Source organism: Pseudomonas helvetica, from assembly GCF_039908645.1.
Taxonomy (GTDB): domain Bacteria; phylum Pseudomonadota; class Gammaproteobacteria; order Pseudomonadales; family Pseudomonadaceae; genus Aquipseudomonas; species Aquipseudomonas helvetica.
The window spans coordinates 5,482,776-5,710,000 of sequence record NZ_CP150917.1; the positions used below are offsets into that span (position 1 = coordinate 5,482,776).

The 227,225-nt window shown below is 59.2% G+C and carries 209 protein-coding genes, 6 tRNA genes and 5 rRNA genes (2 of these 220 cut by a window edge); 83 read left to right on the top strand and 137 right to left on the bottom strand.

All coding sequences use genetic code 11. The features are described 5' to 3' along the window. From AABM55_RS25325 to AABM55_RS25335, 3 genes are all read left to right on the top strand, one after another. Positions 1 to 894, top strand: partial view of a 2-oxoglutarate and iron-dependent oxygenase domain-containing protein gene (locus AABM55_RS25325; protein ID WP_347928072.1) — the 3' portion only. It extends 165 nt beyond the left edge of the window; the window shows 894 of its 1,059 coding nt (coding positions 166-1,059); its start codon lies off the left edge, out of view; it ends in the stop codon at positions 892 to 894. Between the two features lie 42 nt (positions 895 to 936). Next, positions 937 to 1,737: an ABC transporter substrate-binding protein gene (locus tag AABM55_RS25330; RefSeq protein WP_054594136.1), complete on the top strand. Its 801-nt coding sequence runs from the start codon at positions 937 to 939 to the stop codon at positions 1,735 to 1,737. Positions 1,738 to 1,836: 99 nt separating this feature from the next. After that, entirely contained in the window at positions 1,837 to 3,375 is a 1,539-nt protein-coding gene (locus tag AABM55_RS25335; protein WP_347928073.1) for an amino acid ABC transporter permease/ATP-binding protein, read from the top strand. Between the two features lie 65 nt (positions 3,376 to 3,440). On the opposite strand, the gene recD is transcribed toward AABM55_RS25335, so the two are convergent. The 10 genes from recD to AABM55_RS25385 all read right to left on the bottom strand — a co-directional run bounded on the left by recD (position 3,441) and on the right by AABM55_RS25385 (position 21,581). Continuing rightward, on the bottom strand, positions 3,441 to 5,528 hold the full coding sequence (gene recD, locus AABM55_RS25340) for an exodeoxyribonuclease V subunit alpha (protein ID WP_347928074.1): 2,088 nt from the start codon (positions 5,526 to 5,528) through the stop codon (positions 3,441 to 3,443). After that, entirely contained in the window at positions 5,525 to 9,214 is a 3,690-nt protein-coding gene (recB, locus tag AABM55_RS25345; RefSeq protein WP_347928075.1) for an exodeoxyribonuclease V subunit beta, read from the bottom strand. Before recB ends, recD begins: the two co-directional genes overlap by 4 nt. Further along, positions 9,211 to 12,663 (bottom strand): exodeoxyribonuclease V subunit gamma, encoded by a 3,453-nt coding sequence (gene recC, locus AABM55_RS25350; protein ID WP_347928076.1) that lies wholly within the window; start codon positions 12,661 to 12,663, stop codon positions 9,211 to 9,213. Before recC ends, recB begins: the two co-directional genes overlap by 4 nt. A gap of 154 nt (positions 12,664 to 12,817) precedes the next feature. Next, positions 12,818 to 12,933 (bottom strand): 5S ribosomal RNA (rrf, locus tag AABM55_RS25355). 160 nt (positions 12,934 to 13,093) lie between these two features. Beyond that, positions 13,094 to 15,985 (bottom strand): 23S ribosomal RNA (locus tag AABM55_RS25360). Positions 15,986 to 16,219: 234 nt separating this feature from the next. Beyond that, positions 16,220 to 16,295 (bottom strand) — tRNA-Ala (locus AABM55_RS25365). Between the two features lie 34 nt (positions 16,296 to 16,329). Then, positions 16,330 to 16,406: transfer RNA gene (locus tag AABM55_RS25370), tRNA-Ile, on the bottom strand. An 82-nt stretch (positions 16,407 to 16,488) separates the two neighbouring features. Then, positions 16,489 to 18,025 (bottom strand): 16S ribosomal RNA (locus AABM55_RS25375). The 16S, 23S and 5S rRNA genes sit together here with 2 tRNA genes alongside, the layout of an rRNA operon. Before the next feature lie 637 nt (positions 18,026 to 18,662). Further along, positions 18,663 to 20,156 (bottom strand): CoA-acylating methylmalonate-semialdehyde dehydrogenase, encoded by a 1,494-nt coding sequence (locus tag AABM55_RS25380; RefSeq protein ID WP_347928077.1) that lies wholly within the window; start codon positions 20,154 to 20,156, stop codon positions 18,663 to 18,665. 75 nt (positions 20,157 to 20,231) lie between these two features. Then, positions 20,232 to 21,581: an aspartate aminotransferase family protein gene (locus AABM55_RS25385; protein ID WP_054594142.1), complete on the bottom strand. Its 1,350-nt coding sequence runs from the start codon at positions 21,579 to 21,581 to the stop codon at positions 20,232 to 20,234. Between the two features lie 138 nt (positions 21,582 to 21,719). Between AABM55_RS25385 and AABM55_RS25390 the strand changes: the two genes are divergently transcribed. From AABM55_RS25390 to AABM55_RS25405, 4 genes are all read left to right on the top strand, one after another. Further along, the gene (locus tag AABM55_RS25390) at positions 21,720 to 22,640 is read left to right on the top strand and encodes a LysR family transcriptional regulator (RefSeq protein ID WP_054594143.1); all 921 of its coding nucleotides are present in this window, start codon (positions 21,720 to 21,722) and stop codon (positions 22,638 to 22,640) included. A 109-nt stretch (positions 22,641 to 22,749) separates the two neighbouring features. Beyond that, on the top strand, positions 22,750 to 23,400 hold the full coding sequence (locus AABM55_RS25395; protein ID WP_347928078.1) for a TetR/AcrR family transcriptional regulator: 651 nt from the start codon (positions 22,750 to 22,752) through the stop codon (positions 23,398 to 23,400). An 11-nt stretch (positions 23,401 to 23,411) separates the two neighbouring features. Next, entirely contained in the window at positions 23,412 to 23,993 is a 582-nt protein-coding gene (locus AABM55_RS25400) for a YigZ family protein (RefSeq protein WP_054594145.1), read from the top strand. Positions 23,994 to 24,607: 614 nt separating this feature from the next. Beyond that, positions 24,608 to 25,294: an SDR family oxidoreductase gene (locus tag AABM55_RS25405; RefSeq protein ID WP_347928079.1), complete on the top strand. Its 687-nt coding sequence runs from the start codon at positions 24,608 to 24,610 to the stop codon at positions 25,292 to 25,294. Positions 25,295 to 25,316: 22 nt separating this feature from the next. Here the strand turns inward: AABM55_RS25405 and AABM55_RS25410 are convergent, their stop codons facing one another. Continuing rightward, a complete protein-coding gene (locus tag AABM55_RS25410) occupies positions 25,317 to 26,279 on the bottom strand; it encodes a transposase (RefSeq protein ID WP_103320529.1) in 963 nt (320 codons plus the stop codon). Between the two features lie 406 nt (positions 26,280 to 26,685). Between AABM55_RS25410 and AABM55_RS25415 the strand changes: the two genes are divergently transcribed. Next, positions 26,686 to 28,044: an 8-oxoguanine deaminase gene (locus tag AABM55_RS25415; RefSeq protein ID WP_347928080.1), complete on the top strand. Its 1,359-nt coding sequence runs from the start codon at positions 26,686 to 26,688 to the stop codon at positions 28,042 to 28,044. A gap of 153 nt (positions 28,045 to 28,197) precedes the next feature. Beyond that, a complete protein-coding gene (locus AABM55_RS25420) occupies positions 28,198 to 29,151 on the top strand; it encodes an adenosine deaminase (RefSeq protein ID WP_103320467.1) in 954 nt (317 codons plus the stop codon). A gap of 46 nt (positions 29,152 to 29,197) precedes the next feature. Here the strand turns inward: AABM55_RS25420 and AABM55_RS25425 are convergent, their stop codons facing one another. The 3 genes from AABM55_RS25425 to AABM55_RS25435 form a co-directional block, all read right to left on the bottom strand. Beyond that, positions 29,198 to 30,577 carry an MFS transporter gene (locus AABM55_RS25425; protein WP_054594149.1) on the bottom strand — a complete coding sequence of 460 codons (1,380 nt, stop codon included), beginning with the start codon at positions 30,575 to 30,577 and terminating at the stop codon, positions 29,198 to 29,200. Positions 30,578 to 30,711: 134 nt separating this feature from the next. Next, on the bottom strand, positions 30,712 to 31,446 hold the full coding sequence (locus AABM55_RS25430) for a helix-turn-helix transcriptional regulator (RefSeq protein ID WP_347928081.1): 735 nt from the start codon (positions 31,444 to 31,446) through the stop codon (positions 30,712 to 30,714). A 317-nt stretch (positions 31,447 to 31,763) separates the two neighbouring features. Beyond that, positions 31,764 to 32,693, bottom strand: a complete 930-nt coding sequence (locus AABM55_RS25435) for a LysR family transcriptional regulator (protein ID WP_347928082.1) — start codon at positions 32,691 to 32,693, stop codon at positions 31,764 to 31,766. A gap of 115 nt (positions 32,694 to 32,808) precedes the next feature. Here AABM55_RS25435 and AABM55_RS25440 point away from each other — a divergent pair, with 115 nt between their 5' ends. Further along, positions 32,809 to 33,822, top strand: coding sequence for a zinc-binding alcohol dehydrogenase family protein (locus AABM55_RS25440; RefSeq protein ID WP_347928083.1), 1,014 nt, complete (start codon positions 32,809 to 32,811; stop codon positions 33,820 to 33,822). A gap of 148 nt (positions 33,823 to 33,970) precedes the next feature. Next, positions 33,971 to 34,141 carry a hypothetical protein gene (locus AABM55_RS25445; protein WP_177474787.1) on the top strand — a complete coding sequence of 57 codons (171 nt, stop codon included), beginning with the start codon at positions 33,971 to 33,973 and terminating at the stop codon, positions 34,139 to 34,141. Between the two features lies 1 nt (position 34,142). Here AABM55_RS25445 and AABM55_RS25450 read toward each other — a convergent pair whose 3' ends face one another. Both AABM55_RS25450 and AABM55_RS25455 read right to left on the bottom strand, forming a co-directional pair. Continuing rightward, the gene (locus AABM55_RS25450; RefSeq protein ID WP_103317433.1) at positions 34,143 to 35,336 is read right to left on the bottom strand and encodes a multidrug effflux MFS transporter; all 1,194 of its coding nucleotides are present in this window, start codon (positions 35,334 to 35,336) and stop codon (positions 34,143 to 34,145) included. 94 nt (positions 35,337 to 35,430) lie between these two features. Then, a complete protein-coding gene (locus AABM55_RS25455; RefSeq protein ID WP_054594154.1) occupies positions 35,431 to 35,628 on the bottom strand; it encodes a heavy-metal-associated domain-containing protein in 198 nt (65 codons plus the stop codon). A 146-nt stretch (positions 35,629 to 35,774) separates the two neighbouring features. On the opposite strand from AABM55_RS25455, the gene AABM55_RS25460 reads away from it, so the two are divergent. The 3 genes from AABM55_RS25460 to cueR all read left to right on the top strand — a co-directional run bounded on the left by AABM55_RS25460 (position 35,775) and on the right by cueR (position 39,128). Further along, on the top strand, positions 35,775 to 36,152 hold the full coding sequence (locus tag AABM55_RS25460; RefSeq protein WP_054594155.1) for a hypothetical protein: 378 nt from the start codon (positions 35,775 to 35,777) through the stop codon (positions 36,150 to 36,152). Positions 36,153 to 36,321: 169 nt separating this feature from the next. Beyond that, entirely contained in the window at positions 36,322 to 38,718 is a 2,397-nt protein-coding gene (locus tag AABM55_RS25465) for a heavy metal translocating P-type ATPase (protein ID WP_347928084.1), read from the top strand. After that, the gene (gene cueR / locus AABM55_RS25470; RefSeq protein WP_054594157.1) at positions 38,715 to 39,128 is read left to right on the top strand and encodes a Cu(I)-responsive transcriptional regulator; all 414 of its coding nucleotides are present in this window, start codon (positions 38,715 to 38,717) and stop codon (positions 39,126 to 39,128) included. The genes AABM55_RS25465 and cueR overlap by 4 nt, the downstream gene beginning before the upstream one ends. Here the strand turns inward: cueR and AABM55_RS25475 are convergent. Continuing rightward, positions 39,082 to 40,317, bottom strand: a complete 1,236-nt coding sequence (locus AABM55_RS25475) for an MFS transporter (protein WP_347928085.1) — start codon at positions 40,315 to 40,317, stop codon at positions 39,082 to 39,084. The genes cueR and AABM55_RS25475 overlap by 47 nt on opposite strands. Before the next feature lie 233 nt (positions 40,318 to 40,550). Between AABM55_RS25475 and aroQ the strand changes: the two genes are divergently transcribed. Together aroQ and AABM55_RS25485 are read left to right on the top strand one after the other, a co-directional pair. Beyond that, positions 40,551 to 40,991: a type II 3-dehydroquinate dehydratase gene (gene aroQ, locus AABM55_RS25480; RefSeq protein WP_347928086.1), complete on the top strand. Its 441-nt coding sequence runs from the start codon at positions 40,551 to 40,553 to the stop codon at positions 40,989 to 40,991. A 5-nt stretch (positions 40,992 to 40,996) separates the two neighbouring features. After that, entirely contained in the window at positions 40,997 to 41,851 is an 855-nt protein-coding gene (locus AABM55_RS25485) for a shikimate dehydrogenase (protein ID WP_103317441.1), read from the top strand. Between the two features lie 66 nt (positions 41,852 to 41,917). Here AABM55_RS25485 and AABM55_RS25490 read toward each other — a convergent pair whose 3' ends face one another. After that, the gene (locus AABM55_RS25490; protein WP_054594161.1) at positions 41,918 to 42,595 is read right to left on the bottom strand and encodes a TetR/AcrR family transcriptional regulator; all 678 of its coding nucleotides are present in this window, start codon (positions 42,593 to 42,595) and stop codon (positions 41,918 to 41,920) included. 101 nt (positions 42,596 to 42,696) lie between these two features. Beyond that, a complete protein-coding gene (quiC, locus tag AABM55_RS25495) occupies positions 42,697 to 44,598 on the bottom strand; it encodes a 3-dehydroshikimate dehydratase QuiC (RefSeq protein WP_103317444.1) in 1,902 nt (633 codons plus the stop codon). Positions 44,599 to 45,355: 757 nt separating this feature from the next. On the opposite strand from quiC, the gene AABM55_RS25500 reads away from it, so the two are divergent. Together AABM55_RS25500 and AABM55_RS25505 are read left to right on the top strand one after the other, a co-directional pair. Continuing rightward, complete coding sequence (locus AABM55_RS25500; protein ID WP_347928087.1) at positions 45,356 to 46,669, top strand: MFS transporter; 1,314 nt, start codon at positions 45,356 to 45,358, stop codon at positions 46,667 to 46,669. Positions 46,670 to 46,766: 97 nt separating this feature from the next. After that, entirely contained in the window at positions 46,767 to 48,389 is a 1,623-nt protein-coding gene (locus AABM55_RS25505) for a methyl-accepting chemotaxis protein (protein WP_103317450.1), read from the top strand. 6 nt (positions 48,390 to 48,395) lie between these two features. Here AABM55_RS25505 and AABM55_RS25510 read toward each other — a convergent pair whose 3' ends face one another. The 4 genes from AABM55_RS25510 to AABM55_RS25525 form a co-directional block, all read right to left on the bottom strand. After that, positions 48,396 to 49,277, bottom strand: a complete 882-nt coding sequence (locus AABM55_RS25510) for a DMT family transporter (RefSeq protein ID WP_347928088.1) — start codon at positions 49,275 to 49,277, stop codon at positions 48,396 to 48,398. A 111-nt stretch (positions 49,278 to 49,388) separates the two neighbouring features. After that, on the bottom strand, positions 49,389 to 50,204 hold the full coding sequence (locus AABM55_RS25515; RefSeq protein ID WP_347928089.1) for a sugar phosphate isomerase/epimerase: 816 nt from the start codon (positions 50,202 to 50,204) through the stop codon (positions 49,389 to 49,391). 2 nt (positions 50,205 to 50,206) lie between these two features. Further along, positions 50,207 to 51,262 (bottom strand): Gfo/Idh/MocA family oxidoreductase, encoded by a 1,056-nt coding sequence (locus tag AABM55_RS25520; RefSeq protein ID WP_347928090.1) that lies wholly within the window; start codon positions 51,260 to 51,262, stop codon positions 50,207 to 50,209. Positions 51,263 to 51,508: 246 nt separating this feature from the next. Next, positions 51,509 to 52,285 (bottom strand): IclR family transcriptional regulator, encoded by a 777-nt coding sequence (locus AABM55_RS25525; protein WP_347928091.1) that lies wholly within the window; start codon positions 52,283 to 52,285, stop codon positions 51,509 to 51,511. A gap of 190 nt (positions 52,286 to 52,475) precedes the next feature. On the opposite strand from AABM55_RS25525, the gene AABM55_RS25530 reads away from it, so the two are divergent. The 3 genes from AABM55_RS25530 to AABM55_RS25540 all read left to right on the top strand — a co-directional run bounded on the left by AABM55_RS25530 (position 52,476) and on the right by AABM55_RS25540 (position 56,281). Next, on the top strand, positions 52,476 to 54,254 hold the full coding sequence (locus AABM55_RS25530; protein ID WP_347928092.1) for an FAD-dependent oxidoreductase: 1,779 nt from the start codon (positions 52,476 to 52,478) through the stop codon (positions 54,252 to 54,254). 152 nt (positions 54,255 to 54,406) lie between these two features. Continuing rightward, on the top strand, positions 54,407 to 55,315 hold the full coding sequence (locus AABM55_RS25535) for a neutral zinc metallopeptidase (protein ID WP_054594170.1): 909 nt from the start codon (positions 54,407 to 54,409) through the stop codon (positions 55,313 to 55,315). Continuing rightward, positions 55,316 to 56,281 (top strand): alpha/beta hydrolase, encoded by a 966-nt coding sequence (locus AABM55_RS25540; protein ID WP_347928093.1) that lies wholly within the window; start codon positions 55,316 to 55,318, stop codon positions 56,279 to 56,281. Between the two features lie 148 nt (positions 56,282 to 56,429). Here AABM55_RS25540 and AABM55_RS25545 read toward each other — a convergent pair whose 3' ends face one another. The 3 genes from AABM55_RS25545 to AABM55_RS25555 form a co-directional block, all read right to left on the bottom strand. Beyond that, complete coding sequence (locus AABM55_RS25545) at positions 56,430 to 57,023, bottom strand: HAD family hydrolase (protein WP_054594172.1); 594 nt, start codon at positions 57,021 to 57,023, stop codon at positions 56,430 to 56,432. Further along, the gene (gene tesB, locus AABM55_RS25550; protein ID WP_054594173.1) at positions 57,020 to 57,889 is read right to left on the bottom strand and encodes an acyl-CoA thioesterase II; all 870 of its coding nucleotides are present in this window, start codon (positions 57,887 to 57,889) and stop codon (positions 57,020 to 57,022) included. The genes AABM55_RS25545 and tesB overlap by 4 nt, the downstream gene beginning before the upstream one ends. 106 nt (positions 57,890 to 57,995) lie before the next feature. Then, a complete protein-coding gene (locus tag AABM55_RS25555; protein ID WP_054594174.1) occupies positions 57,996 to 58,565 on the bottom strand; it encodes a GNAT family N-acetyltransferase in 570 nt (189 codons plus the stop codon). Between the two features lie 77 nt (positions 58,566 to 58,642). On the opposite strand from AABM55_RS25555, the gene AABM55_RS25560 reads away from it, so the two are divergent. Both AABM55_RS25560 and AABM55_RS25565 read left to right on the top strand, forming a co-directional pair. Further along, on the top strand, positions 58,643 to 59,563 hold the full coding sequence (locus AABM55_RS25560) for a histone deacetylase (protein WP_054594175.1): 921 nt from the start codon (positions 58,643 to 58,645) through the stop codon (positions 59,561 to 59,563). A 214-nt stretch (positions 59,564 to 59,777) separates the two neighbouring features. Beyond that, positions 59,778 to 61,019, top strand: a complete 1,242-nt coding sequence (locus AABM55_RS25565; RefSeq protein WP_347928094.1) for a TIGR03862 family flavoprotein — start codon at positions 59,778 to 59,780, stop codon at positions 61,017 to 61,019. A 37-nt stretch (positions 61,020 to 61,056) separates the two neighbouring features. Here the strand turns inward: AABM55_RS25565 and AABM55_RS25570 are convergent, their stop codons facing one another. The 5 genes from AABM55_RS25570 to AABM55_RS25590 all read right to left on the bottom strand — a co-directional run bounded on the left by AABM55_RS25570 (position 61,057) and on the right by AABM55_RS25590 (position 65,586). Further along, positions 61,057 to 62,391, bottom strand: coding sequence for a DEAD/DEAH box helicase (locus tag AABM55_RS25570; RefSeq protein ID WP_054594177.1), 1,335 nt, complete (start codon positions 62,389 to 62,391; stop codon positions 61,057 to 61,059). 52 nt (positions 62,392 to 62,443) lie between these two features. Next, entirely contained in the window at positions 62,444 to 63,370 is a 927-nt protein-coding gene (yedA, locus tag AABM55_RS25575; protein ID WP_347928095.1) for a drug/metabolite exporter YedA, read from the bottom strand. A gap of 199 nt (positions 63,371 to 63,569) precedes the next feature. Beyond that, complete coding sequence (locus tag AABM55_RS25580; protein ID WP_347928096.1) at positions 63,570 to 64,181, bottom strand: 3'-5' exonuclease; 612 nt, start codon at positions 64,179 to 64,181, stop codon at positions 63,570 to 63,572. Positions 64,182 to 64,203: 22 nt separating this feature from the next. Continuing rightward, complete coding sequence (locus AABM55_RS25585) at positions 64,204 to 64,683, bottom strand: NYN domain-containing protein (RefSeq protein WP_019691557.1); 480 nt, start codon at positions 64,681 to 64,683, stop codon at positions 64,204 to 64,206. 138 nt (positions 64,684 to 64,821) lie between these two features. Further along, positions 64,822 to 65,586, bottom strand: a complete 765-nt coding sequence (locus tag AABM55_RS25590; RefSeq protein ID WP_103317480.1) for a DUF2076 domain-containing protein — start codon at positions 65,584 to 65,586, stop codon at positions 64,822 to 64,824. 177 nt (positions 65,587 to 65,763) lie between these two features. On the opposite strand from AABM55_RS25590, the gene AABM55_RS25595 reads away from it, so the two are divergent. After that, positions 65,764 to 66,438, top strand: a complete 675-nt coding sequence (locus AABM55_RS25595) for a YciC family protein (protein ID WP_054594181.1) — start codon at positions 65,764 to 65,766, stop codon at positions 66,436 to 66,438. Positions 66,439 to 66,511: 73 nt separating this feature from the next. Continuing rightward, complete coding sequence (locus AABM55_RS25600) at positions 66,512 to 67,591, top strand: endonuclease/exonuclease/phosphatase family protein (RefSeq protein ID WP_347928097.1); 1,080 nt, start codon at positions 66,512 to 66,514, stop codon at positions 67,589 to 67,591. Between the two features lie 165 nt (positions 67,592 to 67,756). On the opposite strand, the gene hrpB is transcribed toward AABM55_RS25600, so the two are convergent. Continuing rightward, positions 67,757 to 70,288: an ATP-dependent helicase HrpB gene (gene hrpB / locus AABM55_RS25605; RefSeq protein ID WP_347928098.1), complete on the bottom strand. Its 2,532-nt coding sequence runs from the start codon at positions 70,286 to 70,288 to the stop codon at positions 67,757 to 67,759. 109 nt (positions 70,289 to 70,397) lie between these two features. Here hrpB and AABM55_RS25610 point away from each other — a divergent pair, with 109 nt between their 5' ends. Both AABM55_RS25610 and AABM55_RS25615 read left to right on the top strand, forming a co-directional pair. Further along, the gene (locus tag AABM55_RS25610; RefSeq protein ID WP_054594184.1) at positions 70,398 to 70,817 is read left to right on the top strand and encodes a hypothetical protein; all 420 of its coding nucleotides are present in this window, start codon (positions 70,398 to 70,400) and stop codon (positions 70,815 to 70,817) included. Between the two features lie 28 nt (positions 70,818 to 70,845). Further along, the gene (locus AABM55_RS25615; protein WP_054594185.1) at positions 70,846 to 71,751 is read left to right on the top strand and encodes a cation diffusion facilitator family transporter; all 906 of its coding nucleotides are present in this window, start codon (positions 70,846 to 70,848) and stop codon (positions 71,749 to 71,751) included. Here the strand turns inward: AABM55_RS25615 and AABM55_RS25620 are convergent. Further along, the gene (locus tag AABM55_RS25620) at positions 71,736 to 72,884 is read right to left on the bottom strand and encodes a DUF6515 family protein (RefSeq protein ID WP_347928099.1); all 1,149 of its coding nucleotides are present in this window, start codon (positions 72,882 to 72,884) and stop codon (positions 71,736 to 71,738) included. The genes AABM55_RS25615 and AABM55_RS25620 overlap by 16 nt on opposite strands. A gap of 435 nt (positions 72,885 to 73,319) precedes the next feature. Between AABM55_RS25620 and AABM55_RS25625 the strand changes: the two genes are divergently transcribed. After that, a complete protein-coding gene (locus AABM55_RS25625; RefSeq protein ID WP_007894448.1) occupies positions 73,320 to 73,799 on the top strand; it encodes an Lrp/AsnC family transcriptional regulator in 480 nt (159 codons plus the stop codon). Between the two features lie 239 nt (positions 73,800 to 74,038). Then, positions 74,039 to 74,248, top strand: coding sequence for a DUF2788 domain-containing protein (locus AABM55_RS25630; protein WP_003185724.1), 210 nt, complete (start codon positions 74,039 to 74,041; stop codon positions 74,246 to 74,248). Here AABM55_RS25630 and AABM55_RS25635 read toward each other — a convergent pair. From AABM55_RS25635 to AABM55_RS25650, 4 genes are all read right to left on the bottom strand, one after another. After that, a complete protein-coding gene (locus tag AABM55_RS25635) occupies positions 74,243 to 74,884 on the bottom strand; it encodes a pseudouridine synthase (RefSeq protein WP_054594187.1) in 642 nt (213 codons plus the stop codon). The genes AABM55_RS25630 and AABM55_RS25635 overlap by 6 nt on opposite strands. A gap of 71 nt (positions 74,885 to 74,955) precedes the next feature. Beyond that, on the bottom strand, positions 74,956 to 76,455 hold the full coding sequence (amn, locus tag AABM55_RS25640; protein WP_162491269.1) for an AMP nucleosidase: 1,500 nt from the start codon (positions 76,453 to 76,455) through the stop codon (positions 74,956 to 74,958). Positions 76,456 to 76,567: 112 nt separating this feature from the next. Continuing rightward, positions 76,568 to 78,217, bottom strand: a complete 1,650-nt coding sequence (locus AABM55_RS25645; protein ID WP_347928100.1) for an acyl-CoA dehydrogenase family protein — start codon at positions 78,215 to 78,217, stop codon at positions 76,568 to 76,570. A gap of 74 nt (positions 78,218 to 78,291) precedes the next feature. After that, on the bottom strand, positions 78,292 to 80,679 hold the full coding sequence (locus AABM55_RS25650; RefSeq protein WP_347928101.1) for a 7TM diverse intracellular signaling domain-containing protein: 2,388 nt from the start codon (positions 80,677 to 80,679) through the stop codon (positions 78,292 to 78,294). 439 nt (positions 80,680 to 81,118) lie between these two features. Here AABM55_RS25650 and AABM55_RS25655 point away from each other — a divergent pair, with 439 nt between their 5' ends. The 4 genes from AABM55_RS25655 (at position 81,119) to AABM55_RS25670 (ending at position 84,653) form a co-directional block, all read left to right on the top strand. Then, positions 81,119 to 81,916 carry a hydroxymethylpyrimidine/phosphomethylpyrimidine kinase gene (locus AABM55_RS25655; protein WP_019691830.1) on the top strand — a complete coding sequence of 266 codons (798 nt, stop codon included), beginning with the start codon at positions 81,119 to 81,121 and terminating at the stop codon, positions 81,914 to 81,916. A gap of 18 nt (positions 81,917 to 81,934) precedes the next feature. Further along, positions 81,935 to 82,558 (top strand): thiamine phosphate synthase, encoded by a 624-nt coding sequence (gene thiE / locus AABM55_RS25660; RefSeq protein ID WP_145016355.1) that lies wholly within the window; start codon positions 81,935 to 81,937, stop codon positions 82,556 to 82,558. A gap of 32 nt (positions 82,559 to 82,590) precedes the next feature. Further along, positions 82,591 to 83,874 (top strand): glutamate-1-semialdehyde 2,1-aminomutase, encoded by a 1,284-nt coding sequence (gene hemL / locus AABM55_RS25665; RefSeq protein WP_347928102.1) that lies wholly within the window; start codon positions 82,591 to 82,593, stop codon positions 83,872 to 83,874. Positions 83,875 to 84,098: 224 nt separating this feature from the next. After that, on the top strand, positions 84,099 to 84,653 hold the full coding sequence (locus AABM55_RS25670) for a tetratricopeptide repeat protein (RefSeq protein WP_054594193.1): 555 nt from the start codon (positions 84,099 to 84,101) through the stop codon (positions 84,651 to 84,653). 148 nt (positions 84,654 to 84,801) lie between these two features. Here AABM55_RS25670 and AABM55_RS25675 read toward each other — a convergent pair whose 3' ends face one another. Continuing rightward, positions 84,802 to 85,131 (bottom strand): DUF1820 family protein, encoded by a 330-nt coding sequence (locus tag AABM55_RS25675; protein WP_008052403.1) that lies wholly within the window; start codon positions 85,129 to 85,131, stop codon positions 84,802 to 84,804. 135 nt (positions 85,132 to 85,266) lie between these two features. Here AABM55_RS25675 and miaB point away from each other — a divergent pair, with 135 nt between their 5' ends. From miaB to lnt, 5 genes are all read left to right on the top strand, one after another. Then, entirely contained in the window at positions 85,267 to 86,601 is a 1,335-nt protein-coding gene (gene miaB / locus AABM55_RS25680) for a tRNA (N6-isopentenyl adenosine(37)-C2)-methylthiotransferase MiaB (RefSeq protein ID WP_024265123.1), read from the top strand. 259 nt (positions 86,602 to 86,860) lie between these two features. After that, positions 86,861 to 87,880: a PhoH family protein gene (locus tag AABM55_RS25685; protein WP_054594194.1), complete on the top strand. Its 1,020-nt coding sequence runs from the start codon at positions 86,861 to 86,863 to the stop codon at positions 87,878 to 87,880. Next, positions 87,873 to 88,367, top strand: a complete 495-nt coding sequence (gene ybeY / locus AABM55_RS25690) for an rRNA maturation RNase YbeY (protein ID WP_019691824.1) — start codon at positions 87,873 to 87,875, stop codon at positions 88,365 to 88,367. The genes AABM55_RS25685 and ybeY overlap by 8 nt, the downstream gene beginning before the upstream one ends. A gap of 5 nt (positions 88,368 to 88,372) precedes the next feature. Continuing rightward, positions 88,373 to 89,212, top strand: coding sequence for an HlyC/CorC family transporter (locus AABM55_RS25695; protein WP_019691823.1), 840 nt, complete (start codon positions 88,373 to 88,375; stop codon positions 89,210 to 89,212). 8 nt (positions 89,213 to 89,220) lie between these two features. Continuing rightward, entirely contained in the window at positions 89,221 to 90,744 is a 1,524-nt protein-coding gene (lnt, locus tag AABM55_RS25700) for an apolipoprotein N-acyltransferase (RefSeq protein ID WP_347928103.1), read from the top strand. A gap of 54 nt (positions 90,745 to 90,798) precedes the next feature. Here the strand turns inward: lnt and AABM55_RS25705 are convergent, their stop codons facing one another. Next, positions 90,799 to 91,560: a YdcF family protein gene (locus AABM55_RS25705; protein WP_347928104.1), complete on the bottom strand. Its 762-nt coding sequence runs from the start codon at positions 91,558 to 91,560 to the stop codon at positions 90,799 to 90,801. A 136-nt stretch (positions 91,561 to 91,696) separates the two neighbouring features. Then, positions 91,697 to 92,020 (bottom strand): hypothetical protein, encoded by a 324-nt coding sequence (locus tag AABM55_RS25710; RefSeq protein WP_054594197.1) that lies wholly within the window; start codon positions 92,018 to 92,020, stop codon positions 91,697 to 91,699. A 259-nt stretch (positions 92,021 to 92,279) separates the two neighbouring features. On the opposite strand from AABM55_RS25710, the gene leuS reads away from it, so the two are divergent. From leuS to AABM55_RS25735, 5 genes are all read left to right on the top strand, one after another. Beyond that, entirely contained in the window at positions 92,280 to 94,886 is a 2,607-nt protein-coding gene (leuS, locus tag AABM55_RS25715) for a leucine--tRNA ligase (protein WP_103317513.1), read from the top strand. Between the two features lie 89 nt (positions 94,887 to 94,975). Next, a complete protein-coding gene (gene lptE / locus AABM55_RS25720) occupies positions 94,976 to 95,581 on the top strand; it encodes an LPS assembly lipoprotein LptE (RefSeq protein WP_347928105.1) in 606 nt (201 codons plus the stop codon). Between the two features lie 39 nt (positions 95,582 to 95,620). Continuing rightward, on the top strand, positions 95,621 to 96,658 hold the full coding sequence (gene holA / locus AABM55_RS25725; protein ID WP_054594200.1) for a DNA polymerase III subunit delta: 1,038 nt from the start codon (positions 95,621 to 95,623) through the stop codon (positions 96,656 to 96,658). Between the two features lie 286 nt (positions 96,659 to 96,944). Continuing rightward, positions 96,945 to 97,100: an alternative ribosome rescue factor ArfA gene (arfA, locus tag AABM55_RS25730; RefSeq protein WP_019693801.1), complete on the top strand. Its 156-nt coding sequence runs from the start codon at positions 96,945 to 96,947 to the stop codon at positions 97,098 to 97,100. Positions 97,101 to 97,172: 72 nt separating this feature from the next. Next, positions 97,173 to 98,495 carry a lytic murein transglycosylase gene (locus AABM55_RS25735; protein ID WP_347928106.1) on the top strand — a complete coding sequence of 441 codons (1,323 nt, stop codon included), beginning with the start codon at positions 97,173 to 97,175 and terminating at the stop codon, positions 98,493 to 98,495. 135 nt (positions 98,496 to 98,630) lie between these two features. Here AABM55_RS25735 and AABM55_RS25740 read toward each other — a convergent pair whose 3' ends face one another. The 13 genes from AABM55_RS25740 to AABM55_RS25800 all read right to left on the bottom strand — a co-directional run bounded on the left by AABM55_RS25740 (position 98,631) and on the right by AABM55_RS25800 (position 111,224). Continuing rightward, complete coding sequence (locus AABM55_RS25740; RefSeq protein ID WP_347928107.1) at positions 98,631 to 99,578, bottom strand: LD-carboxypeptidase; 948 nt, start codon at positions 99,576 to 99,578, stop codon at positions 98,631 to 98,633. A gap of 167 nt (positions 99,579 to 99,745) precedes the next feature. Continuing rightward, entirely contained in the window at positions 99,746 to 100,744 is a 999-nt protein-coding gene (lipA, locus tag AABM55_RS25745; RefSeq protein ID WP_347930084.1) for a lipoyl synthase, read from the bottom strand. A gap of 31 nt (positions 100,745 to 100,775) precedes the next feature. Beyond that, positions 100,776 to 101,423: a lipoyl(octanoyl) transferase LipB gene (gene lipB, locus AABM55_RS25750; protein WP_054594204.1), complete on the bottom strand. Its 648-nt coding sequence runs from the start codon at positions 101,421 to 101,423 to the stop codon at positions 100,776 to 100,778. Then, positions 101,423 to 101,698, bottom strand: coding sequence for a DUF493 domain-containing protein (locus AABM55_RS25755; protein ID WP_003215438.1), 276 nt, complete (start codon positions 101,696 to 101,698; stop codon positions 101,423 to 101,425). Before AABM55_RS25755 ends, lipB begins: the two co-directional genes overlap by 1 nt. A gap of 86 nt (positions 101,699 to 101,784) precedes the next feature. Further along, a complete protein-coding gene (locus tag AABM55_RS25760) occupies positions 101,785 to 102,942 on the bottom strand; it encodes a D-alanyl-D-alanine carboxypeptidase family protein (protein WP_054594205.1) in 1,158 nt (385 codons plus the stop codon). A 193-nt stretch (positions 102,943 to 103,135) separates the two neighbouring features. Continuing rightward, positions 103,136 to 104,146: a septal ring lytic transglycosylase RlpA family protein gene (locus AABM55_RS25765; RefSeq protein WP_054594206.1), complete on the bottom strand. Its 1,011-nt coding sequence runs from the start codon at positions 104,144 to 104,146 to the stop codon at positions 103,136 to 103,138. After that, positions 104,146 to 105,156, bottom strand: coding sequence for a lytic murein transglycosylase B (gene mltB, locus AABM55_RS25770; protein ID WP_347928108.1), 1,011 nt, complete (start codon positions 105,154 to 105,156; stop codon positions 104,146 to 104,148). Before mltB ends, AABM55_RS25765 begins: the two co-directional genes overlap by 1 nt. 17 nt (positions 105,157 to 105,173) lie before the next feature. After that, a complete protein-coding gene (gene rodA, locus AABM55_RS25775) occupies positions 105,174 to 106,277 on the bottom strand; it encodes a rod shape-determining protein RodA (protein WP_054594208.1) in 1,104 nt (367 codons plus the stop codon). A gap of 31 nt (positions 106,278 to 106,308) precedes the next feature. After that, entirely contained in the window at positions 106,309 to 108,204 is a 1,896-nt protein-coding gene (gene mrdA, locus AABM55_RS25780; protein ID WP_347928109.1) for a penicillin-binding protein 2, read from the bottom strand. A gap of 12 nt (positions 108,205 to 108,216) precedes the next feature. Beyond that, positions 108,217 to 108,684, bottom strand: coding sequence for a 23S rRNA (pseudouridine(1915)-N(3))-methyltransferase RlmH (rlmH, locus tag AABM55_RS25785; protein WP_003185785.1), 468 nt, complete (start codon positions 108,682 to 108,684; stop codon positions 108,217 to 108,219). A 9-nt stretch (positions 108,685 to 108,693) separates the two neighbouring features. After that, positions 108,694 to 109,188 carry a ribosome silencing factor gene (gene rsfS / locus AABM55_RS25790; RefSeq protein WP_054594210.1) on the bottom strand — a complete coding sequence of 165 codons (495 nt, stop codon included), beginning with the start codon at positions 109,186 to 109,188 and terminating at the stop codon, positions 108,694 to 108,696. 73 nt (positions 109,189 to 109,261) lie between these two features. After that, positions 109,262 to 109,984, bottom strand: a complete 723-nt coding sequence (nadD, locus tag AABM55_RS25795; RefSeq protein WP_237142966.1) for a nicotinate-nucleotide adenylyltransferase — start codon at positions 109,982 to 109,984, stop codon at positions 109,262 to 109,264. Continuing rightward, positions 109,953 to 111,224, bottom strand: coding sequence for a glutamate-5-semialdehyde dehydrogenase (locus AABM55_RS25800; protein WP_347928110.1), 1,272 nt, complete (start codon positions 111,222 to 111,224; stop codon positions 109,953 to 109,955). The genes nadD and AABM55_RS25800 overlap by 32 nt, the downstream gene beginning before the upstream one ends. A 162-nt stretch (positions 111,225 to 111,386) precedes the next feature. Between AABM55_RS25800 and AABM55_RS25805 the strand changes: the two genes are divergently transcribed. Then, on the top strand, positions 111,387 to 112,073 hold the full coding sequence (locus AABM55_RS25805) for a DNA-3-methyladenine glycosylase (RefSeq protein WP_054598187.1): 687 nt from the start codon (positions 111,387 to 111,389) through the stop codon (positions 112,071 to 112,073). Between the two features lie 91 nt (positions 112,074 to 112,164). Further along, positions 112,165 to 113,481: a bifunctional DedA family/phosphatase PAP2 family protein gene (locus tag AABM55_RS25810; RefSeq protein ID WP_103317531.1), complete on the top strand. Its 1,317-nt coding sequence runs from the start codon at positions 112,165 to 112,167 to the stop codon at positions 113,479 to 113,481. Between the two features lie 149 nt (positions 113,482 to 113,630). On the opposite strand, the gene AABM55_RS25815 is transcribed toward AABM55_RS25810, so the two are convergent. The 3 genes from AABM55_RS25815 to AABM55_RS25825 are packed head-to-tail and all read right to left on the bottom strand — an operon-like array spanning position 113,631 to position 115,310. Continuing rightward, positions 113,631 to 114,221, bottom strand: a complete 591-nt coding sequence (locus AABM55_RS25815) for an LON peptidase substrate-binding domain-containing protein (protein ID WP_054594214.1) — start codon at positions 114,219 to 114,221, stop codon at positions 113,631 to 113,633. Positions 114,222 to 114,231: 10 nt separating this feature from the next. Next, a complete protein-coding gene (locus AABM55_RS25820) occupies positions 114,232 to 114,948 on the bottom strand; it encodes an LrgB family protein (protein ID WP_054594215.1) in 717 nt (238 codons plus the stop codon). Further along, positions 114,948 to 115,310, bottom strand: coding sequence for a CidA/LrgA family protein (locus AABM55_RS25825; protein WP_054594216.1), 363 nt, complete (start codon positions 115,308 to 115,310; stop codon positions 114,948 to 114,950). Before AABM55_RS25825 ends, AABM55_RS25820 begins: the two co-directional genes overlap by 1 nt. A 194-nt stretch (positions 115,311 to 115,504) precedes the next feature. On the opposite strand from AABM55_RS25825, the gene AABM55_RS25830 reads away from it, so the two are divergent. The 3 genes from AABM55_RS25830 to AABM55_RS25840 all read left to right on the top strand — a co-directional run bounded on the left by AABM55_RS25830 (position 115,505) and on the right by AABM55_RS25840 (position 118,595). Beyond that, positions 115,505 to 115,960, top strand: a complete 456-nt coding sequence (locus AABM55_RS25830) for a MaoC family dehydratase (RefSeq protein ID WP_019693819.1) — start codon at positions 115,505 to 115,507, stop codon at positions 115,958 to 115,960. Positions 115,961 to 116,206: 246 nt separating this feature from the next. Then, the gene (locus AABM55_RS25835; protein ID WP_347928112.1) at positions 116,207 to 117,925 is read left to right on the top strand and encodes a C13 family peptidase; all 1,719 of its coding nucleotides are present in this window, start codon (positions 116,207 to 116,209) and stop codon (positions 117,923 to 117,925) included. Positions 117,926 to 117,953: 28 nt separating this feature from the next. After that, positions 117,954 to 118,595, top strand: a complete 642-nt coding sequence (locus AABM55_RS25840; RefSeq protein ID WP_054594218.1) for an oxidoreductase — start codon at positions 117,954 to 117,956, stop codon at positions 118,593 to 118,595. A 170-nt stretch (positions 118,596 to 118,765) separates the two neighbouring features. Here the strand turns inward: AABM55_RS25840 and AABM55_RS25845 are convergent, their stop codons facing one another. The 4 genes from AABM55_RS25845 to AABM55_RS25860 form a co-directional block, all read right to left on the bottom strand. After that, positions 118,766 to 119,050, bottom strand: coding sequence for a YceK/YidQ family lipoprotein (locus AABM55_RS25845; protein ID WP_054594219.1), 285 nt, complete (start codon positions 119,048 to 119,050; stop codon positions 118,766 to 118,768). Beyond that, the gene (gene ubiX, locus AABM55_RS25850; protein ID WP_019693823.1) at positions 119,043 to 119,675 is read right to left on the bottom strand and encodes a flavin prenyltransferase UbiX; all 633 of its coding nucleotides are present in this window, start codon (positions 119,673 to 119,675) and stop codon (positions 119,043 to 119,045) included. The genes AABM55_RS25845 and ubiX overlap by 8 nt, the downstream gene beginning before the upstream one ends. After that, positions 119,672 to 121,021 carry a UDP-N-acetylmuramate:L-alanyl-gamma-D-glutamyl-meso-diaminopimelate ligase gene (gene mpl, locus AABM55_RS25855; protein ID WP_103317538.1) on the bottom strand — a complete coding sequence of 450 codons (1,350 nt, stop codon included), beginning with the start codon at positions 121,019 to 121,021 and terminating at the stop codon, positions 119,672 to 119,674. The genes ubiX and mpl overlap by 4 nt, the downstream gene beginning before the upstream one ends. A gap of 243 nt (positions 121,022 to 121,264) precedes the next feature. Beyond that, on the bottom strand, positions 121,265 to 123,181 hold the full coding sequence (locus AABM55_RS25860) for a sigma-54-dependent Fis family transcriptional regulator (RefSeq protein ID WP_347928113.1): 1,917 nt from the start codon (positions 123,179 to 123,181) through the stop codon (positions 121,265 to 121,267). 429 nt (positions 123,182 to 123,610) lie between these two features. Here AABM55_RS25860 and AABM55_RS25865 point away from each other — a divergent pair, with 429 nt between their 5' ends. The 9 genes from AABM55_RS25865 to AABM55_RS25905 all read left to right on the top strand — a co-directional run bounded on the left by AABM55_RS25865 (position 123,611) and on the right by AABM55_RS25905 (position 133,077). Then, the gene (locus tag AABM55_RS25865) at positions 123,611 to 125,131 is read left to right on the top strand and encodes an aldehyde dehydrogenase family protein (protein WP_054594222.1); all 1,521 of its coding nucleotides are present in this window, start codon (positions 123,611 to 123,613) and stop codon (positions 125,129 to 125,131) included. Positions 125,132 to 125,376: 245 nt separating this feature from the next. Next, positions 125,377 to 126,747 carry an ethanolamine permease gene (gene eat, locus AABM55_RS25870; protein WP_054594223.1) on the top strand — a complete coding sequence of 457 codons (1,371 nt, stop codon included), beginning with the start codon at positions 125,377 to 125,379 and terminating at the stop codon, positions 126,745 to 126,747. Positions 126,748 to 126,925: 178 nt separating this feature from the next. After that, the gene (locus AABM55_RS25875; protein ID WP_054594224.1) at positions 126,926 to 128,320 is read left to right on the top strand and encodes an ethanolamine ammonia-lyase subunit EutB; all 1,395 of its coding nucleotides are present in this window, start codon (positions 126,926 to 126,928) and stop codon (positions 128,318 to 128,320) included. An 11-nt stretch (positions 128,321 to 128,331) separates the two neighbouring features. Next, positions 128,332 to 129,156: an ethanolamine ammonia-lyase subunit EutC gene (gene eutC, locus AABM55_RS25880; protein ID WP_347930085.1), complete on the top strand. Its 825-nt coding sequence runs from the start codon at positions 128,332 to 128,334 to the stop codon at positions 129,154 to 129,156. A 129-nt stretch (positions 129,157 to 129,285) separates the two neighbouring features. After that, the gene (locus tag AABM55_RS25885; RefSeq protein WP_054594225.1) at positions 129,286 to 129,747 is read left to right on the top strand and encodes an N-acetyltransferase; all 462 of its coding nucleotides are present in this window, start codon (positions 129,286 to 129,288) and stop codon (positions 129,745 to 129,747) included. A 224-nt stretch (positions 129,748 to 129,971) separates the two neighbouring features. Further along, positions 129,972 to 130,628 (top strand): DedA family protein, encoded by a 657-nt coding sequence (locus AABM55_RS25890; RefSeq protein WP_054594226.1) that lies wholly within the window; start codon positions 129,972 to 129,974, stop codon positions 130,626 to 130,628. 6 nt (positions 130,629 to 130,634) lie between these two features. Then, entirely contained in the window at positions 130,635 to 131,447 is an 813-nt protein-coding gene (locus AABM55_RS25895; RefSeq protein WP_347928114.1) for a zinc-dependent peptidase, read from the top strand. Positions 131,448 to 131,569: 122 nt separating this feature from the next. Continuing rightward, positions 131,570 to 132,097, top strand: coding sequence for an inorganic diphosphatase (gene ppa, locus AABM55_RS25900; RefSeq protein WP_019693833.1), 528 nt, complete (start codon positions 131,570 to 131,572; stop codon positions 132,095 to 132,097). 230 nt (positions 132,098 to 132,327) lie between these two features. Beyond that, on the top strand, positions 132,328 to 133,077 hold the full coding sequence (locus AABM55_RS25905; RefSeq protein ID WP_347928115.1) for a helix-turn-helix transcriptional regulator: 750 nt from the start codon (positions 132,328 to 132,330) through the stop codon (positions 133,075 to 133,077). Positions 133,078 to 133,484: 407 nt separating this feature from the next. Here the strand turns inward: AABM55_RS25905 and AABM55_RS25910 are convergent, their stop codons facing one another. Further along, positions 133,485 to 134,498: a PDDEXK nuclease domain-containing protein gene (locus AABM55_RS25910; protein ID WP_347928116.1), complete on the bottom strand. Its 1,014-nt coding sequence runs from the start codon at positions 134,496 to 134,498 to the stop codon at positions 133,485 to 133,487. A 263-nt stretch (positions 134,499 to 134,761) separates the two neighbouring features. On the opposite strand from AABM55_RS25910, the gene AABM55_RS25915 reads away from it, so the two are divergent. Both AABM55_RS25915 and AABM55_RS25920 read left to right on the top strand, forming a co-directional pair. Next, the gene (locus AABM55_RS25915) at positions 134,762 to 135,211 is read left to right on the top strand and encodes a DUF3828 domain-containing protein (protein ID WP_347928117.1); all 450 of its coding nucleotides are present in this window, start codon (positions 134,762 to 134,764) and stop codon (positions 135,209 to 135,211) included. Between the two features lie 138 nt (positions 135,212 to 135,349). After that, positions 135,350 to 136,495 carry a Fic family protein gene (locus tag AABM55_RS25920; RefSeq protein WP_347928119.1) on the top strand — a complete coding sequence of 382 codons (1,146 nt, stop codon included), beginning with the start codon at positions 135,350 to 135,352 and terminating at the stop codon, positions 136,493 to 136,495. Here AABM55_RS25920 and AABM55_RS25925 read toward each other — a convergent pair. From AABM55_RS25925 to AABM55_RS25950, 6 genes are read right to left on the bottom strand one after another with little or no spacing between them, the layout of a single operon-like run. Beyond that, positions 136,486 to 137,298 carry a DUF2135 domain-containing protein gene (locus tag AABM55_RS25925; RefSeq protein WP_347928120.1) on the bottom strand — a complete coding sequence of 271 codons (813 nt, stop codon included), beginning with the start codon at positions 137,296 to 137,298 and terminating at the stop codon, positions 136,486 to 136,488. The two genes, AABM55_RS25920 and AABM55_RS25925, sit on opposite strands and share 10 nt — an antisense overlap. A 3-nt stretch (positions 137,299 to 137,301) precedes the next feature. Further along, positions 137,302 to 138,933 (bottom strand): DUF2300 domain-containing protein, encoded by a 1,632-nt coding sequence (locus AABM55_RS25930; RefSeq protein ID WP_347928121.1) that lies wholly within the window; start codon positions 138,931 to 138,933, stop codon positions 137,302 to 137,304. A 1-nt stretch (position 138,934) separates the two neighbouring features. Continuing rightward, a complete protein-coding gene (locus tag AABM55_RS25935; RefSeq protein WP_347928122.1) occupies positions 138,935 to 143,506 on the bottom strand; it encodes an alpha-2-macroglobulin in 4,572 nt (1,523 codons plus the stop codon). Further along, positions 143,503 to 144,153, bottom strand: coding sequence for a DUF1175 family protein (locus tag AABM55_RS25940; RefSeq protein WP_347930086.1), 651 nt, complete (start codon positions 144,151 to 144,153; stop codon positions 143,503 to 143,505). The genes AABM55_RS25935 and AABM55_RS25940 overlap by 4 nt, the downstream gene beginning before the upstream one ends. Beyond that, positions 144,138 to 145,862 carry a DUF2138 domain-containing protein gene (locus tag AABM55_RS25945; protein WP_347928123.1) on the bottom strand — a complete coding sequence of 575 codons (1,725 nt, stop codon included), beginning with the start codon at positions 145,860 to 145,862 and terminating at the stop codon, positions 144,138 to 144,140. Before AABM55_RS25945 ends, AABM55_RS25940 begins: the two co-directional genes overlap by 16 nt. Positions 145,863 to 145,913: 51 nt before the next feature. After that, positions 145,914 to 146,705 (bottom strand): YfaP family protein, encoded by a 792-nt coding sequence (locus AABM55_RS25950; protein WP_054594235.1) that lies wholly within the window; start codon positions 146,703 to 146,705, stop codon positions 145,914 to 145,916. A 342-nt stretch (positions 146,706 to 147,047) separates the two neighbouring features. On the opposite strand from AABM55_RS25950, the gene AABM55_RS25955 reads away from it, so the two are divergent. The 4 genes from AABM55_RS25955 to AABM55_RS25970 all read left to right on the top strand — a co-directional run bounded on the left by AABM55_RS25955 (position 147,048) and on the right by AABM55_RS25970 (position 152,256). Further along, positions 147,048 to 147,290 (top strand): exodeoxyribonuclease VII small subunit, encoded by a 243-nt coding sequence (locus AABM55_RS25955; protein WP_027617730.1) that lies wholly within the window; start codon positions 147,048 to 147,050, stop codon positions 147,288 to 147,290. Further along, entirely contained in the window at positions 147,287 to 148,174 is an 888-nt protein-coding gene (gene ispA / locus AABM55_RS25960) for a (2E,6E)-farnesyl diphosphate synthase (RefSeq protein ID WP_347928124.1), read from the top strand. The genes AABM55_RS25955 and ispA overlap by 4 nt, the downstream gene beginning before the upstream one ends. A gap of 110 nt (positions 148,175 to 148,284) precedes the next feature. Next, positions 148,285 to 150,183 carry a 1-deoxy-D-xylulose-5-phosphate synthase gene (gene dxs, locus AABM55_RS25965; RefSeq protein WP_123584544.1) on the top strand — a complete coding sequence of 633 codons (1,899 nt, stop codon included), beginning with the start codon at positions 148,285 to 148,287 and terminating at the stop codon, positions 150,181 to 150,183. 189 nt (positions 150,184 to 150,372) lie between these two features. Further along, positions 150,373 to 152,256, top strand: a complete 1,884-nt coding sequence (locus AABM55_RS25970; RefSeq protein WP_347928125.1) for a TonB-dependent receptor — start codon at positions 150,373 to 150,375, stop codon at positions 152,254 to 152,256. 151 nt (positions 152,257 to 152,407) lie between these two features. Here AABM55_RS25970 and AABM55_RS25975 read toward each other — a convergent pair whose 3' ends face one another. From AABM55_RS25975 to nrdR, 12 genes are all read right to left on the bottom strand, one after another. After that, positions 152,408 to 153,205: a cobalamin-binding protein gene (locus AABM55_RS25975; RefSeq protein ID WP_347928126.1), complete on the bottom strand. Its 798-nt coding sequence runs from the start codon at positions 153,203 to 153,205 to the stop codon at positions 152,408 to 152,410. After that, positions 153,205 to 153,624 (bottom strand): MFS transporter, encoded by a 420-nt coding sequence (locus AABM55_RS25980; protein WP_347928127.1) that lies wholly within the window; start codon positions 153,622 to 153,624, stop codon positions 153,205 to 153,207. Before AABM55_RS25980 ends, AABM55_RS25975 begins: the two co-directional genes overlap by 1 nt. Continuing rightward, complete coding sequence (gene ribA, locus AABM55_RS25985) at positions 153,621 to 154,238, bottom strand: GTP cyclohydrolase II (RefSeq protein WP_019693842.1); 618 nt, start codon at positions 154,236 to 154,238, stop codon at positions 153,621 to 153,623. Before ribA ends, AABM55_RS25980 begins: the two co-directional genes overlap by 4 nt. A gap of 289 nt (positions 154,239 to 154,527) precedes the next feature. After that, positions 154,528 to 155,283, bottom strand: coding sequence for a transporter substrate-binding domain-containing protein (locus AABM55_RS25990; protein WP_347928128.1), 756 nt, complete (start codon positions 155,281 to 155,283; stop codon positions 154,528 to 154,530). 39 nt (positions 155,284 to 155,322) lie between these two features. Next, positions 155,323 to 155,826, bottom strand: a complete 504-nt coding sequence (locus tag AABM55_RS25995) for a phosphatidylglycerophosphatase A (RefSeq protein ID WP_054594243.1) — start codon at positions 155,824 to 155,826, stop codon at positions 155,323 to 155,325. Next, positions 155,823 to 156,788: a thiamine-phosphate kinase gene (gene thiL / locus AABM55_RS26000; RefSeq protein ID WP_347928129.1), complete on the bottom strand. Its 966-nt coding sequence runs from the start codon at positions 156,786 to 156,788 to the stop codon at positions 155,823 to 155,825. Before thiL ends, AABM55_RS25995 begins: the two co-directional genes overlap by 4 nt. Before the next feature lie 23 nt (positions 156,789 to 156,811). Continuing rightward, positions 156,812 to 157,312: a transcription antitermination factor NusB gene (gene nusB, locus AABM55_RS26005; RefSeq protein ID WP_019693846.1), complete on the bottom strand. Its 501-nt coding sequence runs from the start codon at positions 157,310 to 157,312 to the stop codon at positions 156,812 to 156,814. Beyond that, positions 157,309 to 157,785 (bottom strand): 6,7-dimethyl-8-ribityllumazine synthase, encoded by a 477-nt coding sequence (gene ribE, locus AABM55_RS26010; protein WP_003228649.1) that lies wholly within the window; start codon positions 157,783 to 157,785, stop codon positions 157,309 to 157,311. Before ribE ends, nusB begins: the two co-directional genes overlap by 4 nt. Positions 157,786 to 157,876: 91 nt before the next feature. Then, positions 157,877 to 158,968: a bifunctional 3,4-dihydroxy-2-butanone-4-phosphate synthase/GTP cyclohydrolase II gene (ribBA, locus tag AABM55_RS26015; RefSeq protein ID WP_054594246.1), complete on the bottom strand. Its 1,092-nt coding sequence runs from the start codon at positions 158,966 to 158,968 to the stop codon at positions 157,877 to 157,879. Positions 158,969 to 158,984: 16 nt separating this feature from the next. Next, on the bottom strand, positions 158,985 to 159,647 hold the full coding sequence (locus AABM55_RS26020) for a riboflavin synthase (protein WP_081427298.1): 663 nt from the start codon (positions 159,645 to 159,647) through the stop codon (positions 158,985 to 158,987). Between the two features lie 48 nt (positions 159,648 to 159,695). Continuing rightward, positions 159,696 to 160,829: a bifunctional diaminohydroxyphosphoribosylaminopyrimidine deaminase/5-amino-6-(5-phosphoribosylamino)uracil reductase RibD gene (ribD, locus tag AABM55_RS26025; RefSeq protein WP_054594248.1), complete on the bottom strand. Its 1,134-nt coding sequence runs from the start codon at positions 160,827 to 160,829 to the stop codon at positions 159,696 to 159,698. Next, positions 160,826 to 161,290 (bottom strand): transcriptional regulator NrdR, encoded by a 465-nt coding sequence (gene nrdR, locus AABM55_RS26030; RefSeq protein WP_054594249.1) that lies wholly within the window; start codon positions 161,288 to 161,290, stop codon positions 160,826 to 160,828. Before nrdR ends, ribD begins: the two co-directional genes overlap by 4 nt. A 128-nt stretch (positions 161,291 to 161,418) precedes the next feature. Between nrdR and AABM55_RS26035 the strand changes: the two genes are divergently transcribed. From AABM55_RS26035 to trxA, 3 genes are all read left to right on the top strand, one after another. Next, positions 161,419 to 161,880 (top strand): hypothetical protein, encoded by a 462-nt coding sequence (locus AABM55_RS26035; protein WP_054594250.1) that lies wholly within the window; start codon positions 161,419 to 161,421, stop codon positions 161,878 to 161,880. Beyond that, on the top strand, positions 161,877 to 162,533 hold the full coding sequence (locus tag AABM55_RS26040; RefSeq protein WP_347928130.1) for a 50S ribosomal protein L11 methyltransferase: 657 nt from the start codon (positions 161,877 to 161,879) through the stop codon (positions 162,531 to 162,533). The genes AABM55_RS26035 and AABM55_RS26040 overlap by 4 nt, the downstream gene beginning before the upstream one ends. Before the next feature lie 246 nt (positions 162,534 to 162,779). Continuing rightward, positions 162,780 to 163,652, top strand: a complete 873-nt coding sequence (gene trxA / locus AABM55_RS26045; RefSeq protein WP_347928131.1) for a thioredoxin — start codon at positions 162,780 to 162,782, stop codon at positions 163,650 to 163,652. Here trxA and AABM55_RS26050 read toward each other — a convergent pair. Next, the gene (locus AABM55_RS26050) at positions 163,649 to 164,008 is read right to left on the bottom strand and encodes a hypothetical protein (RefSeq protein ID WP_054594253.1); all 360 of its coding nucleotides are present in this window, start codon (positions 164,006 to 164,008) and stop codon (positions 163,649 to 163,651) included. The two genes, trxA and AABM55_RS26050, sit on opposite strands and share 4 nt — an antisense overlap. Before the next feature lie 133 nt (positions 164,009 to 164,141). Here AABM55_RS26050 and AABM55_RS26055 point away from each other — a divergent pair, with 133 nt between their 5' ends. From AABM55_RS26055 to AABM55_RS26075, 5 genes are all read left to right on the top strand, one after another. Further along, a complete protein-coding gene (locus AABM55_RS26055) occupies positions 164,142 to 164,753 on the top strand; it encodes a DUF2796 domain-containing protein (RefSeq protein ID WP_347928132.1) in 612 nt (203 codons plus the stop codon). A 131-nt stretch (positions 164,754 to 164,884) separates the two neighbouring features. Beyond that, positions 164,885 to 165,595, top strand: a complete 711-nt coding sequence (locus AABM55_RS26060) for an ABC transporter ATP-binding protein (RefSeq protein WP_103318340.1) — start codon at positions 164,885 to 164,887, stop codon at positions 165,593 to 165,595. A gap of 1 nt (position 165,596) precedes the next feature. Then, a complete protein-coding gene (locus AABM55_RS26065) occupies positions 165,597 to 166,862 on the top strand; it encodes an ABC transporter permease (RefSeq protein WP_103318342.1) in 1,266 nt (421 codons plus the stop codon). A gap of 11 nt (positions 166,863 to 166,873) precedes the next feature. Continuing rightward, on the top strand, positions 166,874 to 167,392 hold the full coding sequence (locus AABM55_RS26070; RefSeq protein WP_347928133.1) for a DUF3299 domain-containing protein: 519 nt from the start codon (positions 166,874 to 166,876) through the stop codon (positions 167,390 to 167,392). Positions 167,393 to 167,622: 230 nt separating this feature from the next. Next, entirely contained in the window at positions 167,623 to 168,321 is a 699-nt protein-coding gene (locus AABM55_RS26075; RefSeq protein ID WP_103318346.1) for an OmpW family protein, read from the top strand. A gap of 56 nt (positions 168,322 to 168,377) precedes the next feature. On the opposite strand, the gene AABM55_RS26080 is transcribed toward AABM55_RS26075, so the two are convergent. Both AABM55_RS26080 and AABM55_RS26085 read right to left on the bottom strand, forming a co-directional pair. Further along, the gene (locus tag AABM55_RS26080; protein ID WP_347928134.1) at positions 168,378 to 169,307 is read right to left on the bottom strand and encodes an NAD-dependent epimerase/dehydratase family protein; all 930 of its coding nucleotides are present in this window, start codon (positions 169,305 to 169,307) and stop codon (positions 168,378 to 168,380) included. Continuing rightward, positions 169,300 to 170,184, bottom strand: coding sequence for a sugar nucleotide-binding protein (locus AABM55_RS26085; protein WP_347928135.1), 885 nt, complete (start codon positions 170,182 to 170,184; stop codon positions 169,300 to 169,302). Before AABM55_RS26085 ends, AABM55_RS26080 begins: the two co-directional genes overlap by 8 nt. A 364-nt stretch (positions 170,185 to 170,548) precedes the next feature. Here AABM55_RS26085 and AABM55_RS26090 point away from each other — a divergent pair, with 364 nt between their 5' ends. Next, complete coding sequence (locus AABM55_RS26090; protein ID WP_347928136.1) at positions 170,549 to 174,865, top strand: DEAD/DEAH box helicase; 4,317 nt, start codon at positions 170,549 to 170,551, stop codon at positions 174,863 to 174,865. A 127-nt stretch (positions 174,866 to 174,992) separates the two neighbouring features. Next, the gene (locus AABM55_RS26095) at positions 174,993 to 176,204 is read left to right on the top strand and encodes an MFS transporter (protein ID WP_019693863.1); all 1,212 of its coding nucleotides are present in this window, start codon (positions 174,993 to 174,995) and stop codon (positions 176,202 to 176,204) included. A 63-nt stretch (positions 176,205 to 176,267) separates the two neighbouring features. On the opposite strand, the gene AABM55_RS26100 is transcribed toward AABM55_RS26095, so the two are convergent. Then, positions 176,268 to 177,257, bottom strand: coding sequence for a GlxA family transcriptional regulator (locus AABM55_RS26100; RefSeq protein WP_347928137.1), 990 nt, complete (start codon positions 177,255 to 177,257; stop codon positions 176,268 to 176,270). 98 nt (positions 177,258 to 177,355) lie between these two features. Here AABM55_RS26100 and AABM55_RS26105 point away from each other — a divergent pair, with 98 nt between their 5' ends. The 9 genes from AABM55_RS26105 (at position 177,356) to AABM55_RS26145 (ending at position 183,396) form a co-directional block, all read left to right on the top strand. Continuing rightward, complete coding sequence (locus AABM55_RS26105; protein WP_347928138.1) at positions 177,356 to 177,910, top strand: cysteine hydrolase family protein; 555 nt, start codon at positions 177,356 to 177,358, stop codon at positions 177,908 to 177,910. Positions 177,911 to 178,075: 165 nt separating this feature from the next. Further along, positions 178,076 to 178,753, top strand: a complete 678-nt coding sequence (locus tag AABM55_RS26110; protein WP_054594265.1) for a YjfI family protein — start codon at positions 178,076 to 178,078, stop codon at positions 178,751 to 178,753. Between the two features lie 19 nt (positions 178,754 to 178,772). Next, positions 178,773 to 179,474, top strand: coding sequence for a PspA/IM30 family protein (locus AABM55_RS26115; protein WP_054594266.1), 702 nt, complete (start codon positions 178,773 to 178,775; stop codon positions 179,472 to 179,474). Positions 179,475 to 179,543: 69 nt separating this feature from the next. After that, a complete protein-coding gene (locus AABM55_RS26120; protein ID WP_347928139.1) occupies positions 179,544 to 180,107 on the top strand; it encodes a rhomboid family intramembrane serine protease in 564 nt (187 codons plus the stop codon). 73 nt (positions 180,108 to 180,180) lie between these two features. After that, complete coding sequence (locus tag AABM55_RS26125) at positions 180,181 to 180,399, top strand: hypothetical protein (protein WP_347928140.1); 219 nt, start codon at positions 180,181 to 180,183, stop codon at positions 180,397 to 180,399. Continuing rightward, positions 180,386 to 181,036: a DUF2491 family protein gene (locus AABM55_RS26130; RefSeq protein ID WP_054594269.1), complete on the top strand. Its 651-nt coding sequence runs from the start codon at positions 180,386 to 180,388 to the stop codon at positions 181,034 to 181,036. The genes AABM55_RS26125 and AABM55_RS26130 overlap by 14 nt, the downstream gene beginning before the upstream one ends. A gap of 13 nt (positions 181,037 to 181,049) precedes the next feature. Further along, positions 181,050 to 181,478 (top strand): DUF350 domain-containing protein, encoded by a 429-nt coding sequence (locus AABM55_RS26135; protein ID WP_054594270.1) that lies wholly within the window; start codon positions 181,050 to 181,052, stop codon positions 181,476 to 181,478. 19 nt (positions 181,479 to 181,497) lie between these two features. Then, complete coding sequence (locus tag AABM55_RS26140; protein WP_054594271.1) at positions 181,498 to 182,226, top strand: DUF1190 domain-containing protein; 729 nt, start codon at positions 181,498 to 181,500, stop codon at positions 182,224 to 182,226. A 12-nt stretch (positions 182,227 to 182,238) separates the two neighbouring features. Further along, positions 182,239 to 183,396, top strand: coding sequence for a glutathionylspermidine synthase family protein (locus tag AABM55_RS26145; RefSeq protein ID WP_347928141.1), 1,158 nt, complete (start codon positions 182,239 to 182,241; stop codon positions 183,394 to 183,396). Between the two features lie 86 nt (positions 183,397 to 183,482). Here the strand turns inward: AABM55_RS26145 and AABM55_RS26150 are convergent, their stop codons facing one another. Next, positions 183,483 to 184,004 carry a single-stranded DNA-binding protein gene (locus AABM55_RS26150; RefSeq protein WP_053162823.1) on the bottom strand — a complete coding sequence of 174 codons (522 nt, stop codon included), beginning with the start codon at positions 184,002 to 184,004 and terminating at the stop codon, positions 183,483 to 183,485. Positions 184,005 to 184,013: 9 nt separating this feature from the next. Next, positions 184,014 to 185,411 (bottom strand): MFS transporter, encoded by a 1,398-nt coding sequence (locus AABM55_RS26155; protein ID WP_054594273.1) that lies wholly within the window; start codon positions 185,409 to 185,411, stop codon positions 184,014 to 184,016. Between the two features lie 193 nt (positions 185,412 to 185,604). On the opposite strand from AABM55_RS26155, the gene uvrA reads away from it, so the two are divergent. Further along, complete coding sequence (gene uvrA, locus AABM55_RS26160; protein WP_054594274.1) at positions 185,605 to 188,439, top strand: excinuclease ABC subunit UvrA; 2,835 nt, start codon at positions 185,605 to 185,607, stop codon at positions 188,437 to 188,439. 144 nt (positions 188,440 to 188,583) lie between these two features. On the opposite strand, the gene bfr is transcribed toward uvrA, so the two are convergent. From bfr to AABM55_RS26420, 52 genes are all read right to left on the bottom strand, one after another. After that, on the bottom strand, positions 188,584 to 189,048 hold the full coding sequence (bfr, locus tag AABM55_RS26165) for a bacterioferritin (protein ID WP_054594275.1): 465 nt from the start codon (positions 189,046 to 189,048) through the stop codon (positions 188,584 to 188,586). 155 nt (positions 189,049 to 189,203) lie between these two features. Further along, entirely contained in the window at positions 189,204 to 190,652 is a 1,449-nt protein-coding gene (locus tag AABM55_RS26170) for a catalase (RefSeq protein ID WP_103318369.1), read from the bottom strand. Positions 190,653 to 190,889: 237 nt separating this feature from the next. After that, positions 190,890 to 191,276 carry a 50S ribosomal protein L17 gene (rplQ, locus tag AABM55_RS26175; RefSeq protein WP_007924175.1) on the bottom strand — a complete coding sequence of 129 codons (387 nt, stop codon included), beginning with the start codon at positions 191,274 to 191,276 and terminating at the stop codon, positions 190,890 to 190,892. Positions 191,277 to 191,318: 42 nt separating this feature from the next. After that, positions 191,319 to 192,320 carry a DNA-directed RNA polymerase subunit alpha gene (gene rpoA, locus AABM55_RS26180; protein WP_007924176.1) on the bottom strand — a complete coding sequence of 334 codons (1,002 nt, stop codon included), beginning with the start codon at positions 192,318 to 192,320 and terminating at the stop codon, positions 191,319 to 191,321. 22 nt (positions 192,321 to 192,342) lie between these two features. Then, entirely contained in the window at positions 192,343 to 192,963 is a 621-nt protein-coding gene (rpsD, locus tag AABM55_RS26185; protein WP_003210056.1) for a 30S ribosomal protein S4, read from the bottom strand. 18 nt (positions 192,964 to 192,981) lie between these two features. Continuing rightward, the gene (rpsK, locus tag AABM55_RS26190) at positions 192,982 to 193,371 is read right to left on the bottom strand and encodes a 30S ribosomal protein S11 (protein ID WP_002555466.1); all 390 of its coding nucleotides are present in this window, start codon (positions 193,369 to 193,371) and stop codon (positions 192,982 to 192,984) included. 30 nt (positions 193,372 to 193,401) lie between these two features. Next, complete coding sequence (rpsM, locus tag AABM55_RS26195) at positions 193,402 to 193,758, bottom strand: 30S ribosomal protein S13 (RefSeq protein ID WP_003186020.1); 357 nt, start codon at positions 193,756 to 193,758, stop codon at positions 193,402 to 193,404. A 130-nt stretch (positions 193,759 to 193,888) separates the two neighbouring features. Then, a complete protein-coding gene (gene rpmJ / locus AABM55_RS26200) occupies positions 193,889 to 194,005 on the bottom strand; it encodes a 50S ribosomal protein L36 (RefSeq protein ID WP_002555468.1) in 117 nt (38 codons plus the stop codon). Between the two features lie 24 nt (positions 194,006 to 194,029). After that, positions 194,030 to 195,358, bottom strand: a complete 1,329-nt coding sequence (gene secY / locus AABM55_RS26205; RefSeq protein ID WP_003228718.1) for a preprotein translocase subunit SecY — start codon at positions 195,356 to 195,358, stop codon at positions 194,030 to 194,032. Beyond that, on the bottom strand, positions 195,359 to 195,796 hold the full coding sequence (gene rplO, locus AABM55_RS26210) for a 50S ribosomal protein L15 (RefSeq protein ID WP_003228720.1): 438 nt from the start codon (positions 195,794 to 195,796) through the stop codon (positions 195,359 to 195,361). 3 nt (positions 195,797 to 195,799) lie between these two features. After that, positions 195,800 to 195,976, bottom strand: coding sequence for a 50S ribosomal protein L30 (gene rpmD / locus AABM55_RS26215; protein ID WP_003176408.1), 177 nt, complete (start codon positions 195,974 to 195,976; stop codon positions 195,800 to 195,802). A 2-nt stretch (positions 195,977 to 195,978) separates the two neighbouring features. Beyond that, positions 195,979 to 196,479, bottom strand: coding sequence for a 30S ribosomal protein S5 (rpsE, locus tag AABM55_RS26220; RefSeq protein ID WP_003186035.1), 501 nt, complete (start codon positions 196,477 to 196,479; stop codon positions 195,979 to 195,981). A gap of 3 nt (positions 196,480 to 196,482) precedes the next feature. Next, a complete protein-coding gene (gene rplR, locus AABM55_RS26225) occupies positions 196,483 to 196,833 on the bottom strand; it encodes a 50S ribosomal protein L18 (protein WP_003186037.1) in 351 nt (116 codons plus the stop codon). Between the two features lie 10 nt (positions 196,834 to 196,843). Then, a complete protein-coding gene (gene rplF / locus AABM55_RS26230; protein WP_007896774.1) occupies positions 196,844 to 197,377 on the bottom strand; it encodes a 50S ribosomal protein L6 in 534 nt (177 codons plus the stop codon). Positions 197,378 to 197,389: 12 nt separating this feature from the next. Then, complete coding sequence (rpsH, locus tag AABM55_RS26235; protein WP_003186040.1) at positions 197,390 to 197,782, bottom strand: 30S ribosomal protein S8; 393 nt, start codon at positions 197,780 to 197,782, stop codon at positions 197,390 to 197,392. Positions 197,783 to 197,990: 208 nt separating this feature from the next. Further along, positions 197,991 to 198,296, bottom strand: coding sequence for a 30S ribosomal protein S14 (rpsN, locus tag AABM55_RS26240; protein ID WP_003176414.1), 306 nt, complete (start codon positions 198,294 to 198,296; stop codon positions 197,991 to 197,993). 13 nt (positions 198,297 to 198,309) lie between these two features. Beyond that, positions 198,310 to 198,849: a 50S ribosomal protein L5 gene (gene rplE / locus AABM55_RS26245; RefSeq protein ID WP_003210069.1), complete on the bottom strand. Its 540-nt coding sequence runs from the start codon at positions 198,847 to 198,849 to the stop codon at positions 198,310 to 198,312. A gap of 20 nt (positions 198,850 to 198,869) precedes the next feature. Continuing rightward, positions 198,870 to 199,184 carry a 50S ribosomal protein L24 gene (gene rplX / locus AABM55_RS26250; protein ID WP_007896770.1) on the bottom strand — a complete coding sequence of 105 codons (315 nt, stop codon included), beginning with the start codon at positions 199,182 to 199,184 and terminating at the stop codon, positions 198,870 to 198,872. Between the two features lie 11 nt (positions 199,185 to 199,195). Next, a complete protein-coding gene (gene rplN / locus AABM55_RS26255; protein WP_002555479.1) occupies positions 199,196 to 199,564 on the bottom strand; it encodes a 50S ribosomal protein L14 in 369 nt (122 codons plus the stop codon). A 23-nt stretch (positions 199,565 to 199,587) separates the two neighbouring features. Continuing rightward, positions 199,588 to 199,854 (bottom strand): 30S ribosomal protein S17, encoded by a 267-nt coding sequence (gene rpsQ, locus AABM55_RS26260; RefSeq protein ID WP_003176419.1) that lies wholly within the window; start codon positions 199,852 to 199,854, stop codon positions 199,588 to 199,590. Between the two features lie 2 nt (positions 199,855 to 199,856). Then, positions 199,857 to 200,048, bottom strand: a complete 192-nt coding sequence (gene rpmC, locus AABM55_RS26265) for a 50S ribosomal protein L29 (protein WP_008030901.1) — start codon at positions 200,046 to 200,048, stop codon at positions 199,857 to 199,859. After that, the gene (gene rplP, locus AABM55_RS26270; protein ID WP_003186052.1) at positions 200,048 to 200,461 is read right to left on the bottom strand and encodes a 50S ribosomal protein L16; all 414 of its coding nucleotides are present in this window, start codon (positions 200,459 to 200,461) and stop codon (positions 200,048 to 200,050) included. Before rplP ends, rpmC begins: the two co-directional genes overlap by 1 nt. A gap of 12 nt (positions 200,462 to 200,473) precedes the next feature. Further along, positions 200,474 to 201,160: a 30S ribosomal protein S3 gene (rpsC, locus tag AABM55_RS26275; protein ID WP_003176422.1), complete on the bottom strand. Its 687-nt coding sequence runs from the start codon at positions 201,158 to 201,160 to the stop codon at positions 200,474 to 200,476. Positions 201,161 to 201,173: 13 nt separating this feature from the next. Next, a complete protein-coding gene (gene rplV / locus AABM55_RS26280; protein ID WP_003103908.1) occupies positions 201,174 to 201,506 on the bottom strand; it encodes a 50S ribosomal protein L22 in 333 nt (110 codons plus the stop codon). A gap of 11 nt (positions 201,507 to 201,517) precedes the next feature. Next, positions 201,518 to 201,793, bottom strand: coding sequence for a 30S ribosomal protein S19 (gene rpsS / locus AABM55_RS26285; protein ID WP_002555486.1), 276 nt, complete (start codon positions 201,791 to 201,793; stop codon positions 201,518 to 201,520). A gap of 16 nt (positions 201,794 to 201,809) precedes the next feature. Continuing rightward, entirely contained in the window at positions 201,810 to 202,634 is an 825-nt protein-coding gene (gene rplB, locus AABM55_RS26290) for a 50S ribosomal protein L2 (RefSeq protein WP_003186055.1), read from the bottom strand. A gap of 14 nt (positions 202,635 to 202,648) precedes the next feature. After that, positions 202,649 to 202,948 (bottom strand): 50S ribosomal protein L23, encoded by a 300-nt coding sequence (gene rplW, locus AABM55_RS26295; RefSeq protein WP_002555488.1) that lies wholly within the window; start codon positions 202,946 to 202,948, stop codon positions 202,649 to 202,651. Beyond that, positions 202,945 to 203,547, bottom strand: a complete 603-nt coding sequence (gene rplD / locus AABM55_RS26300; protein WP_003186057.1) for a 50S ribosomal protein L4 — start codon at positions 203,545 to 203,547, stop codon at positions 202,945 to 202,947. Before rplD ends, rplW begins: the two co-directional genes overlap by 4 nt. A 12-nt stretch (positions 203,548 to 203,559) precedes the next feature. Then, a complete protein-coding gene (gene rplC / locus AABM55_RS26305) occupies positions 203,560 to 204,195 on the bottom strand; it encodes a 50S ribosomal protein L3 (protein ID WP_003186059.1) in 636 nt (211 codons plus the stop codon). 80 nt (positions 204,196 to 204,275) lie between these two features. Next, a complete protein-coding gene (rpsJ, locus tag AABM55_RS26310; RefSeq protein WP_003186070.1) occupies positions 204,276 to 204,587 on the bottom strand; it encodes a 30S ribosomal protein S10 in 312 nt (103 codons plus the stop codon). Between the two features lie 157 nt (positions 204,588 to 204,744). Further along, positions 204,745 to 205,938, bottom strand: a complete 1,194-nt coding sequence (tuf, locus tag AABM55_RS26315; RefSeq protein WP_054594277.1) for an elongation factor Tu — start codon at positions 205,936 to 205,938, stop codon at positions 204,745 to 204,747. Positions 205,939 to 205,969: 31 nt separating this feature from the next. After that, entirely contained in the window at positions 205,970 to 208,075 is a 2,106-nt protein-coding gene (fusA, locus tag AABM55_RS26320) for an elongation factor G (protein ID WP_019693879.1), read from the bottom strand. Between the two features lie 30 nt (positions 208,076 to 208,105). Further along, a complete protein-coding gene (gene rpsG / locus AABM55_RS26325; RefSeq protein WP_002555493.1) occupies positions 208,106 to 208,576 on the bottom strand; it encodes a 30S ribosomal protein S7 in 471 nt (156 codons plus the stop codon). A gap of 118 nt (positions 208,577 to 208,694) precedes the next feature. Then, positions 208,695 to 209,066 carry a 30S ribosomal protein S12 gene (gene rpsL, locus AABM55_RS26330; protein WP_002555494.1) on the bottom strand — a complete coding sequence of 124 codons (372 nt, stop codon included), beginning with the start codon at positions 209,064 to 209,066 and terminating at the stop codon, positions 208,695 to 208,697. A 216-nt stretch (positions 209,067 to 209,282) separates the two neighbouring features. Next, a complete protein-coding gene (gene rpoC, locus AABM55_RS26335; RefSeq protein WP_054594278.1) occupies positions 209,283 to 213,482 on the bottom strand; it encodes a DNA-directed RNA polymerase subunit beta' in 4,200 nt (1,399 codons plus the stop codon). 63 nt (positions 213,483 to 213,545) lie between these two features. Next, entirely contained in the window at positions 213,546 to 217,619 is a 4,074-nt protein-coding gene (rpoB, locus tag AABM55_RS26340; protein WP_054594279.1) for a DNA-directed RNA polymerase subunit beta, read from the bottom strand. A gap of 220 nt (positions 217,620 to 217,839) precedes the next feature. Continuing rightward, positions 217,840 to 218,205: a 50S ribosomal protein L7/L12 gene (rplL, locus tag AABM55_RS26345; protein WP_003206098.1), complete on the bottom strand. Its 366-nt coding sequence runs from the start codon at positions 218,203 to 218,205 to the stop codon at positions 217,840 to 217,842. Positions 218,206 to 218,280: 75 nt separating this feature from the next. After that, positions 218,281 to 218,781, bottom strand: a complete 501-nt coding sequence (gene rplJ / locus AABM55_RS26350; RefSeq protein WP_019693882.1) for a 50S ribosomal protein L10 — start codon at positions 218,779 to 218,781, stop codon at positions 218,281 to 218,283. Between the two features lie 198 nt (positions 218,782 to 218,979). Then, the gene (gene rplA / locus AABM55_RS26355) at positions 218,980 to 219,675 is read right to left on the bottom strand and encodes a 50S ribosomal protein L1 (RefSeq protein WP_019693883.1); all 696 of its coding nucleotides are present in this window, start codon (positions 219,673 to 219,675) and stop codon (positions 218,980 to 218,982) included. After that, entirely contained in the window at positions 219,675 to 220,106 is a 432-nt protein-coding gene (rplK, locus tag AABM55_RS26360) for a 50S ribosomal protein L11 (protein WP_008008888.1), read from the bottom strand. Before rplK ends, rplA begins: the two co-directional genes overlap by 1 nt. Before the next feature lie 117 nt (positions 220,107 to 220,223). Further along, entirely contained in the window at positions 220,224 to 220,757 is a 534-nt protein-coding gene (gene nusG / locus AABM55_RS26365; RefSeq protein ID WP_010443972.1) for a transcription termination/antitermination protein NusG, read from the bottom strand. 9 nt (positions 220,758 to 220,766) lie between these two features. Continuing rightward, positions 220,767 to 221,135 carry a preprotein translocase subunit SecE gene (gene secE / locus AABM55_RS26370; protein WP_019693884.1) on the bottom strand — a complete coding sequence of 123 codons (369 nt, stop codon included), beginning with the start codon at positions 221,133 to 221,135 and terminating at the stop codon, positions 220,767 to 220,769. A 45-nt stretch (positions 221,136 to 221,180) separates the two neighbouring features. Beyond that, positions 221,181 to 221,256: transfer RNA gene (locus tag AABM55_RS26375), tRNA-Trp, on the bottom strand. A gap of 53 nt (positions 221,257 to 221,309) precedes the next feature. Continuing rightward, a complete protein-coding gene (tuf, locus tag AABM55_RS26380; RefSeq protein ID WP_347928143.1) occupies positions 221,310 to 222,503 on the bottom strand; it encodes an elongation factor Tu in 1,194 nt (397 codons plus the stop codon). 84 nt (positions 222,504 to 222,587) lie between these two features. After that, a tRNA-Thr gene (locus tag AABM55_RS26385) sits at positions 222,588 to 222,663 on the bottom strand. Positions 222,664 to 222,689: 26 nt separating this feature from the next. Then, positions 222,690 to 222,763: transfer RNA gene (locus AABM55_RS26390), tRNA-Gly, on the bottom strand. 25 nt (positions 222,764 to 222,788) lie between these two features. Next, positions 222,789 to 222,873, bottom strand: a tRNA-Tyr gene (locus AABM55_RS26395). Positions 222,874 to 223,015: 142 nt separating this feature from the next. Then, the gene (locus AABM55_RS26400) at positions 223,016 to 223,462 is read right to left on the bottom strand and encodes a hypothetical protein (RefSeq protein WP_347928145.1); all 447 of its coding nucleotides are present in this window, start codon (positions 223,460 to 223,462) and stop codon (positions 223,016 to 223,018) included. Between the two features lie 7 nt (positions 223,463 to 223,469). Continuing rightward, positions 223,470 to 224,219, bottom strand: a complete 750-nt coding sequence (locus AABM55_RS26405; protein WP_347928146.1) for a pantothenate kinase — start codon at positions 224,217 to 224,219, stop codon at positions 223,470 to 223,472. Beyond that, positions 224,209 to 225,168: a bifunctional biotin--[acetyl-CoA-carboxylase] ligase/biotin operon repressor BirA gene (gene birA, locus AABM55_RS26410; RefSeq protein ID WP_347928148.1), complete on the bottom strand. Its 960-nt coding sequence runs from the start codon at positions 225,166 to 225,168 to the stop codon at positions 224,209 to 224,211. Before birA ends, AABM55_RS26405 begins: the two co-directional genes overlap by 11 nt. A 140-nt stretch (positions 225,169 to 225,308) precedes the next feature. Beyond that, positions 225,309 to 225,424 (bottom strand): 5S ribosomal RNA (gene rrf / locus AABM55_RS26415). A gap of 160 nt (positions 225,425 to 225,584) precedes the next feature. Beyond that, positions 225,585 to 227,225 (bottom strand): 23S ribosomal RNA (locus AABM55_RS26420); it runs 1,251 nt beyond the window's last position.

Below are 227,225 nucleotides of genomic sequence, written 5' to 3' on the forward strand. Positions count from 1 at the left end.
GGCATCGATCCGCAGTTGATCACCAACTTGCGCCAGGCAGCCAAGGACTATTTCGATCAGTCCCTGGACACCAAGATGCAGCACTACATCGGCACCTCGAAGACCCACAAGGGCTTTGTCCCGGAAGGAGAAGAGGTTTACGCCAAGGGCAAACCGGATCATAAGGAAGCCTTCGACATCGGCTTCGAAGTCCCGGAAAACGATCCGCTGGTGCTGGCTAACACGCCGCTGCTCGGGCCGAATGAATGGCCGTCACTGCCAGGTTTCAAGGAAGCCGTGCAGGCCTACTACGCCGCGATCTTCGCCCTCGGTCGACGGCTGTTCGGGGGCTTCGCCCTGGCATTGGGCCTGGAGGAAGACTATTTCGACAGCATGGTCACCCGGCCGCCCTCGAAGTTGCGGCTGATCCACTACCCGTTCGACGGCACGGCTCAGGATGCGCCCGGGATTGGTGCACATACCGACTACGAGTGCTTCACCATTTTGCTGGCAGACAAACCCGGGCTGGAGGTGATGAACAATCTTGGCCAGTGGATCGATGCACCGCCTATTCCAGGGGCGTTCGTGGTGAACATCGGCGACATGCTCGAAGTCATGACCGCGGGTGCATTCGTTGCGACGGCTCACCGTGTCCGCAGTGTCAGCGAAGAGCGCTACTCCTTCCCGCTGTTCTATGCCTGCGACTTCCATACCCAGATCAAACCCCTGCCAGGTTTCGCCAAGACCGGGCAAGAGTATGAGCAGATCGCCATTGGCGAACACATGTACAGCCAGGCGCTGCAGACTTACCAATACCTGCGCAAGCGGGTGGAAAACGGAGAAATAACGTTGCCGGAGAAGGCGCGTAAGCCTTCGAGCTTCGGGCACCTGAAAAATCAGACACAACCGTCCTGATCATTGCTGTCGGCCACTACTTTCTAATCGGAGTCACCGAAAATGCTTTACAAAAATAACCGTGCTGCCCGTTTGTCCCTGCTCGCCGCCAGCCTGTTTTGTGCAACTGCCAGCATGGCTTCCGCCGCCACACCGGGTCAGTTGAAAATCGGCATGGAAATCACCTACCCGCCGTTCGAATCCTATGACAGCCAGAAGAATATCGTCGGCTCCGATCCGGAACTGGCTCAAGCCCTGGCCAAGCAGATGCAAGCCAAGGCGGAGTTCGTCGATACCAAGTTCCCCAATCTGATTTCCGGCCTGAACTCCGGGCACTACGACGCGATCATCTCCGGCATGTACATCACGCCAGAGCGTCAGACTCAAGCGATGACCATTGGCTACGCGGTGACGGGCGCGGCAATCATGGCACCGAAAGACAGCGGTCTGAATGCGCAAACCCCGGAGGACCTCTGCGGCCTGAAAGTCGGGCTGGAACAAGGCACCACCTGGGTTGCTCAATTGAAGAAACTCTCGACCGACTATTGCGTGCCGAACAACAAGGGCGCCATCACTGTCAGCGAGTTCCCGTCGGCACCGGAAGTGACCCAGGCCCTGCTGTCGAAAAACATCCAGGCCCAAATGGAAATCGCCGGCGCAGCGAAGATGATCGCCGAACACACCAACGGTCGTGTGGTGGTCACCTCCCAGCATCTGGTCTATCCGCAAACCCTCGGCATCTTCGTCAAGAAAGGCAACGAGGAGACCTATCAGGCGCTGCTCAAGGCGTTTGATGGTGCGAAAAAAAGCGGTGACTACGCAGCTATCCTGAAGAAGTACAACCTGGAAGAAGCGTCCAACTAAGGCGACGCCCCTTCGCGGGCCAGCACGCGCCTACAAAAGTACCGCTCCCAGCACGGGAGCGGCTTACCCGCGAAGATTTCAATGCGGTTCGAGGTACTTATGCAATTCGATTGGACGTACTTTTTCTCCCTGTTCGCTGACTCCGCCTTCTGGCAAGCCTGCGTCACCGTAATCGAACTCAGTGCCCTGGCCTGGTTCATCGGCATGCTTCTTGGTTTTCTGCTGGCCTCGGCCAAACTGTCGACTTCGGTCTGGCTCAGACTTCCGGCGACCGCTTATATCTGGTTCTTCCGCAGCATTCCGCTGCTGGTGCTGGTGGTCTTCGTCTACAACCTGCCGCAGTTATTCCCGATGACCGGCTCGGTCCTGTCCAACCCCTTCTACTCCGGGTTGTTCGCGCTGGTGATCACCGAAGCGGCGTATATGGCAGAGATCCATCGCGGTGGCCTGATTTCGGTCGCCAAGGGTCAGAAAGAGGCCGGGCGCGCGCTGGGTATCGGCTTCCTGGGCTTGCAGCGTTTGATCGTGATTCCTCAGGCTTTTCGCATTTCCCTGCCGACCTTGATCAACGAATACATCACGGTGGTGAAACTGACGTCGCTGATCTCGGTGATCTCCCTGACCGAACTGCTCACCGTCGGCCAGCGCCTGTACGCGCAGAACTTCCTGGTCATGGAAACCCTCGGTGCGGTAGCGGTGTATTACGTGTTTATCGTGAGCGTGTTCGGCTGGTTTTTGCAGCGACTGGAGCGCCATCTGGATCTGAACCAACGCAAGCCGCAAACCCTAGACGAAACCGCCGTAAGCCGACTCAAGGCCCAATCCCAACCGCTGACCAGCACTGCCGGCCTCCCGGTCAATCGCGGTGCGGTACCCGTTCTACAACTGGAGAAGATCCACAAGCGCTATGGCAATCACGAAGTGCTCAAGGGCATCGACCTGACTGTCGGCAGTGGTCAGGTGATTTCAATCATCGGCCCGTCAGGCTCAGGTAAAACGTCGTTGATTCGCACCATCAATGGACTGGAAAGTATTGATCAAGGCGAGATCATGCTATTTGGCGAAAGCTTCATCGGTTCCAACGACACCCCCAACAGCGCCAGGGTTCGTAGTGGTGTGCGGCATATCGGGATGGTTTTCCAGAACTTCAACCTGTTTCCCCATCGCTGCATTCTCGACAACATCACTCTGGCGCCGCGCTTCCACGGCAGCGCAAAACCCTTGAGTGAACAACGCGCCTATGCGTTGTTGGACAAGGTCGGACTGCTGGCTCACGCGCACAAGTATCCGCATCAGCTTTCCGGCGGTCAGCAACAACGGGTAGCGATTGCTCGGGCATTGGCCATGGAACCGAAGATCATGCTGTTCGACGAACCGACTTCGGCCCTCGATCCGGAACTGGTGGGCGATGTGTTGAATGTGATCCGCGATTTGGCCAAAGAAGGCATGACCATGCTGATCGTGACCCACGAGATGGACTTCGCGATGTCGATTTCCGATCGGGTGATCTTCATGGAAAACGGGAATGTTCAGCTGGATGCCAGCCCGTATGCCATACGCAACAAGCAGACCGGCGAACGTGTTCGACGCTTCATGGGCCTGACCGCCCAGACCGAGATGCTGCTGGCAGCGGAGTAGACCTCGGAGCGGGCCGGGTCTTGGTGGCGATAGGTCAAGTCCTCTCGCCACCACACTGCACCTGCTCACCCCAATTCCAGCATCAACCCGCTCAAGCGCTTGACCTTGCGTCGTACGGCTTCTTCAAAAATCCCGGTACGTGGTTCGATCAGGCTGAACCAGTTCTTGGCGCGAGTGATTCCGGTGTAGATCAGCTCTTTGGTCAGCACCGGGTTCAGCGCATCGGGCAGGATCAACGCCGTGTGGGCGAATTCGGAGCCTTGGGATTTGTGCACGGTCATGGCGTAGACGGTTTCCACGTCATTGAGTCGGCTGGGCAAAACAAACCTCACACCTCCCTGACCATCGTTACGCGCAAAAGCGACACGTAGCACCTGGCGTCCGCCCTCCTGGCCATCGCGCTCAGGCAATTTCAGGGCGATACCGATGTCGCCGTTCATCAAGCCCAGGCCATAATCGTTGCGCGTCATCAGTACCGGACGCCCTTCGTACCATTGCTGGTCACTGTCGATCAGCCGCGCCTTGAGCAACGCGCCGGTAATCCGCTGATTCAGCCCCTCGACACCCCACGGTCCCTTGCGCACGGCACACAGCAACTGGAACGCATCAAAGGCTTGCAAGACATTGCGTGCCCACTCGATCCAGCAAGGATCGTCGGGAAGTGAGTTGATGGACGGACGCTGGTTGCGCAAGAGACTCAGGTAATGCCGATAACCCTGCGGACCTTCGCCATGGCCTTCGAGCAATAGACGCTCCAGCGCCCTGTCCTGCTCGCCCTTGAGGGGCAGCGAAAAAAGATCGGCATGACTGCGGGCAGCCAGCAGCTTGCGGGCCTCATCGGCCTGCTGCTGATTGACCCAGCGCGCCAGTTGACCAATGCCGCTGCCTTCGCCAAAGCGCCGCGAATGACGCAGCATCACGACCTGCTGGGCCAGCGGGTGAGTGGCGTCGATGTCTTCCTGCAAACCGCTGGAACCAAGATTTTCACCACTGACGGCCTCCAGCCAGTCGCGGGTCTGCGGGCTGTACCAACCGGCCTCGGCATCGCGGCACAGATCACCGAGAACGGCGCCGGCCTCCACCGACGCCAACTGATCCTTGTCACCGAGCAAGACCAACCGGGCATGCGTCGGCAACGCATCAAGCAGATTGGCCATCATCTCCAGGTCGATCATCGAGGCTTCGTCGACCACCAGCACATCCAGCGGCAGGCGATTGCCGGCGTGATGGCGGAAATGCCGGGTTCCCGGCCGGCTGCCGAGCAGACGGTGGACCGTGGTCACGTCAGAGGGGATTTTGTCCCTGACGCTCTCGGCAACTTGCAGTGTGCGAACTTGCTGGCTGATGGACTCTGTCAGCCGCGCGGCGGCCTTGCCCGTGGGGGCGGCAAGTCGAATCCGCAGTGGCTTGCCCGCCTCCACGGCTGGCGCCTGGAGCAGGGCCAGCAAACGCACAACCGTGGTGGTTTTACCGGTTCCAGGCCCACCCGTAACGATGCTGAATGCACCACGGGTGGCCAGGGCACAGGCGAGTTTCTGCCAATCGATCTGCGCACTGGAACTGGCCTGGCCAAACAGGCCACTCAGGCGTTCGGACAGGTCATCGGGTGTTGGTTCATGGACGATAAGTCGTTGGCGCAGCGCACTGTCGATGCGCCGTTCGTACGTCCAGTAACGGCGTAAATACAGTCGCTTGCCAGACAATACCAATGGGCGCTGCTGTGTTTCATCACGCTCATCGACGGCCAGCGCCACAAGACTGCTGGATGCCAGGACCTTGCACCAGCGAGCGCCCTCCAATGCTTCAAGCAATTGCGATGGCAACAACAGGGTTCCGGTCTGCAGATCGCCCTCCGGCGGCAGGGATAGCGCGAAGTCCGGCTCCTTGAGCGTTTCGAACAGATCGAGGCACACATGCCCGTGTCCCAGTTGATGGCTGGTCAAGGCCGCCGCCAGCAACACCAGCGGATCGCCATCGGGCGCCAGTTCGTGGAGGAAGGCAACAAAGGCTTTGTCCAGTGCCCGAAGCCAGCCACGCTCGACCCAGCGTTCAAGCAACAGCAGCAGGTCATCGGCACGGCTCAGCGGTGTCAGTTGCGCAAGGCTCTCGGCCGTCAACGGTGTGGGTAACAAATCGGCAAAGGAACGGCTCATAGCAATACACCCTGCTCCCAGGCCGGTTCAGGCTTGGGTTCTGGTTTTCCCTGGAACAGCCGGTCCAGTCGTTCGATCAATTCCCGTGGCGGACGAGTGAAATACACGCCTTGGCCAGGTGCCCGGGTGCCGCGCAGGAACAGGTACAAGGCGCCCCCCATGTGCCGGTCATAGTCGTAATCAGCGAGTCGCGCCTTGAGCTGGCGATGCAACGCCAGTAGATACAACACGTACTGCAGGTCATAGCGATGATCGAGCATCGACTGTTCCATTGCCTGCTCGGTATAGGCCGAATCGTCAGCACCGAGCCAGTTGGACTTGTAATCCGCAACGTAATAACGCCCGGCGTGCTCGAACGTCAGGTCGATAAAGCCTTTGAACATGCCATTCAGCAGGACGGGCTCGGCAACGACACGAGAAGCGCCGGCATGGGTGTATTGGCGCACCAGTTCGTCGAGCTTCAACACATCGACTTTATGGCTGGCAAACCAGAATTCCATTTCGACCCGGTACTCGGTCAGTTGCTCGAACACCACGGGTGGTTGTTCGGTACCAATGCGTAACGGCGCTTGCAACAAATGCTGCAGCCAGTCGCTCAGGGTGTTGATCCAGCCTTCCCAGCCGCGGCGGTTGCAGCGGCGTGCAATGGCGTTTTCGATGGATTTCGGGTCTGCGGCGAAACCTTCGTCACCCGCCCACTCCAATAATCCATGGAGAAAAGTCCCGGGATTCGGCCCGCGCGGGAAGCGGTGGATATCACCACCGCTCGCAAGCACTTCGCGTGGCGCATCGGGATCAAGTCGCTCGTCATCGAAAAGCTTTTGCGCTTGAGGGCTTTCCGGCGCTTCGTCGCTGCCAGCGCTCAGACTATCGCCAATGCGCAACGCACTGTAGGAGGCGATCCACCAGTTCTCGGCCGCCTTGCGCTTCGGTATCAGCGGTGCGAGCAACGTTGCCTCATTGCGTGGCGGGAGAAAACGTTCGGTTGTGGCTTCAGGCATCTCGCCATAGCTCAAAGCGCTGCAGTTTTGCTGCAAGTCTTCAAGCCAACGCTTCAGCGCCGTCGACTCGACCAGCTTTTCGCCGCCACCCAGCAGATAGCCCAATGCCGACAGGTGCAGCACCGAGCTGTTGTTATTGCCGCGCTTGAGGTCGGTGACTCCCAGCCAGCAAGCATGCTGGGCTCGGGTCAAGGCCACATAGAGCAGACGCAAATCTTCAGCCAAGCGCTCATCGTCCGCCAGGGCAATCAACTCGGGGGTTGGGCTCAACGTTATCTGGGCTTGCCCGTTCGCGTCGTGGTAGTGCATCGGCAATCGACTGCCGTCCACCGGTTTTGCCGAACAAATGAACGGCAGAAAAACCAGCGGATACTCAAGGCCTTTGGATTTGTGGATGGTCACTACCTTGACCAGTTGCTCATCGCTTTCCAGACGCAGAATCTGCTCTTCGCCGGCCTGCCCGGACAACGCCAGATGCTCGGACAAATGACGAATCAGGGCTTGCTCGCCATCGAGCTCGGCGGCGGCTTGCTGCAACAGCTCCGAGAGGTGCAGCAGGTTGGTCAGTATCCGCTCGCCATCGCTTCGGGCAATCAAGGCCTGAGGCAGTTCGAAATCATGCAGCAACCGGCGCAGCATTGGCAGGATGCCCTGACTGCGCCAGATCACCCGATACTCACGAAACTGCATGACACGCTTCTCCCAGGCCAGCTCATCCTGGTTCAAACGCTCCAATTCTGTCAGCGACAGGTTCAAGGTGATGCTGGCCAGCGCTGCACGCAGTGGTCGCTCGACATCCGGCTCGGCGCAGGCCTTTAGCCAACTCAACAGGTCGTGAGCCTCTTGGGCCGCGAACACCGAGTCCTTGTCCGATAGATAAACACTGCGCACACCTCGCACGGACAATTCGTTGCGTACCGCCTGGGCCTCTTTACCATCGCGTACCAGAATCGCGATATCTGCCGGTAGCAACCCCTGTAGATCCTCTGCCCCCCGGACAAAACCCGCACGCCCCTGCTGGCCGCCATTGAGCAATGCAGTGATTTCACTGGCGCACGCTGCAGCCAGTTGCTGTCGGTACACAACACCGGACAACGGTTGCTCGCTGGACAGTTGCCAGATATTCAGCGCCGGTACGGCCTGACCGTTGATCTGCAAAGACTCTTTGCGGCCTTGCGATTCGACCGGCAGAAATGGAACCGGGTTTTCGCCGTTTTTCTCACGAAACAGAAACGCACCACGCCCCTGCTCACGGGCTTCTGCACGCTGGAACACATGGTTCACCGCATCGACCATCCCGTGACTGGAGCGGAAGTTGGTGCCCAGGGTATGCAAGCGACCACTCGTTGCCTGACGCGCGCGCAGGTAGGTATAGATATCGGCGCCACGGAAGGCATAGATCGCCTGTTTAGGGTCGCCGATCAGAAACAGCCCACATTCGGGGTTGTTGTCTTCAATACGATAGATACTTTCGAAGATCCGGTACTGGACCGGGTCGGTGTCCTGGAATTCGTCGATCAACGCGACGGGAAACTGCTCGCGGATCAACGTCGCCAGACGCTCCCCTCCTTCGGCTCGCAATGCAGCATCGAGCCTGAGCAGCATGTCGTCAAAACCCATTTCAGCACGCCGACGCTTCTCTTCTTCAAAACGCGCCCCCACCCACTGTGCGGCATGTTTCAGGACTGCGGCATCCGGAGTCGGCAATGCATCGAGACTGGCTTTCAGGCCGGACATGGCGTCCAGGCCGGGGTGGCTTGGTGCCTGACCTTTCCAGGCCTCAGCCATGCCATCGGGTGTCAGACGATTGAAGCCGGTGCCAATATCCAGTTGTTCAAGGCTGTCATCCTCGGCCCAAGTACAGATTTTCTCGAACCAGGGCTCGAAGTAACGCGCTTGCATCTTGCGTCCGTCGACAGACTTGCTGGCGACGCCTTGCAGACAGATCTCTCGCAACTCCTGCGCCCATTGTCGCCAAGGCGCCTTGAGCTCCAGCAACGCATCACGTCGAGCTTGCAGGCACTCCGTGATCAGCTCGGCAGGTTCTTTTCCTTCAGCGCTATCACGCTCACTGGCGAACAACCCGCGCACTCGTGACAGCAAGGCGGCCGGGCCGCCCCAATGGCTGCGAACCCAGTTCAGCGCATCACCTTGCATCGGGTAGCAAAACAGTCGCCAGTAATCGCGCAGAACTTCACCGAGCAGATTGCTGTGATCAACTTCAAGGGTTTGAGTGAACAGACTGCCACTGTCGAACGCATGCTCACGCAGCATCCGTTGGCACCAACTGTGAATCGTCGAAACTGCTGCCTCATCCATCCACTGCGCGGCGATGTCCAAACGGTTCGCGCAGCCGGACCACTGTTCGGGACTGAACTGCCCACGCAACTCGGCAATCAGGCTGTCAGGTGCTGGTGTTTCGTCGCGGAAAAACCGCGCTGCCTCGGCAAGACGTGTACGGATCCGCTCACGCAGCTCCTTGGTCGCGGCATCAGTAAAGGTCACCACGAGGATTTGCGGTGGCAGGAGTTCACGACCAAAACCGGCAGACTCGTCACCGTGCCCAAGCACCAACCGCAAGTAGAGCGCGGAAATGGTGAACGTCTTGCCGGTGCCGGCACTGGCTTCGATCAGTTGACTACCGCGAAGCGGGAAGGCTAATGCCAGAGGGACCTTCGCTGTCATGAGTGCGACTCCTCACTGGTCAATGAGCGCCAAGGGGCTTCGAGCAGCGGACGGTAGAGCGCGTCACACCAATCGACAAAGGTTTCGTCGGCAATCAGGGCGTTGTAATCGGCAAACTGGCGAGCCAGTGCAGGGCTTTCGCGGCGCTCGCCATCGGTGGTCTGACCGTCGCCCTCATAGGCCTTGCGAGCGGCAGCCTCGGCTTTGAGCGGATCAGTCTGGCCCAGCCAGGCGAAAGCCGTTTTTACCGCTACGGGCAATGGCTGGCGCATACCTGATTGCCAGGCCTGTAACAGATTGCCCAGGGTTTTCAGCGCGGCATCTTGCTCGATAGGGGCAAGCAGCAAGGTATCGTCACTGGCCACCAACCCCGTAGTCATCGACAAGCCGCTCGCGCAAGCCACCAGGTGATTAACCCAAGGACGAGTCAAACGATGCCACTTGCGGGTCTTGATCGAACCAATGCTGTTGGGGATCGTAGTGACAGCCAGCAACCCGCCATCGCTGCGTTGATGGAGACCGCTGAGCCAGCCTTCCAGGCTCACTCCCTGCAATTGGAGCGTCACCGGCAAAGCACTGTTTTGCGGTGTTGGCCACAATGCGAGCAACTGTTGATAACGTTGCAGCAGATCCGGTAGCGGCTCGATCAACTCACGTTGCAAGCACTCACCGAAACCGGCCATCGGCAGCAAGCCGCTGTCCTGCAATCTTTTGGCCTGTGCATGCAGAGCCTGCTCAGGTTGATCGGGGCTAGCCAGTGCAGCTTCAAGCAAGCTGTCGCTCAGGCTGTAGCGTTGCAGTGCATCGAGCACGAAGGGCTCTTCATCTGCCAAAGGCGCTTCAGCCGCTTCGAAAAACACCTTGAGACGCTGACTGAAAAAATGCCGCACGGGATTACGCAGGAAATCCTGTAGTTGACCAAGGCTCAGCGGCTCTTCCTGAACATAGGCATCAAGCACCTCCAAGACTGGACCACGGTCATGCTGCTCATGCAACAGCTGCCATTCTCGGGCATAGCTGAACAGTTGATCGCCTTCATGGAAATAACGGGCACTGAAGGGTTGTAACGGATGCTCCTGGGTCATCGCATCGAGGAGTTCTTTACTGCCGTCGGTGTTTTTCCAGCCGTTAGCCAGATGGTCACGCAGCTGACCGATCAATACCGATGCGGGGCGCTCGCTATTGTCACGAATACTGCGCCCGACCCAACTGATGTAAAGCTGGTCCCGCGCCGAGAGCAAGGCTTCGAGCAATAGATAGCGATCATCCTCTCGCCGAGACCGATCACCGGGGCGGTAATCGCTGCCCATCAGATCGAAATCCAGTGGCGGTTGTGCACGCGGATAATCACCATCGTTCATACCCAGCAGGCAAACGAGCTTGAACGGGATTGCCCGCATCGGCATGAGCGTACAAAAATTCACTGCGCCGGCCAGGAAGCGTTGGGATAAACGCCCCTGATCGAGACCAGCCAACCAGGCTTCACGGACCACCGTCAGCGGCAGCTCATCCAGTAAACCAACCGATTCGCAGGTCTCCAGCCAGGTTTCGCGGAGCAACTCAAGTTGGGCCAGCAGATAGTCATCATGCTCATTGCTGGCCAGGAAAAATAGCTGCATCAATGCTTGCAGACGCACACCCCATTGATCGGGCGATGCCGGTTGCGTGAGTTCCGCGTGAGCGATCTGCAAAGCATCGAGTAAAGCTACCAATGGGCCGATCAGTGCCGCATCCAGTCCGCCGATTTCATCATAAGGTTCGATGCCATCGCAGGAATGACCACTGCCAACGGCATACCCCAGAAGCATGCGACGCAAACCAAAACGCCAACTGTTTTGCTCAAGTTCATCAGGTAAACCAAGACCGGCGCGTTGTTCGGCGTTCATACCCCAGCGAACGCCAGCCCCCTCGATCCAGCGATGCAAGGTCGGCAGGTCGCGCTCCTCTACGCCAAATCGGGCGCGCAATGCAGGAACGTCCAACAAGTCGAGAATCTCGCTGACCGGGAAACGGCTGTCAGGCAGTTTGAGCAAATGCTCGACCGCAATCAGTAGCGGGTCACGACCACGCTGGCCCTGGTCGGTCAGCGTGAAAGGGATAAAGCGCCGATCTTCCCGCTCAAGTTGACCGAACACGGCGCGGATGTGCGGAGCGTAACTGTCGATGTCCGGAACCATCACGATCACATCGCGTGGGCGCAACTGCGGGTCTGCGCTAAAGCGTGCGAGCAACTGATCGTGGAGTATCTCCACTTCACGCTGTGCGCTATGGGCAATGTGAAAACGGATCGACTCGTCCTGCTTCAGATCGACCGCAGGCCAGAGCAGGCGGGTTTCATTCAGCGGGCGTAACTCAAGGATGTCGTCCTGCAATTGATTGAGCATGTTCAACGGCTGGCTTTCGCTGAATAGATCGATACGTCCATCGCGAAAAGCTGATCGATAGCTGTTGGGATCGTCATAACTGTCGAGCAGGTTGATGTAGTCGCGCCCTTGCTTGCCCCAGGCTGCCAGCAGCGGGTGAGCATGTTGATGCAGGGTTTGTGGGTCAAGTACGACCGGCATGCCGGTCTTGCGCGCCTGTCGCTTGTACTGATGCCTTAAAAGGTCTTTATCGGCGACGATGTCTGCCCAGTGGTGACGACATGGGTTATGCACGCAGAGCAGAACCTGGCTGAAGCGAGCCAATCCTGCGAGTGCTTCCAGGGCTTGAGCAGGTAGCGAAGAAATGCCAAAAACGATCACCCGTGAAGGTAGTCCCTTAGGTGCGGTGTCCAGCCCAGTGATTGTCTCTATGAAGCGTTGATGAACGCCTGCGCGACTTTGCGCCATGCCTTGCTCACCGACGTCCAGCAACAGCGCACGCCATAACTCAGCCTGCCAGCAGTTGGCCGGAGTGAGCGGCTTGCTCTCACCTCTACCGTTACGCAGTTGATGGCGACCCGCCGCCCAATCTTCCAGCCAGTCCGCCCGGTACACTTGATACTGGTCAAACAGATCAGCAAGCCGCTCAGCGAGCTGATAGCGTTTACGCAGGTCGGTATCGTGAGTCAGGAAGCGTTGCAGCGGTTCGAAATGTGGTTGATCAATCAGCTCTGGCAACAGGCGCATCAATCGCCAGGTTAGAGGGGCCTTGTCCAGCAACGATTTCGCTGGAATTTCATCACGCCCGAGCACTGATCGATAAAGTTGCCACATAAAGCTGCCGGGTAACTGCACATCAATCGCCGCAGCGATGCCACAGCCGCCCATGTCGTCATCTTCAGGGTCTTCGGCCAATGCCAGCTTCAGCCATTGGGCAATACCGTTGCTCTGCACCAGAGCGATTTCATTTTCCAGGGGCGCAAGCGGATAACGCCGCATCCAGCTGACCACCAGGCTACGCAGTTCGTCCAGGCGGTTGCCGTGAACCACCATAAAACCAGCACTGAGGAACGAGGCGTCCGCCATAAGGGCTTCCTTGGAGAAATGCAAAAGCTAGGGCCGAACCTTAGCATTGTCAGGTGACTGTGACAGCCGTGAGCCGTCCGATGTTGCTGTACGAACTTTCTCGCAGGCAAAACAAAACCCCAACTGCTTTCGCAATTGGGGTTTCGGAATTTAATCTTGACGATGACCTACTCTCACATGGGGAAACCCCACACTACCATCGGCGATGCATCGTTTCACTGCTGAGTTCGGGATGGGATCAGGTGGTTCCAATGCTCTATGGTCGTCAAGAAATTCGGGTACTGACTCGTGACCAGTTGGTCTCGCTTCAGCAAATTGGGTATGTGATAGATCTCGGTGTTTGTGAGCAGCTCGAACTTTCGGTTCGTTTCGTCTTCACACACCGCAATCTGGTTCTTCTCTCGAAGCATGCAGATTGCTTGGGTGTTATATGGTCAAGCCTCACGGGCAATTAGTATTGGTTAGCTCAACGCCTCACAGCGCTTACACACCCAACCTATCAACGTCGTAGTCTTCGACGGCCCTTCAGGGGACTCAAGGTCCCAGTGAGATCTCATCTTGAGGCTAGTTTCCCGCTTAGATGCTTTCAGCGGTTATCTATTCCGAACATAGCTACCCGGCAATGCCACTGGCGTGACAACCGGAACACCAGAGGTTCGTCCACTCCGGTCCTCTCGTACTAGGAGCAGCCCCTCTCAAATCTCAAACGTCCACGGCAGATAGGGACCGAACTGTCTCACGACGTTCTAAACCCAGCTCGCGTACCACTTTAAATGGCGAACAGCCATACCCTTGGGACCGGCTTCAGCCCCAGGATGTGATGAGCCGACATCGAGGTGCCAAACACCGCCGTCGATATGAACTCTTGGGCGGTATCAGCCTGTTATCCCCGGAGTACCTTTTATCCGTTGAGCGATGGCCCTTCCATACAGAACCACCGGATCACTAAGACCTACTTTCGTACCTGCTCGACGTGTCTGTCTCGCAGTCAAGCGCGCTTTTGCCTTTATACTCTACGACCGATTTCCGACCGGTCTGAGCGCACCTTCGTACTCCTCCGTTACTCTTTAGGAGGAGACCGCCCCAGTCAAACTACCCACCATACACTGTCCTCGATCCGGATAACGGACCTGAGTTAGAACCTCAAAGTTGCCAGGGTGGTATTTCAAGGTTGGCTCCACGCGAACTGGCGTCCACGCTTCAAAGCCTCCCACCTATCCTACACAAGCAAATTCAAAGTCCAGTGCAAAGCTATAGTAAAGGTTCACGGGGTCTTTCCGTCTAGCCGCGGATACACTGCATCTTCACAGCGATTTCAATTTCACTGAGTCTCGGGTGGAGACAGCGCCGCCATCGTTACGCCATTCGTGCAGGTCGGAACTTACCCGACAAGGAATTTCGCTACCTTAGGACCGTTATAGTTACGGCCGCCGTTTACCGGGGCTTCGATCAAGAGCTTCGCGTTAGCTAACCCCATCAATTAACCTTCCGGCACCGGGCAGGCGTCACACCCTATACGTCCACTTTCGTGTTTGCAGAGTGCTGTGTTTTTAATAAACAGTCGCAGCGGCCTGGTATCTTCGACCGGCATGGGCTTACGGAGCAAGTCCTTCACCCTCACCGGCGCACCTTCTCCCGAAGTTACGGTGCCATTTTGCCTAGTTCCTTCACCCGAGTTCTCTCAAGCGCCTTGGTATTCTCTACCCAACCACCTGTGTCGGTTTGGGGTACGGTTCCTGGTTACCTGAAGCTTAGAAGCTTTTCTTGGAAGCATGGCATCAACCACTTCGTGTTCTAAAAGAACACTCGTCATCAGCTCTCGGCCTTAGAATCCCGGATTTACCTAAGATTCCAGCCTACCACCTTAAACTTGGACAACCAACGCCAAGCTGGCCTAGCCTTCTCCGTCCCTCCATCGCAATAACCAGAAGTACAGGAATATTAACCTGTTTTCCATCGACTACGCTTTTCAGCCTCGCCTTAGGGACCGACTAACCCTGCGTCGATTAACGTTGCGCAGGAAACCTTGGTCTTTCGGCGTGGGTGTTTTTCACACCCATTGTCGTTACTCATGTCAGCATTCGCACTTCTGATACCTCCAGCAAGCTTCTCAACTCACCTTCACAGGCTTACAGAACGCTCCTCTACCGCATCACCTAAGTGATACCCGTAGCTTCGGTGTATGGTTTGAGCCCCGTTACATCTTCCGCGCAGGCCGACTCGACTAGTGAGCTATTACGCTTTCTTTAAAGGGTGGCTGCTTCTAAGCCAACCTCCTAGCTGTCTAAGCCTTCCCACATCGTTTCCCACTTAACCATAACTTTGGGACCTTAGCTGACGGTCTGGGTTGTTTCCCTTTTCACGACGGACGTTAGCACCCGCCGTGTGTCTCCCATGCTCGGCACTTGTAGGTATTCGGAGTTTGCATCGGTTTGGTAAGTCGGGATGACCCCCTAGCCGAAACAGTGCTCTACCCCCTACAGTGATACATGAGGCGCTACCTAAATAGCTTTCGAGGAGAACCAGCTATCTCCGAGCTTGATTAGCCTTTCACTCCGATCCACAGGTCATCCGCTAACTTTTCAACGGTAGTCGGTTCGGTCCTCCAGTTAGTGTTACCCAACCTTCAACCTGCCCATGGATAGATCGCCCGGTTTCGGGTCTATTCCCAGCGACTAGACGCCCTATTAAGACTCGCTTTCGCTACGCCTCCCCTATTCGGTTAAGCTCGCCACTGAAAATAAGTCGCTGACCCATTATACAAAAGGTACGCAGTCACCCAACAAAGTGGGCTCCCACTGCTTGTACGCATACGGTTTCAGGATCTATTTCACTCCCCTCTCCGGGGTTCTTTTCGCCTTTCCCTCACGGTACTAGTTCACTATCGGTCAGTCAGTAGTATTTAGCCTTGGAGGATGGTCCCCCCATATTCAGACAAAGTTTCTCGTGCTCCGTCCTACTCGATTTCATGACTAAGAGATTTTCGCGTACAGGGCTATCACCCACTATGGCCGCACTTTCCAGAGCGTTCCGCTAATCTCAAAGCCACTTAAGGGCTAGTCCCCGTTCGCTCGCCACTACTAAGGGAATCTCGGTTGATTTCTTTTCCTCAGGGTACTTAGATGTTTCAGTTCCCCTGGTTCGCTTCTTAAGCCTATGTATTCAGCTTAAGATACCTAACTTATGTTAGGTGGGTTCCCCCATTCAGACATCTCCGGATCAAAGTCTGTTTGCCGACTCCCCGAAGCTTTTCGCAGGCTACCACGTCTTTCATCGCCTCTGACTGCCAAGGCATCCACCGTATGCGCTTCTTCACTTGACCATATAACCCCAAGCAATCTGGTTATACTGTGAAGACGACATTCGCCGAAAATTCGCAATTACTCACAAATTTTACCTTAGCCTGATCCGTTACCAGTGAAAGTAACGTTCAGTCTATCTTTCTATCACATACCCAAATTTTTAAAGAACGATCTAATCAAAGACTAGAAATCAACATTCACCATCGAACCGATGGAATGCTCATTTCTAAGCTTTCATGCAACAGAAGCAGTAGTGGTGGAGCCAAACGGGATCGAACCGTTGACCTCCTGCGTGCAAGGCAGGCGCTCTCCCAGCTGAGCTATGGCCCCGTATTTCTACAGGCGTTTCCCACACAAGCAAAATTGGTGGGTCTGGGCAGATTCGAACTGCCGACCTCACCCTTATCAGGGGTGCGCTCTAACCAACTGAGCTACAGACCCAATTTCGGGCTGCTTCTAATCGTCTTCTTCAATGAATCAAGCAATTCGTGTGGGAGCTTATGCAGCAGCTGATGTCGTCGATTAAGGAGGTGATCCAGCCGCAGGTTCCCCTACGGCTACCTTGTTACGACTTCACCCCAGTCATGAATCACACCGTGGTAACCGTCCTCCCGAAGGTTAGACTAGCTACTTCTGGTGCAACCCACTCCCATGGTGTGACGGGCGGTGTGTACAAGGCCCGGGAACGTATTCACCGCGACATTCTGATTCGCGATTACTAGCGATTCCGACTTCACGCAGTCGAGTTGCAGACTGCGATCCGGACTACGATCGGTTTTATGGGATTAGCTCCACCTCGCGGCTTGGCAACCCTCTGTACCGACCATTGTAGCACGTGTGTAGCCCAGGCCGTAAGGGCCATGATGACTTGACGTCATCCCCACCTTCCTCCGGTTTGTCACCGGCAGTCTCCTTAGAGTGCCCACCATAACGTGCTGGTAACTAAGGACAAGGGTTGCGCTCGTTACGGGACTTAACCCAACATCTCACGACACGAGCTGACGACAGCCATGCAGCACCTGTCTCAATGTTCCCGAAGGCACCAATCCATCTCTGGAAAGTTCATTGGATGTCAAGGCCTGGTAAGGTTCTTCGCGTTGCTTCGAATTAAACCACATGCTCCACCGCTTGTGCGGGCCCCCGTCAATTCATTTGAGTTTTAACCTTGCGGCCGTACTCCCCAGGCGGTCAACTTAATGCGTTAGCTGCGCCACTAAGAGCTCAAGGCTCCCAACGGCTAGTTGACATCGTTTACGGCGTGGACTACCAGGGTATCTAATCCTGTTTGCTCCCCACGCTTTCGCACCTCAGTGTCAGTATCAGTCCAGGTGGTCGCCTTCGCCACTGGTGTTCCTTCCTATATCTACGCATTTCACCGCTACACAGGAAATTCCACCACCCTCTACCATACTCTAGCTCGACAGTTTTGAATGCAGTTCCCAGGTTGAGCCCGGGGATTTCACATCCAACTTAACGAACCACCTACGCGCGCTTTACGCCCAGTAATTCCGATTAACGCTTGCACCCTCTGTATTACCGCGGCTGCTGGCACAGAGTTAGCCGGTGCTTATTCTGTCGGTAACGTCAAAACCATCACGTATTAGGTAATGGCCCTTCCTCCCAACTTAAAGTGCTTTACAATCCGAAGACCTTCTTCACACACGCGGCATGGCTGGATCAGGCTTTCGCCCATTGTCCAATATTCCCCACTGCTGCCTCCCGTAGGAGTCTGGACCGTGTCTCAGTTCCAGTGTGACTGATCATCCTCTCAGACCAGTTACGGATCGTCGCCTTGGTGAGCCATTACCCCACCAACTAGCTAATCCGACCTAGGCTCATCTGATAGCGCAAGGCCCGAAGGTCCCCTGCTTTCTCCCGTAGGACGTATGCGGTATTAGCGTTCGTTTCCGAACGTTATCCCCCACTACCAGGCAGATTCCTAGGCATTACTCACCCGTCCGCCGCTCTCAAGAGAAGCAAGCTTCTCTCTACCGCTCGACTTGCATGTGTTAGGCCTGCCGCCAGCGTTCAATCTGAGCCATGATCAAACTCTTCAGTTCAAACATCTTTGGGTTTTTAAGAAACCCTAAACTTGGCTCAGCAATCGTTGGTTACATCTTTGATTTCTCGCGGAGTAACTTGTGATGCTGATAATCTTGTTGACTATCAGTCTGACTGCACAAGCACCCACACGAATTGCTTGATTCAGTTGTTAAAGAGCGGTTGGTTAAGATCTTTCGCCTCAACCGAGGCGCGCATTCTACAGCAGCCTCTGTTGCTGTCAAGCGGTTATTTTCAGAAGTTTTCAAAGTTTCCTTTGCAACTTCAACCACTTGCGCTTCCGATCTCTCGTTAGCGGGAGGCGAATTCTACAGCGTTACTCGCTGCTGTCAACACCTCTTTTTCTCCGCTTTCGACCGAGACGATCGAACCGTTAAAAGAGCCAAACAACACCGCCCTTTCAACTCCTTCAGGCTTCGATGAACTGAAGCGTAACCGCTGCCGAAAACTGCGTAACTCTTTGTTTACCAAGGAGTTTTCCGTTTCGACTGCGCCGGAAGTGGGGCGAATTATAGACTTCCAGAATCTGCCGTCAACACCTATTTTCATAAATCTGTCATATCAGTCAAAAAGCCCCGAAAACACGAAGGCCGGTCCACCATCATATAGAGGTGGACCGGCCTTCTGCCCTTCTACTTACAAGCTTGGGAATGCGAACTGCGAGGCTTCATGGCTTGCACGTTGTGGCCAGCGCTGGGTAATCGCCTTGCGACGGGTGTAGAAACGCACACCATCCGGGCCATACGCATGCAGGTCACCAAACAGCGAACGCTTCCAGCCACCAAAGCTGTGGTAAGCCACTGGGACCGGCAGCGGAACGTTAACCCCAACCATGCCGACTTCGATCTCGTCGCAGAACAACCGCGCTGCCTCACCATCACGGGTGAAGATGCAGGTGCCATTGCCGTACTCGTGATCGTTAATCAGCTGCATGGCAGCTTCCAGGCTATTGACCCGAACGATGCACAGCACCGGCCCGAAGATCTCTTCTTTATAGATGCGCATCTCTGGCGTGACGTTATCGAACAGGCAGCCGCCCAGGAAGAAGCCTTCCTCATGACCGGCCACGCTCAGACCACGACCATCGACGACCAGGGAAGCGCCGGAGGAAACACCGTCTTCTATATAGCCACTGACCTTGTCGCGAGCCTGACCGGAAACCAGTGGCCCCATGTCCAGACCACACGAAGTGCCGGCGCCGATTTTCAGCGCCTTGATTTGCGGAACCAGTTTGGCCACCAGAGCATCCGCAACCTGATCGCCAACGCACACGGCTACCGAGATCGCCATGCAACGCTCGCCACAAGAACCGTAAGCCGCGCCCATCAGAGCGCTGACTGCGTTATCCAGATCGGCATCCGGCATCAATACCGCGTGGTTCTTCGCGCCGCCCAGTGCCTGGACGCGCTTGCCGCGCTTGGTGCCCTCGGCGTAAATGTATTCGGCAATCGGTGTCGAGCCGACGAAGCTCAGTGCTTTGACTTCAGGTGCTTCGATCAACGCATCGACCGCAGCCTTGTCACCATGAACCACACTCAACACGCCTTTCGGCAGGCCGGCTTCGAGCAGGAGCTGAGCGATCAGCAGCGTCGAGCTTGGATCACGCTCGGACGGTTTGAGGATAAAGCAGTTACCGCAGACGATCGCCAGCGGATACATCCACAACGGCACCATCGCCGGGAAGTTGAACGGGGTGATACCGGCCACTACACCCAACGGCTGGAAGTCCGACCAGGCGTCGATGTTCGGACCGACATTGCGGCTGTACTCGCCCTTGAGGATTTCCGGTGCAGCACAGGCGAACTCGACGTTTTCGATACCGCGCTTCAATTCACCCGCGGCGTCTTCCAGCGTCTTGCCGTGTTCTTCGCTGATCAGTTGAGCGATACGCGCTTCGTTCTGCTCCAGCAATTGCTTGAAGCGGAACATCACCTGGGCGCGTTTGGCCGGTGGCGTGTTGCGCCAGGCCGGAAATGCAGCCTTGGCTGAGTCGATGGCTTTTTGAATGGTTTCACGGCTGGCCAATGGCACTTTATGGATTGGCTGACCAGTGGACGGGTTGAACACGTCAGCAGTGCGAGCGTTATCGGTTACCAGTTCGCCATTGATCAAATGCGGGATGAGGCTCATGCGGGGCTCCTGAAAAATTGTCCACAGACGCGCATCGCTGCGCGTCCGTTATTCGTTCTTATATAGAAGGGCTAATCAGTCGATCTTGTTCAGCACTTCGCCGACCGCATCGAACAGACGATCAAGATCCTGCGGCTTGCTGTTGAAGGTTGGGCCGAACTGCAGGGTGTCGCCGCCGAAGCGCACATAGAAACCCGCCTTCCACAGCGCCATGCCCGCCTCGAATGGACGCACGATAGCGTCGCCATCGCGCGCAGCGATCTGGATTGCACCGGCCAAACCGTAGTTACGAATGTCGATGACATTCTTCGAACCTTTCAGACCGTGCAGCGCATTCTCGAAATGTGGCGCGACTTCGGCCACGCTCTGCACCAGGTTTTCCTTTTGCAGCAGGTCGAGTGCCGCGAGGCCGGCAGCGCAGGCCACCGGGTGCGCGGAATAGGTGTAACCGTGCGGGAACTCCACTGCGTATTCCGGCGTCGCCTGGTTCATGAAGGTCTGGTAGATCTCCGAGCTGGCGATCACCGCGCCCATCGGGATCGCGCCGTTGGTAACTTGCTTGGCAATGCACATCAGGTCAGGAGTCACGCCGAAGCTGTCAGCACCGAACATCGAACCGGTACGACCGAAGCCGGTGATGACTTCGTCGAATACCAGCAGGATGTTGTGCTGGTCGCAGATTTCGCGCAGACGCTTCAGATAACCCTGAGGCGGAACCAGTACACCGGCAGAACCGGCCAGTGGCTCGACGAACACCGCAGCGATGTTCGAGGCGTCGTGCAGTTCGATCAGTTTGAGCAGCTCTTCGGCCAAGACGATACCGCCCTCTTTCGGCATGCCACGGGAATAGGCGTTGCTCGCCAGCAGAGTGTGCGGCAGGTGGTCGACGTCCATCATCGCCTGACCAAACAGCTTACGGTTGCCGTTCACGCCACCCAGGCTGGTGCCGGCGATGTTCACACCGTGGTAGCCACGGGCACGGCCGATCATTTTGGTTTTGGTCGACTGACCTTTCAGACGCCAGTAAGCGCGGACCATCTTCACGGCTGTATCAGCGCATTCGGAACCGGAGTCAGTGAAGAACACGTGATTCAGATTGCCCGGGGTCAGCTCGGTGATTTTCTCGGCGAGCTGGAACGACAGCGGGTGACCGTACTGGAAGCCCGGCGAGTAATCGAGGGTGCCCAACTGTTTGGCCACCGCTTCCTGGATTTCCTTGCGGGTATGCCCTGCGCCGCAGGTCCACAGACCTGACAGCGAGTCATAGACTTTACGGCCCTTGTCGTCGATCAGGTAGCTGCCTTCAGCGGCAACGATCAGACGCGGATCGCGCTGGAAATTGCGGTTGGCGGTGTACGGCATCCAGTGGGCATCGAGCTTGAGTTGGCTGGCCAGGGAGACCGGGGCGTTTTCAGGCACGTTCATGAGCAAAACCTCGCAGGGCAATAAGCGGCGTAGGGATTAAAAGCGTTCTTGCAGCTAAGTTGCCACGACGATAAAGTCGGTGAAATCCAACTTTTCTAACCTTCAGTCAGTCAATCACTAAACTTTTGAGTAAAAAGCATGAGCAGCCGCCGACCCGATCCACTGGCGCAAGTCAGTGACTTTGATATCCGCCTGCTGCGGATCTTTCGCAGCGTGGTCGAGTGCGGCGGCTTCTCCGCAGCGGAAAGTGTGCTCGGGATTGGACGCTCAGCCATCAGCCAGCAAATGAGCGATCTTGAACAACGACTGGGTCTGCGCCTGTGTCAGCGTGGTCGAGCCGGGTTCTCGCTGACCGAAGAGGGCCGCGAGGTCTATCAATCGGCGTTGCAGCTATTAAGTGCGCTGGAAAGTTTTCGCACCGAGGTCAACGGACTGCATCAACACTTGCGCGGTGAATTGACCATCGGCCTGACCGACAACCTCGTCACCCTGCCCCACATGCGCATCACCCACGCACTGGCGCAGTTGAAAGAGCGTGGGCCGGACGTGCAGATTCAGATCCGCATGATCGCGCCCAATGAAGTCGAACAGGGCGTGCTCGATGGACGCTTGCATGTCGGCGTGGTGCCACAGGCCAGCGCCTTGTCGGGGCTTGAGTATCAGCCGCTGTACAGCGAGCGTTCGCTACTCTACTGCGCGGTCGGCCATCCATTGTTTTATGTCGACGATAAACAGCTGGACGATGAACGCCTGAATAGTCAGGACGCGATCGCCCCGACCTTCCGTCTACCGGCCGAGATCCAGGCGCATTATCAGGCGCTCAACTGCACCGCCAGCGCATCGGACCGCGAGGGCATGGCGTTTCTGATTCTGACCGGGCGCTACATCGGTTACCTGCCAGACCACTACGCCAGCCTGTGGGTGCAGCAAGGTCGCTTGCGCGCGCTCAAACCCGACACCCGTTTTTATGACCTGAGCCTGGCTTCGGTCACACGCAAGGGGCGGCGCCCGCATTTGGTACTGGAAAGCTTCCTGGAAAGCCTTGCGGCGACTCGATAAACCGCATGAAAGGCCCAGCTTTGACGCTTTTATCGCAACAAGGCTTGTCGGATTCCTGTGGGTGCGCTATCAACGCACGGTGCACCCACTGACCCGCTCGGAACCGCCCATGACCTTTGAAGTCCCAGCCCACGCAGGTAAGCCTGCCAGCCGCATTCGTCAGAAGAACGAAGAGGCGATCCTCAAAGCCGCCGAAATCGAATTCGCTCGTCACGGCTTCAAGGGCACCAGCATGAACACCATCGCGCAGAATGCCGGGCTGCCCAAGGCCAATCTGCACTACTACTTCACCAACAAGCTTGGGCTGTACATCGGGGTGTTGAGCAACATCATTCAGTTGTGGGACAGCACCTTCAACACCTTGACCTGTGACGACGACCCCGCCGAAGCGCTGACCCGCTACATACGCGCCAAGATGGAGTTCTCCCGCCGCCAGCCGCAAGCCTCGCGGGTGTTCGCCATGGAAGTCATCAGCGGCGGCGAATGCCTGACCGAGTACTTCAACCAGGATTACCGCGCCTGGTTCCAGGGCCGTGCGAACGTGTTTCAGGCCTGGATCGATGCCGGCAAGATGGACCCTGTAGACCCGGTGAACCTGATCTTCCTGTTATGGGGCAGCACCCAGCATTACGCCGATTTCGCCACGCAAATTTGCCGCGTCACCGGTCGTACCAAGCTGACCAGGCAGGACATGGAAGATGCCAGCAATAACCTGATCCGTATCATTCTTAAAGGCTGCGGCCTCACCCCAGCCATTTAAGACCTTCAGCCATGCCTTTTACCCTCGCAGGCGTTTGCGAATACCGTGAAGAGATTCGCAAAAGCCGCTTCATCGCCCTCGCGGCACCGATCACCAGCGCTGCCGAGGCGCAGGCGTTCATCGAACAGCACAGCGACCTGAACGCTTCACACAATTGCTGGGCCTGGAAACTCGCCGATCAGTACCGCAGCAGTGACGATGGCGAACCGGGCGGCACTGCTGGCCGGCCGATACTCGCGGCGATTGAAGCGCAGGATTGCGATCAGGTCGCGGTCGTGGTGATTCGCTGGTACGGCGGCATTCAACTGGGCACTGGCGGTCTCGCACGGGCCTACGGCGGCAGCGCCAATAAATGCCTGCAAGGCGCCGAGCGGATTGCCCTGATCAGCCGGGTGCCGATTCGTTGTGCCTGCGGCTTTAGCGAATTGGCGCTGGTCAAACTGCGCGTCGCGGAGCTGGGCGGGTTGGTGGTGGAAGAAACCTTCACCGCCAATGGTGTGGAACTGCAACTGGCCATCGGTGAGACGCAGATCGATACCTTGCAGCGTCAACTGGCGGATTTGAGCCGTGGGCGAATTTTGTTGCAACGTTGAAAACAGATCAAAAGATCGCAGCCTGCGGCAGCTCCTGCAAGCGATCCTGTTTCGCCCGTAGCGCTGCGATCTTTTAGGGCATTGGCGCCATGCCAACATTTCCGACACTTGCCCACAACCGCTGTGCACCCGACTGTGGATAACCTGAGCACACAGCGCTGTAACCCTTCCGCCACGTGGCTTTGCGGCCATTGATCACTTTTCGCTCAATTGGCCATCCACGGGTTCAATTCCACCGCAAAACAAACAGTTAGAGCGGTATATCACCATTAGAAGAAAGCCTTACAGTGCTTATTCCCGGGTTTCTGGCTTGCGCACAAATACTGTGGAGCAACCTGTGGATAACCCGTTCATGGCTGGCTCAGTCGCATAGCCGGCATAGCCTGCAGCCACATGGTCATTTTTTAATCAGATTACCCCGAGCAAAATTTGCACCCGATCCTGCAACTCGCCCTTAAGTAGTGCCTGACCCCGAATCTAACTTCTGCATTTGATCGTCCAACGTCTGGGCTTTACGCTTGGTGAGATCGGTGAGTTACGCCAGGAACTGCAACAACGGCTAGGACAGCATTGTCCATTGAATCCATGACCCTCTTTTATCAAGGAAGCCACTCATGTCTACGGTAAAAACCGCACTGATCATCGGCGCCTCACGAGGCCTCGGCCTGGGACTGGTGAAAACCCTGCTGGCCGACGGCTGGCAAGTCACCGCCACGGTGCGTAACCCACAGAACGCCGAAGCGTTGCAGGCACTGGGCAAGGTACGGATTGAAAAACTCGACATGGACGATCAGCAAGCGGTGATCGCCCTCAGCCAACAACTCAAAGGCCAGGTGTTCGACCTGTTGTTCGTCAACGCCGGCGTCAAAGGCCCGGAGGTGCAGACACCCGGTGGCGCGACGCTGGCCGAAGTGGGTCAATTGTTCTTCACCAACGCCGTGGCGCCCATCAATCTGGCCCAGCGCTTCGTCGGGCAGATCCGCGAAGGCAGCGGTGTACTGGCGTTCATGAGTTCGGTACTCGGTAGCGTGACCATGCCTGATGCACCAGAACTGGCACTGTACAAGGCCAGCAAAGCGGCGCTGAACTCGATGACCAATAGTTTCGTCACACAGTTGGGCGAACAGAAACTGACCGTTTTGTCGCTGCATCCAGGCTGGGTGAAAACCGACATGGGTGGTGAAGGCGCGGACATCGATGTCGACACCAGCACCCGCGGGCTGGTTGATCAGGTGAACGCCTATGCCGGCAAGGGTGGGCATCACTTCATCAATTACAAGGGTGAAACCATTCCCTGGTAACACCAACCCCATGTGGGAGATTCTATGTTGCAGGACAACCCTGCAACGGTCGATTCGGTTGGTATTCGCTCTGGTTTTTCATCAGGGCGAACGCCACCCGGGCGAGTTTTCGGGCAAGGATTACCAGGGCCTGAGTCTTCTTGAAACCTCTGGCCAGGTACCCTTCATAAAAGGGTTTCCAGGTCGCTGAACGACAGGCGGCCATGGCCGAGTTGTGGGCCAAACGCCGTATTTCCGGATCCCCTTTCTTGGTCAGACTGCGACTCCCCGTCTTTTTTCCCGAGTCATCAACCCTCAAGTCCATGCCCAAAAAAGCGATGAAGGCATTGCTGTCCTTAAACTCGCCACGCAAAAAAGCCGTCGCAAATCCGGTTGCCGTCAGTACACCGACGCCTTCAATGGCCTTGCAACGCTCAATATTTTCGGCGGCTCCGGCCTCTTTGCTCAGGTCACGCAGCTTTTTTTGAATGGCCAAATCCGAGTGCTTAAACGTCTCCATCAGACATTTCAGCTCTTCTTCCAGGCGCGGCTCATTGGCCCAGCTCTGAGCCAGACTGACACGCGCCTTGATCAGTGCTGCCCGTCGATGAAGCAGGCTTTGCAGGGCCTTGTAAGCCTTGGGCGGCGGGCTCCAAGCGCGTAACCCAGCCTGTTCATGCGCCAGATACCGAGCCAGAAGACGGGCATCGCACGGATCATTTTTAGCTCGTTGGCCGACACCGCGGCGGTAATGACTCAAGCGATAACCGTCCACGACGTAGACCTGATGACCCAACTCATGGGCCAACTCAACCGTGTCCAAGTGGTAAATGTTGGTGGCCTCGACGGCAATGCCACTTTTGGCGGGCAGCGTCTTGAGCCAGCGTTTGAGTGCTGCCCGATTATTGGGGATGGCTTGTGTGGTTTGCAGATCGGCGCGATAGACGAGCACCTCGGCCTTGGCCACATCAACACCCACGACCGTTTGCGAAGTAAGGATTGTCATGACGAATCCTCGGAGCTAGGGTTTAAGAGCTTGTTGGGGTCTACCGTTGCGCTGGCTTGTCTCTATCGTCGGCCTTGCCGATGAATTCCTTATTGGCGCTTTTGGGTAGAAGGGGTGGGACGAAGTCTCCCACGGTCTGTACTGGCTAGAGTCAGAATCGGGCTTTTAGTCCCACCCACCCCTTCAAGTCTAAACATACAAGCGGGCTTGCTCGCGAAGAGGCCATCACATTCAACATCAATGTTGACCGTCAGTCCGCCTTCGCGAGCAAGCCCGCTCCCACACTGGATCTGTGGTGTACAACCTGAGTAAACTCTGAACTTCGCCCCCCGCGGCGACCCTGGATCAGCAGACAGGGCAACACTGAGCTGGCGAACCTGAACCCAACTTTCAGAGGAGCCGGCAAATGCCTGCGACCCGTATCTGGTTAAAAAATCCCCTCGCGATCTTCACGGCCAACGACCTCGATGCCCGTGGTGGCCTGGTGCTGCAAGACGGTTTGATCGTCGAAGTACTCAAGCAAGGCCAACAACCGGCGACGCCCTGTGGACAAGTATTTGATGCCCGCGAGCATGTGATCCTGCCGGGACTGATCAACACCCACCATCACTTCTATCAAACCCTGACCCGCGCCTGGGCACCGGTGGTCAATCAGCCGCTGTTCCCCTGGCTGAAAACGCTTTACCCGGTCTGGGCCCGACTGACCCCTGAAAAACTCGCGCTGGCAACCAAGGTGGCCCTGGCTGAATTGCTGCTGTCGGGTTGCACCACTGCCGCCGACCACCATTACCTGTTTCCCGAGGGGTTGGAAAACGCCATCGACGTGCAAGTCGAAAGCGTCCGTGAACTCGGCATGCGCGCCATGTTGACCCGTGGCTCGATGAGCCTAGGCGAAAAGGATGGAGGCCTGCCGCCCCAGCAAACCGTGCAGCAAGGCGAAGTGATTCTCGCCGACAGCCAACGCCTGATCGCCGAGTACCACGAACGTGGCGAAGGCGCGCAAATTCAGATCGCCCTGGCACCCTGCTCGCCGTTCTCGGTCACGCCGCAAATCATGTCGGCCAGCGCCGAACTGGCGAACACGCTCGATGTGCGCCTGCACACCCACCTAGCTGAAACCCTCGACGAAGAAGATTTCTGCCTGCAACGCTTCGGCCTGCGCACCGTGGATTACCTGGACAGCGTCGGCTGGCTCGGCCCACGCACCTGGCTGGCCCACGGCATTCACTTCAACCCCGACGAAATCGCCCGCCTCGGCGCGGCGGGTACCGGCATTTGCCACTGCGCGAGTTCGAACATGCGCCTGGCATCAGGCATCTGCCCAACCCTGGAACTAACGGCTGCCGGCGCACCGCTGGGCTTGGGTGTCGACGGTTCGGCATCCAACGATGCCTCGAACATGATCCTCGAAACCCGTCAGGCGCTGTACCTGCAACGGCTGCGTTATGGCGCGGAGAAGATCACTCCGGAATTGGTACTGGGCTGGGCGACCCGAGGTTCGGCGAAATTGCTCGGTCGCAGCGACATCGGCGAACTCGCGGTGGGCAAGCAAGCGGATCTCGCGTTGTTCAAACTCGATGAGCTGCGCTTCTCTGGCAGCCATGACCCGATTTCGGCATTGCTGTTGTGTGGCGCGGATCGTGCAGACCGGGTGATGATCGGCGGCAAATGGCGAGTGATCGACGGGCAAGTCGAAGGGCTGGACCTGAAAGGCTTGATCGCCGATCACAGCCAGGCGGCACGGCAGTTGATCGCCGGCATCTGACCGGACTCCATTGTAGGCAAGGGCTGGCCCTTGCCTACGTTGCCGACACCCAGGCTTATGGGGTGGCTGGATGAACCGACCGGTCAGGTTTTGCTAATTGTTTCTACAGGCATCTGTAGAATGCTCACTATCTGTACCTGATGAGAAAAGAATATGTACGACTGGCTGAACGCCCTGCCCAAGGCAGAATTGCACCTGCACCTGGAAGGCTCGCTGGAGCCTGAGTTGCTGTTCGCCCTGGCCGAACGCAACAAGATCGCCCTGCCGTGGAGCGACGTCGAAACCCTGCGCAAGGCGTATGCCTTCAACAATCTGCAAGAGTTCCTGGACCTGTATTACCGGGGCGCCGATGTGTTGCGCACCTCTCAGGATTTCTACGACCTGACCTGGGCCTACCTGTTGCGTTGCAAGGCGCAGAACGTGATTCACACCGAACCGTTCTTCGATCCGCAAACCCATACCGACCGTGGCGTGCCGTTCGAAGTGGTGCTTAACGGCATCGCCAGCGCGTTGAAAGACGGTGAACAGCAACTGGGCATCACCAGCGGCTTGATCCTCAGTTTCCTGCGCCACTTGAGCGAAGAAGAAGCCGAGAAAACCCTCGATCAGGCGCTGCCGTTCCGTGATGCGTTTGTCGCCGTCGGCCTGGACAGTTCGGAGATGGGCCACCCGCCGAGCAAGTTCCAGCGCGTGTTCGATCGCGCTCGTCATGAAGGTTTCCTGACCGTTGCTCACGCTGGTGAAGAAGGCCCGCCGGAGTACATCTGGGAAGCCATTGACCTGCTGAAAATCCAGCGTATCGACCATGGCGTGCGCGCCATCGAAGACGAGCGCCTGATGCAGCGGATCATCGACGAGCAGATCCCGTTGACCGTTTGCCCGCTGTCCAACACCAAGCTGCGCGTGTTCGATGACATGTCCCAGCACAACATTCTCGACATGCTTGAGCGTGGGGTGAAGGTTACGGTGAACTCGGATGACCCGGCGTACTTCGGTGGTTATGTCACCGAAAACTTCCATGCGCTGTATACCCATTTGGGCATGACCCAGGATCAGGCCAAGCGCCTGGCGCAGAACAGCCTGGATGCACGGTTGGTCAAACCGTAAGACCGCTGAAGATGATCGTTCCCACGCGTGGGAACGATCATCATCTTTAACCCGCCACCACCTCGCTCAATTCCTCCAGCGTCTTGCCCTGCGTTTCCATTCCGAACAGCCAGACCACGCCCGCGGCAATGGCGAAACACATCGCACCCAAAGCGAACACCCCGCCCTGCCCCGTTATCGGGAACACCAGCCCGGTGACCAATGGCCCGAGCAACGAGCCGACCCGACCAATCGCCGAAGCAAACCCGGAACCGGTGGCTCGCGCCGAAGTAGGATAGAGCTCCGGGGTGTAGGTGTAGAGCACGGCCCACATGCCGAACAGGAAAAACTGCATCAGCAGGCCCGAACTGATCAACAGGCTGACGTTGCCGCCAAACACCGCGCTCTGCCCATACAGAAACGCCATCACCCCACCACCGAGCAAGGTGATGATGCACACCGGCTTGCGTCCCCAACGCTCCACCAGCCAGGCAGCCATGAGAAAACCGGGAATCCCTCCAAGGGAAATCAGCACGGTGTAATACACCGACTGAGTCACCGCAAACCCCGACTGCTGCAGCAATGCGCTGAGCCAGGAAGTCAGGCCATAGAAGCCAAGCAAGGCAAAAAACCAGACGCTCCAGATCATCATCGTGCGTTGGCGGTACAAAGGTGACCAAATTTCATTCAAGGCCGAAAGAAAGTGCCCCGGACGACTCTCGATTCTGGGCAAACGAATCGGCTCCGGCAGATCGGCGCTCCCCAGCGAGGTCCGCACCTTGTCTTCAATGCGCAGCAAAACCTTGTCCGCTGCCGCGTGATGCCCGGCCTGTTCCAGCCAGCGTGGTGACTCGGGAATGAAGAAGCGAATCGCCAGGACAAACACCGCCGGCACCGCCAGTACCAGGAAGATGTCGCGCCAGCCAACCAGCGGTAACAGAAAGTAAGACAGCACGCCCGCTGCGACAAAACCCAACGGCCAGAAGCCATCCATCAACGCGATGTAGCGCCCGCGCCGTTTGGCCGGGATCAATTCGGACAGCATCGATTGGGCAATCGGAAACTCCATGCCCATGCCGATCCCCAGAAGTACTCTAAACAGCGTCAGCGTCTCGACGCTTTGCGCCGTAGAACAGAGGTAACTGGCGATGCCCCACAACACGATGCTCCACTGAAACACCGGCTTTCTTCCGAAGCGGTCGGCAAGCATCCCGGACAACGACGCGCCAAGCACCATGCCGAAGAAACTCGAACTGGCCAGCAACCCGGCCTGCGCGGTGCTCAGAGCGAACTCGGCTTTGATCGACCCCAAGAGGAACGTCATCATTGCCAGGTCCATGGAGTCGAAGAAAAACGCCAGGGCAATGATGATGAAAATGATCCGGTGATAACCGCTGATGGGCAGTCGTTCCAGACGTTCTGCCGCGCTATAGCCTTGCGTTTCCATGCCGTATCCCCCATTCGATAATCCCCGTATCGAGTGTGCGGGATCGCCTGGGGTCACTATTGCTGGATACGACCTGGCCACAGCTCTGAGCGACGTCTGAAACCTCTGGCCTCAGACGTCGATTTCAACGGTTGCTAGAGCGCCATTTCCAACTCGGCCTCTTTGGCGAACTGATCGATTTCACGCTGACCGGCCGCGGTGATCTGCAGAACACGCGTGTCGCTGGGCAGATTCAACCAGCCGGACTGCATGAACAGTTGCAACACCGCCGCCCCCAGGGTTCCACCCAGGTGCGGTCGGCGCTCGCTCCAGTCCGGGCAGGCGCAGACTACGCGCGAGGTGCTGTGGGCCAGGGCCTGAATGAACACGCCGTGGGTTGCCAGCCGATTGGCGCCTTTGTGGGTCACGATGACACGCTTGTCCAGCTGTTCGATCCAGCCGGCATCGAGCATTCGCTGATACAGATCGGCTGCCAGGCTTCCCCCCAGATGGTCTTCACAGAGCCTGGCCCGAAGCAATGACGAAGGCGCCGTACGCACTTTCGTCGATGGGCTGGTGCGCTTGAGCAACTCTGGAACCTTGCCTGGCAGACTGGCCAGAGTGGCGCTGGCCAGCGCTTCAACTGCTGCACCGATTTCGGGAGCCGCAAGCCGGAAAAACCGCTTGCGCCCACGCTCCTCGACTTTCAACAGTCCACCGCTGGACAAGCGCCCCAGGTGCGCATTCGCCGATGATGGCGACAAGCCTGCCAGCAATGCCAACTCCTCGGATTGCCGTGCAGTACCGTCCATCAAGGCCCACATCATCGCGCTACGCTTCGGGTCTGCCAGCAACGTGGCTATCTGGCTGATGCAAGGTGCATGTTCCATGTATTCACTCCCTGTTGAATCATTTGTCTGCTGCTCTGGGACATCTTGACCAGTAATGTGCTGCCGGCCAAGGCGTGAAAACCGCCAAAAGCCGGGCGGTATAACCAACGGATGCGACGAACCTCTTCGAAAACCCCGACCGGGCTCAACAACGATCAGCACAGCGTCCAACCGCTTTGAGCAAGACATCGCAACGTCGCCGACAACGGTGCGACTCCAGGCAGGCACTAGTATATGCGTGATGATCTTCGGTTCCTGCCGGCCGGAAGCTTTTGGAGGTGATAGTTCCTGCCAGAATTTTCCCTATTTGCGTGCGACTACTCGCCCGCACCGATCATTGCTGGCGATTGAGCCGACAATTGGGCACATCGTGACTTGAGCATTTCACTCAGCAGGTTCACCGGCTTACTTAATTGAGCGCGATGGGCGCACAGTAAGTTCAGCGGTGCGCGCTCGCAGACCAGCGCCGGCATCAGCACTTTCAAGCGCCCGGCCAATACATCGCCGGCTACATCCAGCCAGGACTTGTAGGCAATTCCGGCACCGGCCACTGCCCACAGACGCACTACGTCCGCATCATCACTGAAACGATCACCGCTGACGGTCAGGCTCATCTCCCGTTTGCCATCATGAAAACTCCAGTGCTCGTGAACCCGGCTGCCCAGCATATATAACAGGCAATTGTGCTGGGCCAGTTGTTCCAGCTGGCGCGGTTCACCATGCCGCGCGAGATAGTGTGGTGCAGCACACAACACGCGACGGTTGTCCGGGGCGATCGGCAGCGCCACCAGGCTTGAGTCTTCCGGCTCCCCATAGCGCAGGGCAATGTCCACCGGTTGGCGGAACAGGTCGGCAATCCGGTCCCCCAACAGCAGGCGTACCGTCAGTTTTGGATGCTCGCGCTGGAATTCGTCCAGCCACGGCAGCAGCAAATTGCGACCGAAGTCCGAAGGTGCCGACAGCTGCAATACGCCGCTGACCTGATCCTGTCCGCTGGCCAGCAAACGACGCCCTTCATCCAGATTGCTCAGCGCCGCGCGGGCGTACTCCAAGAAGCCCTCGCCCTCTGCGGTCAGACGCAGACTGCGAGTCGAACGCGCCAGCAACCGCGCGCCCAATTGCTGCTCGATCCGCTTCAACGCGGCGCTGGCCACTGCCGGCGACAGGTCCATGACCCGCGCCGCCGCAGACAGACTGCCAAGGTCTGCGGCACGGACGAACAACTGCAAGTCATCGAAACGCAGCATCAACCCACCTGCATTATCAAAAAAATATTGAAAGAGACTGTTCTTTTAGCCGGTTTTATCTTCAAGAGAAATAACCAATCATCCCTGCCATCGAATGCCCCATGAGAGTTGCGCCATGAAAGCCATTGCCTACTACCGTTCGCTGCCCATCAACGATCCAGAATCGCTGCAGGACATCGAACTGCCCGAGCCGGTTGCAGGCCCACGGGATTTGCTGGTTGAAGTCAAAGCCATCTCGGTCAATCCCGTGGACACCAAGGTTCGCCAGAATGTCGCGCCCGAAGATGGCGCGGCAAAAGTGCTGGGCTGGGATGTGGCTGGCGTGGTCAAGGCGGTCGGCAGCGACGTCAGCCTGTTCAAGGCCGGCGACAAGGTTTACTACGCCGGCTCCATCGCTCGCGCAGGCGGCAACAGTGAACTGCATGTGGTGGACGAGCGCATTGTCGGCCATATGCCCAAGTCCCTGAGCTTCGCCGAAGCCGCCGCGTTACCGCTGACCGCGATCACCGCGTGGGAGCTGTTGTTCGAACGCCTGCAAGTGCGCGAAGGCAAAACCGCTCAAGGCCAAAGCCTGCTGATCGTCGGTGCTGCGGGTGGCGTGGGCTCGATCCTGACTCAACTGGCCAGCCAGCTCACCGCACTGAACGTCATCGGCACTGCCTCACGCCCGCAGACCCAAAGCTGGGTACGCGAACTGGGCGCAGACCTGGTGATCGATCACAGCCAACCGCTGAGCGAAGAGCTCAAGCGCGCCGGCCACCCTCAGGTGACACACGTTGCCAGCCTGACCGAAACCGACCAGCACTTCGAACAACTGGTCGAAGCCCTCGCGCCTCAAGGCAAGCTTGCGCTGATCGATGATCCGAAGGCACTCGACGTGACCAAGCTCAAACGCAAGAGCCTGTCGTTGCACTGGGAATTCATGTACACCCGCTCGCTGTTCGAAACCGCCGACATGCTCGAACAGCACAAGCTGCTGAACCGGGTGGCCGAGCTGATCGACGCGGGCACATTGAAAACCACGGTCGGCGAACACTTCGGCACGATCAACGCGGCCAACCTGCGCCGCGCCCATGAACTACTGGAAAGCGGCACGTCCAGGGGCAAGATCGTCCTCGAAGGCTTCTAGGGTTTTAGATGACGGTGTGTTTCGCTTGCTGTTTCAGAAACGACGCACACCGTCAGTCCGAGGATTTGATCCGCGTCACAAATCCGCTTTGATTCAGGTCTACAATCGAGCTTCCCGCAATGCAGTCTTTTAGGTGAGGAAGTCAGCAATGAAGATCCTGATAAAAGAATTGGCAAAATCCCAGTGGCAGGTCCGCCTGGACAACCACGCGGTGAACTTCCGCAGTGAAGCCGAAGCTCGCGCTTTTACCTCGACCCTCGAGGCTCGCTTGCACGCCCCTCATCAACTCCCCCAACGTCAGCAACGAGCAACCGGCTGACTCAAGTCGCGGCTTGCGCTGCCCGGGCAACTTGCAGCCGACGGGTGAGCATCGCGACGCTCACCACTAATATTCCGCACAGGCTGATGACCATCGCCATCGGCATCGCGGTGCCGTCGTGCAGCACGCCAACCAACGCCGCCGCGCCTGCGGCAACGCTGAACTGCAAGCAACCGAGCATCGCCGAAGCGCTGCCTGCGCGCGCGCCCTGTCCGCTCATGGCACACGCCGATGCATTGGGAATAATGCAACCCAGGCTTGCGATACAGATGAACAACGGGATCAGCAGCGGCCATAAATGCTCGGTATGCAGTGAACTGACCGCCAGCAAGCTCAGGCCGGCAGCCAGATAAATCCATACGGTGCGCGCCAGCAAAAAGGCCGGGCCACGTTTGGAGAGCAACCGGGCATTGACCTGCGCCACCAGAATGAAGCCCGCGGCGTTGGTGCCGAACAACCAGCCGAAGTGCTCGGCCGGAACACCGTAAAGCTTGATGAAGACGAAAGGCGAACCCGCAATGTAGGCAAACATCCCGGCAATCGCGATGCCGCCGGTCAAGGCATGTCCGAGAAAGATCCTGTCCGACAGCAGCCGGCCATATTGACGCAGAGCACCCGACAACGGCTGACGCGGTTGATTGGCCGGTAAACTTTCCGGCAGGCCCACGGCAACCGCCAGGGCGGACAATGCGCTGAACACCGTTAAGGCGATAAAGATCGACTGCCAGCCATACAGGTTGACCAGCAGACCGCCGAGCATTGGCGCAAGAATCGGTGCCAGGCCCATCACCAGCATCAGTTGGGAAAAGACTTTCGCCGAACCCACTGCGTCGCACTTGTCGCTGACCACCGCGCGGGAAATCACCATCCCGGCGCAGCCGCCCAACGCCTGAAGGAAACGCGCCGCGATCAGCCACTCAAGGCTCGGCGCAAACGCGCACACCAGCGATGCCAGGGTGAACAGACCGACACCCACCAGCAATGGCATGCGTCTGCCGAAGCGATCGGCCACCGGACCATAAGCCAACTGACCAATCGACAGGCCGAGAAAATAAGCTGCCAGGGTCAACTGAACGTGTTTTTCATCCGTGCCGAAAGCTGCCGCCATGGCCGGGAAGGCTGGCAAATAGAAATCGATAGCCAGCGGCCCGAAAGCGCTCAAGGCGCCAAGAATCAGAATGGTGCGGAGGTTCATCAGGCGTCCAGTTTTACGTCAGTCGACAGCACGACAGTCTAACTGCGCCTGGACGCCTTGAACATTCCGATAGGTCGCTAACTATTAAAAAGGTTCAGGCCAGCGTGACCGCGTAGCCTTCTTCGCTGATCAGGCTGATCACCTGCTCTGCCGACAAAGCGCTCTCGACACCGACCTCCTTCGCCGCGAGGTCGACCCGGACACTGGCCGCCGGATCCTTGGCTTGCAGCGCCTCGGTAATGGCCCGAACACAGTGACCGCACGACATTCCTTGAACGTTGAATACTTGCATGAGGCAGCTCCTTTGATGAGATTGAAACCAGTCTTGAGCTTGCCACCGTGGCAAGGTCAAGTTCTGCTGTGATCTGCCGGGCTGGCAATCATCGCCGTGCTCGGCCAAGCTTCGCCATCAATGACTCAAAAGCAGGAGATGCAGCCATGCGCTGGTCAGCTTTCAGCCTATTCGGCATGCTCAGTCTTTTCGCCGCCGCGCCCTCGGCCAGCGCCGAAGACTATGGCGTGTTGATCATTTCTCGCGAGCGCCTGGAAGTCGCGACCTCGTGCGAGATTGGCGTGTACATCCAGGATCAGTTGTCGGCGCGGTTGTTCCAGGAGCAGAGCACCTCATTCAATTTGCCGCCGGGCAACTACTCCTTGCGGCTCAAACTGCTGCCCGGCCAGGCGCCAGGTTGCAGCGCCGGGATGCTCGCCCCGGGTTCGCAGAACATCACGCTGCGGGCGGGTGACCTGTTGAAGTTCCGCATCGCCATGAATCAGCAAGGGATGTACCTCAAGCCCGCCGCATTGGGCTACTGATTCACCGGTTTTCCGTGGGAGCGTGGCTTGCCCGCGATGCAGGCCACGTGGTGGTTCAGGCCAACCGCGTCATCGTTCATCGCGGGCAAGCCTTGCTCCTACATGGCGCTTGACCTTACCCGCGTGGCAAGGTTGATCCTGTAGGTCATCTCTACAGGGAGTAAGACCGATGTCCGATTCCACCACCTTCGATCTGCCGATATCCGGCATGACCTGCGCCAGCTGTGCCGGACGTGTCGAGCGTGCGTTGAGCAAAGTTGTTGGCGCAAGCAGCGTCAGCGTCAACCTGGCCACCGAGCAAGCGCGCGTCCAGGCCCCTCGCGACAGTTTGCCAGCGCTGATGGAAGCCGTGCAGCAGGCCGGATACAGCGTGCCCGCACACAGCCTCGAATTGAGCATTGGCGGTATGACCTGCGCCTCGTGTGTCGGTCGGGTCGAACGTGCCTTGAATAAAATCGCCGGGGTGAACAGCGTCAGCGTCAACCTGGCCAACGAACGCGCGCACCTCGAACTGCTCGGTCAGATCGATCCGCAGGTGTTGATCGATGCGGTCAGCAAGGCCGGTTACACCGCCAGCGTCTGGCAAGCCGAGCAATCCACCGATAACGATCAAGTGCAGCGTCTGCGCCGTGAGCGCTGGAGCCTGCTGCTGGCAATCGTGCTGGCCTTGCCACTGGTGCTGCCAATGCTGGTGCAGCCGTTCGGCCTGCTCTGGATGCTCCCGGCCTGGGTGCAGTTTGCGTTGGCGACCCCAGTGCAATTCATCTTCGGTGCACGCTTTTATGTCGCCGCCTGGAAGGCCGTTCGCGCGGGCGCCGGCAACATGGACCTGCTGGTGGCCCTGGGCACCAGCGCCGGTTATGGCTTGAGCATTTACCTGTGGGCCACCGCCAGCGCCGGCAGCATGCCGCATCTTTATTTCGAAGCTTCGGCGGTGGTGATTGCGCTGGTGTTGCTCGGCAAATACCTCGAAAGCCGCGCCAAACGCCAGACCGCCAGCGCCATTCGCGCCCTTGAAGCCTTGCGTCCTGAACGGGCGATTCAAGTGATCGACGGCCGTGAACAGGACGTCGCCATCAGCGCGTTGCGCCTCGGTGACCTGGTGCTGGTCAAACCCGGTGAGCGCTTCCCGGTGGACGGTGAAGTCATCGAAGGTCAGAGCCATGCCGACGAAGCGCTGATCAGCGGTGAAAGCCTGCCGGTGCCCAAACATCCCGGCGACAAAGTCACTGGCGGCGCAATCAACGGCGAAGGCCGGTTGCTGGTTCGGACTCAAGCGCTTGGCGCAGAAACCGTGTTGGCGCGAATTATCCGTCTGGTCGAAGACGCCCAGGCCGGCAAGGCACCGATTCAAAAGCTGGTGGATAAAGTCAGCCAGGTGTTCGTCCCCGTCGTGCTGCTTTTAGCGCTGGCAACCTTGATCGGCTGGTGGCTGTACGGCGCACCGCTGGAAACCGCGGTGATCAACGCAGTCGCGGTGCTGGTGATCGCCTGCCCTTGCGCCCTCGGCCTAGCCACGCCGACCGCGATCATGGCCGGGACCGGTGTGGCCGCGCGCCACGGCATTCTGATCAAGGACGCCGAAGCGCTGGAGCGCGCCCATGAAGTCAGCGTGGTGGTGTTCGACAAGACCGGCACACTGACGTCGGGCACGCCGCGCATCGCTCACTTGAGTGCCATCGACGGCAACGAAGCGAGCCTGCTGCAACTGGCAGGCGCCCTGCAACGCGGCAGCGAACACCCACTGGCCAAAGCCGTGCTGGATGCCTGCGCCGAGCGTGACTTGCCGGTGGCCGATGTCAGCGCCAGCCAGTCACTGACCGGTCGTGGCATTGCCGGCACGCTGGACGGTCGCCGATTGGCGCTGGGTAATCGCCGTCTGCTGGAAGAAAGCGGCTTGAGCGCCGGTCTCTTGAGCGACTCCGCCAACGCCTGGGAAGCCGAGGGTCGAACCTTGTCATGGCTGATCGAGCAAAGCCCCAAGCCGCGGGTGCTCGGCCTGTTCGCCTTTGGCGACACCCTCAAGCCTGGCGCGCTGCAAGCGATTGAGGAATTGAACACGCAACACATCGGCAGTCACCTGCTGACGGGTGACAACCGTGGCAGCGCCCGAGTGGTTGCACAAGCACTGGGCATCAGTAACGTTCACGCCGAAGTGCTGCCGGCCGAAAAAGCCTCGACCGTCACTGAGCTGAAAAAAACCGGCGTCGTGGCGATGGTCGGCGACGGCATCAATGACGCTCCGGCGCTGGCAGCGGCGGATATCGGCATCGCCATGGGCGGCGGCACCGACGTGGCGATGCACGCAGCCGGGATCACCTTGATGCGCGGCGATCCTCGCCTGGTACCAGCAGCGCTGGAGATCAGCCGCAAGACCTACGCGAAGATCCGCCAGAACCTGTTCTGGGCTTTCGTCTACAACCTGATCGGCATTCCGCTGGCAGCCTTCGGCTTGCTCAACCCGGTGATCGCCGGTGCGGCGATGGCCTTGTCCAGCGTCAGCGTGGTAAGCAATGCTTTACTGCTCAAGACCTGGAAACCGAAAGACCTGGAGGACGTTGAATGAACATCGGTCAAGCGGCCAGACACAGCGGCCTTAGCGCCAAGATGATTCGCTATTACGAATCGATCGGCCTGCTCAAGGCAGCGCATCGTACCGACAGCGGCTACCGCATCTATGGCGACGACGACCTGCACAGCCTGGCGTTCATCAAGCGTTCACGCGATCTCGGGTTTTCCCTGGAAGAGGTCGGCAAACTGCTGACCCTCTGGCAGGATCGCCAACGAGCCAGCGCTGACGTCAAGGCACTGGCCCGCCAGCACATCGACGAGCTGAACCAGAAAATCCGCGAACTCGGCCAGTTGCGCGACACCCTGCAGGATCTGGTGGAACATTGTCAGGGCGACCACCGCCCGGACTGCCCGATTCTCAAGGAACTGGCGTCGGGCTGCTGCGCCGAGCCCGCTCGCCCCTGATCGCCAACACCCTCAGTACCAGCAAGGTGCTGAGGGGGATCCCGTGAAACAGCAGCACCACCGCGCCGGGTGCCCACACGTTGTAGAACGGCGCGGCGATCAACATGCCGACGCCGAACCCGGTCATTTGCAGCAAGGTCAGAACGCTGAAAATCGGCAGACGCAGGCTGTCCGGTTCACGCTGCAAGCGCGACATCAGCCCGACCTCGGAAAAGCCATCCCCCAGGCCCGCCGGCAATGCAAACAGCAGCAAGCCATAGAGGCTCTGTTGCTGGAACATCAGGATGAAGCCGCTGGACATCAACAACACGCCGAAAAAGAACCGCCGCTCCAGGTTTGAGTTTTCCGAGCCTGGCAAGCGGCTGGCCACCCGTGCTCCGATCAACTTGCCACACGCCCACACCGCCAGCATCAAGCCCAGCGTGGTGCTGGCCGACTCGGGTGTCAGCAGTTTGGAAATAATCGGGAAACCCACATTGTGCGCGGCACTGCCGAGGGTGTCGGCCATCGCCAACGCGAGCATCGCAGCGATGACCGGCGAGCTGCACAAGCCTTGGCGTAGCGCGCTCCATTCGTCCCGTTTGTGGGTTGGCTCGGCATTCGGTGCCGGTTTGGAGAACCGTAACGGCACAATGAATAGTGCCGCCAACAGATAAGTGACGACGTTCAGTGCAAACACCGTTTCGAAGCCGAAACCAGCCACCAACAGCCCCGACACCAGACTCCCTCCAACCATCGCTGTGGACGAAGCCGAAGTGATCCAGGCATTGGTCTTGAGCAGTTGCTCCCCGGCGATCATGTGCGGCAATTGACTGTTGAGGCCGATGGCAAACATCGAGTTACCGAGCCCCAGACCGAAAGCGATCACCGGTAATAACAGCACTTGCTGCGACACCGGTAATACCAGCAACAGGCCTAACAGCCCGGCACGCAGCAGGTCGAAGGCTATCAACGGTAAGCGTCCGCCCCAACGGCGATAAAACATCGTGCCGATCAAACTGGCAAAAACCCCACCGGCCACGCGGCTGGCGAGAAAGATCCCGACGCTCATGGCGCTGTTGCCGAGCATATAAACGTAAGTGGCCAGCGCCACCATATTGAGAAACGCACCGAAGTCCGAGACCAGTCGCGCAGCGATGACCAGTTGGGCGTTGCGGGTGGACTGGTGGGGCGTGGGATCGGTGTTCACAATCATCCTTGAGTGGGTAGCGTTCTGCCTCGGGCTTCCTTCAAGGTCAATTAAAGCACCGCATGGCAGCGATCACACTGACGACAGCGACTGTCCGATCATCGAACACTTATTGCCGTCTTGCGCAACTTGCCGCTCAGCTTCAATTGACCAAATTAACCAGCTGGTACAATTTATCTCCACAGGCGGGTCACCCTCGACCCACGCCCACAATAACAATGGAGAACGCCCTGATGTCCCCTATCGTTCTGGTGCTCAACGGCCCGAACCTGAACCTGCTCGGCAGCCGTGAGCCGGCGACGTATGGCCACGAAACCCTGGCCGACATCTCGGCCTTGTGCGGTCGCGCTGGCGAAGAATTCGGCCTGGCAGTGGAGTTTCGCCAGACCAACCACGAGGGCGAATTGCTCGACTGGATTCACTCGGCACGCGGTCGTTGTGCCGGAATCGTGATCAACCCGGCGGCCTGGACGCACACTTCGGTAGCGATCCGTGACGCGCTGGTCGCCAGCGAGTTACCGGTGATCGAAGTACACCTGTCCAATGTGCATGCTCGCGAGCCATTCCGTCACCACTCGTTCGTATCGGCCATCGCCACCGCAGTCCTCTGTGGATTCGGCAGCCACGGCTATCGCCTGGCGCTGGAGCATTTCAGTCAACGCTTGAAGGGATAAGTCACATGTCGCAGAACAACACGGTACTCGCAGGACTCATCGGCGCCGGTATCCAGGCGTCTCGAACCCCCGCGCTGCATGAGCGCGAAGGTGATGCCCAAGGCCTGCGCTACCTTTATCGGTTGATTGACCTCGATCAACTGAAACTCGACAGCGGCGCCCTCCCCGACCTGCTGATGTCAGCGGAACGGATGAACTTTACCGGTCTGAACATCACCTTTCCGTGCAAGCAGGCGATCATCCCGCTGCTCGACGAACTCTCGCCTGAAGCCCGAGGCATTGGTGCCGTCAACACCGTGGTGCTCAAGGACGGAAAACGCATTGGGCACAACACCGACTGCCTCGGTTTCGCCGAAGGTTTTCGCCGTGGCTTGAAGGATGCTGCCCGCGAGTGCGTCGTCCAAATGGGCGCTGGTGGTGCGGGGGCTGCGGTGGCCCACGCGCTGTTGAGCGAAGGCGTGCAGCAATTGAGTATTTTCGATGTGGACGTCAGTCGTGCGCAAAGCCTTGCGAATAATCTCAATCAGCATTTCGGCAGCGGCCGGGCCTGTGCCGGCAGCGATCTGCCGAGTGCGTTGGCGCAGGCCGATGGTCTGGTGAACACCACGCCGATGGGCATGGCCAAACTGCCCGGCATGCCAGTGCCGGTGGAGTTGCTACGGGCTGAATTGTGGGTCGCGGAGATCGTTTACTTTCCACTGGAAACTGAACTGCTGCGCAACGCCCGTGCCTTGGGTTGCCGTACTCTGGATGGCGGCAACATGGCGGTGTTTCAAGCAGTAAAGGCCTTTGAGTTGTTCAGCGGCGTGGCGCCGGATGCACAGCGAATGCTCGCGCATTTTCAAAGCATGAATGGTTAACGACCACGGTCTTCTTGATGTTCGTTCCCACGCATGGGAACGATCATCAATCTGCTGGCTTGAGCTTCAGGCCTGCAAATAACGCAGTACCGACTCGCAGATCATCTGGCGATGACGTTGCTTGATCGCTTCATCCGGCAAGTCGATCTGGAAAATCTCACCAAAGGTATGACGGTTCGACACCCGGTAAAAGCAGAACGAACTGATCAGTAAATGCACGTCCAGCGGATCCAGCCCGCTACGGAATACACCCTCTTCGGCACCGCGACGCAGAATCACGCCCAGTGAATCGAGGATCGTATTGTTCATCGCCTTGATCGCTTCGGACTGCTTCACGTACTCGGCGTTGTGGATGTTCTCGATGCTGACGATGCGCACAAAATCGACGTTGCGGTCATGGTGATCGAAGGTGAATTCCACCAAACGCCGGATCGCCTCACGCGGTTCCAGCTCAGCCAGGTGCAAGCGACTTTCAGTGCTGCGGATATCGCCGTAAAGCTTCTCCAGCACTTCGACGTAGAGCTGCTCCTTACTTCCGAAGTAGTAATAGATCATCCGTTTCGAGGTGTGGATGCGTTCGGCGATAGCATCGACACGAGCACCGGACAGGCCCTGCTGAACGAACTCGACAATGGCTTCTTGAAGAATGTTCTCGCGGGTCTTTTCCGGGTTGTTCTTGCGACTCTTGCGCGGCTCGATCAAGGTTTCGTCGGGCGCGACGGTGAGTTCTGTGGTCATTCTCATTCCGGGCTCATGGCCTTCACTGCACAGCTGGCGATTATGGGCCGCACGCTGCAGTGAAGGAAGCTTCGCCACGACCGTTTACCCCTGCGTTTACCAATTTCCTACAACTTGGCGTGACGCACACCCCCGCTGCGTGATTTCGCCATCGCCGCCAGGCGCACCGCGACGTTGGCCGCACCATATCCCGCATAACCGTTTTTGCGCTGGATGATTTCGAAGAAGAAGCGCCCTTCAAACGGCTCGGTGTACACATGAAACAGCTCACCGCCCTGAGCGTCGCGGTCATACAGCACGTTGTAATAGGCAAGTTTGCTGAGGAACTCGTCATCGAAATCAAAGCGTGCAGCGAGGTCATCGTAATAATTGAGCGGGATGTCCAGCAGCGGTACGCCGGCCTCTTTGGCGCGACTGACTTCAGCGAACATATCGTCGCAGTCAAAGGCAATGTGATGCACACCGGAGCCACGATAACTGGACAAGGCGTGAGAGATGGCGGTGTTGCGGTTCTCGGAAATGTTCAGCGGCAGACGGATCGAGCTGCATCGGCTACGCAGCGCGCGGCTTTTCACCAGGCCGTAAGGGTCAGGCAACACCACTTCATCGTCAGCTTCGAAATCCAGCAGGCTCTTGTAGAACAGCACCCAACTGTCGAGGCTGTCCGCCGGCAGCGCCATCGCCATGTGGTCGATCCTTTTCAGTCCACCAGCGGTGGCTGCCGTCGGATGCAGCCGGAAGTCGGTGCCGTAGACATCGGCGTGTTCATCCACCAGATAAATCAGGCTGCCATCCGGCGCACGCACCGCCGCCAGTTCCAGCTCATTGGGGCCGACCAGCCCGCGATAGGGTTGCCCTTTGTACGCCACCGCCCGGGCCAGCGCACTGGCGCTGTCCTTGACCCGCACTGCGGTCGCGCACAATGACGGCCCGTGCGCTTCGAAAAAGCTGTGGGCAAACGAATAGGGTTCAGAGTTGAGAATCAGATTGATATCGCCCTGGCGCAGCAGCGTGACGTTCTTGGAGCGGTGCTCACCGGCCTTGACGAAACCCAGTCGCTCCAGCCAATGCGAGAGTTTGGCTCCAAGACTTTCGTCCACCGCGAACTCGAGAAACTCGATACCGTCGTACTCACTGGCCGGCGGCGTGGCAAACAAAATGTCGAGGTTCGGTGTGGGCGTCGCTTGTTGCTGCAAACGCGCTCGGGTCTTCTCTTCCAGATACAGCAAGGAGCGCAGACCATCGGCGGCATTGGCGCGTGGTGGCGCGGCGCGGAATCCGTCGTTGAAAACTTCCAGTGACAGCGGCCCGGTGTAACCACTCTGGATAATCGGCGCGAGAAAACCTGGCAAGTCGAATTCGCCCTGTCCGGGGAAGCAACGAAAATGTCGGCTCCACTCCAGCACGTCCATCGCCAGGATCGGTGCGTCGGCCATTTGCACAAAGAAAATCTTCTCGCCGGGAATATCCGCGATAGCCCGTGGATCCCCCTTGAGCGACAAGGTATGAAAACTGTCCAGCAACACGCCCAGATTCGGATGGTCCGCCTGGCGGACAATGTTCCAGACCTGTTGATACGTGTTCACATGCCGGCCCCAGGCCAGCGCTTCATAACCGATCCGCAAGCCACGAGCCCCGGCGCGCTCGGCCAGCAGTCGCAGGTCGTCGATCAGAATCTGCTCATCGCCAACACTGTCGGCTGAGGCGTTGCTGCACACCAGCACCAGGTCGGTGCCCAGTTCCTGCATCAGGTCGAACTTGCGCTCGGCGCGCTCAAGGTTGCGCGGCAGGCGGTCGCGGCGACAGCCTTCGAAATCACGGAAGGGCTGAAACAGGGTGATGGCGATGCCCAGGTCAGCGCACATCTGTTTGATTTCACGCGGGCTGCCGTCGTAGTACAGCAGGTCGTTCTCGAAAATCTCCACCCCATCGAAACCCGCGGCGGCAATGGCTTCGAGTTTTTCCGGCAGGGTACCGCTCAAGGAAACGGTGGCAATGGAACGCTGCATGTTTCGACTCCCGGTGGGATGGGTTGATCTTGTTAGAGGCACGACACCGCTTTTTGTAGCAGCTGGCGTAGCCTGCGTTCGGCTCGGTCCGCGCTCGGGCGAAGCAGTCGTAAATCCTGAGTGCGCGGTCCTCCTGACTCACCGCATCGTCTGATTTCACGACTGCTTCGCAGCCAAACGCCGGCTACGCCAGCTGCTACAAGGGATCGCGTTTAACTTGGGACAAATTATTGGCTGCATGAATGATCCGGGCAATTCAAAGTGTACCAACCGGTTAGTTTACTGTGCGATTATCGAACACAATGGCGGTTGGCGAATTGACGATTTTTCGCTCACTGCGCACCATCGGCAGCACATCGAGTCCGGTCATGAACCACCGGTCGAAGTGACCAACGACCCAGAACACACCATAAAAAATTCAAAAATCGGGTACACGCTCATGCTTGCATTCAACGCCTTGCTCCGTTGCTCTCTCCTTCACTCCCCGTGCCTGGCGCCCAACCGCCAACCGCCTTCGAACCTTTCTGGCGCCTGCGACCGAACCCGGCCCGCATGCTGAACACGCGCTTTGGTTGCCTCAGCCAACACTGAGCCAACACAAACACTCAGCCGATCAATCATTGTTTTCACCCTGCGCATCTGCGCACCCCGACGATTGATCACGCGCCCATGAAGTCCCGACGAGCCTTGCTTGTCAGTCATTGAACGGATGGCACAGATGATTCCTTCTCAGAGCTCTCACACAGAAAGCGCCCGCATGGCCTCAGGCCTGGGTGTCGCGTCCGGCGGCATCGGCGACAAAATCCGTGGCGCCATGGCAGTCGGCAAAACCCGTTGGGGCATGCTGGCGCTGGTGTTTTTCGCCACCACCCTGAACTACATTGACCGCGCCGCGCTGGGCGTCATGCAGCCGATCCTGGCCAAGGAAATGAGCTGGACGGCGATGGACTACGCCAACATCAACTTCTGGTTCCAGGTCGGTTACGCCGTCGGCTTCGTGCTGCAAGGCCGACTGATCGACCGGATCGGCGTAAAGCGCGTGTTCTTCTGCGCGGTGCTGCTCTGGAGCCTGGCGACCGGTGCCCATGGCCTGGCGACTTCGGCCCTGGGCTTTATGGTCTGCCGCTTTATTCTCGGGCTGACCGAAGCTGCCAACTACCCGGCCTGCGTGAAGACCACCCGGCTATGGTTCCCTGCCGGTGAGCGCGCCGTGGCCACTGGCATCTTCAATGCCGGGACCAACGTCGGCGCGATGTTCACGCCGATGCTGCTGCCGCTGATCCTCCACGTCTGGGGCTGGCAAGCCGCGTTCCTGTGCATGTCGGCACTGGGCGGGATCTGGCTGGTGTTCTGGGGCTTGAAGTACTTCAACCCGGAAGATCACCCGTCGGTGAAGCAATCGGAACTGGACTACATCCAGAACGAAGCCGAACCGGAACAGGCACGCGTACCGTTCTCGCGGATCCTGCGGATGCGTGGCACCTGGGCCTTTGCCCTCGCCTACTCGATGACCGCGCCGGTGTTCTGGTTCTACCTGTACTGGCTGCCGCCGTTCCTCAATCAGCAATACAACCTGGGTATCAACGTGACCCAAATGGGTATTCCGCTGATCATCATCTATATGACGGCCGACTTCGGCAGTGTCGGCGGTGGCATTCTGTCCTCGTTCCTGATCGGCCGTGGGGTCAACCCGATCAAGGCCCGGTTGATGTCGATGCTGCTGTTCGCCTGCTGCATCATCGGCGTGATCATGGCCGCCGGCTCCAGCAACCTGTGGGTCGCAGTGTTTGCCATCTCGCTGGCCATCGGCGCGCACCAGGCCTGGACTGCGAACATCTGGAGCCTGGTGATGGACTACACGCCCAAGCACATGATGAGCACGGTGTTCGGTTTCGGCGGCATGTGCGCCGCCATTGGCGGGATGTTCATGACCCAGTTGGTCGGGCACATCCTGACCATCACCAATAACAACTACACCGTGCTGTTCACCATGATTCCGGCGATGTACTTCATTGCGCTGATCTGGCTGTACTTCATGGCACCGCGCAAGATTCCGAACCTCGAAGACTGACGCTTCCTCTTTCGCAGGCCTGGTTTCAGGCCTGCGTTTTTTTGTTCGCACGGCTGCCGATTTCGTCCCTCTTTTTTCCGTCCACGGAGCTCATACCATGTCTCTGGGTAACCTGAGCATCGCCAAACGTGCGCTGATCAGCTTCGGCCTAATCGCCCTGCTGGTGTTGTTGCAAGGACTGTTTGCCCTCAAGCAGGTGGCCGAAGTACGCGCCACCGGCCAGCACACCGAAAACGTCTCCCTGCCCAGCACACGCTACCTGGGGGAAATCCGCGACTACATTCTGAGCATTCGCGTGCTCAGCCTGCGCATGGCGCTCAACCGCGAACCCAAAGTACTCGATGCCACTATCGCTCGCCTGCACCAGGTGGAAGGCTGGCTTGAGCAAACGCTGACCAGATTCGCGCCCCTGGTCGACGACTACAACCGCGTGCAGTACGAAACCTTTGTCAGCACTGTAAAGAGCTACCGACAGGCGCTGGATCAATACGAAGAACTGTCCCGGCAAAACCGCAGCGAGGACATGAGCGCGCTGCTCAACGGAAAAATCCAGGATTACTCGACCCAGACCGGCGATCAATTCACCGAGCTGATGAACCTCACCGCCAGCGAAGTCAGCCAATCGGCCAGCCATGCCGACGGGCTTTACGCCCAGGTAAAAATGACCGTGATCGGCGCACTGATCGCTGTTGCCCTGCTGACCTCATGCCTGGCCTGGCTGCTGATCCGCAGCATCGTCATGCCCATCCGTCAGGCTGTGCGTGTGGCCGAGCAGGTCGCTGACGGTGACCTGAGTGCACCGATCCAGAGCCAGGGGCCCGATGAAACCGCCCGTTTGCTCAGGGCTCTGGCCAGCATGCAAAACAGCCTGCGCGACACCCTGCAGTTGATCAGCGATACGTCTAACCAACTGAACGGTGCGGCGCAGCAGATGAGCCAGAACACCGGGCTGGACTCCAATCGCTTGCAACAGCAGCACAACGAAATCGAGCAGGCCGCCACGGCGGTCAATGAAATGACCGTCGCCGTCGAAGAAGTGGCACGCAACGCGGTCTCGACCTCAGACACCACGCGCCAATCGACGATAGAGGCCACTCAGGGTCAGGCGCGAGTGATCGAGACGCTCGATTCGATCCAGGCCATGAGTGCCGAAGTCGGCACCGCGCTGCAACAGGTTCAGACCCTGGCCGAACAATCCCGGGAAATCGGCAAAGTACTGGATGTCATCCGCGCCATTGCCGAACAGACCAACCTGCTGGCCCTCAACGCCGCCATCGAAGCCGCAAGAGCCGGGGAAGCCGGGCGTGGTTTTGCCGTGGTTGCCGATGAAGTGCGAGCCCTGGCCCATCGCACCCAGCAGTCGACCCGGGAAATCGAGCAGATGATCGCCCGGGTTCAGGGCGACACCGACAGTGTGGTGCTGTCGATGCACGGCAACAGCCAGCGCGTGGCCCAGACCTTGTCGATCGCCGAACAGGCCGGCGTGGCCCTGACGCAAATCACCTGCGCCATGGAGCAGATCCACGAGCGCAACCTGGTGATCGCCAGCGCCTCGGAAGAACAGGCACAAGTGGCCCGGGAGGTCGATCGCAACCTGCTGAACATCCGCGACCTGTCGCTGGCAAGCGCCGATGCGTCGACCCAGACCAGCGCCACCAGTCGGGAGTTGTCGCAACTGGCGGCCGGTTTGCAGAACCTGGTCGTGCGTTTCAGGTTTTGAGCGCAATCAGCTTCTGCGCTGTTGCCACGCCGCCGCCAGACCGCTAAGGCAAATGATCGCGATGCCGATCACCGTGGTCAGGCTTGGCGTGTGGGAAAACAGCAACCAGCCGAGCAGTCCGGCAAACACGATCTGACAGTAACCAAAGGGTGCCAGCAGTGCTGGTGCGGCATGCCGGAATGCCTGAGTCAGCAACAGATGCGCGGTCATCCCGCAGCTACCCAGCGCCAGCATCAACAGGCCATGAGTCAAGCTCGGCACTTGCCAGAACATCGGCACCAGCGCGCTCATGACCAGGGTGTTGCACAAACCGGCAAAGAAGTTGCTGGTGGTCGGGCTGTCGACCTCGCTGAGTTTGCGTGTCAGCAGTTGGTAGAAGCAGAAAAACAACGCCGAGCAGAACGGCAGCAACACCGCCGGAGTGAACAAATCACCGCCCGGATGGACGATGATCAACACGCCGATAAACCCGCAAATCACCGCCAGCCATTGCCCGCGCGTCACCCGCTCACCGAGCAATGGCACCGACAACGCGGTCACCAACACCGGCGCGAGAAAGTTGACCGCAGTGGCTTCCGCCAAAGGAATGAACAACAAGCCCGTAGTGAACAACAGGCTAGTCCCGAGCAAGCACAGTGCCCGCAGCAATTGCAGCAACGGGCGCTTGGTGCGCAGGACGCGCAAGCCGGATTGCGGCAGAAAAATCCCGGCCATCAGCAACGTGTGAACCAGATACCGCGCCCACACCACCATGATCACCGGATAGAAACCCGACAGGTATTTGGACAAAGCGTCGTGAGTGGAAAACAGGAAGGTCGCAACAACGATCAGCAGGATGCCTTTGAAGGGTTGATTGATACCGGAAAGCGGAGTGCTCGATACAGTCATGGGAAATCCCGAAAGTTGAAGGACCTGAAAAGCATCGCGGGCAAGCCTTGCTCCTACAGGTCAGCGAAAACCTGAAAAGCAAGGCTTGCCCGCGAAGGTGCGCAGCACCGGTCAAACAAACGCCAACAACGCACGCGTCTTGTCCAACGCCATCTGCGCCCGCTGCAAGGCACTCACGCCCTGCCGTTGTAACTGCACGGCCGGCACCTCCAGGCTCAATGGCAGATTAACCGGCAAACACCTCAATAACCCAAGCAGGTCGCAATCCCCTTCGCCAGGGAAACGCCGCTCGTTGCGTGCCTGACGCAAAATCTCCTGCATGTCTGCAGGCCTGGGTCCTGCCACATCGCACAGCTGTGCATAACGCAGGCGTGACGGCGCGACCCTGGCCAGATCTTCCAGACGTGAAGCCGAGCGGTCGAAATGGAATGCATCCACCAGCACGCCACCGTATTCGTGATCAGCGTTCTCAACAATACGCACGGCCTGCTCAAGGTTGCGCGCATCGGTCCAGGGCATGAACTCCAGATGAGTGTGCAAACCGTAACCTGCCGCCAGATCGCAGAGTGCGGCAAAATTCTCGGTGAGCCGCTGCTCGTCAGGATCATTACCGGCTACCAGTAATTCACTGGCACCGAGCTCTGCGCCGGCCGCCAGGACCGCCTCGAAATCCGCCACCCGGGTTTCGGCTTTCAGTCGCAGAATTTCGACATCCAGCACTTGAATGCCGGTGTCACGCAGCCGCGCCCGCGTCTGTTGCCACAACTGTGCATCGGCCATCAGCGGGAAATGATGCTCCTCGGGGGTGGCCGGGACCAGTCGCAGCCCGACATGGCTATACCCTGCACGCGCCGCCACCTCGACCATCTCCGGCGGCGACAATTCAAGAACGGTCAGGCTGGCCAGGGAGAAAATACGCTCGCTCATGTTCATTCCTCGATCCGTGCCGGAACACAGGCGCGACCGCTGGCAGCGGCCTCGCGTATGGCTTCGATCAGCGCCAGCGTTCGGGCCGCGTCAGCGACGCTCACCAGCGGCTTCGCCTCACCTCGGGCCACCTTCACGAAATGCTGCAATTGCAGGCGCAGTGCTTCATCCGCGTTGAAACATTCTTGAACGGCCTGCAAGGGTTGATGCCAACCGGCGTCCGCTTCGGCGTAATGCCAGCGCTTGAGCTGCGGAATACTCAGTGCGCCAGCGGTCCCGGCCAGCAGGTAGCACGGCTGGTCAGCTTGAAGTGGGTAAACCGGGTTTTCTCCCGAGTCCAGTTCCCAGCTCCAGGGCGCCGCCACCGCGTCGGAGCCGGTCAGACTGCCCAGCGCACCGTTGTCGAATTGCAGCAGTACCGCCGCGCAATCTTCATTGGCAAACCTGCGCACCGCATTGCTGGTGATGGCCTGTACCTGATGCACTTCTCCGCACAAGTGGCGTAGCAGATCGAGGTCGTGAATCAGGTTGGTCAGCAACATTCCGGCACCGGCCTCGCGGCGCCAGGGAATCTCGAAATAGCTGTCGGGTTTGCGCACCTGCCAGAGCGCGGTGACCATCGTCAGTTGCCCCAGTGCCCCGCTGCGCACCAGCTCATGGGCGCGGGCGATCAGCGGATTATGCCGACGATGATGACCGACCAGAACCGGCACGCCAGTGGCTGTCGACGCGGCCACCAGTTCGCGCACTTCATCCAGGTGCACGCCCACCGGTTTCTCCAGCAACACCGGCACGCCAGTGGCCAGGCAATCGAGCGCCGTGCTCACGTGCAGGTTGTTCGGGTTGGCAACGATAACGGCGTCAGGCTTGAGCTGCTCCAGCAGTGCCCGGTGATCGGTGAAATACGGCACGCCCCACTCGGCCGCGATCCCGGCAGCTTGCGGACCGGGATCGGCCACTGCGCACAAGGTCGCCTCATTCAGGGTCTTGAGATGCTGGTAATGCTGCTGGCCCATATTGCCGGCGCCAATCAGCGCAATGCGAAGTGGCGAACTCACAGTGCAATCCTCTTGTGATTATTGTCAGGACATCGAATTCCAATAATCTAGAACTCAATTCCAATTTCTCACACAAGGAAACGCCAATAGTGTTCGAACAGCGCACAGCTTCTGTAGGAGCAGCCGGGCGGCGTTCCGTTTGCTCGCGATAAACGATGACGCGGTCTTCCTGAAACACCGCAGTGTCTGCATCGCGAGCAAGCTTTGCTCCTACAGGGGGGATATGGGGATATGGGGATATGGCGATCAGTTGAACAGCTCCGAGGCCTGACTCGCCGCCGACAGCTCCTGAGCAAATTGCAGCAACAACGGCGCCAGTTCATGCAGTCGCGACTCGGGCAACCGCGCACTCGGCCCGGCGACACTGAGCACGCCTACCACCCGCCCATCCACCGGATGGCGCACCACTGCGGCGATTGCCGAGGTGCCGACCGCCGAGCTCTCCTGAACCCAGGCATAGCCATGTTCGCGGGCCAGGCGCAGGCGCTCGAGCAGTTCGATGTTGGAGCGCGGTGCATTCGGTCCCAACTCCAGCGGCATATCCGCCGCTTGCCGTTCCACCAGTGACAAAGCCTCGGCATCACTGAGGCTGGCCAGCCACGCGTGCCCTGACGCGGTGTAGAACAACGGTGCATCGCGGCCCATGTCCGGGTCATAGCGCAAACCGGAACGCGCGCCCTGAGACTTGGCGATCCAGGTCTGACGCTCGCCCTCGATCACGCCCAATCGCACCAGCTCGCCGGTTTCCTGAGCCAACCGATCAAGCACCGGCTGGACGATATCCGCACCGCTGCTCGACAAGTAACGAAAACCCATGGCAACCAGTTTGGTCGACAGGTGATAACGCAAGTTGTCCGGATTCTGCCGCACGTAACCCAGGCGGATCAGCTCGGCGAGCAAGCGGTGCGTCGCACTTTTCGGGATCTCCAGTTGCTCGGCCAGCACCTGCATCGGCAAGCCTCGCGGATCACTGGTAAGACTTTCCAGAACACTGAAGACACGTTCGATTTGACTGCCGGCCATGGTGCGATTCCAGACTAAATTTTGCCGATTCTAGAAGACAACCGGGTGAATGCGAAATGTGGAACTGCAGTGTCCGATAACCGCCCGAAAATAGCGCTTTGCGCCGGGACGACCTTGTCGTTTCCAAACCGGCTCCGTATATTTTTTGGAATTAAATTCCAAAATAACAAGATCGCCGGAGTTAGCCAGCATGCCTGCCAAATCCACTTTTCCCCCAGCAGTCGACTGCGATGTGCTGATTGTCGGCTCCGGTGCGGCGGGTTTGTCCGCCGCCGTCACCGCGGCCTGGCACGGGCTCAAGGTGATTGTCGTGGAAAAAGAACCGGTGTTCGGCGGCGCCACGGCCTGGTCCGGTGGCTGGGCGTGGGTGCCGTGCAATCCGCTGGCCCGGCGCGCCGGCATCATTGAAGACGTCGACCTGCCGCGCACCTACCTCAAACACGAACTTGGCGAACGCTACCAACCGGAGATGATCGACGCTTTCCTCGAAGCCGGCCCGCGCATGGTCGCGTTCTTTGAGGAGCACACCTCGCTGCAATTTGCCGACGGTAACGGCATCGCCGATATTCACGGCGACACACCGGGCGCCGGAACCGGCGGACGCTCGGTGATCGCCGCGCCTTACGACGCACGCAAGGTCGGCACGTTGCTCAAGCGGCTGCGAACAACGATGCGTGAAACCTCGTTCATGGGCATGCCGATCATGGCCGGCGCCGACCTGTCGGCGTTCCTCAATCTGACCCGCTCTTGGTCCGCGTTCTGGCACGCGACCCGGCGTTTCAGCCGACACCTGCTCGACCTCGCGCTACACGGTCGCGCGATGCAACTGGTGAATGGCGTGGCGCTGGTGGCGCGTTTGGCAAAATCGGCTGAAGACCTCGGCGTTCTGCTCTGGGAGTCAGCGCCTGTAACCGGGCTGCTGCGTGACGGCAACCGGGTCAATGGCGCGGTTATCCACAGCGCCAACGGCGTTATCCAGATCCGCGCACGCCAAGCCGTGGTGCTGGCGGCCGGTGGTTTTCCCAACGACATCGAACGGCGCAAGACCCTGTTCCCACGCACGCCCACTGGCGTTGAGCATCTGGCGCTGCCGCCGCTCGGTTCCTCGGGCGACGGCCTGCGGCTGGGCGAAAGCGTCGGCGGCCAGATAAAGACCGACCTCGAATCACCGGTGGCCTGGGCACCGGTTTCGCAGGTGCCCTACAAGGACGGCAGCGTCGGTCACTTCCCGCACATCATCGAGCGTGGCAAACCGGGAATCATCGGCGTACTGCGCAACGGCCAGCGCTTCGTCAACGAAGCCAACGGCTACTACGATTACGTCACGGCAATGGTCGCCGCCGCCCCGGCCGATGAAGAAGTCGCCTCCTGGCTGATTTGCAGCCATCACTTTCAACGTCGTTACGGCCTGGGAATTTCCCGCCCCTTCCCGTTACCCGTCACACCGTTCATTCGCAGCGGCTACTTGAAAACCGGCAACACGATTGAAGAACTGGCTGTGGCCTGTGGCATCGACCCCAGCGCGCTGGAAACCACCGTGGCGCACTACAACCAGCATGCGCGAAAAGGTGAAGACCCGCAGTTTGGTCGTGGCTCCACACCTTACAACCGCAAGCAAGGCGATCCACTCCAGCAACCCAACCCCTGCGTCGCGCCGATCGACAAAGGTCCGTTCTACGCCGTCAAGGTCCAGCCAGGCTGCTTTGGCACATTCGCCGGGCTGAAGGTCAATCAACACGCGCAAGTACTCGACGGCGATGGGCAAGCCATCCACGGGCTCTACGCCGCGGGCACCGATATGGCCAGCATCATGGGCGGCTACTACCCCGCCGGCGGGATCAATCTTGGTCCGGCCTTGACCTTCGGCTACATCGCCGCGCGACATATCGCTGGCGTAACCGCGTACGAACGGGAGAGCACGTTGCCGCGCGCAACGACTACCGGCGAGGGAACCAAACAGCCCGCGTGATGCCTGAGACGTTCGCCGAAGCTGGTCTGCCGCCAGCGTTTTTGCAGGTGAATGCCATACTGCCTTTAATTCGGCATAGTCTGACCATCAACCTGGCGCCCATCCCAGCCACCAGCAACACTCATCACCACGCGTAAACAGAGGATTCCCACATGCTATGGAAAAAAGGCCGCCGCAGTGACAACGTGGTCGATGCACGCGGTGAGGATGCTGGCGGTGCTGGTGACGGCGGCGGGATGCGCTTTGGCGGTGGCAAGGGACTGAGCCTGACGGCCATCGTGCTGATCGTCGGCATCGGCTGGATCACGGGCCAGGACCCGATGCAGATTCTCGGGCAGTTGGCCGGACAGATGAACCAACAGTCAGCCCCGGCTACCACGCAAACCGTGCAAACCCGCAAGGCGCCGCCAGCCAATGATCAACAGGCCGAGTTTGTCGCGCGGATCCTCGGCGACACCGAAGACACCTGGGGCCAGATTTTCCAGCAAGCCGGTCGCCAATACACGGCGCCGAAGCTGCTGCTGTTCAGTGGCCGAGTGAATTCCGGCTGCGGTGGCGCCTCCTCGGCGACCGGTCCGTTCTACTGCCCGGCAGATCAACGGGTGTATCTGGACATGAGTTTCTTCAAGGAAATGTCTCAACGCTTCGGTGCCGCTGGCGATTTCGCCCAGGCTTACGTGATTGCTCACGAAGTCGGCCATCACGTGCAAACCTTGCTCGGCGTATCCGCCAAGATCCAGGCCGCACGTCAAAAAGGTCTGCGTATGGAAGGTGATGGCGGTCTGCTGGTGCGTCAGGAATTGCAAGCCGATTGCCTGGCGGGTGTCTGGGCCAACAACGCGCAAAAACGCCTGAACTGGCTGGAGCCGGGTGACGTCGAAGAAGCCCTGAACGCCGCCAATGCCATCGGCGACGACCGTTTGCAGCAACAGGGTCAGGGCCGCGTGGTCCCGGACTCCTTCACCCACGGTACCTCGGCGCAACGGGTTCGCTGGTTCAAGACCGGCTTCGCCCAGGGCCAGGTCAGTCAATGCGACACCTTCTCGACGAAGAGCCTCTAAATGCGCACGCGCTGGCTGCTGGTATTCGCTCTGTTATTCGGCAGCGCCAACCTGCTGGCTAGCGAGCATGCGGTCAAGCTCATCAGCCCTGGTCGGCTGAACATGGGCGACTCCGAACTGGCGGTTGGCATAAGCCAGTCGTCACCGCAAATCCAGCGTGTACTGATCGTGATTCACGGGCGCTTGCGCAATGCCGAAACCTACCGCCAGAGCGCGGAAAGAGCCGCCGAGCAGGCCGGACAAAGCGCAACCACCCTGGTGATAGCGCCGCAATTTCTTAATGAAAGCGACATCGCACGCCATCAACTGCCCGACAGTCTGCTGCATTGGCGCGGTGATGACTGGATGGCCGGCGAGCCGTCCATCGGAGCGAATCCGCTGAGTTCTTATGCGGTGCTCGACAAGATTCTGCAACGCCTGAGCGATCGCCAGCAGTTTCCAACCCTGAAAGAAGTCGTCATCGCCGGCCATTCCGGTGGCGCACAAGTGGTGCAACGTTATGCACTGCTCGGCCACGATCAGCCGGCACTGCAAGCGGCGGGCGTCAGCGTGCGCTACGTGATCGCCAACCCGTCTTCGTATGCGTATTTCGATGAGCAGCGGCCGGTGCCGTTCAATGCCGCGCGTTGCCCCGGTTTCAACGACTGGAAGTACGGGCTGCTGAAAATGCCGGACTACGCCAACGGGCAAACGCCGCAGCAACTGGAGCAAGGCTACGTCCAGCGCAACATCACCTATTTGCTCGGTCAGCGAGACACCAACCCGCATCATCCGGCACTCGACAGAAGCTGCGCTGCCGAGACGCAGGGCGCGTCTCGGCTGGTTCGTGGACATCGCTACTTTGACTACCTGCAGCAGCGCCATCCCGAAGGGTTGAATCAGCATCTGATCGAAGTGCCCGGCGTCGGGCATAACGGGGACAAGATGTTCACTTCGCCCGAGGGGCAGAAGGCCTTGTTTCAGTAGCGCCGAACAACTGTGGCAAGGGAGCTTGCTCCCGCGAGTCGGTCTGCGCTCGGGCAAAGCGACCCCGAAACTGGTCGCCGCGGATTATCAGGTACAACCCATTCGCCGGTTTACGACGGGAGCAAGCTCCCTCGCCACAACGGCACTCTCAAACCGACAACATCTGCCGCAACGCCACACAATCCTGCGCATGCCAGTCGGCCAATTCCGGCCATGGATTCTCCGGCATATTTACCAGCACCGTCCGTGCCCCCGCCGCGCGCCCGCAATCCAGGTCGAAGCGATAATCGCCGACCATCACCAGCTCGCTCGGCGCTACGTCCCAGGCTTTGGCCAGTTTCAGCAGGCCACCCGGATGCGGTTTGGGCGGTGCTTCATCACGACCCAATACATCCTCCACCGCAAAGCAGTCAGCCAGGCCAATCGCCTCAAGCGTGACATGGGCCAGCTCGCGCGCATTGCGGGTGAGAATGCCGAGTCGATAGCCGCGCCCTGCCAGTTCACGCACCAATTCCACCGCACCGGGTGCCGGTTTGGAGCCCAGGGCCAGGTCGCGTTCATGTTCCAGCAACCAGGCGTGTTTCGTCGCGGCTTCATCAGCCGGTAGCGCCGCGAGGTGGGTGAGGATGTCGTGTTCAGCGGGAATCGCCAGCGCCTGGCGAATCGCCACGAAATCGTGCACGGCCACAGTCAGCGTGCCGTCCATGTCGAACACCCAATGCCGCACCTCGGAGAGACTCATGCCCAATCCTTGCGATGACGAATCAGCCCTTCCTGTGTCACCGACGCCACCAGCTTGCCGGCGCGGTTGAACACACTGCCGCGTGAGAAGCCGCGAGAATTGCCGGCCCAAGGGCTGTCCATGGCGTACAGCAACCAGTCATCGGCGCGCAGGTCGGCGTGGAACCACAAGGCGTGATCGAGACTGGCGACTTGCATGTCTTTCTGCCAGACCGACTTGCCGTGCGGCAACATCGAGGTGGTCAGCAAACCGAAATCGGAGGCATAGGCCAACAGGTATTTATGCAGCGCCGGTGAGTCGGCCAACGCACCGTCGGCGCGAAACCAGACGTACTTGATCGGGTCGGCCGGTTGCGGGTTGTACGGGTCTTTCTCCGTGACCGGTCGGACTTCGATCGGCTTGGGGCACAGCAGCTTTTCGCGCATGTGCTCGGGAATCAAATGCGCGCGTTGCTGGGTGATTTCCAGCTCCGACGGCAGGTTTTCCGGGCCGACCACTTGCGGCATCGCGGTCTGGTGTTCGAAGCCTTCTTCGTCGTACTGGAACGATGCGCTGCAGGTGAAGATCGGGTTGCCCTTCTGGATCGCCGTCACGCGGCGGGTGCTGAAGCTGCCACCATCGCGCACCCGATCCACCTGATAGACAACCGGCATCCCCGCATCGCCCGGACGCAGGAAATAACCGTGCATCGAATGCACATGGCGCGCGTCTTCGACCGTCTGGCTGGCCGCGGAAAGGGACTGGCCCAATACCTGTCCGCCGAACAGCTGACGAAAACCCAGGTCCTGGCTGCGACCGCGAAACAGGTTTTCTTCGATCGGTTCCAGGGTCAGCAAGTCGACCAGATCATCCAACACATGGCTCATTCAGACTCTCCTCACACAGAGCAATGCCGCGCAGTCTTGGCTGCGGCGGTCGATTCAGATAGTGGCCAGGGCCAACCATGAGCCCATTGTAAACATCCCCGCCAGCTTATCCATGCAAGGTTTCCAACCATTGTTCGCGGGTAATGCGGTACAGCACATGGCGGCGTAGCGGATGATCGACCGCCAGTTTGGGATGCTCGAAATCCGCCGCAGGGTCGTGATGCATGCCAATGGCTTGCATGACTTTCTGCGAAGGCAAGTTGGCTTCGGTGGTAAACGCCACGATTTCGTCCAGCGCCAAACGGTCAAAGCCGCAACGCAGAGCGGTCCAGGCCGCTTCACTGGCGTAACCCAGCCCCCAATGCTCACGGGCCAGACGCCAGCCGATTTCGGTCGCCGGGGTGAAAGCAGCCTCGAACCCGACCACCGCCAATCCGGTAAAACCGATGAACGCGCCGGTGTCCTTGCGCTCCAGCGCCCACAAACCGAAACCATGTTCAGCGAAATGCCCACGGATTCGCCCGATCAATGCCGCACTTTCCAGGCGGCTCAAGGGCGCCGGAAAGTAGCGCATGACCTGTGGGTCGGCGCACATCGCCGCAAACGCCGGCAAATCCTCATCGCGCCATTGGCGCATCAGCAGCCGCGCGCTCTCGAGTTGCAGTATCGGCTCCATCGTTCCCCCTCCGTTCCCCTGCAAACAAGTCTACATCGCTGGTAGGATCCTTCACTCATTCACTCCATGAAATCGCCATGTCGCTGCCGCTGATTTACCACGAAGACTACAGCCCCGAGTTCCCGGCGGAACATCGCTTTCCCATGGACAAGTTCCGACTGCTGCGCGATCACCTGGTGGACTGTGGCCTGACCGCTGATCACCAGTTATTGCGCCCGGAAATCTGCCCCGCCGAGATTCTCGCCCTCGCCCATGACCCTGTGTATATCGAACGCTATATGAGCGGCGAGTTGTCCCGCGAAGACCAGCGGCGGCTCGGCCTGCCGTGGAACGAAGCGCTGGCGCGACGCACCGTGCGCGCGGTCGGCGGTTCATTGCTGGCCGCCGAGCAGGCGCTGGAACACGGCATGGCCTGCCATCTGGCCGGCGGCACGCATCACGCCCATTACGATCACCCGGCGGGCTTCTGCATCTTCAATGACCTGGCAGTAATCAGCCATTACCTGCTGGAAAGCGGTCGCGTCGGTCGGGTACTGATCTTCGATTGCGACGTGCATCAAGGCGATGGGACCGCACGCATACTGGAACATACCCCGGACGCGGTGACGGTTTCCCTGCATTGCGAAAAGAACTTTCCTGCACGCAAGGCCAAAAGCGATTGGGACATTGCGCTGCCCATGGGCATGGGCGACGAGGATTACCTGAAAGTCGTCGATGACGCGCTGAATTACCTGCTGCCGCTCTATCAGCCCGACCTGGTGCTGTATGACGCCGGTGTCGATGTGCATAAAGATGACGCGCTGGGCTACCTGAAACTGACCGATGAAGGCGTCGCCGCCCGCGACGAAAGCGTACTGCGCCATTGCCTGGGGCGCGATATTCCGGTGGTCGGGGTGATCGGCGGCGGCTACAGCAAGGACCGCCAGGCCCTGGCGCGACGCCACGGCATCCTCCATCACAGCGCGCAACGGGTCTGGCAGTCATCAGGTTGTCACTGAGGTGTGGATGCTTTACCCACAATGCCTGTGGAACGGCCTGTGGATAACCTGAGCGAAAGGACCTACAGGCCCTAGTGCGTATAGCCTGCAAGCCGTTGAGCACTTTTTAACCAGCAACACACCACTCCGTAGGAGCAAGGCTTGCCCGCGATGGGTACACCTCGGTTGTCCTGCTAGAATGCGCCGCTTATTCCGCCGAACCGCAGCTCACGCCATGACCCAGCCCTCTGCCAACCTCCCTCACCACGTCGCCATCATCGGCGGCGGCCCTGCCGGCCTGATGGCCGCAGAAGTGCTGAGCCAGGCCGGGGTCAAGGTCGATCTGTACGACGGCATGCCCTCGGTGGGTCGCAAATTCCTGCTGGCCGGCGTCGGCGGCATGAACATTACCCATTCCGAAGCCTACCCGGCATTTCTGGCGCGTTACGCCGAGCGCGCTCCGCACATCGCCCCGTTGCTGCGCGAATTCGGCGCCGAAGCCTTGTGCCAGTGGATTCATGGGTTGGGTATCGAAACCTTTATCGGCAGCTCTGGCCGTGTGTTTCCGACCGACATGAAAGCCGCCCCGCTACTGCGTGCCTGGCTCAAACGCCTGCGTGATGACGGCGTCGTTATCCACACCCGCCATCGTTGGCTGGGCTGGAACGCCGATGGCAGCCTGCGCATCGATAACCCTGACGGTGAGAAGGCGATCAGCGCCGATGCGCTGTTGCTGGCGCTGGGTGGCGGCAGTTGGTCGCGTTTGGGTTCGGATGGCGCCTGGATGCTGCCGCTGGAACAATGCGGAGTTGCCCTGGCGCCACTGCAACCAAGCAATTGTGGTTTCGAGGTGAAGGCCTGGAGCGAGCTGATGGTCAGCAAATTCGCCGGAGCCCCGCTGAAAAATATCGCCATCGGCTTAAACGATGATGTACCGCGACTCGGCGAATGCGTGATCACTGCGACCGGCATCGAAGGCAGTTTGATTTACGCGTTGTCGGCGCCGATCCGCGAGACCATCAATCAAACCGGCTCGGCCACCCTTCATCTCGACCTGCTGCCCGGCAGGCCTGTGGATAAAATCCAGTCGGCGCTCAGTAAGCCCCGCGGTTCGCGCTCCATGGCCAAACACTTGCACAGCCAGCTCGGTCTCGACGGGGTCAAGGCTGCACTGCTACGCGAACTGACACCGGCCGAATGCTTCACTGACCCACTTTTACTGGCCAATGCGATCAAGGCCTTGCCCTTGACGCTGGTCAACACCCGCCCATTGGACGAAGCCATCAGCAGCGCCGGTGGCGTGATGTTCGAGGCAATGAATGAAAACCTGATGCTCAAGCAGCTGCCTGGCGTGTTCTGCGCGGGGGAAATGCTCGATTGGGAAGCGCCAACGGGTGGCTATCTACTGACCGCGTGTTTCGCCAGTGGGCGAGTAGCGGGGTTGGGGATGGTGGAGTGGCTGAAACACAGAAGCTGATCGTTCCCACGCGTGGGAACGATCATTGTCGGGGGGCTTAAGGCTTACGCTTACGCGGCCCGGTATTGAACACCGGCACTTTTCGCACAGGCTTGACCGAAGGCTCCGGCGCCGAAGCATCACCGCTTTCCACCCACTTGCCGAGGTTGCGTTTGCCGCCACCGGAGACTTTGGGCTTCTTCGGCTTTTTCGGTTTCTTGACCACCTGGCCGCTGGCGTCAGTGTCCGGCACACGGTGCTCAGGCTCGAAGTCCTGCTCCATATGGCGGGTCAAGGTCTGACGCGTCAGCATCTCGATGGCCGACAGCTGATTCACTTCATCGGCACACACCAGTGAAATCGCTTCACCCGTCGCGCCTGCACGACCGGTACGACCGATACGGTGGATGTAGTCCTCGGCAACGATCGGCAGGTCGAAGTTCACCACCAGCGGCAAGTCTTCGATATCCAGACCACGGGCCGCAACGTCGGTGGCCACCAGAATCTGCACTTCACTGGCCTTGAAACGGTCCAGTGCGCGCTGGCGGGTGGCTTGTGGTTTATCGCCGTGGATACCGTCGGCATTCACGCTCAGGCCCTGGAGTTTTTCCACCAGCGCGTCTACGCCGTTACGGGTCTTGGCAAACACCAGCACCTGCTTCCAGCGATTCTTGCGCAGCAAGTGGATGAACAGCTCGGCCTTGCGCTTCTTGTCGACCGTGACCACCCATTGCTTGACCGTATTGGCGGCAACGTTACGCGGGCTGACTTCGATGCTCAGCGGATCATTGAGCATTTTCCCGGCCAACTCGCGAATCGCATCGGAGAAGGTCGCCGAGAACAGCAGCGTCTGCCGCTTTTTCGGCAGCGCCTTGTAAATGTTTGCCAGTTCTTCGGAGAAACCCAGATCCAGCATGCGGTCGGCTTCGTCCAGCACCAGGGTTTGCAACTGGTTGAACTTCAGCGCGTTCTGGCGGAACAGGTCCAGCAGGCGACCAGGCGTGGCGACCAACAGGTCGACACCTTTGCGCAGCTTCATCATTTGCGGGTTGATGCTGACGCCGCCGTACACCGCGTAGGTGCTCAGCGGCAGGTTCTCGGCATACTGGCGCACGCTTTCATGAACCTGCTCGGCCAGCTCGCGGGTTGGTACCAGGATCAGCGCACGTACCGAGTTACTGGTGACTTTCGGCCCTTCCATGGCCAGCAACTGCAACAGCGGCACGGCGAAACCGGCGGTCTTGCCGGTGCCGGTCTGGGCCGCAGCCATCAGGTCGCGACCGGCCAGCACCGCTGGAATGGCTTGCGTCTGCACCGGGGTCGGGGTCTGGTAACCGAGCGTCTCAAGGGCGCGCAGCAAGGGTTCGATCAGGCCAAGAGTGGCGAAAGTCATGGGAATACCGTAGGAAAAATCAGCGCGAGTGTGCAATGGCGCGCAGTTTACCCTAATTCACACGGGATTCTGTCGGCACCAGGACCGCAGGCCGCTCAGGAGCACGTCGCCACTGCGGCAGACTGATCAGCAGCACGGCACTGATGATCACTGCCATCGCCACAGTTTCTTCAATACCGATGCTTTCTCCGGCAAAAACGATCCCCAGCAACACCGCCACTGCCGGGTTGACGTAGGCATAACTGGTGGCCGCCGCCGGGCGGACGTTTTTCAGCAGGTACATATAGGCGTTGAAGGCGACGATCGAGCCGAACACCACCAGGTAAATCATTGCGACCCACCCCTCAAGCGGCGGCAGGCTTTCCAGGTGTTCGCCCGTCAGCGCGCTGCCGATCAACAACACCACGCCGCCGACCAGCATTTGCGCCGCACTGGACATCGCCCCCTGAGGCATTGGCAAATGTTTGCTCCACACCGAACCAAACGCCCAGGCTGCCGCCGCACCAATCAGCAGCACAGCCCCCAAAGGGCTCGATTGCAGATTGGAGCCCAGATTGAGCATGGCGATACCGATCAGCCCCAGCACAATCCCAGCCCATTCCAGACGGGTATTACGCGTGCCCCAGAAATACCCGCAGAGCAAGGTAAACAACGGCACTGTCGCCACCGCCAAGGCCGCAACGCCAGAGGCCACGCCCGTGTGCTCGGCCATGCTGACCGCGCCGTTGCCAAAACTGAGCAACAAAATCCCGATCAGCCCCGCCGCCTTCCACTGCGGCCAGGTCGGTGCTGGCACACCGCGCCAGCGCAGGAAGGCGTACATCAGCGTCCCGCCAACAATAAAACGAATGCCGCCCAGCATCAGCGGCGGCCAGTACTGCACGCCGATGCGGATCACCAGATAGGTCGATCCCCAGATCACGTACAGCGCGAAAAAGGCACCTATCAGCGGTAACGGGAAACGGCGTAGACCAGGCATGGGATGCTCGAAGGCAGGACAGGAGCGTTATTTTAGAAAGCCGACAGACGGAACTTAAGTTACAAAACCCGTTTATAAGGCCGGTACACTTTTCAAAGCATCATCGCGTCACATCAAGAGCGGACGCGGAGCGTTCGGTGAGGCGTTCCCACGCAGGAGCGTGGGAACGATCATTCACTCCGAGTGGGAACGATCAACCTTAGAAACCGCGATGGCGCTTGAGGTGCTCGTTGATCTTCGCCGCCGGCACTTTCTGCAAGCTGCACAGCAGATCATGGGACAGCTCGCGCAAACCGTGTTTCTGCCGCAGTTCTTGCGCCAAATGCGCGGTGAGGTTGGCAGCCATTTCGGCGTCGGCCATCGCCCGGTGAGCCTGACCGGTGTGGGGCAATTGGGCGAAGGTGGTGAGGGTGCCGAGTTTGTGGTTCGGCGCGGCCGGCATCAGGCGCCGGGCGAGTAACAGCGAACAGGCAAAATTCTGCAAGCGTGTGCGTTTGATTCGCCCAAGCTCAAAGTCCCAGAACTTCTGGTCGAAGGCGGCGTTGTGGGCCAGCAGCGGCGTGATACCGACGAATTCGTTGACCTCATTCATTACCTGCTCGGCCGAGGGTGCAGTGCGCAGCATGGCGTTGCTGATACCGGTCAGTTGCTCGATGAAGGCCGGGATACGCACACCGGCGTTCATCAGGCTTTGGTAACGGTCGACAATGCGCCCCTGTTCAAGAATCACCACGGCAATTTCCGTGGCCCGGCAGCTGCTGCTCGGGGAGATTCCGGTGGTTTCAAAGTCGATGACAGCTATGCGTTCCAAACCTGTTCCTTGGGTTCAATAATCAGTTTTTAAGCAACAACGCGCCTTCGATCGGCACGTAACGGCTGGCCGCGCGAATCAGCGAATTGGCGGTGAGCCCCGGCACGCCATAGGCCACCGCTTCGACACCGTGCTTGGCGATGATCCGCTCCAGCAACATGTCGAAATCACCGTCCCCCGAGGCCAGCACCACTTCGTCGACGTGATCGGCGGCGTCCATGATGTCGAGGGTGATACCCACGTCCCAGTCGCCCTTGGCCGAGCCGTCGCTGCGCTGGATATAGGGCTTGAGCTTCACGATGAAGCCGAGGTTGCGCAGGATTTGCTGGAATTGCTGCTGCTTGCTGTCGCCGCGATCGATGGCGTAGGCATAGGCCTCGACGATCTGCCCGCGCTGACTGACGTCAGCCCAGAGGGCGGCGTAGTTGAAATGACAACCGTAGGCCTGGCGCACGGTGTAATAGAGGTTTTGGACATCGGCGAACACCGCGATCTTCTTCACCGCAAATCCTCATGGCGCACACAAGCGCAGGCGATTGATCAGACCCAAGGTCCGAAAAGTCGCCCAGTATGCCAGTCAGAAGGAATGTTCCGCGAATAATCAGTCCGGGGCGCAACAAGGCCCCGGACGAATGGCGTATCAGACGAAGGAATCGTCGTCATCACCACCGAAGAATGAGCTGTCGTCGCTGTCGTCGGCGTCTGCAAACCCACCCTGATCGTTGTTGTTCCAGGAGTCGTTGTTGGCCAGGCGCTCGTTGTCATTCACTTGAGCCGGCTCTTCCTTGATGACTTCAACGATTTCCTGCGGCTGCTGCTGATTGCTGTGGAACAGGCTGCTGATGCCCTGCGCCAGCATCACACCACCGGCCACGCCGGCTGCGGTTTTCAAGGCCCCGCCGAGAAAGCTGCTGCCGGCTGCCGGCGCCTGTTGCTGGGGTGCCGCATAGTTCTGTTGTGGGGCACCAAAGCCCTGCTGTGGCGCGCCATAGTTTTGTGGCGGTGGCGCAGAAGGCCGCGCCGGTTCACGCCAGCCGCCGCTCGACGCTGGAGCGCTCTGGGCCGGTGCAGGCTGTGGATCACGGGAGCCACCGAAGATGCTCGACAGGAAACCACCGCCGCTGTTGCTCGGTGCCGGTGCGGAGGCCTGGGCCCTGGCTTGTTGCAGTTCGGCTTGCAGTTGCTGAATTTGCTGGGTGAGCTGTTTGTTTTGCTCGTCGAGGCTCTTGATCGCCGCCTCTTGCACCAGAATCGCCTGAGTCATGAAATAGCCCGCTGCTGGCTGGCGGCTCAGGTGCTCCTTGATCCGCGCCTCGGCCAGAGCATCGCGTGGGGCTGAATCCGTTTCGGCCTGTTGCAGCCGTGAAAACAGTCCATCGATCAGGGTTTGTTCTTCGCTGTTCATGGCGACCTCATAGATTGCCGGAAAATCGTTGCCCTTTTCCCTTATGGATAAGGTGCCCCCTAGTTATGGGGCTGTTGCTGATTGTTTCAATGGCCTTTACCGAACGTTTACGTTTGCTCGACTACCGGTCGCATCGGTTACAGTGTCGACATACTTTGTAATCAGCGAAAGCGACCGATGAATCCGTTAGACGTACTCCGCGACTCCCTGTATTTCTTCCAGCGCAACCTGGGCCGCATCGTGCCGCTGTGTCTGCCGTTGGTCGTGCTTGAAGCCTTGCTTCAGCAACTGGTCGACCACTCCCAGGGGCCAGACGCCTTTCCCGGCTATAGCGTGATTGTCGGGTTGCTGGTGTATCCGCTGTACACCGCTGCGCTGATCCTGTTTCTCGATGCCCGCAGCCGTGGCGAATCGCCGCGCACCCTGGCCCTGTTGTCGGCGTCGCTCAGCCTGTGGCCGCGTTTTGCGCTGCTGACGGCGGTCAACACCTTGCTGATTCTGGTGGGGTTATCGCTGTATTTCCTGCCAGGTATCTGGCTGATGGTGATGCTCGCCTTTGCCGAATACCTGCTGGTGCTGCGCAACATGCAGCCACTGGAGGCCATCCGGGAAAGCATGCGCCTGGCCCGCGGCAATTTCCTGCGCATCCTGCTGTGCATTCTCTGCGTGATGGGCCCGTTGTGGATGCTCAAAGGCGCGAGCATGGCCATCTATCCGGAGCCGCAGAACCCGGCACTGTCGCTGATCATCGAAAGCGTCCACAGCTTTCTGCAACTGTTCACCAGCGTGGTGCTGTTTCGTCTGTTCATGTTGATCAGCGAGGCCCCCGACAAAACCGAAGGCAGCGCCTGACAGCTCTACCCTTGGGGTCTGGGCCGGCCTCGGTTATGCTCGGGCTCAACTTTGTAACGCCATAAGCCGAGCCATGACCCGCCTACTGCGCTACACCCTGCTGGGCCTGCTGATACTCGTCAGCCTGCTGTTTTCCTTTCTCTACAGCCTGACCTGGCGCCCCGACGCCAAGGAAACGCTCCCCGTCAGTTGCAGCACCAGCGCACCTGTGCTGGTGCCGGGGCAGGCGTTGAAGGTGATGACCTGGAACGTCCAGTACCTGGCAGGCAAACGCTATGTGTTCTGGAATGACCTGGCTCACGGCCCTGACGAAAGTCCGACTCCGGAAGACATGGCCTTCAGCCTTGATGAAGTGGCACGGGTCATCCGCGATGAGCAGCCGGACCTGGTCCTATTGCAGGAACTGGATGATGACGCCAAGGCCAGCGGCTATCAGAACCAGCTCAAGTTGCTCCAGGAACGCCTGGCCGACCTCTATCCTTGCAGCACGCACGCCTTCGACTGGAAGGCCGACTTCGTTCCCGATCCACATATTTTCGGCAGCGTTGGCCGGCAATTGGCGACCTTGAGCCGCTACCAGATCGAACACGCCGAACGCCTGCAGTTGCCTGAAGCGCCAATCAATTTCATCAGCCGTCAGTTCCAGCCGAAAAACGCCCTGTTGGTGAGTTACCTGCCGCTACGCGATGGCGGGCAAATGGCGGTGCTCAACACTCACCTCGATCGGGCAGTGCAGCCTGATGGGGCCCAGCAGGCGAAGGTGACAGCGGTTGCCAAGGTACTCGACACGTATGAAGGTCGCGGCACGCCGTGGCTGATCGGTGGCGACTTCAACCTGTTGCCGCTGGGCCAGTATCAACGCCTCGCGCCCGAACAGCGCTCGCCCTATTCCGCCGACAGCGCGCTACATGTGCTGTGGGACAAGTACCCAATGATCCCGACCAACAACGAGGCCAGCGGTGTCGATCGGGACCAGTGGCTGACCCATTACCCTAACGACCCCGACCTCAACGGCCCGGACCGCACCGTCGACTACCTGTTCTACAGCCCGCGGATCAAACGGATTGAAGCGCAAGTACGGCAGGACGATACGCTGCGCATCTCCGATCACCTGCCGGTGATTGCACGGTTTCTACTCCCCGTCGCCCCCTAGAGCAAATAAATAACCTGTGGCGAGGGGGCTTGCCCCCGTTTGGCTGCGTAGCAGTCGTAAATCGGCAAATGCGGTGTACCTGATAAAACGTAGTGACAGGTTCATACGGGGGCAAGCCCCCTCGCCACAGGATTAGTGTCCGCCACTGCGCACTACAAAGCCCGTCTACTTACGCGGCTTGGCCCGCGCCGTGGCCTCGGCCACCAACGGGTCATCCGGCCAGTAATGTTTCGGATAACGGCCCTTGAGGTCCTTCTTCACCTCGGCATAAGTGCTGCGCCAGAAGTTCGCCAGGTCCTGGGTGACCTGCACCGGCCGCCGCGCCGGTGACAGCAAATGCAGCTTGACCACCTGCCGGCCACCGGCAATGCGCGGGGTTTCGGCAAGGCCGAACAGCTCCTGCAAACGCACCGCGAGAATCGGTGGCTGCTCGCTGTAATCCAGACGAATCGATGAACCGGAGGGCACGCTCAGATGATGCGGCGCCTGCTCATCGAGGCGTTGCGGCAATGGCCACGGCAGCAGGTTATGCACAAAGCTCGACACATCCAGGCTGGCGAAATGGCTGAGCCGTGAAACCCGTCCCAGGTACGGCATCAACCAGTGTTCCAGACTGGCCAGCAACGCCGCATCACTGACGTCCGGCCACTCACTCTCGCCCTGCTTGTTCAAGTCCAGCTGACGCAGCAATGCCACTCGCGCCTGCCACTGACGCAACTCCGGGGTCCACGGCAATAGCTCCAACCCCTTACGGCGCACCAGATTGACCAACGCCTGGCTGCGCGCGGTTTCATCAAGACCGGTCAACGGTTCGCGACAGAGCACCAACTCGCCCACCTTGCGCTGACGCTCGGCCCGCAGCACGCCTTCGCGCTCGTCCCAATCGAGTTGATCGACGCAACGCACCTGCTCCGCCAACACCGAATCGAACAGCGCCGGATCAAAGTCCGCCGCCAGATAAATCCGTTCTTCGCGCTGCCCCTGACGGCTGCCCAGGTCGGCGATCACCAGCCAGGGTTGTTTCATCAGGCTGTCGGCCTCGGCGAACAACGCCGCACGACCGTTGGCCAGACGATACTCCGCACCACCGGCGCGGCGCTGTTGGGCGACGCGGTCCGGATAAGCCAGCGCCAGCAACGCGCCGAGCCAGCGCGGATGCTCCGGATCGCTGACCGGCGACTCGGCTTTGCCACGCAGATAACCACGATATTGCCGGGCCAATTGCCGCGCCCGCTGCACACCACCCTGAGCGCCACGCGCCGCCCGTTCTTCGCCGGACAACAGCACCAGACGACTGTGCAGATCCGCACCGACACCGCGCAAAATGTCCCGTTCACCGAGTAATGCAGCGACGTCGCAAGCCATGTTCGCCAGCCCCAACGCCTGCCCACGCAGTAACAGATGCGCGATACGCGGATGCGCCGGCAGTTCGGCCATGGCCTGCCCGTGGCGAGTGAGTTTCCAGTCTTCAGCGGACGAACCCTGCAACGCGCCAAGGCGTTCGAGCAAGTCCTGCGCCTGTGCATAAGCCGCCGCCGGAGGTACATCGAGCCAGATCAACTGTCCAGGCGTCACGCCCCAACGCCCGAGCTGCAGGGCAAGCCCGGCAAGGTCGGCAGAGAGAATTTCCGGGCTGGCGTAGGCCGCCAGTTGTTCGTGTTGATCCTGCGACCACAGCCGATAACACACGCCCGGTTCCAACCGTCCTGCGCGGCCGGCACGCTGGGTGGCGCTGGCGCGGGAGATGCGCTGGGTGTCGAGGCGGGTCATGCCGCTGCCGGGGTCGAAACGCGGCACTCGCGCCAGCCCGGCGTCGATGACTACGCGCACGCCATTAATGGTCAAACTGGTTTCGGCGATGTTGGTGGCCAGCACCACTTTGCGTTGGCCAGGTGGCGCCGGATCGATGGCCGCACGCTGCGCCGCCAGATCGAGCTCGCCATGCAACGGGCAGAGCAACACCTCGGAACGCTCGCCCAAGGCATCCGCCAACTGCTGATGCACGCGACGGATTTCCGCTTGCCCGGGTAGGAACACCAACAAGCTGCCCGCTTCATCGTTCAGCGCGTCGAGAATGGTTTGCACCACTCGTGGCTCGATGAATTCACCTGGCTGAAACGGCCGGCCCCAGCGCATCGTCACCGGGTACATGCGACCTTCGCTGCGCAGGATCGGTGCGTCATTCAGCAGTCCGGCGAGGCGCTCGCCTTCAAGCGTCGCCGACATCAGCAGGATCTTCAGCGGCTGCTCATCCCGAAACAACTCGCGGCCATTCAGGCTCAGGGCCAGCGCGAGGTCGGCATCGAGGCTACGCTCGTGGTATTCGTCGAAAATCAGCAGACCCACACCGTCCAGCGCCGGGTCCTCCTGCAAGCGACGCGTGAGGATGCCTTCGGTGACCACTTCGATGCGCGTGTTCGGCCCAACCTTGCTGTCCAGGCGAATCCGGTATCCGACGGTTTCGCCGACTTTCTCGCCGAGCTCGCTGGCCAGCCGTTCGGCCGCCGCCCGCGCGGCCAGCCGACGCGGTTCAAGCATGAGGATGGTTTGCCCGGCCAGCCATGGCTCATCCAACATCGCCAATGGTACGCGGGTGGTTTTACCGGCGCCGGGCGGTGCTTCGAGCACGGCTTCGTGGCGTGTCGCCAAGGCTTCACGCAGCGCGGGTAAAACTTCATCAATTGGCAAAGAAATCATGCTGGCTCCAAAACAGAGGCGCGAGTATAACGGCGAACTGCCTGGCGTTAATCACGGTCCTAATTCATACCGACGACGTTTCGTTTCAAGTTTGCTCAGGAGATTTATTATGCGTGCTCCATTTCGCCTGATTGGCGGTCTATTGGTTGCAACCCTGCTGACCCAAGTGACCGCATGCGGTTCGATTTTCTACCCGGATCGCCGGGGCCAGATCGATGGCAAGATCGACCCGGCGATTGCGGCGCTCGACGCCGTGGGCCTGCTGTTCTATATCATCCCCGGACTCGTCGCGTTTGCCATAGACTTCACCACCGGCGCGATTTACTTCGAACCCGGCAAGACCGCACAAGTGGCGCCGGAGAAACTCCAGCAGGCCATTGATGCCGACGGCAAGGTCGATAACCACAAGTTGCAGGCCATTCTCGAAAGCGAACTGGGCCGCAGCTTCCCGCTGGATGATCCGCGCCTGATCCAGCACAAGGGCAGCGTTCAGCAACTGGCCTTGCTCGGCCTGCAACCCGCTGCTTGATGCACAACACCGAGGAAACGCTCCACCTATGACCAGCAGCCCGGAACACGCTCGCCTGTTACGCCTCGCCACCCGCGCCTCTGTAGCGGTGGCGAGCACACTCATTGTCGCCAAGGCCATTGCCTGGTGGCTGAGCGGATCGGTGAGCATGCTCGCCGGGCTGACGGACTCGGCACTCGACGGCGTGACGTCGCTGCTCAATCTGTTGGCGGTGCATTACGCGTTGCGCCCGGCCGATGACGATCACCGCTACGGGCACGGCAAGGCGGAATCCTTGTCGGGCATGGCTCAGGCACTGTTCATCGGCGGCAGCGCGGTATTGATCGCGTATCAGGCATTCGAGCGCCTGAAACACCCGGAACCGGTGGGCGCGCCGTGGATCAGCATTGGCGTGATCATCTTTTCCCTGGTCCTGACCCTGGCGCTGCTGATGCTGCAACACCGGGTGATCCGCGAAACCGGCTCCAGCGCGGTGCGTGCCGACTCACTGCATTACCGTTCCGACATGATGCTCAACGGCAGCATCCTGGTCGCGTTGGTACTGGCCGGTTTTGGCTGGCATCAAGTCGATGCCTGGTTCGGCCTGGGGATCGCCGTCTACATTTTGTGGAGCGCAATACAAATCGCCCGGGAAAGTTTTGCCGTGCTGATGGATGAAGAACTGCCACCGGACGTCAGCCAGCACATGCTCGAACTGGCGTGCAGCGTGCCCGGTGTACTTGGCGCACACGACTTGCGAACGCGGATCTCCGGCAGTCACTGGTTCGTGCAATTGCACCTGGAGTTGCCGGGGGAGCTGACGCTGTCAGTCGCTCACGGCATCAGCGATCAAGCAGCGGACGCCATTCACGCCGTTTACCCGCGAGCCGAAGTGTTGGTGCACGCCGACCCGCAGGAAATGGTGACAGCCGTCCGGAATCAGAAAGTGACCTGATAACCGCGTGAGACAAGGCAATTGCCTTCGGCCTGGCGGTAAGTCTGTACCACCTGTGGCGCCGGCTGATAGGTCACGGTCCGTGGATCAAACCCGCTCTGCTGGACCGCCCAACGATAACAATCGTAACCGTCCTGAGTGACCTGCTCGGGCGACTGCCCATTGATCGGGTACGCCACCACGTCATAACCACTGCTGACGGGTTGTGGTTCCGGGTTGCCTACCGGTGGCTCAACCACAACGTAGTCTTGAGTGCTTTCCTCGTAGGCGTAGTATGCGCCTGCTGCCAGAAACATCAGCGCGCCACCGATCCACACCTCCTGAGCGTAATCGGGCAGATACCTCACACGGATCCCGCGAGGCGGTTGGACCACCACATAACGCGGCCCGTTCGGGCGATACCAATAGCCACCGGAGTAGAAGTAATCCTGCCCACGGTACGGCACACGGTCGTGGCGCTCAGGGAAGCGGTCGATTATTTGACCTGGCCGATACCGCGGACCATCACCCCAGCCGTTGCCATGTCCTTCCGGACGTCCCGGCCAGCGACGCTCATCCCGATGCTCATCGCGACCACCGGCCTGCCAACGCTGGTTGTAATCGTTGCGCCGTGGAACGTCCTGATAGTAGCCGCGCTGTGGCTCCTGGGTTTGGCGAACAGTGTCCGGACGGCCCTGGATCGGCAGGTTGTTCGCCGGCGCAGGCGCGGGTCGAACTTGAACCTGGCCATTGGGCTCGTGTCGCTGACGGTTCTGCCAGTCGCCTCCCGGATTCTGATCGTTGTGTTCGAACTGACGGCTGTTGTTGCCGCGAATGATTTCAGGCTGTGGACGTGGCTGATTGAATTGGGGACGTGGCTGGTTGGGCTCGATGCGAGGTTGATTGTTTTGCGGGTGCTGCTGGATGTTTTCCACGCGAGGCGGGTTGTTTTCGGGACGCGGTTGATTACCTCCCTGATGACCTTCACCGCCACGCTCGTGCTGACCACCACCGTTATTGTGTTGCTGCTGCTGTTGCTGCTGTTGCTGCCTACGAAGGAGTTCCTCCCCACCCTGACCTTCTGCCAGCAATGGTGCGCTGACACTTGCACACAACACACCAACACCTGCCATACGCCAGATGCGCGACTTCATGCTATTCCTCACTACGGTGGTGACCTATACGTAAGACTGGTAAAGCACAGGCCGGTTCAGCAACAGGTTATCAGTCACGAGACTTATTTTGCAGGCCATAAAAGGTGTTTCGCGGGCAATAAAAAAGGGAGACCCGTCGGCCTCCCCTTGAGAACTTCGTCCGTGCTCGACGCTTTTGACGTCGGCTCACCTCACTCCGTCTTCTGGACAGTGTGTAGCCCGGGGGCCAACTCAACCCCTGTGGGAGTGGTGGCCGCGGCTGGCCTGATTCGGCGGGCCGCTGTGGACTGTTTGTCCGGGCAGTGATTCTGGTGATAAGAATAGGCTTGAGGTGGCGACAGAGGATTGCGAAGATTGCTCAAATAAACATGACTTGCGCAATTTTTCATCACGGATAGATAATCCACCGCAATAGTTAAGACAAAGGCCTGATTCATGAGCAAACTCGACCGATACGACTTGAGCATTTTGGCGGAATTGCAACGCGACGCGCGCATCTCCAATCAGGAGCTCGCCGAACGCATCGGCCTGTCGCCATCGCCTTGTTCGCGACGGGTAAAGCAGCTTGAAGACGACGGCTACATCACCCGCCAGGTCGCCCTGCTCGACCGCAAGATGCTCGGCCTGAGCCTGACCGCCTACGTGTTGATCGGCATGGATCGGCACACGCCCGAGCGCTTCGAAAACTTCGAAGCCGCCATCCGCACCTTGCCACAAGTGCTCGAATGCAGCCTGGTGACCGGAATGGACGCCGACTATCAACTCAAGGTGGTGGTGCCGGACATGGACCACTACCAGAAACTGCTGCTCGGCCACCTGACCCGCATTGAAGGCGTGACCAGCGTGCGCTCAAGCTTTGTACTGAACCAGGTGCTCAACAGCACCGAGTTGCCACTGACTCACCTGCGCAGCTAATCCCGCTTTTGTGGCGAGGGGGCTTGCTCCCGTTCGGCCGCGCAGCGGTCGTATAGCGGTCCATATGTTGTGCCTGAAACAACTCGATTGCAGTATTCAGGACTGCTTTGCAGCCCAACGGGGGCAAGCCCCCTCGCCACATAAACCTGCGGCAGACCGACGCACGTCAATGCGCCGCCAATATCCATTGGCGTATACTTCCCCGGCCTTTTTTGCCCCGCCCGCGCTGGAGATAATCGATGGATCCTGCAGTATTTGAAGAGTGGATGATGACCGGCCTGGTCAGCATCCTGATTATTTTCATGGGTTTCATCGTCTGGGATCTGGCGAAAAAATCCAAGGCCGGACGCTTCGGCTCGTTCATCCTGTTCTTCGTGCTGGGTCTGGGCGTGGCTGCGTTCGTCATCAAGAGTGTGGTGATCGGCCTGATCGAATCCGGCGCTTTATAAGCGCGCCGGCACTTCTTTCCACTGGCCCTGATCGAGGCCTTCGATGGTCCAGTCGCCGATTCGCACCCGCACCAGACGCAGAGTCGGCAAGCCAACCGCAGCGGTCATGCGCCGCACCTGACGGTTACGCCCTTCACGAATCACCAATTCCAGCCAACTGGTCGGCACGCTTTTGCGAAAGCGCACCGGCGGGTTACGCGGCCATAGCTCAGGTTCTTCCAGTTGCCGCGCCTGCGCCGGCAAGGTCATGCCGTCATTCAACTCGACGCCCTCGCGCAAGCGCTGCAATTGCTCGGCGCTCGGCTCGCCTTCCACTTGTACCCAATAGGTCTTGGCCAACTTGTGTTTCGGATCAGCGATGCGCGCCTGAAGCTGGCCATCGTTGGTCAGCAGCAGCAAGCCTTCGCTGTCACGGTCCAGCCGTCCTGCCGGGTAGATCCCGGGAATCTCGATATAGTCCTTGAGCGTCGCCCGCCCTTCACCGTCGCTGAACTGCGTCAGCACATCGAAGGGTTTGTTGAACAAAATCAGCTTCGGCTCGGCCGGCGGTGCTTTGGCAACACGTCGCGGGGCTGAAGAGGATTGCGCAGGTTTCACGCCGGGGCGGCGGGAAGCAGGACGAGGAGGACGCGGCATGGCAAAAACAACATCTAACGGTCAGGGCTGCCAATGCTAGTGCCCCGACCGCTAAATGACCATGACAACAATCAGCGGAACGGCGGTTCGTCGAAGCTGCGCAGTTTGCGCGAGTGCAACGAGTTGAGCTCGGTGCGCAGCAGATCCACCGCCGCGATGCCGATCTTCAAGTGCTGGCTGACCGCACGCTCATAGAAAGCGTTGGCCGAACCGGGCAACTTGATTTCGCTGTGCAGCGGCTTGTCCGACACACACAGCAAGGTGCCGTACGGCACGCGCAGACGATAGCCTTGCGCAGCGATGGTGCCGCTTTCCATGTCCACGGCAACCGCGCGAGACAGGTTGATCAACGGACGCTCCTGAGCCCAACGCAATTCCCAGTTACGGTCGTCGTAGGTCAGCACGGTGCCGGTGCGCAGGCGTTTCTTCAGGTCATCGCCCTTTTCGCCGGTGACGTTGGCTGCCGCTTGCTGCAAGGCCATCTGCACTTCGGCCAAGGCCGGAATCGGAATGTTCGGCGGCACCACCCGGTCGAGAATCCCGTCACGACGCATATAAGCGTGGGCCAGCACGTAATCACCGATGGTCTGCGACTGCCGCAGGCCGCCGCAGTGACCGATCATCAGCCAGCAATGCGGGCGCAATACAGCCAAGTGGTCGGTGATGTTCTTGGCGTTGGACGGGCCGACACCAATGTTAACCAGGGTGACGCCGTGGCCGTCAGAGGCTTGCAGGTGATAGGCCGGCATTTGATAACGGTGCCAGACCACGCCTGCGGCAATGGAAGACGCTTCGCCGTGATCCATGCTCTTTTCGATGATCACGTTGCCTGGCAAGACCATGCGCACGAAACGCGGATCGGTGCGCAGTTGCTCCAGGCCATGGGTGATGAACTGGTCGACATAACGGTGGTAGTTGGTCAGCAGGATCCACGGCTGCACATGGCGCCAGTCGCTGCCGGTGTAGTGCACCAGACGGCGCAGAGAGAAATCCACTCGCGCGGCATCAAACAATGCCAATGGCAGCGGGTCGGTGTTTTCCCAGTCGTACAAACCATCGGCAATGCCATCGGTGGCGGCCGACAAATCGGTGCTCGGGAACACTCGCGCCAGTACCGCCGCAGTGACGCCGGAGCCCGCCAGTTCATCGCCCTGCTCGACCACGTACGGATACGGGATGTTCTGCTCACTGACGCCGACCTCCACCGTCACGGTGAAGTCGTGCATCAGCGGCACCAGCTGTTCCAGCAAATACTTACGGAATGCCGCCGGATGGGTGACGGTGACACTGTAGGTCCCCGGCAACTGGACTTTGGCGTAAGCCCGCGTGGTCTGTGGGACTTCGCCCTGACAAAGGTAGGTCAGGCGTAATTCCGGATAACGAAACATCGCACGCTGCTCGGCGTCGGGTTCGATGCGGTCCTTCAGATAACGCTTGAGCGCCTGACTCAACGCCGTGGTGGCCCGCTCGTGCAGAGCGGCAAGCCGATCGACGGCTTGTTCGGCGGTTTGAACGACAATAAAGGCTTCGGTCACGATCAGCTTCCTGTGTTCTGACTTGCAGACCTTCATCTTGCCTGTATCGCCGCCTCACGGAAACACCGGAATATCCGTAGGAGCAAAGCTTGCTCGCGATGGCGCCCTCAAGGACGCCATCGCCGGCAAGCCGTGCTCCTACAAAAGCTTAAAAACCTTGAGGGGTCGAACGCGCCACAATCGCTTCCACATCCAGACCACGCGGCAAGGTGCCGTAAACCCGGCCGGCCGTTCCCAATCGGCTGGCGATGAAGGCATCGCTGACGGCGGTGTTGCCTGCTTCGAGCAACAGCTTGGCTTGCAGGCCCAGGGCGATGTCTTCGGTCAGTTGTCGGGCGCGGTATTGAATGTCATCGGTGTCCTTGAACGCCGCCTGCAACTGGCTGATGTGTGCGGCCAGACGCTTGTCGCCATGACCGTCACCAAGTTCGCTGAACAGCGCATCGAGCACGCCCGGCTCTTTCGACAGCGCTCGCAACACGTCAAGGCACTGAACGTTGCCAGAACCTTCCCACGTCGAGTTCACCGGCGCCTCACGGTACAGGCGCGGCAGAATGCTGTCTTCGACATAACCCGCACCGCCCATGCATTCGGCGGCTTCGTTGATCATGGCTGGCGCACGTTTGCAGATCCAGTATTTGCCCACTGCCGTTACCAGTCGGGCGAATTTGGCCTCCTGAGTGTCATCAAGGTGATCCAGCGCCCGGCCCATGCGCAGGCTCAACGCCAGCGCGGCTTCGCTTTCCAGCGCCAGGTCGGCGAGCACGTTTTGCATCAACGGTTGTTCACTGAGCAATTTACCGCCAACCATCCGGTGGGCGCAGTGATGGCTGGCCTGGGTCAATGCCTGGCGCATCAGGGCGCTGGAGCCGACCATGCAATCGAAGCGGGTCATGGCCACCATCTCGATGATGGTCGGCACGCCGCGACCCTCTTCGCCGATCATCCACGCCAGCGCCCCGCGAAACTCGACTTCGCTGGAGGCATTGGAGCAATTGCCGAGTTTGTTTTTCAGCCGCTGGATGTAGAACTGGTTGCGCGTATCATCCGGGCGATGGCGTGGCAGCAGGAAACAGGTCAGGCCCTTGTCGGTTTGCGCCAGGGTCAGGAAGGCGTCGCACATTGGCGCCGAGCAGAACCATTTGTGTCCCACCAGCTCATACGCCTGGCCAGGCCCCGCAGCGCCAACCGGGTAAGCCTTGGTGGTGTTGGCCCGAACGTCGGTGCCGCCCTGTTTCTCGGTCATTGCCATGCCGATGGTGACGCCGGCCTTGTGGGCCATGCCGACATTGCGCGGGTCATACTCGGTGGCGAGAATTTTCGGTAGCCACTGTTTGGCGATGTCCGGTTGCAGGCGCAATGCCGGGACACTGGCGAAGGTCATGGTCAGCGGGCAGCCACTGCCGGCTTCGGCCTGGCTGTGCAGGTAGCTCATGGCCGCACGGGCAACGTGGGCACCCGACTGCGGATCGGTCCAGGGCAAGGAGGTCAAGCCGTGCTCGACCGCCGTGCGCATGAGCTCATGGTAGGCCGGGTGAAACTCCACCAGATCAATGCGGTGGCCATAGCGATCATGGCTGGAGAAGACCGGCTTGTTCTGGTTGGCCAGGAACCCCGCTTCCATCAACGGACCGCCGGCCAAAGCGCCATACGCATCGATGCGCGCGTCAGCCCAACCCGCCCCGAAACGCCGCGCCCACTCTTGCAACGGCAGGTCGATGCGGTAGAGGTTGGTCCCGTCCAGCGATGGCGGCTGGTTGGTAACTTCGTGGGTTTCGGCGAACTGATGCAGGTTCATGGCGGGGCCTCCTTGGGTCAGTTGAGACCTTCAGTTAAGCACCGCCTCCCCACCGAACAAAGTGGCATATCCGCCTAAATATCGGCGCTTTCACCTTGTTTAGGACAAAGCACCCGACGATAGAGCGTCGCCTGCAACTCCTCGAATTTCACCGGTTTGCCAAGGTAATCGGTCAATCCCTGCTCAAGATCCAGGCCCTGTGCCGAGACCACCGCCGCCAGCACCGGCAACTCGGCATAACCGGGCAGCGCGCGGATCCGGCTGTCGATCGACAGTCCGTCGAGCAGCGGCAACGGACAGTCGATCAGCACCGCGTCGAACGATTCGCGACGCAAAAACTCCAGCGCCGCCTCACCGCTGTCGGCGCTGCGAACCCGATAGCCGAGCTTGAGCAACATGCCACGCACAACCAATTGATTGATGCTGTTGTCGTCGACCAGCAACACCGCGCAGTCCTGCGGTGCGCGTAAGCGGACGCTGCCGTGAACCTGACGCGATTGAGCGACAACCGGTTGCACAACATTCACCACGTCAAACTCGACATCAAGCTGGAAGCGGCTACCGCGTCCGGGCTCGGAACGATGAGTCAAACGTCCGCCAAGCAGCTCGACCAATTGCCGACAAATCGCCAGACCGACACCCAACCCACCGTATTCGCGAGTCATCGAGCCGTCGAGCTGGAAGAACCGCTGATACAGCGTGGCTTCACCCAGATCGGTGAAACCGATGCCGGTGTCGATCACGGCGAAAGACAGCGCCAGACGCCCCTCTTCGGCAAACTTGCCGCTGACCCGCAAGGCCAGTCCACCCACCCGGGTGAACTTGATCGCGTTATCCAGCAAGCACTCCAGACTTTGCGCCAGCTTGGCGCTGTCACCGTGCAGACGGTCGGGTAGCCCCGGGGTCAGATCGACCTTGAAGTCCAAGGCCTTGCTCGCGGCATTGGCGGCGAACTGCTGCTGCAAGGTCTCGACCATCGCGCGCAAGCTGAATGCTTCGGGGTACACCTTGAGTCGGCCGGCCTGCAATTCAGTCAGGGTCAGAATGCCGTTGACCATGCGCATCATGTCCCGTGCCGAACCGGCAGCCGTTTGTTGATACTGCTCAAGCTCCGGGTCGAGGTCGACGGTCTGCATCAACTCCAGCGAACCGATCACGCCGTTCATCGGCGTACGCAGTTCGTGGGTCAGCGTCGCGAGAAATTCATCCTTGAGCTGGTTACTGCGGGCCAGTTGCTGGTTCAACACTTCGAGCTTCTGCCCGGCGTCAAACAGCGTCTGCGCCTGCTGCTCGCGCATGGCGTTGATCCGGTCAGCCAGGGCCAGCGACAGCAGCGCAACTTCAATCGCCGAGCCGATCTGACTGGCATACATGGTCAGGAACATGTTGGGCAGATAGCCGAGCACCATCAATGTATTGACGACACCGCCAAGCAGGAACGCCGACCAGGCAATGATGAAGTAGCGCGCCACCCGCAAGCCGCGCCACCAGGCGAAAATCCCGGCGAAGAAAATCACTACAGTGAAGATCAACGCCAACGCCGTCGCCAGGCGCAAGGCCAGGGCGTAGCTGGTCATCAACGACAACCCAACCACCACTGCGCTGCACGCAATCAACACCAACAGCAAGCGATCAAGCCAGCGACTGCAACTGGCCGTTTGCAGGAAGCTGCGGGCGAACTGGCTACCGAACAGGGCGGCGCTGCCAATGAAAAACGGTGTCGAGGCGTTGGCCCACCACGGGTTGTTCGGCCAGAAATACTCGACTGCCGCGCCGTTGACCGACAGTTGGTAGAGGCCGAATGAGCCGATATAAAAGATGTAATAAAGGTAACTGGTGTCACGCACGCTCAGGTAGATGAACAGGTTGTAGACCAGCATCCCGAGTAGCACGCCGTAAATCAGACCGAGCACATACAGGCGCAAGGGCTGGTCTTCCAGATAGGCGGTGCTCGACCAAAGGGTCAGTGGCGCCTGGATCGAACCCTCGCTTTGCAGGCGCAAATACAGCGTTTCGCGCTGATCGGGGACGAAGTCCAGTTTGAACAGGTAGTTGTTTTGTCGAACCTGGCGACTGGCGAACGGCAAGGTATCGCCGGTACGACTGACCAATCGATATTCACCGGTGCTGTCCGGCACATAGAGGTCGATATGGTCCATCGGCGGATAAGCCAGCTCCAGCAGCCATCTGCGTTGAGCGTCGGGGGCTTTCGGGCGGTAGTGCAGATCGACTTTCAACCAGAACGCCGAATGCGAGTAACCGGCGTTCAGCGTGTCTTTGTCGTGGGTCTTGAAGTTGCCGGCCGCCGCTTGCGCGCGCACATCGGCGATGGATGCAGTGCCGGCGACATCTTCGTACACCTGCATGACTCGTCCCAAGGGGAGGCTTTGGGTGAGCTCATCAAAATCGGCTGCGGCCACCAACATCGGCAAGCTCAACAGCAACATCAGCAAATAGCGCATAAAGCCCCAGCGTGGCCAGTCCGGTTGTGTCAGGAAGCCCCCCATTCCCTTTGAGTAGACGTAAAACCGGCATTACCTGTTATTGGTTTGGATCCACTCTAGCATAGCCGCTGATGGCCATTAAACACCATTGGAAAATTTAGTCTAAAGGCTCTAGAACAGGCCTTTCAGAGCGAATGGCAAAACCGGAAATGTTGAGTCGGTCAGATTGTGACAATGCCAACAAGGTTGATGCGCACCTGTGGCGAGGGAGCTTGCTCCCGTCGGCCGGTCCGCGTTCGGGCGTAGCCGTCGTAAAGTCAGCCGACGCGGTCTAACTGAAAGATCGTTTTGGGGCGGCTTCGCCGCCCAGCGGGAGCAAGCTCCCTCGCCACAATGTATCGGCAGAACAGGTTGGCACAGCACCCGAAAAAGATGTTTGGTGGTAAGCTCGCGCACCATGAATATCTACAGCTCTCGCCCCGTTGTCCTCTGTCTCTCCGGCCACGACCCAAGTGGTGGCGCCGGCTTGCAGGCAGATATCGAAGCCCTGCTCGCTCAGGGTTGTCATGCTGCCCCGGCAGTGACTGCGCTGACTGTGCAAGACACGGTCAACGTCAGTGACTTCCGCGTTCTCGACCGTGAGTGGGTGCTGGCGCAAGCCAACGCCGTGCTCAACGACTCGACGGTCGCGGCAGTCAAGCTGGGCATGCTCGGCTCACTGGAAATGGTCGACACCGTGGTCGAACTGCTTCAGGCGCATCCGCATCTGCCGGTGGTCTGTGACCCGGTATTGCGCGCCGGTGGTGGCGGACGACTGGGCAAGGACGAGGTCGGCTACGCCATGCGCGAGCGCCTGCTGCCACTGGCGATCATCGCCACCCCTAACCTCCCGGAAGCACGCATCCTTGCCGAATTGCCCGAAGGCACGGCCGATGAATGCGCAGAAAAACTCCTGCCTTACGTCAAGCACCTGCTGATCACCGGCGGTCATGGCGACGAACACGAAGTGCATAATCGCCTGTACAGCCGCGACGGCAGCCGCCACACCTACACCTGCCAGCGCCTGCCCGGCAGCTATCATGGTTCGGGCTGCACCTTGGCCAGCGCCCTGGCCGGACGCCTGGCCCAGGGCGAACACCTGGCCAGCGCGGTACAGTCGGCACTCAATTACACGTGGCGCACCCTGCGAGACGCCGAACAGCTGGGCAAAGGCCAGTTCGTGCCACGCCGTCTGCCGCTGGATTTTTGCTCGTAACGCCATGAGGCCTGCACGATGAAATTACGTGGCCTGTACGCCATTACCGACAGCCAACTGCTGGCCGGCAAGTTCCTGCCTTACGTGGAGGCTGCGCTGGACGGCGGCGTCACGCTGCTGCAGTACCGCGACAAAAGCACCGACGAAGCCCGCCGACTGCGTGAGGCCGAGGCCCTGCATGACCTGTGCGGACGCTACAAGACCCAGCTGATCATCAATGACGACGCCGAACTGGCCGCGCGCCTGGGCGTCGGCGTACACCTGGGGCAGACCGATGGCCCGCTGACCCCGGCCCGCTCGCTGCTGGGTCGCCAGGCGATCATCGGTTCGACCTGCCACGCGCAACTCGAACTCGCCGAACAAGCGGCAAAGGAAGGCGCCAGTTACGTCGCCTTCGGCCGCTTCTTCAACTCCAACACCAAGCCCGGCGCGCCGACCTGCAGTCTCGAACTGCTCGATCAGGCCCGCAGCAAACTGCACCTGCCGATCTGCGCGATCGGCGGCATCACCCTCGACAACGCCGCCCCGCTGGTGGCCCACGGAGTTGATCTGCTGGCCGTGGTTCACGGGCTGTTTGGTGCCGAAGACACTCAAGAAGTGACGCGCCGTGCCCGCGCCTTCAACGACTTGTTCAAAGCTTAAGTATTCAATTACCGATTTTTGAGAGCCCAATCATGTCTCGTTCCGAAACCCTGTTTGCCAATGCCCAGAAACACATTCCCGGCGGCGTGAACTCGCCTGTGCGTGCCTTCAAGAGCGTCGGCGGCACGCCGCTGTTCTTCAAGCACGCCGAAGGCGCCTACGTGACGGACGAAGACAACAAGCGTTATGTCGATTACGTCGGCTCCTGGGGCCCGATGATTCTCGGCCACAGCCACCCGGACGTGCTCGACGCCGTGCGCAAGCAACTTGAACACGGTCTGTCCTACGGCGCCCCGACCGAGATGGAAACCGAGATGGCCGACCTGGTCTGCTCGATCGTGCCGTCGATGGAAATGGTGCGCATGGTCAGCTCCGGCACCGAAGCGACCATGAGCGCCATTCGCCTGGCCCGTGGTTTCACCGGCCGCGACAGCATCATCAAGTTCGAAGGTTGCTACCACGGTCACTCCGACAGCCTGTTGGTGAAAGCCGGCTCCGGCCTGCTGACCCAAGGCGTGCCAAGTTCTGCCGGGGTTCCTGCGGCCTTCGCCAAGCACACCCTGACGCTGCCATTCAACGACATCGACGCCGTTGAAAAAATGCTCGCCGAAGTTGGCCAGGAAGTGGCGTGCATCATCGTCGAGCCAGTGGCGGGCAACATGAACTGCGTGCCGCCAGCGCCAGGTTTCCTCGAAGGCCTGCGCACCCTGTGTGACAAACACGGCGTGGTGCTGATCTTCGACGAAGTGATGACCGGTTTCCGCGTGGCACTGGGTGGGGCCCAGGCGTATTACGGCGTAACCCCGGACCTGAGCACCTTCGGCAAGATTATCGGTGGCGGCATGCCGGTCGGCTGCTTCGGCGGCAAACGCGAAATCATGTCGCACATCGCGCCGCTGGGTCCGGTTTACCAGGCGGGCACGCTGTCGGGTAACCCGTTGGCCATGGCCGCCGGCCTGACCACCCTGCGCCTGATCAGCCGCCCGGGCTTTCACGCCGAACTCAGCGAGTACACCAGTCGCCTGCTCGATGGCCTGCAACAGCGCGCCGACGCCGCTGGCATCCCGTTCGTGACCACCCAGGCCGGTGGCATGTTTGGCCTGTACTTCAGCGGCGCCGACGACATCGTGACCTTCGATGACGTGATGGCCAGCGATGCCAACCTGTTCAAGCGCTTCTTCCACCTGATGCTTGAAGGTGGCGTGTACCTGGCACCGAGCGCCTTCGAAGCCGGTTTCACCTCGATCGCTCACGGCGAAGCCGAGCTGAAGCTGACGCTGGACGCTGCTGAACGTGCATTCGCTGCATTGAAGTAATGCAATAGACGCTGACGTCGACGATTGTCGGCGTCAGCTTTATCCTACCTGCCTAGCTTATTTCTTACGCGATACTGATAATTCCCCCAAAAGCGGCAGATATATTCCCCGCGCGGCAGAAAAACGAGTAAAGACTTTGTAAGGTGGGTCCTGCTTATTTCATAATGCGCGCTTATTGGATCCCTCGACGGGTCCGCGCGCCCTTCAGAGGTAAGTCGATTCCCATGAACCGCACCGGCCGCGCCCTTGCACTGGGCTGCCTGTTGCTCCTTCAGCCCCTGCTCGCGCATGCACAAGCAGGCGGCAACTCGTTGTTGATCCCAGCGATGGGTCGTTGCACCCTCAATACCCAGCCTGAAGACCTGAAGGAGGCGCTCGCCGCCTGCCAGAAAGCGTCGGACGCCGGGGATGCGGAAGCGCAATACGAGTTGGGCGAGTTCTACTACGACGGCAAACGCGTGCCGCGCGACCTCAATCAAGCCCTGAGCTACTTCGAAAAAGCTTCGCTGCAAGGCCACGCTCAGGCGCAATTCAAACTCGGCATCATGTTCTTCCATGGCGAAGGCGTGCCGGCCAATAACGTTCAGGCATATATCGTGCTGAAAATGGCCGCGGTCAACGGCGCGGAAGATGCGCTGGACACCGCCGACGAAGTCGCCGAGCACATGCAACGCAGTGAACTGGAAGTTGCGACCCAGGTGCTGGGGCAAATTTTCCGTAAATACCTGATGGAACTGCAAAGCGCCGACGGGCGTACGCCTTTCTCGCCATTACCCTGAATCCAGCGCGGGCTACTGTGGCGAGGGAGCTTGCTCCCGCTCGACTGCGCAGCGGTCGTAAAGTCAGCTAACGCGGTGTGACAGATATAATTCAGGGCCGCTTCGCGCCCCAGCGGGAGCAAGCTCCCTCGCCACAGGGGGCAGCCGCTTACTTCTCAGGCATCGGCATCGGAAACGGCATGACATTGCCGACCGCGCCACGGGCTTCGCTGATTTTCGGGGTGCCCATACGCTCGACTTCGTCGATGCGCACAATCGAATGCATCGGCACAAAACTACGCACCACGCCCTCGAACTGAGCCTTGAGCTTCTCTTCGCTCGGATCGACGACCACTTGCGTGCGCTCGCCAAAGACGAACTCTTCCACTTCCAGAAAGCCCCACAGATCACTTTGATAGATCTGCTTGGCGTACATTTCGAACACCTGGCCCTGGTTGAGGAAAATCACCTTGTAGATTGGAGCTTCACGTTTGGTCATGGTGGGCGAGCAACACATCGAGGGATAAAAATGAGGGCGCGAACTATAGCATAGCCGCTGGACGCACGACGGTAGGAACCTGGGGACTTGTTCCCTATAATGCGCGGTTCTTTGAATCACGTGATGAACCCGTCCATGGCCAAGAAGCTTTACATCGAAACCCACGGTTGCCAGATGAACGAGTACGACAGCTCGCGCATGGTCGATCTGCTGGGCGAACATCAGGCCCTGGAGGTGACAGCGCGCGCCGAAGACGCAGACGTCATCCTGCTCAACACCTGCTCGATTCGCGAGCGCGCCCAGGACCGGGTGTACTCCCAGCTTGGCCGCTGGCGCGAACTGAAGCTCGCCAACCCGGAAATGGTCATCGCCGTCGGCGGTTGCGTGGCCAGCCAGGAAGGCGCGGCAATCCGCGACCGTGCCCCCTATGTCGACGTGGTATTCGGTCCACAGACCCTGCACCGCCTGCCGGAAATGATCGACGCCGCGCGCCTGACCAAACTGCCGCAAGTCGACGTCTCGTTCCCGGAAATCGAAAAATTCGACCACCTGCCAGAACCGCGCATCGATGGCCCAAGCGCCTATGTGTCGGTGATGGAAGGTTGCAGCAAGTACTGCACTTTCTGCGTAGTGCCCTATACCCGTGGTGAAGAAGTCAGCCGACCGTTCGACGACGTGATCGCCGAGATCATTCACCTGGCCGAGAACGGCGTGCGTGAAGTCACCCTGCTGGGGCAGAACGTCAATGGCTACCGTGGCCTGACCCATGATGGGCGCCTGGCCGATCTGGCCGAGCTGATCCGCGTGGTGGCGGCTGTCGATGGCATCGACCGCATCCGCTACACCACGTCGCACCCGCTGGAGTTCTCCGACAGCCTGATCCAGGCCCACGCCGAAGTGCCGGAACTGGTCAAACACCTGCATTTGCCGGTGCAGTCGGGTTCGGACCGGATTCTTGCAGCGATGAAGCGCAACCACACCGCACTCGAGTACAAGTCGAAACTGCGCAAACTGCGCGCCGCCGTGCCGGGCATTTGCATCAGTTCGGACTTTATCGTCGGCTTCCCCGGCGAGACCGAAAAAGACTTCGAACAGACCATGAAGCTGATTGAAGACGTCGGTTTCGACTTCTCCTACTCGTTCGTCTACAGCCAACGCCCGGGCACCCCGGCTGCCGACTTGGCCGACGAAACCCCGGAAGAGCTGAAAAAAGAGCGCCTGAACGCCCTGCAACATCGCCTCAACCAGCAAGGTTTCGAGATCAGCCGACAAATGGTCGGTTCAACCCAGCGGATCCTGGTGACCGATTACTCGAAAAAAGACCCGGGCGAACTGCAAGGCCGGACCGAGAATAATCGAATCGTAAACTTCCGCTGCGACAATCCGACCTTGATCGGCCAGTTCGCCGACGTGCACATCGACGCCGCACAGCCGCACTCGCTACGTGGCTCGTTGATTCAACAAGGCTAGTTCCGGCTAGTGCGGGCTCCTGTGGCGAGGGAGCTTGCTCCCGCTCGGTTGCGAAGCAGCCGCAAACCAGTCGCTTCGGTACCTTCTGAAAAACCGTAGTGACCGGGCTGGGAGCGCTTCGCACTCCAGCGGGAGCAAGCTCCCTCGCCACAGGAATGGAATGGGTGTTTGATGTTGGTCTGTTTAAGAGCTTTCGTACCCAGGCCTCTGGCGTTATCCTTGATTTATCTCCATTGCCCCAGGGCGGCTAAAAACAACCTTGAACGCACCCATAGAACCACATCGCTTCATCCTCGAGCCCTTTGAGGCTCATCGCTTCGCCAATCTGTGCGGGCAATTCGACGAGCATTTGCGCTTGATCGAACAGCGCCTGGCGATCGTGATCCGCAATCGCGGCAATCAGTTCGAATTGATCGGCGAGCCCAAGCACACCATCTCCGCGGAAAACCTGCTGCGCCGCCTCTACCGTGAAACCAAGAGTAGCGAGCTGTCGCCAGACATGGTTCACCTGTTCCTGCAGGAATCGGCCGTGGAAGAAATGGACAACCATTCGCCCGCCGAACCCTCAGTCGCCCTGCGCACCAAAAAAGGCATGATTCGCCCTCGCGGCTTGAATCAGCTGCGCTACGTGAAGGAAATCCTGGGCAACGATATCAACTTCGGCATCGGCCCCGCCGGTACCGGCAAGACCTATCTGGCCGTTGCCTGCGCAGTCGATGCGCTGGAGCGCGAGCAGATCCGCCGCATCCTGCTGGTACGTCCAGCGGTCGAGGCCGGCGAGAAACTCGGCTTCCTGCCCGGCGACCTGGCACAAAAAATCGACCCGTACTTGCGCCCGCTGTATGACGCGCTGTACGAAATGCTCGGCTTTGAACACGTCGCCAAGCTGATCGAACGCCAGGTGATCGAAGTTGCGCCGCTGGCGTACATGCGAGGCCGCACGCTGAACAACAGCTTCATCATCCTCGACGAAAGCCAGAACACCACCGTCGAACAGATGAAGATGTTCCTGACGCGGATCGGTTTTGGCTCGACCGCGGTCATCACCGGTGACATCACCCAGATCGACCTGCCGAAAGGCACCAAGTCCGGGCTGATTCATGTGATCGACGTGCTCAAGGAAGTACCGGGCATCAGCTTTACCCACTTCAAACCCAAAGACGTCGTGCGCCACCCGCTGGTGCAGCGCATTGTCGAAGCCTACGAGCGTTTCGAAAATCGCCTGATTGACGAACCTGCAACACTTTCCGCTGAAAAGGGCAATCGCCACGATGCTTGAGCTTGATCTGCAACTGGCGACCGAAGCGCCCGCTCCAAGCGAAGCCGAGTTCCGCCAATGGTGCGAACTGGCCCTGCGTCAGCGCACCGCCGACTCGGAATTGACCATTCGCCTGGTCGACGAGGAAGAAGGCCGCGAGCTGAACTACACCTGGCGTCAAAAGGATTACGCAACCAATGTGTTGTCGTTCCCTGCCGATGTGCCCGACGAATTGCTGGACATCCCGCTGCTGGGCGATCTGGTGATCTGCGTGGCCGTGGTCGAGCGCGAGGCTGCCGAGCAAGGCAAGGAGTTGAAGGCCCACTGGGCGCATCTGGTCATTCACGGCTGCTTGCATCTGCTTGGTTACGACCATATAGATGATGACGAAGCCGAAGAAATGGAAGCACTGGAACGAACGTTGCTTGCAGAATTGGGTCATCCTGACCCCTATGCGGACGACGAAACCGAAACATCCCCTATCGTTACAACAAAGGATTCAGAGTAATCGCTATGAGCGAAGATCGATCGAGCAACGGGCAAAAGTCCTGGCTGGGTAAGCTCACCCAGGCTTTTGCCCACGAGCCGAAAAACCGTCAGGAGCTGCTGGAGCTTCTGCGTGATGCCCATCAGAACAAGTTGCTGGACAGCGAAGCGCTGGCCATCGTCGAGGGCGCCATCCAGGTTGCTGACCTGCAAGTACGCGACATCATGGTCCCGCGCTCGCAGATGGTCAGCATCAAGGCGACCCAGACACCCCGTGAATTCCTCCCGGCCGTGGTTGAGTCCGCGCACTCGCGTTACCCGGTAATCGGCGAGAGCCACGACGACGTCATGGGCGTGTTGCTGGCCAAGGATCTGCTGCCGCTGATCCTCAAGGAGAACGGCGACAGCTTCAACATCAAGGATTTGCTGCGTCCGGCCACTTTCGTGCCCGAGTCCAAGCGTCTGAACGTGTTGCTGCGCGAGTTCCGCGCCAACCATAACCACATGGCCATCGTCATCGACGAATACGGCGGCGTGGCGGGTCTGGTGACCATCGAAGACGTGCTCGAGCAAATCGTCGGCGACATCGAAGACGAGCACGACGTTGAAGAAGACAGCTACATCAAGCCACTGCCAAGCGGCGACTTCCTGATCAAGGCCCTGACACCGATCGAGAACTTCAACGAGTTCTTCGACAGCGAATTCTCCGACGACGAATTCGACACCGTTGGCGGCCTGGTGATGAGCGCGTTCGGGCACTTGCCAAAACGCAACGAAATCACTGAAATCGGCGCCTATCGCTTCCGCATCCTGAACGCCGACAGCCGTCGCATTCACTTGCTGCGCTTGACCCCTATAGCCCGCTAAGGACTGACATGCGTTGGATCACCCGCCCCGGCTGGCCCGGTAACCTGCTGGCCGTGGCGGCCGGTGCACTCACCACCCTGGCCTTGGCGCCATTCGATATCTGGCCGCTGGCATTGCTGGCGGTCGGATTTTTCTATGCGGGCTTGCGTGAACTGACACCTCGTCAGGCGCTGGGTCGCGGCTGGTGTTTCGGTTTCGGCCTGTTTGGCGCCGGCACCAGTTGGATCTACTACAGCATCCACAACTTTGGTGGCGCTTCGATGCTGCTCGCCGGATTGCTGATGCTGGCGTTCACCGCCGCGATTGCCTGGTTCTTCGCCCTGCCCGCCTGGATCTGGGCGCGCTGGTTGCGCCGTAACGAAGCGCCATTGGCCGACGCCTTGGCATTCGCGGCGTTGTGGGTGGGCCAGGAAGCGTTTCGCGGCTGGTTCCTCACCGGTTTTCCATGGCTTTATTCCGGTTACAGCCAACTCGACGGTCCGCTCGCCGGATTGGCGCCATTGGGTGGTATGTGGCTGATTTCCTTCAGCCTGGCCCTGACCGCCGCGCTTGCGTACAACCTGCCACGCCTGATCAAGGCCGGACACAAAGGCTTTATCGTCGCCGGCCTGCTGTTGCTGGCTGCGCCTTGGGTCATCGGCCTGTCGCTCAAAGGCCACGCCTGGACCAGCCCTTCGGGCAATCCGCTGAGCGTCGCGGCGATTCAGGGCAACATCGAACAAAGCATGAAGTGGGACCCGGCGCAGCTCAACGCGCAACTGGCGCTGTACCGCGACATGAGCTTCACCTCCAAACGTGTCGACCTGCTGATCTGGCCGGAAACCGCGGTCCCGGTGCTCAAGGAGTCTGCCGAGGGCTACCTGAACATGATGGGCAGCTTCGCCGCCGAACGTAACTCGGCACTGATTACCGGCGTGCCGATCCGCCAGGAAGTGCACCACGAGAAACGCTTCTACAATGGCATCACGGTGGTTGGTCAAGGCGATGGCACTTACCTCAAGCAGAAACTGGTGCCGTTTGGCGAATACGTGCCGCTGCAAGAGTTACTGCGCGGCCTGATTGCGTTCTTCGATCTGCCGATGTCGGATTTCGCCCGCGGCCCGGCTGATCAGCCGTTGTTGCAAGCCAAGGGTTATCAGATTGCACCGTTCATCTGTTACGAAGTGGTCTACCCGGAATTTGCCGCCAGCCTTTCGGCGCGCAGCGATTTGCTGCTGACCATCAGCAACGACACCTGGTTCGGCACCTCCATCGGCCCGCTGCAACACTTGCAGATGGCGCAAATGCGAGCGCTGGAAGCCGGGCGCTGGATGATTCGCGCGACCAACAACGGCGTCACCGGATTGATTGATCCCTTCGGCAAAATCACCGTGCAAATCCCGCAATTCGAACGCGGCATTCTCTACGGTGACGTGGTGCCGATGCACAACCTGACGCCTTACCTGCAATGGCGCTCGTGGCCGCTGCTTATCCTTTGTGTACTGCTGTTTGGCTGGGCATTGCTGGCCAGCCGGATCGCCAAGACGGTTTAAGCACTTGTGGCGAGGGAGCTTGCTCCCTTGCCACAGAGGTGGGAACGATCAATATCAGCGATAAAAAATCGAATAGCCGATCTGCCCCACCGCCTCATTCAACAACTGGCCGGATCGCCAGATCGATTTGAACGTCGGCATCCAGCCACCCAACGGCTCGCCATTATCGGTGCCTAAAAAGCCCACCGGAGCCGGCACCACGGTAAATCCCGCCTGCTCGAAACTCCAGACGCTGCGCGGCATATGCCAGGCTTGCGTCACCACCACGACCCGCTTCAACCCCACAGGCTCCAGCAGTTCGGCAGTGAATTGAGCGTTTTCCCAGGTGGTGCGGCTGCGCCCTTCCTGCCAACGAACCGTGACCCCAAAATCATCCTGTAACGAATCGGCCATCAACTTCGCTTCAGTCGGTGGCGTGCCGTAATGCAAACCACCGCTGGTCAACACCGGCAAACCCGACGCCTTGGCCAGCCGCGCCGCATAACGCTCACGCTCCAGCGCCACACCCGTTGGCTGATCGGAACCCCAGGCCAGGTCACCGCGTTCGCGCCCCGCCCCCAGCACCACGATCACATCCGCGCGCTCGGCCAGAGTCGCCCATTCGCTGCGGGCCAGCGGTGCTTCACGCTCAAGGGCCTTCGCGCTCCACTGCACAACGACCGGCAAGCTCATCAACCAGAACCCACCGGCGCCCAAGGCAAAACACAGCCCTGCAAGGCGTGGTCTTGAGCGGCGCAACCACCAGGCAAGCGCAAGCAACAGCAAAAAAATACCGGGTGGCAGAAGCAGTTGTTTAACGAAATAACGAAAAGGCATCGGGCATCTCCTGAGATGCCCGAAGCCTAAGTGGGTTGAAACAAAGCGACAACTAAGATGGAAGGCCTTTCCTTCAAAAAGCCATCTCGGGCGACTTCATGCGCCCGCTTGGGGCAACGAACATTTGCCTGATCGCTTACTTGACCAGCAGGGACCGGACCTTTACCGCGTCTCTGCGAGAGAGCTTGTCTTGCAACCAGATAATTTTCGCCGAACGGGGAACGTCCTTAGGCTTCACTGCTTCTGATGACAAGCATCCTTGCGCCTCATGTTCACTACGATCCAGATAAGCCATGATCAGTTCGAACTCTGCGCGGCTCAACCCGCGAAGTTCCAGCTCCACCGGACGCTCATCGCGTAACCGGCCAGCTGTCCTTGCGGCATCCAGGGCCAGCCCCAGGCGCTCTATCAGCTTTTCGTACAGCTCCGGTTTAGTTACTTTTCGTTGTGACTCAACCATCCCTCACCTCATTGAAGATAAGACTCACTCCCCATCTAGAGCTTAGCTTCGCTGAGAAAACCGTTCAGGTGCCGCGACCAACGGCCCTACGCGTGTAATCAAGGTTTCCCTCGGTAGAGCGCGGTCATGTATGCTACGGCGCTTCCTGTAACTCCACTTCCAGCTCGACTGGGCATCGAAAACGCCACTTTTGGCGTCATCAGCGTCCAGCGTTGCATTGAAGAGGATTAGGCCACCCCTATTCAGTTCAAAAGTAGCCATGCACGAACAATACCAGCCCCGTGAAATCGAAGCCGCCGCCCAGTCGTTCTGGGACGAGCAAAAGTCCTTTGAAGTCAGTGAACAGCCAGGCAAGGAGACTTTCTACTGCCTGTCGATGTTCCCTTACCCCAGCGGCAAGCTACACATGGGGCACGTGCGCAACTACACCATTGGCGACGTGATCTCCCGCTATCAGCGCATGCAAGGCAAAAACGTCCTGCAACCCATGGGTTGGGACGCTTTTGGCATGCCGGCGGAAAACGCCGCAATGAAGAACAACGTAGCGCCCGCCAAGTGGACCTACGAAAACATCGCCTACATGAAATCCCAGCTGCGCAGCCTGGGCCTGGCGGTGGACTGGTCGCGCGAAGTCACCACCTGCAAGCCGGATTACTACCGTTGGGAACAATGGCTGTTCACTCGCCTGTTCGAAAAAGGCGTGATCTACCGTAAAAACGGCACCGTGAACTGGGACCCGGTCGACCAGACCGTTCTGGCCAACGAACAGGTGATCGACGGTCGCGGCTGGCGCTCCGGCGCGCTGATCGAAAAACGCGAAATCCCGATGTACTACTTCAAGATCACCGCTTACGCGGATGAACTGCTGGAGAGTCTCGACGACCTGCCGGGCTGGCCTGAGCAAGTCAAAACCATGCAGCGCAACTGGATTGGCAAATCCCGCGGCATGGAAGTGCAGTTCCCGTACAACGTCGATTCGATCGGCGAAACGGGCGCACTGAAAGTCTTCACCACCCGTCCGGACACCCTGATGGGCGCGACCTACGTTGCCGTGGCTGCCGAACATCACCTGGCGACCCTGGCGGCGAAGAACAACCCTGAGCTGCAAGCGTTCATCGCGCAATGCAAAGGCGGCAGCGTGGCCGAAGCCGACGTTGCCACCCAGGAGAAAAAAGGCCTGCCGACCGGCCTGTTCGTCGAGCACCCGCTGACCGGCGAAAAATTGCCGGTATGGGTCGCCAACTATGTGCTGATGCACTACGGCGACGGCGCAGTAATGGCGGTTCCGGCCCACGACGAGCGCGATTTCGAATTCGCCCACAAGTACAACCTGCCGGTTAAATCAGTCGTGCGCACCAGTTCCGGTGATAGCAACCCGACACCATGGCAAGACGCCTACGGCGAACACGGCACGCTGATCAACTCCGGCGAGTTCGATGGCCTGGATTTCGCGGGCGCGTTCGACGCCATCGAAGTGGCCCTGATCAAGAAAAGCCTCGGTGCCTCGCGCACTCAGTTCCGCCTGCGCGACTGGGGCATCAGCCGCCAGCGTTACTGGGGCTGCCCGATCCCGATCATCCACTGCGATACCTGCGGTGACGTGCCGGTCCCGGAAAATCAACTGCCTGTCGTGCTGCCGGAAGACGTCGTACCCGATGGAGCCGGTTCGCCATTGGCGCGCATGCCCGAGTTCTACGAATGCACGTGCCCGAAATGCGGCGCACCTGCCAAGCGTGAAACCGACACCATGGACACCTTCGTCGAGTCCTCGTGGTACTACGCTCGTTACGCCTCTCCGCACTATGAAGGCGGCCTGGTGGAAAAATCCGCGGCCGACCATTGGTTGCCAGTGGATCAATACATCGGCGGTATCGAACACGCGATCCTGCACCTGCTCTATGCGCGCTTCTTCCACAAGCTGATGCGCGACGAAGGCCTGGTGAGCTCCAACGAGCCGTTCAAGAACCTGCTGACCCAGGGCATGGTGATCGCCGAGACTTATTATCGTCGCGAAGCCAACGGTGCTTACACCTGGTTCAACCCGGCGGACGTGGTACTCGAGCGCGACAGCAAGGCCAAGGTCATTAGCGCCAAGTTGATCGCAGACGGCCTGCCGGTGGAAATCGGCGGGACCGAGAAGATGGCCAAGTCGAAGAACAACGGCGTCGATCCACAGTCGATGATCGATCAGTTCGGCGCAGACACTTGCCGCCTGTTCATGATGTTCGCCTCGCCACCGGACATGAGCGCGGAATGGTCCGACTCCGGCGTAGAAGGTTCGCACCGCTTCCTCAAGCGCGTCTGGCGTCTCGCTCAAGCGCACGTCACCCAGGGCCTGCCGGGCAAACTGGACGTCGCCACCTTGAACGACGAGCAGAAAGCCATTCGCCGTTCAATCCACCAGGCTATCAAGCAGGCCAGCCACGACGTGGGCCAGAACCACAAATTCAACACCGCCATCGCCCAAGTGATGACGCTGATGAACGTGCTGGAAAAAGCCGCGCAAGACACCGAACAGGACCGCGCGCTGATTCACGAAGGCCTGGAAACCGTGACCCTGCTCCTGGCCCCGATCACCCCGCACATCAGCCATGAGCTGTGGCATCGACTGGGTCACGCCGATCCGGTGATCGATGCCGGTTGGCCGGTTCTGGACGACAGCGCGCTGGTTCAAGACAGCCTGCAACTGGTGATTCAGGTCAACGGCAAGCTGCGCGGCCAGATCGAAATGCCCGCCAGTGCCAGCCGCGAAGAAGTCGAAGCCGCCGCACGAGCCAATGAAAACGTGCTGCGCTTTGTCGACGGCCTGACTATTCGTAAAGTGATCGTAGTGCCCGGAAAACTGGTCAATATCGTCGCTAGCTAATTGGATCAGGCGCAAGGTCCATACCTGGCGCCGAACAGAACCTTTCGGGTCGCTCGCTCGGCCCACATGGTTTCAAGGGGAGCAACAAGATGATCAAACGCAATCTGCTGGTGATGGGGCTCGCTGTTTTGCTGAGCGCCTGCGGCTTCCAACTGCGCGGTACCGGCACCGCCGAACTGGCGATCAGGGAACTCGACCTGAGCGCACGCAACTCATATGGCGAAACCGTGACGCTGATGCGCCAGGTGCTTGAAAGCAGTGGCGTCAAAGTCTATGCCGGCGCACCTTACAAGTTGGTATTCACCGACGAACAGGAAAGCCAGCGCAGCCTCAGCTACTCCGGCGGCGGCCATTCGGCCGAGTATGAGCTGACCAACGTGCTGAACTATCAAATCGTGGGCCACAACAAGCTCTCCCTGCTCGACGACAAACTGCAAGTGCAGAAGGTCTTCATGCACGACGGCAACAACATCACTGGCTCCGACCAGGAAGCCGCCGAGGTGCGCAAGGAAATGCGTCGCGACATGGTGCAACGCATGATGCTGCGCCTGCAACAGCTTACCCCGGCTCAGCTTGATCAGTTGCAACAGACTGCCGATGACCGTGCCAAAGCGGAAGCCGACGCGCTGGAAGCAGCCCGTAAAGCTGAAGCGAACACTCCGCGTCAGTCACCTATGCAAGTACCGACCGAGTAAGTCGTACGGGGCGCTCCGGCGCCCCGTTCGCCCTGTCTTATGAAACTAGCCCCCGCCCAGCTCGGCAAACACCTGCAAGGCGCCCTTGCGCCCGTTTACATCATCAGTGGCGATGACCCACTGTTGTGTCAGGAAGCTGCCGACGCCATCCGCTCTGCTGCCCGCCAGCAAGGTTTTGACGAACGCCAGGTATTCAGCGCAGACGCCAGTTTCGACTGGGGTACGCTGCTGCAAGCCGGCGCCAGCATGTCGTTGTTCGCTGAAAAGCGCCTGCTGGAGTTGCGCTTGCCGTCCGGCAAACCGGGCGACAAAGGTGCAGCAGCGCTGATGGAGTATTGCTCGCGTCCGGCCGAAGATACCTTGCTGCTGATCAGCCTGCCAAAACTCGACGCCAGCGCGCAAAAAACCAAGTGGGGCAAGGCGCTGGTCGAAGGCCCGCAGACCCAGTTCGTGCAGATCTGGCCGGTGGATGCCAACCAGTTGCCGCAATGGATTCGTCAGCGTTTGTCCCAGGCTGGGCTTGCTGCCAGCCAGGACGCTGTCGAGCTGATCGCAGCAAGGGTCGAAGGCAACCTGCTGGCGGCCGCCCAGGAAATCGAAAAGCTCAAGCTGATGGCCGAAGGTGGCCAGATCACGCTCGAAACGGTGCAAGCGGCAGTTGCCGACAGCGCGCGCTTCGATGTTTTCGGGTTGACCGATGCCATTCTTAATGGCGAAGCGGCGCATGCGCTACGCATGCTTGAAGGTTTGCGCGGCGAAGGCGTCGAACCACCGGTGATTCTTTGGGCGCTGGCCCGAGAGCTTCGGCTATTGGCCAACCTGTCGCTGCAATACAGCCAGGGTGTGCCGCTGGACAAAGCCTTCAGCCAGGCCCGACCGCCCGTCTGGGACAAGCGCAAACCCCTGATGAGTAAAGCCCTGCAACGCCATTCGGCGCAACGCTGGGCGCAACTGCTGCTCGATGCCCAGCGGATCGACGCACAAATAAAAGGCCAGGCCGCCGGTTCGCCGTGGATGAGCCTGAGCCGCTTGGCGTTGTTGATGGCCGGCCAGCGCCTGGCATTGCCTGCCGAGTAAACCCTGCCGCGAACATACCCTGTGGTGAGGGGGCTTGCCCCCGCTGGGTCGGTCCGCGTTCGGGCGACGCGGCCCTGAAATCTGCAAACCGCATATCCACAGACACACACCGCGTGCCCAGCAATCACGGCTGCTTCGCTGCCGAACGGGGGCAAGCCCCCTCGCCACACTAACCGAGTTCACTCCAAACAGAGCTGAATGGTCCTACGCATCGCAGGGACTAGACAGAATCCCAACTTCGGCCGATGATTTGCCCCGCGAAAACCACTCAACGAGAGCACCGCCCATGAGCAAACACAAGCGGCCCAACAAGGCCAAATCCATTGTCGCCCAGCCCCTGTTCCGCAGCCGTCAGGAACAACCCGGCAAGGGCAAAGGCAGCTACCGCCGCGAAGCCTTCCAGTCTAAAAGCTGGGAGGCTTCTTACTTTCTGGCGGCATGAAGTTTCAACATCACCTCGCTCCCTCTCGGCATGATAAGGTCTGCACCTGATTCGTATTATCTGGACCTGTGCATGCCCCTTTGTCTTTCCCGTCGTTGGCACCTGCGCCAACTGATTGCTGCCTCCAGCCTTGTATTGCTTGTCGCCTGCGCGGAAAAACCCACCGCTGCCGACGCGCAACCGCTCCAAACCGCCCCCGTTGCGACTACTCCGGCCATCATTCCTCCGGTAGTGCCGACTGGCGACAATCTCGACATCCAGCCGACCCAGACCTTCGAGGAATGGGAAGCCGGTTTTCGCCAGGATGCCCTCGCCGCCGGTATCCGTCCGGATGTGTTCGACCGCGCCTTTGCCGGCATCACGCTGGACATGAGCGTGATCCGTGCCGACCGCAGCCAACCGGAGTTCACCCGCCCGGTGTGGGAATACCTCGACGGTGCGCTCTCCGCCGCGCGCGTGCGTAAAGGCCAGGCATTACTCAGCCAGTACGCCGAGACCTTGAGCACCATCGAGCAGCGTTATGGTGTTGATCGCCAGGCGCTCGTGGCCGTCTGGGGCATGGAAAGCAACTTCGGCAGTTTCCAGGGCGACAAATCGGTGATCCGCTCGCTGGCGACCCTGGCCTACGAAGGCCGGCGTCCGGGCTTTGCTCACGCCCAATTGCTGGCCGCTCTACAAATTCTGCAACAGGGTGATATCACGCCCGAGAAGATGCTCGGTTCCTGGGCTGGCGCCATGGGCCAGACCCAGTTCATCCCGACCACCTACCTCACCCACGCGGTCGATTTTGACGGTACCGGTCACCGTGATATCTGGGGCAGCCCGACCGATGCACTGGCCTCCACTGCCCATTACCTGCAAAGCTCCGGCTGGCAGAAAGGTCAGCCTTGGGGCTTCGAAGTGCAACTGGCGAGTGGTTTCGACTATTCGCTGGCTGACGGTGCGATTCGCAAAAGCGTCTCCGAGTGGATGCAAATGGGCATCAAACTGCCCAACGGCGGCGTCGTTCCACCCGGTTCCGAACACCTGTCAGCCGCCCTGCTGCTGCCCGCCGGTTATCGTGGCCCGGCGTTCCTGATCCTCGATAACTTCCGCGCAGTCCTCAAGTACAACAATTCGTCGTCCTACGCATTGGCGGTGAACCTGTTGTCTGAACGCTTTAATGGAGCGGGCCTGATCAACGGCGAATGGCCGAAGGATGACCTGCCCCTGAGTCGTTCAGAGCGCATCGAACTGCAGAATTTGCTGAGCGCCAGTAACTACGATGCGGGGAACGCCGACGGCATCATCGGCGCCAACACCCGCAAGGCCATTCGCAGCGCCCAGCAGTCGTTTGGCTGGCCGGCAGATGGTTACCCGACGCACAAGTTGCTGGAAGGTTTGCGTAACCGCTGAGGCTTGGCCTCAATCTGTGGCGAGGGAGCTTGCTCCCGCGGAGGTGCGAAGCGCCTCCAAATCGCATGCGTTCGTCGGTTAGACGACTGCTACGCAGCCGAGCGGGAGCAAGCTCCCTCGCCACGGGTCAGACTGTTACTTGATCACCACATCCTGCTCCAGCCACAACGCCTTGCTCCCCGCATCCAGCCTCACCAACGCGCCCATGGGCAGCGTCAGGTTCGGGTCGCAATGGCCGCTGCGCCAACCGGCAAGCACCGGAATCCGCAATGGCTCGAAGGTTTGCTTGAGCAACTTCGCCAATGCATCGCTGTCCACGCCGGCCACATCCCCCACCAGCACCCCGCGCAGCGTGCTCAGCTTGCCGGCCAGGCGCAGATGGGTCAGCAACCGGTCGATGCGATATATCGGCTCGTTGACGTCTTCGATGAACAGAATGATCCCGTCGGCATCGATTTCGAAAGGCGTGCCCAGGGTCGCGGCAATCATCGACAGATTACCGCCCAGCAAACGCCCATGAGCGATGCCTGGCTCGATCATAGTCAAAGGGTACGCCACCGGGTGCGCCAACAGGCTTCCAGCGTTCAACTGGCCTCTGAGCAGGCTGAGCAACGAAGACTCGGTCGGCTGGAGCTTGTTCCCCAGCAGATCGGCGTTGAGCATCGGACCGTGAAAGGTCACGAACCCCGCATAACGGCTGATGGCCAGGTGCAGCGCCGTAATGTCGCTATAGCCGACAAACGGCTTGGCATTGCGCCGCAGCAACTCGAAGTCGATCCGGTCCAGCAGGCGCGGGCTGCCGTAGCCGCCACGCAGGCAGAGAATCGCATCAATGGCCGGATCGCCAAACGCCTCATGCAGATCCTTCAGGCGAACGTCGTCACTGCCGGCGAGGTAGCCGTCTTTCTCCAGGACACCCGGAAAAATCCGCAGCGAATACCCGCGTGCACGCATCCATTGAAAAGCCGTTTCGGTATCCAGTGCCGCCGGGCCTGCCGGCGCAATGACACCGATCAGCCCCTCGGCAGGTAATGCCGGAACCGGAGCGTGCTCGGAAATAACGGGGGTCGAGCGAGTGGTCATCCGTGATTCTCCCTGTGTGAATGCTTCAGCACACAGTAGTCAGGAACGGGGATAAACAGAAGAGGTTCAGCTGTCCCGCAGGGTGCAGGAAAAAACCGGGTGTGACGTGGTACCGAGTAGCTTTTAAAAAAATGCCCGCAAGGCGTGAGCCTTGCGGGCATTTCAGATCAGGACGACATCAACTCGGCCTTGACCAGTTTCGCCTGCTCGTCGGCGTGATACGAGGAACGTACCAGCGGGCCGGAGGCGACGTTCTTGAAGCCCATCTTGTAACCTTCCTCGGCGAACCAGGCGAAGGTGTCCGGGTGCACGAAACGCTGCACCGGCAAGTGGCTACGGGACGGTTGCAGGTACTGGCCCAGAGTCAGCATGTCGATATCGTGTTCGCGCATGCGCTTCATGACTTCGATGACTTCCTCATCGGTCTCGCCCAAACCCAGCATCAGGCCGGATTTGGTCGGAATGTGCGGCATCATCTGCTTGAACTTCTGCAGCAGGGTCAGCGACCACTGATAGTCCGAACCCGGACGTGCAGCCTTGTACAGGCGCGGTACGGTTTCCAGGTTGTGGTTGAACACATCAGGCGGCTGGGCGGCGGTAATTGCCAGCGCCACGTCCATCCGGCCACGGTAGTCCGGAACGAGGGTCTCGAGCTGCACGTTCGGCGACAGCTTGCGGATTTCGCGGATGCAGTCGGCGAAGTGCTGAGCACCACCGTCACGCAGGTCATCACGGTCTACCGAGGTGATCACCACGTACTTCAGTTTCAGGTCGGCGATGGCGATGGCCAGGCTTTCCGGTTCGTTGACGTCCAGTGGCTTCGGACGACCGTGGCCAACGTCGCAGAACGGGCAGCGACGGGTGCAGATGTCGCCCATGATCATGAAGGTTGCGGTGCCACCGGAGAAGCATTCGCCGAGGTTCGGGCAGGAAGCTTCTTCGCAGACGCTGTGCAACTTGTGTTTGCGCAGCAGGGCCTTGATACGGTCGACTTCCGGGGAAACCGGGATGCGCACGCGAATCCAGTCAGGCTTTTTCGGCAATTCGGTGGTTGGAATGATCTTCACCGGGATACGCGCAACCTTTTCGGCGCCGCGCAGCTTTACGCCAGCTTCCACTTTGGCTCGCGGGGCCGGGCGCTCGGTAACATCCAGCGTCGGGATCATGGTTTGCACAGCGTCTTGCGCAGTAGTCATATCAGTCGATTCCGCCCGTTAGGGTCGTCTGCTCAGCATAGTCGAGGTGTTTGACGAGCTGCGCACGCAGCCGGGCACTTACCTCGGCAAATTCAATCGGCCCGGTGTGATCGCGCAGCTGGGTCATGGCCAGCCCGGCGTATCCACAGGGGTTAATCCGGCGAAACGGCTCCAGGTCCATATCCACGTTCAAGGCCAGGCCATGAAAGGAGCAACCGTGGCGGATCCGCAGACCCAGAGAAGCAATTTTTGCACCGTTGACGTAGACGCCCGGTGCATCGGCCTTGGCCACGGCGGTGACGCCGTAGCTGGCCAGCAGCTCGATCAGGCACTGTTCCATCCGGCTGACCAGGTCGCGCACGCCGAAACCCAGCTTGCGCACATCCAGCAGCAGATACGCCACCAACTGACCCGGGCCGTGGTAAGTCACTTGACCGCCACGATCGACCTGCACCACCGGAATATCGCCGGGAAGCAGCAGATGCTCAGCCTTGCCGGCCTGCCCCTGGGTAAAAACCGGTGGGTGCTCGACCAGCCAGATCTCGTCGGCGCGGTCGCTGCCGCGCTCGTTGGTAAACCGTTGCATGGCATGCCAGACCGGCTCGTAAGCCAGCTGGCCGAGCTCGCGAAAGCCCAGCGGTTCGGACATCACAGCACCATGTGCACGAAGCCGGTGGCCCGCAGTTCACTGTTGATGTTGTACAGCTGGTCCTGGTCGGTCGCGACGATGTGTAACTGAATCGTCGTGTACTTGCCATTGGTGCTTTGGCGTTCGTCCACACGGTCATGATTGATCGTCGCGTGCTTCTTGACGATTTCGATGATCTTGTCTTTGTTGCCCACACCGGTATCGCTGATCACCTTAACCGGGTAGTCAACGTTGGGGAATTCGATCTTAGGCGCCTTTACTTCGGTATCGGTCATGGCGTAACGGCCTCGTAAGCGTAAGCCGTGGCAACGGGCATGGCCCCGCTCCGGATTGGAACGGGGCCATGCAGGTCCACACTAATTCAGTTGAACAAGCCGTAGAAGAATAGACGGATGCTATCCCACATGCGGCGGAAGATACCACCTTGGTCGACCGCGTCCAGCGCGATCAGATCAGCGCTGTGCACGACCTTGTCGTCCAGTTTCACTTCGACTTTACCAATCACGTCGCCCTTGGCGATCGGCGCGACCAGTTGCGGGTTCATGGTCATGCTGGCAGCGAGCTTTTTCAGCTGGCCTTTTGGCAAAGTCATGGTCAGGTCTTCAGCCAGGCCGGCTTTGACCTGGTTGGTGGTGCCCTTCCAGACTGGAGCCTGAGCCAGCTCGGCGCCTTTCTGATAGAAGGTCTGGGTTTCGAAGAAGCGGAAACCGTAGGTCAGCAGCTTCTGGGTTTCAGCAGCGCGAGCGCTTTCGCTGTTGGTGCCGAACACCACGGCGATCAGGCGCATGCCATCACGTACCGCCGAGGACACCATGCAGTAGCCGGCTTCTTCGGTGTGACCGGTTTTCAGACCGTCAACGGTCTTGTCACGCCACAGCAGCAGGTTGCGGTTGGGTTGTTTGATGCCGTTCCAGAAGAACTCTTTCTGCGAGTAGATCGCATAGTGAGCCGGGTCTTCGTGGATGATCGCACGCGCCAGAATGGCCATGTCGTGAGCGGTGGAATAGTGCTCAGGGTTTGGCAGACCGGTCGGGTTCATGAAGTGACTGTTGTTCATGCCCAGGTCGGCAACGGTCTTGTTCATGAGGTCGGCGAACGCGTCTTCGCTGCCGGCGATGTGCTCGGAGAGCGCGACGCTGGCGTCGTTGCCCGACTGGATGATGATGCCGTGCAGCAGGTCGCTGACCGTGACCTGCGAGCCGACCTTGATGAACATCCGCGAACCGCCGGTGCGCCAGGCGTTCTCACTGACGGTCACCGGATCGTTTTCACCGATCTGGCCGCGACGGATTTCCAGGGTCGCAATGTACGCTGTCATCAGCTTGGTCAGGCTGGCTGGCGGCAGACGCTGGTCACCGTTGTTCTCGACCAGCACGTTGCCGCTGCTGGCGTCCATGAGCACATAGGATTTAGCCGCCAGTTGTGGTGGCGACGGCATCATCTCGACCGCAAAAGCGGCGGGTGAGAGGAGCAGCGGGACTAGCAGGCACAGGCGTTTGGCAAAGGTGGTGATGTTCATCCGTCTCTCGAAATCGCTAATGGAAACTGCCCTACGGGCAAAACTAATCAGACAACCTGCTTGGCACGGAGCCTGCGGGTTATCGCGTGTTCAGTTGTTCACTCTCTAACCCTTGCCGGGCTTTTATTGTTCAACGAGCCAACAACTCAGGTTCACCCCCCAAACCGCAAGTGAACCTTGAATCAGGAATTGCTTATTCAGCCGTCACCAGGCTCGGAGAACCGAGATTGGCCAGGCGCACGCTGTTTTGCACTTGCGCGATTTCACCCTGCGAGCCGATTGGCCCCAGGCGAACCCGATGCAGTGTCTGTTGGTTGCGCACGATCGAGCTGATGAACACCGGAGCGCTCACCATCCCGCTCAACTTCGATCTCAGGAGTTCTGCAGCGTCCGGGTTGGCGAACGCGCCCACCTGCAGATACTGGCCAGAGGCTGGTACAGAAGCGTTTTTTTTTGCATCGAGCTGCACCGGCACAACGGCCGCGGCATGTTGCTGCGGCGGTGGCGTCCATTGCTCGACGGTGCCGGCCGACGCGGTAATCACCGGTGCGCTATTTTGCGCGACTTGCGGCTCATTGAGCATCAACGGCGCAGGTCGGCCTTTTGCCGCCCACCACTCTTGCGGGTCGATGCCTTCAACCTTGACCCGCGCAGTGCCAATCTCGGCATACCCGAGCTTCTTGGCTGCGGCGTAGGACAAGTCGATGATGCGATCCGAATAGAACGGCCCACGGTCGTTGACCCGCAGGATCACGCTCTTGTTGTTGTCCAGGTTGGTGACCCGAACATAGCTGGGCAATGGCAGGGTCTTGTGCGCGGCACTCATGCCGTACAGGTCATACACTTCGCCGTTGGCGGTGTTCTGCCCGTGAAACTTGGTGCCGTACCAGGACGCCGTACCCGAGGCGACATAACGCTTGGATTCGGCCAGCGGAAAGTAGGTCTTGCCCAGCACGGTATACGGGTTGGCCTTGTACGGGCCGGTGTGCAGGGTCGGCGTAGCGTCGGGGATCCGTGAAATATCCACATCCCACCACGGCGCACCGTCTTTGTGGGCACGGTTGATATCCAGGCCTGGTGTCGCGCGTACCGCGGTCGTGTATTTCTGTTGCGGTGCACGACTGGTCGAACAGCTGACCACGAGCAACGACAACGCGGCGAAAGCCACCAGCTTCAGGGGTTTGCGGATTGGCGATGCCAGCATTACTTGACGCCCCGTGCTTGGACCAGCATTTCAGACAACTGATGTACAGCCATGGCGTACATCACGCTGCGGTTATAACGCGTAATCGCGTAAAAATTCTTCAGGCCCATCCAGTATTCAGGGCCATTGTCACCTTCAAGCCTGAAAGCCGTGACTGGCATATCATCGCGCAGCGCATCATGACTCGACCAGCCCAACGCCCGCAACTCCCCGACGGTTTTCGTCGGCTCGATGCCGGTGGTCAAGCCGTCGTCGACCTGATCGCCGCGCACATCGGCCCGGCTGACCACCGGTTCGCCTGCCTCCCAGCCGTGACGCTTGAAATAGCTGGCAACGCTGCCGATGGCATCGTCCGGATTGGTCCAGATATTAATGTGGCCATCACCGTCGAAATCCACCGCGTAGGCGCGAAAGCTGCTCGGCATGAACTGCGGCAAGCCCATGGCGCCGGCGTACGAGCCTTTGAGCGTCAGCGGATCGACCTGCTCTTCACGCGCCAGCAGCAGGAACTCACGCAATTCCTTGCGAAAGAATTCTGCACGTGGAGGGTAGTCGAAACTGAGGGTCGACAACGCGTCGATCACCCGATAATTACCGGTATTTCGGCCGAAAAAGGTTTCAACGCCGATGATCGAGACGATCACCTGTGCTGGAACGCCGTATTCCCGCTCGGCGCGAGCCAGCGCCGCTTCGTGCTGGCGCCAGAAATCCACGCCCCGGGCGATCCGAGCGTCGGTCAGGAACATCGGGCGATATTCCTTCCATTGCTTGACCCGCTCGGCCGGTCGGGAGATCGCGTCGAGAATCGATTGCTTGCGCTCGGCCTCGCGGAACACGCCCATCAGCTGTTCACCGGCAAAACCATAGTCGCGGGTCATTTCACCGACGAATTCGGCCACTTGGGGCGAGCCTTCATAATCGCCGGCCAGCACTTCCTGCGCTGCACCAAGGATGCTTACCAGGCCGACCCACGGAGCGTATCGAGTCGCCCAGCCACGCATTACTTGCATTGAAATCTTCACCTTATTCAAACCTGTGCGATCCACTTACGATGGGTATGGATCGACATCAAAACCCCAAACGCTGACAGCAGCGTCACCAGCGAAGTTCCGCCGTAGCTAATGAACGGCAACGGCACCCCCACCACCGGCAACAGGCCACTGACCATACCGATGTTGACGAAAACGTAAACAAAAAACGTCATGGTCAGGCTGCCGGCGAGCAATTTGCCGAACAATGTCTGCGCCTGGGCGGTAATCACCAGCCCACGGCCAATCAACAGCAGGTAAATCAGCAGCAAGGCGCAAATGCCCACCAGACCGAACTCTTCGCCCATCACCGCAATGATGAAGTCGGTGTGGCTTTCCGGCAGAAAGTCCAGGTGCGACTGGGTGCCCAGCAGCCAGCCTTTACCGAACACGCCGCCGGAACCGATGGCGGCCTTGGACTGAATGATGTTCCAGCCGGTGCCGAGCGGATCGCTCTCCGGGTCGAGGAAGGTCAGGATCCGCTGCTTCTGGTAGTCATGCATGATGAAGAACCACATCGCGACCGCCACCGGCACGGCTGCCGCGACCACGCTGAGGATCCAGCGCCAGCGCAGGCCACCCATGAACAGCACGAAAGCACCGCCCGCAAGGATCAGCAGCGACGTGCCGAGGTCTGGCTGACGCACAATCAGTATGAACGGCAAGCCGATCAGGAACAGACTGACCCCGACATGCTTGAGTTGCGGTGGCAACGTGCGCTTGGACAGGTACCAGGCAATCGTCGCCGGCATCAGGATCTTCATGAATTCCGAGGGCTGGAAGCGAATCACCCCGGGAATATTGATCCAGCGCGTCGCGCCCATGGCGTTGTGGCCCATCACGTCCACCACCACCAGCAAGATCACCCCGAGCACATAGCCCAGCGGCACCCAACGCGCCATGAAACGCGGTTCGAACTGGGCGATGACGATCATCGACACCAGGCCGATCCCGAACGACGTCGCTTGTTTGGCCAGCAGGTCCCAGCTCTTGCCACTCGCCGAATACAGCACGAACAGGCTGCCGGCCGCGAGGATCAGCAGCAGGATCAGCAACGGGCCATCGATGTGCAGGCGTTGCAACAGCGTCGCGCGGCGACGCATCACATCCTCACTGGAGAGGATGCGATCAAAATTACTCTTCACGGGCCGTAGCCTCCGCGCTGATAGGGCTGTCGTACTCGGGTTTGAGTCGGCCGTCCTGGCCCAGGAGCCAGGCATCCATGACTTGCCGCACCACTGGCGCCGCGACACCGGAGCCGGACTCACCGTTCTCGACCATCACCGCCACGGTGATTTTCGGGTTGTCGGCCGGCGCAAAGCCGACGAACAAGGCATGGTCGCGGTGGCGTTCCTGAACCTTGGAGCGGTCGTACTTCTCGCCCTGTTTGATCGCGACCACCTGGGCGGTACCCGACTTGCCGGCAATCCGGTATTGCGAGCCGATTGCCGCTTTACGCGCGGTGCCGCGGGCACCGTGCATCACTTGCTGCATGCCGTGGTTGACCTTGGTCCAGTCCGACGCATCACGCAGAACGATGTCAGGCATCGGGTTCGGGTCCAGCGGCTTCTGGCCTTCGATGGTTTTCGCCAGATGCGGACGGTTCCACCTACCCTTGTTGGCGACCAGTGCCGTGGCCTGGGCCAACTGCAACGGGGTGGACTGCATGTAGCCCTGGCCGATCCCCAGAATCAGAGTTTCACCCGGGAACCACGCCTGACGTCGGGTCGCGCGTTTCCATTCGCGGGATGGCATCAGCCCCGGCGACTCTTCGAACATGTCCAGCGAGACCTTCTGGCCGATACCGAACTTGCCCATATAGGCCGCCAACCGATCGATCCCCAGCTTGTGCGCCAGGTCGTAGAAGTAGGTGTCGTTGGAACGCATGATTGCCGTGTCCAGATCCACATAGCCGTCGCCGGTCCGGTTCCAGTTACGGTATTTGTGATCGTAGTTGGGCAGCATGTAGTAACCCGGGTCGAAAACCCGGGTCGAGGCCGTCACGACGCCAGAGTCCAGCCCGGCAATTGCCACGGCCGGCTTGATGGTCGAACCCGGCGGGTACAGGCCGCGCAGCACGCGGTTGAACAGTGGCCGGTCGATCGAGTCACGCAACTCGGCGTAGGCCTTGAAGCTGATGCCGGTCACGAACAGGTTCGGGTCAAAACTCGGCTGGCTGACCATTGCCAGCACTTCGCCGGTGTTCGGGTCCAGCGCCACTACCGCACCACGGCGCCCGCCCAATGCGGCTTCGGCGGCTTCCTGCAGCTTGATGTCCAGGCTCAGGACGATGTCCTTGCCGGGGATCGGATCGGTACGCTTGAGCACCCGTAGTACGCGGCCACGGGCGTTGGTCTCGACTTCTTCGTAACCGACCTGACCGTGCAATTCCGGCTCGTAGAAGCGCTCGATACCGGTTTTGCCAATTTGATGGGTGCCGCTGTAAGCCACCGGATCCAGAGTCTTCAGCTCTTTCTCGTTGATCCGCCCCATATACCCGACCGAGTGCGCAAAATGCGGACCCTGCGGATAGTGACGTACCAGTTGCGCAACCACTTCGACGCCCGGCAGGCGGAACTGATTCACCGCGATCCGGGCGATCTGCTCTTCCGTCAGCTCGAACAGGATCGGCACCGGCTCAAACGGTCGGCGCCCCTGCTTCATGCGTTTTTCGAAGACCGCCCGATCTTCAGGCGTCAGTTGCAGCACCTCAACGATGACATCGAGCACTTGCTTCCAGTCACCCGAACGCTCGCGGGTCATGCTCAGACTGAAGCTGGGCCGGTTATCGGCCACCACCACGCCATTACGGTCATAGATCAGCCCGCGAGTCGGCGGAATCGGCTGAACGTGAACGCGGTTGTTTTCCGACAGCGTCGAGTGGTACTCGTACTGAATCACTTGCAGGAAATACAGCCGCGCAATCAGCACGCCGATCAGCGTGACCACCGCAATTGCCCCGAACACGACCCGGCCGCGCACCAGACGGGCGTCTTTCTCGTGGTCCTTGATGCGGATCGGCTGAGACATGGGGGCGCTGAACTACTTGTGGTAAGGGTGCCCGGACAGCACGGTCCAGGCGCGATACAACTGTTCACCGATCAGGATCCGCACCAGTGGGTGCGGCAGGGTCAGGGGCGACAATGACCAGCGCTGATCAGCCCGCGCACAGACTTCCGGCGCCAGCCCTTCGGGACCGCCGACCATGAAGTTCACCGTACGCGAGTCCAGCCGCCAGCGGTCCAGTTCGACCGCCAATTGCTCGGTGCTCCAGGGCTTGCCGTGAACCTCGAGGGTGACGATGCGCTCATTCGGGCCGACCTTGGCCAGCATGGCTTCGCCTTCCTGGCGAATGAAGCGCGCCACGTCAGCGTTCTTGCCACGGGTGTTGAGCGGAATTTCCACCAGTTCCAGCGCCAGCTCGGAAGGAAGACGCTTGGCATATTCATGCCAGCCTTCTTCCACCCACTTGGGCATGCGTGAACCGACGGCGATCAGACGCAGTCGCACAGCGAACCCTTATTGCTGGTCTTTGTTGAGCTTGGTGAAATGCTCGTGACCGACTTCAGGGCTGTGGTGCTTGCCATCGGTGGCACGGCTCAGCTCGGCACCTTCCCACAGACGCTCCAGGTCGTAGAACTGGCGGGCCGAGGCGGTCATCATGTGTACGATGACATCGTCCATATCCAGCAGTACCCAGTCACTGTCGCCCTTGCCTTCTTCACCCAGCGGCTTGACGCCTTGGGCCTTGACCGCCTCGCGGACCTTATCCAGCATCGCGCCGATCTGACGGTTGGAAGTACCTGTAGCGATGATCATGAAGTCAGTGATGCTCTGCTTTTCACGAACGTCGATCACCAGAATGTCCTGGGCCTTGACGTCTTCCAGAGCCGCTACGGCGACCTTGACCAGCTCTTCGCCGACGAGTGCCGGGCCGGTTTCAGCCGCTACTGGCAGCGGGGCGCTCTTGAACGAACCTTTGCGCTTTACTTTAGTTACGTCTTTGTCAGTCATATAAAACTCGTTTTGCTCGTATGTTCGGGCGCTTCAATACACGTTGTTGCCACGTGCCTCAAAGCACTCCTATTCAGTTCGACGCACGGTAAAGTCCGTGCGCATCGATATAGGCCAGGACCGCGTCGGGCACCAGGAAACGTACCGACTTACCGCTGGCCAGCAGTTGACGGATCTGGGTGGCGGATACCGCGAGCGGCGTCTGCCAGACGAATGCAATCTGTCCGCTCGACCCTTTGAGGGCCAGCGGGTCGCTCACCGAGCGCGCTGCCAGCAGGTTGCGCAAGGCATCCGGCGGTTCGCTGTCGGCATCCGGGCGTTGCAGCACCAGGATGTGGCAATGCTGGAGCAACTCTTCCCAGCGGTGCCAAGTGGGCAGGCCGCAAAATGCGTCCCAGCCCAAAAGTAGAAACAACTGGTCATCAGCGGCGAGTTCCGCACGCATCAGTTCCAGGGTGTCGATAGTGTAGGACGGCTTGTCGCGTTTGAGCTCGCGGTCATCCACTACCAACGGTGCTATACCGGCCACCGCGCGCTCGACCATCGCCAGACGGTCCTGCGCCGAAACCTGCGGCGTATCCCGATGCGGCGGCCTGGCGCTGGGCGTCAGGCGCAACTCATCGAGAGCCAGTGATTCAGCCACTTCCAGTGCACTGCGCAAATGGCCGATGTGCACCGGATCGAAGGTCCCGCCCAGGACGCCAATGCGCCGAGGGCCGGTTTCACTGGCGGTCACTGCGGCGCTCTGGCCGAGATCGCCCAAGTCAGACCGGCTCCTGGCCGCGCAACTGGCCATCACCGACCACGATGTACTTCTCGCAGGTCAGACCTTCGAGGCCCACCGGGCCGCGGGCGTGCAGCTTATCAGTAGAAATGCCAATCTCGGCACCCAATCCGTATTCGAAGCCATCGGCAAAGCACGTCGGGGTGTTGATCATCACCGAGGCCGAATCGACTTCAGCCACGAAACGCCGGGTTTCACCCTGGTGCTCGCTGACGATCGAGTCGGTGTGGTGCGAGCCGTAACGGTTGATGTGCTCAATCGCCTGGTCCAGGCCGTCGACCACCAGGATCGACAGGATCGGCGCCAGGTATTCGGTGCTCCAGTCTTCTTCAGTCGCGGCGACGACGTCGATGATCGCCCGGGTGCGTTCGCAACCGCGCAGTTCGACGCCTTTTTCGCGGAACTGTTCAGCCATCGCTGGCAGGAATTCCTTGGCGACCGCTTGATCGACCAACAGAGTTTCCATCGCGCCGCAGATGCCGTAACGGTAAGTCTTGGCGTTGAACGCAATGCGCTGGGCTTTCGGCAACTCGGCGTGGGCACTGACATACACGTGGCAGATACCGTCCAGGTGCTTGATCACTGGCACGCGAGCGTCGCGGCTGACCCGTTCGATCAGGCCCTTGCCGCCACGCGGTACGATCACGTCGACGTACTCGGGCATGGTGATCAACGCACCAACGGCAGCACGGTCGGTGGTTTCAACCACTTGCACCACGGCCGCCGGCAAGCCGGCTTCAGCCAGACCGCGCTGAATGCAGGCGGCAATCGCACGGTTGGAATGAATGGCCTCGGAACCACCGCGCAGGATGGTTGCGTTACCCGACTTCAGGCACAGGCTCGCGGCATCGATGGTCACGTTTGGCCGCGACTCATAGATGATCCCGACCACGCCCAGGGGCACGCGCATCTTGCCGACCTGAATACCCGACGGCCGGTAACTCATGTCGCGGATGGCGCCAACCGGATCGGGCAGCGCCGCCACCTGACGCAAACCGACGATCATGCCGTCGATGCGTGCGGGGGTCAGGGCCAGACGTTCGAGCATGGCCGGCTCAAGCCCATTGGCCCGGCCTGCGGCCAGATCCAGCTCATTGGCGGCGGTCAACTCGGCGCGAGCGTTATCCAAAGCGTCGGCGGCAGCCAGCAGGGCGCGGTTTTTCTGCGCGGTACTGGCACGGCCGATCACGCGGGAAGCGTCGCGGGCAGCGCGACCCAAACGGGTCATGTAGTCAAGAACGGACTCAGTCATGGTCTCTGTGGTCTTGGCAAAGAGGAAAGCGGCAGATTATAGCTGTCGCGCGCTCCTACTAACAGCAGTGACGGGCGGATGGTCGAAATGGGCAGTGTTCAGCCTCGATTAAGTCCGCAGTTGTTATCATTCCGTCATATTTACCTGATCACTTCGGTCGCCATGCCTATTTTGACCACAGCGAAATTGCCAAAAGCCCTGCCCGACAGCTTTTTCAACCGCGATGCTCAGCTACTTGCCTGTGAATTGCTGGGTAAAGTGATCCGCCATCGGGTCGGTGACCTGTGGCTTTCGGCGCGGATCATCGAGACCGAAGCCTATTACTGCGAAGAAAAGGGCAGCCACGCCTCGCTTGGCTACACAGAAAAGCGTAAGGCTTTGTTTCTGGATGGCGGCCACATCTATATGTACTACGCCCGTGGCGGCGATTCACTGAACTTCAGCGCCCACGGACCGGGCAATGCGGTGCTGATCAAATCGGCTTACCCGTGGGTCGATGAAATCTCCGGCCCGGCGAGCCTTGCGCAGATGCTGCTCAACAATCCCGACGCCAAGGGCCGACCGCGCCCCTCGCAAAAGCTCTGCGCCGGTCAGACCTTGCTGTGCAAGGCGCTGGGCCTGAAAGTACCGACCTGGGATGCCAAGCGCTTCGATCATGAAATACTGTTTGTCGAAGACGTCGGTGCACCTCCTCCGCATGTCATCCAGACCACACGCCTGGGGATTCCTCATGGCCGCGACGAACACCTGATGTACCGCTTCGTCGACGGCGCTTACGCACCCTACTGCACCCGGAACCCCCTGCGACGCGGCCAGGTCGAAAACCGCGACTATTTCCTGCTTCCCTGAATGGTGCTGCGGCCTGCAGCAAAAACACCCACTGAGGGAGCGAGCTTGCTCGCTCCCTCAGTTCATTTGATGATTTGATGGAGTTGTACGTATGGGCCCATGGCTCGATAGCCTGACTGTCTGGTTGACGGTCAATCCGCAATGGCTGGCGGTGGCGGTATTCATAGTGGCCTGCGTTGAGTGCCTGGCAATTGTCGGGCTGATCGTGCCCGGCATCGTGTTGCTGTTTGCCATCACGGTACTGGCCGGCAGCGGCGCGTTGTCGCTGGGCGAAACACTGCTGCTGGGCTTCCTTGGCGGCCTGTTCGGCGATCTGCTGTCGTACTTCCTGGGCAGGCACTTCCACCAGAACATTCGGCGCTTGCCAGGGCTGCGCCACCATCCGGAATGGATCAGCGGCGCTGAAAACTATTTCCAGCGCTATGGCATCGCGAGCTTATTGGTCGGGCGCTTTATCGGCCCTTTGCGCCCGATGCTGCCAATGGTTGCCGGAATGTTCGACATGCCGTTCCCGCGCTTCTTTGCGGTCAGCTTGCTGGCGGGTGCCGGCTGGTCGGTGGCCTATCTGCTGCCGGGCTGGGCCACGGGCGCGGCGATTCGCCTGCCGCTGCCGGAAGGTTTCTGGCCTCAAGCCGGAGTGGTCGTCGGCAGTATTGCGGTATTAGTGGGCCTGAGCATCAACAGCAGCTTGCGCGGTCATCGCCAGGCCACCGCACTGATTGCCGGCCTCAGCCTGCTGATACTCGGCGGGCTGTTCATAGGCTATCCGCACCTGAGCGCCTTCGATCAAGGCTTGATGACGCTGGTTCAAGAACACCGCAGCCCGGCGCTGGATGAAATCGCGGTAATGCTCACCCAGGTCGGCGATTTCAAAAACATGTTTGTGATCAGCGCGGCGCTGACGATCCTGCTACTGATCACACGCCAATGGCGGCACATGATCTTCGCCGGCTGTACGCTGCTGATCACCGCGCTGCTGAACACCGGAACCAAGAACCTGTTCGCCCGGATGCGCCCGGAAGTACTGACCGACCCACTGACCAGCTACAGCATGCCCAGTGGTCATGCGTCAGGTTCGTTTGCGTTGTTCCTGACCCTCGCGGTGCTGGCCGGCCGAGGCCAACCTCAGCGCATGCGCCTGACCTGGTTGCTGCTCGGTTGCCTGCCGCCAGCCGCCATCGCCCTGTCGCGGGTTTATCTCGGCGCACATTGGCCAACCGATATAACCGCCGGCGCGATGCTGGCGGCGTGCGTGTGCGCTGCCAGCCTGGCCGTGACCCAGCGCCAGACACCCTTGAGCCCTATGCCAGCCAAGGTCTGGTGGTCGGTGTTGCCGGTAATGCTGGCATTGTTCGGGTTCTTCGCGCTGTGGCACTTGCCTCATACATTGCAGCGGTATGCCTACTAGGATCTGTACGAAAACTCGCCGAGCGGCGATCAGGCAAGGCAAAAACAGGCGAGGAAGCGGAGTTTAGGCCCCTAAATGAGCATTCCGAGCCTGTTTTTAACGCAGTCTGGTCGACGCGCAGGTAGTTTTCGTACAGAGACTGACAAGCGTTAGGCAAACAATTCCCCCTGCAACTCGTCCAGCAACGCCTGAATCGCATCCAGGCGCTGCTGCGGGTTGTCGAGTTGCAGCAGTTCGATCTTGTCCACTTCAGAAAACGGCAGCAGGTACGCCAATTGATTGGCCAGTGACTGCTGCCCGGCCGCGTCGGTGCCCATGTTCAGCGCTTCGACCATCGGGTGTTCAGCCAAGGCCTTGAGCAGTGCGACCAGGTCGGCGTCTTCGTCCTGTAGCGGTTGCTCCGGTTCGTCCTCCAGCCACTCGACCTCGGCGACGGTCAACTGATCGCGCTGAGTCTCGGTACGCAGTACATGGAAGCGCCGCCCGCCCTGCACCCGAATACCCAGCAGACCATTATCCTGCTGCTTGAAATCGGTAATCAGCGCTTCGCATCCCACCAGCGCATAGCCTTGCGGGGCAATGCCGACTTCTTCGCCGTCGAGAATGCACACCACGCCGAAGCCGGTCCCCTGCTTCATGCAGCGGCTGATCATGTCCAGGTAGCGCGCCTCAAAAATCTGCAAGTCGAGGATGCAGCCAGGAAACAGCACCGTATTCAGTGGAAAAAGCGGCAAGCTCATAGACATTTCCTTACACCACCATCGACACCGCCAACGGCAGGAACACCGCCGTGGCCACGCCCATCAGACTCATCGCCAGCGCCGCGAAGGCGCCGCACTCTTCACTTTCCTGCATCGCCACCGCAGTCCCGACCGCGTGAGCGGTCATACCCAGGGCCATGCCGCGCGCTTCAGGGCTGTGCACACCAAGCCGGTTCAACAGGCTCGGACCGAAAATGGCGCCAATCACCCCGGTGATCAACACGAACACCGCCGCCAGCGCCGCCACTCCGCCAATCTGCTCAGCCACCAGCATGGCAATCGGCGAGGTAACCGATTTAGGTGCCATGGTCATCAGGATCATGTGCTCGGCGCCAAACCACCAACCCAGCAGCACGCCCATGCCGGTGGCAACCACACCACCTATCACCAGCGTAGTAAATATCGGCCAGAACAGCTGCCGAATCCGCCGCAGGTTCAGGTAGAGCGGCACCGCCAGCGCAACGGTCGCCGGCCCCAGCAGAATGCTGAGGATCTCGGTGCTTTTGCGGTATTCGGCGTACGTCAGCCCACACGCGAGCAACACGCCGATCACCAGCAGCATCGATACCAGCACGGGCTGCAGGAAGATCCAGCGGGTTTTCTCGAACGCTGCCAACACCAGTTGATAGGCGCCCAAGGTAACGCCAATACCGAACAACGGGTGATGAATCACTGCCGCCAGCGCACCCTGCCAGTCGAATATCATCACGACTCCTCCGAGCGCACGACGTGGCGCTTGATCAGCCGTTGCATCAAGACTCCGGCGAACGCCATGGACAGCAGCAGCGACAACACCAGTGCGCCAACGATGGCCCAGAAATCCGCCGCGATATCGGCGGCGTATACCATCACGCCCACCGCTGGCGGCACCAGCAGCAAGGGCAAATAACGCAGCAGGCTGCCAGCCGCCAGGCTCAGGGGCTCAGCCACTTCGCCACGGATGACCAGGAACCCCAGCAGCAGCAACAGGCCGATAATCGGCCCTGGCAGCACCGGCAATAACAAATGGTTGAGGGCCGTGCCGAGCAATTGAAACAGCACCAGCCAGGTCAGGCCACGTAGCAACATCCGTCATCTCCAGCAAAACTCGTCCCCACAAGCGGGCCGGACATTATAAGCATGGCACTCGCTATGCATGGGTATTCGCCAAAGGTATGGAAGCTTGACCGGACCTAATCGCCATGATGATCTAAAGTGGTTGTTCCGGGGCCAACCCCCCACTTGAAAAAACTATAAAACCGATGAACCCAAGGAGAGTCTCAATGCCCTATGTTCCCGTTGCAGAGCTCAAAGATTATGTCGGCAAGGAACTCGGACGTTCCGAATGGCTCACGATCGATCAGGACCGCATCAACCTGTTCGCTGAAGCTACAGGCGATTATCAGTTCATCCACGTTGACCCGGTAAAAGCCGCACAAACCCCGTTTGGCAGCACGATCGCCCACGGTTTCCTGTCACTGTCGCTGATCCCGAAGCTGATGGAAGACATCCTGGTCCTGCCGCAAGGCTTGAAGATGGTCGTCAATTACGGCCTGGACAGCGTGCGTTTCATTCAACCGGTGAAGGTCGACTCCAGAGTCCGGCTCAAGGTCGAACTGAGCGACGTCACCGAAAAGAAACCCGGCCAATGGCTGCTCAAGGCCACCGCCACGCTGGAAATCGAAGGCCAGGAAAAACCGGCATACATCGCTGAACCGTTGTCGCTGGCGTTCGTGTAACCCCTGCCGGATGCGAAGCGAACAGACCGCGTAAAAACGTAGCGAGCGAAGGAAAGACAAGGCGAAAAAAGGTGAGGACGCGGAGTTTACGTGCTGTAAATGAGCAGTCCGAACCTTTTTTCAACGCAGTATTTCCGAGCGCAGTAGTTTTTACGCGGTCGGAGTTCCTGCTGTTTCGCACCGCGTCTCTATATATCAGACACATAGCTGCGGCATACTCCCTCGCCTAATTGCCCGGATCCCGCTATGCGCTCACTTGCACCCCTTGCCCTGACCCTGTTGCTCACCGCGTGTGGTGATGGCGAATCGCTGTTGCCGCCCGACGCACGCCTGCCCGATGGCGGCCGCTATCGGGGTGATCTGGTCAATGGGTTGCTGCAAGGCCAGGGCCGGATCGACTACCCGAACGGCAGCTGGTACGCCGGCCAGTTCGACAAGGGTCAGTGGCACGGTCAGGGCGAATGGCACGGCAGCAACGGCGAGGTTTATCGCGGGGAGTTCCAGCAAGGGCTGTTCCATGGTCAGGGCACGCTGACTACCAACGGCAGCAGCTACACCGGCGGCTTCAAACTCGGGCGGCGCGACGGTGAAGGCACCCTCAAAGAAGATGGCATGACTTACCGTGGCGAGTTCAAGGCCGATCAGTATTCCGGCCTCGGTCGTCTCGAACTTGAAGACGGCAGCCAGTATCAGGGCCAGTTCGCCAACGGCAAACCCAACGGTGAGGGCCAGCGTGGCGATGCCAGCGGCAACCAGTTCACCGGTACTTTTGTCGACGGCCAGCTGGAAGGCAACGGCACCTTCAGCAGTGCCGAGGGCGACAGCTACGTCGGTGGTTTCAAACAGAATCAGCTGAACGGCAAAGGTCGCTACGAGAACGCCGATGGCGACGTGTGGGTCGGCCAGTTCAAGGAAGGCGCGCTGAACGGCAAAGGCGAATTGATCGGCGCCGACAACAGCCACTACATCGGCCAATTCAGTGATTGGCGTTTCACCGGCCAAGGCCGTTTGAACCTGGCGGACGGCAGCTTCTACATCGGTGAGTTCGATAACGACAGCTATCAAGGGCACGGCACGCTGGTGCTGACGGATGGCACCGTGCAAAGCGGCGACTGGATCAATGGCCAGCGTGTACGCGATGCCAATGGCAAGTTGCTGCCGGACACCCTCGAGTTGGGGTTACTGGCGCAAGGGCGCCTGCTCGAAGACGCGCTGGCCAATGTGCCGGCCTCGACCCCGGCGATCGAGTTGTACACCCTGACCGTGGGCGGCGACGGCAAGCAGAGCGTTTTTCTGCGCGAGTCCGATTACGTCAGCAACATGCTCGCCAGCCGCTTCGGCGCCTATGGCCAGATCCGCCTGGTCAACCATCGCGACCACCTCGGCGACCGGCCGATGGCCACGCGCGAGAACCTGCGCCGCGCCGCCCTGACCCTGGCCGAACGCAGCGGGCCGGAAGACCTGGTGTTCATCTACCTGACCAGCCACGGCACCCACGAACACGAACTGGTGCTCGACCAACCGCGCATGGAGCTGGCCGATTTGCCGGCTGACGAATTGGCCACCGTCCTCGCGCCGCTGAAAAACCGCGACAAGATCATCGTGATTTCTGCCTGCTACTCCGGCGGTTTCATCCCGGCACTCAAAGACGAACGCACACTGATCATGACCGCCTCGCGTGCCGACCGAGTGTCGTTCGGCTGCTCGGAGGAAGCTGACTTCACGTACTTCGGCGACGCGTTGTTCGTCCAGGCGCTGAACCAGACCGACGATCTGGAGCAGGCATTCAAACTGGCCAAGGCCACGGTCGCCGAGCGTGAACTGGCAGACAGTTTCGAGGCCTCCGAACCACAGATCTGGGCGCCAAAAGGGGTGTTGGCGCATTGGCAATTACTGCGCAAGCAACAAGCACGCAAGGCACTGCAAAGTGCTGCATTAACCAGCAAGGAAGCAAAGAGCAACTAAGCTGAAACAGTATCAAGGGGGAAACATTATGTACTTGACGCCTCAGCATGTATTGCTCGCTGGAGCCACCGGCCTGGTCGGTGAACACTTACTTGATCGGCTGCTCAACGAACCGACCATCAGCCGCGTACTGGCACCGTCACGCCGACCACTGGCGGAACATCCTCATCTGGAAAACCCGGTTGGCGATCCGGCGGTGCTTCTCCCCCAACTCAGTGGCCGCGTCGACATTGCCTACTGCTGCCTGGGCACGACGATCAAACAGGCCGGCTCCGAACAAGCCTTTCGCGCAGTCGATCTGGACCTGGTGGTGGCGTTCGCCAAACGTGCACGGGAAATGGGCGCACGGCACTTGATCGTGATCAGCGCCCTGGGGGCTGACCGCAGATCCTCGGTTTTCTACAACCGGGTCAAGGGCGAGATGGAATACGCATTGCGCGCACAGAACTGGCCGCAACTGACTATCTGCCGACCTTCCCTGCTACTGGGAGATCGCCTTGAACCGCGACTCGCCGAACAACTGGCAGGCCCGCTGTCCAAACTGATTCCCGGCAAATACCACGGCATCGAAGCCTGCCAACTGGCCCGCGCCATGTGGCGCCTGGCGCTGGAAGAACAGGATGGCTTGCGGATTGTCGAGTCCGACGAATTGCGCAAGCTCGGCAAATAATTTCTCAGGTCAACACCAAACCTGTGGCGAGGGGGCTTGCCCCCGTTCGGTGGCGAAGCCGCCGCAATCCGGTCAATTTGATTTATCTGAAGAATCGCGTGGCAAGTATTGGGGGCCGCTTCGCGACCCAACGGGGGCAAGCTCCCTCACCACAGGGATCGCGCGCCCCCTTACAACCCGCCTGTTGCCTGAAACCCTACCCCTAACACCGTCAACACCGACAGCGGCAACAGCAGCGTGTCGAGCAGCGCGCTGGCCGGCAGGTCGAGGCCGGGGTAGCTCGGTGCTTCGGCGCCAAAACGATCCTTGGCGCAGCAACCGCCGTCCAGCGCGTACAGGTCAAGGCGCATCCCCGAGTACACCACTGGCGCGCCAGGCTTGGCCGCGTCCAATGTGCGTGCGGTGGCACAACCGCCCAATTGCAGGGCGAGCAGAAGACTCAATAGCTTATTCATCACTGCTCAAATGGTGTTCACCCCAACGCGGCAGCATGTCTTGCGGGATGTTCAACAGATTGAGAATCCGCGCCACGACAAAGTCCACCAGATCATCGATGGTCTGCGGCTGGTGATAGAAACCCGGCGAGGCCGGCAGAATGGTCACGCCCATGTTCGACAGCTTGAGCATGTTTTCCAGGTGAATACTGGAATACGGCGCCTCGCGTGGCACCAGAATCAACTGCCGACGCTCTTTCAAGGTCACGTCGGCGGCGCGCTCGATCAGGTTGTTGCAGGCACCTGTGGCAATCGCCGACAAGGTCCCGGTCGAGCACGGCACCACCACCATCGCGGCCGGCGAGCCGGAGCCCGAGGCCACCGGCGACATCCAGTCTTCCTTGCCGTACACCCGAATCTGCCCGGCAGCCGCGCCAGTGTATTCAGTGAGGAAGGCCTGCATCATCTGCGGTTTCGGCGGCAGCGTGACGTCGGTCTCGGTGGCCATCACCAGTTGCGCCGCCTTGGAGATCAGGAAGTGCACCTCGCGGTCTTCGCGCACCAGGCAATCGAGCAGGCGCAAACCGTATTGGGCGCCGGAAGCGCCGGTCATGGCCAGCGTGATGCGATCCGGACCGTTACTCATTTAAGCGCCTCGGCCAATTTGCCATGCAGGCCACCGAAGCCGCCGTTGCTCATGATCACCACGTGGGTGCCGGGTTTAGCCTGGCTCTTCACCTGCTCGATAATGCCATCCAGCGAGTCACAGACCATCGACGGCACGGTGCACAGCGCAGCAACGGCGGGCAAGTCCCAGCCGAGGTTGGCCGGTGCGTACCAGATCACCTGATCGGCATCGACCACGCTTTCCGGCAAACCGTCACGGTGCGCGCCGAGCTTCATCGAGTTGGAACGCGGCTCGATGATCGCGATCAGCGGCGCGTCGCCGATGCGTTTGCGCAGACCGTCGAGGGTGGTTGCGATGGCGGTCGGGTGGTGAGCGAAGTCGTCGTAGATAGTGACGCCATGAACTTCAGCGACTTTTTCCATGCGCCGCTTGACGCTCTTGAACGCGCTCAACGCGGCGATGCCCATACTCGGAACCACGCCTACATGCCGCGCGGCCGCCAGAGTGGCCAAGGCGTTGGCAACGTTGTGCTGGCCGGTCATGTCCCACTCGACCACGCCTTGGGCGACGCCTTCGAACATCACTTCAAACTTCGAGCCGTCTTCGCTGAGCAACTTGACCTGCCACTGCCCGCCCGCGCCGGTGGTTTGCACCGGGGTCCAGCAACCCATTTCGATCACGCGTTGCAATGCGGGTTCGGTGGTCGGGTGGATCACCAGGCCTTCGCTCGGGATGGTCCGCACCAGGTGGTGGAACTGTCGTTCGATGGCCGGCAGATCGGGGAAGATGTCGGCGTGATCGAACTCAAGGTTATTGAGAATCGCGGTACGCGGACGGTAGTGAACGAACTTCGAACGCTTGTCGAAGAAGGCGCTGTCGTATTCATCGGCTTCGATCACGAAGAATGGCGTGTCCCCCAGACGTGCCGATACCGAGAAGTTCTGCGGCACGCCGCCGATCAAAAAGCCCGGGCTCATGCCGGCGTGTTCCAGCACCCAGGCGAGCATGCTGCTGGTGGTGGTCTTGCCGTGAGTGCCGGCAACCGCCAGCACCCAGCGGCCTTGCAGCACATGGTCGGCCAGCCATTGCGGACCGGAGACGTACGGCAAGCCTTTGTTCAATACGTATTCGACCGCCGGGTTGCCGCGCGACATCGCATTGCCGATCACCACCAGATCCGGGGCCGGATCGAGTTGGGCTGGATCATAGCCTTGCGTCAGCTCGATGCCCTGCGCCTGCAACTGAGTGCTCATCGGCGGGTAGACGTTGGCATCGGAGCCCGTCACATGATGGCCCAGCTCTTTGGCCAGGACCGCCATCGAACCCATGAAAGTGCCGCAAATACCCAGAATATGAATGTGCATAGTCAACCTCGTAAAACATCGAGGCAGGTTAGCGTAGGGAGGGGAAAATCGCACTCTTTAGTGAGATGACCACGACCACTGTGGCGAGGGAGCTTGCTCCCGCTGGGCTGCGTAGCAGTCCCATTTTTAGGGCCGCTTCGCGCCCCAGCGGGAGCAAGCTCCCTCGCCACAGGGAAGCGTCCATCCTTAACTGACTGGCATTAGGGCTTGCCCCCCTCGCCACAAAAGTGTGCCCCATGCGGTTTAACGGGCTATTCCGTGCTTGCGCAGTTTTCTATAGAGGGTGTTGCGGCTGACTCCCAGTTGTTCCGCGGTATGGGTCATGTGCCAACGCTGCTGCTCCAGGGCATTGAGCAACGCCAGGCGTTCGGCATCGTCCAGCGGATTTTCGGACACCTCTTCCACCTGCGCCAACACTGGAGCCGGTCGAGCCTGGCGAATAATCGCCGGCAAATCCTCAACTCCGATCCGTCCGTCATCGCATAACGCAGCCAGGGTCCGCAGCACATTGCGCAATTGCCGCACGTTACCCGGCCAGGCGTAGTCGAGCAGCGCCTGTCGCGCCGCAGCGTCAATCAGCACCGCCTCCCCGCCCGACTCTTCAGCCAGCAAAAAGTCCAGCAACTGCGACTTGTCGCTGCGTTCGCGCAACGCTGGCAAGGCGATTTCCAGACCATTGAGGCGGTAATACAAATCTTCACGGAAACTGCCGTCCTGCACCCGTTCGAGCAAATTCCGGTGAGTGGCACTGATGATCCGCACGTTGACCGGCAGCGGCTCGCCACCGATCGGCACCACCTGCCGATCTTCCAGCACCCTTAATAGTCGGGTTTGCAACGCCAGCGGCATGTCGCCGATTTCGTCGAGAAACAACGTGCCGCCATCGGCCTGCTGCAACTTGCCGCGCATGCCCTCTTTGCGTGCGCCAGTGAAACTGCCGCCGCGATAGCCGAACAGTTCGCTCTCGATCAGGCTTTCCGGGATCGCTGCACAGTTCAGCGCAACGAAGGCGTTGTCGGCGCGCTGACTGGCCTGGTGCACGGCCTTGGCGAAGGCTTCTTTACCTGAGCCGGTTTCACCGTTGATCAACAGCGGCACATCACGTTCGAAGACCCGCAAGGCTTTGCGAAAATCCGCCTGCAGCCCTTCATCCCCCAGACAAATACCCGTAAGAACCGGGCGTTCGGCAATGAGCGGCGGTTGCAGCACCGGGGTCGGTACGCTACGCGGCCGGCCGCGCAATAGCGCAAACAACACCCGCCCATCGCGAGTGCGCAGTGGCCAACTGGCCGCGGCGTTGACGCTCGCACGCCCCAGCAGTTCGTCCAGCGAGCAATCGAAAAATACCTCGACCGGTTGACCCAGCAACCCGCCACGAATATGTCCCAGCAGGTTCAACGCGCTCTGATTGACCGCACTGATCCGCCCTTCTCCGTCGAACGCCAGCAGCCCTTCGCTGAACAGCCCGACCGACTCGGCCTGCAAGTGAAAGCGCAGCAGCCATTGATTGTCGAAGTAACGCAGGAAGTAGCAGCTCTCGATCATCTTCGCCGAGAGATTGACCAGCGCCATGGTGTGAAACTGGCTCTGACGCGAGACATCGTGGCGCGCCGACGAAACGTCGAGCACCGCCAGCAGTTCGCCATGCGGGTCGAACACCGGGCTCGCCGAACAGGTCAGCCCTGTATGACGCCCCCGAAAATGCTCATCCTGGTGAATGGTCAGCGACTGCCGCTCCACCAGGCAGGTGCCGATGCCATTGGTGCCTTCGCAGGCTTCACTCCAGTCGGCACCGAGCCAGAGACCGGCGCGCTCGAAAATCTTCCGTTCGGCAGGCGCCGTGACACAGTTGAGGATCACCCCGCGGGCGTCGGTCAACAGCACGGCGTGGCCGGCACCGGAAAGTTGTTGATGCAGGCTGGTCATTTCGCCACCGGCAATCTGCAGGACTTGCTGCAAGCGCTCGCGGCTCTCCAGCACACGACCGTGTTCAAGCACCGTCGGCGCCATGGTCAGGGCTGGGTCGAGGTGATAGTCCTCAAGACAACGCAGCCAGGAACGGGCGATGGACGGATCGCTACCGGGACCGTGCAAATGGGATTTGCCCTGGGTCACGGTCAAGACTTGCTGGGCATGGCGACTCAAATGGTTGCTGTGCATTTTTTATTATTCTCTCCGAACACTGTGCTGGGCCCAATGAAGGACTGTCACCACCTTGTGGCGAGGGAGCTTGCTCCCGCTCGAGTGCGTAGCGCTCGCAAAAAATCATCAACGGCAGACATTTTGGGGCCGCTTCGCGACCCAGCGGGAGCAAGCTCCCTCGCCACAGAGCGCCCAGCATCCTCCTGCCTCGATTGCTTTGCAATGCTGGCAAGACCGCCCGGTCACAGGCTGTGCCACAAGCGGTACAAACTGTCACAAGGCCTGTACCACATCTGTCACAGGCCCTGTATCACCACCCCCTCGAAAAAACCGTAAGCCCTTGATTTACCTGACCCGCAAAGCACTGGCCCGACCTTTGCTCTACGCTTCTCAAGCGCTTACTGCGCGTACTCCCTTATAAGCACAAAAGCCAAGGAGATACTCACCATGCGTTACGCTCACCCAGGTACTGAAGGCGCTATCGTTTCGTTCAAGAGTAAATACGGCAACTACATCGGCGGCGAATTCGTCGCGCCTGTCAAAGGTCAGTACTTCACCAATACTTCCCCGGTCAACGGCCAACCGATTGCCGAATTCCCCCGCTCCACGGCCGAAGACATCGAAAAAGCCCTGGACGCTGCCCACGCAGCCGCCGACGCCTGGGGCAGCACCTCTGCTCAGGCGCGCTCGCTGGTGCTGCTGAAAATCGCCGACCGCATCGAGCAAAACCTCGAAGTCCTGGCAATCACCGAAAGCTGGGACAACGGCAAAGCCGTGCGTGAAACCCTCAACGCCGACATCCCACTGGCCGCTGACCACTTCCGCTACTTCGCCGGTTGCCTGCGCGCCCAGGAAGGCAGTGCCGCGGAAATCGACGGCAACACCGTGGCTTATCACATTCACGAACCGCTGGGCGTGGTCGGGCAGATCATCCCGTGGAACTTCCCGATCCTGATGGCCGCCTGGAAACTTGCCCCGGCACTGGCCGCCGGCAACTGCGTGGTGCTCAAGCCCGCCGAGCAAACCCCGCTGGGCATTACCGTGCTGCTGGAACTGATCGGCGACCTGCTGCCGCCTGGCGTGCTGAACGTCGTGCAAGGTTTCGGCAAAGAAGCCGGTGAAGCCCTGGCCACCAGCAAACGCATTGCCAAAATTGCCTTTACCGGCTCGACCCCGGTCGGCTCGCACATCATGAAATGCGCCGCCGAAAACATCATTCCGTCCACCGTGGAACTGGGCGGCAAATCGCCGAACATCTTCTTCGCCGACATCATGCAAGCCGAACCGACCTTCATCGAAAAAGCTGCCGAAGGCCTGGTACTGGCGTTCTTCAACCAGGGCGAAGTCTGCACCTGCCCGTCCCGCGCACTGGTGCAAGAGTCGATCTACGACGACTTCATGAAAGTGGTGATGAAGAAGGTCCTGCAAATCAAACGTGGCGACCCGCTGGACACCGACACCATGGTCGGCGCTCAGGCGTCCGAGCAACAATTCGACAAGATCCTCTCGTACCTGGAAATCGCCAAAGGCGAAGGTGCCGAGTTGCTGACCGGCGGCAAGGTAGAAAAACTCGAGGGCAACCTAGCGACCGGGTATTACATCCAGCCGACCCTGCTCAAGGGCACCAACAAAATGCGCGTGTTCCAGGAGGAAATCTTTGGCCCGGTGGTGAGCATCACCACCTTCAAGGACGAAGCCGAAGCCCTGGCGATTGCCAACGACACCGAGTTCGGCCTTGGTGCCGGTCTCTGGACCCGCGACATCAACCGCGCCTACCGCATGGGCCGGGCGATCAAGGCCGGACGCGTCTGGACCAACTGCTACCACCTGTACCCGGCCCACGCCGCGTTCGGTGGTTACAAGAAGTCCGGTGTCGGCCGTGAAACCCACAAAATGATGCTCGACCACTACCAGCAAACCAAAAACCTGCTGGTGAGCTACGACATCAATCCACTGGGTTTCTTCTAACCCCGCGCGAAATCGCGTAACAGCTATCGCGGGTAAGCCTTGCTCCTACAAATCACACCCCCCTGTAGGAGCATGGCTTGCCAGCGATGGCGCCTTCATTGACACAACCTACATTGCCCTGCCGCTCTGGCACGGGCCTTGCGTGCCCGTTCGACAGATTACCCGCTGCGTGAACAGCGTCGATCCACCCAAACCGCCACACCCGAAAGTCCAACAGATCGAACAATAAAAAACAGAGAGGACTTATGACTTCTTCAACAACGCTCAAACCCACACTCGGCACCTTGCATCTATGGGGCATTGCCGTCGGCCTGGTGATTTCCGGCGAATACTTCGGCTGGAGTTACGGCTGGGGCACCGCAGGCACTTTGGGGTTCCTCGTCACCGCGTTGATGGTGGCGACGATGTACACCTGCTTCATCTTCAGTTTCACCGAACTCACCACCGCGATTCCCCACGCTGGCGGGCCCTTTGCCTACAGCCGACGGGCCTTTGGTGAAAAAGGCGGCTTGATCGCCGGGATCGCCACGCTGATCGAGTTCGTCTTTGCGCCACCGGCCATTGCGATGGCTATCGGCGCCTACCTGAACGTGCAATACCCGGATCTGGACCCGAAACTCGCCGCGGTCGGCGCCTACTTCGTGTTCATGGGCCTGAACATTCTCGGCGTCAGCATTGCCGCGACCTTCGAACTGGTGGTGACCGTTCTGGCGGTAGCCGAACTGCTGGTGTTCATGGGCGTGGTTGCACCGGGCTTCAGCTTCAGCAATTTCGTGCTCAACGGCTGGTCCGGCTCCAATGAGTTCACGGTCGCCTCGATCCCCGGCATCTTTGCGGCGATCCCCTTTGCCATCTGGTTTTTCCTCGCCATCGAAGGCGCGGCCATGGCTGCCGAAGAAGCCAAGGACCCGAAACGTACCATTCCACGGGCCTACGTCAGCGGCATCCTGACCCTGGTGTTCCTGGCCATCGGCGTGATGGTGATGGCCGGCGGTGTGGGCGACTGGCGCCAACTGGCGAACATCAACGATCCACTGCCTCAGGCCATGAAAGCCGTGGTCGGCAACAACTCCAGCTGGATGCACATGCTGGTGTGGATCGGTTTGTTCGGTCTGGTGGCGAGCTTCCACGGGATCATCCTCGGCTACTCGCGCCAGTTCTTCGCCCTCGCTCGCGCCGGCTACCTGCCTCGCGGCCTGGCCAAGCTCTCGCGCTTCCAGACCCCGCATCGGGCAATTCTGGCCGGCGGCGTGATCGGCATCGCGGCGATCTACAGTGACGGGCTGGTCAACCTGCAAGGCATGACCCTGACCGCCGCGATGATCACCATGTCGGTGTTCGGCGCTATCGTGATGTACATCATCAGCATGCTCAGCCTGTTCAAACTGCGCAAAACCGAGCCGCTGCTGGAGCGCACCTTCCGCGCCCCGGGTTATCCGATCGTGCCGGGCATCGCGCTGTTCCTGGCGGTGGTCTGCCTGGTGGCGATGGCCTGGTTCAATACCTTGATCGGGATGATTTTCCTCGGTTTCATGGTCGCCGGCTTCATCTACTTCCAATTGACCGCCAAACAGCGCTTCGACGCCCCGGCGGATGCGATGCTTACGGGTATCTGAGTCGCACCGGCGCCGGGCAATTTCCCCGGCGCCTGCCCTGAAACAATGCAACACCCGTAGGAGCAAGGCTTGCCCGCGATAGCTTCACCGCGGTCTGACAGAGATATCGCGGCGATCCGATCGCGGGCGAGCCCTGCTCCTACGGGTCATCACTTACAGATTCAAGAGGACACCGCTCATGGCTGCATTTGCCCATACCGTCGGCGCCCGGACTTACCGTTTCGATGGCCTCAAGGAAGTCATGGCCAAGGCCAGCCCGGCACGCTCCGGGGACTTTCTGGCCGGCGTCGCCGCCCTGAACGACGGCGAACGGGTCGCCGCGCAAATGACCTTGGCTGATATCCCGCTCAAGCATTTCCTGCAAGAAGTGCTGATCCCCTACGAATCCGATGAAGTCACCCGGCTGATCATCGACACCCACGACGCCCGCGCCTTTGAGACCGTCAGCCACCTGACCGTTGGCGGTTTTCGCGACTGGCTGCTCAGCGATGCGGCCGACGAGCAGAGCCTGCGGGCGCTGGCCCCTGGCCTGACCCCGGAAATGGCCGCTGCCGTGTCGAAGATCATGCGCGTGCAGGACCTGGTGCTGGTGGCACAAAAGATCCGCGTGGTGACTCGGTTTCGCGGCACCATGGGTCTGCGCGGGCGCCTATCGACCCGCCTGCAACCCAACCACCCTACCGACGAACCCGCCGGCATTGCCGCGAGCATTCTCGACGGCCTGCTCTACGGCAACGGCGACGCGATGATCGGCATCAACCCGGCCACCGACAGCATCGCCTCGATCTGCGCGATGCTGGAAATGCTCGACGCGGTCATCCAGCGCTACGAAATCCCGACCCAAGCCTGCGTGCTGACCCACGTCACCACCTCTATCGAGGCGATCAACCGTGGCGTGCCGCTGGACCTGGTGTTCCAGTCAATCGCCGGCACCGAAGCGGCCAACGCCAGTTTCGGCATCAGCCTGAGTGTGCTGCAGGAGGGGTATGAAGCAGGCTTGAGCCTCAATCGCGGCACCCTGGGGCAAAACCTGATGTACTTCGAAACCGGCCAGGGCAGCGCGCTCTCGGCCAATGCCCATCACGGCATCGACCAACAAACCTGCGAAACCCGCGCCTACGCCGTGGCCCGGCACTTCAAGCCGTTTCTGGTAAACACCGTGGTCGGTTTCATTGGCCCGGAATACCTCTACAACGGCAAACAGATCATCCGCGCCGGCCTCGAAGATCACTTCTGCGGCAAGTTGCTCGGGGTGCCGATGGGGTGCGACATCTGCTATACCAACCACGCCGAAGCCGATCAGGACGACATGGACACCTTGCTGACGCTGCTCGGCGTGGCCGGGATCAACTTCATCATGGGCATCCCCGGTTCCGACGACATCATGCTCAACTACCAGACCACCTCGTTCCACGACGCGCTCTACGCGCGCCAGACCCTGGGCCTGAAACCGGCCCCCGAGTTTGAGCGGTGGCTGGCACATATGGGCATCTTCACCCAAGGTGACGGCAAGGTGCACTTCGGCAACAACCTGCCGCCGGCCTTCCGCCAGGCCATGGCGCAACTGGGATGAGTAATCTGCTGATGGATAAACCAACCGTCGATCCGCAAAACCCCTGGCTGGGACTGCGCCGCCTGACCCCGGCACGCATCGCTCTGGGTCGTACCGGCACCAGTATGCCGACCAGCGCGCAACTGGATTTCCAGTACGCCCACGCCGAGGCGCGCGATGCCGTGCACCTGCCCTTCGATCATGTCGGACTCAGCCAGCAACTGGCCGAGCGCGGACGCGACAGTCTGCTGCTGCACAGCGCCGCCAGCGATCGCCACAGTTATCTGCAACGGCCAGACCTGGGGCGCAAGTTGAGTGACGAGTCCGCGCAAATACTGCGCGAACACGCGTTGGCCAACCCGGGCGGCGTTGATCTGGCGATCGTCGTGGCCGACGGCCTGTCGGCGCTGGCGGTGCACCGGCACACCTTGCCGTTTCTGACGCGCATGGAAGAACAGACTCACGCCGAAGGCTGGTCATTGTCGCCGGTGATTCTGGTGGAACAGGGTCGCGTCGCCGTGGCTGACGAAATCGGCGAATTGCTCGGCGCAAAAATGGTCGTGATCCTGATAGGCGAACGCCCTGGACTCAGCTCGCCAGACAGTCTCGGTTTGTATTTCACCTATAATCCAAAGGTCGGCCTGACAGACGCCTATCGCAACTGTATTTCCAATGTCCGCCTTGAAGGTTTGAGCTATGGCATGGCGGCACACCGTTTGCTGTACTTGATGCGCGAGGCCTGTCGACGGCAGTTGTCGGGGGTTAACCTGAAAGATGAAGCCCAGGTCCAGACTATTGGGTCGAAAGATGACGCTGATATGAAAGGAAATTTCCTACTGAGTCTGCCGGATGCCTGACCCGTATTGGAATTGCGTTTTTGATCCGCTTTCAGGCAGAGTCGACGAACGGCTGCCCGAGCAGTGAACCGATTGCCGTCGTATCCACTGGAAACTGCCGCCCTATCTACTTGAAAGTTGAGGCCTAGCATGCGGATTACTCAAGCAACCCTCGAGCACCTGGACCTTCTGACGCCGTTGTTCGTCAAGTACCGCGAATTTTATGGCTCGTTGCCTTACCCGGATTCGTCCCGGGCCTTTCTGGAAAAGCGCCTGCGCCGCAAGGAGTCGGTGATTTATCTGGCCCTGCCCGATGATGACGACAACAAATTGCTGGGCTTTTGTCAGCTGTACCCAAGCTTTTCGTCGCTGTCGCTCAAGCGCGTGTGGATCCTCAACGACATCTACGTCGCCGAAGATGCCCGCCGCCAGCTGGTTGCCGACAACCTGATGCGCACCGCAAAGAAAATGGCCAAGGAAACCCAGGCTGTGCGCATGCGCGTCTCGACCAGCAGCGACAACAAAATTGCGCAGAAAACCTACGAATCCATCGGTTTTCGCGAAGACACCGAGTTCAAGAACTACGTTTTGCCGATCAGCGAAGAGCTCTGAGCTATTTGTGGTGAGGCGGGCTCTTGTGGCGAGGGAGAGTTCAGCGCGGAACCACCGATCCGACTTGGAAATCCCTCGCTACAAACTCGACACGCTTTTCACCTTTCAGTCCGTATAATCACGAACCTCACGGGTTGTAAGAAAAACTCCACAGCCCTGTAGCCCAATTTTCCAAAATATTCGCACAGGCCTGCTGAGTCGGGTCGTTACCACAGGTGCCCACCATGGATTTCAACCCGATCGACTTAATCCTGCATCTCGATGTCTACCTCGATTTGCTGGTGACCAACTACGGGCCATGGATCTACGCCATCCTGTTCATGGTGATTTTCTGCGAAACCGGCCTGGTGGTGATGCCTTTCCTGCCGGGCGACTCGTTGTTGTTCATCGCCGGCGCGGTAGCGGCCGGTGGCGGCATGGACCCGGTGCTGCTGGGCGGCTTGTTGATGCTGGCGGCGATTCTCGGTGACAGCACCAACTACCTTGTCGGGCGAACAGCCGGCGAAAAGTTGTTCAGCAATCCGAATTCAAAGATCTTCCGTCGCGACTACCTGCAACAAACCCATGACTTCTATGACAAGCATGGCGGCAAGACCGTGACCCTGGCGCGCTTCCTGCCAATCATCCGGACCTTCGCACCGTTCGTCGCCGGCGTAGGCAAAATGCCTTACCCGCGTTTCTTCGCCTTCAGCGTGTTCGGCACCATCCTCTGGGTCGGCGGCCTGGTGACCCTGGGTTATTTCTTCGGTAACGTGCCGTTCATCAAGAAGAACCTGTCGTTGCTGGTAGTGGGCATCATCCTGCTGTCGCTGGTACCGATGATCATTGGGGTGATCCGCAATCGCCTGGCCAACGCGAGCTCCAAAGCCGCGTCGCGCTGAGCGTCCATGTGGTTCCTCAACGCCTGGCGCCGCCGGCGTACGCTGGCCAAGCACCCCGTTGCCGATGAAACCTGGCAGCGGGTGCGCCAACACCTGAGTTTCCTCGACGGCCTCAGCGAGGCCGAAGACCACTGGCTGCGCGAAGCCGCTGTGCTCTTTCTGCAAGAAAAACACCTGACCTGCCTGCCCGGCGTCGAACTGCACCAGGAACAACGCCTGTTGCTCGCCGCTCAGGCGCAATTGCCGTTGCTACACCTGGGCGACTTGAACTGGTATCAGGGTTTCCACGAAATCGTGCTCTACCCCGACGACTTCCTCAGCCCGCAGCGCCATCGCGATGCCAGCGGCGTCGAGCATGAATGGAACGGCGAGCACAGCGGCGAAGCCTGGCAACAGGGGCCGATCATTCTGGCCTGGCCGGGCGTGATGGCCAGCGGGGGCTGGGAAGGCTACAACCTGGTGATCCACGAACTGGCGCACAAACTCGACATGCTCAACGGCAATGCCAACGGCTTGCCGCCGCTGCACAGCGACATGCGCGTCAGCGACTGGGCGAAAGTCATGCAACACGCCTACGACGACCTTAATCGCCAACTGGATCGCCATCCGCACGCCAACACCGCCATCGACCCTTACGCGGCGGAAAACCCGGCCGAGTTCTTCGCCGTCACCAGCGAATACTTCTTCAGCGCCCCGGATTTGCTGCACGCAACTTATCCACAGGTCTATCAGCAACTGCAGCTGTTTTACCGCCAGGACCCTCTGGCCAGGCTCGAGCAACTGCAAGCCACCCATCCGGGCTATCAGGCACACGACTAGCTTCCTGCCTGGGTCTATACGACCTCTGGTACGTGGCGCAGGCGACGGAATATGCCTATAATCGCCGCCACTTTTTGGTCAATCCGGCCAAGTCATTTGGCCACTTACGGGGGCACCGCCCAATGAGCTACAGCAAGATTCCGGCTGGCAAAGACCTGCCGAACGACATCTACGTCGCGATCGAGATTCCGGCCAACCACGCGCCGATCAAATACGAAATCGACAAAGACAGCGATTGCCTGTTCGTTGACCGTTTCATGGCCACCCCAATGTTCTACCCGGCCAACTACGGTTACATCCCGAACACCCTGGCGGACGACGGTGATCCCCTCGACGTGCTGGTCGTAACCCCTTACCCGGTTGCTCCAGGCTCGGTGATCCGCGCGCGTCCAGTCGGCATCCTGAACATGACCGACGACGGCGGCGGCGACGCTAAAGTCATCGCTGTTCCACACGACAAGCTGTCCCAGCTGTACGTCGACGTGAAGGAATACACTGACCTGCCAGCGCTGCTGATTCAGCAGATCGAGCACTTCTTCGCGAACTACAAAGATCTCGAAAAAGGCAAATGGGTGAAGATCGAAGGCTGGGACGGCGCAGATGCCGCTCGCGCCGCGATCATGAAGTCGGTTGCTGCCTATAAAGGCTGAGACGGCATTGGCTGAATGCCACTGACCTCTTGAAGAAACCCCGGTTATCCGGGGTTTTTTTATGAGCGTTAAAACATCAACTTAAACAGTGCGTTTAATGAAACAAAGTCTAACGTTTAGACATGTTTAATATTAACTAACAATATCCTTCACCACAGCAGAATATTCCCGCGAAGATTGATCCGGTTGTTTATTTAATCCAGCCACCCCGGCCCGTAAACTCCGTATTCATGAAAAAGCACAAATGCGGCCCACGCTTCAAAGCGCTCCTGAAAGAGGTGAACATCACCCCGACGGCATTCGCGGCTTTCTGCAACGTCGAGCCCCAGCACGTGAACAACTGGTACATCCGCGGCGTCCCCTATCCGCGCATGGACGAAATCGCCCGCCTGTTAAGCGTCAACAGCCTGTGGCTGCTCAACGGCGAAGGCCCCAGGCGCCCAGGCCCGGGCCAACTGGCCGATCAGACCGGCAACGTTTTCGACGCACAAGAAACACGCGGCGTGTACACCGTGAATATCGATTCGCTCGATGTAGAAATCCCGCTGTATAAAGAAGTCCCTATTACCGCTGGCGCCAGCGAAACCGAGGTCGTCGAAATCCCCGGCGAGTTCATCCGCCTGCCGCGAAGCCACCTCGAGAGCCTGGAGGTCGAACCGGCCCAAGCCATCTGCGTGCCCATGGTCGGCGACAGCATGTCGGAGAAAATCGAAGACGGCTCGACCCTGGCCATCGACCGCAGCCTGACCCAGGTCGTCGACGGCCAGATCTACGCCCTCGAACACGCCGGCATGCTGCGCATCAAATACCTGCACCGCCTCCCCTCCGGCGCCCTGCGACTGCGCAGCCACAACAGCAACGGCTACCCCGACGAAATCTTCAGCGCCAAACAGATCGAAGAACAAAACATCGAAATCCTCGGCTGGGTCTTCTGGTGGTCCACGCTGAACAAACAGAGGCCACCGGTGCCGTTCAGTTGATACCAAGTCGCCCTTATCGCGGGCAAGCCTTGCTCCTACAGTGTTGAGCCGACCGCGAATTCGTGAACGACATAAAACCGTAGGAGCAAGGCTTGCCCGCGATAGCGCCCTTCCGGGCAACACAACCTTCAAACTCATAGGCCTTTTAAGCAGTACAACGCTCTGGATAGTACTTCACGCTGGGAATTCCCCACAAAAATCAGTATGCTGCGCCCCACATTTGCATCGCCCCGCCCTGTGCTGGTCCGATTGCACCGACAAGGCAGATGACTTTCTCGCCAAGTCCCACAGCCGGACGCAAGATCCGGGTGTACGTTTTGAAGGCTGGTACGGTTTACCAAAAATAAACCAAGCCCGTCCCCGAGAAGCCGGCCACAAGCCGGCTTTTTAATGTCTGTTGGAAAGCTTCAGGACTCGCCACCATTAAGGGCATAGAACTCGTGCAGCTTGGCCTGTAACAACTTCTTGTCCGGCAATTGCGTCTGGTACTCCGAGATCAATGCCGGTGAAAGTGAACGGTTGAGAGCGTACTCGACCACCTCATTGTCCTTGCTGGCACACAGCAGTACACCAAGCGCCGGGTTTTCATGGGGTTTGCGGACATTGCGGTCCAGAGCCTCAAGGTAGAAGTCCAGTTTCCCCAGATACTCTGGCTCGAAGCGCCCGACCTTGAGTTCGATCGCCACCAGACAGTTCAGCCCACGATGGAAGAACAGCAGATCCAGGGCAAAGTCACGGTCACCGACCTGCAATGGATACTGCGAACCAACGAAGCAAAAATCCCTTCCCAACTCGATCAGAAAGTCCCTGAGCCTGCGTAACAACCCTCCATGTAAGTCAGCCTCGACATGTCCTTGCGCAAGGTCGAGAAATTCGACCATGTACGTATCCTTAAACACACTCATCGCTTCAGGATGCATTTGCCTCAGCAGTGGTGAGACTTTCGCCGGGCTGATGACGGAGCGCTCAAACAGAGCGGTTTTGAATTGACGCTCCAGTTCTCGGCTTGACCATTTCTCCTGAATCGCCATACGCAGGTAAAACTCGCGCTCTTCAATGCGCTTGCTTTGATTGAGGATAATCAGGTTTTGGGTCCAGGGTAATTGTCGCAGCAGTGCTGCGACTTTTGCGTCGTGCCTGTACGCCTCGTAAAACTTGCGCATGCGAAAGAGATTAGCCCTGGTAAAACCGCGCAATCCAGGCTGAGTTCGCGCAAGGTGAGTAGCCAATTGAGCAACCACTCCGTCACCCCACTCTGCGGATTCGATCTTCCTGCTGATATAAGTCCCTACCTGCCAGTGCAGCTCAATCAACTCGGTATTGACCGCCTGCACCGCCCTCTGGCGAGCGGTAACAATTAGTTGTGTGATTTCATTAAAGCTTGCATCAGGGGACAACGAGGTGGAGGTGAGATCATTCACGTAAGGGCATTCCTGTTCTATAGGCGACGCCCTTGAGTACTCCCAACCTTGAGAAAATAAAAATCACAAAGTATGTCGACGTAAGACGGTCTCACGGATAACCAGAATCTTGCGGTTCGGTGGACGTGGACCATTCCCACTCCACCCCACTAGCCGTCCATTGACGGCCCTCCCCCAAAGCGCTCAACCTATCCGGCGCCTGAACGGGCTCGGCGGATGCCCCACGCCTCGCCCAATCCCAACGAGTCTGTAAGGACACAACCATGAGAAAGTGGCTTTCCCTGCTGTTCGCCGCAGCGGTTTTTCATCCCCCTGTTGCCTTCGCCGACTGCGCCAGCTCCCCCAAGCCCGTGGCCGAAGCTTTCTATAACGGGTACCTGCAAAGCTTCAGCGCTGGAAAAGATCCGTTGACCGAAGATGTTGCGCAGATGAAGCAGTACGTTTCGGACGAGCTGATCGACAAGATCAAAAAGCAGATGGCCAGCCCGGATGGGCTCGAAGAGGACTATTTCATCAAGGCTCAAGACTACATGGAAGAATGGCTCACCCACATCCAGGTCAGTGAGCCACTCGTGCAGGGAGCCTCAGCCAGGGAGCAGGTGACATTGGGCAATACGCCCGATACAACCCAGATCGTTGATGTGTTGCTGGTCAAGAACAATGGCTGCTGGAAGATCAATGACGTGCTGTCCACAGCGGATCAGAGTGATTGAGTGATGGCCGACCGCTTCTTCTGAATCGCCAGGCGCACTGACGATCTACTGGACGGTGAGCCGAATAGCTCACACAATCGGCTCATCAAATGAGCCGAATAACCTCCTTATTCGGCTCACACTCAAGAGCCCTTCCCCATGGACCATCCTCGCTGGATCTGGCAACAGCCCGATTGGCCGCACTTTCACTGGCAGTCCGAGCGCTTGTCGCCGCTGTTGCGCGAGTGCGTGCTGGCGCAAGGTCGCTTGCTGGGGATGTCCAGTTATGTGGGGGCGGAACTGACCGCACAAAGTGAGCTGGATTCGTTACTTCAGAACATCGTGACCTCATCCGCCATTGAAGGCGAACAGCTTAATGTGGGTTCGGTCCGTTCTTCGCTGGCCCGACGTCTGGGCCTGGAAGACGAAGGCGACAGTCGCGTGAGCAAGCGCAGTGAAGGGTTGGCGGAGTTGATGCTGGATGCCACCCAGCATTTCGCCGAGCCGCTGAACCTTGAACGCCTGCTGCGCTGGCATGAGTGGTTGTTCCCTGCTCAGGAAGAAGACTTCAATGCACGCAATATCCGTGTCGGCGCCTTGCGTGGAGATGAGCCGATGCAGGTGGTTTCCGGTCGCCTGGATAAGCCGACCGTTCATTTCGAGGCCCCTGCGCGGGACGGCTTGGAGCAGCAGTTGGATGCCTTCCTCGCCTGGTTCGAAACCAGCCGCGCCAAGACACAACTCGATCCATTGCTCCGTGCCGGCATCGCGCACTTCTGGTTTGTGACCCTCCATCCGTTCGACGATGGCAACGGGCGTTTGACCCGTGCCCTCACTGACTTGGCGCTCGCTCAAGGCGAAAACCAGGCCATCCGTTTCTACGCCATGTCCGCCAGTATCCTGGATGATCGCGCCGGTTATTACCGGGTGCTGGAGACCTCTCAGAAAGCCACGCTTGATATCACCGAGTGGCTGGAGTGGTTTCTGCAAACACTATTGCGCAGCCTTCAACAGGCTATGGTTCGTATCGACCGCGTGCTCGGCAAAGCGCGTTTCTGGCAACAGCATCGAGAACATCCGCTGTCTTCAGAACAAGTCAAAGTACTCAATCGCTTGCTCGATGGCGGCGAGAACGGCTTTGAGAACGGCATCAGCGCTGCCCAGTATCAAGCCGTGGCAAAAGTATCCAAAGCCACCGCAACCCGACACTTGACGGAGTTGCTGGAGAAAGGCTGCCTGATGCGTTTGCCAGGGGGCGGTCGTAGTACTCGGTATCAGATCAGCTACCCTCCCCCTCACGGATAACTAAACGCCCGAACCAGCGTCAACTCCCCCACCGCCCGCATCGGCACGACAAACGTCTGCATCTTCTCGTCAGGCGTTCCCTCTTCTGTAATCACCGTCACCTGCGCTGTCGTCAGCGGCTGAACAGCATTCTCCTGCCCCTCTTCGCCACTGCGATAGCCGCCTCCAAAGTAATTCAGATACACCAGGTATTGCCCCTTGATCGGTGCCGGCATGGAAAAAATCTCCGGCCCGTATCCGGTGGTGACGTCGACATCCAGCGCCGCGCCATTGGGCGCCACACGGTCGCCGTACCAGATGTGTGCGCCATCAGGGGTGATGAGGTGCAAATCCAGATCGGTGTTATCGCTGTCCCAGGACAGCAGGACCCGCAGTTTGGCCGGGGTCGCACCGCCGCTGAGGTGGAGGAATTGAGTGCGGTGGCGTTGCTGACCGTCGGGGCTGCGGACTTCGACGCTATTGCTGCCATTGGGGAATGAAAACGGGCGGTCGAAATGTCCGGCGGGGTCGAGTTTCAGCGGCATGCTGACGCCGTTGACGATGAGTTTTCCGGGCTCGTTGCGCTTGGGCGTGGCTTTGATTTGACCGCTAATGCGAGCGGTGTTGGCCTGGCCCACCGGGGTGTTGACCGAGGAAGCCGGGTAGTTGACGGTCTGACGGAAGTTTTCGCCTTCACCTTCGGCGGCACCGATGCGCCAGCCGCCGACAGGAGTGTCGAGTTTGACGGCATCGGCTGCCATCGCCATAGGCAATGCAGTCAAAGCGCAAAGGAACAGGATGACCTGTGGATAACGATGTTTCATGGCCTATTCCAGTAAAAGGTGGCGGGCAAGCCCTTCGATGTAGGTTTCGTCCTGGCCGTTGGGGTGCGCATCGAAGGCCAGGTGCAAGTATTCGTGAGTCAGGTCCAGGCGATCCTGTAGCGACAGCACGCCGCGCACGTAAATGCGCTGACGTTCGCGGTCGACATAAGGGTGACCGAAGGCGAGGCGGCAGACGGCGAAGGTGCTGACTTCGTTGTAGCCGACTTCGCTTTCAAGGCGTTGGCGCCAGCCGCGGCGCTGCTTCTGCAGCCAGTCTTGTGCGGCGGGCAGGGCCTCGCAGGAGGCGACGGGATTGTCCCAACGGCTGAGGCTCGCGCGCGGGTAGGCGTGAAGCAGGATCGCGTCGTAGCGCTGGCCGGCACTGGCTTGTTCGACGGCTTGCTGCCAGGAGAGTTTGTCTGTGCCGGTCTGATCGGAGTGGTAAGTGACGGTGCTGCCGGCAAGAACCAGGTCGCTGGTCCAGGCGGCAATGTTGCGCGAGTCCGCCGCGGCCGGGCGCGGGGCGACGCGCTGACGACTGCTGCTGTCGTCGATGCTCAGGCAGTCACCGCTGCGGGTGGCATTTTGCAGCAGGTAGGTGCGGATCGCGACGGCCAGGGCTTTGGCCGCTTCGGCGGGCTCGGGCCTGGCTTCGCGCTGGAGGACGCGAGCGACGTATTCTTCGCGGTCCAGGCGCGCGACCAGCTTTTGTGAAGGGCCGTCCTTCAATAGAAACAGCTCGCCATCGCTGTGGATGTCGAGTTGGTTACCGTTGACGAACTCGACGCGGTAGTCGCCCTGCAAGGGGCCGGGGGGCGCCACGCGATCACCTGAGAGCACGCGTTGCAGTGGATAGCGGGAGAACAGGCTGACTTCAACGCATCGCCCCGCTTGCGCAGGCCAAGTGGACGGCAACACGCTGGACAGCGCCTCTGTGTAGTTACGCAAGACCCTCTGGCTGGTGCCCCGCCCGCCGGCCCAGATCGGCGTTCCGTCCGCCAGCCATCCGGCGAACCCGCCCTGACGCGACGATGGGTCCTGATCCCCCAGCCAACTCCAGGTTTTCACTCGCAGGCGGCCACCGAGTTCACCCACTGCATTGCCATCAGCAGCGTTCAACACCACATCCAGCAACACTCGACGGGCCTGATCCTGCGCCGGCATCAGCGCCAGGGCCTTTAACAACTCAGCCACCGAAACCCGGGTTTGCGGCTGCAACGACGGCAAATCCAGCAACCACTCCGGCGCCTGACGCGCCTGCCAATATTCCCGCCAACCGGCGTCAGTAATACCCAACCGCTGCGGCTCGAAATACAGCCCGCAGGATTTCGCCAACGCCTGATCCCGCCCAATGCTCCCACCAGCGGTGCAGCAATACACTTCTTCTTTCGACTGCCCGCGACACTCATAAACCGGCTCACGAGCGCCGGTATCGACCAGCCACCCGTAAACGAACAGCTTCCATACACTCCCCAGCGGCGTTTGCAGCGTCTGCGGCAACGGCTCGCGCGCCATCACCTGAGTCCGGCTCAACTGCAGCAACTCACCCTTCAAAGCCAGGCGCAGCGGCTCGTCCTGCGCCGTGGCCAGCGCAGGGATCAGACACAGCAGCCACCAGACCAGAGGCCGGATCATGTCATTTAACCGTGATCTGGCCGAGGGCCGGCTTCTGTTCCAGGGCCTGGTGCTGTGGCGCATAGACCTGGGTAAAGCGTACCGGCGGCAGGTTGAACTGGCCTTTTTGCGAGAAGCGCACCAGATGACGCAAGCGCAATTCACCGCTCAGGGCATCGACCGGAATCGCGTAGGCCAATTGTCCCGGTTCGAAACGGGCCTTTTCCAGCGAGCTCGGCTCGCTGCCGGCCTTGCCCATGAGCTTGATGCCCCAGGTCGTACGCTCTACATCCGCACCGGGTGGCAGCGGCACTTCGAGCATGCCGTAGCGCAGTGGCTTCGCGGCGTTGCTGGCGATGATCACTTCGTCCAGGTACAGGCTGTCACTGGACAATGGCTGGGCGCCGACCGCTTCCAGCTTGAAGTTGAAGGCTTCGTCACCCGGCACCAGCCGCGACAGGCGACGAGTGATGGTAACGGCCATCGGATCGAATGCCGGTTGCTTGCTCTGGAAGCTCAACGCGGCCCGCAGCGGACGCTCCTGGGCGCCGGTCAGGGACAACACGCCAGGCACTTGCGCACCTTGCCACTGCCAGTAGATTTCGCCGGTAGCGCCCTGCCCTTGCTTCCAGCCTTCACCCGGTGTCAATGCAACGGCGGGTGAAGCCTGTTCGATGCTGCGTTGCAACCAGGTCAGCGCCAAAGCACGCTCCAGGGTCGATTGCTGCGGCAACAGACGTTGCAACAACGCTGTCGCGCGTGCCTGATCGAAGGGTTGCAGCGACAGGTTCAAGGCTTCGACAAATGGCTGGGAGCTGACGGCCAAACGTTGCCGGGCATCCGCCAGTTGCCGATTGAAAGCGTCCGGCAGATTGACCTTCGCCTGTACGGCCATCGATGCGGTCAGCACGCGAGCACTGGCCAGACCCAGCGCCGAGTCCGGATCGCTCATGACGATGCTGTCTTGCCCCTCGTCCATCAGGTTTGCAGCATTGCCCTCGCCCGCTTTCGCCAGATCGTCCATCAAACCGCTGAGCAACGTGTTCACCGGCAATTGCATCTGCCTGGCGAACGACACAATCAGCGCTCGCTGCAACAGCGGCGTGTCCTTCGCCTGTTTTGCGTAGATCTCCAGCACCTGCTGCCAGTGCTCCGGCGGCAGACTCAGATCCAGCGCCTTGCTGGCGTACCAGTCGGCGTAATAGGCGTAAGCGGTGAGGAACGCATCCGGCTCGCCATCCTGGCCCCACCAGGTGAAGCACGCCGAAGGCCCGGCCATTTGCACCAGCCGCAGACGGCTGTTCTGCATGATCAGCCGCAAGCGGTCGCGAATCCGCGGGTTCGATGACAAGGTCGGGTAAGCGATGCTCAGCGGCAGCAAACGACTGGCGGTCTGCTCGACGCCACCGTACGGGTAGCTCAACAGGTCGCCTGCGGCCGAACGGAACAGTGCTTGCGGGCTGTCATCCAGCCGCAGGCGGATATCGCTGGCATCCGCCGGCAGGGTCAGCGGTGTATCGCCGCCGAGCACATCCAGACTTTGGCTTTGAGTCACTTGCCAACCTTCACCGGTCGCGGTCAAGCGCACGGCCAGGGCGTCTGCAGTTTTGCCATTCTGCACCAGCTCGGCGGTCCACTCGCCACTGGCCAATGCAAAGGCGGGTAGCGCGATGTAGTTGATGCCGTTGTTCAGGGTCACCGGCACACGCTGATCGATGCCGCCGTAATGGCTCACCAGCTCGGCCTTGACCGGTTTCTCGGACTGGCTGAAAGCGAACACCCCGAGATCCGGTTTGTCGCCGCTGCGGAATTTGCTGGGCCCGCTCCACTTCAGGTACAGCGGTTTGTCCGAGCGCACGAATTGCTTCTTCTGACCGACCTGACCGTCATCGGCAATGGCCCGGGCGGTGATGCGCCAGCGAGTCAGGGAGTCGGGCATCTTGAAGGTGAAACGGGTCTTGCCGTTGGCGTCGGTCATCAACTCCGGCTGCCACGCCGCCGTGTCGACGTCTTCGCGGCGTGGTCGCTCCAGCACTTTCACTCCGCGCTCGCTACGGTTGGCCTTGCCTGGCGCGCCAGGGCTGCCCGGCAAGGCCACGTCGTAGCTGATGAACGACAGGCTGGCGCTGGTGCGCACGTTGTTGCGCCGTGGGTGGTAGAAGAACTGGTCGATGGTCGGCGCGACTTCCGGTTGCAACGCGTAAATCATTTCATCCACCACGCTGACCGTCAGGTGCGCCGGAACCGGCTTGCCGGCGAACCGGGTGGTCAGGTCCACCGACACGGTGTCGCCCGGCTGGTAGCTGTCCTTGTCGGTGGCAATGGTCACGTCGATCTGCGGCGCGACGACTTTGATGCCGATGTTCTGGAAGCTGTACTGGCCGCCCTTGGTGTAGAGCACGGAGAAGGTCAGGTTCGGGGCGAACGTGTCCTTCACCGCAATCCGCGCGCGGTACTGCGTGGGGCTGAGTTTTTCCATTTTCAGCCAGTCGCCGCCCTTGGACAGCAATGCCGTGGCCTCGACTTTGTCGCGCTCCAGAGACAACAGGGCATCACTGACCGGCTCGGGGAAAGTGATCAGTGCCAGCGCTTCATCGCCCGCCTTGTACTCGGGTTTGTCGAGAACGATTTCCACAGTGCCTGGTACGGCTTTGACCCCGTCACCGGTGACCGAATGGCCGGTACCACCCAGCGCACGACCGTGGTCATCCTTCAACGTCAGGTTGTAGGTACCAGGGCGATCGAACGTCAGTGCAAAACCTTTATCCGCGGCCGCGAGCTTGCCCTCGCCCTGGGTCTGGTCTTCCAGGCGCACCCAACTGTAGGTGCTAGGGCTCAGCGCTTTGCCCTGCTCGCTGCCACCCTCGTTGGCGTAGCTGAATGCAACCTTGTCGCCTACCGCACTGAAGCGCTGCGGCGCGCTCAAGCGGAAACTTGCGGCGCCGCGGTCGATGAGGATTTCCTTGGTGGTCTTGACCCGATACGCCGCGCCGTCGCTGGCGAACACCGTGAGCATGTAGCGACTCGGTTTCTCGGCGGCCGGCAGGTCGAGTGTGGCGTTGCCCTTGGCATCGGTGGTCAGTTCGGTGCTGGTCAGCTCCACCGGGAATTGCCCGAGGTATTGCAGCTCGTTATCGACCATCGACAGTTGCTGGGCGCGCAGGCTCAGGCTCAACTTGGCGTTGGCCACGGGCTTGCCGTCCGGGTACAGCAGCACGAGGCTACCCTTGACCGGTTCGCCGGTGCGGTAATCCTGTTTGGCCAGACTCAGGGAAATCTCGAAGTGCGGCTTGATGTATTCAGCAACGCGAAAGGCACTGCTGTAGGCCTGATCCTTGTAGCTGAAGCGCAGCTCATAACCACCGGCCACAGCGTTTTCCGGCAACTGGAAGCGGCCCTGGGTACCGGCCTTGGAATCCAGCTTCAACGCCAACGATTGCAGCACGGTGCCGGTGGCATCCAGCACGCTGACGTTGACGTCGGCAGCCGCTGGCAGCACCGAATCCCGGGCGTTCTTGAACTCGCGACCCACGATTTTCAGCGACACCCAATCCCCCGGCCGATAGAGCGGACGGTCGGTGAATGCATAGAGTTTGGTGTCGTAGATTTCACTGTCGTAATAGAAGTTCTCGGAGACAAACACCCCGCCCTCTTCGTCTTCGCCGATCACGAAGGAACGCTCCGGGCTGACGTGTTTCAGACGCAGCAAACCATCGGCATCCGTGGCGCCACTGCTCATGACACCCAGGCCATCGGTCCACAACACATTGACCTTGGGCACCGAACTGCCTTCATGTTTGCGTGCAGCCCAGACCAGTAGTTCATCGCCAGCAATCTTGCTCACGGCCACGGTGTTGGAGACGAACACCATAGTGGTCGCACGGTACTTGCCGATCAGCGCCTCCACCAGATACAGCCCCGGCTTCAGGTTACCCAGCGGGATGTAGACATTACCCGGCGCGACACTGATGAACTCGCTGGAAGAACCCGCCAGGTTCACACCCGCAGGCGGCTGGATCGGCTTGGCCTCCCACAGCGGATAACGAAATTGGCTGACCACCGGCAAACCCGGAATCAAGGCAAATTGCGGCTGCGCGTCGTAAGGCGTGCGCGCGACGATGGCGGTGCCCATCTTCAGTTCCGGCACTTGCTCGGTGACCTGTTTGCGAGACTCGTAAGAAAACGCTCGCTGCATCACCCGACGGGATTTGCGGTACCAGCTGTCCCACAGGTAGGCGAGGGTGTTCGACAGGCCTTCGCCCTTGAACTGGCCGTCGCTGACCACGCGGTGCAGGTTTTTCTGACGCTTGAGGAAATCCAGCGGCTTGTCGATCCGATAGACCCGAATGTCCGCGCCGCCGTAGGGCTCCATGCGATACCGACGATAGTCGCGGCCCGGCGCTTCGAGGCGAACCATCGCCTGCTCGTCACTGGCAAAACTGCTGTCGGCCAACAGAAAAAAACTTTCACCGGCCACCGCCGTGTAGCCGCTGGGCTCGACGGAATCATCGGCATTGACCGTGGCCAAGGGGGCCAGCAAGGCCAACAACAGGGGCAGTCTTGAACAAATGCGCAACATGCGGGCACCGATCATTGGGAGAGAAAGTTCAGTCGATAGACGCCGATGAAGTTGGGGTTGGCTGCGTCGGGAATCCATCGGGTGTCCTTCCATGTCATGAGTTGCTGCAGGCTTGCGGAGCGCATGCCGTTGTCGGTTGGGGTGGTGGTGCCGGTGTGATAGGCGATGTAGCGGCCCATCCAGATCATCAGGTGCTGGTCGTCGCCCTGATCGAAAAACATCAGATCGCCAGGCCGGGCCTGGGCCAGGTCGCGGCCCACCAGACGGCTGTTGAACTGAATCAGCTTGATCGCATTGACGTAAGGTCCGACCTTGCCACCGCCCTGCTGCCATTGCTGCGCGAGGCCGCGCTGGGCGTCGCTCAATTGCAGTTCCGGCGGCAGGTAGCGGTTGGACAGGCCATTGCTACGTAGCCATTTGTCATCGTGGACTTTCAGCGCTTCGTTGGCGGCGAAACGTACCAGCCCGGCGCAGTCCTGCTGAAACCAGCGCGGGCTCGGGCCCTGGGTCAATTGTTCCTGGGCGATGCGCACGAACCAGGCGCGAAAGACCTGGGATTGCTGCGGGTCAAGCGGCGCGGCTTCGCTGGCAAATGCCCGCGTGCCGAGCAGCAGCGCCAGCAGGCCAAGGCCTCGGATGAGTGCCGTCACAGGGCTTTCCATTCCAGCGGCAGCCATTGCCAGTGGCCATCGGGCTCGCTGCCTTTGGGCAATGTCAGGGCGTATTTGCCGTAGCCGCCGAGCGTGCGCAGTTTCGGAATCAGGTAGGTTTGCGCGGCGTTGTAGAAAACCGGCTCCATGTCTTGCGGCAGGCTATCCAGGGTTTCCCGCTGCATCAGCTGTGCCATGGAATCCGGGCCAAAGTAGAGCGGCGTCAGCTGATCTTTCGGCAACACGTCGGCCAGTGGCGGGAAACGTTTGTCGAGGGTGCCGAGGGCCTTGTCCACCAGTGTGTCGTCGAGGGAGAACAGCAGCGTCGAGCCGTGGCGCGCCAGGCTCACCCGCAGGAATGCCTTGGCGGCGATTGCGGCAGGCTGCTCGGCTGCCTTGGCCGGGTATTGGCCAAAGTTGGAGCTGACCTGGCGCTGCCACCGATGGGTTTCGCCTTGCTGTTTCTCGACCACCGCAAAGGCGCGTTCGGCGACGTTGCGTTCATAAGCGCCCACCATCGAGCCAAACAGCTTGCCCAGATCGCCGTCGAGCTTGGCACTGTCCTTGTCATTCAGGCTGGCGACCAGCAACGGCGTGTACAACCGTGAGTCGGCATACCAGCAGAGGCCAGCGGCACCGGCCACATGGTCGGTCAGGGCCTGGGCTACCGCTTCGTCGGCGCCGAGTTTCACCAGCAGCGGTTTTTGTTGTTCGGCGGCCAGCGGCAGGGCCACGCAGGCGCTGGCGCCTATCGGCATGGCTTGCCAGATCGGTTTGAAATCGAAGTCCGGCTGGTTTTCCAGCTCATCCATGGCCAGGAAACTGTGCCAGCCCTTGTCGTCCATGTCGAAACGCAGCCCGGCGAAGTTCGGGATGAAGCGCTGGTACCCCATGGCTAATACGCTGGAGTTGACCGAGAGGCGTTGTTTGACCTCCGGGGCTTTAGGTTGCAGCCCAAAGGCTTCGGGGAAGAGTTTTTCACCACCCAGCAGTGCTTCCAGCGCCTGGGTCGAGACCATGCCGTGCTCGTCGGTCGGACCATGGCCCATGTCATACAGCTTGCGCGGGTTGGACAGCACCACCAGTTTGTCGCCGTGAGAAGCAAACACCAGGGCTTTGCCGGCGTTGTAGGTGAGTTGATAAACCGGCACCACATCGCCGGCGACTTTCATCTCGCCGAGCTGGCTCAACTGCGAATCATCCAGCGCCACTTTAGCCAGCGGCTCCAGCACCTTGGCCAGGCCACCGCGATCCATCACCAACAGGAAGTCCTTCAGGCGACCATCCGCCCCACGCCACAGCGCCACGTCTGCTGGCTGATCGAATAGCTGTTCGATCAGGCTGTCCTGCAACTTGAGGTCATGCTCGTAAATGATCCGGCGCAGACTGCCGATCAACCCGAGGCGATCGGCATGGGCTTCGTAATAGAAGACGAAATCTTCGGTCAGGGTTTCCTTGAGAAATGGCACTGTCAGCAAGTCCTTGGGCAACTGGCTCAAGGAACGGGTTTCCAGCAGACCGTCCGGCCGGCTCATGCCCAGTTTGTCACTGGCCAACTGCGCAGGCGGCGCCTTGGGTTTGTGCATGAACCATCCCAACCCGCCCGCCACGCCGGCCACCAGGCACAGCCCGATCAGCAGCGCCGGCCAACGACGAGAGGTGTTGGCCGCAGGTGCGCCGGCGGCCGGGGAATCGGCCGGTGAAATCGTCTTATCGCTCATGTTCACGCTCATGTTCCCAAAGCTCGGCAATTCATCCGTGGTGCGGGATGTTCAATAGTTGAAAGTCTTGACCAGCAACAGATCACCGATAGCCCGCAAGGGCACGATGAACGTCTCGCGTTTTTCGTCGACGGTGTTTTCGTTGAGCACCAAATTGATCTGCGAGGTGATCACCTCGTTCTGGTTGCTGGACTCATCGAAGTTATAGCCGCCGCTGCCGAAGTTGCCCCAATAGTTCACGTAAACCAGATAGGTGCCATGCATCGGTGCAGTCATGGTGAACATTTCCGGGCCAGGGCCATCGACACCATCCGGGTCGAGGCCACCGCCATTGGTCAACGTCGTATGGGCGAAGAACGCATGCTGGCCATCGGGAGTAATGATGTGCAGATCGAGTTCGGCCTTCGGATCGTCCCAACCCAGCACCACGCGAATCCGCGCCGGGGTGCGCAGGTTATTCGCTTCATAGAACTGCACGCGCTTGAGCGACTTGCCTTCGGAACTACGAACTTCAACGCTGTTGGAACCGGCACCGAACGCATACGGTCGGGTGAAACGCCCGTTGTCATCGGTGTACAGATTCAGGGGATTGCCGTTGACCGCGAGGGTGTGAGGCCCGCGTAGTGTGCCAATGGCCTTGAGCTGCCCCTCGATCATCGTGCGATTGCGCTGCACGCCCCGATCGATGGGCGGTGTGGGATAGGCGACTTGAGGGTTTTCACTGCGGTCCAGCAGGCCGTTATAGCGCCAGCCACCCACCGGTTCCGAGACTTCGGCCGTGGGCCCTGCCCAGGCAGCCGAGGCGCAGACCAGTGTGATCAGCAGTGAAAGAAAACAACGCATGTGACGCCTCCTGCCATGCATAACGAAACCTTGCGCCCGGTCCTCGGCGCGTTACAGATCAAAAAACTGTGTTTCGTCAAAAAGACCCGTGGTTATTGGGTCGTAGAAAGCGCGAAGGTTAGCGATATGGACGGTTTTTAACAATCAGATACAACTAAATTTGCGGCGAGGATCACGCCCGCGGCTGGACGACGGACCGAAAAGTGGATCGATCGTCAACAGGTTCTGACATCAACGTGGCTTTTACCCCGCAACGGCTGCGCCAAATACCCCGCCCATTTGCCCCTCTCCCCCCTATCTGCTAGTGTCGCGCCGGTTTAACGTCTACCGGAAATCGCCGCCATGGCCCGCAAAAAAGCTGCACTGGATTTCGAACAATCCCTCGCCGACCTGCAAACGCTGGTCGAGCGCCTGGAGAACGGCGAGCTGTCGCTGGAAGACTCGTTGACCGCTTTTGAGCAAGGCATCGGTCTGACCCGTGATTGCCAGGCTGCGCTGGCGCAGGCCGAGCAGAAGGTTCAGGTGCTGCTTGAGCGTGATGGCGAGCTGTCCGAGGCTCCCTTTGACGCGGAACAGCCAGAATGATCGCGGCGTATTCGGCCAGCAGTCAGGCCCGGGTCAACGCGGCACTCGAAACCCTGTTCACCGCGCCGAGCCCTGAACTCGCACGTTTATATGAAGCCATGCGCTACAGCGTGATGAATGGTGGCAAACGCGTTCGTCCGTTGCTGGCCTATGCAGCCTGCGAAGCGCTGGGCGGTGAGGCTGAGCACGCCAACGGCGCGGCTTGTGCGGTGGAGCTGATCCACGCGTACTCGCTGGTGCACGACGATTTGCCGGCGATGGACGACGACGATCTGCGTCGCGGCCAACCGACCACGCACAAGAAATTCGACGAAGCCTGCGCGATTCTCGCCGGTGACGGCCTGCAAAGCCTGGCATTCAGCGCTTTGCTCGACCCGCGCCTGAATTCAGCCGACGCTGAAACCCGCCTGCAAATGGTCAGCGCCCTGGCGTTGGCGGCGGGCCCGGCCGGGATGGTCGGCGGTCAGGCCATCGACCTGGGGTCGGTCGGCTTGAAGCTCGATCAAAAAGCCCTCGAATACATGCACCGGCACAAGACCGGCGCGCTGATCGAAGCCAGCGTCAAGCTTGGCGCCCTGGCCAGTGGCCGCGCCGAGAAAGACCAACTGAAATCCTTGCAGACCTATGCACAGGCCATCGGCCTGGCGTTTCAGGTGCAGGACGACATTCTCGATGTCGAAAGCGATACCGAAACCCTCGGCAAGCGCCAGGGCGCCGATATCGCCCGGGACAAACCGACTTACCCGGCGCTGCTCGGCCTCGATGCGGCCAAGGCCTATGCCCTGGAACTGCGCGATCAGGCCCTGCACGCACTGCGACCGTTTGACGCGTCGGCCGAGCCGCTGCGTGATCTGGCGCGCTATATCGTCGAACGCCGCAACTGATCCGGCGCCCGTTGCCCACCGTAAATCGGCCAAGTTCCGAGCTCTGCGTGGGCAGCGTGCGATGCATCAGGTAAACTGCCGCCTCTTTTATACCTATAACGATTCGCCTGATGCCCACGACGTTTCATGAGATTCCCCGCAAGCGCCCGACCACGCCCCTGCTCGACCGTGCCAACACGCCGGACGGCCTGCGCCGGTTAGGCGAAGCCGAGCTGGAAACCCTGGCGAATGAGTTGCGCCTGGAATTGCTCTACACGGTCGGTCAGACCGGCGGGCATTTCGGTGCTGGCCTGGGTGTTATCGAGCTGACTATCGCGTTGCATTACGTTTTCGACACCCCGGACGACCGGCTGGTGTGGGACGTAGGTCATCAGGCCTATCCGCACAAGATCCTCACCGGTCGCCGCGAACGCATGGCCACCCTGCGCCAGAAGGACGGTCTTGCGGCCTTTCCGCGTCGTTCCGAGAGCGAGTACGACACCTTTGGCGTCGGCCACTCCAGCACCTCGATCAGCGCAGCGCTGGGCATGGCGATTGCCGCCCGCCTGCAAAACAGTGATCGCAAGGCTATCGCAGTGATCGGCGACGGCGCACTGACCGCTGGCATGGCGTTCGAAGCGCTGAACCACGCGCCGGAAGTCAACGCCAACATGCTGGTGATCCTCAACGACAACGACATGTCGATCTCGCGCAACGTTGGCGGGCTGTCGAATTACCTGGCGAAAATCCTTTCCAGCCGCACTTACGCCAGCATGCGTGAAGGCAGCAAAAAGGTCCTGTCGCGCCTGCCCGGCGCCTGGGAAATCGCCCGTCGTACCGAAGAATACGCAAAAGGCATGCTGGTTCCCGGCACCCTGTTCGAAGAACTCGGCTGGAACTACATCGGCCCGATCGACGGCCATGACCTGCCGACCCTGATCGCCACCCTGCGCAACATGCGTGACCTCAAGGGCCCGCAGTTCCTGCACGTGGTGACCAAGAAAGGCAAAGGCTTCGCCCCGGCGGAAGTCGACCCGATCGGTTACCACGCGATCACCAAGCTCGAACCACTGGACGCTCCTGCCGCCGCGCCGAAAAAAGCCGGCGGGCCAAAGTACTCCGGCGTGTTTGGCGAGTGGCTGTGCGACATGGCTGCGGCTGACCCGCGCCTGGTCGGTATCACCCCGGCAATGAAAGAAGGCTCCGACCTGGTGGCCTTCAGCGAGCGCTTCCCGCTGCGCTACTTCGACGTGGCGATTGCCGAGCAACACGCGGTCACTTTCGCGGCCGGCATGGCCTGCGAAGGCGCCAAACCGGTGGTGGCGATCTATTCGACGTTCCTGCAACGCGGTTACGACCAACTGATCCATGACGTCGCGGTGCAAAACCTCGACGTGCTGTTCGCCATCGACCGTGCAGGCCTGGTGGGCGAAGACGGCCCGACTCACGCCGGCAGTTTCGACCTGTCGTTCCTGCGCTGCATCCCCGGCATGGTGGTGATGACCCCGAGCGACGAAAACGAATTGCGCAAAATGCTCAGCACCGGCCATCTGTACAACGGCCCGGCGGCAGTGCGTTACCCGCGCGGCACCGGCCCGAATGCTCCAATCGAGAAGAACCTCGAACCGATCGAAATCGGCAAAGGCGTGATTCGTCGCCAGGGCAGCACCGTCGCCCTGCTGGTGTTCGGCGTGCAATTGGCCGAAGCCCTGAAAGTCGCTGAAAAACTCGATGCGACCGTGGTCGACATGCGCTTCGTCAAACCGCTCGATGAAGCGTTGGTACGCGAGATCGCCGGCAGCCACGAGTTGCTGGTGACCATCGAAGAAAACGCCATCATGGGCGGTGCCGGTGGCGCGGTCAGCGAGTTCCTCGCCCGCGAGAACATCCTCAAGTCGATGCTGCATCTAGGCCTGCCGGACGTCTACGTCGAGCACGCCAAGCCGGCGCAAATGCTCGCCGAGTGTGGTCTGGATGAAGCGGGTATCGAAGAAGCCGTACGTCAGCGCTTGCAGCTGCTAGGCCTCTAAACCGCCAGGAAGTACGCACCCCCTGTGGCGAGGGGGCTTGCCCCCGTTCGGCTGCGAAGCAGTCGTAAAAAAGCCAACGCGTTCCTGCTGAAGAATCGCGTTGGCTGGTTTTGGGGCTACTTCGTAGCCCAGCGGGGGCAAGCCCCCTCGCCACAAAAGCCCCCACAAAAAGCCCTCGACACTGTGCCCATGAAGTTCCCCCGCCTCGCCCTGACGTTGAGCCTTTTGCCTGCCGGTCAGCTTTTGGCCGACACCTTTGAGCGCGAGCAAGCGCTGAAACTGCCGGACGTACTGATCAGCGCCAACCGCCAGGTCGAAGCGCGCAACGACAGCAGCGCCGCCAACACTGTGTTTACCCGCGACGACATCGACCGCCTGCAACCGAGCAGCGTGACCGACCTGCTGAGCCGGGTGCCGGGCGTACAAGTCGCGCAAAGCGGTGGCCGTGGCAGCCTGCCGGGGATCTATATTCGCGGCACCAACTCAGCGCAAACGCTGGTATTGGTCGATGGTCAGCGCATCGGCAACTCGACGTCCGGCGACAGTAATCTGCAGCACCTGAATATCCAGCAGATCGAGCGCGTGGAAGTACTGCGTGGTTCACGCTCGGTGATTTATGGTAGCGACGCGATTGGCGGAGTGATTCAGATCTTTACCCGTCGCGGCGCCGAGTCAGGCCTGCAACCGCGCTTGCACATGGGTTTTGGCAGTCACCAGACCTGGGAGCGCAGCCTGGGCGTGTCCGGGGGCGACGCGCAAACCCGTTTCAACCTCGGTGCCAGCCTCGATGACACGACTGGGATCAATCGCACTCATACGTCCTACCCCAGCGATGACGACCATGATGCCTATCGCAACCAGTCCGTCAGCCTGAGCCTTAGCCATGCCGTCAATGACGATATCGAGGCCGGCCTGAACATCCTCGATAACCGTGGCAAAAACGAATTCGACAACCCGTTCGGTCGCTACGACATCAGCTCCGGCAACAGCGTCCAGCAAAAGCCCTACAACGATTTCACCGTGAGCAGCGTCAGCAGTTATGTCGACGCACGCATCAACGATGCGTGGAAGTCCCGCGTGGAACTGGGCCACAGCGAAAACCGCGAAGAAACCTTCGACAAACTCAGCAACGATCACAGCGTGTTCAACACTTACCGCAACTCGCTGAACTGGCAGAACGACCTGACGCTGAACCGGCAGAACAGCCTGATTCTTGGCGGCGATTGGTATGAAGACCGGGTCAACAGCAGCACAGCGTTTGCCGAAGACAGTCGCTGGAACCGCGCGGTGTTTATCCAGCATCGCTTCCAGGCTGAAAGTTTCTCCACCGAACTGGGTCTGCGTCGCGATCAGAACCAACAGTTTGGCGGCCAGAACAGCTGGAGCGGCACCTTCACCCTGCCATTGAACCCGGACAACGACGTGCTGCTGAGCTACAGCGAAGGCTTCCGCGCGCCGACCTTCAACGACCTCTACTACCCGGACTTCAGCAACCCGCACCTGAAACCCGAAACCTCGAAAAGCTACGAGGTACAGTGGCGTAGTCAGCTGAGCGAAACCAGTCGGCTGGAAGCCTCGCTGTACCGCACCGACCTTGAAGACGCGATCATCTTCGGTAGCCATTCGCGCCCGGAAAACATCGCATCGGCGCGGATCAATGGTTTCGAAGCCGCCCTCAGGCAGGAGTGGTTCGGCTGGCAGAGCAACCTCGGCGTTGCGGTCATCGACCCACGGGATCAAGACAGCGGCCACACCCTGGCCCGCCGTGCACGACGGACCTTGAGCCTGGATCTGGACCGTCAGTTTGATCGGCTCGGCCTCGGCGCCAGCTGGCAAGCAGTGAGCGGCAGCTATGACGACAAGGACAACCGCCAGCCGCTGGGCGGTTACGCCCTGCTCGGGTTACGCAGTCGTTGGGCGGCGAGTCACGAGGTCACGCTGGAAATGAAAGTCGATAACCTGCTGAACAAGAACTACAGCCGCGCGCTCTACGAGCATGACGGTAGCCAGTACGGGTATCGGGAAGAAGGTCGGGCGTTGATGTTTGGGGTGACGTGGATGCCGCAGCTCTAAAGACCGCCTCGGTCATTTGTGGCGAGGGGGCTTGCCCCCGTTGGGCTGCGAAGCAGCCCCAAATTCAGCAACCGGTTCTAATCAGGCACACCGCATCAACTGGATTACGGCTGCTACGCACCCGAACGGGGGCAAGCCCCCTCGCCACAGGTTAACGCTGTGGCGCGATCAACCGGCACAACTTGGTGGTCGCAGCGATCATCTGCCCGCTCGGCCGCTCCAGGCCTTTATCCGCCACCAACAGCAATTGCCCCTGAGCCACCGCGGTCATCTGCGGCCAGGCCTTCCAGGCGTCGAGCTGTGCCTGGCTACTGGCAAGGATCACCTGGGGATTACGCGAAAGCACTGACTCCACACTGACCTGCGGTGCCGGCAAGGTCATGTCGGCGAACACATTGCGCGCACCGCACACCTCAAGCGCATCGCTGATGATCTGCCCGCCGCCCACGGTGTAGAGCGGCTGATCCCAGACCTGATAAAACACCCGAAGCGGTTCTTTGCGTTGATAGCGCTGGCGTAAATCGTCGAGCTGCTTGCGCAAATCAACCGCAAGCATGCGCCCACGTTCAGGTCGGCCGAGCTGCTCGGCGATCGCTTCGATTTGGTGGGTCAGTTGTTTGAGGTTATGCGGTTCGGCGACGTAGGTCGGGATCCCCAATCGGCTCAGTTGCTCACGCTGCGCCGGGCCGACACTGCCAGGCCAGAGCAACAGTAAATCCGGCTTGAGACTGAGCAGGCGCTCCATATCCAGCTGACCGTAACGGCCAACAGAAGGAATGGAGTTGAGTTCTGCAGGACGCTCGCCAGCATCGAGCACGCCCACCAGCAGGTCGGCCGAGCCCAGTTCAACGACGATTTCCGAGAGTGACGGCGCGAGGCTGACCACCCGCTCTACCGCGACCGCCGAGCCACTGACGGCCAGCAGCAGAACCGCCAGCCAACCGCGCATCAGCCGAGTTGACGCGGAATACGGTAAAGGTAGAACAGTACCGTGGTCGACAGCGCCAGCAGGACCAAAGGTACTGCTTCGAGGCCGACGAATACCGCCAGAGCACCGACCCAGGCTGGCAAGGCCGCGACAAGGAATGCCTGACGGCGTTTAGCCGCCAGGGCAATCCAAGCAGCGGGTTCTTCCGGGGTATCGAGGGCTTTCTGGGTGGCGATCAAGGCATGTTTGTAGCCGCCGAAAAACCGCAGGCTGACAAACATCGAGGCCACCCCGGCAATGAAAAACGGCATCGCCAGCACCGGCAAAAACGCCTCGCTCTGGCCGAACACAGCGTTGATCACCAGCAGCGGCAGCAAAGCCAGCGCCAGGTATTGCCACCAGTTGACGGACAGTCGCCGCCGGACCTGACCGCGAGTCACGCCCGGTCTGCCTCGCCCTGATGCTCGTTGCCCATCATGTGGTCGAGCTTGCTGGCCTTGGTCGCCAGGTAGAGCTTGTTGTGCGGATTGTGGCCGGTGTGCAGCGGCACGCGCTCGGCAACCACGATGCCCATGTCGGTCAAGGCTTTGACCTTGCGCGGGTTGTTGGTCATCAGGCGCAGGGATTTCACGCCCAGGTGCTCGAGCATCGGCAGGCACATGGCGTAGTCGCGCTGGTCGGCAGCAAAGCCCAGACGCTCGTTGGCTTCAACGGTGTCGGCGCCGCCATCTTGCAATTCATACGCGCGGATCTTGTTCAGCAGGCCAATGCCACGACCTTCCTGACGCAGGTAAAGCAACACGCCGCGACCTTCGCGGGCGATCGCCTGCAACGCCGCCTCGAGTTGCGAACCGCAGTCGCAACGCTGGCTGAACAAGGCGTCGCCGGTCAGGCATTCGGAGTGCAACCGGCCGAGTACCGGGGCACCGTCGGCGACATCACCCAGGCTCAGTACGACGTGCTCGCGGCCAGTAGCCTCATCGAGAAAGCCATGCATGGTGAATTGCGCAAAAGGCGTTGGCAGCTTGGAAGCGGCGACAAAAACGACAGGCACCTGTGTGCTCCTGATCTGTATGTACTGGAGATTCGCAGAGGCGGCATTGTAACAGCAGGTTCCTACAGACGCTTAGGCTGAATTATCGGCCATAACGATCAAAAAGTTTGATCACTGCGCTACGAGACCAAGCAAACGCGCGGTTCCGTAGCAGCTGGCGCAGCCTGCGTTCGTGTGCGCAGCGCACGTAAATCCTGACGACTCAATCAGCATGATGCACCGCAGAGCATGGTTTTGCGACAGCTCCGTCCGAACGCGGCCCACACACGAACGCAGGCTGCGCCAGCTGCTACGGAGTAGCGCCAGCAGCTACTGTGTCGAATGGATAAGGTTGTTTCCAATGCTCGAAGATCGGTTTCAACTGGCCGCTTTTGACCAACAACGCCATGCGCTGGTCGTACAGCGCCATCAAGGTACGGGCCCGTGGTGTATCGGCGAAACCAAGGTACAACGGCAGTTCGGTCAAGTGTGTGCGCCGGTACAGGGACGGATCCTCAGCTTCTGCGAGCACTTCATTGATTTCCGTCAGCGCGTCGATATAGAAGTCCGCCCGAGCCTGTTTGAGCATCGGCAAGATTCCGCTGCGGCGTTCGATCTGGTTATAGCGGTGGATGTTCGGCAGGTAACTTTCATAGCGATAGCCACGGACCCAGGCCAGTCGGTACGCCCCAAGAGTCTCCAGAGTCGGTACCGGGTTGCTCGCAAGGCCCAGGGCATAAATATGATCGGAGTCGAAACTCCAGCGGGGATACAGGACCTGATCGGCCTCATTGGAATAGGAGCCAACCAGCGCGTCCACTTCACGACGCTGCACCAGCCCCACCGAACGGGTGTAAGGCACGGTGCGAATATCCAGTCTCACTCCGGCCGGCTCGAACACGGCGCGCAAAATATCCCAGGCCAGCCCATGGCCATCGGCGGCGGTATAGTCATCCCAGTCCTCGCTGGCCAGATGAATCACGGCCGGTGTCGTCGGCACATCCGCCGCACGGGCGAGCGAACAGAACACCGCAAAAACCAGAACCCACAGCCAGCGCCCGACCATCCCCCAGCCCCTCAATCCATTCGCCCCTCAATCAGCCAATCAGGCGAAATACCGGACCAGCCCCTGCAGCGCCAACCAGGCAAACACGCCTGCCAGCACGTCGTCGAGCATGATCCCGACACCGCCGTGCACATGTCGGTCGATCCAGCGAATCGGCCATGGCTTGAGAATGTCGAAGAAGCGGAACAGCAGGAACCCCGCCAATAGCCAGTACCAACCTGCCGGCACCAGCCACAGGGTGATCCACATCCCGACCATTTCGTCCCAGACGATGCCTTCGTGGTCGTGCACCCGCAAATCGTCGGCAACCTTGCCGCACAGCCAGAAGCCGAACAGCATCGTGATGCCGAGCATCAGCCAGTAACCCCAGCCGGGCAACATCTGCCATAACGGGATAAAAGGTAGCGCAACCAGCGAGCCCCAGGTGCCTGGCGCCTTGGGCAAGGTGCCCGAGCCGAAACCGAACGCCAGGAAATGCCAGGGATTACGCCAGACCGATGGCGGCACGCGTCCTGCCGGGCTCTGCTTGGGATGATCTGTCACGGTGTCTCCCGAAAATGTTGATAACCCCGGGCTTGCGGGGTGATGTCCTGCCCGATCGCGTCCAGCAGCGTCACGCCCTGCCCGGCCACGACCCGCCCGACAACGTGAATCGGCCAGCCGTCGGCGAGCAGTCCCGGTAGTTGCGCGGGTGGCAGAGTGAACGCCAGCACATAGTCGTCACCACCACTCAAGGCCGCCACGCGAGCCGCATTCTCACCGAGAAAGCTCACCAGTGCCGTTGACAGCGGCAGCTTTTCGCTTTCGATCAGCAAGCCGACAGCCGAGGCCTTGGCGATATGCCCGCAATCGGCGAGCAAACCGTCAGAGATATCCAGTGCCGAGGTGGCTTTGCCGCGCAACGCCATGCCCAATTCAAGCTGTGGCTGTGGCGACCAATAATGCGCCAACAACGGCCCGGCAACTTCGGCGGGCGCGACGCGCTCACCCAACACCAGCGACAATGCACCGGCGGCGTTGCCCAGTTCACCGCCCACGCACACCAGATCACCGGGTTGCGCACCGCTGCGGGTCAGTGCCTTGCCTGCCGGGACCCGACCGAACACGGTCATGGTCAGGCTCAGCGGTCCGCGTGTGGTGTCGCCGCCCACCAGCTGTACACCGCAGTGTTGCGCCATGGCGTTCAAACCACGGGCAAAGGCGTCCAGCCAATCGGCGGTTACCGTCGGCAAAGTCAGGGCAAGGGTAAAGGCAATGGGGGTGGCGCCCATGGCAGCCAGATCGCTGACCGCCACAGCCAGCGAACGCTGACCGAGCAGAAACGGGTCGCAAGGGTCTGCGAAATGCACACCGGCCACGAGCGTGTCGGTGGAAATTGCCAGCTGCTCCCCTGCGGGAACAGCGAGCAAGGCGCAGTCGTCGCCGATTCCCAGGTCAACGCCCTCACCGCCTTGCGCACAAGGCGCGGCGGCAAAGTAATTGCGGATCAGCTCAAACTCGCCCATGGCAATGGCAGTTCAAGCGCCGATCAGCGCTTGAACGCCTTCACTTCAGCTTCACGCAGGCGCGGGGCCAGCTTGTCGAGTACACCGTTGACGAACTTGTGGCCATCGGTGGAACCGAAGACTTTAGCCAGCTCGATGCCTTCGTTGATCACCACGCGGTAAGGCACGTCGACACGCTTGAGCAGTTCCCAGGTGGACAGGCGCAGAACCGCCAGTTCAACCGGGTCCAGCTCTTCGATTTCGATGTCCAGGCATGGCTTCAGCGCGGTGTCGATCTCGGTGCGATGCGCCGGAACCCCGTGGAGGATTTCGCGGAAGTACGCGGCATCGACATCGGTGAAATCGTTATCGACCCGGAACTGCGCTTCGATCTCGTTCAGCGATTGCTTGGCCATGTGCCATTGATACAGCGCCTGGGTCGCGAGCTGACGAGCTTCGCGACGCTTGACGCTTTTCGATGGTTTGCCAGCATCCGCAGGCTTTGGATCGCGCGGGTTGAAACGATCGCTTTCGTCGCTAATCACTTGGCCTCCAACTGCGCCAGCAGGCTGACCATTTCCAGAGCGGACAAGGCTGCTTCAGCACCTTTGTTGCCGGCCTTGGTGCCGGAACGTTCGATGGCTTGCTCGATCGAGTCGACGGTCAGTACGCCGAAAGCGACCGGTACGCCGAATTCCATGGACACCTGGGCCAGGCCCTTGGTGCACTCGCCAGCCACGTATTCGAAGTGCGGAGTGCCGCCACGAATGACCGCGCCCAGCGCGATGATTGCCGCGAACTCGCCCTTCTGAGCGACTTTCTGCGCAACCAGCGGGATTTCGAAGGCGCCAGGGGCACGGATGATGGTGATGTCGCTTTCGCTCACGCCATGGCGAACCAGGGCATCAACAGCACCGCTTACCAGGCTCTCGACAACGAAGCTGTTGAAGCGGCCAACAACCAAAGCGTAGCGGCCTTTGGGGGCGATGAAGGTACCTTCGATGGTCTTCAGGGTCATTCGACAAATCTCTTAAAGAGCCGGGACGCGTTCAGTACGCGTCCCTCAGTGATATTTGAACCGCGAACAAGGGGGTGAAAAACACCGGTCTTTATTCGGAGGGCACGTATTCTACAACTTCCAGATCGAAACCGGATATCGCATTAAATTTCATTGGCGCACTCATCAGGCGCATTTTGCGTACACCCAGGTCACGCAGGATCTGCGAGCCGGCACCGACGATGCTGTAGGTGGTCGGTTTTTTCGGCTGTGCGTGGTCGGCGGTTTCGCGAATATGCGCCAGCAACACGTCGCCATCGAGCGGGTGACCGAGCAACAGCACCACACCGCTGCCAGCCTCGGCAACCGCGGCCATGGCGGCGCGCAGGCTCCAGCGGCCTGGCTGCTTGACCATCAACAGGTCGCGCAGCGGGTCCATGTTGTGCACGCGAACCAGGGTCGGTTCTTCGGCGCAAATGGTGCCCAGGGTCAGTGCCATGTGCACGTCGCCTTCCACTGAATCACGGTAGGTCACCAGGTTGAACTGGCCCAGTTCGCTGTCCAGCGGCTGCTCGGCAATCCGCTGAACGGTACGTTCATGGATCATCCGGTAGTGAATCAGGTCGGCGATGGTGCCGATCTTGATGTTGTGTTCGGCGGCGAAGGTTTCCAGCTCGGCGCGACGGGACATGGTGCCGTCGTCGTTCATCACTTCGCAGATCACCCCGCTCGGCTCGAAACCGGCCATGCGCGCCAGGTCGCAAGCGGCTTCGGTGTGGCCGGCACGGGCCAGGGTGCCGCCGGCCTGGGCCATCAGCGGGAAGATGTGGCCGGGGCTGACGATGTCTTCGGCCTTGGCGTCTTTGGCGGCGGCCGCTTGCACGGTGCGCGCACGATCAGCCGCAGAGATACCGGTGGTGACGCCGACAGCGGCTTCGATGGACACGGTGAACTTGGTGCCGAAACCGGAGCCGTTGCGCGGTGCCATCAATGGCAGCTTGAGCAGCTCGCAGCGCTCGCGGCTCATCGGCATGCAGATCAGGCCACGAGCGTGCTTGGCCATGAAGTTGATGTGTTCAGGCTGGCAGCACTCGGCGGCCATGATCAGGTCGCCTTCGTTCTCGCGGTCTTCGTCATCCATGAGGATGACCATCTTGCCTTGGCGGATGTCTTCAACCAGTTCTTCGATGCTATTGAGCGCCACGCGGCACCCCCTTGAGTCAGGATTTGAGGTAGCCGTTGGCGGCCAGAAAGCTTTCGGTAATGTTGCCCTTCGAGGATTCTGCGGCCTTGTCACCCAGCAATAGACGCTCCAGGTAACGGGCCAGCAGATCGACCTCAAGGTTGACCCGGCGACCTGGCTGGTAAGACGCCATGATGGTTTCGCTCAGGGTATGCGGAATGATCGTCAGCAAGAACTCGGCGCCATCGACCGCGTTCACCGTCAGGCTGGTGCCATCAACCGTGATCGAGCCTTTATGGGCGATGTATTTGGCCAGGTCTTTCGGCGCACGAATGCGGAACTCCACGGCACGGGCATTCTCGGTACGCGCAACCACTTCGCCGACGCCGTCGACGTGACCGCTGACCAGATGCCCACCGAGGCGGGTGGTCGGGGTCAAGGCTTTTTCCAGGTTGACCGGGCTGCCGCTTTTCAGGTCATTCATGGCGGTGCAGTCGAGGGTTTCGCGACTGACGTCCGCTGCAAAGCCATTGCCCGGCAGTTCAACCGCTGTCAGGCAGACGCCGTTGACCGCGATGCTGTCGCCGAGCTTGACGTCGCTCAGGTCGAGCTTGCCGGTTTCTACGTGAACCCGTACATCACCACCTTTTGGGGTCAATGCACGGATGCTGCCGATGGATTCGATGATGCCGGTAAACATGGAGTCCTCCTCGAGAACAAAACCTTCGCTTGTGGCGCAGGTCGGGAATTATACGCTCGCTGGCGGAACGGGGACCGCGATGACTCGCCAGTCATCGCCCACCGCGCGAATTTCTGTGATTTTCAGCTCCGGCGCATCCTTCATTTGTGCGAGTGGCCAGTCCAGCAATGGTCGCGCCGTGGAGCCGAGGAACTTGCCCGCGATGAAGATCTGGAATTCGTCCACCAACCCTTGCTGGGCAAACGCTCCAGCCAGACGCGGGCCGGCTTCCACCAGCACTTCGTTGACGCCCCGGGCGGCGAGTTCGAGCAGCAGCTTGCGCAGGTCGACCTGGCCATCATCGCCGGGCACGATCAGGCATTCGGGGCCGTTGGCGTACTGCTCTTCCACCGCGACACAGGTAGCGACCAGCGCCGGGCCAGCCTTGAAAAACGGCGCATCGAGCGGCACGCGCAGGCGGCCGTCGATCAGCACGCGAAGCGGCGGGCGGCTCATGGCGAGCGCAGTTTGCTCGGCATCCAGACCCAACTCGTCGGCACGCACGGTCAAGCGCGCATCATCGGCCAGCACCGTGTCGGCACCAGTCAACACGACGCTGGCCTGAGCCCGCAGACGCTGCACAGCCGAGCGGGCGGCGGGACCGGTGATCCATTGGCTTTCGCCACTGGCCATGGCGGTGCGACCGTCTAGGCTCATTGCCAACTTGACCCGCACGAACGGCAAGCCGTGTTCCATGCGCTTGAGAAAACCTTCATTGAGCTTGCGCGCCTCGCCTTCGAGCACGCCGCTGCGGGTCTCGATGCCCGCCTGCTCCAGACGCTGCAGACCGCGGCCAGCGACTTCCGGGTTCGGGTCCTGCATCGCCGCAACCACTCGCGCCAGGCCAGCGTTCACCAGCGCATCGGCACACGGCGGCGTGCGGCCATGATGGCTGCAAGGCTCCAGCGTGACGTAGGCGGTGGCACCGCGGGCGTTTTCGCCGGCGGCGCGCAAGGCGTGGACTTCGGCATGCGGTTCGCCGGCGCGCACATGCCAGCCTTCGCCGACAATCTGCCCGTCACGCACGATCACGCAGCCCACCCGAGGGTTGGGATGGGTGGTGTAGTGACCTTTGCGCGCCAGTTCCAGCGCGCGCGCCATGTAATGGGCGTCGAGGACCTGTTGTTCCGGGGATATGCTCATTCTTTTACCGGCTCACGGGCCAGGCGATCGATCTCTTCGCGGAACTCGTTGAGGTCCTGGAAGCGGCGATACACCGAAGCGAAACGAATGTAGGCGACTTCATCGAGCTTTTGCAGCTCGGCCATCACCAGTTCACCGACCACGAGGGATTTGACCTCGCGCTCGCCGGTCGCTCGCAGTTTGTGTTTGATATGGGCCAGCGCCGCTTCCAGGCGCTCGACGCTTACCGGGCGCTTCTCCAGCGCACGCTGCATGCCGGCGCGAAGTTTTTCTTCGTCGAACGGCTGACGGCTGCCGTCGGTTTTGATCAGGCGCGGCAACACCAGTTCGGCAGTTTCGAACGTCGTGAAACGTTCGCCGCAGGCCAGACATTCGCGCCGGCGGCGCACCTGTTCGCCCTCGGCGACCAGACGCGAGTCGATGACCTTGGTGTCGTTGGCACCGCAGAAGGGACAGTGCATGGTGGCAGGCAACAAAAAAAGGGAGGGCCATGGTAGCGCATCCCACTGGCAAGACAAGCCATAGGGTTTGCGGTATACAGACGGGCTACACTGTCTGATCGATGGATTTCATTTTGCTGGAGCCGCAAATGCCGCTAAGACCGCTTGTTTTACTCAGTCTCATCGGCCTGTTGGTCGCGTGTAGCAGCGCACCCAAACCGGCGGCACCGACTCCGGGCCCTGCACCGCAGATGGCCCAGAAAAAAGCCCAGGCCTCGGCCGACCTCGGACCGCTGCCCGCGTATCAACGGGAATTGAGCGGCACCTTGCAGGGCGTGCCGGCCGGCGCCGAGGTTGAACTGGCGCTGCTGGTGATCGACGAACGCTCCCGGCCGCAGCAATTGCTCGCCAGCGCCAACCTGATCGGCAACAACAAGGCTCTGCCATTCCATCTGCGATTCAATCCCGACTCGTTCCCGGTCGGTGCACGCGTCGAACTGCGGGGTCGCGCCAGCCAGTCCGGGCAGTTGATCCTGCACCTGCCGGCGCAACGCATCTTTGAGCCGAAGACCCAGGCCCTGGGCCAATTGCAGTTCCTCAAAGCGCCATGAATGCACCGCTCGACCTGCAACAGGCGTTAAGTGAACTGCTCGGCGATGCACAGCTGGTCCGGTGTCCATTGCCTGAAACCACGCTGAAACTCTGGCTGATCGACGGCGACAACATGAACCGCGCCTTCAGCCCGGAAGAAACCCGGCGCATTCTGCACGAGCCACCGTACTGGAGCTTTTGCTGGGCCAGCGGCCTGGCGATGGCCCGTTACCTGGCGGAGCATCCGCAGTGGGTTGCCGGCAAGCGCGTGCTGGATTTCGGCGCCGGCTCCGGGGTGGCGGGGATTGCAGCGGTCAAGGCAGGGGCGCTGGAAGTGGTGGCCTGTGATCTTGATCCATTGGCAATTGCAGCCTGCCGGGCGAATGCCGAACTCAATGACGTCGAGCTCAGCTACTCGACAGACTTTTTTGCCGAGGCCGATCGTTTTGATCTGATTCTGGTGGCCGACGTGTTGTACGACCGGGCCAACCTGCCGTTGCTCGATGAGTTTCTCAGCCGTGGCCGCGAGGCGTTGGTGGCGGATTCACGAGTTCGGGATTTCCGTCATCCGTTGTATCAGCGGCTGGAAATGCTTGAGGCGATGACCTTACCGGATCTGGCAGAACCAGAAGAGTTTCGGCATGTGAGCCTGTACCACGCCAAACGTACATGATCGTTCCAGCCCGTAGCAGCTGTCGAGCCTGCGAGGCTGCGTTCGGCTGCGAAGCAGTCGTGGAATCAGGCAGCACGTTTTTTCAGGCAGTCCGTGTACCCGGGATTTACGAGGACTGCGTCCTCGAACGCAGCCTCGCGGGCTCGACAGCTGCTACGGGCGTTGGAGCAGAAAGTTGTGTAGATACTTATGCCCGTCGCCGCCAGCCCTTATAGTTCTCCCATTCACGTTTCTTCGAGATTCCCCATGAGTCAAGACACGCCATATATCTTCGACGCCACTACCGCCGATTTCGACCAGTCGGTGATCGAGAACTCGTTCCACAAGCCGGTGCTGGTGGATTTCTGGGCTGAATGGTGTGCGCCGTGCAAGGCGCTGATGCCGATGCTGCAATCCATCGCCGAGAGCTATCAGGGCGAGTTGCTGCTGGCCAAGGTCAACTGCGACGTCGAGCCGGACATCGTTTCGCGCTTCGGTATTCGCAGCCTGCCGACAGTGGTGCTGTTCAAGGACGGTCAGCCGGTGGACGGCTTTGCCGGCGCACAGCCCGAGTCCGCTGTTCGCGCACTGCTTGAGCCACACGTAAAAATGCCTCCGCCGGCCGCTTCCGACCCGATCGAACAGGCGCAGGCGCTGTTCGACGAAGGTCGTTTCGCGGATGCCGAAGCCACACTGAAAGTGCTGCTGGGTGAGGACAATACCAACGCCCGCGCGTTGATCCTCTATGCGCGCTGCCTGACCGAACGTGGCGAGCTGAGTGAAGCCCAGGCCGTGCTCGATGCGGTGAAAAGCGATGAACACAAAGCCGCACTTGCCGGCGCCAAGGCGCAAATCAAGTTTCTCGGCCAGGCCGCTGACTTGCCGGATGTCGCCGACCTGAAATCGCGTCTGGCGCAAAACCCGCAGGACGATGAAGCCGTCTATCAGTTGGCGATCCAGCAACTGGCCCGTCAACAATATGAGCCGGCACTGGACTCCCTGCTCAAGCTGTTTATCCGCAATCGCAGCTACAGCGAAGGGTTGCCGCACAAGACCCTGCTGCAAGTGTTCGAACTGCTGGGCAACGATCACCCGCTGGTGACCGTTTACCGCCGCAAGCTGTTTGCAGCGCTCTACTAGGCCTGCTCGATCCAACTATAGAGCGGCGTATCCCCGCCGCTCACGACCTTGACCTCCGGGCTATGGCGCAAGCGCACCAGCAGACGTTTGCCGGCGACGGTGTTGCCGGTCAAACCCTGCAGTTGCTCCAGCAGGTCCGGCCCCGTCAATTGCCCGGACTTGCGCAGCAGATCCTTGGCGAGTTGCCACAGCAGCTCATCCTGATTGACCGGTTTGACCACCGGATCGGCCACTGCTGCACTGTTTTCTGATTTGCTTACCTGCAACTGCGCGCCAAGCCTCGCCCAATCCCCATCATCCAGCTCCAGGGTCAAATCCACCGGCCAATCGCCGATGCTTCCACGAATGCGCAACATTGGGCTTTCCTCAGGTTTATGACGAACATGCTCCCATGCGTCTTGCGCAACGCCAAGCGGACAGTCAAACTCTCGCCATTCTTGTTATAAGATTACATAACAAAATTTTCATCTTCCTTCCCGGAGAGAGTCCATGCGCCGTCTGTTACTCGCTTTGCCGTTTGCTCTGTTGCCGCTGGCTATCGCTCAGGCCGCTGAAGTTCATGATCACGAACATGAACACGGCAGCCTGGGCGCCCACGAACACGGCGTCGGGCGTTTGAACGCGGCGCTGGACGGTCAGACGCTGGAACTGGAGCTGGAAAGCCCGGCGATGAACCTGGTGGGCTTCGAACACGTTGCCAGCACTGATGCAGACAAGGCCAAAGTCGCCGCCGCCCGTGCGCAGCTGGAGAAACCGCTGGTGCTGTTCAGCCTGCCAAAAGCGGCCAACTGCGTGGTCAGTCAGCAAGAACTGAACAGCCCGCTGTTCGGTGACAAACCGGATACCGATGATCATGACGACGATGACGACCACGCGACTGACGGTAAAGGCGCAGCCGCCGAAGAGCATCACCACGATCACAGCGAAATCCACGCGCACTACCAATTCACCTGCGCCGCCCCTGGCGCGCTGAAGACCCTAGACTTGTCGCAAGTGTTCACGACCTTCCCCGCGACGCAGAAAATTCAGGTACAACTCATCAGCCCAAGCGGCCAGCAAGGGGTAGAAGTGACCTCGAAGGCTGCGGCACTGAAATTCTGATCCACCGCAATCCCGTAGGAGCAAGGCTTGCCCGCGATGAACGATAACGCGGTTTTAAAGGTAGACCGCCGCGTACTCATCGCGGGCGAGCCTTGCTCCTACAGGACCTCAATCCCCATGAAATCGGCGCTATGACCCAAGCACTCATCGAACTGTCAGACCTGGGCTTCAGCTGGCCCGGTCATCCGCCTTTACTGGATATCCCGGCGTTTCGCCTGGAGCCCGGCGAAACGCTGTTTCTCAAAGGTCCCAGCGGCAGTGGCAAGACCACCCTGCTCGGCCTGCTCGGTGGCGTGCAGAAACCCAATCGCGGGAGCATTCGCCTGCTCGGCCAGGAGCTGACCGAACTGTCGGCCGGCGCCCGCGATCACTTTCGGGTCGACCACACGGGCTACATCTTCCAGCAGTTCAACCTGCTGCCGTTTCTCTCGGTGCGCGAGAACGTCGAGCTGCCGTGCCACTTCTCCAAACTACGCGCCAGCCGTGCGATTCAGCGCCACGGCAGCATCGATCAGGCGGCAGCGACCTTACTCGCACACCTGGGGCTCAAGGATGAAAACATGCTCGGCCGCCGTGCCGATTCACTGTCCATCGGCCAACAGCAGCGGGTCGCCGCTGCCCGCGCGCTGATCGGCCAGCCGGAACTGGTGATCGCCGACGAACCGACCTCGGCGCTGGATTACGACGCCCGCGAGGCATTTATCCGTTTGCTGTTCGCCGAGTGCCGCGAAGCCGGTTCCAGCCTGCTGTTCGTCAGTCACGACCAGAGCCTGGCGCCGCTGTTCGATCGTCACCTGTCGCTGGCCGAACTCAATCGCGCCGCCACGCCGCTCGAGGTCTGAAATGTATTTGTTTCGTCTAGCCATGGCCAGCCTGGCTAACCGCCGCTTCACCGCGATCCTCACCGCGTTCGCCATCGCCCTGTCGGTCTGCCTGCTGTTGGCGGTGGAACGGGTGCGCACCGAAGCCAAGGCCAGCTTTGCCAGCACCATCAGCGGCACCGACCTGATTGTCGGCGCGCGCTCAGGCTCGGTGAACCTGTTGCTGTACTCGGTGTTTCGCATTGGCAACGCCACCAACAATATCCGTTGGGACAGCTTCGAGCACTTTGCCAACAACCCGAAAGTGAAATGGGCAATCCCGATTTCCCTCGGTGACTCGCATCGCGGTTATCGAGTGATGGGTACTACCGACGCCTACTTCCAGCATTACCAGTACGGCCGTCAGCAAAACCTGCAACTGGCCAGCGGTCGGGCGTTTGCCACGGATCCGTTCGAAGTGGTGCTGGGTGCCGAAGTGGCCGATGCGCTGCATTACAAACTCGGCGACAAACTGGTGCTGGCTCACGGCGTGGCAGTGATCAGCCTGGTCAAGCACGATGACAAACCGTTCACCGTGGTCGGCATCCTGAAACGCACCGGCACCCCGGTCGACCGCACGTTGCACATCAGCCTCGGCGGTATGGAGGCGATTCACATCGATTGGCACAACGGAGTGCCGGCTCAGGGCAACGGTCGTATCAGCGCCGATCAGGCGCGCAACATGGACCTCACGCCGCAAGCCATCACCGCGTTCATGCTCGGCCTCAACAACAAGATTTCGACCTTCGCCGTGCAACGCGAGATCAATGAATTTCGTGGCGAGCCGATGCTGGCGATCTTGCCGGGCGTCGCCTTGCAGGAGCTCTGGAGCCTGATGGGCACCGCCGAAAAAGCGCTGTTCGTGGTGTCGCTGTTCGTAGTGCTGACTGGGTTGATCGGCATGCTCACAGCGATTCTCACCAGCCTCAACGAACGTCGCCGCGAGATGGCAATCCTGCGTTCGGTCGGCGCCCGGCCATGGCACATTGCAACGCTGCTGGTGCTGGAAGCCTTTGCATTGGCGCTGTCCGGGGTGGTTGCGGGCCTGGCGCTGCTGTATGTATGCATCGCCGCCGCCCAAGGCTACGTGCAATCGACCTACGGCTTGTACCTGCCGCTGGCCTGGCCAAGCGAGTATGAATGGACGCTGCTCGGTGGCATCCTGATCGCCGCGCTGCTGATGGGCAGCGTGCCGGCCTGGCGCGCCTATCGCCAATCGTTGGCCGATGGTCTGTCGATCCGTTTATGAGGACATTGAAGATGCTCCGCGCTCTGCCTGCGCTGTTGATGCTGGTCGCCCTGCCCCTGTGGGCGGCTGCACCGAAAGACCTGACCTGGGCGGAAATGATCCCGCCGGACGCGCCGGCAGAAGTGCCGAACATGAAACCGCTGCACGACCTGTCGCAGATGAGCAGCGCGTTGTCCGCCGAGTCCGCGCCAGCGGCCAAGCAAGACATGCCCAATGCGCCGGTGGTGAAGAGCCTCGACGGCAAGAATATTCGCCTGCCGGGTTACATCGTGCCGCTGGAAGTCAGCGAGGAAGGTCGCACCACCGATTTTCTGCTGGTGCCGTATTTCGGCGCGTGCATCCACGTACCGCCTCCGCCGTCGAACCAGATCGTCCATGTCAAAAGCGCGGTTGGAGTGAAGCTCGACGAGCTGTATCAGCCGTACTGGATTGAAGGGGCAATGCAGGTCAAAGCGTCGACCAGCGAATTGGCGGATGCCGGGTATCAGATGGATGCGGACAAGATCTACGTGTACGAATTGCCGGAGTGAATCCGGCAGTCATTCGTTGCCCGTGATGACGCCATCGCGGGCAAGCCTTGCTCCTACGGATAGCGGAAACCTGTAGGAGCAAGGCTTGCCCGCGATCGACCGCGAAGCGGTCGCAGAAGGCTCCCCCGATTCAAACCCCATCACTGTTTCATTGAGCTGAGTCAAAAGCGCCGTTCCTGACGCTTCGTACCATTGGAGATACAGAATTTGAATCTTCCTTTGGAGCCCCCATGCACAAGTCATTGCTCAGCGCGTCCCTCATTGCATTCGCGCTTGCAACCCCCTTCGCCCAGGCCCATGAAGCCGGTGACATCATTGTTCGGGCCGGTGCAATCACCGTAAACCCGACAGCCGGCAGTTCCAGCGTCAAGGTTGATCGCGGTCCATTGGCGGGTGCCGATCTGGGTGGCAAGGCGACCATGGACAGCAGCACGCAGCTGGGCCTGAACTTCGCGTACATGCTCACCCCCGATATCGGCATCGAGCTGCTCGCCGCCTCGCCGTTCCAGCATGACGTAAACCTCAAAGGCACCTCCCTGGGCGCGGCCAACGGTAAGCTCGGCACCCTCAAACACCTGCCGCCAACCCTGAGCGTGGTTTACTACCCGCTCAACAACAAGTCTGCATTCCAGCCGTATGTGGGCGCCGGTATCAACTACACCTGGATCTACGACGAAAAGCTCAGTAACGAAGCGCAAGCCAACGGCTTCAGCAACTTCAAGACGAAAAACTCCTGGGGCCTCGCATGGCAGGTCGGTGCCGATTACATGCTGACCGACCACATCATGCTCAACGGCCAGGTGCGCTACATCGACATCGACACCACCGGCTACGTGGACAACAACGCAGTCGCCCCCGGCACCCGCGCCAAGGTCAACATCGACGTGGACCCGTGGATCTACATGGTGGGTCTGGGTTACAAGTTCTAAACCCGCCGCATGAAAAAGGCGCCTCGAAAGGCGCCTTTTTCATGACTGCGAAAAACTCAGCGCCCCAACAACCGCGCCAGCCCGACGCTCATTGGCGTCTGCTCGGGAAAGGTGAAGCGCTGCAACAGACGCTGGTTGTTCGCCCGCGAATGGCGGATGTCGCCGGAGCGTGCCGGGCCGTAGGCAATCGGTGGCAACTGCCCCACCACTTCCTCCAACGCCTGGAGCATTTGCTTGAGGGTCGTCGCCTGGTTCCAGCCGACATTCACCGCGCCCACTTCAAGCGTCGGCATTTCAATCGCCTGCACCAGCAGGTCGACCAGGTCTTCGACATAGACAAAATCGCGGGTCTGTTCGCCGTCACCGAACACGGTGATCGGCAGGCCTTTCTGCGCCCGCTCGCTGAAAATGCTGATCACCCCGGAGTACGGCGATGACGGATCCTGCCGCGGACCGAAGATGTTGAAGAAACGGAAAATCGCCGGTTCCAGACCGTGCTGCCGACGGTAGAAGTCGAGGTAGTACTCGCCCGCCAGCTTGTCTGCGGCGTACGGTGTGAGCGGTGCCTTGGCGGTCTCTTCGTCGATCGACTCGCCTTCACCGTTATTGCCGTAGACCGCTGCGCTTGAAGCGAACAGCACGCGCTTGACGCCGGCCTGACGCATCGCTTCGCAGACGTTCAAGGTGCCGATGAAATTGCTCTGGTGAGTGCGCACCGGATCATCCACCGACGCCTGGACCGACGCCACGGCGGCCAAATGCGCCACCGCGCTGCAACCGACCATCACCTTTGCCACCAGCGCAGCATCGGCAACGTCACCTTCGATCAGTTCGACCCGTGGATTGTCCAGTGGCAGGTTGCTGCGTTTACCGGTGGACAGGTCGTCGAGGATGCGCACCGAATGCCCCTTGGCGAGCAAGGCGTCAGCAAGGTGCGAACCAATGAAACCGGCACCGCCGGTGATCAAAACAGGGCCATCAGCCATGACGATAAAACCTATCCAGTAAGCTCGGGAGCGCTGCGCGCCAGGCGCGTGGCTTGATCCCGAAGGTGTGCAGAATTTTCTTGCAGGCGAGTACCGCATGCTGTGGTTCTTCGGCGGCATCCGGCCGTGCGGCGTGAGCCTGCGCGGTCGGTGCTTCAATCGCCAGCGGGTGCAGATTGCGCGCTTCGGCGAGGATCGCCTGCCCCAGCGCCAGCGGCGTGGTCGCCTCATGCCCGGCGTAATGGTAAGTGCCCCACAGTGGCGCTGCGCAATCGAGTTGCTTGAGCACCGAAATGATCACCCGCGCAGCATCGTCCACCGGTGTCGGGTTGCCACGCCGGTCATCGGCCATCAGCAGCTCTTCAGGCAGTTCGGCACGCGCGAGGAAACGCCCAAGGGTGCCGTCGACACTATCATCGAGCAGCCAGCCAAACCGCAGCATCACATGTTGCGGGCAGGTCGCGCGCACGCTTTGCTCGATACGCCACAAGGCCTGGCCACGCAGCCCCAGCGGCACCGGTTCGTCTTTTTCGCTGTAGGCCGTCGCCCGCGAGCCATCGAATACCCGATAGCTGGAAGGCTGCACCAGGACAATATTGTGATGCTGGCACAGTTCGGCCAGCCGCTCGACCGCCCGCTCCTGGGCAGCCAAGCGCGCCTCGGCCACGCTCTCCGCCTGAAACCAGTCGAAGTAGTAGGCGAGATTGATCAGCGCGTCGGGACGAGTGTCGTCGAGCAGCTGCGTCAGGCTTGCGGCGTCCCAGCCGTCTTGCGGTGGACGGGGGGCGAGGAAACCGATGTCTTCCTCTGCACCGAGGCGAATCAGCGCCTGCCCAAGGGCATTTCCGCCACCCAGTAACATAAGGCGCATTCGCATAGAGTCAGCAGGCCCAGTCTGTTTGGAACGATGATTTTATCGGCACAGCCCGCAGGCGTTGCCGTTGAGAATTGCCAGAATCGTTGCATTTTGCGGGTTTAAAGCGCAACCGTCACTCGTAAAGTGTAGATCCTCAGGTTTGACGCCCGCTCATTTGGGTAAACGGGCTTGTTGTGGCGAGAGGGCTTGCCCCCGTTCGACTGCGAAGCAGTCGCAATGGGCCGATGCGGTGTGCCTGACAAATCGCGATTGCAGGTTTTGGGGCCGCTTCGCAGCCCAGCGGGAGCAAGCTCCCTCGCCACGGGGGTCACCGATCAGCCACAGAAACTTGCATCTTCAGCCACCCAGCCGCATAAATTACCCCATGAACCTCCCCGTATCAGCCGAGAGCGCCTTGGCAGGCTTTCACCCTGCCGTCCGCGCCTGGTTCAACAGCACCTTCCCAGCGGTCACCGCCGCGCAAGCCGGCGCGTGGCCGTTGATCCGCCAGCGCCGTTCGACGCTGGTTGCCGCGCCGACCGGCTCCGGCAAAACCCTTACGGCGTTTCTTGCGGTCATTGACGATCTGGTCCATCAAGGCCTGGCCCACGGTGGCGAATTACCCGACGAAACCCTGGTGGTTTACGTCTCGCCCCTCAAGGCGCTGTCCAACGACATTCAGATCAACCTGCAAACCCCGCTGGCCGGTATCACCGAGCAACTGCGACAACTGGGCTTCCCCGAACTACAGATCAACACCGCCGTGCGCACTGGCGACACTCCGCAAAAGGACCGCTCGGCGATGCGCAAAAGCGCGCCGCACATTCTGGTTACCACTCCGGAGTCGCTGTATGTGCTGCTCGGCTCCGACTCTGGCCGGCGCATGCTCGCCAGCACCCGCACAGTGATCGTCGACGAAATCCACGCCATCGCCGGCAGCAAGCGCGGCAGCCACCTGGCCCTGAGCCTGGAGCGTTTACAGGCTTTGTGTCTGGAACCGCTGATGCGCATCGGCCTGTCTGCCACGCAAAAACCCATCGAAGCGGTTTCGCGTTTTCTGGTGGGCACCGGCCGCCCCTGCGAGATCATCGATATCGGCCACGCCCGCCGGCGGGACCTGGGCATCGAAGTGCCGCCGGTGCCGCTGTCGGCGGTGATGGCCAACGATGTCTGGGAGCTGGTCTACGACCGTATCGCCACACTGGCACGCGAGCATCGGACCACGCTGATTTTCGTCAACACCCGACGCTTGGCCGAGCGCCTGAGCCGTCACCTTAGCGAGCGCTTGGGCAAAGACGCCGTCGCCGCCCACCACGGCAGCCTGGCCAAGGAGTTTCGCCTCGATGCCGAACAGCGGCTCAAGCGTGGCGACCTGCAAGTATTGATCGCCACCGCGTCGCTGGAACTGGGCATCGACATCGGCGACGTCGACCTGGTCTGCCAGATCGCCTCGCCGCGTTCGATCGCCGGGTTTCTGCAACGGGTCGGACGCTCCGGGCACCAGGTCGGCGGCACACCCAAGGGCCGCCTGTTCGCCACCACCCGCGACGACCTGATCGAATGCGCCGCCCTGCTCGACTGTGTGCGCAGGGGCGAACTCGACACCTTGCTGATCCCCCACGCGCCGCTGGACGTACTGGCGCAGCAGATCGTCGCCGAGGTCAGTTGCCAGGAATGGCAGGAGCGGGCCCTGCTCGAAATGGTACGCCGCGCATCGCCCTATACCGAACTCGACGAAACGCACTATCAAGCGCTGCTGCAGATGCTCGCCGATGGCTATAACGGCCGCCAGGGAATCCGCAGCGCCTACCTGCACCGCGACGCGGTGACTCGCACATTGCGTGGCCGGCGCGGCGCCAAACTGACGGCGGTGACCAGTGGCGGGACGATTCCCGACAACGCCGATTACAGCGTGCTGCTGGAGCCACAAGGGCTGAACATCGGCAGCGTCAACGAAGACTTCGCGGTGGAAAGCATCGCTGGCGACGTCTTTCAGTTGGGCAACACTTCGTACCGGATCTTGCGGGTCGAAACCGGCAAGATCCGCGTCGAGGACGCCCAGGGCCAGCCGCCGACCATCCCCTTCTGGCTCGGTGAAGCGCCAGGGCGCAGTGCCGAATTGTCGCTCGCCGTGGCGCGCCTGCACGCGCATCTTGATGAGCTGCTGAGCGCGACGCCCGGCGATGTGCAACCGAGCATCGACTGGCTGACCGAGACCCTCGGCCTGAACCTCGCCAGCGCCGAACAACTGGTGGACTACCTCGCCCGCGCCCGGCTGACGCTCGGCGCCCTGCCGTCTCAGAACACGCTGCTGATGGAGCGGTTTTTCGACGAGTCCGGCGGTACTCAGTTGATCATTCACTCGCTGTTCGGCAGCCGCATCAACCGTGCCTGGGGCCTGGCTTTGCGCAAGCGTTTTTGCCGCACCTTCAACTTCGAATTGCAGGCTGCCGCCAGCGAAGACGCCATCGTCTTGTCGCTGTCCACCAGCCACAGCTTCGAGCTGGACGAGGTCTGGCGTTATCTGCACAGCAACACTGCCGAACAGATCCTGATTCAAGCGGTACTCGACGCGCCGCTATTCGGCGTGCGCTGGCGCTGGAACGCCGGCGTCGCCCTCGCGTTGCCGCGGTACAGCGGCGGACGCAAAGTGCCGCCGCAGATCCAGCGGATGAAAAGCGAAGACCTGATCGCCAGCGTGTTTCCCGACCAGATCGCCTGCCTGGAAAACCTCGTCGGCGAGCGCGAAATTCCCGATCACCCGCTGGTCGAGCAAACCCTCGACGATTGCCTGCACGAAGCCATGGACTGCGATGGCTGGCTGGCGCTGTTGCGACGCATGGAGCGCGGCGAAGTGCGCTTGATCAGCCGCGACTTGCCTGCGCCCTCGCCGCTGGCGGCAGAAATTCTCAGCGCCCGGCCCTACACCTTTCTCGACGATGCGCCGCTGGAAGAACGCCGTACTCAAGCGGTGCTCAACCGCCGCTGGAGCGACCCGCAATCGACCGATGACCTCGGCGCGCTGGATGCCGAGGCCATTCAATCAGTGCGCGATGAGGCCTGGCCGCAACCTACCAGCGCCGATGAAATGCATGAAGCGCTGATGAGCCTGGCCGCGATCAGCAACGCCGAAGCGCTGGCCAATCCGCAGTGGTCGCACTGGCTGCAGACCCTGGCCGACAGTGGTCGCGCCAGTCGTTTGCAAATCAATGCGGAGCACTCTTTATGGCTGGCACTGGAACGCCTGACCTGCCTGCAAGCGATCTACCCACACGCCACGTTGTTACCGCCGTTGCAAGCCTTGCCGGGTTTCGATGAACCCTGGGACGTCGATGAAGCACTGGTCGAACTGATCCGCGCGCGCCTGAGCGCATTTGGTCCGTTGCCGATTCATGCGATTGCTCAACCGCTGAGGCTTTCGACGGCTCAAGTCACCCAAGCGCTGGCACAACTGGAGCGCGAAGGCTACGTGTTGCGCGGGCGCTTCAGCCCGGCGGCCCCGCAGGAAGAATGGTGCGAGCGGCATTTGCTGGCGCGCATTCATCGTTACACGGTCAAACGCCTGCGGCGGGAAATCGAGCCCGTGGCATTGCAGGACTTCATGCGCTTTCTGTTTGACTGGCAGCATCTGTCGCCAGCCACCCAAGGCCAGGGCAGCGCGGTGTTGCCGGCGATTGTCAGTCAGTTCGAAGGCTACCCGGCAGCCGCGTCTGCCTGGGACAGCGATCTTCTGCCGGCGCGGCTCAAGAACTATTCATCGACGTGGCTGGATGAGCTGTGCCGCAGCGGGAAACTGGTCTGGACCCGGCTGACGGTGCGCAACAAAGCCACTAGCGCAGCGCTGCGCAGCACGCCGATTGTGTTGTTGCCACGGGCACAGGTCCCGCTCTGGAGCAGCCTGACCGAGCCACCGGAGGTCAGCGAACTGTCGCCCAAAACCCAGAAAGTCCATCAAGCGCTGAGCCAACATGGCGCGTTGTTTTTCGATGAACTGCTGCACGAAGCCCATCTGCTGCGCAGTGAACTGGAGATCGCCTTGCAGGAGCTGGTCGGCGCCGGGCTGGTCAACGCCGACAGCTTCGCCGGCCTGCGTGCGTTGATTACACCGGCCAGCAAACGCCAGGCGCGCAGCAGCCGACGGGGACGCGGGGCGTTTGTCGGCGGAATGGACGATGCCGGGCGCTGGGCCTTGTTGCGCCGTCAATCGATGCCGCCGGTTGTGGATAACCGTGGCACCCCGAGCGAAACCCTCGAACACATCGCCCTGACCTTGCTCAGGCGTTACGGCGTGGTGTTCTGGCGGCTGCTGGAACGCGAGGCCGAGTGGCTGCCGAGCTGGCGCGAATTGCTGCGCACCTTTCACCGACTGGAGGCGCGTGGAGAGATTCGCGGCGGACGTTTTGTCAGTGGTCTGGCGGGCGAACAATTCGCCCTGCCCGAAGCGATCCCGCTGCTGCGCGAAGTGCGTCGCCGCCCGCATGACGGCAGTCTGATCAGTGTTTGCGGCGTCGACCCGCTAAACCTCGCCGGCACTCTGCTGCCGGGGCACAAAGTCCCCGCCCTCGCCAGCAACCGGTTGGTGTACCGCGATGGTTTGCCGGCCGCCGCCGAAATCGCCGGTACGCAGCATTACTGGCTCGAACTGGATCAGCCCAATACCGCTGAGCTGCACAAAAAACTGACCCAATACAGAACCCTGTAAGCGGTTTTCGGTTACGCGACTTTGATCTTTGCTTAAAGGTCAAATATCAAATGCCCGTCTCGCTATTTTTCCGCAAGAACCCAACCCCGACACTGCGCTCCTGAATCAAACCACCGGAGTTGCAGCCATGCCCATTGCCTTGCTCGCGCTGACCCTTAGCGCTTTTGCCATCGGGACGACCGAGTTCGTCATCGTTGGCCTGTTACCCACCATCGGTGCCGACCTTGGCGTCAGCCTGCCGTCGGCCGGCCTGCTGGTCAGCCTTTACGCGCTGGGTGTCGCCATTGGCGCGCCCGTGCTCACCGCCCTGACTGGCAAGGTCCCACGCAAATTGTTGCTGCTGTCGCTGATGGTGCTGTTCACCCTCGGCAACCTGTTGGCCTGGAAAGCCCCGAGTTACGAATCGCTGGTCATTGCGCGAATCGTCACCGGCCTGGCCCACGGGGTGTTCTTCTCGATTGGCTCGACCATCGCCACCAGCCTGGTGCCGAAAGAAAAAGCCGCCAGCGCGATTGCCATCATGTTCACCGGCCTGACCGTGGCCCTGGTGACCGGCGTGCCGTTGGGGACCTTTATCGGTCAACATTTCGGCTGGCGCGAGACCTTCCTCGCCGTGTCGGCGCTGGGTGTGATTGCATTCATCGGCAGCCTGATCTACGTGCCAAAAAACATCGCCCACAGCAAACCCGCGTCGTTGTTGCAGCAATTGCAGGTACTGAAACAACCGCGTTTGCTGCTGGTGTACGCCATGACGGCAGTCGGTTACGGCGGTTCGTTTATCGCCTTCACGTTCCTGGCACCGATTCTTCAGGATATTTCCGGCTTCAGCGCCAGCACCGTCAGCCTGGTGCTGCTGGTCTACGGAGTCTCGGTGGCCATCGGCAACATCTGGGGCGGCAAACTGGCCGATAAACGCGGCCCGATCAGCGCGCTGAAACTGATATTCGCCCTGCTCGCCGCGGTGCTGTTCGTACTGACCTTCACCGCCGGTAATCCTTGGCTGGCACTGGCCACCGTACTGGTCTGGGGCGCCGTGGCGTTCGGCAACGTGCCTGGCCTGCAAGTGTATGTGGTGCGTCAGGCTGAGCATCACACACCGAACGCGGTGGACGTCGCTTCGGGTCTGAACATCGCCGCCTTCAACCTCGGCATCGCTGGCGGTGCCTGGGGTGGCGGGTTGATCGTCGCCCACATGGGCTTGATCCATACTGCGTGGATTGGTGGTCTGGTGGTGCTGGTCGCGTTGGCGCTGACCGCCTGGAGCGGTCGTCTCGATCGCCTCGGCCCGGTGTATGCCGAGCCGGTGCAGGGTTCGGCACAGATTGTCGCCGGGCACTGATCCTTCAAACCAACGCAGCCTTCGGGCTGCGTTTTTGTGCGCTTCACGCAGGGGCTGTGTTGCTTATTGCCGTGCGGGGGGCGTCACCCCGAATCGTGCGCGATAGTCACTCGGTGCCAGGCCGGTGATTTTCTTGAACGTGGCGCGAAACGCACTCGGGTCCGAGTAGCCGACGTTCCAGGCGATGTGATCGATGGTGCCGTTGGTGAACTCAAGCATTTCCCGGGCCTTGCCGACTCGCAGGTGCTGGCAGTATTCGGTCGGTTTCAAACCGGTCGCAGCTCGAAAGCGCCGCAGGAATGTCCGCTCTTCCAGCCCTGCCTGCTGCGACATCGCGCTCAGCGACACCTCCACCGCACCGTTGGCTTGCAACCAGTGCTGAACCTTGAGAATCGCTGCATCGCCGTGACTCAGAATCGGTGCGAAGTTGCTCCCGCATTCGCTCGCACTGTCGCTGTGTTCGATCACCAGAAAACGCGCAGTGCTGGTGGCGATGCTCGGCCCCATCAGACGATTGACCAGCCGCAAGCCCAGCTCCGACCAGGCCATTAATCCGCCAGTGGTGATCAGGTCGCCGTCGTCGACGATGGGTTTGTCGGCGTTGAGCGTGACCTTCGGGTAACGCTCGGCGAATTTTTTCGCCGAGGTCCAGTGAGTGGTGGCCCGGCGACCGTCGAGCAGACCGCTTTCGGCCAACAGAATAGACCCCACGCACACCCCGCCAAGGGTCGCGCCGGCCGCGTGTTGCTGGCGAATCCACTGAATAAGCGCAGGCGATGCCTGACCTTCGGAAAAGCCGCCAATCGAGGGCGGGATCAACAGCGCTATCAGTGCGCCGTCAGCAGCGGGATGACTGTCGTAAATGCGTTGGGGCGCATGCTCCGCATCCGCCTGCCAGTGGCTGACTCGCAACAATGGCAGTTGCACGCTCTGATGCTCGGCGGCAATGCGATTCGCGACACCGAACAAATCCGTCAAACCATGCACCGCCGCCATCTGCGCGTCGGGATAGATCAGCACGCCCAACTCGGCGACTGCGCGTTCTACGCCCATTGTCAGTTTTCCCCCTTCTATTGTCGGTGCGGCCAATCCTCGAACGGCCGGCGAAACCCAATACTTCGTTCCACACCAACCCTTCCGAGGAAACCCCCATGGCCAAGCAAGCGCTCATCGTAGTCGATATCCAGAATGACTACTTCCCTCAAGGCAAATGGCCGCTGGTCGGCGCCGACGCGGCTGCCGACAATGCCGCGCGGGTGATCCAGGTCTTCCGTGATGCCGGTGATCAGGTGGTGCATATCCGCCACGAATTCACCTCTGACACCGCGCCGTTTTTCACACCGGGCTCGGAGGGTGCGCAGCTGCACCAAAAAGTCCGCAACCGCAGCCATGAACCGGTGGTGCTCAAACACTTCGTCAACGCGTTCCGCGAAACCGAACTGGAGGTGATCCTTGACCAACACGGCATCGACAACCTGGTGATCGTCGGCAGCATGAGCCACATGTGCATCGATGGCGCCGCACGTGCCGCGGCCGATCTTGGCTACGGCGTCACAGTGATCTACGACGCCTGCGCCACCCGTGACCTGGAGTTCAACGGGGTTATCGTTCCGGCGGCCCAGGTACACGCGGCCTTCATGTCGGCCCTGGGATTTGCCTATGCAACGGTGGTGTCCACCGATGACTTCCTGACGACCAGTCACTGAATCTGTCTCCATCAAAACCCGAAGGCCCGTAGCGCTGACACGCTACGGGCCTTTTTTCGTGATGAAAATCAGTCGATTAAAAATCTCACGCGTGAGTTGTTGAGAGTGCCTGAGTTTATCTGTAGTGTTCTCACGCGTGATACAAAATAAAGCGGAGCCACTGCAATGAAACGTCGCTCTCCAGCAGCCTCAGACACAACACCCGCGAGCAGCCAGGGAGAGCGCTCGAAACCCTCCGCGAAAAAACCATCGAGCTTCTATATGAAGCAGATGCGCGGAGGACTTAGCGCCGCCGGCTATGTGAAACATGAAACTTGGGTGCTTCCCGAAAACCGGAGCCTGCTCAAGCAAATGGAGAAACAGCTACGCCAGCCGATCCTGGCTGGTTCATTCATGTTGGAGGATTACATGAGCGCAGGTAACAACTGGAACATCGATCGCCTCTTCAGCGCCCTGCAGGCCCTTGATGAGGTGGTATCCAACGAAATCACCCTGACGTTGATTCAAGGCTCCGAGCAGAGCATCAAGCTTGAAATGAACGAGTTTGGCGGGCTGCCGATTTACATCGCTGTCGTCGGCGAGCAAATCATCGTCGACACGGTGCTGGTCGATCTCGAATCCATCAAGGACGTGCAGCGTTTCAACGATGCCGTGCTGCGCAGCCGGGAAATGTTCCCGCTGTCGTCGATCGGTATCGAATCCATGCCCAACGGCCAGACCGTCTACAACATGTTCGGTGCGCTCAGTTCCGAGTCCAGCCTGACCAACGTCGTGACCGAAATCAAAACGCTCGTCGACAACGTTCAGCGCGCCAGCGAAGCCTTCGAAAGCTTCTTCAACTAATTTTCGGGAGTACCGACGCATGCAAAACCAATCGATCTGGAGCAAGTTGTTCACCGCACTGCGTGGCGGTGCCAGCGAAGTCGGCGAAGCCATCGCCGACCAACAGGCCCTGCGCATCCTCGATCAGGAAATCCGCGACGCCGACAGCGCTCTGGCAAACGCCAAGCGCGAACTGGTCACCATCATGGCCAAGCACAAACTCTCGGCCGAGCGCGTGGCGCAGTACAACGCCAAGATCAAGGACCTGGAATCCAAGGCCATGGCCGCGCTCCAGGCCAACCGTGAAGACCTGGCTCTGGAAGTGGCCGAAGCCATTTCGACCCTGACCAACGAACACGACGCCGAACAGAAGCAAACCACCGAGTTCGGTGCCTACGCCGACAAAATGCGCAAGGACATCACCAAGGCCGAAGCCCGCATCAAGAGCCTGCGCCAACAAGTGGACATGGCCAAGGCCCGTGAAAGCGTACAGAAAGCGCAGGTCAGCGCCTCCATCGCCAGCGGCGGCGCCAACGGCAAACTGGAAACCGCCGTCGGCACCTTGAATCGTCTGCAGGCCAAGCAGGAACAACGTGCTGCCGAGCTGGAAGCGAGCGACGAACTGGCGGACGCGTCCACCGGCAACGACCTGGAGCGCAAGCTGCGCGAAGCCGGCATCACACCGGACCAGGGCAGTGCGAACTCGATTCTGGACCGCCTGAAAAAACAATCGGCCGAGTAACCGGCTTACGCAAGCACTCAGAAGCAAGGGCACCGACGTGCCCTTCTTTTTGTTGATTCGAGGACAAGTATGGACAGGGTAAGCGGCTTCAAGATCATCGCAGGCCTGGCCATGCTGATGGTCGCGATCCACCTGCTGAACGTACTGACAGGCTACAGCCTGACGATATTCGGCCTGGTCCCCCGAACCGCCCACGGCCTCGTCGGAATTGTGACCTCACCGTTTCTGCACATATCCTTCGCGCACTTGATCGCCAACCTGGTGCCGTTCCTGGTGCTGGGAACCCTGGTGATCGCCGAGGGCTTCAAACGCTTTGCGGCCGTCAGCGCAATCATCATTCTGTTCGGCGGCTCGCTGGTCTGGCTGTTCGGTTTCAACGGCGTTCATGTGGGCGCCAGCGCCTGGGTCTTTGGCCTCTGGGCGTACCTTCTGGCGCGTGCCTGGTTCCACCGCAGCTGGAGCAACGTTCTGATCGCCAGCATTGTCGCCCTCCTCTACGCAAGCCTGATTTTCGGCTTTATTCCGCGCCAGGGCACCTCATTCGAAGGGCATATTGGCGGCGCATTCGCCGGTTTTATTGCAGCCCGGCTACTTCTCTCCAGGCCGCGCAGCAGGTCTAATGCAGCCCGGTAAACACGCAGGCACCAAAAACGTCCGCAGCGGGTTTATTCGTCAAGGACGCGTCACCCCAGGGAGCCAGGGACGAATGTCGACATTCCTCTTTTTACGCATGTACGCAGTGTCGCTCTTCCACACGTCTGGACGGGGCGGCCTTGCCATCGCCTTGCGCGTACGCGTTGCCAGCGCCAGCGCCAGCCTGGGCGAGTTGGCGCTCCTCATCGGCCATCGCGCCAAGGGCCCACAACAGCCTTCGATCAATACCCCTTCCACCCGCCTAAAGGAAATCACCCATGGGATGGTTTAAACAGCTGATGGGCCTTGAGGCCCCGACACCCAAGGACAGCGCACCGGTTGCCGGCCCCCTCGGGCTCGGCCAGGGCAAAGCGCTGGTGTTCGACACTACCCTCAAGCTGTTGCTTGACGAAAAAACCAGCGTGGTCATTCCCGGCACCCAGCAGATCTGGAGCGTCGGCACTGTTGACCTCGGCCAGTCGACCTGGCTTTCGCGCTACTACATGGACGATGAAGACTTCTGGCTGCAGGTTCATACCACTGGCGCCGTCGCTGGCCAGGTCGAGTCGGTGATCCTGTTCAACTACCAGAGCTACGTCACCCTCAACAGTGAATCCGAACTGCGCAGGCTCGCGGGGCCGGACAGCCTGATCGGCCTGCCGACCTACACCCATGACGGCGTCGAATACAGCCGCGAATGGGGCACCGAGGCCGGGCAGACCGAGCTGGTGGCCTTCACTGAGCAGGTCAGCAATCCGGATCAGTCCTACGTCGTGGAACATCGCTCGATGCTCTACGCCCGCGAGACCGGTTTGACCGACCGCCGCGAATTCCTGCTGTTCTCGGTCGAAGAAGACGCCGAAGGCAGCATCAGCTTGAGCACCTCACTGGGTATCTCGCTGTACACCACCGACCTCACTACTCTTTAAAAAGGAACAGCCCATGCTAGAAGCACTCTCCGTCTCGCTGAACAAAGCCGCCGTCCTGGGATTTGTTTCGTACATCATCGGTGCCGCCCTGCTGTTCGCGATTTTCCAGTTCGTCTACACCCGCATCACGCCGCACAAAGAGTTCGAACTGATTCGCTCCGGCAACACCGCGGCCGCCATCGCCCTGTCCGGCGCCATCATCGGTTTCGCGATCCCGGCGAGCAATGTGATTGCCTACTCGGTCAACCTGCTGGACTTCGCCGTGTGGGCACTGATTGCCGCAGTGGTGCAACTGTTGGCGTTCCTGATGACCAGCCTGGTGCTTAAAGGCACCTCCGAACGCATCCGTAATGGCGAAATCGCTGCCGCCATCTACGTCGCAGCCGTCGCCATCAGCGTTGGCCTGCTCAATGCTGCGTGCATGACCCCTTCGCAGAACTGATCGCGCCACGGAGGCAATGATGAAACGAAGCAAGTACGTTCAACTGTCCCTGGCGGCATCGGTCGCCGTCGCAATATCCGGTTGCGGGCCGACAGAAAAAACCTACACAGTGAATCAGAAGTTCAACTTTCAATCCGTGCAGCAGTGCGTGGATCAAAAGCTTCCGGTGAGTGTCTGCTCCAACGCCTACATGACCGCCCTCACCGAACACCGTCGCATTGCGCCGCTGTATGACAGCCAGGCCGATTGCGACGCCGACTTTGTCGCTGACTGGTGCCAACAGGACTCCACCGGCAAGTTCATTCCAAAACTCGGCGGCTTCGAGCTGGCAGCCAATGGCGAAGTCACCCAGACCCAGCTGGACGCCGCCAAAGCACAACTGCCCGCCTCCGAGGCGAGCTCAGGCGGTTCAGGAGGAATGGTCAACGGCCTTCTAGCCGGCATGCTGATCAGCAACATGTTGAACAGCAACCGGGGCAGCTACAACTCCGAACCGGTTTACCGCTACCGCGACTCACGTGGCGATTACTCATCGTCGACGCTCAGCCAGCGCATCGCCACCGGCTCGAGTTTCACCAAGTCCGAGCAGGCGAAATACGGTAGCGGCTACAGCAGCTCTACGTTCAAGTCGAGCAGTTCCAAGCCAATCTCGGTGGCATCGTCCACTTCCCGGGGCGGCTTTGGCAGCCAAGCCAGCGCCCGCAGCGGCTGGGGTGGCTCGAGCAGTTCCGGTCGATCGAGCAGTTAAGGAGCGAGCGCCATGAAGAAAATCCTCTGCCAGGAACGTCACGACTGGAAGCAGACCGCCGAAAACCTCGGTTTCATGTTTCACACCATCGACGACGAGCCCTACTGGGACGAGAGCGCGTATTACCAATTCACGCTCAAGCAGATCGAGAACGATCTCGAAGACCCGACTACCGAGCTCCATGAGATGTGCATGGACCTGGTCGATCGGGTGGTGCAGAGCGAAGAGCTGCTGGAGCGCCTGAGCATTCCGGCGCCCTTCTTCGACATGATTCGTACTTCATGGCGTGAAGGCCATCCGCACCTTTACGGTCGCCTGGACTTCTCCTACAACGGCAGCGGCCCCGCCAAATTGCTGGAACTCAACTACGACACGCCCACCAGTTTGTACGAGGCCTCGGCGTTCCAGTGGGGCTGGCTGGAGCAATGCATCGAACGCGGCTTGCTGCCCAGCCATGCCGATCAGTTCAACAGCATCGACACCAAGCTGCACCAGGCCTTTGCGCAGCTGCAGATCAAACTGCCTTTCTACTTCGCCTCGATGAAAGCCTCGGTCGAAGACAAAGGCACTACCGACTACTTGCGGCTGATCGCGGAAAAAGTCGGGATCGAGTCACGCCACATCGATATCGAAGACATCGGCCTCAACAGCGAAGGACGCTTCGTCGATCTCGAAGAACGCTGGATTCCTCACCTGTTCAAACTGCACGCCTGGGAATTCATTTTCCACGAGCCGTTTGGTGAAGCCATCGCCCAGAGTGACACGCAGTTTTTCGAGCCCGCCTGGAAATCGATCATCTCGAACAAAGGCATCCTCCCTTTGCTGTGGGAGTTCAATAAAGGGCACCCGAACCTGCTTGCCACCCACCTGGATCCCGAGCCTGGCAAACCGGTGCCGAAAGGCTGGGTACGCAAGCCGTTCTTCTCCCGCGAAGGCGCCAACATCGAGCTGCAGACCCCGGATGGTCTGGTCGTAAAGGAAGACGGGCCGTACACCGACGCGCCGTTCATCCTCCAGGAGTTCGCCCCGCTGCCGAAGTTCGGCGACAGCTACACGCTGATCGGCTCCTGGGTGATCGGCGATCAGGCGGCCGGCATCGGCGTGCGCGAGGACAACAGTTTGATCACCAAAGACTCAAGCCGCTTCCTGCCGCACCTGATACTCGACTGAACGACTTATCCCCCGGAAAGCGCCCAAAGAAAAAGGCCCGTAGCGTTAGCTGCGGGCCTTTTGTCTATATCCGGCGGATCTGATGATCAGAACGGAATATCGTCATCAAAGCTGTCGAAATCCGGAGCTGGCTGCGGTGCGGCCTGCTGTGGTGCCGGAGCCGAACGCTGTTGCGGAGCCGACTGCTGCGGACGCGGAGCTTGCTGACGCGGAGCGGATTGCTGGTAGTTGTTACCGCCGCCCTGGCCCTGTTGGTCGCCCTGTGGACGGCCGCCCAGCAGCTGCATGGTGCCCTGCATGTCGACCACGATTTCAGTGGTGTAACGCTTGATACCGTCTTTTTCCCACTCGCGGGTTTGCAGCTTGCCTTCGATGTAGACCTGCGAACCTTTACGCAGGTATTCACCGGCGATTTCCGCAACCTTGCCAAACATCGATACACGGTGCCATTCGGTCTTTTCGACTTTCTGGCCGGTTTGCTTGTCGGTCCATTGTTCGCTGGTCGCCAGACTCAGGTTGGTCACGGCGTTACCGTTAGGCAAGTAGCGAACTTCGGGATCCTGGCCGCAAGTGCCGACCAATATGACTTTGTTAACCCCACGGGCCATAACGTTCTCCTAGGCTTCGCACGCAGTCGGGGCCGGGTTGTTGACCAGGCTCTCGAGGGTCGTGCGATCCAATAGTTCGGTGTCCAATTTGATGTAAATGGCCGCTTCATCAGCAACCACCACTGCATCTGTTACCCCAACGACGGCCAGCAGGCGCTCGACCAAACCAGCTTCGCGGATCGCTTCGGGCGATAACGGCAAGCGCAGGCTCGTCACATAGGGAGGTTCACGCATGGTAACAGCAAAGGCCAACCAGAGGGCAGCCAGTCCTGCGCATCCAAGGAACACAGCCGACAGACCGCCATGCTGGAACATCCAGCCGCCCATGATCCCGCCCAGTGCCGAACCGAGGAACTGACTGGTGGAATAAACCCCCATCGCCGTGCCCTTGCCGCCTGCCGGTGAAACCTTGCTGATCAGCGACGGCAACGAAGCTTCGAGCAGATTGAACGCGGTGAAGAACACCACCGTACCAATCACCAAAGCCCGCAAGCTGTCGCCGAACTGCCAGAAGAATAGCTCAGTGAGCATCAGCGTACTGACCGCACCGAGTAAAACTCGTTTCATTTTGCGTTTCTTCTCGCCGTAGATAATGAACGGGATCATGGCGAAGAACGAAATCAGCAGCGCGGTCAGGTACACCCACCAGTGCTGCTCCTTGGGCAATCCGGCTTTTTCGACCAGCGCCAATGGCAACGCGACGAAGCTCGACATCAACATCGCGTGCAACACAAAAATGCCCAGGTCCAGGCGCAGCAGGTCCGGATGCTTGAGCGTCGGGATCAGCGCCTGACGGGCAACGCCGGATTCGCGGTGATGCAACGGGCTGGTGGCACGCGGCACCATGAACATCACGATCACGATGCCAAACAGCGCCATGCCGCCCGTCGCCAGGAACAAGCCGGACAGACCAAAGGCGCGGGTCAGCAGCGGCCCGACCACCATGGCCACGGCGAACGACAGACCGATAGTCATGCCGATCATGGCCATGGCTTTGGTGCGGTGCTGTTCGCGGGTCAGGTCCGACAGCAAGGCCATGACCGCCGCGGAAATCGCCCCGGCGCCTTGCAGGATTCGTCCGGCGATCACACCCCAGATCGAATCGGCATTGGCGGCCAAAACGCTACCGAGGGCGAAGACGATCAGCCCCAGGTAAATCACCGGGCGGCGGCCGATACGGTCGGAAATGATCCCGAACGGAATCTGAAAAATCGCCTGAGTCAGGCCGTAAGCGCCAATCGCCAGACCGATGAGCGCCGGAGTCGCTCCTGCGAGATCCATTCCATAGGTCGCCAACACCGGCAACACCATAAACATGCCAAGCATACGGAAGGCGAACACCAGGGCCAGACCGCTTGCTGCGCGGGTCTCGCCACCACTCATGCGTTCGCTGTGGGGATCGTGCATGGAATAACCTCATGTGAACCGGCGGCGATTCTACCAGTCCCATCGGTTGACGGGGTATAGGGCGACGCTTTGTCGCGAGCCTGCCTCGCGCCGTTGTCAGGCGCCGTTCAGCAAGCGTCATTTGATAGTGTGCATCCATCCAGTATTTGCCCGTATACTCCTACGTTTTCGACGCCCGCCAAGCGAGGCCACCTTGGACAAGATCCTGATTCGTGGGGCTCGAACCCACAACCTGAAGAACATCGACCTGACCCTGCCGCGGGACAAACTGATCGTCATCACCGGTTTGTCCGGGTCCGGCAAGTCTTCCCTGGCATTCGACACGCTGTACGCCGAGGGCCAGCGACGTTATGTCGAGTCGCTGTCGGCCTATGCCCGGCAGTTCCTGTCGATGATGGAAAAGCCTGACGTCGACACCATCGAAGGTCTGTCGCCAGCCATCTCCATCGAACAGAAGTCGACCTCGCACAACCCGCGCTCGACAGTCGGCACCATCACCGAAATCTACGACTACCTGCGCCTGCTTTATGCTCGCGTGGGTATTCCGCGCTGCCCGGATCACGACATTCCGCTGGAAGCGCAGACCGTCAGCCAGATGGTCGACCTGGTCCTCGCCGAGCCCGAAGGCAGCAAGTTGATGCTGCTCGCGCCGGTGATCCGCGAGCGCAAGGGCGAACACCTTTCGGTCTTCGAAGAACTGCGCGCCCAGGGCTTTGTCCGGGCCCGGGTCAACGGCAAGCTCTTCGAGCTGGACGAACTGCCGAAGCTGGATAAACAGAAGAAGCACTCGATCGATGTCGTGGTCGACCGCTTCAAGGTCCGCGCCGATCTGCAACAGCGGCTGGCCGAGTCGTTCGAAACGGCGCTGAAACTGGCCGACGGAATTGCGCTGGTCGCGCCGATGGACGACGAGCCGGGCGAAGAAATGATCTTCTCCGCACGCTTCGCCTGCCCGATCTGCGGCCATGCGATCAGCGAACTGGAACCCAAGCTGTTCTCCTTCAACAATCCAGCAGGCGCCTGCCCGACCTGCGACGGCTTGGGGGTTAAGCAGTTCTTCGACATCAAGCGCCTGGTCAATGGCGAGCTGACCCTGGCTGAAGGGGCGATTCGCGGCTGGGACAGGCGTAACGTCTACTACTTCCAGATGCTCGGTTCACTGGCTTCGCATTACGGCTTCAGCCTGGAAGTGCCGTTCAACCAGCTGCCAGCCGATCAGCAGAAGGTCATCCTGCACGGCAGCGGCACGCAGAACGTCGATTTCAAATATTTGAACGACCGTGGCGACATCGTCAAACGCTCGCACCCGTTCGAAGGCATCGTGCCGAACCTGGACCGTCGCTACCGCGAAACCGAGTCCGCTTCGGTGCGCGAAGAACTGGCCAAGTTCCTCAGCACCCAGCCTTGCCCGGATTGCCGCGGTACTCGCCTGCGCCGTGAAGCGCGGCATGTGTGGGTCGGCGAGAAGACACTGCCGGCGGTGACCAACCTGCCGATCGGCGATGCGTCCGATTACTTCGGCACGCTGAAACTGACCGGTCGACGCGGCGAAATTGCCGACAAGATTCTCAAGGAAATCCGCGAGCGCTTGCAGTTCCTGGTCAACGTCGGTCTCGACTATCTGTCGCTGGACCGCAGTGCCGACACGCTGTCTGGCGGTGAAGCACAACGTATTCGTCTGGCCAGCCAGATCGGCGCCGGCCTGGTGGGCGTGCTGTACATTCTCGACGAACCGTCGATTGGCTTGCACCAGCGCGACAACGATCGACTGCTGGGAACGCTCAAGCATCTGCGCGATATCGGCAACACGGTGATCGTGGTCGAGCACGACGAAGATGCGATTCGTCTGGCCGACTATGTAGTGGACATCGGCCCGGGTGCCGGTGTGCATGGCGGACATATCGTCGCTGAAGGCACACCCGCCGAGGTCATGGCGCACCCTGATTCGCTGACGGGTAAATACCTGTCCGGCCGCGTGAAAATCGAAGTCCCGGCCAAACGCACAGCACGCAACAAGAAGCTCTCGTTGTCGCTCAAGGGCGCCCGGGGCAACAACTTGCGCGACGTCGACCTGGAGATTCCGATTGGCTTGCTGACCTGCGTGACCGGCGTGTCCGGCTCCGGCAAGTCGACACTGATCAACAACACCCTGTTCCCGCTCAGCGCGACTGCACTGAATGGTGCAACCACCCTGGAAGCCGCTGCCCACGACAGCATCAAGGGCCTTGAGCATCTGGACAAAGTCGTCGACATCGACCAAAGCCCGATCGGCCGTACGCCGCGCTCCAACCCGGCGACCTACACCGGGCTGTTCACACCGATCCGTGAATTGTTTGCCGGCGTGCCGGAATCGCGCTCACGCGGCTATGGTCCGGGACGTTTCTCCTTCAACGTGAAAGGCGGACGTTGCGAGGCCTGTCAGGGCGATGGCCTGATCAAGGTGGAAATGCACTTTCTGCCGGACATCTATGTCCCGTGCGACGTCTGCAAGAGCAAGCGCTACAACCGCGAAACCCTGGAGATCAAGTACAAGGGCAAGAGCATCCACGAAACCCTGGAAATGACCATCGAAGAAGCCCGGGTGTTTTTCGATGCGGTTCCGGCGCTGGCGCGCAAGCTACAGACGTTGATGGATGTGGGCCTGTCATACATCAAGCTGGGGCAATCGGCGACCACCCTGTCGGGCGGTGAAGCCCAGCGGGTGAAACTGTCCCGCGAGTTGTCCAAGCGCGATACCGGCAAAACCCTCTACATCCTCGACGAGCCGACCACCGGCCTGCACTTCGCGGATATCCAGCAGCTGCTTGATGTGCTCCATCGCCTGCGCGATCACGGCAACACCGTGGTGGTGATCGAGCACAACCTGGACGTGATCAAGACAGCTGACTGGCTGGTGGACCTTGGGCCGGAAGGTGGTTCCAAGGGCGGGCAGATCATTGCCGTGGGTACACCGGAGGAAGTCGCCGAGATGAAGCAGTCGCATACCGGTTTCTACCTCAAGCCGCTCCTGGAGCGCGACCGGGCTTAACGTCCGCACATGAAAAAGCCCCGGCCACTTCATCAGTGACCGGGGCTTTTTTGTACCTGACTTGTAGGAGCCAAGCTTGCTCGCGATGGCGATTTCAAGGACGCCATCGCCGGCAAGCCGTGCTCCTACAAGTCAGGCATAGCATCAGAACTGCGATTGCAGGTAGTTTTCCAGGCCGACCAGTTTGATCAGACCCAACTGCTTCTCCAGCCAGTACGTGTGATCTTCTTCGGTGTCAGCCAATTGAACCCGCAGGATCTCGCGACTGACGTAATCCTTGTGCAACTCGCAGAGTTCGATGCCTTTGCAGAGCGCGGCACGAACTTTATATTCCAGGCGCAAGTCGGCAGCGAGCATCTCAGGCACCGTGGTGCCAACGTCCAGATCGTCCGGACGCATGCGTGGCGTGCCTTCCAGCATGAGGATTCGGCGCATCAGCGCATCGGCGTGCTGGGCCTCTTCTTCCATCTCGTGATTGATGCGCTCGTAGAGCTCGGTAAAGCCCCAGTCCTCATACATCCGCGAATGGATGAAATATTGATCACGCGCTGCCAGTTCGCCGGTGAGCAACGTGTTGAGGTAATCGATTACGTCTGGGTGGCCTTGCATCGCCCTACATCTCCCTGCTTGAAAGGCTGTAGTTTGAACCAAGCGGACTGATAGGTCACTCGAATAGCGCGATAAAAGCGAAGATACTCCGAGAAAACTAGCTTAAATAACGCAAAAACCGCCCAAATGAGGGCGGTTCTGCTTATCGTTTAGACTTAGTTAAGCTGTACACCCAAGGCCTTTGCGATGCCTTCTCCGTAAGCAGCATCTGCCTTGTAGAAGTGCTGCAGCTGACGCTGAACCACATCACTGGAAACGCCCGACATAGCACCGGCAATGTTGTTGATCAGCAGGGTTTTCTGCTCATCGCTCATCAAGCGGAACAACGCACCGGCGTGGCTGTAGTAATCCGTATCTTCCCGGTGATCGTAACGATCGGCCGCGCCGTTCAGGGCCAGTGCTGGCTCTGCGTATTGTGGAGCTTGCTTCGGTGCACCGGCGTAGCTGTTAGGCTCGTAGTTCGGTGTACTGCCACCGTTGCTGCCAAATGCCATGGAGCCGTCGCGCTGATAGCTGTTGACCGGGCTGCGCGGCGCATTCACCGGTAACTGCTGGTGATTGGTGCCAACACGGTAGCGGTGGGCATCGGCGTAGGCAAACACTCGACCTTGCAGCATACGGTCTGGCGACAAACCCACACCCGGCACCATGTTGCTCGGGCCAAACGCCGCTTGCTCGACTTCAGCGAAGTAGTTCTGCGGGTTTCGATTGAGCTCAAGCTCACCGACTTCGATCAGCGGGAATTCCTTCTGCGACCAGGTCTTGGTCACGTCGAACGGGTTCTCGTAATGCGCCGCGGCCTGGGCCTCGGTCATGATCTGGATACATACCCGCCATTTCGGAAAGTCACCGCGTTCGATTGCACCGAACAGGTCGCGTTGAGCGTAATCCGGGTCAGTACCTGCCAGGCGCGCAGCTTCTGCCGGCGCCAGGTTCTTGATGCCCTGTTTGGTCTTGTAGTGCCATTTAACCCAGTGACGCTCGCCTTTGGCGCTGATCAGGCTGTAGGTGTGGCTGCCAAAACCGTGCATGTGACGATAGCCATCAGGGATGCCGCGATCCGAGAACAGGATGGTGACCTGGTGCAACGCCTCAGGCGAGTGCGACCAGAAGTCCCACATCATCTGTGCGCTTTTCAGGTTGCTTTGCGGCAAACGTTTTTGGGTGTGGATAAAGTCCGGGAACTTCAACGGATCACGGATGAAGAACACTGGCGTGTTGTTGCCAACGATGTCCCAGTTGCCTTCCTCGGTGTAGAACTTCAGCGCAAAACCACGCGGATCGCGCTCGGTATCTGCTGAGCCGCGCTCGCCGCCCACTGTGGAGAAACGCAGAAAGGTCGGGGTTTGCTTGCCAACGGACTCAAACAGCTTGGCACTGGTGTATTGGGTAATATCGTGGGTAACGGTGAACGTACCGTAAGCACCCGAGCCTTTCGCGTGTACGCGGCGCTCCGGGATGTTTTCACGGTTGAAGTGGGCAAGCTTCTCGATCAGGTGAAAGTCATCGAGCAGCAGCGGGCCACGAGGACCAGCGGAACGGGAATTCTGGTTGTCGGCGACGGGCGCGCCACTGGCGGTGGTAAGCGTTTTATTCTGGCTCATGCGATCTCTTCCTGTGTCAGTCTTGGAACTGCCGGCTAATCGGCCTGGGGGGAGTATTAATCATCAATATGGCAGTCACAAATTCATTAATCTGCAGACATCGATAGAAAAATACTAATAATCAACCCACGCATATAGTGCAGACAGGAAAAGGTTTGAAGCTTGTACGTAGAGCGCATTTCTTACAGGCACAAAAAACCGGGCACTAGGCCCGGTTCTTCGTTTCAGACTGACGTCTTACTCAGCGGATACAGCTTCACCGCCGACAGCACGATCAACCAACTCGACGTACGCCATAGGCGCGTTGTCGCCAGCGCGGAAACCGCACTTGAGGATGCGCAGGTAGCCACCCTCACGGGTAGCGTAACGCTTGCCCAGGTCGTTGAAGAGCTTACCAACGATAGCTTTCGAACGAGTACGGTCGAAAGCCAGACGGCGGTTAGCCAGGCTGTCTGTCTTGGCCAAAGTGATCAGCGGCTCAGCAACGCGACGCAGTTCTTTAGCTTTTGGCAGTGTAGTTTTGATCAGCTCGTGCTCGAACAGCGACACCGCCATGTTTTGAAACATGGCCTTGCGGTGCGAGCTGGTGCGGCTCAGGTGACGACCACTTTTACGATGACGCATGGTTCATTCCTTACCAAACACAACGTTCGGTGATTACGACGATCAGGCAGTCGCCTTGTCGTCCTTCTTAAGACTTGCAGGCGGCCAGTTGTCGAGGCGCATGCCGAGGGACAGACCGCGGGAGGCCAGAACGTCCTTGATTTCAGTCAAGGATTTCTTGCCAAGGTTCGGAGTCTTCAACAGTTCTACTTCGGTACGCTGAATCAGGTCGCCGATGTAGTAAATGTTTTCCGCCTTAAGGCAGTTAGCCGAACGTACAGTCAGTTCCAGATCGTCAACCGGGCGAAGCAGGATCGGATCGATCTCGTCTTCTTGCTCGATTACCACTGGTTCGCTGTCACCTTTGAGGTCGACGAACGCAGCCAACTGCTGTTGCAGAATGGTTGCAGCGCGGCGGATAGCCTCTTCAGGATCCAGAGTACCGTTGGTTTCCAGATCAATAACCAGCTTGTCCAGGTTAGTACGCTGCTCGACACGGGCGTTTTCCACCACGTATGCGATACGGCGAACCGGGCTGAACGAAGAGTCAAGCTGCAAGCGACCGATGCTGCGGCTTTCGTCTTCATCGCTCTGACGCGAGTCGGCCGGTTCATAACCACGACCACGAGCTACTACTAGCTTCATGTTCAGGGCGCCGTTAGACGCCAGGTTAGCGATTACGTGATCGGGATTAACGATCTCGACATCATGATCCAGCTGAATATCGGCAGCGGTAACCACCCCCGAACCCTTCTTCGACAAGGTCAGCGTAACTTCGTCACGGCCGTGCAGCTTGATAGCCAGACCTTTAAGGTTCAACAGGATTTCAATTACGTCTTCCTGTACACCTTCGATGGCGCTGTACTCGTGGAGCACACCGTCAATCTCGGCCTCGACTACTGCACAGCCGGGCATTGAGGACAACAGGATGCGGCGCAGCGCGTTGCCCAGGGTGTGGCCAAAACCACGCTCGAGAGGCTCGAGAGTGATCTTGGCGCGGGTTGGACTGACAACCTGCACATCAATATGGCGGGGTGTCAGGAACTCATTTACCGAAATCTGCATGGATGCACCTATTTTCTAGCCCTTACTTGGAGTAGAGCTCGACAATCAGGCTTTCGTTGATGTCGGCGGACAGATCACTGCGAGCAGGAACGTTCTTGAAAACGCCCGACTTCTTCTCAGTGTCTACTTCTACCCATTCTACGCGGCCACGTTGGGCACACAGATCGAGAGCTTGGACAATGCGAAGTTGGTTCTTTGCTTTCTCGCGAATCGCGACTACGTCACCAGCACGAACCTGGTAGGACGGAACGTTTACGGTCTGACCGTTAACGCTGACGGATTTGTGCGATACCAGCTGACGGGATTCGGCACGAGTCGAACCAAAGCCCATACGGTATACAACGTTGTCCAGACGGCATTCGAGCAGCTGCAACAGGTTTTCGCCAGTTGCGCCTTTCTTGCCAGCAGCTTCTTTGTAGTAGCCGCTGAATTGACGCTCGAGAACGCCGTAGATACGACGGACCTTCTGCTTTTCACGCAGTTGGGTGCCGTAATCGGACTGGCGACCGCGGCGTTGGCCGTGGATACCAGGTGCTGCTTCAATGTTGCACTTCGATTCGATCGCGCGCACGCCGCTCTTCAGGAAGAGATCGGTGCCTTCGCGACGAGCGAGTTTGCATTTTGGACCAATGTAACGAGCCATTCTTTACAATCTCCTGGATTACACGCGGCGCTTCTTCGGCGGACGGCACCCGTTGTGCGGGATTGGCGTCACGTCGGTGATGCTGGCGATCTTATAGCCACAGCCGTTCAAAGCACGGACAGCGGACTCACGACCTGGACCTGGACCTTTGACGTTAACGTCGAGGTTTTTCAGGCCATATTCCAGCGCAGCTTGACCAGCACGTTCAGCAGCTACTTGAGCAGCAAACGGGGTGGACTTGCGGGAACCGCGGAAACCCGAACCACCGGAGGTAGCCCAGGAAAGAGCGTTACCTTGACGGTCGGTGATGGTCACGATTGTGTTGTTAAAAGACGCGTGGATGTGGGCGATGCCATCAACCACTGTCTTTTTGACTTTTTTACGAGGACGAGCAGCAGGTTTTGCCATGATTAAATTCCTGTCGATTCGCTGGGGCGATTACTTGCGGATCGGCTTACGCGGACCTTTACGGGTACGCGCGTTGGTCTTGGTACGCTGACCGCGTACTGGCAGACCACGACGATGACGCAGACCGCGATAGCAACCGAGGTCCATCAAGCGCTTGATTTTCATGTTGATTTCGCGACGCAGGTCACCTTCAGTGGTGAACTTCGCCACTTCGCCACGCAGCTGTTCAATCTGCTCGTCGCTCAGATCCTTGATCTTTGCGGCTGGGTTTACCCCAGTCACTGCACAGATCTTCTGTGCAGTTGTGCGACCAACACCATAGATGTAGGTCAGCGAGATAACAGTATGCTTGTTATCTGGAATGTTGACGCCTGCAATACGGGCCATTCAGTGGGACTCCAATTGACAGCTACCTACGCCCCGGAAGCCAAGAAATAGGGCGCGAGATAATATCGCTGTAATAACAAATAATCAACCCAGCAGCGCACTAGCTGCTGGGCTTGAAGCACAATCACACTCAGCCTTGGCGCTGTTTGTGACGCGGTTCCGCGCTGCAAATTACTCGAACAACACCTTCGCGGCGAATAATCTTGCAGTTACGGCACAGCTTTTTCACCGATGCACGAACTTTCATCACCAACTCCTCGAACCTTATGGGTCAGCGCAGCATGCCGCTGCCGTAACCCTTCAGGTTGGCTTTCTTCATCAGGGATTCGTACTGGTGCGAAACGAGGTGCGATTGTACTTGGGACATGAAGTCCATCACAACCACGACCACGATCAGCAACGAGGTCCCGCCAAGGTAGAACGGAACGTTTGCTGCAACCACCAGGAACTGGGGCAACAAGCACACGGCCGTCATATAAAGAGCACCGAACATGGTCAAGCGAGTCAGAACGCCATCAATATAGCGCGCAGACTGCTCACCTGGACGGATACCCGGAATAAAGGCACCGGACTTCTTCAGGTTTTCCGCTACGTCTTTCGGATTGAACATCAACGCCGTATAGAAGAAGCAGAAGAAAATAATCCCTGCACTAAACAGCAGAATATTCAACGGCTGACCAGGAGCGATCGACTGCGAGATGTCCTGCAACCAGCCCATACCTTCAGACTGACCAAACCAGGCACCCAACGAAGCCGGGAACAGCAAAATGCTGCTCGCGAAAATAGCCGGAATAACACCGGCCATGTTCACTTTCAGCGGCAAGTGGCTAGTCTGCGCAGCAAACACCTTGCGGCCCTGCTGACGCTTGGCGTAGTGAACAGCAATACGACGCTGACCACGCTCAATGAACACCACGAAACCGATAATCGCTACTGCCAGCAAACCGATGGCAACCAAGGCGAAGATGTTGATATCACCCTGACGCGCAGACTCGAAAGACTGCCCGATTGCTCTCGGAAGACCGGCGACGATACCCGAAAAAATCAACATCGAGATACCGTTGCCAACACCACGCTCAGTAATCTGCTCACCCAGCCACATCATGAACATCGCACCAGCCACAAACGTGGATACCGCGACGAAATGGAAGCCAAAGTCACCAGTGAACGCAACGCCCTGCCCCGCCAGGCCAATGGACATGCCAATAGCCTGAACGAGAGCGAGGACGACAGTGCCGTAGCGGGTGTACTGGCTGATCTTGCGACGGCCAGCTTCACCTTCCTTCTTCAACTGCTCCAGCTGCGGGCTGACGGCTGTCATCAGTTGCATGATGATCGATGCCGAAATGTACGGCATGATCCCCAGCGCAAAGATGCTCATCCGCTCCAGCGCGCCGCCGGAAAACATGTTGAACAAGCTAAGAATGGTCCCCTCATTCTGTCGAAACAGGTCTGCGAGTCGGTCCGGGTTGATACCTGGAACCGGGATGTGTGCGCCTATTCGGTAGACGATAATCGCCAGGAACAGAAAACGCAGACGAGCCCAGAGTTCAGACATACCGCCTTTGCCGAGCGCAGAGAGAGCACCTTGCTTAGCCATTTATTCCTCGAACTTGCCGCCAGCTGCTTCGATAGCCGCACGCGCACCTTTGGTGGCGCCGATTCCCTTTCCGATGGTGACAGCGCGAGTAACTTCGCCGGACAGCATGATTTTCACACGCTGAACGTTGACGTTGATCACGTTGGCATCTTTCAGGGACTGCACGGTGACGATGTCGCCTTCCACTTTAGCCAGCTCGGACAGACGCACTTCTGCGCGGTCCATAGCTTTCAGGGAAACGAAACCGAACTTCGGCAGGCGACGATGCAGCGGCTGTTGACCGCCTTCAAAGCCTGGAGCAATGGTGCCACCGGAGCGGGAGGTTTGACCTTTGTGACCACGGCCACCAGTCTTACCCAAACCACTACCGATACCACGGCCCGGACGATGCTTTTCGCGACGGGAACCCGGCGCTGGACTCAGATCATTGAGTTTCATCGATTAACCCTCGACACGCAGCATGTAGTAAGCCTTGTTGATCATCCCGCGATTCTCGGGAGTATCCTGGACTTCTACAGTGTGACCGATGCGACGCAGACCCAGACCCTTAACGCACAGTTTGTGGTTAGGGATGCGGCCGGTCATGCTTTTGATCAGCGTTACTTTAACGGTAGCCATGATCAGAAGATCTCCTTGACGCTTTTGCCACGCTTGGCGGCAATGGATTCAGGAGACTGCATAGCTTTCAAACCTTTGAAAGTGGCGTGAACCACGTTTACCGGGTTAGTCGAGCCGTAGCACTTGGCCAGAACGTTCTGAACGCCAGCAACTTCGAGGACAGCACGCATAGCGCCGCCAGCGATGATACCGGTACCTTCAGAAGCAGGCTGCATGTACACCTTCGAAGCGCCATGGGCGGACTTCATTGCGTACTGCAGAGTGGTGCCGTTCAGATCAACTTGGATCATGTTGCGGCGAGCAGCTTCCATTGCCTTCTGGATCGCAGCAGGCACTTCACGCGACTTGCCACGGCCGAAGCCAACGCGCCCTTTACCATCACCAACCACGGTCAACGCGGTGAAAGTGAAGATACGGCCGCCTTTAACGGTTTTGGCTACGCGGTTAACTTGAACCAGCTTCTCGATGTAGCCTTCGTCGCGCTTTTGGTCGTTATTTGACATAACTTAGAACTCCAGCCCAGCTTCACGAGCAGCATCAGCCAGCGCCTTGACGCGGCCGTGGTACTTGAAGCCAGAGCGGTCGAAAGCCACCTGCGAGACGCCAGCGGCTTTAGCACGCGTAGCGACCAGCTGGCCAACCTTAGTGGCCGCGTCGATGTTGCCAGTGGCGCCATCACGCAGTTCTTTATCCAAAGTCGAGGCACTTGCCAGGACTTTGTTGCCGTCGGCCGAAATGACCTGGGCGTAGATGTGCTGCGACGAACGGAACACGCAGAGACGCACGACTTCGAGTTCGTGCATTTTCAGGCGTGCTTTGCGAGCGCGACGCAGTCGAGTAACTTTTTTGTCGGTCATTTGCTATGCCCTACTTCTTCTTGGCTTCTTTACGACGGACGACTTCGTCCGCGTAGCGCACACCTTTGCCTTTGTACGGCTCTGGTGGACGGAAGTCGCGGATCTCGGCGGCCACTTGACCTACCAGCTGCTTATCGATACCCCGGATCAGGATGTCGGTTTGGCTAGGAGTCTCAGCGGTGATGCCTTCCGGCAGTTCGTAATCCACTGGGTGCGAGAAGCCAAGAGCCAGGTTCAGCACTGTGCCTTTTGCTTGCGCTTTGTAACCAACACCGACCAGCTGGAGCTTGCGCTCGAAGCCTTGGCTTACGCCTTGGACCATGTTGTTTACCAACGCACGAGTGGTACCGGCCATTGCGCGAGTTTGTTGATCGCCATTGCGAGCAGCGAAACGCAGCTCACCAGCTTCTTCAACGATCTCAACGGACGAATGGATGTTCAGTTCAAGAGTACCCTTGGCACCCTTCACCGAAAGCTGTTGGCCTGCGAATTTTACTTCGACACCGGCTGGCAGCTTAACGGGGTTCTTAGCGACGCGAGACATGCTTATCCCCCCTTAGAACACAGTGCAAAGAACTTCGCCGCCGACACCGGCAGCGCGCGCAGCACGATCCGTCATCACACCTTTGTTGGTGGAGACGATAGACACACCGAGACCGCCACGAACTTTTGGCAGATCATCGACGGACTTGTACTGACGCAGGCCTGGACGGCTAACGCGCTTCACTTCCTCGATGACCGGACGGCCTTCGAAGTACTTCAGCTCGATGGACAGCAGTGGCTTGATTTCGCTGCTGATCTGATAACCCGCGATGTAACCTTCGTCCTTCAGGACTTTAGCTACAGCCACCTTCAACGTGGAAGACGGCATGCTTACGACGGACTTTTCAGCCATCTGGGCATTACGGATTCGAGTTAGCATGTCCGCTAACGGGTCCTGCATACTCATGGGCTAGACGCTCCTAATACAAAAAAATAAGCCTTGCGGCTACTACCTTCGCCGAGAAACTCCGCACGAAAAAAGCACGGGCTCAGGCGAGCCGGGTATTCTAGACACACCCCACAAATGAATCAAGCCCCAATAGGGGCTTGATTCAAGTTCAAGGTCGCCGGCGGTCAGGATCTTGCGATCCCGAGCGCCGAGACTTTGATAGTGCTTACCAGCTGGCTTTAACCAGACCAGGTACGTCACCACGCATTGCCGCTTCACGCAGTTTGTTACGGCCAAGGCCGAACTTGCGGTAAACGCCGTGTGGACGACCGGTCAGGCGGCAGCGGTTACGCATGCGCGAAGCGCTTGCATCACGTGGCTGCTTCTGCAGAGCTACTGTAGCTTCCCAACGCGCTTCTGGACTTGCGTTCAGATCAACGATGATAGCTTTCAGTGCTGCACGCTTCTTGGCGTACTTGGCAACCGTGAGCTGACGCTTCAGCTCGCGGTTTTTCATGCTCATCTTGGCCATTTTCCTACTCCAATCAGTTGCGGAACGGGAATTTGAAAGCACGCAGCAGTGCGCGACCTTCATCATCGTTCTTGGCAGTGGTGGTCAGGGTAATGTCCAGACCGCGGAGAGCATCGATCTTGTCGTAATCGATTTCCGGGAAAATGATCTGCTCTTTTACGCCCATGCTGTAGTTGCCACGACCATCGAAGGACTTGGCATTCAGGCCGCGGAAGTCGCGAACCCGAGGCAGGGAGATCGACAGCAGACGATCCAGGAACTCGTACATACGCTCACGGCGCAGGGTCACTTTGACGCCGATCGGCCAACCTTCACGGACTTTAAAGCCAGCGATGGATTTCCGAGCGTAGGTCACAACGACTTTCTGGCCGGTGATCTTTTCCAGGTCAGCAACAGCGTGCTCGATGACTTTTTTGTCGCCGATCGCTTCGCCCAGACCCATGTTCAGGGTGATTTTGGTAACGCGCGGAACTTCCATCACGTTCGAAAGCTTAAGTTCTTCCTTAAGTTTCGGTGCGATTTCCTTCCGGTAAATCTCTTTTAGTCGTGCCATGGTCTTCTACCTAGCAGTGTTCAAGCATCAACCGCTTTTTGGGTCGACTTGAAGACACGAATTTTCTTGCCGTCTTCTACTTTGAAACCAACGCGGTCAGCCTTGTTGGTTTCGCCGTTGAAAATGGCGACGTTGGAAGCGTGCAGTGGCGCTTCTTTTTCGACGATACCGCCTTGTACGCCCGACATCGGGTTAGGCTTGGTATGACGCTTAACCAGGTTCAGACCACCAACGACCAGACGGTCGTCAGCGAGAACCTTAAGCACCTTACCGCGCTTACCTTTGTCTTTGCCGGCGATCACGATGATCTCGTCGTCACGACGAATCTTTTGCATGTCGGATCTCCTTACAGCACTTCTGGGGCGAGCGAGACGATCTTCATGAACTTCTCAGTACGAAGTTCACGGGTCACTGGCCCAAAGATACGGGTGCCGATCGGCTCTTGCTTGTTGTTCAGAAGAACAGCAGCGTTGCCATCAAAGCGGATAATGGAGCCATCAGCACGACGTACGCCGTGACGAGTGCGGACTACAACAGCAGTCATCACTTGGCCTTTTTTCACTTTACCGCGAGGAATTGCTTCCTTGACGGTAACTTTGATGATGTCACCGATACCAGCGTAACGACGATGGGAGCCACCCAGCACCTTGATGCACATAACACGGCGAGCGCCGCTGTTATCGGCCACATCGAGCATGGATTGAGTCTGAATCATATAATTTCTCCGACCCCTAGTCCTTAGACTTCCACAGCGCGTTCGAGAACATCAACCAGTGCCCAAGACTTGGTCTTGGCCAAAGGACGAGTTTCACGAATAGTGACTTTGTCGCCGATGTGGCACTGATTGGTTTCGTCGTGCGCGTGCAGCTTAGTCGAACGCTTAACGTATTTACCGTAGATCGGGTGCTTTACGCGACGCTCGATCAGAACGGTGATGGTCTTGTCCATTTTGTCGCTGACAACACGGCCAGTCAGCGTACGGACGGTTTTTTCGGCTTCAGCCATGATTACTTACCTGCCTGCTGTTTGAGCACAGTCTTCACGCGAGCGATGTCACGCTTAACTTGCCGGAGCAGGTGAGACTGCCCCAACTGGCCAGTTGCTTTCTGCATACGCAGATTGAACTGGTCGCGCAACAGGCCGAGCAGTTGCTCGTTTAGCTGTGGCGCGTCTTTTTCACGAAGTTCATTCGCTTTCATCACATCACCGTCCGTTTAACAAAGGAGGTGGCGAGCGGCAGCTTTGCAGCAGCCAGGGCGAAAGCCTCACGCGCCAGCTCTTCAGAAACGCCCTCGATTTCATACAGGACTTTGCCTGGCTGAATCTGGGCAACCCAGTACTCCACGTTACCCTTACCTTTACCCATCCGAACTTCGAGTGGCTTCTTGGTGACAGGCTTGTCCGGGAATACACGGATCCAGATCTTGCCGCCACGTTTTACGTGACGGGTCAGAGCACGACGCGCTGACTCGATCTGACGAGCGGTGAGACGACCACGAGCAACAGACTTCAGCGCGAACTCGCCGAAGCTGACTTTGCTACCGCGCAATGCCAGACCACGGTTGTGGCCAGTCATCTGCTTGCGGAACTTCGTACGCTTTGGTTGCAACATTTGGCGTACCCCTTACTTAGCAGCTTTTTTACGAGGCGCTGGTGCTTGTGGTTTCAGCTCTTCTTGGCGACCACCAATTACTTCGCCTTTGAAGATCCAAACCTTTACACCGATCACACCGTAGGTGGTGTGAGCTTCGTAGTTGGCATAGTCGATGTCGGCACGCAGGGTGTGCAGTGGCACACGACCTTCGCGATACCATTCAGTACGTGCGATTTCAGCACCGCCGAGACGACCGCTCACTTGGATTTTGATGCCTTTGGCACCAATGCGCATGGCGTTCTGAACAGCGCGCTTCATAGCGCGACGGAACATTACGCGACGCTCCAGCTGCTGAGCTACGCTCTGCGCAACCAGCATACCGTCGAGTTCCGGCTTGCGGATCTCTTCGATATTGATGTGCACAGGCACACCCATTTGCTTGGTCAGGTCCTGACGCAGTTTCTCAACATCTTCACCTTTCTTCCCGATAACAATACCTGGACGAGCGGTGTGGATGGTGATACGTGCAGTTTGGGCCGGACGATGGATATCGATACGGCTTACGGACGCGCTTTTTAGTTTGTCTTGGAGATACTCACGCACCTTCAGATCAGCGAACAAATAGTCCGCATAAGTCCGACCGTCTGCGTACCAGACGGAGGTGTGCTCCTTGACGATTCCCAGGCGAATGCCAATGGGATGTACTTTCTGACCCATCTCTTCGACTCCGTTACTTGTCAGCAACCTTGACAGTGATATGGCAAGACCGCTTGACGATGCGATCAGCACGGCCTTTGGCACGTGGCATGATGCGCTTCAGCGAACGCCCTTCGTTGACGAAAACGGTGCTGACTTTAAGGTCATCAACGTCTGCGCCTTCGTTATGCTCGGCGTTGGCTACGGCCGACTCCAGCACTTTCTTCATGATCTCGGCGGCTTTCTTACTGCTGAAAGCCAACAGGTTGAGCGCTTCGCCCACCTTCTTCCCGCGGATCTGGTCGGCGACCAAGCGGGCTTTCTGGGCGGAGATTCGAGCGCCCGACAACTTAGCGGCTACTTCCATTTCCTAACCCCTTAACGCTTGGCTTTCTTGTCAGCCACGTGCCCACGATATGTGCGGGTACCGGCGAACTCGCCCAGTTTGTGGCCGACCATGTCTTCGTTAACGAGAACTGGGACATGTTGACGACCGTTGTGTACTGCGATGGTCAGACCGACCATTTGTGGCAGGATCATGGAACGGCGCGACCAGGTCTTAACTGGTTTGCGATCGTTCTTTTCCGCCGCCACTTCGATCTTCTTCAGTAGGTGAAGATCGATAAAAGGACCTTTTTTCAGAGAACGTGGCACTGTCGTATCCCTCTATTTACTTGCGACGACGGACGATCATTTTGTCGGTACGCTTATTACCACGAGTCTTCGCGCCCTTAGTCGGGAAGCCCCATGGCGATACCGGATGACGACCACCAGAGGTACGACCTTCACCACCACCATGTGGGTGGTCAACCGGGTTCATGGCAACACCACGAACGGTTGGGCGAACGCCACGCCAGCGTTTGGCACCAGCTTTACCCAGCGAACGCAGGCTGTGCTCGGAGTTCGAGACTTCGCCCAGGGTCGCACGGCATTCAGCCAGCACTTTACGCATCTCACCAGAACGCAGACGCAGGGTCACGTAGACACCTTCACGAGCGATCAGCTGAGCCGAAGCACCAGCGGAACGAGCGATTTGCGCGCCTTTACCTGGCTTCAATTCGATGCCGTGTACGGTGCTACCAACTGGAATGTTACGCAGTTGCAGAGCGTTGCCCGGCTTGATCGGTGCCAGAGCACCTGCGATCAGCTGGTCGCCAGCGCTCACGCCTTTAGGGGCGATGATGTAGCGACGCTCGCCATCTGCGTACAGCAGCAGAGCGATGTGAGCAGTACGGTTTGGATCGTATTCGATACGCTCGACAGTGGCAGCGATGCCATCTTTGTCGTTACGACGGAAGTCGACCAGACGATAATGCTGCTTATGACCACCACCGATGTGACGAGTGGTAATACGGCCATTGTTGTTACGACCACCAGACTTCGATTTTTTCTCGAGCAGCGGTGCGTGAGGAGCGCCTTTATGCAGCTCCTGGTTGACCACCTTGACCACAAAACGGCGGCCAGGGGAAGTCGGTTTGCATTTAACGATTGCCATGATGCACCCCTTCCTTACTCAGCACTGCTGCTGAAATCGAGATCTTGGCCTGGCTGAAGGGAGATAACTGCCTTCTTCCAGTCATTACGCTTGCCCAGACCGCGAGCAGTGCGCTTGCTCTTACCCAGAACATTCAGGGTAGTAACACGCTCTACTTTCACGCTGAACAGGCTTTCGACGGCCTTCTTGATTTCCAGCTTGGTTGCGTCTGTAGCAACCTTGAAAACGAACTGGCCTTTCTTGTCTGCCAGAACCGTAGCCTTCTCGGAAACGTGCGGGCCAAGCAGAACTTTAAATACGCGTTCCTGGTTCATCCCAGCAGCTCCTCGAATTTCTTCACGGCCGACACGGTGATCAACACCTTGTCGTATGCGATCAGACTAACTGGATCGGAACCTTGCACGTCACGTACATCAACGTGTGGCAGGTTACGAGCAGCCAGGTACAGGTTCTGATCAACAGCATCGGACACGATCAGGACATCAGTCAGACCCATGCCATTCAGCTTGTTCAGCAGATCTTTGGTTTTCGGTGCTTCAACAGCGAAGTCCTGAACCACGACCAGACGATCAGTACGCACCAGCTCAGCAAGAATGGAACGCATTGCTGCGCGATACATCTTCTTGTTCAGCTTTTGGGAGTGATCCTGTGGACGAGCTGCGAAAGTGGTACCGCCGCCGCGCCAGATTGGGCTACGGATAGTACCAGCACGAGCACGGCCAGTACCTTTCTGACGCCATGGGCGCTTACCGCCACCAGAAACGTCGGAACGGGTCTTTTGCTGCTTGCTACCTTGACGGCCGCCAGCCATGTAGGCCACGACTGCTTGGTGAACCAGCGTCTCGTTGAACTCGCCGCCAAATGTCAGTTCGGAAACTTCGATCGCTTGAGCGTCATTTACATTTAATTGCATGTCAGCTTCCCCTTAACCGCGAGCCTTGGCTGCTGGACGTACAACCAGGTTGCCGCCAGTAGCGCCAGGAACAGCGCCCTTGACCAACAACAGATTGCGTTCAGCGTCCACGCGCACTACTTCCAGGGACTGCACGGTCACGCGCTCAGCGCCCATATGACCGGACATTTTTTTGCCCTTGAATACACGACCAGGAGTCTGGCACTGGCCGATAGAGCCTGGGACGCGGTGGGATACGGAGTTACCGTGGGTGTTATCTTGCCCGCGGAAATTCCAACGCTTGATCGTACCCTGGAAGCCTTTACCCTTGGACTGACCGGTTACATCAACCAGTTGACCAGCGGCGAAGATTTCAGCGTTGATCAGATCGCCGGCCTGGTACTCGCCTTCTTCAAGGCGGAATTCCATTACGGTACGACCAGCGGCAACGTTCGCTTTAGCGAAGTGGCCAGCCTGAGCAGCTGTTACACGCGAAGCACGACGCTCGCCGACAGTGACTTGCACTGCACGATAGCCATCGGTCTCTTCAGTTTTGAACTGGGTGACGCGATTCGGCTCGATCTCAATGACCGTGACCGGAATGGAGACACCTTCTTCGGTGAAAATACGGGTCATACCGCATTTACGACCGACTACACCAATAGTCATGTTGTAAACCTCATGAGTGTACGGGGCTTTCACCCGCTATGGCCGCCCATTTCAGAGCGTTACACGACTAAGACCGAGTCTTAGCCGAGGCTGATCTGCACTTCCACACCGGCCGCAAGATCAAGCTTCATAAGTGCATCAACGGTTTTATCCGTTGGCTGGACGATGTCCAGAACGCGCTTATGAGTACGGATCTCGTACTGGTCACGCGCGTCTTTGTTGACGTGCGGGGAGACCAGAACGGTGAACCGCTCTTTACGGGTAGGCAGTGGAATTGGACCACGCACTTGAGCACCAGTACGTTTCGCGGTTTCCACGATTTCCTGGGTGGATTGGTCGATCAGGCGATGGTCAAAAGCCTTCAACCTGATACGGATTTGCTGATTTTGCATTGGATTTCAGACTCCGGCTGCTATTCCCAGCGGGCGCAATACGCCCGTTAAAAGGAGGCGCAATTCTATAGACGCCCCAGATAGGTGTCAACCCAATAAAAAAGCCCCCGCTGAGCGGGGGCTTTTTCAAAGCATCGAAGCTAACTCAACGAAGAGCTTACTCGATGATTTTGGCTACGACGCCAGCGCCGACGGTACGACCGCCTTCACGGATAGCGAAACGCAGGCCATCTTCCATTGCGATGGTTTTGATCAGGGTAACAGTCATCTGAATGTTGTCACCTGGCATTACCATTTCAACGCCTTCTGGCAGCTCGCAGTTACCAGTCACGTCAGTAGTACGGAAGTAGAACTGTGGACGGTAGCCTTTGAAGAACGGAGTGTGACGACCGCCTTCTTCCTTGCTCAGAACATAAACTTCTGCAGTGAACTTGGTGTGCGGCTTAACCGAACCTGGCTTAACCAGAACCTGGCCACGCTCAACGTCGTCACGCTTGGTGCCACGCAGCAGCACGCCGCAGTTCTCGCCAGCACGACCTTCGTCGAGCAGCTTGCGGAACATTTCAACACCGGTGCAGGTGGTGACGGTAGTGTCACGCAGACCAACGATTTCCAGTGGATCCTGAACGCGAACGATACCGCGCTCGATACGACCAGTCACAACAGTACCGCGACCCGAGATCGAGAATACGTCTTCGATTGGCATCAGGAACGGCTTGTCGATAGCACGCTCAGGCTCTGGGATGTAGCTGTCCAGAGTCTCAACCAGCTTCTTGACGGCAGTGGTGCCCATCTCGTTATCGTCCAGACCTTCCAGCGCCATACGGGCAGAGCCGATGATGATTGGAGTGTCGTCACCCGGGAAGTCGTAAGTGCTCAGCAGATCGCGCACTTCCATCTCAACCAGTTCCAGCAGCTCAGCGTCGTCTACCAGGTCAGCCTTGTTCAGGAAAACCACGATGTACGGAACGCCTACCTGACGGGACAGCAGGATGTGCTCACGGGTTTGTGGCATCGGACCATCAGCGGCCGAGCAAACCAGGATAGCGCCGTCCATTTGAGCAGCACCGGTGATCATGTTCTTCACGTAGTCAGCGTGACCTGGGCAGTCAACGTGAGCGTAGTGACGGATCTTCGAGTTGTACTCAACGTGTGCGGTGTTGATGGTGATACCGCGAGCTTTCTCTTCTGGTGCGCTGTCGATCTTGTCGAAGTCAACACGAGCCGAACCGAAAACTTCGGAGCAGACGCGAGTCAGAGCAGCAGTCAGAGTGGTTTTACCGTGGTCAACGTGACCGATGGTGCCAACGTTGACGTGCGGTAGGGAACGATCAAATTTTTCTTTAGCCACGACAATTAACTCCTAGCCTAAAGGGGCTGAATCAGCCTTGTTTTTTGGTTACAGTTTCGACGATATGCGACGGAGCTGTATTGTATTTTTTGAATTCCATAGAGTAGCTTGCGCGACCCTGAGACATGGAACGGACGTCGGTCGCATAACCGAACATCTCACCCAACGGAACTTCAGCACGAATTACTTTGCCGGAGACCGTGTCTTCCATACCCAAGATCATGCCGCGACGACGGTTAAGGTCGCCCATCACGTCACCCATATAGTCTTCAGGCGTAACAACCTCTACCGCCATGATCGGCTCAAGCAATTCACCACCGCCCTTCTGGGCCAGTTGCTTGGTCGCCATGGAAGCAGCCACCTTAAACGCCATCTCGTTGGAGTCGACGTCGTGGTAGGAACCATCAAACACGGTAGCCTTCAGGCCGATCAGCGGATAGCCGGCAACAACGCCGTTCTTCATCTGCTCTTCGATGCCCTTCTGGATAGCCGGGATGTATTCCTTAGGAACCACACCACCCACTACTTCGTTCAGGAATTGCAGACCTTCCTGACCTTCGTCAGCAGGAGCAAAACGGATCCAGCAATGACCGAACTGGCCACGACCGCCGGACTGACGAACGAACTTGCCTTCGATTTCGCAGCTCTTCGTGATGCGCTCACGATAGGAAACCTGAGGCTTACCAATGTTGGCTTCGACGTTGAACTCACGGCGCATCCGGTCAACCAGGATGTCCAGGTGCAGCTCGCCCATGCCGGAGATGATCGTTTGACCAGTCTCTTCATCGGTTTTAACGCGGAAAGACGGGTCTTCCTGAGCCAGTTTGCCCAGAGCGATACCCATTTTTTCCTGGTCATCCTTGGTCTTAGGCTCAACGGCAACCGAAATAACCGGCTCCGGGAAGTCCATGCGAACCAGGATGATTGGCTTGTCAGCGTTGCACAAGGTTTCACCAGTGGTGACGTCCTTCATGCCGATCAAGGCCGCGATGTCGCCAGCGCGTACTTCCTTGATTTCTTCACGGGCGTTTGCGTGCATTTGCACCATACGACCCACGCGCTCTTTCTTGCCTTTAACCGAGTTGATCACGCCGTCGCCGGAAGCCAACACGCCCGAGTAAACACGGACGAAGGTCAAGGTACCCACAAATGGGTCGGTAGCGATCTTGAACGCCAGAGCCGAGAACGGCTCGTCGTCGCTCGCATGACGCTCCATCTGCTTTTCCTCGTCATCCGGGTCAGTACCCTTGATGGCAGGAATATCGGTAGGAGCAGGCAGGTAGTCGATAACGGCGTCGAGAACCAGGGGAACACCCTTGTTCTTGAAGGAAGAACCGCAAACAGCCAGAACGATCTCACCAGCGATAGTACGCTGACGCAGAGCGGCCTTGATTTCCTCGATGGAGAGCTCTTCCCCTTCGAGGTACTTGTTCATCAGCTCTTCGCTGGCTTCAGCCGCAGCTTCAACCATGTTGCTACGCCACTCTTCAGCCAGCTCCTGCAGTTCAGCAGGGATAGCTTCGCGACGAGGCGTCATGCCCTTGTCAGCATCATTCCAGTAAACCGCTTCCATGGTCATCAGATCGATCTGACCCTGGAAGTTGTCTTCGGAACCGATAGCCAACTGGATTGGCACTGGAGTGTGACCCAGACGCTGTTTGATCTGAGCGATCACGCGCAGGAAGTTCGCACCAGCACGGTCCATCTTGTTCACGTAAACGATACGTGGAACACCGTACTTGTTGGCTTGACGCCATACGGTTTCGGACTGAGGCTCAACACCCGAAGTACCACAGAACACAACGACCGCGCCGTCGAGTACACGCAGGGAACGCTCAACTTCAATGGTGAAGTCTACGTGGCCCGGGGTGTCAATGACGTTGAAACGGTATTGGTCCTTGTGCTGCTTCGCAGAACCCTGCCAGAAGGCGGTGATAGCAGCAGAAGTAATGGTAATACCACGCTCCTGCTCCTGCACCATCCAGTCCGTGGTCGCGGCGCCGTCATGCACCTCGCCCATCTTGTGACTTTTGCCGGTGTAAAAAAGGACGCGCTCAGTGGTAGTGGTTTTACCAGCATCCACGTGAGCAACGATACCGATGTTACGGTAGCGGCTAATCGGAGTAGTACGAGCCATAAAGCCCTCGCAAAATTAGTGAAGCTAAAATTAGAAGCGGTAGTGCGAGAAAGCTTTGTTAGCTTCAGCCATACGGTGCACGTCTTCACGCTTCTTAACAGCAGCACCTTTACCTTCAGCAGCGTCCAACAGTTCGCCAGCCAAACGCAGAGCCATAGACTTCTCGCCACGCTTACGGGCGAAGTCTACCAACCAGCGCATTGCCAGAGCGTTACGACGGGACGGACGAACTTCGACCGGAACCTGGTAAGTAGCACCGCCTACACGGCGCGACTTCACTTCGACCAGCGGAGCGATGGCGTCGAGAGCTTTCTCGAAGATTTCCAGGGGATCGCTGTTCTTGCGTTCTTTAACCTTTTCCAGCGCGCCATAAACGATACGCTCGGCAACGGCTTTCTTGCCGCTTTCCATCACGTGGTTCATGAACTTGGCCAGGATTTGGCTTCCGTATTTTGGATCGTCAAGCACTTCGCGCTTGGCTGCTACGCGTCTTCTTGGCATGGATAAGCCCTCAAACGGTCTTCAGGTTCGCTCGGAATCGGTGCCCTTTCGGGACGCCTCCGACCTTACTCTTATCGACTCAGAAAATAGATAATTCAGTGTTTACAAAAAGCCGCTACTACTTAGGCTTCTTGGTACCGTACTTCGAACGACCCTGGTTACGACCTTTAACGCCGGAAGTATCCAAAGAACCGCGTACGGTGTGGTAACGAACACCTGGCAAGTCTTTTACACGACCGCCGCGGATCAGTACCACGCTGTGCTCTTGCAGGTTGTGGCCTTCACCGCCGATGTACGAGGAAACCTCGAAACCGTTGGTCAGACGCACACGGCATACTTTACGCAGTGCCGAGTTAGGTTTTTTCGGCGTGGTGGTATACACACGGGTGCATACGCCACGACGTTGCGGGCAGTTCTGCAGCGCAGGCACGTCGGATTTCTCGACGATACGCTTACGCGGCTGACGTACCAGCTGGTTGATAGTTGCCATCTACTAGCTCCACTGTTGTCTTGCGACGCTATTGTCTTGCAAGAAAAGCAAAATGGCAGGAACGAATTCCCGCCAAATTTAGGGGTACAAGAGTCTAAAGAGGATCTTGTCCCCAGTCAAGGCAAGGCCCCGACCTCCCCGCTCATCCAACCTCGACAAATTGTCTCGATTCGATGAACGGGGGCGCCAGGGCCCCACTCTCATTTATCGCAGAACTCAGTTACCGCTCGAGTTCAGCGCTTCGGTCAGTGCAGCTTCCACTTCACTGGCGCTTACGCGCAACGGTTTGTCAGCATCACGGCGGCGTTTGCGCTCGCTGTGATAAGCCAGACCGGTACCTGCCGGGATCAAACGACCCACGACCACGTTTTCTTTCAGGCCGCGCAGGTAATCGCGCTTGCCGGTTACCGCCGCTTCGGTCAGTACACGAGTGGTCTCTTGGAAAGAGGCCGCCGAGATGAACGATTCGGTGGACAACGACGCCTTGGTGATACCCAGCAGAACGCGAGTGAACTTGGAGACGAACTTGTCGTCTGCAGCCAAACGCTCGTTCTCTACCAGTACGTGAGTCAATTCCATCTGGTCGCCCTTGATGAAAGTGGAATCGCCAGATTCAGCGATTTCAACTTTACGCAGCATCTGACGCAGGATGGTCTCGATGTGCTTATCGTTGATCTTCACGCCTTGCAGACGGTAAACGTCCTGGATCTCGTTAACAATGTACTTGGCCAGCGCACTCACACCCAGCAGACGCAGGATGTCGTGTGGATCGCTCGGGCCGTCGGAGATAACTTCGCCGCGGTTTACCTGTTCGCCTTCGAAGACGTTCAGGTGACGCCACTTCGGAATCAGCTCTTCATACGGATCGCTACCGTCGTTCGGGGTAATGACCAGACGGCGCTTGCCTTTGGTCTCTTTACCGAACGCGATGGTGCCGCTGACTTCAGCCAGAATCGAGGCTTCTTTCGGACGACGGGCTTCGAACAAGTCGGCAACACGCGGCAGACCACCGGTGATGTCACGGGTCTTCGAAGTCTCTTGCGGAATACGAGCGATAACATCACCGATCGCGATTTTCGCACCGTCCGCCACACCGACCAGGGCGTTGGCAGGCAGGAAGTACTGAGCGATTACGTCAGTACCCGGCAGCAACAGATCCTTGCCGTTGTCATCAACCATCTTCACAGCAGGACGGATATCTTTGCCGGCAGCTGGACGGTCTTTGGCATCGAGTACTTCAATGTTGGTCATACCGGTCAATTCGTCGGTCTGACGCTTGATCGTGATGCCTTCTTCCATGCCCACGTAGGTCACGGTACCTTTCATTTCGGTAACGATTGGGTGAGTGTGCGGATCCCACTTGGCCACGATTGCGCCAGCGTCGACCTTGTCACCTTCTTTAACCGAGATCACAGCACCGTACGGCAGCTTGTAACGCTCGCGCTCACGACCGTAGTCATCAGCGATTGCCAGCTCACCGGAACGGGACACAGCAACCAGGCAACCATCCACTCGCTCAACGTGTTTCAGGTTGTGCAGACGGACGGTACCGCCATTCTTCACCTGAACGCTATCGGCTGCAGAGGTCCGGCTTGCCGCACCACCGATGTGGAACGTACGCATTGTCAGCTGGGTACCCGGCTCACCGATCGACTGGGCAGCGATTACGCCGACAGCTTCACCGATGTTCACCTGGTGACCACGAGCCAGATCACGGCCGTAGCACTTGGCGCAAATACCATAACGGGTTTCGCAGCTGATCGGCGAACGTACGATCACTTCGTCGATGCTGTTCAGCTCGATGAATTCAACCCACTTCTCGTCTACCAGAGTGCCGGCAGGAACGATGATTTCCTCGGTACCCGGCTTGAATACGTCACGGGCGATAACACGACCCAATACGCGCTCACCCAACGGCTCTACAACGTCACCGCCTTCAATGTGCGGAGTCATCAGCAGACCGTGTTCGGTGCCGCAATCGATCTCGGTTACAACCAGATCCTGCGCCACGTCTACCAGACGACGAGTCAGGTAACCGGAGTTCGCAGTTTTCAACGCGGTATCCGCCAGACCTTTACGAGCACCGTGAGTGGAGATGAAGTACTGAAGTACGCTCAAACCTTCACGGAAGTTCGCAGTAATCGGCGTTTCGATGATGGAACCGTCCGGCTTGGCCATCAGGCCACGCATACCGGCGAGCTGACGGATCTGCGCAGCAGAACCCCGTGCACCCGAGTCGGCCATCATGTACATCGAGTTGAAGGACTCTTGCTCGACTTCGACGCCATGACGGTCGATGACTTTCTCTTTCGAGAGGTTGGCCATCATCGCCTTGGAAACTTCGTCGTTCGCCTTGGACCAAAGGTCGATCACTTTGTTGTACTTCTCGCCCTGGGTTACCAGGCCGGAGGCGTACTGACTTTCGATCTCTTTCACTTCGTCGGTGGCAGCACCGATGATGCGGGCTTTTTCATCCGGGATAACGAAGTCGTTAACACCGATGGAAACGCCGGAAATGGTCGAATAGGCAAAACCGGTGTACATCAACTGGTCAGCGAAGATCACGGTCTCTTTCAAACCAACCACGCGGTAGCACTGGTTGATCAGCTTGGAGATCGCCTTTTTCTTCATCGGCAGGTTGACGACGTCGTACGACAGACCTTTTGGCACAACCTGGAACAACAGCGCACGGCCGACAGTGGTGTCGACGATACGGGTGTTGGTCACGCTGCCGCCGTCACGGTCGTTGACGGTTTCGTTGATCCGCACTTTAACCTTGGCGTGCAGTGCGGCTTCGCCGGCACGGAACACACGGTCAACTTCTTGCAGATCCGCGAATACACGACCTTCGCCTTTGGCGTTGATCGCTTCACGAGTCATGTAGTACAGACCCAATACAACGTCCTGCGACGGAACGATGATTGGCTCACCGTTGGCTGGCGACAGAATGTTGTTGGTCGACATCATCAACGCGCGCGCTTCCAACTGGGCTTCCAGCGTCAGCGGTACGTGCACGGCCATTTGGTCGCCGTCGAAGTCGGCGTTGTACGCGGCGCAGACCAGCGGGTGCAGCTGGATAGCCTTACCTTCGATCAGAACCGGTTCAAATGCCTGGATACCCAGACGGTGAAGGGTCGGTGCACGGTTGAGAAGCACTGGGTGTTCGCGGATAACTTCAGCGAGAACGTCCCAAACTTCTGGCAGCTCGCGCTCAACCATCTTCTTGGCAGCTTTGATGGTGGTAGCGAGACCACGCATTTCCAGCTTGCCGAAAATGAACGGCTTGAACAGCTCGAGAGCCATTTTCTTCGGCAGACCGCACTGATGCAGACGCAGGGTCGGACCTACGGTAATTACCGAACGACCGGAGTAGTCAACACGCTTACCGAGCAAGTTCTGACGGAAACGACCTTGTTTACCCTTGATCATGTCAGCCAGGGATTTCAGAGGACGCTTGTTGGAACCGGTGATAGCGCGGCCACGACGACCGTTATCGAGCAAGGCGTCGACAGCTTCCTGCAACATACGCTTTTCGTTGCGCACGATGATGTCCGGAGCGGACAGATCAAGCAGGCGCTTCAAGCGGTTGTTACGGTTGATCACTCGACGATACAGGTCGTTGAGGTCGGAAGTCGCGAAACGACCGCCATCCAATGGGACCAGTGGACGCAGATCTGGCGGCAGAACCGGCAGAACGGTCAGCACCATCCACTCTGGCAAGTTGCCGGAACCCTGGAAGGCTTCCATCAACTTCAGACGCTTGGACAGCTTCTTGATTTTGGTTTCGGAGTTGGTTTGCGGAATTTCTTCACGCAGACGGCCAATCTCGTGCTCCAGATCGATAGCGTGCAGCAGTTCACGGACAGCTTCGGCACCCATGCGGGCATCGAAATCGTCGCCGAACTCTTCCAGCGCTTCGAAGTACTGCTCGTCGTTGAGCAGCTGACCTTTTTCAAGGGTGGTCATGCCTGGATCGATAACGACATAGCTCTCGAAGTAGAGAACGCGTTCGATATCACGCAGGGTCATGTCCATCAGCAAGCCGATACGCGACGGCAGCGATTTCAGGAACCAGATGTGGGCAACTGGCGAGGCCAGTTCGATGTGCGCCATGCGCTCACGACGAACTTTTGCCAGCGCGACTTCAACGCCGCACTTCTCGCAGATCACACCACGGTGCTTCAAGCGCTTGTACTTACCGCACAGGCACTCGTAATCCTTTACCGGGCCAAAGATCTTGGCGCAGAACAGGCCGTCACGCTCAGGTTTGAACGTACGGTAGTTGATGGTTTCCGGCTTTTTAACTTCGCCGAACGACCACGAACGGATCATCTCAGGCGATGCCAATCCGATACGGATGGCGTCGAACTCTTCGACTTGACCCTGGTTTTTCAGCAAATTCAGTAGGTCTTTCAAGGCCTTTCCTCCTGGCGGAGCAGAGAGCGGGCAATCCTGCCCCGCTCTCATTCGCGTCACGTGTTATTCGGTTTCCAGATCGATATCGATGCCGAGGGAACGAATTTCCTTGATCAACACGTTGAAGGACTCGGGCATGCCCGGCTCCATACGGTGATCGCCGTCCACGATGTTTTTGTACATCTTGGTCCGGCCGTTCACATCGTCCGACTTCACTGTGAGCATTTCTTGCAGAGTGTAAGCAGCACCGTATGCTTCCAGTGCCCAGACCTCCATCTCCCCGAAACGCTGACCACCGAACTGCGCCTTACCACCCAGCGGCTGCTGGGTAACCAGGCTGTACGAACCGGTAGAACGAGCGTGCATCTTGTCGTCTACCAAGTGGTTCAGCTTCAGCATGTACATGTAGCCAACGGTAACCGGGCGCTCGAACTTGTTGCCGGTACGGCCGTCAGTCAGCTGCATCTGGCCGCTTTCCGGCAGGTCTGCCAGTTTCAGCATGGCCTTGATTTCGCTTTCCTTGGCACCGTCGAACACCGGAGTGGCCATCGGTACGCCACCGCGCAGGTTCTTCGCCAGATCCAGGATTTCCTGGTCGGAGAAGGTGTCCAGCTCTTCGTTGCGGCCGCCGATCTCGTTGTAGATCTCGTGCAGGAACTTGCGAAGGTCAGCAACCTTGCGCTGCTCTTCGATCATACGGTTGATCTTCTCGCCCAGACCTTTGGCCGCGAGGCCCAGGTGGGTTTCAAGGATCTGACCAACGTTCATACGCGAAGGTACGCCCAACGGGTTGAGGACAACGTCGACCGGGGTGCCATTGGCATCGTGCGGCATGTCTTCAACCGGCATGATCACGGAGACCACACCCTTGTTACCGTGACGACCGGCCATCTTGTCACCCGGCTGGATGCGGCGACGGATTGCCAGGTAAACCTTGACGATTTTCAGCACGCCTGGAGCCAGGTCATCGCCCTGCTGCAGTTTGCGCTTCTTGTCTTCGAACTTGTCGTCCAGCAGACGGCGGCGATCAACGATGTAGGCCTGAGCCTTCTCGAGCTGCTCGTTCAGAGCATCTTCAGCCATGCGCAGTTTGAACCACTGGCCGTGCTCAAGACCGTCGAGAACTTCGTCGGTGATTTCCTGACCTTTCTTCAGACCGGCGCCGCCTTCGGCTTTATGGCCGACCAGAGCGGAGCGCAGACGTTCGAAAGTAGCGCCTTCAACGATACGGAACTCTTCGTTCAGGTCCTTGCGGATCTCGTCGAGTTGAGTCTTCTCGATCGACAGAGCACGAGCATCACGCTCTACGCCGTCACGGGTGAAGACCTGTACGTCGATGACAGTACCCTTGGTACCGGTAGGTACGCGCAGGGAAGTATCTTTAACGTCGCTGGCTTTTTCACCGAAGATCGCACGCAACAGCTTCTCTTCCGGAGTCAGTTGGGTCTCGCCTTTCGGAGTGACCTTACCAACCAGAATGTCGCCTGCGCCAACTTCAGCACCTACGTAAACGATACCAGCTTCGTCCAGCTTGTTCAGTGCAGCTTCACCCACGTTCGGGATGTCTGCAGTGATTTCCTCTGGCCCAAGCTTGGTGTCACGCGCCACACAGGTCAGTTCCTGGATGTGGATCGTGGTGAAGCGGTCTTCCTGGACCACACGCTCGGACAGGCAGATGGAGTCTTCGAAGTTGAAGCCGTTCCATGCCATGAACGCGATGCGCATGTTCTGACCCAGAGCCAGCTCACCCATGTCGGTGGACGGACCGTCAGCCATGATGTCGCTACGCTGAACCCGATCACCCTTGCTCACCAACGGACGCTGGTTGATGCAGGTGTTCTGGTTGGAGCGGGTGTATTTGGTCAGGTTGTAGATGTCGACACCAGCTTCGCCGGTTTCAACTTCATCATCAGCAACACGAACCACGATACGGCTGGCATCAACGGAATCGATCACGCCGCCACGACGAGCCACGACGCAAACGCCGGAGTCGCGAGCCACGTTACGCTCCATGCCGGTACCTACCAGCGGCTTGTCAGCGCGCAGGGTTGGTACAGCTTGACGCTGCATGTTCGAACCCATCAACGCACGGTTGGCGTCGTCGTGCTCGAGGAACGGGATCAGCGACGCAGCAACCGAAACTACCTGCTTCGGCGATACGTCCATCAAGGTGACGTCTTCCGGCGCCTTGACGGTGAACTCGTTCAAGTGACGAACAGCTACCAGCTCGTCGATCAGGACTTTCTTGTCGTTCATCGTGGCCGAAGCCTGAGCGATCACGTGATCAGCTTCTTCGATGGCGGACAGGAACACGATCTCGTCGGTGACCAGAGCGTCTTTCACCACACGGTACGGGCTTTCGAGGAAGCCGTACTGATTGGTGCGCGCATAGGCGGCCAGGGAGTTGATCAGACCGATGTTCGGACCTTCCGGTGTTTCAATCGGGCATACACGACCGTAGTGAGTCGGGTGTACGTCACGAACTTCAAAGCCGGCACGCTCACGCGTCAGACCGCCAGGGCCGAGTGCAGAGACACGACGCTTGTGGGTGATCTCGGACAGCGGGTTGTTCTGGTCCATGAACTGGGACAGCTGGCTCGAACCGAAGAACTCTTTCACCGCAGCAGCCACTGGCTTGGCGTTGATCAGGTCTTGCGGCATCAGGCCTTCGCTTTCAGCCATCGACAGACGCTCTTTGACCGCACGCTCAACACGTACCAAGCCAACGCGGAACTGGTTCTCGGCCATTTCGCCTACGCAGCGAACACGACGGTTACCCAGGTGGTCGATGTCATCGACGATGCCTTTACCGTTACGGATGTCGACCAGAGTCTTCAGTACCGCGACGATGTCTTCTTTGCACAACACGCCCGAACCTTCGATCTCGGTACGACCGATACGACGGTTGAACTTCATCCGGCCGACCGCAGACAGGTCATAGCGCTCAGGGCTGAAGAACAGGTTGTTGAACAGAGTCTCGGCAGCGTCTTTGGTTGGCGGCTCGCCAGGACGCATCATGCGATAGATCTCGACCAGCGCTTCCAATTGGTTGCTGGTGGAGTCGATCTTCAGCGTGTCGGAGACGAACGGACCGCAGTCGATATCGTTGGTGTACAGAGTCTCGATGCGAACGACCTGAGCCTTGGCGATTTTCGCCAGGATCTCGGTGTTCAGCTCGGTGTTGCACTCTGCCAGGATTTCGCCGGTTGCCGGATGCACGATGACCTTGGCGGTAGTGCGACCCAGGACGTAGTCCAGAGGCACTTGCAGCTCTTTGATCCCGGCCTTTTCCAGCTGGTTGATGTGGCGAGCGGTGATACGGCGACCTTGCTCGACAATAACCTTGCCTTTGTCATCCAGGATATCCAGGACAGCAATTTCACCACGCAGGCGCTGAGGCACCAGTTCCAGGCTGAGGTTTTCACCTTGCACGTGGAAGACGTTGGTGGTGTAGAACGCGTCCAGCACTTCTTCAGTGGTATAGCCGAGCGCGCGCAGCAGTACCGATGCAGGCAGCTTGCGACGACGGTCGATACGCACGAATACGCAGTCTTTCGGGTCGAACTCGAAGTCCAGCCACGAACCGCGGTAAGGAATGATCCGCGCGGAGTACAGCAGTTTGCCGGAGCTGTGCGTCTTGCCACGGTCGTGGTCGAAGAACACGCCCGGGGAACGGTGCAGCTGGGAAACGATTACACGCTCGGTACCGTTGATTACGAAGGTACCGTTCTCAGTCATCAGGGGGATTTCACCCATGTAGACTTCTTGCTCTTTAATGTCCTTGATCGCTTTGTTCGACGATTCTTTGTCGAAAATGATCAGGCGCACTTTTACCCGCAAAGGTACGGCGTAAGTCACACCGCGCAATACGCATTCTTTGACATCAAATGCCGGTTCGCCCAGGCGATAACCGACGTACTCCAGCGCAGCATTGCCGGAGTAGCTGATGATCGGGAAAACGGATTTGAAGGCCGCATGCAGGCCCACGTCGCGGAACTGATCTTTAGTCGCTCCCGCTTGCAAGAATTCACGATACGAATCCAGCTGGATGGCCAGGAGGTACGGCACATCCATGACGTCCGGCAACTTGCTAAAGTCCTTGCGGATACGTTTTTTCTCAGTATATGAGTAAGCCATCAGCGTTCCCCAGCTTGGTCACCTGCTTGTTTGGCCCCTCCCGACGGGAGCAGCCAGAAAATCGTGCAAACCCCATGGTTTGCGCCACCGCATCGGGTGGTTACAGCTCGTTATCAGCACCGACCCAGTCGGCTGCCAATAACGGAAAAAGGCCGGTGGCAAGAGCCACCAGCCATCAGCCTTTCGCTTAACGCTCGGGCTGGAGACGCAAAGTCGAAGCTTACTTCAGCTCGACTTTAGCGCCTGCTTCTTCCAGAACTGCTTTGGCTTTGTCAGCTGCGTCTTTGGCAACAGCTTCCAGAACCATGGCAGGAGCGCCGTCAACTACAGCCTTGGCTTCTTTCAGGCCCAGACCGGTCAGTTCACGTACAGCCTTGATCACGTTAACTTTCTTCTCGCCAGCTTCGGTCAGCATGACGTTGAATTCGGTTTGCTCTTCAGCAACGGCAGCAGCAACAGCTGGACCAGCCGATGCAGCAGCAGCGGTAACGCCGAATTTTTCTTCGAAAGCTTTGATCAGTTCAACAACTTCCATTACGGACATGTTGCCAACGGCTTCAAGGATATCGTTTTGAGAGATAGACATGACTCTAATTCCTGAATTGGGGGACGGCCTACGCGACCATCGAAATAAACAAAAAACGCGAGAAGATGGCGAGCCTTAGGCTGCAGCAGCTTCTTTCTGGTCGCGAATTGCCGCCAGAGTACGAGCCAATTTGCTGGTAGCGCCTTGAATCACGCTCATCAGCTGAGAAATTGCTTCGTCACGGGTCGGCAGAGTTGCCAGTACGTCGATTTGGTTAGCTGCGAGGAACTTGCCCTCGAACGCAGCTGCCTTGATCTCGAACTTGTCCTGACCTTTTGCGAATTCCTTGAAGATACGAGCAGCAGCGCCCGGATGTTCTTTGGAGAATGCAATCAAGGTCGGGCCAGTGAACACGTCGTTGAGAACACTGTATTCAGTGTCAGCAACAGCGCGCTTGAGCAGGGTGTTACGTACAACACGTACGTAAACGCCGGCTTCACGAGCCTCTTTACGGAGTCCGGTCATAGCGCCTACTGTTACGCCACGGGCATCAGCCACGACAGCGGACAGAGCAGCTTTGGCAGCCTCGTTGACTTCAGCGACGATGGCCTTCTTGTCTTCGAGTTTAATTGCCACGGGTTTAACTCCTGCTTGTTACCGTTTCATCCAGCCGAGGCCGGATGTCGTTTTGGTGTCTGATTCGGTAAGGAACCGGGAGCACCATCTGCGTAGGCTTGAGGTTTAAGACTTGCGTCGCCTACGGTCTTGGATAGCCCCCGCCAGGCAGGGACCCCAATTTTTCAATTGGCGCAATTACTCGCGCCAATCTGTGTCTTACGCGTCGAGCGAACCCTGGTCGATGACCAGACCTGGGCCCATAGTGGTGCTCAGGGTAACGCGCTTGACGTAAATACCTTTCGAGGAAGCTGGCTTGATACGCTTCAGATCAGCGATCAGGGCTTCAACGTTTTCCTTCAGCTTGACGGCATCAAAGCCGACTTTGCCAACGGAGGTGTGGATGATGCCGTTTTTGTCGGTGCGATAACGAACCTGACCAGCTTTTGCGTTTTTAACCGCGGTAGCTACGTCTGGAGTTACGGTGCCGACTTTAGGGTTAGGCATCAGGCCACGTGGACCGAGGATCTGACCCAACTGACCTACAACGCGCATTGCATCCGGGGAAGCAATAACTACGTCATAGTTCAGGTCGCCGCCTTTCATTTCGGCAGCCAGGTCGTCCATACCTACGCGATCAGCGCCGGCGGCCAGAGCAGCTTCAGCTGCTGGACCCTGGGTGAACACGGCAACGCGAACGGTCTTGCCAGTGCCGTGTGGCAGCACAGTAGCGCTACGAACAACCTGGTCAGATTTACGCGGGTCAACACCCAGGTTCACAGCAACGTCGAACGACTCGCTGAACTTGACAGTCGACAGCTCAGCCAGCAGAGCAGCGGCGTCTACAAAGTTGTAGGCCTTGCCCGCTTCGATTTTGCCGGCGATAGCCTTTTGGCGCTTGGTCAGCTTAGCCATTACACACCCTCCACGTTAAGGCCCATGCTACGAGCAGAACCGGCGATAGTACGCACGGCTGCTTCCATATCAGCTGCAGTCAGATCCGCGTTTTTGGTTTTCGCGATTTCTTCCAGCTGAGCACGAGTTACAGTGCCAACCTTAACGGTGTTTGGACGAGCGGAACCGCTAGTCAAACCAGCAGCCTTCTTCAGCAGAACCGAAGCCGGGGTGCTTTTTGTTTCGAAAGTGAAGCTACGGTCGCTGTAGACAGTGATGATCACTGGAGTCGGCAGACCTGGTTCAATACCCTGAGTACGGGCGTTGAAAGCCTTGCAGAATTCCATGATGTTCACGCCGTGCTGACCCAGAGCAGGACCAACAGGTGGGCTTGGGTTAGCCTGAGCGGCCTTCACTTGCAGCTTGATGTAAGCGGTAATCTTCTTGGCCATGAGGCACTCCAATTACGGGTTCGAACGCCTCGAGAGGCTCCCCGGTTACTTGCGCGTTTATCCCAGTGACGACAAAACCCCACAGCCTAGGGCTGCGGGGTTGGGATGCTTGTTCGGCTAGACCTTTTCGACCTGGCTGAACTCTAGCTCTACCGGAGTAGAGCGACCGAAAATGAGCACTGCGACTTGGATGCGGCTCTTTTCGTAGTTAACTTCTTCGACCGTGCCATTAAAATCGGCGAACGGACCGTCGGTAACACGAACCACTTCGCCCGGCTCGAACAGAGTCTTGGGCTTCGGCTTGTCGCTACCATCAGCAACACGACGCAGAATTGCTTCTGCTTCTTTGTCAGTGATAGGTGCAGGTTTATCAGCGGTACCGCCGATGAAGCCCATCACCCGAGGAGTATCCTTGACCAAGTGCCAAGTCCCCTCATTCATATCCATCTGAACCAGCACGTAACCCGGGAAGAATTTACGCTCGCTTTTGCGCTTCTGGCCATTACGCATTTCAACCACTTCTTCAGTGGGAACCAGAATTTCGCCGAAGCCATCTTCCATGCCAGCCAGTTTTACGCGCTCGATCAACGAGCGCATGACATGCTTCTCGTAACCCGAGTAAGCATGCACAACGTACCAACGCTTAGCCACGGGACACCCTTAGCCAACAATCAAGGAAACAAGCCAGCCGAGCAGGGAATCAAGCCCCCACAACAGCAACGCCATAACCAGAACAACAGCCACCACAATCAGGGTGGTCTGCGTGGTTTCTTGGCGAGTTGGCCACACGACTTTACGAATCTCGGTGCGAGCTTCCTTAACCAGTACAAAGAAAGACTTGCCCTTGACGGTCTGCAGGCCTACAAAGGCAGCTACAGCAGCAATAACAAGCAAAGCGAGTACACGGTACAGGATCGGCGCAGCATGGTAATACTGATTGCCGACAACGCCAACAACCACCAAAGCGACTACTACAAGCCACTTGAGCAGATCGAAGCGAGAGCCTTGAGCTTCAGCTTTAGGAGTCATCTATGAAGATCCTGTGAAAAGAAAGCCAGACACACTGAGTGAATCTGGCAGGTCAGGAGGGAATCGAACCCCCAACCTACGGTTTTGGAGACCGTCGCTCTGCCAATTGAGCTACTGACCTAAAACAAAATTAGGCCGACCATTATGCCGGCCTAAAAAAGACATTACAACAACTTACTCGATGACTTTGGCTACGACACCAGCGCCGACGGTACGACCGCCTTCACGGATAGCGAAACGCAGGCCATCTTCCATTGCGATGGTTTTGATCAGGGTAACAGTCATCTGAATGTTGTCACCTGGCATTACCATTTCAACGCCTTCTGGCAGCTCGCAGTTACCAGTCACGTCAGTAGTACGAAAGTAGAACTGTGGACGGTAGCCTTTGAAGAACGGAGTATGACGACCGCCTTCTTCCTTGCTCAGAACGTAAACTTCTGCAGTGAACTTGGTGTGCGGCTTAACCGAACCCGGCTTGACCAGCACCTGACCACGCTCAACGTCATCACGCTTGGTACCACGCAGCAGAACACCGCAGTTCTCGCCAGCACGACCTTCATCGAGCAGCTTGCGGAACATTTCAACACCAGTACAGGTAGTGGTGGTGGTATCACGCAGACCAACGATTTCCAGCGCATCCTGAACGCGAACGATACCACGCTCGATACGACCAGTCACAACAGTACCGCGACCTGAAATCGAGAATACATCTTCGATTGGCATCAGGAACGGCTTGTCGATAGCACGCTCAGGCTCTGGAATATAGTTATCCAGAGTCTCAACCAACTTCTTGACAGCAGTGGTACCCATCCCGTTTTCATCATTACCTTCCAACGCCATACGCGCAGAACCAATGATGATTGGAGTGTCGTCGCCCGGGAAGTCGTAAGTGCTCAGCAGATCGCGCACTTCCATCTCAACCAGCTCCAGCAGCTCAGCGTCATCCACCAGGTCAGCCTTGTTCAGGAAAACCACGATGTACGGAACGCCTACCTGACGGGACAACAGGATGTGCTCACGAGTTTGCGGCATCGGACCATCAGCGGCCGAGCAAACCAGGATAGCGCCATCCATTTGAGCAGCACCGGTAATCATGTTCTTCACGTAGTCAGCGTGACCCGGGCAGTCAACGTGTGCGTAGTGACGCACGGCCGAATCATACTCAACGTGAGCAGTGTTAATGGTGATACCACGAGCTTTTTCTTCTGGGGCGCTATCGATCTTGTCGAAGTCAACCTTAGCCGAACCGAAAACTTCGGAACAGACACGAGTCAGAGCGGCAGTCAGAGTAGTTTTACCGTGGTCGACGTGACCAATGGTACCTACGTTGACGTGCGGCTTATTACGTTCGAACTTTTCCTTAGCCATCGAAATCACCCCTAGGAGAAGAATTAAGCAAGTCACACTAGCCATTAAAACAAAGGCAGATATTTTCATATCTGCCTTGTTATATGGAGCTCTTGAGCGGATTTGAACCGCTGACCTCACCCTTACCAAGGGTGTGCTCTACCAACTGAGCTACAAGAGCGAAACACTTTGCACAACCTGCAAACTTGGAGCGGGTAGCGGGAATCGAACCCGCATCATCAGCTTGGAAGGCTGAGGTTCTACCACTAAACTATACCCGCGTAAGCTTGCAGCTCACGCTAAAAATGGTGGAGGGGGAAGGATTCGAACCTTCGAAGTCGTAGACGTCAGATTTACAGTCTGATCCCTTTGGCCGCTCGGGAACCCCTCCTAAGCGAGCCGGCATTCTACATCATGCCAGCCTTCTGTCAAGCATTTTCTCATTAAAAACCTGAGGTTAGCTGCGTTGACCTCGCTTCACACTGTTGACCGCTAAAGGTCTTCACTGCGAAGCGGGCGCCATTCTATGCAACCTATTCAGCAGTTGCAACCCCCTCGCACGGCATTATTTTATGTTTTAACTCATTGAATTCTTTAGCAAGGTTCTGCAGCACGGAATCATCAGCCAAACGCCGGCTCTCTGGAGCTACACGCATCCAATATCCAACAGAATCAGGAAGAGAAACCGATAGCTGCTGAACCTTGATGTCGAGAGCGGCCAATCGCTGTTCAAGCGTCTTCGCCGTTTCCTGACGAGCAAAACCACCCAGATAAAGACAACTGTTATCCGCCTGCGCAAATTTACCCTTGTCACGCGCAGCTACTGCATCAGGCGTTTCACTCAACAGGCGAATGTCCTGCTGCGAACCTTTATACAAACTCAATGGAGTGACGTCCTTCGCACGCAAGGGCGCCTCCTGCTGATGCCAAACGTAATAAAAAACATTCAGGACCAGCAACAACAGAAACAACCAACGCATAAAAACCTCAGGACAATGGGCACGCCATGGCCAAACCTACAAAGACGAGATCTGGTACTACCCGCGCCTCTGGCACGACTCCAGAAACCAGGCCTGCATCACCACCAGTGAGGAACACCGAGAACTCCTGCCCCCAATAGCTGCATGCCAACTCTAGCTGCGTCAGGACGAACCCTCTCAACATCAATGAACAGCCACGCTCGACGGCCTCCACCGTATTTCGCCCTGGCTCAAAGCTCTCGAGCGCCCTGGATGCCGCGATATCGTCATAGCGAATCCGTCGGGTATGGGTGCGCAACTGGTTACGCATCAAGGGCATTCCGGGACAAATGAACCCTCCCAGGTGCTCGCCATCCGCCGCAATAAAATCTGCGGTAAGCGCAGTACCAAAATCGAGAACCAGACAAGCCCCCGAGGCAAGATGAAATGCGCCAAGCATCGCAAGCCAGCGATCAAGCCCCAGCCGCTTATAATCCTCGTAACCGTTGCGGACTCCAGACATTTCACGAGCCGGCGCCGCACAGGACACCGTTACACCGAATGCCTCGACCAGCAAGGAAACTAGCGCAGCGGTCTCTTCATTGGTTCTTACGCTTACCAGCCGACAATGCTTGAGATTCAAACCATCGCAGCCGCGCAAACTTTCCAACAAAGCCAGGTCCGAGTCGACAACCCCCTCAGCAACCAACCGCGCCGCATCTGCGTGCAACACACGCCATTTGATAAAGCTATTCCCGCAGTCGAGCTCAAGAATCATTGCGCAACCTCAGACTTAGCTCACCACCACTAAACACTTTTTCTACGCCACCCACGTTCAAACGCAATGCACCCTGACCATCAATCCCTATCACCTCGCCATCAATCCGACTCACTCCAGCAATCAGCGAAACCGCACGCCCCTGCCATAGGTGGCCTTGCTCCCACTCCGCCCGAAGCGCTGAAAACCCCGCCAACTGATGACGACTCAGGTACCCCTGGAGAACAATCCCCAAATGCGCCACTAGAAGATTACGATCGAACGCCCTACCTGCTTCGAGACGCATAGAGGTCCACTGCTGATCGACCTCATCAGCGATCTGCATATTTACATTGATTCCTACACCCAGAACGACATGACACACATCCGCAGGATCCCCAACCAACTCCAACAATATGCCAGCGATTTTCTTCTCACCCACCAGGACATCGTTAGGCCACTTCAAACCAGCGCCGGCAATACCCAGATCGCGCAGTGTTTGCATCACGGCAAGGCCGACGACCAGGCTAAGCCCCTCAAGCTGGCGCATGCCACCATCGATTCGCAGCACGAGGCTATAGTAGACATTTTCGGCAAACGGGCTCACCCACTTGCGGCCGCGTCGGCCGCGACCGGCAGTTTGTCGCTCTGCAAGCACAAGAAATGGCGCAGCCATACCGCGCTCTATAGAGCGCAAAGCTTCAGCGTTAGTGGAATCAATCGAATCAAAGACCAGTACGGGCCAATCGCAAGCAGGCGAATGCTCAGCGATCTCCGCGGAGTTGAGCAGAGTCAACGGCGCACTCAATTGATAACCACGGCCACGCACCTTGTGAATAGAAAGACCCAACTCAGCCTCAAGGTGCTGGAGTTGCTTCCACACAGCGCTGCGACTAATACCTAGAGCGGCGCCCAGCGCTTGGCCGGAGTGGAAACGACCGTCCTTCAGGAGCTTTAACAACGTCAGCATGCAAGTATCGCCTCACAATGAGGCCCGCATGATAGCCATGCCCCGAGCCGTTGCATAGAAATCGTAAGATTCCGGAATCAACTTTCTCGCAGGCAAAACAAAACCCCAACTGCTTTCGCAATTGGGGTTTCGGAATTTAATCTTGACGATGACCTACTCTCACATGGGGAAACCCCACACTACCATCGGCGATGCATCGTTTCACTGCTGAGTTCGGGATGGGATCAGGTGGTTCCAATGCTCTATGGTCGTCAAGAAATTCGGGTACTGAGTCGTGACCTGTTGGTCTCGCTTCAGCAAATTGGGTATGTGATAGATCTCGGTGTTTGTGAGCAGCTCGAACTTTCGGTTCGTTTCGTCTTCACACACCGCAATCTGGCTCTTCTCTCGAAGCATGCAGATTGCTTGGGTGTTATATGGTCAAGCCTCACGGGCAATTAGTATTGGTTAGCTCAACGCCTCACAGCGCTTACACACCCAACCTATCAACGTCGTAGTCTTCGACGGCCCTTCAGGGGACTCAAGGTCCCAGTGAGATCTCATCTTGAGGCTAGTTTCCCGCTTAGATGCTTTCAGCGGTTATCTATTCCGAACATAGCTACCCGGCAATGCCACTGGCGTGACAACCGGAACACCAGAGGTTCGTCCACTCCGGTCCTCTCGTACTAGGAGCAGCCCCTCTCAAATCTCAAACGTCCACGGCAGATAGGGACCGAACTGTCTCACGACGTTCTAAACCCAGCTCGCGTACCACTTTAAATGGCGAACAGCCATACCCTTGGGACCGGCTTCAGCCCCAGGATGTGATGAGCCGACATCGAGGTGCCAAACACCGCCGTCGATATGAACTCTTGGGCGGTATCAGCCTGTTATCCCCGGAGTACCTTTTATCCGTTGAGCGATGGCCCTTCCATACAGAACCACCGGATCACTAAGACCTACTTTCGTACCTGCTCGACGTGTCTGTCTCGCAGTCAAGCGCGCTTTTGCCTTTATACTCTACGACCGATTTCCGACCGGTCTGAGCGCACCTTCGTACTCCTCCGTTACTCTTTAGGAGGAGACCGCCCCAGTCAAACTACCCACCATACACTGTCCTCGATCCGGATAACGGACCTGAGTTAGAACCTCAAAGTTGCCAGGGTGGTATTTCAAGGTTGGCTCCACGCGAACTGGCGTCCACGCTTCAAAGCCTCCCACCTATCCTACACAAGCAAATTCAAAGTCCAGTGCAAAGCTATAGTAAAGGTTCACGGGGTCTTTCCGTCTAGCCGCGGATACACTGCATCTTCACAGCGATTTCAATTTCACTGAGTCTCGGGTGGAGACAGCGCCGCCATCGTTACGCCATTCGTGCAGGTCGGAACTTACCCGACAAGGAATTTCGCTACCTTAGGACCGTTATAGTTACGGCCGCCGTTTACCGGGGCTTCGATCAAGAGCTTCGCGTTAGCTAACCCCATCAATTAACCTTCCGGCACCGGGCAGGCGTCACACCCTATACGTCCACTTTCGTGTTTGCAGAGTGCTGTGTTTTTAATAAACAGTCGCAGCGGCCTGGTATCTTCGACCGGCATGGGCTTACGGAGCAAGTCCTTCACCCTCACCGGCGCACCTTCTCCCGAAGTTACGGTGCCATTTTGCCTAGTTCCTTCACCCGAGTTCTCTCAAGCGCCTTGGTATTCTCTACCCAACCACCTGTGTCGGTTTGGGGTACGGTTCCTGGTTACCTGAAGCTTAGAAGCTTTTCTTGGAAGCATGGCATCAACCACTTCGTGTTCTAAAAGAACACTCGTCATCAGCTCTCGGCCTTAGAATCCCGGATTTACCTAAGATTCCAGCCTACCACCTTAAACTTGGACAACCAACGCCAAGCTGGCCTAGCCTTCTCCGTCCCTCCATCGCAATAACCAGAAGTACAGGAATATTAACCTGTTTTCCATCGACTACGCTTTTCAGCCTCGCCTTAGGGACCGACTAACCCTGCGTCGATTAACGTTGCGCAGGAAACCTTGGTCTTTCGGCGTGGGTGTTTTTCACACCCATTGTCGTTACTC

What these genes read in the sequence shown, in the direction of transcription:
- AABM55_RS25810 (WP_103317531.1), top strand. Translation starts at nt 112,165, where the DNA reads ATGGGCCCATGGCTCGATAGCCTGACTGTCTGGTTGACGGTCAATCCG.
- mpl (WP_103317538.1), bottom strand. Translation starts at nt 121,021, where the DNA reads ATGCACATTCATATTCTGGGTATTTGCGGCACTTTCATGGGTTCGATG.
- AABM55_RS26110 (WP_054594265.1), top strand. Translation starts at nt 178,076, where the DNA reads ATGAAACGTCGCTCTCCAGCAGCCTCAGACACAACACCCGCGAGCAGC.
- AABM55_RS25515 (WP_347928089.1), bottom strand. Translation starts at nt 50,204, where the DNA reads ATGAGCGAGCGTATTTTCTCCCTGGCCAGCCTGACCGTTCTTGAATTG.
- AABM55_RS25945 (WP_347928123.1), bottom strand. Translation starts at nt 145,862, where the DNA reads ATGAGCGATAAGACGATTTCACCGGCCGATTCCCCGGCCGCCGGCGCA.
- AABM55_RS25620 (WP_347928099.1), bottom strand. Translation starts at nt 72,884, where the DNA reads ATGAAGTCGCGCATCTGGCGTATGGCAGGTGTTGGTGTGTTGTGTGCA.
- rplQ (WP_007924175.1), bottom strand. Translation starts at nt 191,276, where the DNA reads ATGCGTCATCGTAAAAGTGGTCGTCACCTGAGCCGCACCAGCTCGCAC.
- AABM55_RS26090 (WP_347928136.1), top strand. Translation starts at nt 170,549, where the DNA reads ATGAACCTCCCCGTATCAGCCGAGAGCGCCTTGGCAGGCTTTCACCCT.
- AABM55_RS25835 (WP_347928112.1), top strand. Translation starts at nt 116,207, where the DNA reads ATGCGCTCACTTGCACCCCTTGCCCTGACCCTGTTGCTCACCGCGTGT.
- quiC (WP_103317444.1), bottom strand. Translation starts at nt 44,598, where the DNA reads ATGCAGCGTTCCATTGCCACCGTTTCCTTGAGCGGTACCCTGCCGGAA.
- AABM55_RS25420 (WP_103320467.1), top strand. Translation starts at nt 28,198, where the DNA reads ATGTACGACTGGCTGAACGCCCTGCCCAAGGCAGAATTGCACCTGCAC.
- ubiX (WP_019693823.1), bottom strand. Translation starts at nt 119,675, where the DNA reads ATGAGTAACGGTCCGGATCGCATCACGCTGGCCATGACCGGCGCTTCC.
- AABM55_RS25465 (WP_347928084.1), top strand. Translation starts at nt 36,322, where the DNA reads ATGTCCGATTCCACCACCTTCGATCTGCCGATATCCGGCATGACCTGC.
- rsfS (WP_054594210.1), bottom strand. Translation starts at nt 109,188, where the DNA reads ATGACTGACAAAGACGTAACTAAAGTAAAGCGCAAAGGTTCGTTCAAG.
- AABM55_RS26150 (WP_053162823.1), bottom strand. Translation starts at nt 184,004, where the DNA reads ATGGCCCGTGGGGTTAACAAAGTCATATTGGTCGGCACTTGCGGCCAG.
- AABM55_RS25490 (WP_054594161.1), bottom strand. Translation starts at nt 42,595, where the DNA reads ATGAGAATGACCACAGAACTCACCGTCGCGCCCGACGAAACCTTGATC.
- AABM55_RS25635 (WP_054594187.1), bottom strand. Translation starts at nt 74,884, where the DNA reads ATGCCGCGTCCTCCTCGTCCTGCTTCCCGCCGCCCCGGCGTGAAACCT.
- AABM55_RS25535 (WP_054594170.1), top strand. Translation starts at nt 54,407, where the DNA reads ATGCTATGGAAAAAAGGCCGCCGCAGTGACAACGTGGTCGATGCACGC.
- rpsH (WP_003186040.1), bottom strand. Translation starts at nt 197,782, where the DNA reads ATGAGTATGCAGGACCCGTTAGCGGACATGCTAACTCGAATCCGTAAT.
- AABM55_RS25610 (WP_054594184.1), top strand. Translation starts at nt 70,398, where the DNA reads ATGCGTGCTCCATTTCGCCTGATTGGCGGTCTATTGGTTGCAACCCTG.
- AABM55_RS26125 (WP_347928140.1), top strand. Translation starts at nt 180,181, where the DNA reads ATGTCGACATTCCTCTTTTTACGCATGTACGCAGTGTCGCTCTTCCAC.
- AABM55_RS25500 (WP_347928087.1), top strand. Translation starts at nt 45,356, where the DNA reads ATGGCCTCAGGCCTGGGTGTCGCGTCCGGCGGCATCGGCGACAAAATC.
- AABM55_RS25650 (WP_347928101.1), bottom strand. Translation starts at nt 80,679, where the DNA reads ATGCGCTATTTGCTGATGTTGCTGTTGAGCTTGCCGATGTTGGTGGCC.
- rplL (WP_003206098.1), bottom strand. Translation starts at nt 218,205, where the DNA reads ATGTCTATCTCTCAAAACGATATCCTTGAAGCCGTTGGCAACATGTCC.
- mrdA (WP_347928109.1), bottom strand. Translation starts at nt 108,204, where the DNA reads ATGTCTCAGCCGATCCGCATCAAGGACCACGAGAAAGACGCCCGTCTG.
- AABM55_RS25570 (WP_054594177.1), bottom strand. Translation starts at nt 62,391, where the DNA reads ATGACTTTCGCCACTCTTGGCCTGATCGAACCCTTGCTGCGCGCCCTT.
- AABM55_RS25335 (WP_347928073.1), top strand. Translation starts at nt 1,837, where the DNA reads ATGCAATTCGATTGGACGTACTTTTTCTCCCTGTTCGCTGACTCCGCC.
- AABM55_RS25695 (WP_019691823.1), top strand. Translation starts at nt 88,373, where the DNA reads ATGAGCGAAGATCGATCGAGCAACGGGCAAAAGTCCTGGCTGGGTAAG.
- AABM55_RS26020 (WP_081427298.1), bottom strand. Translation starts at nt 159,647, where the DNA reads ATGTTTACCGGCATCATCGAATCCATCGGCAGCATCCGTGCATTGACC.
- AABM55_RS25930 (WP_347928121.1), bottom strand. Translation starts at nt 138,933, where the DNA reads ATGATCCGGCCTCTGGTCTGGTGGCTGCTGTGTCTGATCCCTGCGCTG.
- rpsM (WP_003186020.1), bottom strand. Translation starts at nt 193,758, where the DNA reads ATGGCCCGTATTGCAGGCGTCAACATTCCAGATAACAAGCATACTGTT.
- rpmD (WP_003176408.1), bottom strand. Translation starts at nt 195,976, where the DNA reads ATGGCTACCGTTAAAGTAACGCTGATCAAAAGCATGACCGGCCGCATC.
- rplC (WP_003186059.1), bottom strand. Translation starts at nt 204,195, where the DNA reads ATGACTATTGGTGTAGTCGGTCGTAAATGCGGTATGACCCGTATTTTC.
- lipA (WP_347930084.1), bottom strand. Translation starts at nt 100,744, where the DNA reads ATGATCCCGACGCTGGATGTTACCGAGCGCCCGGCCCCGCGAGCCAAA.
- AABM55_RS25885 (WP_054594225.1), top strand. Translation starts at nt 129,286, where the DNA reads ATGCGGATTACTCAAGCAACCCTCGAGCACCTGGACCTTCTGACGCCG.
- AABM55_RS25860 (WP_347928113.1), bottom strand. Translation starts at nt 123,181, where the DNA reads ATGCACAGCAACCATTTGAGTCGCCATGCCCAGCAAGTCTTGACCGTG.
- AABM55_RS26140 (WP_054594271.1), top strand. Translation starts at nt 181,498, where the DNA reads ATGAAACGAAGCAAGTACGTTCAACTGTCCCTGGCGGCATCGGTCGCC.
- fusA (WP_019693879.1), bottom strand. Translation starts at nt 208,075, where the DNA reads ATGGCTCGTACTACTCCGATTAGCCGCTACCGTAACATCGGTATCGTT.
- AABM55_RS25505 (WP_103317450.1), top strand. Translation starts at nt 46,767, where the DNA reads ATGTCTCTGGGTAACCTGAGCATCGCCAAACGTGCGCTGATCAGCTTC.
- AABM55_RS25710 (WP_054594197.1), bottom strand. Translation starts at nt 92,020, where the DNA reads ATGGTTGAGTCACAACGAAAAGTAACTAAACCGGAGCTGTACGAAAAG.
- AABM55_RS25405 (WP_347928079.1), top strand. Translation starts at nt 24,608, where the DNA reads ATGTCTACGGTAAAAACCGCACTGATCATCGGCGCCTCACGAGGCCTC.
- rplR (WP_003186037.1), bottom strand. Translation starts at nt 196,833, where the DNA reads ATGACCGACAAAAAAGTTACTCGACTGCGTCGCGCTCGCAAAGCACGC.
- rplX (WP_007896770.1), bottom strand. Translation starts at nt 199,184, where the DNA reads ATGCAAAAGATTCGTCGTGACGACGAGATCATCGTGATCGCCGGCAAA.
- hemL (WP_347928102.1), top strand. Translation starts at nt 82,591, where the DNA reads ATGTCTCGTTCCGAAACCCTGTTTGCCAATGCCCAGAAACACATTCCC.
- AABM55_RS26080 (WP_347928134.1), bottom strand. Translation starts at nt 169,307, where the DNA reads ATGGCTGATGGCCCTGTTTTGATCACCGGCGGTGCCGGTTTCATTGGT.
- AABM55_RS25400 (WP_054594145.1), top strand. Translation starts at nt 23,412, where the DNA reads ATGCCTTTTACCCTCGCAGGCGTTTGCGAATACCGTGAAGAGATTCGC.
- AABM55_RS25905 (WP_347928115.1), top strand. Translation starts at nt 132,328, where the DNA reads ATGAAAAAGCACAAATGCGGCCCACGCTTCAAAGCGCTCCTGAAAGAG.
- rpmC (WP_008030901.1), bottom strand. Translation starts at nt 200,048, where the DNA reads ATGAAAGCGAATGAACTTCGTGAAAAAGACGCGCCACAGCTAAACGAG.
- rpoA (WP_007924176.1), bottom strand. Translation starts at nt 192,320, where the DNA reads ATGCAGATTTCGGTAAATGAGTTCCTGACACCCCGCCATATTGATGTG.
- ispA (WP_347928124.1), top strand. Translation starts at nt 147,287, where the DNA reads ATGATCGCGGCGTATTCGGCCAGCAGTCAGGCCCGGGTCAACGCGGCA.
- AABM55_RS26095 (WP_019693863.1), top strand. Translation starts at nt 174,993, where the DNA reads ATGCCCATTGCCTTGCTCGCGCTGACCCTTAGCGCTTTTGCCATCGGG.
- rplV (WP_003103908.1), bottom strand. Translation starts at nt 201,506, where the DNA reads ATGGAAGTAGCCGCTAAGTTGTCGGGCGCTCGAATCTCCGCCCAGAAA.
- lptE (WP_347928105.1), top strand. Translation starts at nt 94,976, where the DNA reads ATGATCAAACGCAATCTGCTGGTGATGGGGCTCGCTGTTTTGCTGAGC.
- tesB (WP_054594173.1), bottom strand. Translation starts at nt 57,889, where the DNA reads ATGAGCCATGTGTTGGATGATCTGGTCGACTTGCTGACCCTGGAACCG.
- cueR (WP_054594157.1), top strand. Translation starts at nt 38,715, where the DNA reads ATGAACATCGGTCAAGCGGCCAGACACAGCGGCCTTAGCGCCAAGATG.
- lipB (WP_054594204.1), bottom strand. Translation starts at nt 101,423, where the DNA reads ATGTCCGAACCGCTGGGCTTTCGCGAGCTCGGCCAGCTGGCTTACGAG.
- amn (WP_162491269.1), bottom strand. Translation starts at nt 76,455, where the DNA reads ATGAAGGTCTGCAAGTCAGAACACAGGAAGCTGATCGTGACCGAAGCC.
- AABM55_RS26130 (WP_054594269.1), top strand. Translation starts at nt 180,386, where the DNA reads ATGGGATGGTTTAAACAGCTGATGGGCCTTGAGGCCCCGACACCCAAG.
- AABM55_RS25940 (WP_347930086.1), bottom strand. Translation starts at nt 144,153, where the DNA reads ATGGAAAGCCCTGTGACGGCACTCATCCGAGGCCTTGGCCTGCTGGCG.
- AABM55_RS25815 (WP_054594214.1), bottom strand. Translation starts at nt 114,221, where the DNA reads ATGAGCTTGCCGCTTTTTCCACTGAATACGGTGCTGTTTCCTGGCTGC.
- thiE (WP_145016355.1), top strand. Translation starts at nt 81,935, where the DNA reads ATGAAATTACGTGGCCTGTACGCCATTACCGACAGCCAACTGCTGGCC.
- rpsG (WP_002555493.1), bottom strand. Translation starts at nt 208,576, where the DNA reads ATGCCAAGAAGACGCGTAGCAGCCAAGCGCGAAGTGCTTGACGATCCA.
- AABM55_RS25530 (WP_347928092.1), top strand. Translation starts at nt 52,476, where the DNA reads ATGCCTGCCAAATCCACTTTTCCCCCAGCAGTCGACTGCGATGTGCTG.
- AABM55_RS25875 (WP_054594224.1), top strand. Translation starts at nt 126,926, where the DNA reads ATGGCTGCATTTGCCCATACCGTCGGCGCCCGGACTTACCGTTTCGAT.
- recD (WP_347928074.1), bottom strand. Translation starts at nt 5,528, where the DNA reads ATGAGCCGTTCCTTTGCCGATTTGTTACCCACACCGTTGACGGCCGAG.
- AABM55_RS25915 (WP_347928117.1), top strand. Translation starts at nt 134,762, where the DNA reads ATGAGAAAGTGGCTTTCCCTGCTGTTCGCCGCAGCGGTTTTTCATCCC.
- AABM55_RS26135 (WP_054594270.1), top strand. Translation starts at nt 181,050, where the DNA reads ATGCTAGAAGCACTCTCCGTCTCGCTGAACAAAGCCGCCGTCCTGGGA.
- AABM55_RS25825 (WP_054594216.1), bottom strand. Translation starts at nt 115,310, where the DNA reads ATGTTGCTACGTGGCCTGACCTGGCTGGTGCTGTTTCAATTGCTCGGC.
- AABM55_RS25670 (WP_054594193.1), top strand. Translation starts at nt 84,099, where the DNA reads ATGAACCGCACCGGCCGCGCCCTTGCACTGGGCTGCCTGTTGCTCCTT.
- nadD (WP_237142966.1), bottom strand. Translation starts at nt 109,984, where the DNA reads ATGGCCAGTTGCGCGGCCAGGAGCCGGTCTGACTTGGGCGATCTCGGC.
- AABM55_RS25895 (WP_347928114.1), top strand. Translation starts at nt 130,635, where the DNA reads ATGTGGTTCCTCAACGCCTGGCGCCGCCGGCGTACGCTGGCCAAGCAC.
- ppa (WP_019693833.1), top strand. Translation starts at nt 131,570, where the DNA reads ATGAGCTACAGCAAGATTCCGGCTGGCAAAGACCTGCCGAACGACATC.
- trxA (WP_347928131.1), top strand. Translation starts at nt 162,780, where the DNA reads ATGAGTCAAGACACGCCATATATCTTCGACGCCACTACCGCCGATTTC.
- AABM55_RS26105 (WP_347928138.1), top strand. Translation starts at nt 177,356, where the DNA reads ATGGCCAAGCAAGCGCTCATCGTAGTCGATATCCAGAATGACTACTTC.
- AABM55_RS25705 (WP_347928104.1), bottom strand. Translation starts at nt 91,560, where the DNA reads ATGCCTTTTCGTTATTTCGTTAAACAACTGCTTCTGCCACCCGGTATT.
- rplA (WP_019693883.1), bottom strand. Translation starts at nt 219,675, where the DNA reads ATGGCTAAGCTGACCAAGCGCCAAAAGGCTATCGCCGGCAAAATCGAA.
- ybeY (WP_019691824.1), top strand. Translation starts at nt 87,873, where the DNA reads ATGCTTGAGCTTGATCTGCAACTGGCGACCGAAGCGCCCGCTCCAAGC.
- aroQ (WP_347928086.1), top strand. Translation starts at nt 40,551, where the DNA reads ATGTCCCCTATCGTTCTGGTGCTCAACGGCCCGAACCTGAACCTGCTC.
- AABM55_RS25765 (WP_054594206.1), bottom strand. Translation starts at nt 104,146, where the DNA reads ATGCTGGCATCGCCAATCCGCAAACCCCTGAAGCTGGTGGCTTTCGCC.
- rpsJ (WP_003186070.1), bottom strand. Translation starts at nt 204,587, where the DNA reads ATGCAAAATCAGCAAATCCGTATCAGGTTGAAGGCTTTTGACCATCGC.
- AABM55_RS25935 (WP_347928122.1), bottom strand. Translation starts at nt 143,506, where the DNA reads ATGATCGGTGCCCGCATGTTGCGCATTTGTTCAAGACTGCCCCTGTTG.
- AABM55_RS26155 (WP_054594273.1), bottom strand. Translation starts at nt 185,411, where the DNA reads ATGCACGATCCCCACAGCGAACGCATGAGTGGTGGCGAGACCCGCGCA.
- ribE (WP_003228649.1), bottom strand. Translation starts at nt 157,785, where the DNA reads ATGACCCTGAAGACCATCGAAGGTACCTTCATCGCCCCCAAAGGCCGC.
- lnt (WP_347928103.1), top strand. Translation starts at nt 89,221, where the DNA reads ATGCGTTGGATCACCCGCCCCGGCTGGCCCGGTAACCTGCTGGCCGTG.
- AABM55_RS25925 (WP_347928120.1), bottom strand. Translation starts at nt 137,298, where the DNA reads ATGAAACATCGTTATCCACAGGTCATCCTGTTCCTTTGCGCTTTGACT.
- rplO (WP_003228720.1), bottom strand. Translation starts at nt 195,796, where the DNA reads ATGAAACTCAATGATCTGAGTCCAGCGCCGGGTTCCCGTCGCGAAAAG.
- AABM55_RS25735 (WP_347928106.1), top strand. Translation starts at nt 97,173, where the DNA reads ATGCCCCTTTGTCTTTCCCGTCGTTGGCACCTGCGCCAACTGATTGCT.
- AABM55_RS26120 (WP_347928139.1), top strand. Translation starts at nt 179,544, where the DNA reads ATGGACAGGGTAAGCGGCTTCAAGATCATCGCAGGCCTGGCCATGCTG.
- rplN (WP_002555479.1), bottom strand. Translation starts at nt 199,564, where the DNA reads ATGATTCAGACTCAATCCATGCTCGATGTGGCCGATAACAGCGGCGCT.
- AABM55_RS25385 (WP_054594142.1), bottom strand. Translation starts at nt 21,581, where the DNA reads ATGAACGTGCCTGAAAACGCCCCGGTCTCCCTGGCCAGCCAACTCAAG.
- AABM55_RS25950 (WP_054594235.1), bottom strand. Translation starts at nt 146,705, where the DNA reads ATGCGTTGTTTTCTTTCACTGCTGATCACACTGGTCTGCGCCTCGGCT.
- AABM55_RS25450 (WP_103317433.1), bottom strand. Translation starts at nt 35,336, where the DNA reads ATGAACCTCCGCACCATTCTGATTCTTGGCGCCTTGAGCGCTTTCGGG.
- rpmJ (WP_002555468.1), bottom strand. Translation starts at nt 194,005, where the DNA reads ATGAAAGTTCGTGCATCGGTGAAAAAGCTGTGCCGTAACTGCAAGATT.
- AABM55_RS25920 (WP_347928119.1), top strand. Translation starts at nt 135,350, where the DNA reads ATGGACCATCCTCGCTGGATCTGGCAACAGCCCGATTGGCCGCACTTT.
- arfA (WP_019693801.1), top strand. Translation starts at nt 96,945, where the DNA reads ATGAGCAAACACAAGCGGCCCAACAAGGCCAAATCCATTGTCGCCCAG.
- birA (WP_347928148.1), bottom strand. Translation starts at nt 225,168, where the DNA reads ATGCTGACGTTGTTAAAGCTCCTGAAGGACGGTCGTTTCCACTCCGGC.
- nrdR (WP_054594249.1), bottom strand. Translation starts at nt 161,290, where the DNA reads ATGCACTGTCCCTTCTGCGGTGCCAACGACACCAAGGTCATCGACTCG.
- ribD (WP_054594248.1), bottom strand. Translation starts at nt 160,829, where the DNA reads ATGAGCATATCCCCGGAACAACAGGTCCTCGACGCCCATTACATGGCG.
- recC (WP_347928076.1), bottom strand. Translation starts at nt 12,663, where the DNA reads ATGGCGGACGCCTCGTTCCTCAGTGCTGGTTTTATGGTGGTTCACGGC.
- AABM55_RS25675 (WP_008052403.1), bottom strand. Translation starts at nt 85,131, where the DNA reads ATGACCAAACGTGAAGCTCCAATCTACAAGGTGATTTTCCTCAACCAG.
- rpsN (WP_003176414.1), bottom strand. Translation starts at nt 198,296, where the DNA reads ATGGCCAAGATGAGCATGAAAAACCGCGAGCTGAAGCGTCAGCTCACG.
- dxs (WP_123584544.1), top strand. Translation starts at nt 148,285, where the DNA reads ATGCCCACGACGTTTCATGAGATTCCCCGCAAGCGCCCGACCACGCCC.
- holA (WP_054594200.1), top strand. Translation starts at nt 95,621, where the DNA reads ATGAAACTAGCCCCCGCCCAGCTCGGCAAACACCTGCAAGGCGCCCTT.
- AABM55_RS25590 (WP_103317480.1), bottom strand. Translation starts at nt 65,586, where the DNA reads ATGAACAGCGAAGAACAAACCCTGATCGATGGACTGTTTTCACGGCTG.
- rpsL (WP_002555494.1), bottom strand. Translation starts at nt 209,066, where the DNA reads ATGGCAACTATCAACCAGCTGGTACGTCAGCCGCGTAAGCGTATCGTC.
- AABM55_RS26035 (WP_054594250.1), top strand. Translation starts at nt 161,419, where the DNA reads ATGCCGCTAAGACCGCTTGTTTTACTCAGTCTCATCGGCCTGTTGGTC.
- AABM55_RS25970 (WP_347928125.1), top strand. Translation starts at nt 150,373, where the DNA reads ATGAAGTTCCCCCGCCTCGCCCTGACGTTGAGCCTTTTGCCTGCCGGT.
- AABM55_RS26050 (WP_054594253.1), bottom strand. Translation starts at nt 164,008, where the DNA reads ATGTTGCGCATTCGTGGAAGCATCGGCGATTGGCCGGTGGATTTGACC.
- eutC (WP_347930085.1), top strand. Translation starts at nt 128,332, where the DNA reads ATGGATAAACCAACCGTCGATCCGCAAAACCCCTGGCTGGGACTGCGC.
- AABM55_RS25760 (WP_054594205.1), bottom strand. Translation starts at nt 102,942, where the DNA reads ATGAACATCACCACCTTTGCCAAACGCCTGTGCCTGCTAGTCCCGCTG.
- AABM55_RS25510 (WP_347928088.1), bottom strand. Translation starts at nt 49,277, where the DNA reads ATGACTGTATCGAGCACTCCGCTTTCCGGTATCAATCAACCCTTCAAA.
- AABM55_RS25425 (WP_054594149.1), bottom strand. Translation starts at nt 30,577, where the DNA reads ATGGAAACGCAAGGCTATAGCGCGGCAGAACGTCTGGAACGACTGCCC.
- AABM55_RS25990 (WP_347928128.1), bottom strand. Translation starts at nt 155,283, where the DNA reads ATGGTCGGGCGCTGGCTGTGGGTTCTGGTTTTTGCGGTGTTCTGTTCG.
- AABM55_RS25845 (WP_054594219.1), bottom strand. Translation starts at nt 119,050, where the DNA reads ATGAATAAGCTATTGAGTCTTCTGCTCGCCCTGCAATTGGGCGGTTGT.
- hrpB (WP_347928098.1), bottom strand. Translation starts at nt 70,288, where the DNA reads ATGATTTCTTTGCCAATTGATGAAGTTTTACCCGCGCTGCGTGAAGCC.
- rplE (WP_003210069.1), bottom strand. Translation starts at nt 198,849, where the DNA reads ATGGCACGACTAAAAGAGATTTACCGGAAGGAAATCGCACCGAAACTT.
- AABM55_RS26065 (WP_103318342.1), top strand. Translation starts at nt 165,597, where the DNA reads ATGTATTTGTTTCGTCTAGCCATGGCCAGCCTGGCTAACCGCCGCTTC.
- AABM55_RS25830 (WP_019693819.1), top strand. Translation starts at nt 115,505, where the DNA reads ATGCCCTATGTTCCCGTTGCAGAGCTCAAAGATTATGTCGGCAAGGAA.
- AABM55_RS26075 (WP_103318346.1), top strand. Translation starts at nt 167,623, where the DNA reads ATGCACAAGTCATTGCTCAGCGCGTCCCTCATTGCATTCGCGCTTGCA.
- rpoB (WP_054594279.1), bottom strand. Translation starts at nt 217,619, where the DNA reads ATGGCTTACTCATATACTGAGAAAAAACGTATCCGCAAGGACTTTAGC.
- AABM55_RS25460 (WP_054594155.1), top strand. Translation starts at nt 35,775, where the DNA reads ATGCGCTGGTCAGCTTTCAGCCTATTCGGCATGCTCAGTCTTTTCGCC.
- AABM55_RS25740 (WP_347928107.1), bottom strand. Translation starts at nt 99,578, where the DNA reads ATGACCACTCGCTCGACCCCCGTTATTTCCGAGCACGCTCCGGTTCCG.
- AABM55_RS25390 (WP_054594143.1), top strand. Translation starts at nt 21,720, where the DNA reads ATGAGCAGCCGCCGACCCGATCCACTGGCGCAAGTCAGTGACTTTGAT.
- AABM55_RS25445 (WP_177474787.1), top strand. Translation starts at nt 33,971, where the DNA reads ATGAAGATCCTGATAAAAGAATTGGCAAAATCCCAGTGGCAGGTCCGC.
- AABM55_RS25430 (WP_347928081.1), bottom strand. Translation starts at nt 31,446, where the DNA reads ATGGAACATGCACCTTGCATCAGCCAGATAGCCACGTTGCTGGCAGAC.
- AABM55_RS25600 (WP_347928097.1), top strand. Translation starts at nt 66,512, where the DNA reads ATGACCCGCCTACTGCGCTACACCCTGCTGGGCCTGCTGATACTCGTC.
- rplD (WP_003186057.1), bottom strand. Translation starts at nt 203,547, where the DNA reads ATGCAATTAAATGTAAATGACGCTCAAGCGATCGAAGTTTCCGAACTG.
- recB (WP_347928075.1), bottom strand. Translation starts at nt 9,214, where the DNA reads ATGACAGCGAAGGTCCCTCTGGCATTAGCCTTCCCGCTTCGCGGTAGT.
- AABM55_RS26040 (WP_347928130.1), top strand. Translation starts at nt 161,877, where the DNA reads ATGAATGCACCGCTCGACCTGCAACAGGCGTTAAGTGAACTGCTCGGC.
- AABM55_RS25440 (WP_347928083.1), top strand. Translation starts at nt 32,809, where the DNA reads ATGAAAGCCATTGCCTACTACCGTTCGCTGCCCATCAACGATCCAGAA.
- AABM55_RS25455 (WP_054594154.1), bottom strand. Translation starts at nt 35,628, where the DNA reads ATGCAAGTATTCAACGTTCAAGGAATGTCGTGCGGTCACTGTGTTCGG.
- AABM55_RS26085 (WP_347928135.1), bottom strand. Translation starts at nt 170,184, where the DNA reads ATGCGAATGCGCCTTATGTTACTGGGTGGCGGAAATGCCCTTGGGCAG.
- eat (WP_054594223.1), top strand. Translation starts at nt 125,377, where the DNA reads ATGACTTCTTCAACAACGCTCAAACCCACACTCGGCACCTTGCATCTA.
- rpsQ (WP_003176419.1), bottom strand. Translation starts at nt 199,854, where the DNA reads ATGGCTGAAGCCGAAAAAACCGTCCGTACGCTGACTGGCCGTGTTGTC.
- AABM55_RS25595 (WP_054594181.1), top strand. Translation starts at nt 65,764, where the DNA reads ATGAATCCGTTAGACGTACTCCGCGACTCCCTGTATTTCTTCCAGCGC.
- AABM55_RS26115 (WP_054594266.1), top strand. Translation starts at nt 178,773, where the DNA reads ATGCAAAACCAATCGATCTGGAGCAAGTTGTTCACCGCACTGCGTGGC.
- AABM55_RS25545 (WP_054594172.1), bottom strand. Translation starts at nt 57,023, where the DNA reads ATGAGTCTCTCCGAGGTGCGGCATTGGGTGTTCGACATGGACGGCACG.
- AABM55_RS25410 (WP_103320529.1), bottom strand. Translation starts at nt 26,279, where the DNA reads ATGACAATCCTTACTTCGCAAACGGTCGTGGGTGTTGATGTGGCCAAG.
- AABM55_RS25560 (WP_054594175.1), top strand. Translation starts at nt 58,643, where the DNA reads ATGTCGCTGCCGCTGATTTACCACGAAGACTACAGCCCCGAGTTCCCG.
- AABM55_RS25395 (WP_347928078.1), top strand. Translation starts at nt 22,750, where the DNA reads ATGACCTTTGAAGTCCCAGCCCACGCAGGTAAGCCTGCCAGCCGCATT.
- rpsC (WP_003176422.1), bottom strand. Translation starts at nt 201,160, where the DNA reads ATGGGTCAGAAAGTACATCCCATTGGCATTCGCCTGGGAATCGTCAAG.
- rpsK (WP_002555466.1), bottom strand. Translation starts at nt 193,371, where the DNA reads ATGGCAAAACCTGCTGCTCGTCCTCGTAAAAAAGTCAAAAAGACAGTG.
- AABM55_RS25525 (WP_347928091.1), bottom strand. Translation starts at nt 52,285, where the DNA reads ATGGCCGGCAGTCAAATCGAACGTGTCTTCAGTGTTCTGGAAAGTCTT.
- AABM55_RS26060 (WP_103318340.1), top strand. Translation starts at nt 164,885, where the DNA reads ATGACCCAAGCACTCATCGAACTGTCAGACCTGGGCTTCAGCTGGCCC.
- AABM55_RS25330 (WP_054594136.1), top strand. Translation starts at nt 937, where the DNA reads ATGCTTTACAAAAATAACCGTGCTGCCCGTTTGTCCCTGCTCGCCGCC.
- AABM55_RS25380 (WP_347928077.1), bottom strand. Translation starts at nt 20,156, where the DNA reads ATGAGCCTCATCCCGCATTTGATCAATGGCGAACTGGTAACCGATAAC.
- rpsE (WP_003186035.1), bottom strand. Translation starts at nt 196,479, where the DNA reads ATGTCAAATAACGACCAAAAGCGCGACGAAGGCTACATCGAGAAGCTG.
- AABM55_RS26400 (WP_347928145.1), bottom strand. Translation starts at nt 223,462, where the DNA reads ATGCGTTGGTTGTTTCTGTTGTTGCTGGTCCTGAATGTTTTTTATTAC.
- AABM55_RS26170 (WP_103318369.1), bottom strand. Translation starts at nt 190,652, where the DNA reads ATGAGCCAGAATAAAACGCTTACCACCGCCAGTGGCGCGCCCGTCGCC.
- rplK (WP_008008888.1), bottom strand. Translation starts at nt 220,106, where the DNA reads ATGGCCAAGAAGATTACCGCTTACATCAAGCTGCAAGTGAAGGCCGCT.
- AABM55_RS26070 (WP_347928133.1), top strand. Translation starts at nt 166,874, where the DNA reads ATGCTCCGCGCTCTGCCTGCGCTGTTGATGCTGGTCGCCCTGCCCCTG.
- AABM55_RS25630 (WP_003185724.1), top strand. Translation starts at nt 74,039, where the DNA reads ATGGATCCTGCAGTATTTGAAGAGTGGATGATGACCGGCCTGGTCAGC.
- secE (WP_019693884.1), bottom strand. Translation starts at nt 221,135, where the DNA reads ATGACTCCTAAAGCTGAAGCTCAAGGCTCTCGCTTCGATCTGCTCAAG.
- AABM55_RS25955 (WP_027617730.1), top strand. Translation starts at nt 147,048, where the DNA reads ATGGCCCGCAAAAAAGCTGCACTGGATTTCGAACAATCCCTCGCCGAC.
- rodA (WP_054594208.1), bottom strand. Translation starts at nt 106,277, where the DNA reads ATGCGTCGCCGCGCGACGCTGTTGCAACGCCTGCACATCGATGGCCCG.
- AABM55_RS26055 (WP_347928132.1), top strand. Translation starts at nt 164,142, where the DNA reads ATGCGCCGTCTGTTACTCGCTTTGCCGTTTGCTCTGTTGCCGCTGGCT.
- rplP (WP_003186052.1), bottom strand. Translation starts at nt 200,461, where the DNA reads ATGTTGCAACCAAAGCGTACGAAGTTCCGCAAGCAGATGACTGGCCAC.
- AABM55_RS26145 (WP_347928141.1), top strand. Translation starts at nt 182,239, where the DNA reads ATGAAGAAAATCCTCTGCCAGGAACGTCACGACTGGAAGCAGACCGCC.
- AABM55_RS25840 (WP_054594218.1), top strand. Translation starts at nt 117,954, where the DNA reads ATGTACTTGACGCCTCAGCATGTATTGCTCGCTGGAGCCACCGGCCTG.
- AABM55_RS25565 (WP_347928094.1), top strand. Translation starts at nt 59,778, where the DNA reads ATGACCCAGCCCTCTGCCAACCTCCCTCACCACGTCGCCATCATCGGC.
- yedA (WP_347928095.1), bottom strand. Translation starts at nt 63,370, where the DNA reads ATGCCTGGTCTACGCCGTTTCCCGTTACCGCTGATAGGTGCCTTTTTC.
- miaB (WP_024265123.1), top strand. Translation starts at nt 85,267, where the DNA reads ATGGCCAAGAAGCTTTACATCGAAACCCACGGTTGCCAGATGAACGAG.
- AABM55_RS25805 (WP_054598187.1), top strand. Translation starts at nt 111,387, where the DNA reads ATGCCTATTTTGACCACAGCGAAATTGCCAAAAGCCCTGCCCGACAGC.
- AABM55_RS25975 (WP_347928126.1), bottom strand. Translation starts at nt 153,205, where the DNA reads ATGCGCGGTTGGCTGGCGGTTCTGCTGCTGGCCGTCAGTGGCTCGGCG.
- AABM55_RS26405 (WP_347928146.1), bottom strand. Translation starts at nt 224,219, where the DNA reads ATGATTCTTGAGCTCGACTGCGGGAATAGCTTTATCAAATGGCGTGTG.
- rplB (WP_003186055.1), bottom strand. Translation starts at nt 202,634, where the DNA reads ATGGCAATCGTTAAATGCAAACCGACTTCCCCTGGCCGCCGTTTTGTG.
- AABM55_RS25415 (WP_347928080.1), top strand. Translation starts at nt 26,686, where the DNA reads ATGCCTGCGACCCGTATCTGGTTAAAAAATCCCCTCGCGATCTTCACG.
- AABM55_RS25645 (WP_347928100.1), bottom strand. Translation starts at nt 78,217, where the DNA reads ATGAACCTGCATCAGTTCGCCGAAACCCACGAAGTTACCAACCAGCCG.
- mltB (WP_347928108.1), bottom strand. Translation starts at nt 105,156, where the DNA reads ATGCAAGTAATGCGTGGCTGGGCGACTCGATACGCTCCGTGGGTCGGC.
- AABM55_RS25435 (WP_347928082.1), bottom strand. Translation starts at nt 32,693, where the DNA reads ATGCTGCGTTTCGATGACTTGCAGTTGTTCGTCCGTGCCGCAGACCTT.
- AABM55_RS25755 (WP_003215438.1), bottom strand. Translation starts at nt 101,698, where the DNA reads ATGACCGATACCGAAGTAAAGGCGCCTAAGATCGAATTCCCCAACGTT.
- secY (WP_003228718.1), bottom strand. Translation starts at nt 195,358, where the DNA reads ATGGCTAAGCAAGGTGCTCTCTCTGCGCTCGGCAAAGGCGGTATGTCT.
- AABM55_RS25820 (WP_054594215.1), bottom strand. Translation starts at nt 114,948, where the DNA reads ATGATATTCGACTGGCAGGGTGCGCTGGCGGCAGTGATTCATCACCCG.
- AABM55_RS26100 (WP_347928137.1), bottom strand. Translation starts at nt 177,257, where the DNA reads ATGGGCGTAGAACGCGCAGTCGCCGAGTTGGGCGTGCTGATCTATCCC.
- tuf (WP_347928143.1), bottom strand. Translation starts at nt 222,503, where the DNA reads ATGGCTAAGGAAAAGTTCGAACGTAATAAGCCGCACGTCAACGTAGGT.
- AABM55_RS25555 (WP_054594174.1), bottom strand. Translation starts at nt 58,565, where the DNA reads ATGGAGCCGATACTGCAACTCGAGAGCGCGCGGCTGCTGATGCGCCAA.
- AABM55_RS25890 (WP_054594226.1), top strand. Translation starts at nt 129,972, where the DNA reads ATGGATTTCAACCCGATCGACTTAATCCTGCATCTCGATGTCTACCTC.
- AABM55_RS25540 (WP_347928093.1), top strand. Translation starts at nt 55,316, where the DNA reads ATGCGCACGCGCTGGCTGCTGGTATTCGCTCTGTTATTCGGCAGCGCC.
- thiL (WP_347928129.1), bottom strand. Translation starts at nt 156,788, where the DNA reads ATGGGCGAGTTTGAGCTGATCCGCAATTACTTTGCCGCCGCGCCTTGT.
- bfr (WP_054594275.1), bottom strand. Translation starts at nt 189,048, where the DNA reads ATGCAAGGCCACCCAGACGTAATCGATTACCTCAACACGTTGCTCACC.
- AABM55_RS25625 (WP_007894448.1), top strand. Translation starts at nt 73,320, where the DNA reads ATGAGCAAACTCGACCGATACGACTTGAGCATTTTGGCGGAATTGCAA.
- leuS (WP_103317513.1), top strand. Translation starts at nt 92,280, where the DNA reads ATGCACGAACAATACCAGCCCCGTGAAATCGAAGCCGCCGCCCAGTCG.
- AABM55_RS25800 (WP_347928110.1), bottom strand. Translation starts at nt 111,224, where the DNA reads ATGACTGAGTCCGTTCTTGACTACATGACCCGTTTGGGTCGCGCTGCC.
- rplF (WP_007896774.1), bottom strand. Translation starts at nt 197,377, where the DNA reads ATGTCTCGCGTCGCTAAGAACCCCGTTAAGCTGCCAGCCGGTGTCGAA.
- rpsD (WP_003210056.1), bottom strand. Translation starts at nt 192,963, where the DNA reads ATGGCTCGTTACATTGGTCCAAAATGCAAACTCGCTCGTCGCGAAGGC.
- AABM55_RS25485 (WP_103317441.1), top strand. Translation starts at nt 40,997, where the DNA reads ATGTCGCAGAACAACACGGTACTCGCAGGACTCATCGGCGCCGGTATC.
- rplW (WP_002555488.1), bottom strand. Translation starts at nt 202,948, where the DNA reads ATGAACCAGGAACGCGTATTTAAAGTTCTGCTTGGCCCGCACGTTTCC.
- AABM55_RS25865 (WP_054594222.1), top strand. Translation starts at nt 123,611, where the DNA reads ATGCGTTACGCTCACCCAGGTACTGAAGGCGCTATCGTTTCGTTCAAG.
- AABM55_RS25615 (WP_054594185.1), top strand. Translation starts at nt 70,846, where the DNA reads ATGACCAGCAGCCCGGAACACGCTCGCCTGTTACGCCTCGCCACCCGC.
- AABM55_RS25655 (WP_019691830.1), top strand. Translation starts at nt 81,119, where the DNA reads ATGAATATCTACAGCTCTCGCCCCGTTGTCCTCTGTCTCTCCGGCCAC.